The organism is Flagellimonas pelagia (genome assembly GCF_003584135.1).
GTDB classification, from domain to species: domain Bacteria; phylum Bacteroidota; class Bacteroidia; order Flavobacteriales; family Flavobacteriaceae; genus Flagellimonas; species Flagellimonas pelagia.
Genome location: NZ_QXFI01000009.1, coordinates 119,708 through 327,440 on the forward strand (window position 1 = coordinate 119,708; position 207,733 = coordinate 327,440).

Annotated in this window: 162 protein-coding genes, 2 tRNA genes, 1 other RNA gene and 2 pseudogenes (1 of these 167 only partly in view); 99 read left to right on the forward strand and 68 right to left on the reverse strand. The window is 43.5% G+C overall.

Annotated elements, in window-relative coordinates; all coding sequences use genetic code 11:
• From rplQ to D2V05_RS02430, 5 genes are all read left to right on the forward strand, one after another.
• Window positions 1-243, forward strand: the 3' portion of a protein-coding gene (gene rplQ / locus D2V05_RS02410; protein WP_119639427.1) for a 50S ribosomal protein L17. It extends 264 nt beyond the left edge of the window; the window shows 243 of its 507 coding nt (coding positions 265-507); the start codon falls outside the window, past its left edge; it ends in the stop codon at window positions 241-243.
• Window positions 244-342: 99 nt separating this feature from the next.
• Window positions 343-1,455, forward strand: coding sequence for a glutamine-hydrolyzing carbamoyl-phosphate synthase small subunit (gene carA / locus D2V05_RS02415; protein WP_119645976.1), 1,113 nt, complete (start codon window positions 343-345; stop codon window positions 1,453-1,455).
• A gap of 117 nt (window positions 1,456-1,572) precedes the next feature.
• Window positions 1,573-2,865 (forward strand): phosphopyruvate hydratase, encoded by a 1,293-nt coding sequence (eno, locus tag D2V05_RS02420; protein ID WP_119645977.1) that lies wholly within the window; start codon window positions 1,573-1,575, stop codon window positions 2,863-2,865.
• A 120-nt stretch (window positions 2,866-2,985) separates the two neighbouring features.
• Window positions 2,986-4,524: a glycogen synthase gene (locus tag D2V05_RS02425; protein ID WP_119645978.1), complete on the forward strand. Its 1,539-nt coding sequence runs from the start codon at window positions 2,986-2,988 to the stop codon at window positions 4,522-4,524.
• Window positions 4,525-4,645: 121 nt separating this feature from the next.
• Window positions 4,646-5,929, forward strand: coding sequence for a citrate synthase (locus D2V05_RS02430; RefSeq protein ID WP_119639431.1), 1,284 nt, complete (start codon window positions 4,646-4,648; stop codon window positions 5,927-5,929).
• Window positions 5,930-5,983: 54 nt separating this feature from the next.
• Here D2V05_RS02430 and D2V05_RS02435 read toward each other — a convergent pair whose 3' ends face one another.
• On the reverse strand, window positions 5,984-6,442 hold the full coding sequence (locus D2V05_RS02435) for a hypothetical protein (RefSeq protein WP_119645979.1): 459 nt from the start codon (window positions 6,440-6,442) through the stop codon (window positions 5,984-5,986).
• A 286-nt stretch (window positions 6,443-6,728) separates the two neighbouring features.
• Between D2V05_RS02435 and D2V05_RS02440 the strand changes: the two genes are divergently transcribed.
• The 3 genes from D2V05_RS02440 to D2V05_RS02450 all read left to right on the forward strand — a co-directional run bounded on the left by D2V05_RS02440 (window position 6,729) and on the right by D2V05_RS02450 (window position 9,426).
• A complete protein-coding gene (locus D2V05_RS02440) occupies window positions 6,729-7,643 on the forward strand; it encodes a dimethylarginine dimethylaminohydrolase family protein (RefSeq protein ID WP_119646119.1) in 915 nt (304 codons plus the stop codon).
• A 78-nt stretch (window positions 7,644-7,721) separates the two neighbouring features.
• A complete protein-coding gene (ctlX, locus tag D2V05_RS02445) occupies window positions 7,722-8,636 on the forward strand; it encodes a citrulline utilization hydrolase CtlX (protein WP_119645980.1) in 915 nt (304 codons plus the stop codon).
• Window positions 8,637-8,808: 172 nt separating this feature from the next.
• Window positions 8,809-9,426 (forward strand): Pr6Pr family membrane protein, encoded by a 618-nt coding sequence (locus D2V05_RS02450; RefSeq protein ID WP_119645981.1) that lies wholly within the window; start codon window positions 8,809-8,811, stop codon window positions 9,424-9,426.
• Between the two features lie 784 nt (window positions 9,427-10,210).
• Here D2V05_RS02450 and D2V05_RS02455 read toward each other — a convergent pair.
• The 3 genes from D2V05_RS02455 to D2V05_RS02465 all read right to left on the reverse strand — a co-directional run bounded on the left by D2V05_RS02455 (window position 10,211) and on the right by D2V05_RS02465 (window position 13,006).
• Window positions 10,211-11,752, reverse strand: coding sequence for a DUF5686 and carboxypeptidase regulatory-like domain-containing protein (locus D2V05_RS02455; protein ID WP_235855361.1), 1,542 nt, complete (start codon window positions 11,750-11,752; stop codon window positions 10,211-10,213).
• A 472-nt stretch (window positions 11,753-12,224) separates the two neighbouring features.
• Window positions 12,225-12,650 (reverse strand): hypothetical protein, encoded by a 426-nt coding sequence (locus D2V05_RS02460; protein ID WP_119645982.1) that lies wholly within the window; start codon window positions 12,648-12,650, stop codon window positions 12,225-12,227.
• Window positions 12,651-12,652: 2 nt separating this feature from the next.
• Entirely contained in the window at window positions 12,653-13,006 is a 354-nt protein-coding gene (locus D2V05_RS02465; RefSeq protein ID WP_119645983.1) for a bleomycin resistance protein, read from the reverse strand.
• Window positions 13,007-13,111: 105 nt separating this feature from the next.
• Between D2V05_RS02465 and argS the strand changes: the two genes are divergently transcribed.
• Both argS and D2V05_RS02475 read left to right on the forward strand, forming a co-directional pair.
• Window positions 13,112-14,890: an arginine--tRNA ligase gene (gene argS, locus D2V05_RS02470; protein WP_119645984.1), complete on the forward strand. Its 1,779-nt coding sequence runs from the start codon at window positions 13,112-13,114 to the stop codon at window positions 14,888-14,890.
• Complete coding sequence (locus D2V05_RS02475; RefSeq protein WP_119645985.1) at window positions 14,890-15,726, forward strand: zinc-dependent peptidase; 837 nt, start codon at window positions 14,890-14,892, stop codon at window positions 15,724-15,726. The genes argS and D2V05_RS02475 overlap by 1 nt, the downstream gene beginning before the upstream one ends.
• On the opposite strand, the gene D2V05_RS02480 is transcribed toward D2V05_RS02475, so the two are convergent.
• The 3 genes from D2V05_RS02480 to D2V05_RS02490 form a co-directional block, all read right to left on the reverse strand.
• The gene (locus D2V05_RS02480) at window positions 15,716-18,241 is read right to left on the reverse strand and encodes a carboxypeptidase-like regulatory domain-containing protein (protein WP_235855362.1); all 2,526 of its coding nucleotides are present in this window, start codon (window positions 18,239-18,241) and stop codon (window positions 15,716-15,718) included. The genes D2V05_RS02475 and D2V05_RS02480 overlap by 11 nt on opposite strands.
• A 28-nt stretch (window positions 18,242-18,269) precedes the next feature.
• Entirely contained in the window at window positions 18,270-19,181 is a 912-nt protein-coding gene (locus D2V05_RS02485; RefSeq protein ID WP_119645987.1) for a FecR family protein, read from the reverse strand.
• Between the two features lie 152 nt (window positions 19,182-19,333).
• Window positions 19,334-19,831: an RNA polymerase sigma factor gene (locus tag D2V05_RS02490; RefSeq protein ID WP_119645988.1), complete on the reverse strand. Its 498-nt coding sequence runs from the start codon at window positions 19,829-19,831 to the stop codon at window positions 19,334-19,336.
• Window positions 19,832-19,946: 115 nt separating this feature from the next.
• Between D2V05_RS02490 and D2V05_RS02495 the strand changes: the two genes are divergently transcribed.
• The 4 genes from D2V05_RS02495 to folD all read left to right on the forward strand — a co-directional run bounded on the left by D2V05_RS02495 (window position 19,947) and on the right by folD (window position 24,651).
• Window positions 19,947-21,710: a hypothetical protein gene (locus D2V05_RS02495; protein ID WP_119646121.1), complete on the forward strand. Its 1,764-nt coding sequence runs from the start codon at window positions 19,947-19,949 to the stop codon at window positions 21,708-21,710.
• Window positions 21,711-21,815: 105 nt separating this feature from the next.
• Window positions 21,816-23,144: a signal recognition particle protein gene (ffh, locus tag D2V05_RS02500; RefSeq protein WP_119645989.1), complete on the forward strand. Its 1,329-nt coding sequence runs from the start codon at window positions 21,816-21,818 to the stop codon at window positions 23,142-23,144.
• A 36-nt stretch (window positions 23,145-23,180) separates the two neighbouring features.
• Entirely contained in the window at window positions 23,181-23,765 is a 585-nt protein-coding gene (locus D2V05_RS02505) for a GrpB family protein (protein WP_119645990.1), read from the forward strand.
• Window positions 23,766-23,769: 4 nt separating this feature from the next.
• Window positions 23,770-24,651, forward strand: a complete 882-nt coding sequence (gene folD, locus D2V05_RS02510; RefSeq protein ID WP_119645991.1) for a bifunctional methylenetetrahydrofolate dehydrogenase/methenyltetrahydrofolate cyclohydrolase FolD — start codon at window positions 23,770-23,772, stop codon at window positions 24,649-24,651.
• 1 nt (window position 24,652) lies between these two features.
• Here folD and D2V05_RS19615 read toward each other — a convergent pair whose 3' ends face one another.
• On the reverse strand, window positions 24,653-24,811 hold the full coding sequence (locus D2V05_RS19615) for a hypothetical protein (RefSeq protein ID WP_183114770.1): 159 nt from the start codon (window positions 24,809-24,811) through the stop codon (window positions 24,653-24,655).
• 119 nt (window positions 24,812-24,930) lie between these two features.
• On the opposite strand from D2V05_RS19615, the gene D2V05_RS02515 reads away from it, so the two are divergent.
• Complete coding sequence (locus D2V05_RS02515; RefSeq protein WP_119645992.1) at window positions 24,931-25,557, forward strand: DUF2306 domain-containing protein; 627 nt, start codon at window positions 24,931-24,933, stop codon at window positions 25,555-25,557.
• Between the two features lies 1 nt (window position 25,558).
• On the opposite strand, the gene D2V05_RS02520 is transcribed toward D2V05_RS02515, so the two are convergent.
• Together D2V05_RS02520 and D2V05_RS02525 are read right to left on the reverse strand one after the other, a co-directional pair.
• A complete protein-coding gene (locus tag D2V05_RS02520; RefSeq protein WP_119645993.1) occupies window positions 25,559-25,981 on the reverse strand; it encodes a VOC family protein in 423 nt (140 codons plus the stop codon).
• Window positions 25,982-26,014: 33 nt separating this feature from the next.
• Complete coding sequence (locus D2V05_RS02525; RefSeq protein WP_119645994.1) at window positions 26,015-26,854, reverse strand: alpha/beta hydrolase; 840 nt, start codon at window positions 26,852-26,854, stop codon at window positions 26,015-26,017.
• Between the two features lie 97 nt (window positions 26,855-26,951).
• On the opposite strand from D2V05_RS02525, the gene D2V05_RS02530 reads away from it, so the two are divergent.
• A complete protein-coding gene (locus D2V05_RS02530; RefSeq protein WP_119639452.1) occupies window positions 26,952-27,374 on the forward strand; it encodes a winged helix-turn-helix transcriptional regulator in 423 nt (140 codons plus the stop codon).
• Here the strand turns inward: D2V05_RS02530 and D2V05_RS02535 are convergent.
• The 3 genes from D2V05_RS02535 to D2V05_RS02545 form a co-directional block, all read right to left on the reverse strand.
• Entirely contained in the window at window positions 27,359-28,330 is a 972-nt protein-coding gene (locus tag D2V05_RS02535; RefSeq protein WP_119645995.1) for a YybH family protein, read from the reverse strand. The two genes, D2V05_RS02530 and D2V05_RS02535, sit on opposite strands and share 16 nt — an antisense overlap.
• 70 nt (window positions 28,331-28,400) lie before the next feature.
• Window positions 28,401-28,949, reverse strand: coding sequence for a hypothetical protein (locus D2V05_RS02540; protein WP_119645996.1), 549 nt, complete (start codon window positions 28,947-28,949; stop codon window positions 28,401-28,403).
• A gap of 4 nt (window positions 28,950-28,953) precedes the next feature.
• Window positions 28,954-30,465, reverse strand: a complete 1,512-nt coding sequence (locus D2V05_RS02545) for a helicase HerA-like domain-containing protein (RefSeq protein WP_119645997.1) — start codon at window positions 30,463-30,465, stop codon at window positions 28,954-28,956.
• Between the two features lie 56 nt (window positions 30,466-30,521).
• Between D2V05_RS02545 and D2V05_RS02550 the strand changes: the two genes are divergently transcribed.
• The 3 genes from D2V05_RS02550 (at window position 30,522) to D2V05_RS02560 (ending at window position 34,266) form a co-directional block, all read left to right on the forward strand.
• Window positions 30,522-30,974, forward strand: coding sequence for a Rid family detoxifying hydrolase (locus D2V05_RS02550; RefSeq protein WP_119645998.1), 453 nt, complete (start codon window positions 30,522-30,524; stop codon window positions 30,972-30,974).
• Window positions 30,975-31,115: 141 nt separating this feature from the next.
• Window positions 31,116-33,587, forward strand: coding sequence for a T9SS type B sorting domain-containing protein (locus tag D2V05_RS02555; protein WP_183114771.1), 2,472 nt, complete (start codon window positions 31,116-31,118; stop codon window positions 33,585-33,587).
• 46 nt (window positions 33,588-33,633) lie between these two features.
• Window positions 33,634-34,266 carry a 7-carboxy-7-deazaguanine synthase QueE gene (locus D2V05_RS02560; protein WP_119646000.1) on the forward strand — a complete coding sequence of 211 codons (633 nt, stop codon included), beginning with the start codon at window positions 33,634-33,636 and terminating at the stop codon, window positions 34,264-34,266.
• 8 nt (window positions 34,267-34,274) lie between these two features.
• On the opposite strand, the gene D2V05_RS02565 is transcribed toward D2V05_RS02560, so the two are convergent.
• On the reverse strand, window positions 34,275-35,078 hold the full coding sequence (locus D2V05_RS02565) for a hypothetical protein (protein ID WP_119646122.1): 804 nt from the start codon (window positions 35,076-35,078) through the stop codon (window positions 34,275-34,277).
• A 41-nt stretch (window positions 35,079-35,119) separates the two neighbouring features.
• Window positions 35,120-35,830, reverse strand: a complete 711-nt coding sequence (locus D2V05_RS02570) for a class I SAM-dependent methyltransferase (protein WP_119646001.1) — start codon at window positions 35,828-35,830, stop codon at window positions 35,120-35,122.
• 71 nt (window positions 35,831-35,901) lie between these two features.
• Between D2V05_RS02570 and D2V05_RS02575 the strand changes: the two genes are divergently transcribed.
• Both D2V05_RS02575 and D2V05_RS02580 read left to right on the forward strand, forming a co-directional pair.
• Window positions 35,902-36,396 carry a YkgJ family cysteine cluster protein gene (locus D2V05_RS02575; RefSeq protein WP_119646002.1) on the forward strand — a complete coding sequence of 165 codons (495 nt, stop codon included), beginning with the start codon at window positions 35,902-35,904 and terminating at the stop codon, window positions 36,394-36,396.
• A gap of 21 nt (window positions 36,397-36,417) precedes the next feature.
• Entirely contained in the window at window positions 36,418-37,275 is an 858-nt protein-coding gene (locus tag D2V05_RS02580) for a sterol desaturase family protein (protein ID WP_119646003.1), read from the forward strand.
• A gap of 100 nt (window positions 37,276-37,375) precedes the next feature.
• Here the strand turns inward: D2V05_RS02580 and D2V05_RS02585 are convergent, their stop codons facing one another.
• Window positions 37,376-38,602, reverse strand: a complete 1,227-nt coding sequence (locus D2V05_RS02585; protein WP_119646004.1) for an exo-beta-N-acetylmuramidase NamZ family protein — start codon at window positions 38,600-38,602, stop codon at window positions 37,376-37,378.
• Window positions 38,603-38,605: 3 nt separating this feature from the next.
• Here D2V05_RS02585 and D2V05_RS02590 point away from each other — a divergent pair, with 3 nt between their 5' ends.
• Genes D2V05_RS02590 through D2V05_RS02600 form a run of 3 tightly spaced genes read left to right on the forward strand, consistent with a single transcriptional unit; the run spans window position 38,606 to window position 41,972 of the window.
• Entirely contained in the window at window positions 38,606-39,847 is a 1,242-nt protein-coding gene (locus tag D2V05_RS02590) for an ABC transporter permease (protein ID WP_119646005.1), read from the forward strand.
• Window positions 39,848-39,897: 50 nt separating this feature from the next.
• A complete protein-coding gene (locus D2V05_RS02595; protein WP_119646006.1) occupies window positions 39,898-41,196 on the forward strand; it encodes a M20/M25/M40 family metallo-hydrolase in 1,299 nt (432 codons plus the stop codon).
• Window positions 41,196-41,972, forward strand: coding sequence for an aldose 1-epimerase (locus D2V05_RS02600; RefSeq protein WP_119646007.1), 777 nt, complete (start codon window positions 41,196-41,198; stop codon window positions 41,970-41,972). Before D2V05_RS02595 ends, D2V05_RS02600 begins: the two co-directional genes overlap by 1 nt.
• A 1-nt stretch (window position 41,973) precedes the next feature.
• On the opposite strand, the gene D2V05_RS02605 is transcribed toward D2V05_RS02600, so the two are convergent.
• A complete protein-coding gene (locus D2V05_RS02605; protein ID WP_119646008.1) occupies window positions 41,974-43,449 on the reverse strand; it encodes a helix-turn-helix domain-containing protein in 1,476 nt (491 codons plus the stop codon).
• Between the two features lie 126 nt (window positions 43,450-43,575).
• Between D2V05_RS02605 and aceB the strand changes: the two genes are divergently transcribed.
• Window positions 43,576-45,174, forward strand: coding sequence for a malate synthase A (gene aceB, locus D2V05_RS02610; RefSeq protein ID WP_119646009.1), 1,599 nt, complete (start codon window positions 43,576-43,578; stop codon window positions 45,172-45,174).
• Window positions 45,175-45,257: 83 nt separating this feature from the next.
• Complete coding sequence (gene aceA, locus D2V05_RS02615; RefSeq protein ID WP_417935665.1) at window positions 45,258-46,535, forward strand: isocitrate lyase; 1,278 nt, start codon at window positions 45,258-45,260, stop codon at window positions 46,533-46,535.
• A gap of 71 nt (window positions 46,536-46,606) precedes the next feature.
• Here the strand turns inward: aceA and D2V05_RS02620 are convergent, their stop codons facing one another.
• Window positions 46,607-47,983 carry an exonuclease domain-containing protein gene (locus tag D2V05_RS02620; protein ID WP_119646011.1) on the reverse strand — a complete coding sequence of 459 codons (1,377 nt, stop codon included), beginning with the start codon at window positions 47,981-47,983 and terminating at the stop codon, window positions 46,607-46,609.
• 428 nt (window positions 47,984-48,411) lie between these two features.
• Between D2V05_RS02620 and D2V05_RS02625 the strand changes: the two genes are divergently transcribed.
• The 4 genes from D2V05_RS02625 to D2V05_RS02640 all read left to right on the forward strand — a co-directional run bounded on the left by D2V05_RS02625 (window position 48,412) and on the right by D2V05_RS02640 (window position 56,692).
• Window positions 48,412-51,336, forward strand: coding sequence for a SusC/RagA family TonB-linked outer membrane protein (locus tag D2V05_RS02625; protein ID WP_235855363.1), 2,925 nt, complete (start codon window positions 48,412-48,414; stop codon window positions 51,334-51,336).
• Between the two features lie 11 nt (window positions 51,337-51,347).
• Window positions 51,348-52,946: a RagB/SusD family nutrient uptake outer membrane protein gene (locus D2V05_RS02630; RefSeq protein WP_119646013.1), complete on the forward strand. Its 1,599-nt coding sequence runs from the start codon at window positions 51,348-51,350 to the stop codon at window positions 52,944-52,946.
• A 203-nt stretch (window positions 52,947-53,149) separates the two neighbouring features.
• Window positions 53,150-55,126 (forward strand): glycoside hydrolase family 97 protein, encoded by a 1,977-nt coding sequence (locus tag D2V05_RS02635; RefSeq protein WP_147378209.1) that lies wholly within the window; start codon window positions 53,150-53,152, stop codon window positions 55,124-55,126.
• A gap of 6 nt (window positions 55,127-55,132) precedes the next feature.
• A complete protein-coding gene (locus D2V05_RS02640; protein ID WP_119646015.1) occupies window positions 55,133-56,692 on the forward strand; it encodes a M61 family metallopeptidase in 1,560 nt (519 codons plus the stop codon).
• A gap of 4 nt (window positions 56,693-56,696) precedes the next feature.
• Here the strand turns inward: D2V05_RS02640 and D2V05_RS02645 are convergent, their stop codons facing one another.
• A complete protein-coding gene (locus tag D2V05_RS02645; RefSeq protein WP_119646016.1) occupies window positions 56,697-57,539 on the reverse strand; it encodes an AraC family transcriptional regulator in 843 nt (280 codons plus the stop codon).
• Between the two features lie 139 nt (window positions 57,540-57,678).
• Here D2V05_RS02645 and D2V05_RS02650 point away from each other — a divergent pair, with 139 nt between their 5' ends.
• From D2V05_RS02650 to D2V05_RS02690, 9 genes are all read left to right on the forward strand, one after another.
• Window positions 57,679-58,602, forward strand: a complete 924-nt coding sequence (locus tag D2V05_RS02650; protein ID WP_119646017.1) for a dihydrodipicolinate synthase family protein — start codon at window positions 57,679-57,681, stop codon at window positions 58,600-58,602.
• Window positions 58,599-60,122: an aldehyde dehydrogenase (NADP(+)) gene (locus D2V05_RS02655; RefSeq protein WP_119646018.1), complete on the forward strand. Its 1,524-nt coding sequence runs from the start codon at window positions 58,599-58,601 to the stop codon at window positions 60,120-60,122. Before D2V05_RS02650 ends, D2V05_RS02655 begins: the two co-directional genes overlap by 4 nt.
• 53 nt (window positions 60,123-60,175) lie before the next feature.
• The gene (locus D2V05_RS02660) at window positions 60,176-61,183 is read left to right on the forward strand and encodes a 4-hydroxyproline epimerase (protein ID WP_119646019.1); all 1,008 of its coding nucleotides are present in this window, start codon (window positions 60,176-60,178) and stop codon (window positions 61,181-61,183) included.
• A 15-nt stretch (window positions 61,184-61,198) separates the two neighbouring features.
• Window positions 61,199-62,440, forward strand: a complete 1,242-nt coding sequence (locus tag D2V05_RS02665) for an NAD(P)/FAD-dependent oxidoreductase (protein WP_119646020.1) — start codon at window positions 61,199-61,201, stop codon at window positions 62,438-62,440.
• Between the two features lie 288 nt (window positions 62,441-62,728).
• Window positions 62,729-64,879: a S9 family peptidase gene (locus tag D2V05_RS02670; RefSeq protein ID WP_235855364.1), complete on the forward strand. Its 2,151-nt coding sequence runs from the start codon at window positions 62,729-62,731 to the stop codon at window positions 64,877-64,879.
• A gap of 60 nt (window positions 64,880-64,939) precedes the next feature.
• On the forward strand, window positions 64,940-67,981 hold the full coding sequence (locus D2V05_RS02675) for a beta-L-arabinofuranosidase domain-containing protein (RefSeq protein ID WP_235855365.1): 3,042 nt from the start codon (window positions 64,940-64,942) through the stop codon (window positions 67,979-67,981).
• 97 nt (window positions 67,982-68,078) lie between these two features.
• On the forward strand, window positions 68,079-69,776 hold the full coding sequence (locus tag D2V05_RS02680) for a DUF885 family protein (protein ID WP_119646023.1): 1,698 nt from the start codon (window positions 68,079-68,081) through the stop codon (window positions 69,774-69,776).
• Window positions 69,777-69,863: 87 nt separating this feature from the next.
• Entirely contained in the window at window positions 69,864-72,563 is a 2,700-nt protein-coding gene (locus D2V05_RS02685; RefSeq protein ID WP_119646024.1) for a DUF5695 domain-containing protein, read from the forward strand.
• Window positions 72,564-72,572: 9 nt separating this feature from the next.
• Complete coding sequence (locus D2V05_RS02690) at window positions 72,573-74,735, forward strand: family 43 glycosylhydrolase (RefSeq protein WP_119646025.1); 2,163 nt, start codon at window positions 72,573-72,575, stop codon at window positions 74,733-74,735.
• A gap of 12 nt (window positions 74,736-74,747) precedes the next feature.
• On the opposite strand, the gene D2V05_RS02695 is transcribed toward D2V05_RS02690, so the two are convergent.
• Window positions 74,748-75,485 (reverse strand): NUDIX hydrolase, encoded by a 738-nt coding sequence (locus D2V05_RS02695; RefSeq protein WP_119646026.1) that lies wholly within the window; start codon window positions 75,483-75,485, stop codon window positions 74,748-74,750.
• 499 nt (window positions 75,486-75,984) lie between these two features.
• Between D2V05_RS02695 and D2V05_RS02700 the strand changes: the two genes are divergently transcribed.
• From D2V05_RS02700 to D2V05_RS02735, 8 genes are read left to right on the forward strand one after another with little or no spacing between them, the layout of a single operon-like run.
• Window positions 75,985-77,517 carry an alpha-N-arabinofuranosidase gene (locus D2V05_RS02700; protein WP_119646027.1) on the forward strand — a complete coding sequence of 511 codons (1,533 nt, stop codon included), beginning with the start codon at window positions 75,985-75,987 and terminating at the stop codon, window positions 77,515-77,517.
• A 41-nt stretch (window positions 77,518-77,558) separates the two neighbouring features.
• Entirely contained in the window at window positions 77,559-79,553 is a 1,995-nt protein-coding gene (locus D2V05_RS02705; protein WP_235855366.1) for a glycoside hydrolase family 127 protein, read from the forward strand.
• A gap of 20 nt (window positions 79,554-79,573) precedes the next feature.
• The gene (locus tag D2V05_RS02710; protein ID WP_119646028.1) at window positions 79,574-81,592 is read left to right on the forward strand and encodes an alpha-L-arabinofuranosidase C-terminal domain-containing protein; all 2,019 of its coding nucleotides are present in this window, start codon (window positions 79,574-79,576) and stop codon (window positions 81,590-81,592) included.
• A gap of 42 nt (window positions 81,593-81,634) precedes the next feature.
• A complete protein-coding gene (locus D2V05_RS02715) occupies window positions 81,635-83,311 on the forward strand; it encodes a ribulokinase (protein ID WP_119646029.1) in 1,677 nt (558 codons plus the stop codon).
• Window positions 83,312-83,314: 3 nt separating this feature from the next.
• Entirely contained in the window at window positions 83,315-84,016 is a 702-nt protein-coding gene (locus tag D2V05_RS02720) for an L-ribulose-5-phosphate 4-epimerase (RefSeq protein ID WP_119646030.1), read from the forward strand.
• A gap of 16 nt (window positions 84,017-84,032) precedes the next feature.
• Window positions 84,033-85,538, forward strand: a complete 1,506-nt coding sequence (gene araA, locus D2V05_RS02725) for an L-arabinose isomerase (protein WP_119646031.1) — start codon at window positions 84,033-84,035, stop codon at window positions 85,536-85,538.
• Between the two features lie 34 nt (window positions 85,539-85,572).
• Window positions 85,573-86,757: an aldose epimerase family protein gene (locus tag D2V05_RS02730; RefSeq protein ID WP_119646032.1), complete on the forward strand. Its 1,185-nt coding sequence runs from the start codon at window positions 85,573-85,575 to the stop codon at window positions 86,755-86,757.
• Window positions 86,758-86,764: 7 nt separating this feature from the next.
• Window positions 86,765-88,384: a sodium:solute symporter gene (locus D2V05_RS02735; protein WP_119646033.1), complete on the forward strand. Its 1,620-nt coding sequence runs from the start codon at window positions 86,765-86,767 to the stop codon at window positions 88,382-88,384.
• 48 nt (window positions 88,385-88,432) lie between these two features.
• Here D2V05_RS02735 and D2V05_RS02740 read toward each other — a convergent pair whose 3' ends face one another.
• From D2V05_RS02740 to D2V05_RS02750, 3 genes are read right to left on the reverse strand one after another with little or no spacing between them, the layout of a single operon-like run.
• Window positions 88,433-89,743: a TolC family protein gene (locus D2V05_RS02740; RefSeq protein WP_119646034.1), complete on the reverse strand. Its 1,311-nt coding sequence runs from the start codon at window positions 89,741-89,743 to the stop codon at window positions 88,433-88,435.
• A gap of 1 nt (window position 89,744) precedes the next feature.
• The gene (locus D2V05_RS02745; protein WP_119646035.1) at window positions 89,745-92,831 is read right to left on the reverse strand and encodes an efflux RND transporter permease subunit; all 3,087 of its coding nucleotides are present in this window, start codon (window positions 92,829-92,831) and stop codon (window positions 89,745-89,747) included.
• Window positions 92,828-93,904 carry an efflux RND transporter periplasmic adaptor subunit gene (locus D2V05_RS02750; protein WP_119646124.1) on the reverse strand — a complete coding sequence of 359 codons (1,077 nt, stop codon included), beginning with the start codon at window positions 93,902-93,904 and terminating at the stop codon, window positions 92,828-92,830. Before D2V05_RS02750 ends, D2V05_RS02745 begins: the two co-directional genes overlap by 4 nt.
• Window positions 93,905-94,167: 263 nt before the next feature.
• On the opposite strand from D2V05_RS02750, the gene D2V05_RS02755 reads away from it, so the two are divergent.
• Both D2V05_RS02755 and D2V05_RS02760 read left to right on the forward strand, forming a co-directional pair.
• Window positions 94,168-95,013 (forward strand): universal stress protein, encoded by an 846-nt coding sequence (locus tag D2V05_RS02755; RefSeq protein WP_119646036.1) that lies wholly within the window; start codon window positions 94,168-94,170, stop codon window positions 95,011-95,013.
• A complete protein-coding gene (locus D2V05_RS02760) occupies window positions 95,010-95,867 on the forward strand; it encodes a universal stress protein (protein ID WP_119646037.1) in 858 nt (285 codons plus the stop codon). The genes D2V05_RS02755 and D2V05_RS02760 overlap by 4 nt, the downstream gene beginning before the upstream one ends.
• A 119-nt stretch (window positions 95,868-95,986) precedes the next feature.
• Here D2V05_RS02760 and trxA read toward each other — a convergent pair whose 3' ends face one another.
• On the reverse strand, window positions 95,987-96,286 hold the full coding sequence (gene trxA / locus D2V05_RS02765) for a thioredoxin (protein ID WP_119646038.1): 300 nt from the start codon (window positions 96,284-96,286) through the stop codon (window positions 95,987-95,989).
• 160 nt (window positions 96,287-96,446) lie between these two features.
• On the opposite strand from trxA, the gene D2V05_RS02770 reads away from it, so the two are divergent.
• Window positions 96,447-97,220, forward strand: coding sequence for a 3-keto-disaccharide hydrolase (locus D2V05_RS02770; RefSeq protein ID WP_119646039.1), 774 nt, complete (start codon window positions 96,447-96,449; stop codon window positions 97,218-97,220).
• Between the two features lie 176 nt (window positions 97,221-97,396).
• Here the strand turns inward: D2V05_RS02770 and D2V05_RS02775 are convergent, their stop codons facing one another.
• The 4 genes from D2V05_RS02775 to ssrA form a co-directional block, all read right to left on the reverse strand.
• Entirely contained in the window at window positions 97,397-98,197 is an 801-nt protein-coding gene (locus D2V05_RS02775) for a helix-turn-helix domain-containing protein (RefSeq protein ID WP_119646040.1), read from the reverse strand.
• Entirely contained in the window at window positions 98,184-98,843 is a 660-nt protein-coding gene (locus D2V05_RS02780; RefSeq protein WP_119646041.1) for an NAD-dependent epimerase/dehydratase family protein, read from the reverse strand. Before D2V05_RS02780 ends, D2V05_RS02775 begins: the two co-directional genes overlap by 14 nt.
• Before the next feature lie 8 nt (window positions 98,844-98,851).
• Window positions 98,852-99,889 (reverse strand): SDR family oxidoreductase, encoded by a 1,038-nt coding sequence (locus D2V05_RS02785; protein ID WP_119646042.1) that lies wholly within the window; start codon window positions 99,887-99,889, stop codon window positions 98,852-98,854.
• A gap of 510 nt (window positions 99,890-100,399) precedes the next feature.
• Window positions 100,400-100,798, reverse strand: a transfer-messenger RNA (tmRNA) gene (ssrA, locus tag D2V05_RS02790).
• 250 nt (window positions 100,799-101,048) lie between these two features.
• On the opposite strand from ssrA, the gene D2V05_RS02795 reads away from it, so the two are divergent.
• Together D2V05_RS02795 and D2V05_RS02800 are read left to right on the forward strand one after the other, a co-directional pair.
• Window positions 101,049-102,254 carry an NAD(P)-dependent oxidoreductase gene (locus D2V05_RS02795; RefSeq protein ID WP_119646043.1) on the forward strand — a complete coding sequence of 402 codons (1,206 nt, stop codon included), beginning with the start codon at window positions 101,049-101,051 and terminating at the stop codon, window positions 102,252-102,254.
• Window positions 102,255-102,333: 79 nt separating this feature from the next.
• Entirely contained in the window at window positions 102,334-102,609 is a 276-nt protein-coding gene (locus tag D2V05_RS02800) for a hypothetical protein (RefSeq protein WP_119646044.1), read from the forward strand.
• A gap of 2 nt (window positions 102,610-102,611) precedes the next feature.
• Here D2V05_RS02800 and D2V05_RS02805 read toward each other — a convergent pair whose 3' ends face one another.
• Window positions 102,612-103,727: an Sb-PDE family phosphodiesterase gene (locus D2V05_RS02805; protein WP_119646045.1), complete on the reverse strand. Its 1,116-nt coding sequence runs from the start codon at window positions 103,725-103,727 to the stop codon at window positions 102,612-102,614.
• A gap of 86 nt (window positions 103,728-103,813) precedes the next feature.
• Between D2V05_RS02805 and D2V05_RS02810 the strand changes: the two genes are divergently transcribed.
• The gene (locus tag D2V05_RS02810; RefSeq protein ID WP_119646046.1) at window positions 103,814-104,179 is read left to right on the forward strand and encodes a DUF1801 domain-containing protein; all 366 of its coding nucleotides are present in this window, start codon (window positions 103,814-103,816) and stop codon (window positions 104,177-104,179) included.
• Here the strand turns inward: D2V05_RS02810 and D2V05_RS02815 are convergent, their stop codons facing one another.
• From D2V05_RS02815 to kdsA, 6 genes are all read right to left on the reverse strand, one after another.
• A complete protein-coding gene (locus tag D2V05_RS02815; protein ID WP_119646047.1) occupies window positions 104,180-105,748 on the reverse strand; it encodes a PepSY-associated TM helix domain-containing protein in 1,569 nt (522 codons plus the stop codon).
• A gap of 4 nt (window positions 105,749-105,752) precedes the next feature.
• Entirely contained in the window at window positions 105,753-106,052 is a 300-nt protein-coding gene (locus D2V05_RS02820; protein WP_119646048.1) for a hypothetical protein, read from the reverse strand.
• Window positions 106,053-106,055: 3 nt separating this feature from the next.
• Entirely contained in the window at window positions 106,056-106,388 is a 333-nt protein-coding gene (locus D2V05_RS02825; RefSeq protein ID WP_119646049.1) for a hypothetical protein, read from the reverse strand.
• Window positions 106,389-106,397: 9 nt separating this feature from the next.
• The gene (locus D2V05_RS02830; protein WP_119646050.1) at window positions 106,398-107,111 is read right to left on the reverse strand and encodes a DUF4198 domain-containing protein; all 714 of its coding nucleotides are present in this window, start codon (window positions 107,109-107,111) and stop codon (window positions 106,398-106,400) included.
• 51 nt (window positions 107,112-107,162) lie between these two features.
• Window positions 107,163-109,484: a TonB-dependent siderophore receptor gene (locus D2V05_RS02835; RefSeq protein WP_119646051.1), complete on the reverse strand. Its 2,322-nt coding sequence runs from the start codon at window positions 109,482-109,484 to the stop codon at window positions 107,163-107,165.
• A 162-nt stretch (window positions 109,485-109,646) separates the two neighbouring features.
• Complete coding sequence (kdsA, locus tag D2V05_RS02840; protein WP_119646052.1) at window positions 109,647-110,465, reverse strand: 3-deoxy-8-phosphooctulonate synthase; 819 nt, start codon at window positions 110,463-110,465, stop codon at window positions 109,647-109,649.
• Window positions 110,466-110,540: 75 nt separating this feature from the next.
• Here kdsA and D2V05_RS02845 point away from each other — a divergent pair, with 75 nt between their 5' ends.
• The 3 genes from D2V05_RS02845 to typA all read left to right on the forward strand — a co-directional run bounded on the left by D2V05_RS02845 (window position 110,541) and on the right by typA (window position 113,655).
• Window positions 110,541-111,128 carry a hypothetical protein gene (locus D2V05_RS02845; RefSeq protein ID WP_119646053.1) on the forward strand — a complete coding sequence of 196 codons (588 nt, stop codon included), beginning with the start codon at window positions 110,541-110,543 and terminating at the stop codon, window positions 111,126-111,128.
• Window positions 111,129-111,200: 72 nt separating this feature from the next.
• Window positions 111,201-111,758: a hypothetical protein gene (locus tag D2V05_RS02850; protein WP_147378210.1), complete on the forward strand. Its 558-nt coding sequence runs from the start codon at window positions 111,201-111,203 to the stop codon at window positions 111,756-111,758.
• 97 nt (window positions 111,759-111,855) lie between these two features.
• Window positions 111,856-113,655 carry a translational GTPase TypA gene (gene typA / locus D2V05_RS02855; RefSeq protein ID WP_119646055.1) on the forward strand — a complete coding sequence of 600 codons (1,800 nt, stop codon included), beginning with the start codon at window positions 111,856-111,858 and terminating at the stop codon, window positions 113,653-113,655.
• Here the strand turns inward: typA and ppgK are convergent.
• From ppgK to D2V05_RS02885, 6 genes are all read right to left on the reverse strand, one after another.
• Window positions 113,652-114,419 (reverse strand): polyphosphate--glucose phosphotransferase, encoded by a 768-nt coding sequence (gene ppgK / locus D2V05_RS02860; protein WP_119646056.1) that lies wholly within the window; start codon window positions 114,417-114,419, stop codon window positions 113,652-113,654. The two genes, typA and ppgK, sit on opposite strands and share 4 nt — an antisense overlap.
• 150 nt (window positions 114,420-114,569) lie before the next feature.
• Window positions 114,570-115,241 (reverse strand): pirin family protein, encoded by a 672-nt coding sequence (locus D2V05_RS02865; RefSeq protein WP_119646057.1) that lies wholly within the window; start codon window positions 115,239-115,241, stop codon window positions 114,570-114,572.
• Window positions 115,242-115,250: 9 nt separating this feature from the next.
• Window positions 115,251-116,057 carry a dioxygenase family protein gene (locus D2V05_RS02870; RefSeq protein WP_119646058.1) on the reverse strand — a complete coding sequence of 269 codons (807 nt, stop codon included), beginning with the start codon at window positions 116,055-116,057 and terminating at the stop codon, window positions 115,251-115,253.
• 95 nt (window positions 116,058-116,152) lie between these two features.
• Complete coding sequence (locus D2V05_RS02875; protein WP_119646059.1) at window positions 116,153-116,836, reverse strand: LytR/AlgR family response regulator transcription factor; 684 nt, start codon at window positions 116,834-116,836, stop codon at window positions 116,153-116,155.
• Window positions 116,833-117,915, reverse strand: a complete 1,083-nt coding sequence (locus D2V05_RS02880; protein ID WP_119646060.1) for a sensor histidine kinase — start codon at window positions 117,913-117,915, stop codon at window positions 116,833-116,835. Before D2V05_RS02880 ends, D2V05_RS02875 begins: the two co-directional genes overlap by 4 nt.
• Before the next feature lie 118 nt (window positions 117,916-118,033).
• Window positions 118,034-118,717 carry a cell division ATP-binding protein FtsE gene (locus D2V05_RS02885; protein ID WP_119646061.1) on the reverse strand — a complete coding sequence of 228 codons (684 nt, stop codon included), beginning with the start codon at window positions 118,715-118,717 and terminating at the stop codon, window positions 118,034-118,036.
• Window positions 118,718-118,862: 145 nt separating this feature from the next.
• On the opposite strand from D2V05_RS02885, the gene D2V05_RS02890 reads away from it, so the two are divergent.
• The 4 genes from D2V05_RS02890 to D2V05_RS02905 all read left to right on the forward strand — a co-directional run bounded on the left by D2V05_RS02890 (window position 118,863) and on the right by D2V05_RS02905 (window position 126,518).
• Window positions 118,863-121,886 (forward strand): tetratricopeptide repeat protein, encoded by a 3,024-nt coding sequence (locus D2V05_RS02890; RefSeq protein WP_119646062.1) that lies wholly within the window; start codon window positions 118,863-118,865, stop codon window positions 121,884-121,886.
• Window positions 121,887-121,899: 13 nt separating this feature from the next.
• Window positions 121,900-123,657: a porin family protein gene (locus D2V05_RS02895; protein WP_119646063.1), complete on the forward strand. Its 1,758-nt coding sequence runs from the start codon at window positions 121,900-121,902 to the stop codon at window positions 123,655-123,657.
• Between the two features lie 102 nt (window positions 123,658-123,759).
• The gene (locus tag D2V05_RS02900; RefSeq protein ID WP_183114772.1) at window positions 123,760-124,854 is read left to right on the forward strand and encodes an OmpA family protein; all 1,095 of its coding nucleotides are present in this window, start codon (window positions 123,760-123,762) and stop codon (window positions 124,852-124,854) included.
• 44 nt (window positions 124,855-124,898) lie between these two features.
• Entirely contained in the window at window positions 124,899-126,518 is a 1,620-nt protein-coding gene (locus D2V05_RS02905) for an amidohydrolase (RefSeq protein WP_119646065.1), read from the forward strand.
• A gap of 119 nt (window positions 126,519-126,637) precedes the next feature.
• On the opposite strand, the gene D2V05_RS02910 is transcribed toward D2V05_RS02905, so the two are convergent.
• Window positions 126,638-127,168, reverse strand: coding sequence for a DUF2911 domain-containing protein (locus tag D2V05_RS02910; RefSeq protein WP_119646066.1), 531 nt, complete (start codon window positions 127,166-127,168; stop codon window positions 126,638-126,640).
• 243 nt (window positions 127,169-127,411) lie between these two features.
• On the opposite strand from D2V05_RS02910, the gene asnB reads away from it, so the two are divergent.
• From asnB to D2V05_RS02925, 3 genes are all read left to right on the forward strand, one after another.
• Window positions 127,412-129,082, forward strand: coding sequence for an asparagine synthase B (gene asnB / locus D2V05_RS02915; RefSeq protein ID WP_119646067.1), 1,671 nt, complete (start codon window positions 127,412-127,414; stop codon window positions 129,080-129,082).
• 250 nt (window positions 129,083-129,332) lie between these two features.
• Window positions 129,333-131,273, forward strand: a complete 1,941-nt coding sequence (gene gyrB, locus D2V05_RS02920) for a DNA topoisomerase (ATP-hydrolyzing) subunit B (RefSeq protein ID WP_119646068.1) — start codon at window positions 129,333-129,335, stop codon at window positions 131,271-131,273.
• Window positions 131,274-131,345: 72 nt separating this feature from the next.
• Complete coding sequence (locus D2V05_RS02925; RefSeq protein ID WP_119646069.1) at window positions 131,346-132,356, forward strand: DUF6588 family protein; 1,011 nt, start codon at window positions 131,346-131,348, stop codon at window positions 132,354-132,356.
• A 128-nt stretch (window positions 132,357-132,484) separates the two neighbouring features.
• Here the strand turns inward: D2V05_RS02925 and D2V05_RS02930 are convergent, their stop codons facing one another.
• The gene (locus D2V05_RS02930) at window positions 132,485-132,856 is read right to left on the reverse strand and encodes a hypothetical protein (RefSeq protein WP_235855368.1); all 372 of its coding nucleotides are present in this window, start codon (window positions 132,854-132,856) and stop codon (window positions 132,485-132,487) included.
• Between the two features lie 245 nt (window positions 132,857-133,101).
• Here D2V05_RS02930 and mdh point away from each other — a divergent pair, with 245 nt between their 5' ends.
• Both mdh and secDF read left to right on the forward strand, forming a co-directional pair.
• On the forward strand, window positions 133,102-134,028 hold the full coding sequence (gene mdh, locus D2V05_RS02935; RefSeq protein WP_119646070.1) for a malate dehydrogenase: 927 nt from the start codon (window positions 133,102-133,104) through the stop codon (window positions 134,026-134,028).
• Window positions 134,029-134,250: 222 nt separating this feature from the next.
• Complete coding sequence (secDF, locus tag D2V05_RS02940) at window positions 134,251-137,217, forward strand: protein translocase subunit SecDF (protein WP_119646071.1); 2,967 nt, start codon at window positions 134,251-134,253, stop codon at window positions 137,215-137,217.
• A gap of 72 nt (window positions 137,218-137,289) precedes the next feature.
• Here secDF and D2V05_RS02945 read toward each other — a convergent pair whose 3' ends face one another.
• From D2V05_RS02945 to exaC, 8 genes are all read right to left on the reverse strand, one after another.
• Window positions 137,290-138,753 (reverse strand): glycosyltransferase, encoded by a 1,464-nt coding sequence (locus D2V05_RS02945; RefSeq protein ID WP_119646126.1) that lies wholly within the window; start codon window positions 138,751-138,753, stop codon window positions 137,290-137,292.
• A gap of 84 nt (window positions 138,754-138,837) precedes the next feature.
• A complete protein-coding gene (locus D2V05_RS02950) occupies window positions 138,838-140,085 on the reverse strand; it encodes an ATP-binding cassette domain-containing protein (protein WP_119646072.1) in 1,248 nt (415 codons plus the stop codon).
• A gap of 30 nt (window positions 140,086-140,115) precedes the next feature.
• On the reverse strand, window positions 140,116-140,640 hold the full coding sequence (locus D2V05_RS02955; RefSeq protein WP_119646073.1) for a GNAT family N-acetyltransferase: 525 nt from the start codon (window positions 140,638-140,640) through the stop codon (window positions 140,116-140,118).
• Window positions 140,640-141,122 (reverse strand): DUF192 domain-containing protein, encoded by a 483-nt coding sequence (locus D2V05_RS02960; protein WP_119646074.1) that lies wholly within the window; start codon window positions 141,120-141,122, stop codon window positions 140,640-140,642. The genes D2V05_RS02955 and D2V05_RS02960 overlap by 1 nt, the downstream gene beginning before the upstream one ends.
• 2 nt (window positions 141,123-141,124) lie before the next feature.
• On the reverse strand, window positions 141,125-142,090 hold the full coding sequence (gene lgt / locus D2V05_RS02965; protein ID WP_119646075.1) for a prolipoprotein diacylglyceryl transferase: 966 nt from the start codon (window positions 142,088-142,090) through the stop codon (window positions 141,125-141,127).
• Between the two features lie 105 nt (window positions 142,091-142,195).
• Complete coding sequence (gene yidD, locus D2V05_RS02970) at window positions 142,196-142,417, reverse strand: membrane protein insertion efficiency factor YidD (RefSeq protein ID WP_119639540.1); 222 nt, start codon at window positions 142,415-142,417, stop codon at window positions 142,196-142,198.
• Between the two features lie 59 nt (window positions 142,418-142,476).
• The gene (locus D2V05_RS02975; protein WP_119646076.1) at window positions 142,477-142,857 is read right to left on the reverse strand and encodes a DUF779 domain-containing protein; all 381 of its coding nucleotides are present in this window, start codon (window positions 142,855-142,857) and stop codon (window positions 142,477-142,479) included.
• A gap of 10 nt (window positions 142,858-142,867) precedes the next feature.
• Window positions 142,868-144,391: an acetaldehyde dehydrogenase ExaC gene (gene exaC, locus D2V05_RS02980; RefSeq protein WP_119646077.1), complete on the reverse strand. Its 1,524-nt coding sequence runs from the start codon at window positions 144,389-144,391 to the stop codon at window positions 142,868-142,870.
• A gap of 220 nt (window positions 144,392-144,611) precedes the next feature.
• On the opposite strand from exaC, the gene D2V05_RS02985 reads away from it, so the two are divergent.
• Window positions 144,612-145,529 carry an AraC family transcriptional regulator gene (locus tag D2V05_RS02985; RefSeq protein ID WP_119646078.1) on the forward strand — a complete coding sequence of 306 codons (918 nt, stop codon included), beginning with the start codon at window positions 144,612-144,614 and terminating at the stop codon, window positions 145,527-145,529.
• Between the two features lie 2 nt (window positions 145,530-145,531).
• On the opposite strand, the gene cysS is transcribed toward D2V05_RS02985, so the two are convergent.
• Both cysS and folE read right to left on the reverse strand, forming a co-directional pair.
• Window positions 145,532-147,013: a cysteine--tRNA ligase gene (gene cysS / locus D2V05_RS02990; protein ID WP_119646079.1), complete on the reverse strand. Its 1,482-nt coding sequence runs from the start codon at window positions 147,011-147,013 to the stop codon at window positions 145,532-145,534.
• A 14-nt stretch (window positions 147,014-147,027) separates the two neighbouring features.
• Window positions 147,028-147,708 carry a GTP cyclohydrolase I FolE gene (gene folE / locus D2V05_RS02995; protein ID WP_119639551.1) on the reverse strand — a complete coding sequence of 227 codons (681 nt, stop codon included), beginning with the start codon at window positions 147,706-147,708 and terminating at the stop codon, window positions 147,028-147,030.
• A gap of 132 nt (window positions 147,709-147,840) precedes the next feature.
• On the opposite strand from folE, the gene D2V05_RS03000 reads away from it, so the two are divergent.
• Together D2V05_RS03000 and D2V05_RS03005 are read left to right on the forward strand one after the other, a co-directional pair.
• Entirely contained in the window at window positions 147,841-149,643 is a 1,803-nt protein-coding gene (locus D2V05_RS03000) for a T9SS type B sorting domain-containing protein (RefSeq protein ID WP_119646080.1), read from the forward strand.
• Window positions 149,644-149,756: 113 nt separating this feature from the next.
• Window positions 149,757-151,199 (forward strand): T9SS type B sorting domain-containing protein, encoded by a 1,443-nt coding sequence (locus D2V05_RS03005; protein WP_119646081.1) that lies wholly within the window; start codon window positions 149,757-149,759, stop codon window positions 151,197-151,199.
• A gap of 49 nt (window positions 151,200-151,248) precedes the next feature.
• On the opposite strand, the gene D2V05_RS03010 is transcribed toward D2V05_RS03005, so the two are convergent.
• Both D2V05_RS03010 and D2V05_RS03015 read right to left on the reverse strand, forming a co-directional pair.
• A complete protein-coding gene (locus D2V05_RS03010; RefSeq protein WP_119646082.1) occupies window positions 151,249-152,748 on the reverse strand; it encodes an OmpP1/FadL family transporter in 1,500 nt (499 codons plus the stop codon).
• Between the two features lie 37 nt (window positions 152,749-152,785).
• Window positions 152,786-154,057 (reverse strand): hypothetical protein, encoded by a 1,272-nt coding sequence (locus D2V05_RS03015; RefSeq protein WP_183114773.1) that lies wholly within the window; start codon window positions 154,055-154,057, stop codon window positions 152,786-152,788.
• Between the two features lie 94 nt (window positions 154,058-154,151).
• Between D2V05_RS03015 and proS the strand changes: the two genes are divergently transcribed.
• The 4 genes from proS to rpsT all read left to right on the forward strand — a co-directional run bounded on the left by proS (window position 154,152) and on the right by rpsT (window position 156,192).
• Window positions 154,152-155,627: a proline--tRNA ligase gene (gene proS / locus D2V05_RS03020; RefSeq protein WP_119646083.1), complete on the forward strand. Its 1,476-nt coding sequence runs from the start codon at window positions 154,152-154,154 to the stop codon at window positions 155,625-155,627.
• Between the two features lie 78 nt (window positions 155,628-155,705).
• Window positions 155,706-155,777 (forward strand) — tRNA-Glu (locus D2V05_RS03025).
• A gap of 58 nt (window positions 155,778-155,835) precedes the next feature.
• A tRNA-Glu gene (locus tag D2V05_RS03030) sits at window positions 155,836-155,907 on the forward strand.
• A gap of 33 nt (window positions 155,908-155,940) precedes the next feature.
• The gene (gene rpsT, locus D2V05_RS03035) at window positions 155,941-156,192 is read left to right on the forward strand and encodes a 30S ribosomal protein S20 (protein ID WP_119639568.1); all 252 of its coding nucleotides are present in this window, start codon (window positions 155,941-155,943) and stop codon (window positions 156,190-156,192) included.
• Window positions 156,193-156,260: 68 nt separating this feature from the next.
• Here the strand turns inward: rpsT and D2V05_RS03040 are convergent, their stop codons facing one another.
• The 3 genes from D2V05_RS03040 to rho all read right to left on the reverse strand — a co-directional run bounded on the left by D2V05_RS03040 (window position 156,261) and on the right by rho (window position 160,152).
• Complete coding sequence (locus D2V05_RS03040; protein ID WP_147378211.1) at window positions 156,261-156,947, reverse strand: hypothetical protein; 687 nt, start codon at window positions 156,945-156,947, stop codon at window positions 156,261-156,263.
• Between the two features lie 806 nt (window positions 156,948-157,753).
• On the reverse strand, window positions 157,754-158,413 hold the full coding sequence (locus tag D2V05_RS03050) for a hypothetical protein (RefSeq protein ID WP_119646086.1): 660 nt from the start codon (window positions 158,411-158,413) through the stop codon (window positions 157,754-157,756).
• Between the two features lie 131 nt (window positions 158,414-158,544).
• Window positions 158,545-160,152, reverse strand: a complete 1,608-nt coding sequence (gene rho / locus D2V05_RS03055; RefSeq protein WP_119646087.1) for a transcription termination factor Rho — start codon at window positions 160,150-160,152, stop codon at window positions 158,545-158,547.
• 192 nt (window positions 160,153-160,344) lie between these two features.
• Between rho and D2V05_RS03060 the strand changes: the two genes are divergently transcribed.
• Window positions 160,345-160,755, forward strand: coding sequence for a DUF4293 domain-containing protein (locus D2V05_RS03060; RefSeq protein ID WP_119646088.1), 411 nt, complete (start codon window positions 160,345-160,347; stop codon window positions 160,753-160,755).
• Between the two features lie 84 nt (window positions 160,756-160,839).
• Here the strand turns inward: D2V05_RS03060 and D2V05_RS03065 are convergent, their stop codons facing one another.
• Window positions 160,840-161,799 (reverse strand): MBL fold metallo-hydrolase, encoded by a 960-nt coding sequence (locus tag D2V05_RS03065; protein ID WP_119646089.1) that lies wholly within the window; start codon window positions 161,797-161,799, stop codon window positions 160,840-160,842.
• Window positions 161,800-161,802: 3 nt separating this feature from the next.
• Entirely contained in the window at window positions 161,803-162,297 is a 495-nt protein-coding gene (locus tag D2V05_RS03070) for a metallophosphoesterase family protein (protein WP_119646090.1), read from the reverse strand.
• 88 nt (window positions 162,298-162,385) lie between these two features.
• Here D2V05_RS03070 and truA point away from each other — a divergent pair, with 88 nt between their 5' ends.
• Window positions 162,386-163,138: a tRNA pseudouridine(38-40) synthase TruA gene (gene truA, locus D2V05_RS03075; protein ID WP_119646091.1), complete on the forward strand. Its 753-nt coding sequence runs from the start codon at window positions 162,386-162,388 to the stop codon at window positions 163,136-163,138.
• Complete coding sequence (locus D2V05_RS03080) at window positions 163,125-164,897, forward strand: ABC transporter ATP-binding protein (protein WP_119646092.1); 1,773 nt, start codon at window positions 163,125-163,127, stop codon at window positions 164,895-164,897. Before truA ends, D2V05_RS03080 begins: the two co-directional genes overlap by 14 nt.
• A 2-nt stretch (window positions 164,898-164,899) precedes the next feature.
• Here D2V05_RS03080 and D2V05_RS03085 read toward each other — a convergent pair whose 3' ends face one another.
• The 3 genes from D2V05_RS03085 to folP are packed head-to-tail and all read right to left on the reverse strand — an operon-like array spanning window position 164,900 to window position 167,327.
• Window positions 164,900-165,664, reverse strand: a complete 765-nt coding sequence (locus tag D2V05_RS03085) for a DUF3667 domain-containing protein (protein WP_119646093.1) — start codon at window positions 165,662-165,664, stop codon at window positions 164,900-164,902.
• Window positions 165,664-166,449: a diadenylate cyclase CdaA gene (gene cdaA / locus D2V05_RS03090; RefSeq protein ID WP_119646094.1), complete on the reverse strand. Its 786-nt coding sequence runs from the start codon at window positions 166,447-166,449 to the stop codon at window positions 165,664-165,666. Before cdaA ends, D2V05_RS03085 begins: the two co-directional genes overlap by 1 nt.
• A gap of 44 nt (window positions 166,450-166,493) precedes the next feature.
• Window positions 166,494-167,327, reverse strand: a complete 834-nt coding sequence (gene folP / locus D2V05_RS03095; protein WP_119646095.1) for a dihydropteroate synthase — start codon at window positions 167,325-167,327, stop codon at window positions 166,494-166,496.
• 94 nt (window positions 167,328-167,421) lie between these two features.
• Here folP and D2V05_RS03100 point away from each other — a divergent pair, with 94 nt between their 5' ends.
• The 6 genes from D2V05_RS03100 to D2V05_RS03125 all read left to right on the forward strand — a co-directional run bounded on the left by D2V05_RS03100 (window position 167,422) and on the right by D2V05_RS03125 (window position 171,740).
• Complete coding sequence (locus D2V05_RS03100; RefSeq protein WP_119646096.1) at window positions 167,422-167,964, forward strand: DUF1599 domain-containing protein; 543 nt, start codon at window positions 167,422-167,424, stop codon at window positions 167,962-167,964.
• Window positions 167,961-169,055: a BT_3928 family protein gene (locus D2V05_RS03105; RefSeq protein WP_119646097.1), complete on the forward strand. Its 1,095-nt coding sequence runs from the start codon at window positions 167,961-167,963 to the stop codon at window positions 169,053-169,055. The genes D2V05_RS03100 and D2V05_RS03105 overlap by 4 nt, the downstream gene beginning before the upstream one ends.
• A gap of 20 nt (window positions 169,056-169,075) precedes the next feature.
• The gene (gene tpiA, locus D2V05_RS03110; RefSeq protein WP_119646098.1) at window positions 169,076-169,825 is read left to right on the forward strand and encodes a triose-phosphate isomerase; all 750 of its coding nucleotides are present in this window, start codon (window positions 169,076-169,078) and stop codon (window positions 169,823-169,825) included.
• A gap of 8 nt (window positions 169,826-169,833) precedes the next feature.
• The gene (prmA, locus tag D2V05_RS03115; protein WP_119646099.1) at window positions 169,834-170,667 is read left to right on the forward strand and encodes a 50S ribosomal protein L11 methyltransferase; all 834 of its coding nucleotides are present in this window, start codon (window positions 169,834-169,836) and stop codon (window positions 170,665-170,667) included.
• Window positions 170,668-170,689: 22 nt separating this feature from the next.
• Window positions 170,690-170,965, forward strand: a complete 276-nt coding sequence (locus D2V05_RS03120) for an ATP-dependent Clp protease adaptor ClpS (protein WP_119646100.1) — start codon at window positions 170,690-170,692, stop codon at window positions 170,963-170,965.
• Window positions 170,966-171,137: 172 nt separating this feature from the next.
• Entirely contained in the window at window positions 171,138-171,740 is a 603-nt protein-coding gene (locus D2V05_RS03125) for a hypothetical protein (RefSeq protein ID WP_119646101.1), read from the forward strand.
• A 15-nt stretch (window positions 171,741-171,755) separates the two neighbouring features.
• On the opposite strand, the gene pdxR is transcribed toward D2V05_RS03125, so the two are convergent.
• Window positions 171,756-173,267, reverse strand: a complete 1,512-nt coding sequence (pdxR, locus tag D2V05_RS03130) for a MocR-like pyridoxine biosynthesis transcription factor PdxR (protein ID WP_220473530.1) — start codon at window positions 173,265-173,267, stop codon at window positions 171,756-171,758.
• A gap of 339 nt (window positions 173,268-173,606) precedes the next feature.
• Between pdxR and D2V05_RS03135 the strand changes: the two genes are divergently transcribed.
• Genes D2V05_RS03135 through D2V05_RS03155 form a run of 5 tightly spaced genes read left to right on the forward strand, consistent with a single transcriptional unit; the run spans window position 173,607 to window position 182,405 of the window.
• Entirely contained in the window at window positions 173,607-176,684 is a 3,078-nt protein-coding gene (locus D2V05_RS03135) for a SusC/RagA family TonB-linked outer membrane protein (protein ID WP_119646103.1), read from the forward strand.
• A gap of 20 nt (window positions 176,685-176,704) precedes the next feature.
• On the forward strand, window positions 176,705-178,315 hold the full coding sequence (locus D2V05_RS03140) for a SusD/RagB family nutrient-binding outer membrane lipoprotein (protein ID WP_119646104.1): 1,611 nt from the start codon (window positions 176,705-176,707) through the stop codon (window positions 178,313-178,315).
• Between the two features lie 18 nt (window positions 178,316-178,333).
• Window positions 178,334-179,497: a hypothetical protein gene (locus D2V05_RS03145; protein WP_147378212.1), complete on the forward strand. Its 1,164-nt coding sequence runs from the start codon at window positions 178,334-178,336 to the stop codon at window positions 179,495-179,497.
• A 32-nt stretch (window positions 179,498-179,529) separates the two neighbouring features.
• Entirely contained in the window at window positions 179,530-181,077 is a 1,548-nt protein-coding gene (locus D2V05_RS03150) for an N-acyl-D-amino-acid deacylase family protein (protein WP_119646106.1), read from the forward strand.
• 2 nt (window positions 181,078-181,079) lie between these two features.
• Window positions 181,080-182,405 (forward strand): fibronectin type III domain-containing protein, encoded by a 1,326-nt coding sequence (locus tag D2V05_RS03155; RefSeq protein ID WP_183114774.1) that lies wholly within the window; start codon window positions 181,080-181,082, stop codon window positions 182,403-182,405.
• A gap of 72 nt (window positions 182,406-182,477) precedes the next feature.
• Here D2V05_RS03155 and D2V05_RS03160 read toward each other — a convergent pair whose 3' ends face one another.
• Window positions 182,478-184,085: an amidohydrolase family protein gene (locus D2V05_RS03160; RefSeq protein ID WP_119646127.1), complete on the reverse strand. Its 1,608-nt coding sequence runs from the start codon at window positions 184,083-184,085 to the stop codon at window positions 182,478-182,480.
• 187 nt (window positions 184,086-184,272) lie between these two features.
• Between D2V05_RS03160 and D2V05_RS03165 the strand changes: the two genes are divergently transcribed.
• From D2V05_RS03165 to D2V05_RS03215, 11 genes and pseudogenes are all read left to right on the forward strand, one after another.
• Window positions 184,273-187,074, forward strand: coding sequence for a TonB-dependent receptor (locus tag D2V05_RS03165; protein ID WP_235855369.1), 2,802 nt, complete (start codon window positions 184,273-184,275; stop codon window positions 187,072-187,074).
• 32 nt (window positions 187,075-187,106) lie between these two features.
• The gene (locus tag D2V05_RS03170; RefSeq protein ID WP_235855370.1) at window positions 187,107-188,399 is read left to right on the forward strand and encodes a DUF4249 domain-containing protein; all 1,293 of its coding nucleotides are present in this window, start codon (window positions 187,107-187,109) and stop codon (window positions 188,397-188,399) included.
• Window positions 188,396-189,691, forward strand: a complete 1,296-nt coding sequence (locus tag D2V05_RS03175; protein WP_119646110.1) for a DUF4249 domain-containing protein — start codon at window positions 188,396-188,398, stop codon at window positions 189,689-189,691. The genes D2V05_RS03170 and D2V05_RS03175 overlap by 4 nt, the downstream gene beginning before the upstream one ends.
• Window positions 189,688-191,049, forward strand: coding sequence for a DUF4249 domain-containing protein (locus D2V05_RS03180; protein ID WP_119646111.1), 1,362 nt, complete (start codon window positions 189,688-189,690; stop codon window positions 191,047-191,049). The genes D2V05_RS03175 and D2V05_RS03180 overlap by 4 nt, the downstream gene beginning before the upstream one ends.
• 9 nt (window positions 191,050-191,058) lie before the next feature.
• Complete coding sequence (locus D2V05_RS03185; protein WP_147378213.1) at window positions 191,059-192,828, forward strand: hypothetical protein; 1,770 nt, start codon at window positions 191,059-191,061, stop codon at window positions 192,826-192,828.
• A 51-nt stretch (window positions 192,829-192,879) separates the two neighbouring features.
• A complete protein-coding gene (locus D2V05_RS03190) occupies window positions 192,880-193,320 on the forward strand; it encodes a DsrE family protein (RefSeq protein ID WP_119646113.1) in 441 nt (146 codons plus the stop codon).
• Window positions 193,321-194,049: 729 nt separating this feature from the next.
• Window positions 194,050-194,932: pseudogene (locus D2V05_RS03195) on the forward strand (IS481 family transposase).
• A 108-nt stretch (window positions 194,933-195,040) separates the two neighbouring features.
• Window positions 195,041-196,780, forward strand: a complete 1,740-nt coding sequence (locus D2V05_RS03200; RefSeq protein ID WP_051947148.1) for a sulfatase family protein — start codon at window positions 195,041-195,043, stop codon at window positions 196,778-196,780.
• Window positions 196,781-196,786: 6 nt separating this feature from the next.
• Window positions 196,787-198,430, forward strand: coding sequence for a sulfatase family protein (locus D2V05_RS03205; protein WP_036379439.1), 1,644 nt, complete (start codon window positions 196,787-196,789; stop codon window positions 198,428-198,430).
• A 54-nt stretch (window positions 198,431-198,484) separates the two neighbouring features.
• Window positions 198,485-199,594 carry a formylglycine-generating enzyme family protein gene (locus D2V05_RS03210; protein ID WP_036379437.1) on the forward strand — a complete coding sequence of 370 codons (1,110 nt, stop codon included), beginning with the start codon at window positions 198,485-198,487 and terminating at the stop codon, window positions 199,592-199,594.
• Window positions 199,595-199,877: 283 nt separating this feature from the next.
• Complete coding sequence (locus tag D2V05_RS03215; protein ID WP_394297318.1) at window positions 199,878-200,723, forward strand: glycoside hydrolase family 3 N-terminal domain-containing protein; 846 nt, start codon at window positions 199,878-199,880, stop codon at window positions 200,721-200,723.
• Between the two features lie 52 nt (window positions 200,724-200,775).
• On the opposite strand, the gene D2V05_RS03220 is transcribed toward D2V05_RS03215, so the two are convergent.
• Window positions 200,776-201,081 (reverse strand): transposase, encoded by a 306-nt coding sequence (locus D2V05_RS03220; RefSeq protein WP_394297317.1) that lies wholly within the window; start codon window positions 201,079-201,081, stop codon window positions 200,776-200,778.
• A gap of 286 nt (window positions 201,082-201,367) precedes the next feature.
• On the opposite strand from D2V05_RS03220, the pseudogene D2V05_RS03225 reads away from it, so the two are divergent.
• Window positions 201,368-201,508, forward strand: a pseudogene (locus tag D2V05_RS03225) (ATP-binding protein); the annotation flags it as partial.
• A 300-nt stretch (window positions 201,509-201,808) separates the two neighbouring features.
• Here D2V05_RS03225 and D2V05_RS03230 read toward each other — a convergent pair.
• Both D2V05_RS03230 and D2V05_RS03235 read right to left on the reverse strand, forming a co-directional pair.
• Entirely contained in the window at window positions 201,809-203,230 is a 1,422-nt protein-coding gene (locus D2V05_RS03230) for a RagB/SusD family nutrient uptake outer membrane protein (RefSeq protein WP_036386028.1), read from the reverse strand.
• Between the two features lie 16 nt (window positions 203,231-203,246).
• Window positions 203,247-206,609 (reverse strand): SusC/RagA family TonB-linked outer membrane protein, encoded by a 3,363-nt coding sequence (locus tag D2V05_RS03235; RefSeq protein WP_163634982.1) that lies wholly within the window; start codon window positions 206,607-206,609, stop codon window positions 203,247-203,249.
• A 177-nt stretch (window positions 206,610-206,786) separates the two neighbouring features.
• Between D2V05_RS03235 and D2V05_RS03240 the strand changes: the two genes are divergently transcribed.
• Window positions 206,787-207,701 (forward strand): IS481 family transposase, encoded by a 915-nt coding sequence (locus tag D2V05_RS03240; protein ID WP_119646114.1) that lies wholly within the window; start codon window positions 206,787-206,789, stop codon window positions 207,699-207,701.
• The last annotated feature ends 32 nt before the right edge of the window (window positions 207,702-207,733 follow it).

The window sequence follows — 207,733 nt, forward strand, 5'->3', positions numbered from 1 at the left end:
ACCGTTGCTGAAAAAGTTGGCGACAGACCAGGTGGATATACAAGAATCATTAAATTGGGTAACCGTTTGGGCGACAACGCTGATATGGCCATGATCGAATTGGTCGATTTCAACGAGTTGTACAATGCAGGTGAAACCAAGAAAAAATCTACAAGAAGAAGTAGAAGAGGCGGTGGTGCAAAAAAAGCAGAGGCTCCGGCACCTGCAGCGGCAGAAACCAAAACCGATGATTCTGAAGAATAAGAACAATGTTATTAACTATTGCATTAGTGGAAAAAGGATAAGTGAGAACTTATCCTTTTTTTATGTTTTTTTGCCATAACTGAAATTTAAGAACACGACATGAAGTATCACACAAAGAAAAGAGCATTGATTTTGTTGGCCGATGGCACCATTTTTTATGGAAAAGCCGTTGGTGGAAAAGAAGGTACCGCTGTTGGGGAAGTTTGTTTCAACACGGGGATGACAGGGTATCAGGAAATTTTTACCGATCCTTCCTATTATGGTCAACTCATGGTGACCACCAATGCCCATATCGGTAATTATGGTACCAATGAAGATGAAGTGGAATCCGATTCCGTTAAGATTGCAGGACTTATTTGCAAAAATTTCAGTTACGAATATTCCAGGCCCAATGCCGATATGAGCCTGTTGGATTTTTTGGACAAGAACAACCTATTTGCCATTTCCGATGTGGACACCAGGGCCCTGGTAAGTTACATTCGGGACAATGGGGCCATGAATGCCCTGATCTCTACCCGAGTGGACGATATTGATACCCTAAAGGAAGAATTGAAACAGGTGCCCAGTATGGAAGGCTTGGAACTTTCCTCAAAGGTGTCTACCAAGGAACCATATTACTATGGTGAGGAAGATGCCAAGTACAAGATTTCTGCTTTGGACATCGGGATCAAAAAGAACATTTTGCGCAATCTGGCCAAAAGAGGGGCTTACATCAAGGTTTTTCCATACAATACCTCTTTTGAGGAAATGAAGTCTTGGAATCCGGATGGGTACTTCATATCCAACGGACCTGGGGATCCAGAGCCTTTGACGGATGCCATCGCGGCCACCAAGGAAATGATCGGGTCCAACAAGCCCTTGTTCGGAATCTGCTTAGGGCACCAAGTGTTGGCCTTGGCCAATGGGGTATCTACCTATAAGATGCACAACGGACATAGGGGAATCAACCATCCCATCCTGAATTTGATGACAGGTAAAGGAGAGATCACCTCCCAAAACCATGGTTTTGCTGTGAACAGGGAAGAAACCGAGGCGCATCCCGAACTGGAGATTACCCACGTGCATTTGAACGACCAGACCGTGGCCGGTATCCGAATGAAGGACAAGGAGGTTTTTTCGGTGCAATACCACCCAGAGGCAAGTCCAGGGCCACATGATGCCGATTACCTTTTCGATCAGTTCTTCGATGCGATCAAGACAGCGAAAAACTAAAACGTTATAGTTTTATTTTTAAGCATTTAAGTACGTTTTGTGTACAATATGTTAAAGTAAAAAGGCGCTGCTTTTGTATCTTAGCCTAATAATCACAACTATAAATATTGATTTAAAATGAGCATTATTATCAACATTCATGCAAGACAGATATTGGATTCAAGGGGTAATCCTACCGTAGAGGTAGATGTAGTTACCGAAAATGGTATTTTGGGACGCGCTGCCGTTCCTTCAGGAGCCTCAACGGGAGAGCATGAAGCGGTTGAGTTGCGAGATGGAGGAGATTCCTTTATGGGAAAAGGGGTCAGCAAGGCTATAAACAATGTAAACTCCGTTCTAGCGGAGGAATTGATCGGAACCTCAGTTTTTGAACAAAATTATATCGATCAGACCATGATCGAACTGGATGGTACTCCTAATAAATCAAAATTGGGGGCCAACGCTATCTTGGGAGTTTCCTTGGCCGTGGCCAAAGCTGCAGCCAACGAGTTGGGCATGCCCCTTTACCGCTATGTAGGTGGTGTAAGTGCCAATACCCTTCCCGTTCCTATGATGAACATCATCAATGGTGGATCCCACTCTGATGCACCTATTGCGTTCCAAGAGTTTATGATCATGCCGGTGAAAGCAAAGAATTTCAGCCATTCCATGCAAATGGGAACAGAAATCTTCCACAACCTTAAGAAAGTATTGCACGACCGTGGTTTGAGCACTGCAGTAGGTGACGAAGGTGGTTTTGCCCCTACGTTGGAAGGCGGTACCGAAGATGCTTTGGATACCATCGGAAAAGCAGTGGCCAAAGCGGGTTACAAACTAGGTGACGATGTGATGATCGCCTTGGATTGTGCCTCTGCAGAATTTTACGTGGATGGCAAATACGATTACACCAAGTTTGAAGGAGATAAGGGCATGGTAAGGACTTCTGCCGAGCAAGCTCAGTACCTGGCCGATCTTTGCGAAAAATATCCTATCATCTCGATTGAGGATGGTATGGACGAGAACGATTGGGAAGGTTGGAAACTGTTGACCGAAAAAATCGGTGACAAAGTACAGTTGGTGGGCGACGATTTGTTCGTGACCAATGTGGAGCGTTTGTCCAGAGGTATTGAAAATGGTATAGCCAACTCTATCTTGATTAAAGTAAACCAGATCGGAACCTTGACCGAGACTATTGCTGCGGTGAACATGGCCAAAAATGCCGGATATACCTCAGTAATGTCACACCGTTCAGGGGAAACCGAAGACAATACCATCGCCGACTTGGCAGTGGCATTGAACTGCGGTCAGATCAAGACCGGTTCCGCTTCAAGGAGTGACCGTATGGCCAAGTACAATCAATTGCTAAGGATCGAGGAAGAATTGGGGGATACGGCTTACTATCCACAAGAAAAAGCCTTCAAGATAAAATAAACATAATGTTTTATTAGTGTATCAAAAACCTTTCCCATTTGGGAAAGGTTTTTTTTTGCTACAGTAACAAACTTTGGTTAAATTGAATAATCAACAGAATTAACTATCAAAATTTCCCTAATGAACAATTTCCTTTTTGTATCCGCAGAAAATGATGCCTTGGAAAACTGTAAAGCTGGAGGTATGGGCGATGTGGTGCGCGATGTTCCCAGACAGATCTCCGAGCGTGGTGACAAAGTGCATGTAATCGTACCCGCTTATTCAAGACTGCATCATGGGGGATTGCCGAAGGCTACATTGAATTTTTCATTGAGGGGATTGAACTATACTGCAGAACTGTACGAGGTAAAACCTAAAAAGGAGTTTCCGAACATTTTTCATTATGTTTTGCACCATCCAGAGATAGAAGCTGGGGACATTGCCCATATTTACCACAATGATCCCGAAGAACCGTTTTATACCGATGCCATAAAATACTTTATTTTTTGCACTGCTGTGGCAGAAGCCATCAAAAAAGGGGCATTTGGGGATTTGGATGTGGTGCACCTGCACGATTGGCATACCAGTCTATTGTTGTTTTTGAGGGAATACCATCAAGACTATACCAATTTGAAGGATATACGGTTTGTTTATAGTATCCATAACTTGGCCATACAGGGTATCCGCCCTTTTGATGGAAATTATTCTTCGGTAAAGAACTGGTTCCCCAACGTTCCCTTGGACTATCAAAAGTTGATGGATTACAGGTATCAGGACTGCATCAATTTGATGGCCGTAGGAATCCGTTTTGCTGATGCGGTACACACCGTTTCACCTTCGTATAAGGAAGATGTGTTGTTGCCCAGTTCTCCGCCGGAATTTATCGGAGGAGAGGGACTGGAAAAAGATTTGCAACAGGCCGATGCAGAGGGAAGGCTCTTTGGAATTTTGAACGGCTGTAACTATAAGAACATCAACAAAGAGAAAAAAGGGAATATTTACCGAAACACTGTTAAGGCACTGTTCAGGTGGCTACAGCAGGAGGATAAAAAGTACAAGGCCGACTTTTTGGCCCATACGGGTGAAAAGATCATGGATTATGTGGAGGACAGGCCTAAGTTCATTGCTTCCAGTGTGGCCCGACTTACAGAGCAGAAGTTCTACTTTATCATGCGTTCGCCTGAAGCATTTGTGGAAATCCTGAAAAAATTGGAGAAGGTGGACGGTATTTTTATGTTGCTGGGTACAGGAGCTCCGGAATATGAGGAACTGTTCCGAAAGTTGAGTTACGAGTACAAAAACTTCATCTTTACCAATGGACAATCCGAGAAGTTGATAGACTCCATGTATTTGGAATCCGACCTTTATTTCATGCCCAGCCTTTTTGAACCCTGTGGGATAAGCCAGATGTTGGCTATGCGAAACGGCAACCCATGTTTGGTACATCATACCGGTGGTTTAAAGGACACCGTGGAGCATATGAAGACCGGTTTCAGTTTTGATGGGAACACTTATGATGAGAAAATAGAGAACATGCTAAAGGTGTTCGATGAGGCCTTGGATGTATTCGCGAACGATAAGCCCACATGGAAAAAAATACAGGCCTCCGCAAAGAAAATGCGCTTCACTTGGCAGAAGTCCGTGGACCAATATTACAAGCTTTTGTACAAATTGGACTAGCCAAATTTTAACCGCTATATTTTATTGTTAACAACAGCACAAATAGTGGCTGGAAATTGTTAATGGTCGCGGTTTTTCGTAATTTCCGCATTCTATTTTTACTAATCTATTAAAATATAAAATGTCGGATACAGCTATACTCGAATATGAGGGAAAACGGTATGAATTCCCTGTAATTAAAGGTACGGAAGATGAATTGGCCATAGATATCAAAAACCTGAGAGCCACAACAGGAATGGTGACGATCGACCCGGGTTATAAGAACACCGGATCATGTGAAAGTGCCATTACCTTTTTGGATGGTGAAAAGGGAATTTTGAGGTATCGAGGGTATTCTATTGAAGAGTTAGCTGAGAAAGCAGATTTTTTGGAAGTTGCATATCTTTTGATTTTTGGCGAGTTGCCAAATAAGGAGCAGCTGACCAAATTTCACCGCGATATTAAGGAAGAGTCCCAAGTGGACGAGGAGATGAAAAAGATTTTGGATGGTTTTCCAAAAGCGGCCCACCCAATGGGGGTGCTTTCTTCCCTTACCAGTGCCTTGGTGGCATTCAACCCTAGTTCTGTGGATGTTTCTTCCGAGAAGGCGATGTACAATTCCATTGTACGTATTTTGGCCAAATTTCCTGTTTTGGTAGCATGGACTATGCGCAAGAAAAAGGGACTTCCATTGGATTATGGAGACGATACTTTGGGCTACGTGGAGAACATCCATAAAATGATGTTCAAAAGACCCAACCAAGAATATAAAAAGGATCCCATTGCCATTGATGCCCTGGACAAATTATTGATCCTTCATGCCGATCATGAACAAAACTGTTCTACTTCCACGGTACGAATCGTGGGATCGTCACACGCTGGTCTGTTTGCCTCATTGTCCGCAGGTATTTCCGCTTTGTGGGGACCTTTGCACGGGGGTGCCAACCAAGCGGTATTGGAAATGTTGGAAGCTATTGAAGCAGATGGTGGCGACACCAAGAAGTATATGGCGAAGGCCAAGGATAAGGATGACCCTTTCCGATTGATGGGCTTTGGGCACCGAGTGTATAAAAACTTCGACCCACGGGCCAAGATCATTAAAAAAGCTGCGGATGATGTCCTTGGGAACTTGGGCATCGAAGATCCCATTTTGGACATTGCCAAGGGATTGGAAAAAGAAGCTCTTGAGGATTCTTACTTCGTGGATAGAAAATTATACCCCAATGTGGACTTCTATTCCGGAATCATCTACCGGGCTTTGGGCATTCCTACCGAAATGTTCACGGTAATGTTTGCCCTTGGACGACTACCCGGATGGATTGCACAGTGGAGAGAAATGCGTTTGAGAAAAGAACCTATTGGAAGACCGCGTCAAATTTATATCGGGGAAAACCTAAGACCCTTTGTGCCTTTGGAAAAAAGGTAAGATTTGGGAGAACTCAATAATAAAGAAAAGGGCGGTATATCCGCCCTTTTTTTGTCATAGTTGGCTGGCCGAACCAAGGTTCAGGAACCGGTCACTATCATAGCACATTCGCATAATTTCACAATGGTAATATTTTCTAATATCCGAAATATCCTTGCTTTCAAAGATATCTTTGGATCTTTGGAATTCCTCATGGATAAAGTTATGGGCATCAATGGAGTTCAGGTTCCTAATAGTAGAATCTAGGGTTTGACCATACCTATTTAGTGAGGCATCAACCTTTAAGGTATTCCAATCCCGATTACTGTCGGGAAGGTCCACTGGGAAATGAAAGCTTTGGGGGAAACTTTCTTGGGAAATACAGTCCTTATACTTGGCGGAATAGTTGGTCGAAATATTTTGTTTAATTTTCTCCGTGTCACCTATCCCTTTAATTTCATCCAAAGCATTCATGCCCCCTATAACTGCAAAGATACCTGCTAGCAGCATGAATGAAAATAATATTTTTTTCATAAGTAGGAAAAATCTTATTGCAAATGTAATATATAAAAATATAACATCAATGCTTGGCATTTAATATTCGACATAAAATGATGAATTTTAACTATCAGGTATACAAGCTATTAGGATTTTATGGGTTTTCCATTTTTTGACTGGGGAAAACCCATAGTTAAACTGATATTTTTCCTTTTCTGTAAGAGGGAAATAAGTGACAAAGCACTAGATTTGTCCTATTGTTATAAAAGTGTTTCTTGAGAAAAATAAAGGAACAATGCCAATGGCCCAGCAAACCACGGATATGATGCAATTGAATATTAAGGATGAGACCGGTCCTTTAAGGGCAGTGATATTGGGAACCGCAAAGAGTAATGGGCCGGTACCAAGTCCTGAAGAAGCCTATGATCCCAAGTCGTTGGAACATATTTTGGCGGGTTCCTATCCCAAGGAAGAGGATATGATCAAAGAAATGGATGCCTTTGCCCAAGTGTTCCACAAATATGGGGTACAGGTGTTCCGACCCGAAGTTTTGGAGGATTGCAACCAAATCTTTGCACGCGACATTGCCTTTGTGATCGAGGATAAATTATTTCATGCCAATATCCTACCCGATCGGGAAAGGGAATTTGAGGCCATTCATGAGGTTTTGGACAGGATCGACCCCAACAAGATTATTAGACCTCCGGAGGAAGTACATATTGAAGGAGGAGACGTGATGCCCAGCAACGACCATATCTTCATAGGGACTTATACCGCTCCGGACTACAAGAACTACATTACAGCTAGGACCAACAGGGAGGCTGTGGAGTTTATCCGCGATATGTTTCCCCATAAAACGGTAAAATCCTTCGAGCTAAGAAAATCGAATACCAATCCCAAAGAAAACGCCCTCCACTTGGATTGTTGCTTTCAACCTGTAGGAAAGGATAAGGCCATTTTGCACAAAAATGGATTTTTGGTAAAGGAGGAGTACGAATATTTGGTGGATTATTTTGGGCCGGACAATATCTTTGAAATCGACAAGGAAGAAATGTACCAAATGTTCAGCAATGTATTTTCCATTTCGCCCGAAGTGGTGGTTTCTGAAAGGAATTTTACCCGGTTGAACCATTGGTTGCGTGATCAGGGTTTCACCGTTGAGGAAATTCCCTATGCCGAGATTGCCAAACAAGAAGGGTTGTTGCGATGCAGCACCATGCCCTTGATCAGAGAATAATATAAACCTACTTCCTGCTGCCACAGGTAAGCCAAACACGTACAACAGTTGAGAGCACAGATTACCAACACCATTCTTATGGTTCGTCCCGTGAGTTTTCGGATGAACGAACAAACGGCGGTCAACAATTATTTTCAGGAAGACCCACATCTAAAAAATACCGTGATCAACCAACGGGCGCAGGAAGAGTTCGACCAGTTTGTAAAAGTACTTCGGGAGCATGGCGTTAACGTCATTGTGGTAGAGGATACCTTGGAGCGCGACACCCCGGATTCCATTTTTCCAAATAATTGGATTTCCTTTCATGAAAGTGGAACAGTTTGTATCTATCCCATGTTCGCAGAAAACCGCCGTAAGGAACGCAGAGAGGACATTCTAGACTTTTTGGAAGAAAAAGGATTTGTGATCAACGAAGTCATGGACTACACGGTTGCGGAAGAGGATGATATCTTTTTGGAGGGAACAGGGAGCATTCTCATGGATAGAGTAAACCAAAAGGCGTATTGTGCCCTTTCGGAACGGGCACACGAGGAGCTGTTTATTGAGTTCTGCGAGGATTTTGATTGTTTCCCGGTCATTTTTCATGCTAACCAAACTGTGGACGGCAAGCGCCTTCCCATTTATCACACCAATGTGATGATGGCCCTGGCGGAAACCTTTGGGGTTATCTGTTTGGACTCTATTGACGATAAAAAGGAACGCAAAAATGTGGTAGACCATCTCAAAATGGATGGTAGGGAGATTATTGCCATCACCGAGGAACAAATGAACCACTTTGCAGGGAACATGTTACAGGTAATCGGCGAGAATGACCAACGCTATATGGTGATGAGTTCCCAAGCGTATAAAAGCCTTACGGACGCACAGATCAAGACCATTGAAAAACACGGTCCCATCATCCACAGTTCTTTGGATACCATTGAGCTTTGCGGTGGCGGCAGTGCCCGATGCATGATGGCAGAAGTGTTTTTACCCAAAACCAATTTACAATAAACAATGAACAGTTTACAATAAACAATTATCAATGGGCTAGCACTATATGGTCGTTTTTTATAACTAAAATATCTTCAGCTTTAATGAATATGACCTGCATGATTGATCATATAACCAACTTTATTGAACATTGATAATTGATTATTGAGCATTGAATTGATTATCTTCGACCATGCGCAGAAATTTTGAGATTTTGGGCTTTGCCATGTCGTGTTTTGCCGTGGTCACCCAATTGATTTTGATGCTTCATAACCGTGAAGCGAGCCTAGGCGAGACCTTGTTGCGCTTTGTGGGTTATTTTACCATCCTCACGAATACTTTGGTCGCTTTATACTTTGCCGTTCGGGTGTTTGGCCTTAAGCGGCGTATGTGGGTATTGTTCCATAGAAGGGCGACCCCCATGGCACTTACCGCGTTCATTTTGGTGGTGGGATTGGTATACCAAGTGGCACTGCGCAAGATTTGGAACCCCACCGGTTTGCAAATGATCGTGGATGAACTTTTGCATACCATCGTTCCCGTATTCATGTATGTATATTGGTTGATGTTCCAGGCTCGGAACCTGGTCATGTGGCAGGAGCTTCGTTCATGGTTGCTCTTTCCTGTGCTGTATTTGGGATGGGTACTGCTTAGGGGCTATTATTCCGGTTTTTATCCTTACCCGTTCTTAAACATGGACCAGTTGGGTACAGGCACCTTGGTTTTGAACATTTCCATGGTATTGGCCTTGATGCTCTTGGTCATGGCAGCCCTTTATTTCCTCGGAAAACTCCTCCGGCCGAAACAATAAACAGTTTACAATGGGCAGAACAATGTACAATGAGCAATAAACAGAAAACAATTTCAAGTTGTTGTCCCTTATTGTCATTTTGAGTGAAACGAAAAATCTCTTCTTGGGGGTTTGACACGAATTGCACCAATTTTCACGAATATTCTAATTGTCATTTTGAGCAAAGCGAAAAATCTCTTTTAGGGGGTTGACACAAATTACACCAATTTTCACGAATACCTAATCCGTCATGCTGAACTTGTTTCAGCATCTCACTATTTTGGATGGGATTCCGTGTCAGGCACGGAATGACGTTACCCTATCATTTTGAGGCACACCTTGTCATTTCGAGCGCAGTCGAAAAATCTCCTCTAGGGGTTTGACACGAATTGCACCAATTTTCACGAATATCCTAATTGTCATTTTGAGCCATGTCCTGAGCATTGCGAAGGAACTGCGAAAAATCTATAGCCCAATAGATTTCTCAATCGTCGCGTTGCACCTCATTTTGAAATGACACTTTCCGTCATGCTGAACTTGTCTTAGCATCCCACTCTTCTTGGATGGGATTCCGTGTCAAGCACGGAATGACATTACCCTGTCATTTGGAGCCATGTCCTGAGCGTAGTGAAGCAGCCACACTCTGTCATTTTGAGTGAAACGAGAAATCTCTTTTTGGGGATTGACATACCTACCTGCCGCAGGCAGGAATTACACCAATTTTCACGAATATCCAACTTGTCATCTTACCAACCCCTAACAACTAAAAACTAGGAACTTAAAACTTAAAACCTACTACTAAAAATTACTGCTCTTCTTCCGAAACCGTAAAACCACGGATGGCTTGGTTGGGTTCCATGATGTTATAGCCCTTCCAAAACTCGGGGTCATAGTTGGGCATATAGGTGGCCCGAACGGTCTTGTCCTCCTTGTAATTGGTAAAAATGCCTTCGGCAATCTCTTCTTGGTTAAAGACCACCAATTCCCATTTATTGGTCATGTTCATGCGAAAATCGATGTTCAACAACAGCTCGTTCTGCTTGCGGCGACCCTTTACGTGCTTGTTCTTTTCCACCACTTTTAGGGGTCGGTCCACGGCAAAGTAGCGTCCTTCAGCAAAATCCATAAACTGAAGATCATATTTACCACTGGGCAATTTGGCAAAGCGCATGGTGCCCTTGTATACATTTTCACGGTAGGTAATGCCCAGCAATCTAAAATTGCGCAAGCGTTTGGTGTTCTCAAAGTCGAGGCGCATAATGGCAAAATCCTCAATGTTGATATACAGTCGACCTCTAAAATCGGCACTGCTGCGCTTGGGTTCAAAGTCGATGACGTACACCCCGGCATCATTGATGTCCGCGTAGCCCACCAGTTTAAATTCGTACCGGTTCGTTTTTTCTACCAAGTCCAGTTTGGTGTTTTCTTTGTAGTAGAGTTGGCTCAACATTTCACGAAGTTCACCCCGTTGGCTGTCTGTCAGCCCGGAAATGCTATCCTTTTGCATTTGGGCCTTCACCTTTTTCATCTGTTCCACGCGCTCGTCGTCAAACGTATCGATAATGGAATCCACCTCTATCTTTTCACTAAAGATCCCCGATTTGATCTTGAGGTAAGACCCCGGTTTCACGTTCTTTTTAAAAATATCCTCCATGTGCTCGGCCAATTCCTCAAAAGAGCTCACGTCCCTTTTATCGAACAGGTCCGCTGCCTTAAAAATATCCAGCTTGTATTTGGTGTGGTGCTTGTACAGGTCGCCCAAACTTTCGGTATAGTGATGCGCGTTTTTGGGAATGGAGTTGGCAATACTGTCCATAAGTTCCTTGTTCAGTTCCTTGATAGACGATTTTTCAAACCCAAAATCCACTTTCTGCATATTGGCCAGTTCCGAGGTCCGAAGGAAAAAACGTTGCTTTATGGGGTCTTTGTTCACGTTCTGCGGAATGCGTTCCTTCATTTTCTCGATGATGTCATCCACCTCGAGTTCCTTGTCGAATACATATACCCCGCTCAATTCAATGGCTTTGGAATTCAGCAGGATGATACTGTCATGCAATTGTTCCAAGGAGTAACCCTTTTTTTCATACCCCATGGAAGTCACGTACACGGAATCGGGCAAAGTAGTGTCTGCATCCAACACAAAGCTGAATCGGCCTTCCTCATTGGTGATCACGCCTTGGTGCTCCCCATATTGCACGGTGGCATAGGGAATACCTTTTTGTGTCTTGGCATCTACCAAACGGGAACTTACGGTCTGTGCCGAGAGGGGCAAGCCTATGAAAAGGATAAATAGTAAATGGATCAGTGTTTTATTGATTGACATAGCTTTTTTTAAAGGTTCTACCATAAAGACACCTTTTGGGGGCCAAAGGTTGCTTCGGTGATTAGACGAGCTTTTGGGGAATTTGTGACAAAGGTCGGTAAACATTGTTCAATTTTCAATGGACAGTAATCAATTAACAGTGTGGCCATTGCTCATTGCCCATTGTCATATTGAGTGAAACGAAAAATCTTTTTTATGTTTGACACGAATTACACGAATTACACGAATTTACTCGAATGATTTATCTGGATGTCATTTCGAACATATGTGAGAAATCTGTTTTTTAAAATTACATCTCGACTGCGCTCGATGTGACAAAAAGAGAATGACTGTTTATTGGTCATTGTACATTGCTCATTGTTACTTTAGGATTTTTTAGTCGATGCTTTGCATCTCTTTCAAAATGACACTTTTCGTCATGCTGTCCCGATGGCTATCGGGATTGTTTCAGCATTTCACTGGTTTTATGGATTCCGTGTCAAGCACCGAATGACAATTATAAATCATCGATAGAAGTAGGCAAATTATCCGCGCGGTGATCCAACAGTTTTCGGAAGAATTTTTGAACGGCCATACTATCCGAACGCACCTTGATGAAATGATGATCCATAAAAATGGAATAGACAGCCATATCGACTTTGTAAAGATTCAGTTTGTAGTAGGGTATGACCAGCCCGAAGGTTTCCAACAGTGATCGGAACCGGACAATGATACCCTTGGGCCGCAGTTCAATGTTGCAGGTGTCCAGGTTGTTGTCCAAAATCAACAGGTTATGGATCTCAGCACTGGCTTCCGTTATAAAAAGCTTGGGGCTGCCAATGCCGCCCATGGCAAAGCGTTCCCTTAAGGGAAAGGGCTTGCCCACGGCCTCGTCTATTTTTTTGGTGATGTTTTTATCAGTGTACGAAACGTTCAATAGCATCTTTACAGTTTTTGTCCAAACCGCAACAGGTTTCCTTCGCCATCAAGGGCAGAAAACTCCCGAAGGCCCCAAGGTTTGTTACCTAAAGGTCCGTTGGGATGTACAACCCCCGTTTTTTTCAGTTCGGCGTAAAGTCCATCCACATCGGTCACATGGATGTAGCAGCTGGTGTTTTCTGGAAAAATCTTATCGTTACATTTGGCAATATGTAGTTCAATTTGATCCCTGCCAATTACGGCATAATGGTCATCTACCCAGCCCTGCTTGTCAAATCCAAATTTCTCTTGATAAAAAGTGACCGATTTTCGTACATCAAGGGCAAAGAGTACCGGAACGGCGCGTTGTAAATGTTCCATCTGCTAGTTTTTTCTAAAATTACGGTTTCTAGGATGTCAACACTAGTCCAGATTGCCAAAAAAGGGCAAAAAATATGTAGTTTTGCAGGCTGAAAAGCCTTTTAGATGAGTTTGCAGAACGATTTGACCCAAAAAGTGATTGAGGCGGTAAAACAACTGTACCAAGTTGACCTGCCCACGGTGGAATTTCAACCTACCCGAAAGGATTTTGAGGGGGATATTACCGTGGTGGTATTCCCCATGTTACGCTTTGTTAAGGGAAATCCGGTACAGATCGGCACACAGATCGGGGAATATCTGCAACAACATGTGGAGGAAGTGGCCAAATGCAATGTGGTCCAAGGCTTTTTGAACATTGTGATCGCTGAGCGTTATTATCTGAATTTCTTCAATAGCATCAAAGATGAGGTGGATTTCGGTTATGTAAAAACACCATCACCAGGAGCCACGATGGTGGAATATTCATCCCCCAATACCAACAAACCGTTGCACTTGGGGCATATCCGAAACAACTTGTTGGGTTATTCGGTCGCCGAAATTTTGAAGGCTTCCGGTAAAAAAGTATACAAAGCCCAGATCATTAATGATAGGGGTATCCACATCTGCAAAAGTATGTTGGCCTGGCAGAAATTCGGGGAAGGGGAGACTCCAGAATCCTCTGGAATGAAAGGGGATCACTTGGTGGGGAAATACTATGTGGCTTTCGATAAAGCCTATAAGGAACAGATTTCCGAATTGGTAGCTGGAGGAATGCCCAAGGAAAAAGCTGAAAAGAAAGCTCCTATCTTGTTGGAAGCCCAAGAAATGCTACGTAAATGGGAAGCTGGTGATGCAGAAGTGGTTTCCTTGTGGAAAACAATGAACACTTGGGTATATAAAGGGTTCGACGCTACTTACAAAAATCTTGGGGTCGATTTTGATAAACTGTACTACGAGAGCGATACCTACTTGTTGGGCCGTGATGTGGTGAAGGATGGGCTTGAAAAAGGAGTCTTCTTTAAAAAGGAAGATGGCAGTGTGTGGATCGATCTTACCGAAGATGGCTTGGACGAAAAAATCGTGTTACGTTCCGATGGTACGGCGGTATATATGACCCAGGATATCGGCACGGCTCTTCAAAGGGTGACCGATTTTCCGGATATTAATGGAATGGTGTACACGGTGGGGAACGAGCAGGATTATCACTTTAAGGTTCTTTTCCTCATCTTGAAAAAGTTGGGGTATAGCTGGGCCGAAAAGCTATATCACCTCAGTTATGGGATGGTGGACCTGCCCAGTGGAAAGATGAAGAGTAGGGAAGGTACCGTGGTGGATGCCGATGACCTGATTCAAAATATGGAAGAGACCGCCGAGACCATTTCCAAGGAACTGGGCAAACTGGATGGCTATTCCGAAGAAGAGAAGAAAAAATTATATCGAACCATAGGTTTGGGGGCGTTGAAATATTACATCCTAAAAGTGGATCCCAAAAAACGAATCCTGTTCAACCCTGAGGAGTCGGTGGATTTTCAAGGGAACACGGGTCCGTTCATCCAATATACCTATGCTAGGATCCAATCCATTTTAAGAAAGGCGGATTTTGACGTCTCAACTGCGCTCGACGTGACATTGGAACTCCATGAAAAGGAAAAGGAACTGTTGAAACAAATCCAATTGTTCCCGGAAACCATTCAACTGGCGGCCGAAAATTACAGTCCAGCACTTATTGCCAACTATACCTACGATCTGGTTAAGGAGTTCAACTCATTTTACCAAAAGGTGTCCATTCTCGGGGAAACGGACGAGCAAAAGAAAAACTTCAGGGTACAGTTGTCCAAAAAAGTGGGGGAGGTGATTCAATCTGCCTTCAGACTTTTGGGGATTGAAGTGCCCGAACGGATGTAATGCAGCAAATTTCCGAAGCAGATAAGCAGTTGGCGGCCATCATTTTGATGTGCGGACTCTTTTTTGTAATGGCCAAGGCTGTGTACGAAAATGTAAAGAAGGAGCGCCTTACCCTTTTCAATCTATTGCATCCCGTTAAAAAAATTACGGCCAAGGAGCGACAGTTCATTTCCCAATTCTTGCAACCTTTCCATATTCTGAATTCGGATCAGCGAAGAACATTTCTAGAACGTTTCGCTTGGTTCAAGTCCAAAAAGCCCTTCATCTTTTATGGCAACATTGAAAACAAGGAAGAAATCAAAGCTTACGTTACGGCTTCGGCAGTGCTGCTGACCCTAGGGATGAACAACTACCGGTTTGAGAAATCCATCGTACGGGTCATCATTTATCCGAGTAAATACTATTCTAAAATTTCGCGTCGGCACCATATCGGGGAATACAATCCAAGGTTGCGAACCTTGGTGTTTTCTGCGGAAGGTTTAAAGGACGGCTTCGGCATTCCCAATGACAATGTAAATTTGGGAGTTCATGAAGTGGCCCATGCCCTAATGATCGAGACATTGAGAAAGCCATCTTTTGAGGCCAAAAGTTTTCAAGTGGGTCTGGCAAAGATCAAGGAACTGTTCGAGTCCGATGCTTTTTCCGAACGGTTATCCCAATCCACTTATTTTAGGGAATATGGCCAAACCAATTTTGTGGAATTCTTTGCTGTGATCACAGAAAATTTTGTTGAAACGCCCCAAATGTTCAAACAGGACTTTCCGGATTTATACGAAATTGTTCGAAGAATGTACAATTTCGATTTGAACGATACCGGTTGGAATCTCAGAAGTTGACCCTAAAGCTTACGTTAGGGGTAATGCCCAACGATACATTGTCCACCGTTTCAATTTCGTCATCATCGTTTACCCGGTAGTATCTGTTCAGCGTATTTTTCCGATTGGTCAGGTTCAAAACCGAAAGGCCAGCATTGGCATTGATCCTAGGACTCAATCTAAAACTGTAAATAGCCGAGGCATCTGCCCTAAAATATTCGGGTAGTCTACTGGAGTTCGGGGATTTAAAGTTGATTCGGGAAGGGGTATAATCGGTATCCAAACCTTGGTCGCCATCCATGGGTTCGGTAAAGGGCTTACCCGTTCGGTAGTAAAGTCCAATACTTAATTTGAGGTTATTGTAGTTGTAGGTTCCGGCAAAGGTGAGCGTGTGCCTAATGTCCAGGTTATTGGGAAAATTTTGAGGTACAATGGAATCGAAGGTGTAATCGTTCTTGTTGTAGGCATAGCTCAGCCAAGTGCTGTAATTCTCGCCTTTTTTATTGATGAGGAATTCAATCCCTTTTACGTCATAGCTGCCTATTTCCCCTGAAAATTGGTACTGATTCTGAAATCCCTGGGTACTGGTACTGATGCCCTCCACTTGCTTATAGAAACCTTCCAGTCCCACATAAAAATGGTTCTTTTCGTAGTTCAGTCCCACAGAACCCTGCTTACTTTTCGTAACGGGCAAAGAGCTGTCATTGGAGAGGATCCATCGTCGTTTTTCAATCCCTAAAAAGTTTTGTTCCAGGTCTACTACTTGGTTGGTGGTCTGGCTTTTGAATTCACCCAATACTTCCGCCCGTAAGTAATTGGCCAATTTAATGTTGAGATTCACCCTTGGTTCTATCAAAAGTTTGGAGAAAGTGTTCAGGTTTTGAATAAAGTTGAATCTTGACCCGACCTTTGCGATAATGGTATTTTCAGGCGAATGATAATCGAACTCCGTATAAGGAGCGTGTATTCTGATGACCCCTTTGATCTCGCTGTCGAAATTGGGCTCGCTCAGCACCGTGGCATTGGTGATACCAGTCTCAATATATTGGTAGCCATTGTTCCAATTGAATTGGTCGGTCAATTGATAATCCGTGTTCAGTTTTACCGCATTTTCAACGACTTCGTTTTTTTGGAACAATTGCTGGACCTGGTTCCCGAAAACGTTCTGCGCATCCAAGTTATATCGGGAATAATAGATGTTTAAATGTGAGGAGAACCTGCTGTTCCACTGACTTTGCAATTGCCCCCCAACGGAGAGGTTGTCCTGTTTTAATAGGCTGATATTGGTCTCCATGTCCGTGATATTGTTCTCCACGTATTTAAGGTTGTTCTTAATGTGGATGGCACTGAACCTTAATTGGTGATCATCATTGATATTGTAGAGAATCTTTCCCGAAAAATCGTAAAAGAAGAAATCTTCCTTTCTTTGGATTTCATCATCAACCGAATTGTTGTTCTGGTCCGTAATCTCACTGTCCTGAAAAGCACGGTCAAAGAATTGGTTGTAGGTTGGGGAGTTCAAAAAATCGGTGGCGGATCGCCTTGCCGCAAACTGAATCCCCAATTTGTCGCTAAGGGGCACTTCGGTATAAAAATCCCCGCTGATGAGGTTAAACCCGGCTCCTCCTTTCCATTGTTCGGCAATTTTGTTGCTGGTTTCCATTTGGATCACGCCGCTCACCCCATCCCCATAAGCTGCGGGAGTCCCATTTTTATAGATAGTCACTTGGTCCGTCAAATAAGGGTTGAAGGCGGATATCAATCCAAAAAAATGTCCGGATTGATACATTTTGATACCGTTCCATAACACAAGGTTCTGATCATTGGTACCACCCCTTACATTGATGTCGGATACCGTCTCATCAATACTTTTAATGCCCGGAAGGGCTTGAACCGTTTGAAGGATATCAGGCTCGATCTGCCCTGGAAGAATCCCGAATTCGGCTGTGTTTAAGGTGATGCTGGCATCTTTTTCCTTGATAATACCCGTGGTAAGGAATTGGTAAACGATGACTTCGTTCAATTGTTCCATATGCGGCGTCATCAAAATTTTGGGACACTCCCCGAGGCCCAAAAACTCAGAAACACTCATATTTTGGGTAAGGAATCCCAAATAACGGATGCGTATGGAAGCCTCTTTGGGAACATCTTGTATGGTGAACTTTCCATCGTCGCCCGTTATCAGTGCCCTATTGGTTCCCAAGATTTCAACCGTGGCGCCGGGTATGGTATTGCTGGCAAAATTATCGAGTACCATTCCGCACAAATCAACGTGCGAGTTTTTGGTCAGGGTATAGTAGCGATTGTTGAGTTTTTTGTAGTGTATTTGAAATTGATTCTCGATATAGGTAAGGATGTCGTCCAACGTTTTCAATGTCTCCGGAACGGAAATGGCAAGGCCTTCCACATCTTCATTGATATAAGAGAATTTCACGTTGAAGCGATTCTCCAAGGTTTTGATATAGGAAACAAGGGCAATGGAAGGTTGTTGTTCTTCTTGGGCATGGACGGAGACCATGCAAAATAAGAAGAACAAGAAACCCAATAAGAGGTTTGAATGCTTATTACGGCGTGTTCCCAGCATAAAAAAGTACGTTATCGCCTTCTACTCTGTACTTGATTTGAGACGGGGTACTTATACTTTTTAACGCCATATCGAGGTCTGTGTTGTTGAAGGTGCCGGTAAAATATATCTCGGTGTTCACATTTTGTGTGGAAACCTTCACATTGAACTGTCGCTCCAACTCGGCAAGAACGTATTTGAGCGGGATACGCTCAAAACTGCTCTCGTTGTTCATCCAAGCGGGTACATCACCTTGGGGCATTGGGGATTCTACAATTTCACCATTGATGGCCATAAAGGAAGTGCCTGCTGGAAGCTTGGTTTCCACACCTTGGTAGGTAACGCTGACCAGACCTTCATAACAAGTGACTTCAAAAAAGTTTTGTCTGTTTTCTACATTGAACTGCGTGCCCAAAACGGCCACGGTACCATGATCAGTGGACACGGTGAATTTTTTTCCTTTGGAAACCTTAAAAAAGGCTTCCCCTTTGAGTTTAACATCCCTTTGTTTGTCCCAATTCTTTTTGCTATAGGAAACCTGCGATTCTGCATTCAGAAATATCTCGGAAGCATCGGGTAGGGTCACTTCGGTGCGTTGTGCAAGTTCCGTGGACACGGTTTCGTTCAAGGTATTCACATAGAAATAAGAGCCAGCAAGCAGGAAGGCAATCACTGCGGCCACCCGCAGGAATTTTTTAAAGGGACTCAAAGTAATGACCTTGGGAGCGGTACCGATGCGCTCTTCCTTCAAATGGGCGAGGGCTTGGTCCACATCAAAGTCGGGGGCCTTCAGGGTACTGGAGACCTCCTTCAGCTTTTGGTAGGAAGCATACTCGGCAGATGCTTTAAATTCTGCCAGCTCCTGATCCGAAAGCTCTCCGTTGAGCCATTTTGCCAAGTAATTTTCTTGCATGGTTTCTATGCTTTACCTTGTTATAACAATCAACTCTTAAAAAACCCTACTTCTATTTTGTTGAAAATCAACATTTTTAGAAAATAATGGTCTCATTCTATATCAATTTTAAATCTTAGTATTCTAAGTAACTAGAAATCAATAATTTAAAATCATATACCATCTATATGTTCCCGTAGGCTTTTTAGGGCCAAATGCATCCTTTTTTCAATGGCCTTTACACTAACGCCTTCCATTTCGGCAATTTCCGCATATTTCTTTCCATCCACCCGGTTGAGTAAAAAGGTTGTCCGCTGGTTTTCCGGCAATGCGTTCAGGGCATCATCCAATTTCTGCTTGTATTCCTTTTCTTCCATCAAAAATTCCGGCGATTCGTGGGAGCGGTCGTTGGACGCATCGGCATATTTCATCCTGACCTTTTCCGCTTTGATCACGTTCAGGTAAAGGTTGTTCGCCACCGTGTACACAAAAGATTTGGCTTTCTCCGGGCTCACCTTGGCACAGTTCTCCCAAAGCTTCACAAAAGCTTCCTGAACGGCATCGTGTGCTTTCTCCTCGTTTCCGAACTTATAAAAGATATAATTGAAAACCGTTTTGGAATGGGCCTTGAAAACGGAACTGAATATATGGTCTTCGCAGACGTTGCTCATTTGGCAAAAATTGTAATTCCAATCAAAGATATTTTAAAAAAAATTAAGATAAAGTAGGGTTTTTTTTAAGATGGTTGTTTCACTATCGAATTATAACCCCAAAATTCAATTTGTTATGAAAAAGTTGATGAACAACGTTTTGCGCGCAGCACTAGTTGTACTTGTTTTTAGTTTTGCTTCCTGTCAGGAGGAATTTGAAAAAATTGGCGGAGGTGAAGAAGGGACGATATCCGCAAGTTCCTCCACGGCCGTATTGATTGAGGAAGCCTGTTCCCACGACGGTTCTTATGACAACATTGTGGATGGTGCCAGTTGTTTTGCCGTCCAATTTCCATATACCGTAGAGGTTAATGGAGTTGAGGTCACTATCAATTCCGAAATAGACCTTAAACAAATCGAGGAAATTTTTGATGAACTCGATACCGATGACGATATCTTGAATATCGCTTTCCCAATCACCATTACCTTGGCCGATTTCAGTGAGATTACGATCAACAATATCGATGAACTCGAGGCAATGGCCCGCCAATGTCTGGAAGGCGGGGAAGATGATGATATCGAATGTATCGATTTTGTTTACCCAATAACCCTGTTCACCTTTGATTTGAACAACCAGCAGACTGGTCAGGTTCAAGTGGAAAGTGACAAAGGCATGCGTAGGTTCTTTGCCGAGTTGGGAGATAACGAACTGGTAAGCATCGACTTTCCGATTACCCTTAAGAAATATGATGGCACCGAAGTAGTGGTAGAAAGCAATGCAGAATTGGCTGCAGCTTTGGAAATGGCCAAAAACGAATGTGATGAGGATGATGACAACGATTACAATGATGACGATTTCACCAAAGAAGAATTGGATGCCTATTTGGTAGCCTGTCCATGGGAAGTTCGTCAGGTAATCAGGAACGAGGTGGACAGTACCGAACAGTATTTTGAGCAGATCATGACCTTTACCGAAGATGGAAACGTGGTAATCGGAGGAGGTGCCAGTGTTTCTTTGACCGGAACTTGGACCACGACCACAAACGACAATGGCGTGTACTTGAGCCTCAATTTTGAGACTTTGGTAGACTTTAACCTAGAAGGTCAGGTATATGAACTTGAGGAAGGTGTCATTAAATTGTATAAGGATGGCGGTAACCGAATCGTACTTAAAAAACGTTGCGATGTCGACCCAATTGGGGAAACCGATCCCGATACCTTAAGGGCCATTTTGAACGAATGCCAGTGGGTAATCAAAAAAGTCAAAAACCAAGGAGAAGAAGTGGAAAGACTTTTGGGCTATCAATTTGAGTTCTCTGCGGAAGGAACCGTAACCTTGAGCAACGGTGTGGATGTTAAGGAAGGTACTTGGGAATTGGGCTACAATAGTCAAATGCAATTGTCCCTTATGATTACCATGGGTGATGAAGCTGCAGTAAGTTTTGAGTGGCCGGTACGTGAGCTGACCCAAACCCGATTGAAGTTTGAAATCACTGATACCGATTACGAAATGATCCTGTTGCGTGTGTGTAATGATAGTGCCGATGATGGGGATGTGGCCGAAATCAGGAACATTGCCATGGGAGGACCTTGGAATGTGGCCCTTTACAAAGAAGGTGAAGTGGATATGACCGCTTCCTACACCGGAATGGATTTTAATTTCAATGCCATGTATCAGGTTGAGGTATCTGTAAACGCCGACCCCATTGCCAATGGACTTTGGAGAGTGCTTCGCGACTCTGAGGATGGATTGAAATTTTACATCAACTTTGATAGTGTTGACGAGCTTGGAGACCTAACGGACGATTGGAAGATCGTTTCCGTGACCTCCACAAGAATTGAGCTCTCCGATGAGAGTAGTGATGGTACTGTTGAGACCTTAGTGTTTGAAAAACCATAAAGATTTTCCCCAATCTTTTTTAAAAAGAGGACGGCTCTCCCCAAAGCCGTCCTTTTCTTTTTTATTATTCTTAAATTTGTCCTTCCTTTTAAACAAAGAGAACCTATGTTCGACAACTTAAGCGAAAAACTGGATAAGGCACTCCACGTCCTCAAGGGGCATGGGCAGATTACGGAGATCAATGTTGCGGAGACCCTCAAAGAGGTAAGGAGGGCCCTGTTGGATGCTGACGTCAACTTTAAGATAGCCAAGGATTTTACCAACAGGGTAAAGGAAAAGGCATTGGGACAGGATGTATTGACCACCCTTCAACCAGGTCAATTGATGGTAAAGATCGTAAAGGACGAACTTACCGAATTGATGGGCGGCGATGCCGAAGGAATCGACCTTTCGGGAAATCCTTCCATCATTTTAATGTCCGGTCTACAAGGTTCCGGTAAAACCACTTTCTCTGGAAAGCTGGCCAATTTTCTACAAAGCAAAAAAAGCAAGAAACCTTTATTGGTGGCCTGTGACGTATACCGACCCGCAGCGATCGATCAGTTGCACATCGTTGGGGAACAAATAGGCGTAGAGGTATATTCCGATCGGGAGAACAATGATCCTGTGGCCATTGCCAAGGCAGGTATTGCCCACGCCAAGAGTTTGGGCTGTAATGTGGTCATTATCGATACCGCAGGTCGTTTGGCCGTGGATGAACAGATGATGGCCGAGATTGCCAACATCCACAAGGCGATTCAACCCCAAGAAACCTTGTTCGTGGTAGATGCCATGACGGGTCAGGATGCCGTGAACACTGCCAAGGCGTTCAACGATGTCTTGAATTTTGACGGGGTGATCCTTACCAAACTCGACGGTGATACCCGCGGTGGTGCCGCCATTTCCATCAAATCCGTGGTAAATAAACCGATCAAATTTATCGGTACGGGAGAAAAAATGGAGGCTATTGATGTGTTCCACCCTTCCAGGATGGCCGATCGTATTTTGGGTATGGGAGACGTTGTTTCGTTAGTTGAACGTGCCCAAGAGCAGTTCGATGAGGAACAGGCGCGAAAAATCCAAAAGAAAATTGCCAAGAACAAGTTTGGTTTTGACGATTTCTTGAGCCAGATACAACAGATCAAACGTATGGGGAACATGAAGGACCTTATCGGGATGATCCCAGGTGCCGGAAAGGCGCTGAAAGGTTTGGATATCGATGACGATGCCTTCAAACATATTGAGGCCATCATCCATTCCATGACCCCTACCGAACGCTCAACACCCTCTTTGCTCAACGCTAGTAGAAAAAAACGGATTGCTGCAGGTAGTGGAACGTCCATCCAAGAGGTGAACCAATTGTTGAAACAATTTGACCAAATGAGCAAGATGATGAAGATGATGCAAGGTGGAGGGGGCAAAAAAATGATGCAGATGATGCAGAATATGAGGTAATTTAGCATTTCAAAAGCGGCATACCACTTTCAACATATGAAAAAGACCTTAATGGACCTCTCCAAGGATGACTGGAATACCTTGTTTCCTGTGGAATTGGTAGATCATGATCCTAATTGGAAAAAAAATTTTGAAGCCGAAAAAAAACTGATTCTGGATACCATAGGGTCGGATAAAATTTTGCAGGTCGAACATTTTGGAAGCTCTTCCATACCGAACATCAAGGCCAAACCCTATATCGACCTTTTGATCGAGATTCCCGAGAACCTACTTTTTGATGAGTTGCTCATCGAACAGTTCAAGGATTTGGGATATACCCATTTTAAAGTGCCGGCCCGAGAGGGTATCGATGCTTACATGTCGTTTGGCAAGGGATATAATTTGGACGGGGTAAAGGAACAAATCTTCCACATTCACATGTGTCCCAGAAGCAATAGTATGTGGGAACAGATTCAATTTCGTGACTATTTGATCGAACATCAAGATCGCGCCCAGGCCTACGAAGACCTTAAGGTTGGGTTGGCGGCGAAGTATAGGAACGACCGTGGTGCCTATGTATTGGGCAAAACGGCATTCATCCAAGAAACATTGAAAATCATCACCTTAAATAACCAAAAGTAAGACCATGGAAATCCTTGACGGAAAAAAGATATCGAACCAGATCAAAGAAGAAATTGCCGTTGAGGTGGCACAAATGAAGGAAAGAGGGGAGAAGGTCCCACATTTGGCAGCCGTTTTGGTAGGGAACGATGGCGCCAGCCTTACCTACGTAGGCAGCAAGGTGCGCTCTTGCAAGAAAATCGGGTTCGAATCTACATTGATACACCTTCCTGAAGAGACTTCCGAAGAAGCGTTGTTGAAGCATGTTCATGATTTGAACAACAACCCTGATATCGATGGCTATATCGTGCAATTGCCATTACCCAAACATATTGACGAGGAAAAAGTTTTGATGGCCGTGGATCCCGACAAGGATGTGGATGGGTTTCACCCTACCAATTTTGGAAAAATGGCATTGGAGATGGAATCCTTTATCTCTGCCACTCCCTTTGGAATCATGGAGTTATTGGCCCGCTATAACGTGGAAACAGAAGGTAAGCATACCGTAGTGATCGGGCGTAGCCATATTGTTGGTAGGCCCATCAGTATTTTAATGAGTCAAAAAGGGAATCCAGGCAATGCAACGGTTACCCTTACCCATAGTCGTACCAAAGATATCAAGGCACTGACGCTTCAGGCTGATATTGTGATTTCCGCATTGGGGGTTCCCCATTTCTTAAAGGCGGATATGGTAAAAGACGGTGTGGTCGTCATAGACGTGGGTATTACCCGTGTGGCAGGTGACTCACATGAAAAAGGGTATTACATTACCGGCGATGTCGATTTTGAAAATGTAAGCAAAAAAGCATCCTACATCACGCCCGTTCCTGGGGGTGTTGGTCCCATGACCATTGCCATGCTCCTTAAAAATACATTGTTGGCGAGGGAACGCCACAAGGCCAAATAATTTAGTTCGGTTGTTCCTGAATAGTATCTACTACTTGGGTAGCTTGTTGTTCCTCGTCCGGGTTGATGTAGTCAAATTCAGTATCGCTTTCATCATTGGTGCAGCTCGATACGGCCATGGATGAGAACACGATGGTGATCAAAAGTAGAATTGTTTTCATAATCGTAGGATTTGGGATGGCCCTAGGGCCCGTTCTATGCACTTATAACGATTTGCCTGCTAAATTCTTGTTTTTCTGAACAAATATTCGATAACTTACTTCCTTGTAAATCAAACTATATGGCCAAAACGGTACGGAATAAGGTCGCTTGGGTGGTATTTGTATTGTTGGCCATCGGTATAGGCCTATATCCTTTGTTCTATCTTGTAACTTCTGGAGAGTTTGGGCTGCTTTTGGGTAAGGACGAGGCCATTCGTAATAGTGAGGTTTGGCGTTTCGCGTTTTATGGACATATCATTTTTGGCGGGTTGGCCTTGTTGTCTGGCTGGTCACAGTTCAGCAAAAAGCTTCGGGCCAAAAAACTAAATCTGCACAGAAACTTAGGTAAATTCTATGTGATTTCCGTTCTCGTCAGCGGTCTTTGTGGCATCTATTTGGGAATTTATGCCACGGGCGGCATCATTCCATCAGTTGGATTCATCAGTTTGGGAGTCGTTTGGTTGTTCACCACCATAAGGGCCTATATGGCAGTGAGAAAGAAGGATTTGTCCCTTCACCAAGGGATGATGATTTATAGCTATGCTGCTTGTTTTGCTGCCGTGACTCTTCGCATTTGGTTGCCCTTCCTTACCATTGTACTGGGGGAATTTTTACTCGCCTATAAAATCGTGGCTTGGCTCTGCTGGGTTCCCAATATGGTTTTTGCCCATCTGTGGGTTCGAAGAAAGGGACTTACCTTGGCGTGATCTATTTGGCGAACAACTGCCCCATATCCTTAAATGCTTTGAATTCCAAAGCGTTGCCTGCAGGGTCTAAAAAGAACATGGTGGCCTGTTCTCCTACTTCTCCCTTAAAACGGATGTACGGTTCGATGACAAATTCGATGCCCTTACCTTCAAGTTTCTTGGAGAAGGATTGAAAAGTATCCCAAGGTAAAACCACACCGTAATGGGGAACAGGAACATTTTTTCCATCAACAGGATTGGTATGTAGCTCTTCTTCGGATTTGGGTTTGTAATGAATGACCAACTGGTGTCCAAAAAGATTGAAATCCACCCAATGATCGGCAGATCTTCCTTCCTCGCATTCCAATACTTCTCGGTAAAAGGTCCTACATTCATCCAAATTGTGCACGGGGATGGCCACATGAAAAGGGGTAACGTTTTGCATCTTCTATTTTTTCTGAAAATTAGGATAACTTTCTCAAGCTTCCAAAAATGAAATGATTTGATCGTTCACATCGTCTTGGTGCATGGAATGCCCCAAACCTTCGGTGCTGATCAAAGTACTGCCCTCCCAATTTTTGTTCACGGCCACCGAAGCATGGTAAGGAGTGATCTGATCAAATTTATCGTGGAACAAAAGCCCTTTTTTGCTGATGGATTGGGCAAATTTAGAAGTGGAAAACTCATTGATACGAAATCCAAAACGATTCAGGATATAGTCATCAAGTTCCTTCATCACCCGATTGTTGAATTTTAGTATGTTTTGAAAATGCTGCATGATCTCATGGAATTCCGAAGGGGAACCAATCGTCACCATTTTCTCAACCTCCGGACTCGGATTTTTATATTGGTTGTAGAGAATGGTCATCCCGCCAACCGAGTGCCCGATCAAATGTTTGGGGTTGTATTTTTTGACCATGTGGTTCACGGCTATCTCATAAAGGGGCACATACAAATGTTTTCCTGTAGAGTACCCATGGGAAGGCGCATCGAACGCAATGATGTTGAAATCGGCCTCCCGAAGTTTTTTGATAAGATTACGCCAACGAAACGTATTGCTCTCCCAACCATGCACCAACAAAACCGTTTCCTTGTTCCCGGGCCAGTGATAGGACTGTATCTTATGTTCAGCCACTTCCTCCACTTCTAATTTGGCCCCGTCCAAATAATCCGCCTGTTGTGGAAGTACCCTGCCTTTCCGAACGGTGCAAAATAAATGGAAAGCACTATCAGCTGCCTTCTTAGGGGCAATCAAGGTGTAAAAGTTATAGTATTGGCCGTAGGCCAATGGCATTATTTTGTTGAGCAGTTTTTTCATCAGGTTACTTTTTGTAACTTACTCTTGATTTGAAACTAAAATTACGTATTCCTTTTTGAACAAGAAAGAGGTGACAAACTGAAAACTAGGTGTTTATATGGAAACTATTACTGAAAATCAGAAAGTTAGAACCGTAAAAAAATTGGAAAAAATGTTCGGACATATCGATTATAGGAATCCGCCGGAGCTTTGCCCCGTACGTGATGTGATGTCGGTGGCTTCGGACCAATGGAGCATTTTGATCTTGCTGTGGTTGGGATACTTTCCGGTTTTGCGGTTCAACAAGTTGAAAAAGTTTGTGTACGGCATTTCCAATAAAGTTTTAAGCCAACGCTTGAAAGTATTGGAAGCAGACGGCTATATTGAACGAAAGGCCTATCCTGAGGTGCCCATTCGGGTAGAATACAGCCTCACAGAATTTGGTAGGTCCTACGTGGAGAAATTGTTGGAGCTAGCGGAGTGGATGCACGACAATAGTCCCAAAGTCTTGGCTAATCGGGAACGTTATGGTCTGGTTTGATCTTGAATCCGGTTCCAAATATCAAGGTACATTTTCCATTCACCATCTTCCTTTTTCCATATGACCACATATTTGCCTTTCCAATTAGCAATCGACCCATCCTTGTTTTCCGACTTTCCCTGGTAATATCCATAATCATGTGCATAGTTCCCAAAAAAATTGATTTCCAGAGGTAGGAGCTCATGATGAAGAATTTTAGTTCCTGCGCCTAACATCCATCGCTCTTTTATGGCTTCCCTACCCGATATGATATCCGTATTGTTTGGAAAAATTTTGGCATCCTTGGTATAGCTATTGGCTATGGTCTCAAAATCCCCATCCATATAAGCTTTGGAAAAAACTTTGGTAGCCTCAATGATTCTGCCCTTTTCTTTGTCAACGCTGTTTTGAATTTTACTATTGGAACAATCAATTTTCCAGGTTGGGTAAACAAAGGATTCGTTTTTATCTACCCACTCACCAATCCACTTAAATCCATCGCCATCCATTTCGGAAAAAGTAATCCTAAAAAAACCTTCAGTTCCGTTGGGGGCTTTTTGTTCTCGATATAAAATGATTTTGCCATCTTCCTTTTTGTTGCCCTCCCATACAGGTAATGAGGTGGCCACCGAGGGATAGCTATAGTAGTGCACATACCAGCGGGTACTATCTTGACTGAATTGGCGGATGCTTCCTGAATAGGTTCCGTCCTCTTTCAAGGTTTCATCCTGTATGGCCATGCCATTCATGATGTACTTGAACCGCCACACCATTTTCACGGGTTCTGCCCAAGATTGGTCCGGCTTTCTGACTTGTGAAAGGCATTGGCATTCCCCGATCAATGGGGCAAAATCCAATAGTTCCGATGGTGCTGCCGGATTGGGGAGCCCATAAGGATGTTCTTGGGAAGGTTCATATTGGTATTGGGCAAAAAGTGCCAAAGGGAACAACAAAGCAGACAGGAAAAGGTTCTTCATTTGGATGGAAATTTCCTTAATTTACCAAATATGAACTTGCTATTCCTCTGTTTAGCAATAAATTAACAGCTTATTCCCATCCCAACATCAGATATTTCAACTTGGCATCATCAGGAATTTGGACCTCTTCAATATTGGAAGTGCTGAACCTGAGATTGCCCGGGAGTTCCTCCTTGTCAATTGTAAAATAAAGATTGCTTTCCTTTGGAAAGATTACGACACTGTTCAAAGTGGTCACAATCTTTTTGATGGAATACTTCTTTTTGATATCGGCAAAAGTACTCTTCAGCCCAATTCCCTTGTCAGAAATATACCTCGGGTCCATGATACGAACATTCTGAATGCCTTGGATGCTGTCCGAGCTTGGTGTTAACGAAAGCAAGTGTTTACCTCCCCTTTCGTAGATCTCTATCTTGTTTGATTTGGTTCCGGAAACTGCCCTTGTAGTGTCCATGACCACAGAATCCTGCGCGAACAGTGATTTCAATTCGCTCACCTTGGCAGATTGGGACATGGGCCCCACACTGGTTTCGGTTATTAAAAAGGTGGTTTCCTTTTCGCAGGATTGTACAAAAATAAGGCCCAATAGCAGGGCAATTGCTTTCGTGGTGTTTTTCATAAAATTATCGGATCACTTTTTTCAATACTCCCAAAACGCCCCTGATGAATGTAGCACTGGTCAATACTTTTACTACTGGGTTCATTCGGGTACTGCTTCTGGATGTGGTTGTTCTTCTGGCAGTAGCTTTTTGCTCTTTTACTTTTTCGGCTTCCTTTTCAGCCTTCTCCATTTTTTCGTTCAAGATTTCATAGGCACTTTCACGATCTACCTCTTCATTATATTTTTTGATCAATTTGGATTTACCCAATACTTCCTTGATCTCGGCATCGGTCAAAATATCCATTCGGCTCATGGGTGCTCGCATCATGGTGGCTGCCAATGGAGTAGGCCTTCCCTTCTCGTCCAAAGCGGAGATAAGGGCCTCACCGGTACCCAATGAGGTCAATACTTCGGCAGTATCATAAAACTCGGAAATGGGATAGTTCTGTGCCGTTAATTTGATGGCTTTTCGGTCCTTTGCCGTAAATGCCCTAAGGGCATGCTGCACTTTCAACCCCAACTGGGCCAAAACATCGTCTGGAACATCGGTAGGGTTTTGGGTAACAAAATAAAGCCCGATTCCTTTGGAACGAATCAATTTTACAATGCTCTCTATTTGGTCCAAAAGTGCTTTGGAGGCATTGTCGAAAATCAAGTGGGCCTCATCAATGAACAGCACCAATTCTGGTCGGTCGCTATCACCCTGCTCGGGAAAAGTGGAATATATTTCTGCCAAGAGGCTCAACATAAAGGTGGAGAACAGTTTAGGGCGGTCTTGGATATCCGTCAATCGGATGATGTTCACATAACCCCTTCCATTTTCATCGATGCGGACCAGATCATCCACCTCAAAGGATTTTTCCCCAAAGAAAAGGTCAGCACCCTGCTGTTCCAATTCGATGATCTTTCTCAAGATGGTTCCCGTTGAACTGGTTGAAATACGACCATACGATGATTGGAATTCTTCCTTTCCTTCCCCTGTGGCGTACTGCAATACTTTTTTGAAATCCTTCAGGTCCAAAAGGGGTAGCTTATTGTCATCACAATATTTGAAAACCACAGCTACAATACCTTCCTGTGCTTCGGAAAGATCTAAAATCCTGGACAACAGTACGGGACCAAATTCCGATACCGTGGCACGCAAACGGATTCCGTCCTGTTCCGAAAGCGACATGATTTCCACAGGAAACCCTTTGGCCTCAAAGGGAAGCCCGATTTTGGCATGGCGCTCATCAATTTTAGGGTGTCCGGGGCTGGGCTGGGCAATACCGCTCAAATCACCCTTAAGGTCCATCAACAACACAGGGATGCCCTTGTCGGATAGATTTTCGGCCAAAACCTGCAACGTTTTGGTCTTCCCGGTACCTGTGGCCCCGGCGATCAGTCCATGACGGTTGAGGGTCTTCAGGGGTATCTTCACAAAAGCGTTGGTGATGGTTTCCCCGTTCAACATGGCGGCTCCCATGGTGATGAAATCACCTTTCATGGTATAGCCTTGTTCTATGTGTTCAAAGAATTTTTCTTTGTCGCCCATGGTGTACAATTTCCGATAAAAATAGGGTAATTTTAAGCAATACTAAAAACCGGAATATGAAACCTTTTCACTACGCCCTGTTGTGGTTATTGATGAGTGGGGTCATGGCCACCACTTATGCACAGGAAAATACCGAAATCATTTTCCATAAGTCACATGAACCTAAAAAGCAAAAAGCACCGTATAGCGATGCTGTTCAGGTAGGGAACATCTATTATTTATCGGGGCAGTTGGGAATTGACCCTGCAACAATGACGATGGTGGATGGGGGGATTGGACCAGAGACTGAACAGACCATTAAAAATATCAGTGCTGTTCTGGCCCATCATGGTATGACGTTGGACAATGTGGTGAAGTGTACGGTAATACTCAGTGATATTGATGATTTTTCAGCCTTCAATGAAATATATGCCAAACACTTTACCAAAAAACCGGCGCGTACCAGCTTTGCCAATAGTGGAATCCCCGCCAATGGCAAGGTGGAAATAGATGTCATCGCCGTTAAATGACCTTGTCCGTCGTTATAATCTCAGTGTTCATCCAGTAATGTGTTTTCTGCGGGATAAGTTTGTATATTTCCGGCCACCACATTAAAGAAATACATGCAATCTTGGTATCCAGGTAAGAGTAGAAAAGTTACCCTTCTAGTGATGGGGCTTCTACTTTTTTGTCTCGATTTTGCGCAAGCTGCATACTATGTAGCCCCGGAAATTACCGCTGAAGGTGACCAAGTCTATTGCCCACTGTCCACTATCCCGGTAGTGACCGATTTCAATATAGTAGACCCCGATGACACGGAAATAGATGCTTTTTATATCCAGATTTCAACGGGGTATGAGCGTGGTTTCGACTCATTGACACTGATCAATTCACATCCGAACATTACCGCCAGTTGGAACAATCAAGAGGGAAAACTTACCCTTACCGGAATAGGTGGTGTTCCCATGTTGTATACCGACCTTGTAGCTGCGGTGAAAGATGTGGTTTTTGAGAGTACATCAGAATCACCAACGGAAGAAAAATTTTTCTCCTTTACCATTGGTAGTGCCAATTATCTCCCCGAAACTGGACATTATTACGAATATGTCCCTCAAGTGGGTATCAATTGGGAAGATGCCCGAGTTGCCGCACAAAACAGAACTTATTTTGGACTTCAAGGCTATTTGGTTACGGTGACATCGGCCGCTGAGGCACAAATTACCGGAGAACAAGCGGCAGGTACAGGTTGGATAGGGGGGTCGGACGCCCAAACAGAAGGAGTTTGGAAATGGATGACCGGTCCAGAAGCGGGACAGATATTCTGGAACGGTGACTATACGGGAAGTACCCCTAATTTTGCATTTTGGAACACCAACGAACCCAATAACCTCAATGATGAGGATTATGCCCATGTCACCGCGCCCGGAATAGGGATTACGGGCTCATGGAATGATCTTCGAATAACCGGGGATCCCAGCGGCGACTACCAACCCAAAGGCTATATTGTAGAATATGGTGGAATGCCAGGGGATCCTGTGCTAAACCTATCAGCGAGCACCAAGATTACCGTTCCCAAAATTTCAGCGACTTCTTTGGGTACGCGATGTGGCCCTGGTACGGTCATTCTTGAGGCAACTGCCACCTTGGGCCAAGTACTCTGGTTTGATGCTGAAGGAAACAACCTAGGGTCCGGGGATAGTTTTGAGACCCCTTTTTTGGATAGCACATCTTCTTTTTATGTTTTGGCTTCCCATAATGGGTGTACAACGGGTCAAAAAGCTCTGGTTCAGGCAGAGGTGAAGGTGGTGCCCGAAATCAATGATGGGGTTACCCTTACCAACTGTGATGGGGATGGTGTTCCCGATGGGTTTACCAATTTCGACCTTACCCAATACTTCTATCTGTTGAGCACGAATTATGAATCGTTTAATTTTTCGTTCTACCTCACCGAAATGGATGCAGAAAACGAGGTGAACCAAATTACCGCCAACAACTTTAACAATGCGGTGGCCAATGAGCTTTTTTTCAGGGCCAACGGGGTTGGGGAGTACTGCCATGCTGTTGGATCGTTATATCTTGAAGTGTCCACTACTTCGTTTCCCGAGGGGTATAGTTACGATTTGCAAGCATGTGATCAAGGGGAAAGTGATGGTATTACCCAGTTTAACCTGCAAGATGCTGAGGCCGATATGTTGGCGCAGTTTCCTTTGGAAAACGGGTTAACGGTTACCTTTTATCGGACGGAAGATGATGCACTTTATATGCGGAACGAGATAAGCAATACAGAAATGTATTCCAACAGTGTTCCCTATTCTGAAACCTTGTTCGTTCGGGTAGATGATGAAGATTCGGGGACCTGTTTTGGAGTAGGGGAGTATCTTACCTTGACCGTATGGCCCATTCCTTCCTTCGAATTGGAAAGTGAATATTCATTCTGTACTGGAGGACAAGTTGAGGTTTCGCCCATGAGTGCAGCAGGTAATTACACATATTCTTGGCGAAATGAGGGTAATAACGAAATAGGAACAGGAGCTACCATTTCTATTTCAGAGGCTGGTAGGTATAGTGCCGTTGCCACTTCCGAAGAAGGTTGTGCATCGGCACCGGTCCATTTTGAAGTGACCGAATCTGGTCCACCCCATTTGTTGCCGGAATACGTTCTGGTGGACGATGACGGGGGTACGGGTACCATAACCATTCTGCATGAGAATGGGGAGTTGGGTCTGGGTGATTATGAATTTTACTTGGATGAATTATATGGCGCCAATGAGGGGGATTCCGAGTTTGCCAATGTAGAACCAGGCCTACATACCCTCTACGCCGTGGATAAAAACGGCTGTGGAATGGATTGGATCCAAGTAGGGGTGGTGGGCGTTCCCAAATTTTTCTCTCCTAATGATGATGGTGTCAATGATATCCTTGGAATAAAAGGGATTACCAGCGAATTTTATCAGGAAGGCAGTTTTTCTGTCTTTGATCGGTATGGCAAATTGTTGGTCCAATTGGATCCCATGCTTCATGGTTGGACCGGTTTTTATAATGGTCGTCCTTTACCACCTTCCGATTATTGGTATGTGCTGCAGTTGGTGGACCATGATGGGGCCATCCATCTCAAAAAAGGACATTTCACCCTAAAGCAATAATAAAAAGATAGCTGGGAATCAACGGGCAGTAACGTATCTTTGCACCATGGTTGAAAACAATGTGATGGAATTGGTGGAAAAGGGACTGATGCTCCCCTTGATGGAAGAGTTTTATACCATTCAAGGAGAGGGGTTCCATAAAGGAACAGCGGCCTACTTTATTAGGGTAGGTGGTTGCGATGTGGGTTGTCATTGGTGTGATGTAAAGGAAAGTTGGAACGCCGAAACACACCCTCCGACTGCCATTGAAAGTATCATTTCCAATGCCGAGAAATATTCCGATACGATAGTGATTACCGGAGGGGAACCCTTAACATGGGATATGGGTCCACTTACCGAAGGGCTAAAGGCCAAAAAGATGAAGACACACATTGAAACTTCCGGGGCCTATCCACTCACAGGGGTTTGGGATTGGATTTGTCTGTCCCCAAAAAAGAACAAATTGCCCGTGGGGGATGTACATCAAAAAGCGGATGAATTGAAGGTCATAGTCTACAACAAACACGATTTTATCTTTGCCGAAGAACAGGCTGTACAAGTAAGTGAAGATTGTATCCTTTATCTACAACCGGAATGGAGCGTGCGCGACAAAATGGTTCCTTTGATTGTCGATTATGTCATGCAACATCCTAAATGGAAGGTGTCCCTACAGACCCATAAATATTTGAATATTCCCTAAGCCAGACTTTAGCGACCACCATATTTTTGCAGGTCCAACAGGCATTCCGAATCAAATTCCGGGATAGAAGCCAATCCTTTGGATGCACGGTTCTGCATGGTCTTCAACAAGGAAGTCCCAAATTCAAGTTCGGCACGCATCAAACAACCGGCCACATTGCAGTGGTTGGAAGCATCCGGGTCTTCATGATCGTTGACCGATTGGGTGCTTAGGTTGACCAAGCCAAACAAATGCCCAAATTCATGGAACAAGGTAGCGGTCTCCACATCGGCAACAGTTACAGCAGAACTGGCATTGGCCAAATCCCTAATGGTGGCCTCATATGCGATCATGGAGGTATTTCGATATACAGCACCCAACGTCACTGTCCCTTCGTCTGGATTGTCAGAATCCGAGGGAGCATCGGCAAAGTAGATGTAAATGGCCAAGGTGGAGCCGTCGTTGTATTCGGTCCTATTTTTGTTTTCCAAGTCGACCACTTCATCAAGGGTCAACGTTTCCTCGCCTGGGGAAGTCAGAGGAGTGTATTTGAACTCAATGTTTTCTTTATAGGTGCGGGCCCTTAAAAAATTCTCAAAATTGGTAATTGCTTCCGTAGTAGGTTGATTTCCAGAAACGTAACCTATCTCAATCAACAGTTTATCAAAATTGGCATTGGCAAGCAGGTCGCTCGCAGAAGCCCCTGTGGTCAATCGGTTTCCCGATTTGTCAATAGTGGAGGAGGAGTTGGAAGATGTAATATCGGAATCCTTGGAGCATCCGATCAATAAAATCAATCCAAATACGATGTACAGTGCATTTCTCTTTTTCATATATAGCAAATATAAAATAGAACGTTCCATATCGGAATCTATTACTTTTTATGGGTGAGTCTGGCCAAATAGTCGTAATGTTCACCGGAAACCATCAGTTCGCATTCCATTCCGTTGGCCCAACAGGCATTTTGCAATGTATTATAATCCAAATAAATCCAGTCAAATGGTTCGCTTTTTAAACCTTTGTACTGCATGGTAAAGGTCACTTCACCGTAATATTTCCCGTTGTTGGGAATCCAATAGCCACCATCCTCATCTTCATCAAACATGTAGATGATATCGCTGGAATCCAACAATATTTGTCCATTGGGCCGCAACAATGAGGCCAAATGTTGCAAGAATGCGGTTAAATTACTTAGGGTACCTGCCAAACCGATGCCATTCATCAGCAAAAGAAGGGTATCGAAGGTTTCTTCTGAATAGTCCAAAATATTGCTCAACACGGTTTTTTGCACGCCTCTTTCTTTTGCGACCGTAATACAGCCTTCGGAATTGTCCACAGCGGTCACATCCAATCCCTTATTCTGAAGATAAAGAGCATGGCTTCCTGCACCGCAGCCAATGTCCAGAATCTTTCCCTTGGCCAGTTTGAGGGCTTTTTGTTCGACTTTGGGCATCTCTTTGAAATCGCGAAACAAATAGGGGACCGGAATCACATCCTCTTCATCCAATGAGGAAAAAGTTTTGATGTCCTCTGTATAGTTTCCTTGTTGAAAGTCCATGACGGCCTTGCCTAAAACATCTGCCATGAAATTGGTGTTTTTACAAAGGTGGGACTTTAATTGCAGAGAAAAGTTTAATTTGGATAAGTTTGTGCGATATGGATGAAATTCTTGAAGGATTGCCCCAAAAGGCCAAGGAGAAGCATGTGGAGAACAAAAAATTCTTCAGCAAACTAAAACAGCGTCCGCCCAAGGACCTGGATTATGTAATGCAAGGACTTCACGACGCAGAATTTGAACGTACGGATTGCCTCACCTGTGCCAATTGCTGCAAGACCACAGGTCCTCTTTTTACCAATGTTGATATTGAGCGGATTGCGAAACATTTTCGGATGAAACCCTCGCAGTTCATCGATACCTACCTCAGGGTTGATGAAGAGAACGATTACGTGCTCCAAAGCGTGCCCTGCACTTTTTTGGGAGCCGATAATTACTGTTCCATTTACGAAGTTAGACCCAAGGCCTGTCGCGAGTTTCCACATACCGACCGCAAAAAATTCCAACAGATCAGTAACCTCACCTTAAAAAATGTAGCCATTTGTCCGGCGGCTTTTAACATTGTGGAAGCGATGAAAAAAAGCATAAAATTTTGACGATTGCTTATATTTGAGCGTATGGAGCAGATCATTTCATACTTTGAGACCATTCCCTCCTCACACCGAAGCCTTATTTTGGTAGGGGGAATCACTTTTTTCTGGATTTTGGAAGGCATTATGCCGTTGTTTGGTACTCCGTACAAAAAATGGCGACACTCCGTTCCCAACTTCTTTTTGACCATGACCACGATCATCGTGAATTTTCCGCTCGCCTTTCTGTTGCTCAAGACTTCGGATTGGGCCGTGGAAAACCAGTTTGGCATCATCAATTGGTTGCCAGCGATGCCTTTGTGGTTGTATGTGTTGCTCGGGGTCATGTTGCTGGACTTGATTGGAGCCTATGCTGCCCATTGGGTGGAGCATAAGGTGAAACCGCTTTGGATGGTTCATTTGGTCCACCATTCAGACCATCATGTGGATACCACGACTGCCAATAGGCACCATCCATTGGAGAGTTTGATTCGCTACACCTTCACCTTGGCCGGAGTTTTGATTGTGGGCGCTCCCATCGGTATCATTATGCTCTATCAAAGTTTGTCCGTGGTGTTTTCACAATTTAACCATGCCAATATAAGATTGCCCAAAAAGGTGGATAACGCCATCAGCTGGTTTGTGGTGAGCCCGGATATGCACAAAGTGCACCATCATTATCAATTACCTTATACCGATTCCAACTATGGAAATATTTTTGCCATATGGGACAGAATGTTAGGAACTTATATGACCATGGATGTGAAGGATATTGTGTATGGTGTGGACACGTTTCCTGATGAAAAGGAAAACAGCAGTATTGCTGGCCTCTTAAAACAGCCGTTTCACAAATACCGAAGGCCTACAACCGAACCAAGGAAGGTCATCTCGAAAGGAGATGTATAACAGCAGTTGTGAAATGTCACACAACGTTAGATTTTTCACTACGTTCAAAATGACATTCGACCAATTTGTAAAATTCGTGTGCAATTGAAAAATTGGTTGACTATTCGTAGATTAAATACTTTGCCCTAATTTTTTTGAAACTTTCCAAGCCCTCTTGCCAAGTGGCCTTGATTTCTTCCTCAGATACCCCAGCTTCAATCTGCTGTTGTAAAATAGGTGTTCCGGCATGTTTGGTAAACCCGCTTGTCAGGAAGAACTTGTCCTTGTCCTTGGTGTTTTTATAGGCGTCGATAACCCATCGTAAGGTCATTTCGTTCATTTTTGGCGATTGTGATAGGTCTTTGCCATAACAGATTTTTCCTTCCTCTTTGGGATGTTTGGAACCAAAATTGGGCTCGGGCACATAGCTGAAATCGTATTGGGTACTGTCCATAAAGGAAGCCCCATACCGTTGGAACTGAAACTCGGTGCCCCGACCCGCATTTACGTTGGTGCCTTCAAAAAGCCCCAAACTTGGGTATAAGGTAATCGAAACATCGTTGGGAAGGTTGGGAGAGGGGCGAATGGGTAAATGATACTCGGAAGCGTGCGTATAGTTTTCAAGTGGGACAACCGTTAAATCCGCTTTGCTGCCATTTTCCAGCCAACCTTCACCATTGAGCATTTGGGCATATTCACCCATGGTCATCCCATAAACCAATGGAATCGGTTGCAGACCCAAATAGCTGGCATGTTCTTTCATCATGGTAGGTCCGTCCACGTAATGTCCGTTCGGGTTAGGTCGGTCAAGCACCATGATGGGCGTTCCATGTTCCGCACAGGCTTCCATCACCAATTGGAGTGTAGCGATAAAAGTGTAAAAGCGAACCCCAACATCCTGAATGTCAAATACCACCACATCCAATTCGTCCAACTGTTCCTTGGAGGGTTTTCGGTTTTTTCCATAAAGGGAGATGATGGGTACCCCGGTTTTGGCATCCACACCATCTTTCACATGTTCCCCAGCATCGGCGGTACCACGGAATCCGTGTTCCGGGGCAAAAACTTTTTTTACATCAACTCCAAGTGAAACCAAGGAATCCACCAAGTGGGCATATCCCTTGTCATTAAAAATAACGCTGGTGGGATTCGCTACAATCCCCACCTTCTTGCCTTGTAGCATGGGGAGGTATACTTCCGTGCGGTTTGCAGCTACTTTTATTTCTGCAGAAGGAGTGGAAATCACCTCCGATGGTGGGATATCAGCTTGTTTTTGCTGGCCCTTGCAACAAGAAAGCGCCAAAAACAATAAGAAAACAGTACTTTTGAGATTAGATAAAATGGGCATTCGTTGAATTTAGAATTGTTTATTGCCAAACGCCTGATTACAGGGAAGGAACATAAAATTAGTATTTCCGCCCCTATAATAAAAATCGCCATAGCTGCAATTGCGATCGGTGTGGTCATGATGCTCATCGCTATTGCCACAGGTGTTGGGTTGAAAAACAAAATTCGCGAAAAGGTCTCGGCTTTCAATGGCCATATCCAGATTTCCAACTACGACAACAATACTTCCGAAGTTTCCGTTTCACCGATTTCCATACATCAAGATTTTTATCCCGAGTTTAAAAATGTGGATGGGGTACGCCATGTTCAGGCTGTGGCCACCAAAGGTGGAATCATCCGCACCGAGGATACCTTTGAAGGAATGCTGGCCAAAGGTGTCGGCCCCGATTATGATTGGAGCGCCTTCAAGGAATATCTGGTGGAGGGTAGATTGCCGGACTACACCGGAAAGCTCAACGATGAGGTGTTAATTTCTCGGATGATGGCTAATCGGTTGCAGTTGGATGTGGGTGACAGCTTTTTTTCCTTCTTTTTAAAGGATGGGGATGCCTCCCAGATTCCCAATAATCGAAAGTTCAAGATTGTTGGCATTTATGACAGCGGATTTGAGGAATTTGATGCCACATATGTCTTTGTGGACATTCGCCACATTCAGCGGATGAACAAATGGGAAGATGATCAGGTCGGTAATTTTGAGGTGTTTCTGGATGATTTTGATCAATTGGAGGAAAAGAGCAATGAAATTTATAACAACACCCTTTCCAGTCTAGATACCCAGAACATCAAGACCAAATACTATCGCATTTTTGAGTGGATTGGCCTGTTTGATTTTAACATCGCCCTGATCATTGGGATAATGATCATTGTGGGAGGTATCAACATGATCACGGCACTCTTGGTGTTGATTCTGGAGCGCACCCAAATGATTGGGATTCTGAAAGCACTGGGCTCGGCCAATTGGAGTATACGAAAGGTGTTTTTGTACAATGCCGCCTACTTGATCGCCATTGGGCTATTTTGGGGTAATGTAATCGGATTGGGAGTCATTTTCCTTCAGGGCAAATACCGAATGTTCAAGTTCCCAAATCCAGAGGAATATTACATTGAATACATTCCGGTCCATATGGATGTTCCGACCGTATTCTTGCTCAACATCGGGGTCATGTTCTTGTGCCTTTTGATGCTTCTGGTCCCATCGTACATCATCACCAAAATTACGCCGGTAAAGGCTATCCAGTTTGAGTGATAGCTGTGTCTTTCCTTTTAAATTGATACATTAGGGGTAAAATAACTACCATGACCCTAAAACCGATTATCTCCTCAGTTTGCCTTGTATTGGCCTTTACTGTAACGGCCCAAAAATTGACCCGGACGGAAAAAAAGATTGTTGCCACGATTGAAAAGAACAGCGACGAAGCCATTTCGTTTTTGGAAAAAGTGGTGAATATCAACAGCGGTACTTTAAATGCGGAAGGCGTGAAAGAAGTGGGTATGGTGTTCAAAGATGCGTTTGACCATATCGGTTTTCAGACCAAATGGATCGACATGCCTGCCGAAATGGACCGTGCAGGACATTTGTTCGCGGAAACTTCAGGCAACAAAGGCAAAAAATTGGTATTGGTAGGTCACTTGGATACCGTTTTTGAAGAAGATAGTCCGTTCCAAAAATTCGAAAGGGTCAACGATAGCATTGCCCACGCACCGGGCGGTAACGATATGAAAGGCGGGGATGTAATCGTGCTCTATGCCCTAAAGGCATTGTATGATAATGGCTTGTTGAACGATGCCCAAATTATCGTCGCTTTTACCGGGGACGAAGAAAGTACAGGGAAACCGTTGGATATCAGTCGGAAGGATTTGATCGAAGCTGCCCAAAGGAGTAATGTTGCCTTGGGATTTGAAACATCCACGGGGTTTAATTATGCCACGGTAGCGCGCAGGGGAGCCTCTGGCTGGGAGGTGGAAGTAGAGGGAAAACGGGCCCATTCCTCTGGTATCTTTAGTGAGAACACCGGTGCGGGTGCCATTTTTGAAATGTCGCGCATTCTTCATGAATTCTATACCGATGTAAAAGGCGAAGATCTGTTGACCTTCAATCCTGGAATATTGTTGGGGGGTACCTTTGTAAATTATGATCCTTCCACAGGTAAGGGAGATGCCTTTGGAAAAAGCAATGTGGTAGCCCAAAAAGCAATTGTAAAAGGAGGTCTCCGATTTATTTCCGAAGAACAAAAAGAAAGGGCACGTGAAAAGATGAGGGAAATTGTAGGCAACAATCTTCCCAAAACTTCTGCCATGGTCAGCTTTACCGATAGCTATCCCGCCATGCAGCCTACCGAGGGAAATATGGGATTGTTGGGTATTTTGAACGAGGTAAGCCTTGATCTGGGTCAAGGGGAAGTATTGGCCTATGATCCAGGAAGACGGGGAGCTGCGGACGTTTCCTTTATAGCCGAATATGTGGATTGTTTGGATGGATTGGGAACCATGGGGTCGGGGGCACATACCCCCGAGGAAACCGTTAACCTGAACACCATCAAGGATCTTACCAAACGGACAGCTATTTTAATTTACCGATTGATAAATACCAAGTAATGGTCCAATTAAAAAACAAAGATTGCACGGTTAGCATAGATGCTGGCGAGTTGGTCAGTTTTGTGTGTGGTGGCCATGAATTTATCCATCAAAAAAGAAGTCCAGGTTGGGGGAGTAGTGATACGGAGATGTTCCCGGTCATTGGTCCTTTGGACAAGGCCAATTTTAGGATTCAAACTCCTAAAGGGGAAGCTATCCAGGACCAGCATGGTTTGTTGAGGCAAATCCCTTATGAATTGATTTTACAAACAGAATCTACCGCTGTTTTTGCAAAGGAATATACAGAGGGTACCAAAGTGAAAAATTCCAAATACCCTGTAAAATCTACCGAACCTTTCATGGACTGGCCCTACAGTTTCCGATTTGAAAAATCCTTTGAATTGAAGGAGGGAGCATTGGAAATTGTTTTTCGGATTTCTGGGGAAGAAGGAATGCCCTTTATGTTGGGGTACCATCCTGCTTTCAAGCTCCATTCCGATGCCCCGATGATTATCGCCAATGATCAAAAAATCTCATTAGATGAGGTATTGGCCGTGGGCAGTCGGGCATATCAGGTTCCGGATTGTAATTCTATAACGTTAAAAGATGAAAGGCAGATAACCATAGAAGCCAAAGGTTTCGGGCATTTTATGTGCTGGACAGAGGTGAAGAATATGGTCTGCATTGAACCGATATCCTTTTATCCCTACGCAGTGGAACAAAAAGATTTGGAGAAAGGGTTTCAATACCTAAAGGGCAAGGCTGAGTTCAAGGTTATGCTGAAACCAAGCTTATAGCCTAGCTGAACTTTTTTTGGAGTTCTTCCACTACTTTTTCGGTTTTGACATTGCGTTCCTGCCTTTTCAGAATGATAGGTTGAGATTGCCTAACATCACAATCCGCAATGGAACAGCGCTCACAGGTCACCCCAACATCAAACGTTTTGATGGATGGATCGTCCAAAAAGGCCACTTTCTTTTTGAGTTCGGAATTGATCAATAATCCCAAACTTACGCTTCGGTATTCATCTTTTTTAAAGGGGTCTACAGTGGCACTGGAAAAAATCAGATACGAAAGCCCATCACTGGGATAATGTGAAATTTGCACGTCCATATGATGCTCCTCATCAGTTTTAGCAATTTCCTGTAATACCCGAATGGATACCCAACGCCTACAATATTTCTCGTTGGTTTCATTACCATGGGGTGAATGGTGATGGGTCAAATGGAGTTCCTTGGTGATATCAAATCGGTTGGAGTCCCTTTTATGGCTCAATCTGAGAAAAAATAGGTTTTCCAGTTGGTAATCGTTCGGTAAAATATTGGTCAACCGTTGGTAGAGTGATTCTGGGGAGGCATTGTAGTAGTTTTTTAACCCGGTCAAAAAGGTTTTATCGAATTTAGGTTTGCCCAAAAAGGAATCAATGTGCTTTCTGAACAGATCTCGGGGAATCACCAATGCACCGGCAAAATAGGAAGCATAAAAATTATTGAGCACTTGGTCAAAATTGTTGAACTTGATCCAAGTGAACGTGTAGAGGCGCTCCTCAATGTTCAAAAAATTATAACCGATTTCCTTGGCGTAGATAAAGGTGCGTTGCGCTTCATCAATATGGTTGGCCACCAAAAGGGTTTTGGTCTTTGGCATGAACATGGAGCGTAGGTTGTCCAATTCCTTGTACTTGGTCAGCTCCTCATTATTGATGGTATACCCGTATTCTTCCACCAAAATTTCTTCCAGTTCCGATGAACTTACCGATTTTTTCAAGTCCACTTGATAGGCTTTGGCAAATTGGACCGCGGCGTCTTCCAAATCGGGAAAGAAGTTGTTGCTGGCCTCTTGAAAGGAGCGGAGGGCCGCCAAATAGAAGTTTTCTTTTCCAAAGTTATAATGCTTGGCAATTTCAATGATGGTACTGATAAAGGCATTGACCTTGGTAGGAGCGTTGGCAACAATATCGATAAGGTCACTTTCCTTAATACCGAACAGTTCCAAGGGGAGCTCCTTAAAAACCTTGGATTGTAGCAATTCGCCAACAGGAGCAAGGTTCTTGTCCAGTTTCAGGGAAACCAAACTATCATAAGGCACTTCCAATTTTTCGGCCAATAGGGCAATCTTGTCCGTTTTAGGGTATTTCTTGCCCTTTTCAATTTCGTTCAAGTACGATTTTGAAAGTCCCGTAAGCTTGGAAAGGCCAAATAGGGATAGCTTTCGCTTGGTCCTTACCTGCTTCAATTTTAGGCCAAAAATCAATTTGATATACTCTTCTTCCATTTTTCTCGATCAAAGATAGGTCTTTTTGCGAATCTTATAAAAATAGCGAATAAATATAAAAAAGCGAACGTTCGCTTGTTTTTCTCAAACGTTTGCGTTAATCTTGTTGAACAAAATGATACTGTTATGGAAGAAGCATTGATTACCAGTACACAATTGCAGTTTTCAAAGGAAGTGGAGCACTATTATCCTGAGCTGTTGACCGATGGCGCCTTGGAGTTTTTGATCGCATTGCACCAAAAGTTCAATAGGTCCAGATTGCAGTTGTTGGAAGAACGGGCAAAACGACAAGTACAATTTGATTTGGGTGAATTCCCAAATTTTTTGCCTGAAACCGAACAGACAAGGTCTGCCAATTGGAGGGTTAAACATATCCCGGATGATTTAAGGGACCGACGCGTGGAGATTACCGGGCCCGTGGATCGCAAGATGGTCATCAATGCCTTGAATTCTGGCGCCAAAACTTTTATGGCCGATTTTGAGGACAGTAATGCGCCTACTTGGTACAACTGCATGCAGGGTCAACAAAATTTGATCGATGCCAATAATAGGTCCATTTCCTATTTTGACTCCAAAAAGGGAAAAAGCTATGAATTGAACGATGAGGTGGCCGTTCTTTTGGTTCGCCCTCGGGGGCTTCATTTGAATGAAAGACATATTCTTATCAATGGGGAAATGACCTCGGGAAGTTTGGTGGATTTTGGACTCTACGTATACCACAACTCTGGTGTTTTAAGACGAAGGGGATCGGCACCTTATTTCTATTTGCCCAAATTGGAGCACTACTTGGAGGCTAGGTGGTGGAACGAGGTGTTCACTTTTGCCGAAGAATATATTGGTATTCCCGTAGGTACTTATAAAGCTACTGTATTGATAGAAACCATCACGGCGAGTTTTCAGTTGGATGAGATCATCTACGAACTAAAAAACCATATTGTTGGGCTCAACTGTGGTCGCTGGGACTATATTTTCTCATACATCAAAAAGTTTAGGAACCATCCGTCTTATATTTTACCAGATAGGGACCAAGTCACTATGACTGTTCCCTTCATGGATTCCTATTCCAGATTGGTGATCCAACGGTGCCATAAAAGGGGAATCCATGCCATGGGTGGTATGGCGGCCCAAATCCCTATTAACAATGATCCAGTGGCCAACGAGAAGGCATTGGAAAAAGTGCGATTGGACAAGGAACGAGAGGTAAAGAACGGGCACGATGGTACCTGGGTGGCGCATCCCGGTTTGGTAAAGATAGCCAAGGATATTTTTGACAAGTACATGCCAAAAGCCAATCAATTGGAGAAGTTGAGGGAGGATGATCATATTTCTGCCACGGATTTGATCGCCATTCCCAATGGTACGATTACCGAAAAGGGTATCAGGAAGAACATTTCCGTGGGAATCCTGTATTTGGAATCCTGGTTGAGGGGCAATGGTTGTGTGGCCATCAACAACCTGATGGAAGATGCGGCTACGGCCGAGATTTCACGGACCCAAGTTTGGCAATGGCTCAAGTTCAATGCAAGATTGGATGATGGTAGAAAATTGACAAGCGAACTGTATCAATCCATTTTTGATGAGGAAGTGGTCAAAATAAGGCATTTGGTGGGCGAAGGCAATCTGCATAACACCAAATTTGAGGAAGCCATTGCATTGTTCGACAAATTGGTGAGAGCCAATGAGTTTGAGGAATTCCTCACGATAAAAGCCTACAACGAAATATAAGCAAGTCAATCATATCAATAAAAAAATCCCAAGAATGCGCGAACATTACATGGGATTCAAGTCAAATTTCGAATTATAAAATTATGGAAAAAAAGGAGAAAATTCAAGCTTTGGTAACGGATTGGACCGTAAACCCCAGATGGAAAGGTGTTGAACGCCCTTATACAGCTGAGGAAGTCATTAAACTTCGTGGCTCGTATGAAATAGACCATTCCATTGCGCGTGTGGGAGCCGAAAAACTTTGGGAGAAATTGAACAGCCAAGATTTTGTGGCTGGATTGGGAGCGCTCACCGGCAATCAGGCCATTCAGGAAGTGGAAGCTGGTTTGGATGCCATTTACCTTAGTGGGTGGCAAGTGGCGGCAGACGCCAACCTTTCAGGGGAAATGTACCCGGACCAATCGCTTTATCCTGCGAACAGCGTACCCATGGTAGTGAAACGCATCAACAATGCATTGTTGCGCGCCGACCAAATTCAATCTGTAAACGGAGTGGCAGATAAAAAGGACTATCTGGTGCCCATTGTGGCCGATGCAGAGGCCGGTTTTGGAGGTAACTTGAACGCCTACGAACTCATGAAATCCATGATCGAAAATGGAGCATCCGGAGTCCATTTTGAGGACCAATTGAGCTCTGCTAAAAAGTGTGGACACTTAGGGGGTAAGGTTTTGGTGCCCACCCAAGAGGCTATCAACAAACTGATTGCGGCCCGTTTGGCAGCCGATGTAATGGGGGTACCCACTATCATCATTGCGAGGACTGATGCCGATGCCGCCAACTTGCTGACAAGCGATATTGATGAACGTGATCACAAATTCTTGACAGGCGAGCGTTCTTCCGAAGGGTTCTTTTATGTGAAAAATGGTTTGGAACAGGGAATTGATCGTGGCTTGAGCTATGCTCCCTTTGCGGACCTTATCTGGTTGGAAACATCCACACCGGATTTGGAACAGGCCAGAAAATTTGCAGAGGGCATCCATAGTAAATATCCCAATAAGATGTTAGCTTACAACTGTTCGCCATCCTTCAACTGGGCAGCTAAATTGAGCATGAAAGAGATGGAGACCTTTAGGGAAGAACTGGCGGCCATGGGCTACAGGTTCCAGTTCATTACCCTTGCAGGGTTCCATGCGTTGAATACGAGCATGTTCGAACTTTCCAAATCATATAAGGAAAGGGGAATGGCTGGGTATTCCGAATTGCAGGAGCGAGAGTTCGCTTTGCAAAAGGATGGCTTTAAGGCTGTGAAACACCAAGGATTTGTGGGTACTTCCTACTTTGATATGGTCCAGAACGTGGTCACTGCTGGTAAGGCGAGCACCATGGCCATGAAAGGCAGCACAGAGACGGCCCAATTTTAATTTTAGGAATTTTTCAATCTGTGGAGCTATTTGCTCATAATTCCACGCCCCCTTTTTAGGGGGCATTTTTTTTAGGAGATAGGAGAGGTGATTTGGATGTTGGTGTTTTTGAGCAAATAGGCCCCGAGAATACTTTCAGTTTCTATGGTGTTCTTTTGGGGAGTGATGAAGGCTTCGATATCTTCCATGTAGGAAATGTCAGAATCATTATCGATAAAACCATAGCCCTTGTACATGCCATCAGCAATCAAAATCACGGCACTTTCATTTTCGTCCCTTCCTTTTTCTTTAATGATTTTCACTTCCGAAGCCAATAGTTTCATATGTGAGATGGCTTCCTGAACCTTTTCGTTATAATGCTCCACAGGTTCCTCTTCCTTACAAATGCCCTCACATGTATTGATTTCGTGGTGGGAACATGCTGCATTCGTTTGCTGCAAATGACAGTAACGTGGGCATAGCGAGAAGGTTTTACAGATTTCTTCCAGATATGCCCTGCATTCTGTTTGGCTGTAAAAAATCTTCAACGGATTTGGGGCTCCTTTTATGGTATTGAACGCCAAGTGTACAATGCCGTTTCGATCTTCGTAGGCAAAAATGGCATATTGCCTCACAATTCGTTTTTGGGCCCGATTATAGGGAGGAAAAAGGCGCTTGATTTCGGCTGATTCCATCAAAAGGGCCACCAGTTCACTGCCAGATAGTTTGTAATCGATATGGGCTGTTTCACTGCACATTTGAATCTCCTTGGTGCTTTTGTCGTAGAAATGGCCCAATACCCTTTTTTTGAGGTTGACGGCCTTGCCCACATAAATAATTTCCCCCTTTTGGTTCTTGAAATAATAGATGCCTGGTTTGGCCGGTATATCATCAAATACAGATTTGGGAAGGTGGGGTGGCAACGTGGCCTCTTGGCTTCGGGCATTCAAGAATTTTTTGAAAACCCCTTCGGCCTCTGGAGAATTGATCAATTTTTCAAACAATAATACGGTGGCATGGGCATCGCCTCGGGCCCGGTGTCGGTCCACTAATGGAATCTGTACCGACGAACATAATTTGCCCAAGCTATAGGACCCAAGTCCGGGAATCAGTTTACGGGACAAGCGGACGGTGCACAGTTTTTTTCGGGTAAAATCAATTCCGATTTGGCGAAATTCCTCCTTGATGACCCCATAATCAAAATTAACGGAGTGGGCCACAAAAATGCAACCTTCGGTAATTGATAAAATATCCTTGGCCACTTCGGAAAATGTAGGTGCATTTTGTACCATTTGGTCATCTATCCCCGTGAGTCCGGTGATAAAATAGGGAATGGGGCACTGAGGGTTTACCAACGAGGTGAATTCATCCACGATCTGACCGCCCTCATACTTAAAAATGGCAATTTCAGTGATCTTGTTGCCTTTGATCCCATTGCCGGTTGTCTCTATGTCGATGATGGTGTACAACTACATCCAAAATTTGAATCCTTAAAGTTAGGATTTTTCACAGGGTACCAAAACTCGGATTTTGATAATTAGTGGTATTGTAAAGATTGTTTTTAAGCCAATTGGGAAACCTATAATAAGTGTTTAAAATATACTTGTAAATGTTAAATTGATAGGATTAAATCCTGTAAGGTACTAAAAAGCATATTGATTGGTCAATATAGTATCAAAACCGGATAATATTTCCCAAAATCTTGAAACTCTTCAGTATACATTTACAAGTGTAAAATTAACGCTTATTAATCTTTAATTCAATTTAAAGTGCCGAAACGATAAGTTTTAAGTGAGGAATAATTCAAACAAACTAAAAATGTATTATGAAATTGGCTAACTTTTTATTTAAAGCATGTTTAGGGACGAAAGGTTTAAAAACTCAGCTTTTGTTTTCCATGTTTTGCCTTTTTGCCGTTCAGGCGGGGTTCTCCCAACAGAGGATTACCGGTAGCATTACAGATGAGCAGGGTGTGCCCATTGCTGGGGCTTCTGTACTGGAAAAAAACACCACTAATGGTGTTGCTTCGGATTTTGATGGAAATTTTATCATTACCACTTCACAATCCAATGCGGTATTGGTGTTTTCGTATTTGGGCTTTTTGGCTCAAGAAATTCCGGTTCAGGGTTCAACAACCATTAATGTTGTACTGAAAGAAGATCTTCAGCAGCTTAACGAGGTAGTGGTAATAGGTTACGGTACCCAAAAAAGGGCCGATGTGACCAGTTCGGTGGCAACGGTAAAATCAGAGGATTTTGTTCAGGGTAACGTAAAGGATGCCGCCCAATTGATCCAAGGTAAAGTGGCAGGTCTTTCTGTTTCGGCCCCCTCTGGGGACCCAACGGAAGGTACCCAGATCAGTCTTAGGGGTACTTCATCTATTTTGGGAGGTACCAATCCTTTGGTATTGGTAGATGGTGTTCCAGGAAGTTTGGCAACAGTGGCTCCAGAGGACATTGAGTCCATTGACGTACTTAAGGATGGTTCCGCCACGGCCATTTATGGAACCAGGGGTACCAATGGGGTTATCATCATTACCACCAAAAAAGGGAGTAACGATATGAAGTCGACCATTGAATATAATGGTTACGCTTCATTATCAACCATTGCCAACCGTATGAACTTTTTGGATGCCGATGAGCTTCGACAAAAATATGCAGAGGGGTATACCTTTAATGGGGCAAACATCCAAGATTTTGGAGCTAATACTGACTGGGTGGATGAAATCACCAGGGATGCCTTCAGCCAGGTACACAATGTGATCTTTAGGGGTGGTAATTCTACCTCTAACATGACCGCTTCTGTAAACTACAGGGACATAGAAGGTATTTTTTTGAAATCGAACAATGAAAAATATACGGCCCGTGTCAGTGTAAACCATGCCATGTTCGACAATAAGCTTAAAACCAATGTTGGCATAATCTTGAGTGAACAAACCTATAATGCATTGGGTGATGGCTATAGTTTTAACCCCTACATTTACAGACAAGCCATTATTAGGAACCCTACAGAGCCCGTTTATAATGATGACGGTAGCTGGTACGAGAGGGATGTGTATTTCTATGACAACCCTGTGGCCTATATCCAAGAAACCCTAGGTCAGAACCGTTACAGGAACTCCCGATTCGATTTCTCGTTAAGCTATGATTTTGGTGATCACCTTACCTTGAAAGGATTGTATACCCGAAAAGGGAATTCCAATATCAGGGGCTTTTATCAGACCAAAAACCACGTTTCCACTACCAAAAACGGTCAAGAAGGTTTTGCTTCCCGTGGTACCGATGATTATGTGGGTAACTATGGTCAGTTTACGGCAGATTACAACAATGCCTTTGGTAAGCACAGGGTTACCGGATTGGTAGGTTACAACTATGAGGACAATACCAATGAAGGTTTTTGGGCAACTAACCGCCGATTCCCAACCGATGGTTTTACGTATAACAACCTAGGAAGCGGGCAAGGTCTTCAATTGGGTGAAGCCGGTATGGGAAGCTACAAGGATTCCGATAAATTGATCGCATTCTTCTCCAGGGTAACCTATAACTATGATGACCGTTATCTGTTGATGGCGAGTTTGCGTAGAGAAGGTTCTTCGCGTTTCGGTGAGGATTACAAATGGGGTAATTTCCCGGGTATCTCTTTGGGTTGGAGAATTGATCAAGAATCCTTTGCGGACAACTGGAAATGGTTGTCCAACCTAAAACTAAGAACAGGTTTTGGGGTCACAGGTATCAATGCGGGTTCTAACTACCAATCCTTGAGCGGACTTACCTATGGTGATTATTTCTTGAACAATGGCCAGTGGGTGAGACAATTGGTGCCATCCCGAAATGCCAACCCGAATCTGCGCTGGGAGAAAAAGGAAGAGTTTAACCTAGGTCTTGATTTTGGATTCTTGGAAGGACGTATCAACGGCGCCATAGATTATTATGATAGGACTACCAAGGATGCCCTATACAACTACAGCGTGCCTACTCCTCCATATTTCTATGGAAACATTGCTGCCAACGTGGCCCAGATCAAAAACTCCGGTTTGGAATTTCTCTTGAACGTTACTCCAGTACAGACTGAAAACTTTCAATGGACGGCCAACTTAACGTATTCCACCAATACCAATAAAATTGTTTCCCTGTCCAATGATGAGTTTCAGTTGACCAACGATTTCTTTGATGAAGGATATACTGGGGAACCTATCCAGATCAATACCCACAGGGTACAAGAAGGTGAACCTATTGGTAATTTCTATGGTTTAAAGAGTGTGGACATTACCGATGACGGTATTTGGATCATTGAAAGACCTGATGGAACCCTGGTTCCTGCTACCGAAGCCACTAATGATGACAGACAGGTTTTGGGTAATGGTCTCCCAAAAGCTTACTATAGCTGGAACAACACGGTGAGGTACAAAAACTGGGACCTTATGGTGAATTTAAGGGGAGCCTTGGATTATCAGATCCTGAACTTTTCACGTATGTTCTATGAAAACCCGACCATTAGTTACAACACATTGGATTCTGCCTACGATTTGGTTTACGGTAAGGCCGTTTTGCAAGATGTGCAACGTTTTGTGAGCTACTATGTTGAAGATGGCGATTTCTTGAAGATCGACAACGTTACCTTGGGCTACACATTGCCTAAGGACGCTATCAAGTTTGCCCAGACTTTCCGAATCTATGCATCAGGACTTAACCTGGCCACTATAACCGGATACAAGGGTATCGATCCAGAGGTGAACAGGAACGGACTTGCACCTGGTAACGATGAAAGGGACAAATATCCTTCTACCAGGACATTCACATTGGGCATCAATTTTACATTTTAAAATAAAAGACTATGAAAATTACGATCAATGAAGTGATTTCACTTAGATTACGAATTTTTACACTGGCGATTGGTGCTCTGTTCCTTCAAATAGGATGTACCGATCTTGAGGAACAAGTATATTCCGAGGTAACGGAATCCTCCTTTACCCCATCCGAGTCGGATATTGTTTCCGTAATGGCTTCAGCCTATACCCCTTTGCGCTTTGTAATGGGTTGGCAAGGATATTTTGATCTTCAGGAAGAGCCTGCGGACATGTTTGTAACCCCTACACGACCCAATGGATGGGATGACGGGGGAACGTACAAGAGAATGCACTTTCATGAATGGACCGAGACCCAATGGCAGCCTAGGAATACCTGGATTACTTGTTTCAACGGTATCAACTCTACCAACAGGGTAATTTTGCAGATCGAGTCCGAGCAACTTCCGGTAAGTACGGAACAGGCAGCCAGCATCATTGCTGAAATGCGTGCCTTGAGGGCATTGTATTATTCCATGTTGGTGGATACCCATGGAAATGTTCCGATCATCTCCAGCTACAGTGATGAACTTCCGGTTCAGAGTAGCCGTACCGAAGTGTACAATTTTATCGTGTCCGAGTTGACAGCAGTGATACCTGATTTATCCGAAACCGTAGATCAATCAACCTACGGAAGGATAACCAAGTGGGGGGCACTTCAAGTTTTGGCCAGGGTTTATCTGAATGCAGAAGTGTATACGGGTACTCCACAGTGGGACAAGGTTATCGATGCCTGTAACCAGATCATTAACAGTGGCGCTTATGAACTTTCTTCCAGCTATTCGGATATTTTCAGTACCAATAATGATGGTAATTCTGAATTGGTTTTTGCCATTCCTTACGATCAAATTTTTGCACCACAATGGAACGCCCATATGAAAATGTTAACGCCAGATCATCGTTTGGTATTTGGAATGCAGGCCCAGCCATGGGGTGGATCCAGTTGTAACCCTCAATTCATTAATAGCTATGATCCAAATGATAAGCGTTTGGCAGATACTTGGTTGATGGGTGATCAATTGAACGCCTCAGACGGTAGTGTGGTCATGACTTTGGTAAACAAAATGCCCAGCATTTATGGTTGTGAATTCACGGAAGGTTTCAGATGTGGCAAATACGAAATTGAACCTGGAGCCACCAGTGGGCTAAGTGTGGATTTCCCATTCTTGAGATATACCGATGTATTGATGATGAAGGCTGAGGCATTGCTCAGAACAGATAGAAGCGACGAGGCGGCTGCCATTGTAACCCAAGTACGTTTGCGCTCTTTTGACAATCCTACCGATGCTACGGTTACCGGGGCAGAGTTGGAAGGTGATACCACCGTTGAATATGGCACGTTGGCCGAAGACGGAACCGTTGATGATCCAGGAGATCAATCCGTAGTGCCCTACGGACGTTTCTTGGACGAATTGGGCTGGGAATTTGCCGCCGAAGCAAGAAGAAGATCCGATATGATCCGTTTTGGGGTGTACCAGACCAAAAATTGGTACAACCATACACCAAAAGGAGATTATACTACCCTATTCCCTATTGGTCTTGAAGAGTTGAACACCAATACCAACCTTTCACAGAACCCAGGGTACTAAATTGAAAGTTAGCATCTAGTGTGTTTTCAATTAATAATTGTTTGAGTTTGTTGTTAGTTAGGAAAGCGAATGGAAACCCATTCGCTTTCTTTTTTCTTGAAAAGAAGAAAATATCGCCAAGATCATAGGGCCTGTTGTGGGCCAATGCATAGTTGTTTAAATTCACAAACCATGAGCATATCAAAGATCAATACAATATAATTATGAAAGGATTCAAAACTTTTACCCCAATCGGTTCCAAGATTGGTCTCATTTTGCTGTTCTTCGCTTTAAGCTCGGTTGCATTTGGTCAATCTTCACTTACATCACCGAACGGGGTTTTGGAAGTAACGGTATCGGTAAAGGAAGAACTGCACCTTAAGTTGGCTTACGCAGGAAAAACTTTGGTGGAAGATGTGGTCTCCGATTTGATCATTGATGGAAAAGGCTCGTTAGTAGCTAGATCCAAGACCATGAGCATGCGGCAGTTTTCTCAAAAGCATACCATTCGGGTAGATTTACCGACCAAGAATAAGGAAATAAACGATGAATACAACCAACTTACGCTGCAATTCAGGGATTTTGATTTGGAACTGCGGGTGTATGATAATGGTTGCGCCTTTAGGTATGTGGCCAAGCTGGGCAAAAAGGAAATTCAGGTGGTTGATGAAAAACTCACCTTTTCCCCAAACGAGAAAACAACGTGCTATTTACCCGAGGAGAAAAGTTTGATATCACATTTTGAAAATTATTTTCAGGCCATTCCATCCGAAAACATTACTACAGGTACCATTGCAAACTTGCCGCTACTTTTCACCAAGGTAGACGAACCAAGTGTTTCTTTCACTGAATCCAACATTTATGACTACCCCCATATGTTCCTGCAAAAGAATGGGTCGGGTTTTACCAGTTTGTTTCCCAAAGTGGTCTTAAAGACCAAGGAGCAAAAACGGGATCGCGATGAGTCCATTGAATTTGAGGCCGATTACATTGCCCAGACTTCTGGAAATAGAACGTTTCCTTGGCGGGTTTTTATGGTTTCCTCTTCGGATAAGGACATTGTTTCCAATAATTTGGTGTGTCAATTGGCCGATCCGTTAAAATTAAAGGACATTTCATGGGTAAAACCAGGAAAAGTAGCTTGGGATTGGTGGAATGCCAATAATATTGATGGCGTGGATTTTAAATCGGGGATCAATACCGAAACCTACAAATATTACATCGATTTTGCCGCCCATTACGGTCTGGAGTATATCATCTTGGATGAAGGTTGGTCCAAGACCACAACTAATGTACGCGAGCCCAATCCAAATGTTGATGTTGCCGAGCTGGTTAGCTATGGAAATCAAAAAGGGGTAGGGGTCATTCTCTGGAGTCTTTGGAGGCCATTGGACGAAGACATGGAAGGCATATTGGATGTTTTTAAGGGTTGGGGCGTAAAAGGGGTAAAGGTCGATTTCATCCAACGTGCCGATCAATATGTGGTCAACTTTTACGAGCGGATGGCACAAGAAACGGCAAAACGTCAACTTTTGGTCGATTTCCACGGAGCTTTCAAACCTTCGGGAATGCGACGTGCTTATCCGAACATTATCAATTTTGAAGGGGTAAAAGGGTTGGAAAATACCAAATGGGAGGATAAGATCGATTCGGAACATGAACTCACCCTTCCTTTTACAAGAATGACGGCAGGGGTTATGGATTTCACCCCTGGAGGTTTGGACAATGTGCACAAGGAAAATTTTATGGCCCGTTTTACCCGTCCCATGGCGATGGGAACCCGGGCCCATCAAGTGGCCATGTACGTGGTCTTTGAAGCACCGCTTCAAATGTTGAGCGATACGCCGAGCAATTATTACAGGGAAGATGAGACCACCACTTTCATTTCTGGCATACCAACTATTTGGGAAAAGACCGAAGTATTGGATGCCAAAGTATCCGATTATATTTTGGTGGCACGTAAACATGGGAACACCTGGTACATTGCCGGCATGAACGATACTACCCCGAAGTCGTTTACACTGGACTTTTCTTTCTTGGATGAAGGCAACTACAGTTTGCAAGTCTTCAGGGATGGTGTGAACTCTGATACAAATGCCCGGGATTATGTGTTGGAACAAACCAACGTGGATTCCAGAACAAAAATGGACATTAAATTGAATATATCTGGTGGTTGGGTGGCCATCGCCAAGAAAAACTAATTGAAAATGATGAGGTCGAAAAAACTTTCAGTACTGGTAATCGGGTGGTTCTTTGGGGTAAGTGCCATCTGCTCGGCACAATCCAAAATGGATTTTAAATTGAGTTTTACCCAACCCGAAGCACATTATGCCCAGGTGCAGTTTACTTGCTCCGAGCTTCGCTCGCCCAACTCCAGTTTTGTGCTCCCCGTATGGTCCCCAGGATATTACAAGATTTTGGATTTTCCTCGTTATATAGTTGATTTTGAAGTAAAAAACGACAAAGGGAAAATGTTGGATTGGCACAAGGAATCTAAGGATACGTGGGTGGTCAACAATGGAACAAGCCAAAGTATTGTGGTCACGTATCGGGTTTTTGCCAATAAAAAATCCGTTGCAGAATCCCTTGTGGATCAAAACAAGGCGTTCATCATGCCCAATTCCATGTTCATGTATCCAAAGGATAAGATTGATGTCCCGGTAACTTTGACAATCGAACCTTATCAGGATTGGAATACAATTTCAACAGGATTGGTCAAGAATGATGCAGGTCAGTATTATGCCCTGGATTTTGATGTGTTATATGATAGCCCGATTTATGTTGGAAATCAAAAAATAATTGAATTTGAACATGATGGAAGATCCTATCATCTGGCAATGGAAACCCCTGAAGGATTACAACAGGATACCTTTGTGGGCGATCTTAAAAAAATTATCTCGGCCACTACAGCATTGATGGGCCATGTTCCCTATCAAAATTACAGTTTCATTATGATGGGAGCCGGTGGCGGTGGTTTGGAACATTGGAATTCACAAGCTGTGTTTACCAGTGGATCGTTCGAATTCAAGTCCAAGGAGCATTACACAGATTTCCTAAATTTCATCACCCATGAATATTTTCACCTCTACAATGTAAAGGCAATTCGTCCCATAGCACTAGGCCCATTTGATTATGGCAAGGAAAACTATACCGATATGCTTTGGGTTTCCGAAGGGATTACGGTGTATTACGAATACTTGATCATGCTCCGTGCTGGTTTGTTGCAGCCTAAGGAAGCTTTGGATTATTTGAGCGGTTCCATTAGAAGGTACGAGAATATAGAAGGGAAAAATCATATGTCGCTTTCCCGTTCAAGTTTTGATATTTGGTTGAATTTCCTCAATAGGGATGAAAATACCGACCAGACCACTATATCCTACTATAACAAAGGACCAATAATTGGATTGCTCTTAGATCTGGAGATCCGCAAAAATTCTAAAAATCAGAAATCCTTGGATGATGTCATGCGGTTTCTGTACAACGAATACTTCCTAAAGCAGAACAGAGGGTTCAAAAAAGAGGAATTTTGGGCCATTTGTGAGCAATTTGCAGGAAAATCTTTATTGGAGCTACAAAATTATGTGGATACGGTGAACGAGATAGATTATCAAAAATACTTGGATCATGCCGGACTACAGATGGATTTGAGCCCGTTGGAGGAAGGGACGAGTTTCATCAAAAGATCGTACCAACTGTCTGAAAAAGAAAAGGCCACAAAGGAACAACTGGTAATCAAGAAATCCCTTTTCTACCCATCATCAAAATAATAGCTTAGAACTGGGTCCTGTATTGGGTAGGCGTACAGCCTTTTAGTTCCTTGAACTTTCGGTTAAAATTGGCAATATTGCTAAAGCCGCATTGTTCCGAAATCAAGGAAATAGGAAGTTCGGGTTTGTTGATGATCATTTTGCAGGCACTTTCAATACGGATCTCGATTAAAAATTGAAAGAAGGTCTTGTTAGTCCTTTTTTTAAAGTATCTGCAAAAGGCATTCTTGCTCATATTGGCCCGTTCCGAGATTTCCTCCAGGGAAATTTGTTCATGGTATCGTTCCATGGCATATTCATAAACATTGCTCATGCGTTTTCCTTCATCATCCGAATAACTTTTTCGGTACACGAAAGAGGAAAGAGGTTCTGTTTTCGATTTAGTGATTTGGCTGATGATCAGCAATAATGTGGCTATTTGTTCCACCTTGTTCTGATGGCCCAACAGATTAAAGAGCGCGATGACCTCATCTTGATTGGAAAGTACTTTCATGCCAAACTCCGACTGTTTGAAGAATTCATTGGCAAGGGAAAGATCGGAAAGTTTGAAAAAATCCTTTCCAAAGGAATTGTAGTCAAAAAAAAGGGTGTGCATGACCGATTCCTCGGTGGCATTGATATCGCTCCTAAAAACATGGGGAATGAATCCACCAATAATCAAAATGTCACCTTCCTTATATTCGTTGATGGTGTCGCCAACGATCAACGATCCCGAACCCTCTTCCACATAGCTTATTTGGATTTCACCATGTTGGTGGAGCTGGTCATAAAGTACCTTCTCCCTATCTACTTGGTAGACCAGGGCCTCGTCCTTGGGTTTTGGTATTTTAAAAGGTAGAACTTTCAATGCTTGTTTTTTACAAATATTATTAAAAAAAAGAGCGTAGGTCAATATACGGGTTAATATAGTATTATAATAAGTTAATAACTTGAACATTTGTTGCGGACAACTCTTTTTATTTTTGTAGTCTAAACAATTGACTATTATGATTAAATGGGAAGGCGTAATGCCTGCTTTAACCACGAAGTTTACTAGCGATGACCAATTGGATCTTGCTATGTTCGAGAAAAATGTAAAGGCTCAAATGGAGGCTGGTGTTCATGGCATCATTTTGGGTGGAACCCTAGGGGAAGCCAGTACCTTGGAGCCACATGAAAAGGAGACTTTGATCAAAACCGCCTTATCCATTGTGGAAGGCAAGATTCCTGTGATCATTAACATTGCGGAGCAGAGCACAAAAGGAGCCGTTGCCGTTGCACAACATGCAGAGAAGGTAGGGGCCCAAGGTTTAATGTTGTTGCCACCTATGCGCTATAAGGCCACAGATTATGAAACCGTTGCATATTTTAAGGCTATTGCGAACAGTACATCACTGCCTATAATGATCTACAACAACCCTGTGGATTATAAAATAGAGGTAACTTTGGATATGATGGAAGAATTGTTGGAATGTGAGAATATCCAGGCCATCAAAGAATCTACCAGGGACATTACCAATGTGATCCGTTTGCAGAATAGGTTTGGCGACCGTTTAAAAGTGTTCACTGGTGTGGATACCCTCGGGCTTGAAAGTTTGGTCATCGGTGCCGATGGCTGGGTGGCAGGCTTGGTTTGTGCTTATCCTGCAGAGACCGTTGCCATCTACGAATTGGTAAAAGCAGGTAAGATAGAAGAAGCATTGCAAATTTATAAGTGGTTCATGCCTTTGTTGGAATTGGATATCAGCCCACAGTTGGTGCAGAACATTAAATTGGCAGAAGTGGCCACAGGTATCGGTACCGAGAATGTAAGGGCGCCGAGATTGCCGCTTCAAGGTGAGGAACGCAAACGCGTGTTGAACGTCATCGAAACGGCCATGGCAACCAGACCGGAACTGCCCGAATATAAAAATCTTAAAAGTGTAGTATGATTACAGGTAAAAACTGTATCGCAGGAGAATTTATAGCAAAGGGGAAGGTGGAGTTCAGGACCATTAACCCGAAATTGAATATGGAAAACCCCACCGTTTTTGTGGAAGCCACAAAAGAGGAGGTTGGGGAAGCCGTGACCAAAGCGTGGGAGGCTTTTAAGGTTTTCCGTAAAATGTCCGGTGCCAAAAGAGCCGATTTTTTGAATGCCATTGCTGATGAAATATTGGCTTTGGATAAGGAGTTGGTGGAAATGTATATGTTGGAATCTGGATTGCCCGAAGGTAGAGCCGTTGGAGAAAGGGGCCGTACCGTATTCCAATTAAGGTCCTTTGCCGAATTGGTAGCTACTGAAGATTGGCGAGAGAATACTTTTGATGCCGCCCAACCTGATCGTAAACCCCTTCCAAAGGATGATATTAGAAAAACGATGATCCCTTTAGGTCCGGTTGCAGTATTCGGGGCCAGTAACTTTCCCTTGGCATATTCTACCGCTGGTGGCGACACTGCAAGTGCCTTGGCCGCTGGATGTCCTGTTGTCGTAAAATCCCATCCCATGCATGCCGGTACTTCGGAATTGGTCGCTTCGGCCATTGTGAAGGCGGCAGAAAAAACAGGAATGCCAAAAGGAGTGTTTTCTAGTATTAATGGCGGCATTCAAGCTGGTGTGGATTTGGTGAGCCATCCTAAAGTAAAAGCGGTTGGCTTTACGGGAAGTATTGCTGGTGGTAGGGCGTTGTTCGACCTAGCTTCCAAAAGGGAAGAACCCATTCCGGTATTTGCGGAAATGGGAAGTATCAACCCAGTGATCATTACGCCAAATGCTCTAGTTAAAAGAGCTTCTGAAATTGCCAAGACCTATGCCGGTTCCATCACCTTGGGAACGGGTCAGTTTTGTACCAATCCCGGGTTGTTGTTGATCGTCAAAGGAGACCACACACAAGATTTTATTGAAGAACTGGCCAAAGAGACCATTGCGCTGGATCCCCAATGTATGTTGCACCCCAATATCAAAAGTGGGTATGACAAGAAAGGTGAAAATGTAACTTCCCAAAGCGGGGTAACCGTAGTTGGAAAAGTTCAAGGCACCTTGGAACCCAATTATGCAGCATCAGTTGTGGCTACGGTTTCCGGGACTGATTTTCTCGCCAACCCAAAATTACATCAAGAGGTTTTCGGACCTTTTTCCATGGTGGTTCAATGTAAGAACGAGGCAGAGCTTCTTCAGATTATTGAAGGTTTGGAAGGTCAGTTGACCGGTACACTCATCGCGGAAAAAGATGATGATATGGATTTGATCGAACTGGTTGATGTCCTTCAAAATAGGGTAGGTAGGATTATTTATAACGGTGTTCCAACTGGAGTGGAAGTGTGTCCATCCATGCAACACGGAGGGCCCTATCCGGCCTCTACCGATTCAAGGTTCACGGCGGTAGGCGTACATGCCATTAAAAGATGGGTGAGACCGGTGAGTTATCAATCTTTTCCCCAAGAATTGCTGCCCGAACATTTAAAAGGGTAAGCGGTTCTATTTTAGAGTATTGCAAAAAATAGCATAGTTTTAAAGACCTTCAAGTGGCAAGAAAAACTTTTTTTTGTGTTGATGCACATACCTGTGGTAATCCTGTGCGGGTTGTGGCAGGGGGAGGCCCCAATCTTTTGGGCGCGAACATGAGTGAAAAAAGACAGCATTTCCTAAAGGAATATGATTGGATCCGTAAAGGACTCATGTTTGAACCTAGGGGGCATGACATGATGAGCGGAAGTATTCTTTTTCCACCACATGATCCCCAAAATGATTTTGCCATTTTATTTATAGAGACTTCTGGGTGTTTGCCCATGTGCGGGCATGGCACTATCGGTACCATCACCATTGCCATTGAAGAAGGACTCATCACGCCGAAAATTCCGGGTAAGATAAAGATGGAAGCCCCTGCAGGTTTGGTGGAAATTGAATATCAACAGACCGGAAAAAAGGTGGATTGGGTGCGATTGGTGAATGTAAAATCCTATTTGGCCGCCGAAAATTTGACAGTGGAATGTCCGGAGTTGGGCGAGCTGACCTTTGATGTGGCCTATGGAGGAAACTACTATGCTATTGTAGATCCGCAAAAAAACTTTAGCGGTATCCAAAATTTTACGGCTGGGCAGATCATACAATACTCCCAAGTGGTTAGGAAACGTATCAATGAAAAATATCCTGACCGTTTTATTCACCCTGAAAACAGTACTATCCGCGATGTGAGCCATATGTTATGGACAGGGGAACCTAATGATCCTACGTCGTCAGGAAGGAATGCCGTTTTTTATGGGGACAAAGCCATTGACCGTTCTCCCTGTGGAACGGGAACTTCTGCGCGAATGGCACAGCTACATGCCAAAGGAAAACTAAAACAGGGTGAACCGTTTATCCATGAAAGCTTTATCGGGAGCAAGTTTGTGGGTAGAGTGGAACAAGAAACTACCTTGGCCAATATGAAGGCAATAGTTCCCAGTATTCAAGGTTGGGCGCAGGTTACGGGTTACAACAACATCATAATTGACGATGATGACCCCTATGCCCACGGATTCCAGGTAATTTGATGTAATCAATTCAAAATGAAGAGAGTAGTTGTTGTGGGAGGTGGTATCTCCGGACTTTGTAGTGCCTATTATTTGGTAAAAGAAGGGCATCAAGTGACCGTCTTGGACCGTACGGACATGTCCACCGGGGCATCCTTTATCAATGCGGGTTACATTACCCCAAGCCACTTTATTCCCTTAGCCGCACCAGGAATCATTACCCAGGGCATCAAATGGATGTTCAATAGCTCCAGTCCCTTTTATATCAAACCAAGATGGGATATGGAGTTTTTCAAATGGGCCTACCTTTTTAAGAAAGCGGCAACCACTTCCAAGGTAAATAAAGCTATTCCTGTAATCAAAGAACTCAATTTGAAGAGCAGGGAACTGTATGAGCAAATGGTTGCTGACCTTGATTTTGCTTTTCACTACGAAAGAAAAGGGGTTTTGATGGCATACAGTACTGCCAAAAGTGAACATGAAGAGCATGAAGTGGCAGAAAAAGCCATAAAATTGGGATTGGACGCCGTGCTACTTTCCAAAACGAAATTATACAAGATACAACCGGTGTTATCGGACAAGGTATTGGGTGCCGTACATTACAAATGTGATGCCCACATGACTCCCCGGCAATTCATGGAGGGTATGAAGACTTGGCTGAAATCCAAGGGGGTGATCTTTGAATGCAACCAAACCGTTGAACATTTTTTGACCAATGGAAATGGCATAAATGCAGTGAAGACTCAGGATGCCGTTTATGAGGCAGATGAGTTTGTGTTGGCTAGTGGAAGTTGGACTTCCCATTTGGCAAAATCCCTACAATTGAATATTCCCATTCAAGGAGGTAAGGGCTATAGTATGGATGTACACCGGCCAACCGGGATTACCCTGCCCACCATTTTGGTGGATGCCAAAGCCGCCATAACTCCAATGGAAGGTTTTACCCGCTTTGCGGGAACTATGGAATTTTCTGGTAACAATACTATGGTTCGTAAAGAGCGTGTTGAAGCCTTGGCCCATGCGGTCAAGGAACACTACCGCGAAGTGGAGATCAATGAAAGTGAAAAGCAAAATACCACCTCGGGGTTACGACCTGTTTCTCCTGATGGTCTTCCTTTTATTGGAAGAACGTCCAAGTATTCCAATTTGACGATTGCGGCCGGACACGCTATGATGGGATGGAGCCTTGGTCCCATAACAGGTAAATTGATCGCTGAGCAAATTGACAATAAGCCCACTTCTGTTAATCTGGTCCCGATATCCCCCGATAGATATTAACAACATCATTAAGGTTTATTTGCCGCAGGTCGGTAATATAAATAAGTCGAAAACTCCTATCATTTGACCAATTATCTATGCTTTTTTGTCCTTTTAAGGATGTTAAGGGTAATATAGTATTGGTTTGTGGTAATATGAAACGATAAATCAAAGGAGATTATCTCTAGTTTTAGACTTATTTAAGTTATGGAATCTTTTGTCAAAAAAATAAGTGTATTTTTTATACTTATAACATTCGGACCTGTATTTGGGCAGGGTACGGTAGAGGAATATAAAAAGGCTATTGCCTTGGATTCCCTATTCCGGAATAAAGTAGTCAATACGCCTTCTGAGTTTCACTGGCTAAAAAACAATCTACTGTGGTATGTGAACAACACTTCGCTAGGAAAGGAATATTTGTGGGTTGATCCCATATCCAATTCCCAGAAAAAGTGCTTTGATCAAGTGGCATTGGCCCAGTTGCTTACCGATCAGTTTGGTAGGCAAGTGAATTCCGATGATTTGGAAATCACGGAACTGGATTTTGATGCTTCCTTCAATGAAATCAAATTTACATTTGATGAAAAAAGGCTTTCCTATAAGCCTGATAGCAATAGTTTGAAGGTTCTTGAAACACCAGAGAAAAAGAAAGGTTGGGAACGTGGATATTGGGGAAGTAGGTTCGATGAGACCAAAAACCCTCCCGTGGTCTCCCCAGATTCAACTATGACGGCCTTTATTAAAAACAGTAACGTTTATATCAAGGACAACAAATCAGGAGCGGAGGCCCAGTTGAGTTATGATGGGGCGCCCGGGTTTTTCTATTCAACCTACATCAAATGGTCACCCGATGGCAAAAAGATCATGGCTTACAAAGTCCGTCCGGGTGACGATCGCAAAATTTATTTTGTGGAGTCCAGCCCAACGGACCAATTTCAACCTAAACTGCAGTCCAGGGACTATTTAAAACCGGGTGACGAGGTACCATTTAAAAGTCCACAACTATTTTTGGTGGATTCCAAAAAGCATATTGAGGTGCCTACCACGGAATTCGATCATCAATTTGGGTTGAACAATATGGATTGGCGGGAAGATAGTCGAGCCTTTACCTTCGAATACAATCAAAGGGGACATCAGGCCTACAAGGTTATTGAGGTGGATGCTTCCACAGGAAAAGTGAAGGTGCTGATAAATGAAACCAGCAACACTTTTATCGATTACAGCAGTAAAAAATACCGGTTCGATGTAAAGGATGGGCAAGAAATCATCTGGACTTCGGAACGGGACGGTTGGAACCATATTTATTTGTACGATGGCAAAACCGGACAGACGAAAAAACAGCTAACCAAAGGGGAATGGGTGGTTCGTAAAGTGGTTCATGTGGATGAAGACAAGAGGGAGGTCTACTTCACGGCCAGTGGATTGGACAAAGATCAGGATCCCTATTTTATCCAGTACTGCAAGGTAGATTTTGATGGGAAGAATTTTACCCGTTTCACCAAAGAAAACGGTAACCATGATGTGACTTTTTCCGAGGACCACAGGTATTATGTAGATCAATATTCCAGGGTTGACATGCCACCGGTGACTGTTTTAAAATCGGCCCGAGGAAATAAAACCATCATGACCTTGCAGCAGGCAGATCATTCAGCTTTATTAAAGGAAGGATGGATTGCTCCTGAGGTATTTACAGCAAAAGGGCGTGATGGAAAAACGGACATTTGGGGCGTCATTATTCGCCCCACCAGCTTTGATCCCAATAAAACATACCCCGTAGTGGAGTACATTTATGCCGGACCGCATAGTTCTTTTGTGCCGAAAGATTTTAGAGCCTATTATTGGTCTATGTCATCCATTGCAGAACTGGGTTTTATTGTGGTACAGATTGACGGAATGGGAACATCCAATCGTTCCAAGGCTTTTCATGATGTGTGTTGGCAGAATTTGAAAGATGGGGGCTTTCCCGATCGTAAACTTTGGATCAAGGCAGCCGCCAAAAAGTATCCGTACATGAATGCGGATAAAGTTGGAATTTTTGGAACCTCGGCAGGTGGGCAGAACGCCGCGGCAGCCTTGGTTTTCAACTCTGATTTTTATGATGTGGCCGTATCTTCCTGTGGCTGTCACGACAATAGAATGGACAAGATCTGGTGGAACGAGCAGTTCATGGGTTACCCCATCGGACCTCATTATGCAGCTAGCTCCAACATTGAGAATGCGGCCCAAATGGGTGGTAATTTAATGCTCATCTTGGGAGAGGTGGATGATAATGTGGATCCAGCGACCACTATGCAATTTGCCAATGCCCTCATCAAGGCCAACAAGGATTTTGAGCTGGTCACCATTCCAGGCATGGGTCACTCTTCGGGAGGTGATTTTGGGGAGCGTAAGCGCAAGGATTTCTTTGTGGAGCATCTTTTGGGAGTTACCCCTCCTTCTTGGGAAGAAGTCTATGATTAATTAAAAAATGTTGTTGAACTGAAAGTGTTCAGAATAAAAGTATTAGCATAAAAAATGAAAATGAACAAACGATTTTACTATATCATGCTGGGCCTTGTTTTTGGCATGTCGACAATGGTGGCCCAAAGTGGCAATCAAATATTGGATGGTATCGGTGAAACGGGAATGATAGCCCGATATATCTTCAATGGCGATGCCAAGGATTGGTCCCGTAATAATCTACATGGTAGAATTTATGGTCCAAATTCCAAGTTTGAAGAGGATGAAAAGTTTGGTAAGGTACTTTCCTTGCCAGGAGATGACAAGACCTTTGTTTCCATTCCTGGAGAAGCTGTGGAAGGTGAAGAATCTTTAAGTATCACCATATGGGTGAATTTCAGCGCTGACCAAGTGGGTCAGACCCTTTTTGACTTTGGAAAGGATGGCCGTTCCCATTTTTTCGTATCTCCTTTTGGAACAAAGGAAAAGGGCGGATTGCAGGCACAGATTCTTCAAAATGGAAAGGAAAAGTATACGGCCCTTGCCAATGATATAACTATTGAAACCAACCAATGGGTACACTTGGCGGTAGTCCTTGACATTCCTTCTAAAACTATGGGAATCTTTGTTGACGGGAAACAAATTGGAAAGGTGGCGGACATGGAAATGGAACTGGAAGAATTGTTCACACATGAAAACCTATTGTACCTCGGGCGATCGATTGCCTCCAATAATCCGTTTCTGAATGCAAAAATCCATGATTTAAGATTATATCGCATTCCGTTGAGTGAACAACAAATTGGAAGGATCCAATACATTGCGTTGAGGGGAGGTGAAGAGGCAGTTAGGAGAGAGAAACCGGAGGACAATCTCCCACAATTTGAAACTAATAATCCACAATTGTACAATAGTTACCTAACTGGTGTTTCCAATGTTCAGGTAGAAACAAAGGTTGGAAATCTTCCAAGGTTACCGCGTTTTGTGAAAGGAACCTATAAAAGTGGTCTCCAAGGTCCTGAAGTAAGGGTTTTATGGCCGGCTCCCACCGATAATGGGGATGTGCAACAACCAGGCACTTATGAGGTGATCGGAAAAGTGGCGGGGACCAATTTTCAACCCAAAGCTATCATCACAGTTAGAAGTGGAGATGAAGAAGCGACTCCACACCAAACTTTGGAAGCCTTTGAACTTGCAGATGTTACTTTGGATTCAGACGCCTTGGGCAATCAAACCAAGTTCATTGAAAATAGGGATAAGTTCATCAATACTTTGGCGGAGACCAACCCCGATTCTTTCCTATACATGTTCCGGAATGCATTTGGTCAACCACAACCTGCAGGAGCAACACCATTGGGAGTTTGGGACAGTCAGGAGACCAAATTGCGTGGCCATGCCACCGGGCATTATCTTACAGCCATAGCCCAAGCCTACGCTAGTACAGGGTACGACAAAAATTTGCAGGCCAACTTTGCCCAAAAGATGGATTATATGGTGAATACCCTTTATGAGCTTTCCCAACTTTCTGGGCATGCAAATGTAGCTGGTGGGCCATACGTTTCCAATCCAACTGAAGTGCCACCGGGTGATGGAAGGGAAGGGTATGATTCCGATTTGAGTGAAAGTGGTATCCGTACCGATTATTGGAACTGGGGAGAAGGTTTTATCAGTGCCTACCCTCCCGATCAGTTCATCATGCTGGAAGGAGGAGCAAAATACGGGACCCAAAAAACCCAGATTTGGGCACCCTACTACACCTTGCATAAAATTTTGGCTGGTTTGATGGATATTTACGAGGTTACCGGAAACCAAAAAGCTTTGGATATTGCCAAAGGAATGGGAAGTTGGGTACATGCCCGTTTAAGTCAAGTGCCGGTTGATACCCTTATCAGCATGTGGAATACGTACATTGCTGGCGAATTTGGTGGCATGAACGAGGCTATGGCAAGGTTATACCGCATCACTAATGAACACCGCTACTTGGAAGTGGCGCAATTGTTCGATAACATCAAAGTCTTTTTTGGTGATGCCGAACACTCGCACGGACTTGCCAAAAATGTGGATACATTTAGGGGGTTGCATGCCAATCAGCATATTCCTCAGATCATGGGGGCTTTGGAAATTTATCGCGATTCCGAAATTCCCGAATACTTCCGTGTAGCGGATAACTTTTGGTACAAGGCCAAGAACGATTACATGTACAGTATAGGGGGGGTGGCAGGTGCCCGCAATCCTACCAATGCCGAATGTTTTATAGGTCAACCCGCCACTTTGTATGAAAATGGGTTTTCAGCAGGTGGTCAGAACGAAACCTGTGCCACTTATAACATGCTCAAGTTGACCCGCAACCTTTTTATGTTCGATCAGCGTACCGAGTTGATGGACTATTATGAGCGAGGTCTGTATAACCATATCTTGGCTTCGGTGGCTGAGGACAGTCCAGCAAACACCTACCATGTGCCGCTTAGACCGGGTTCTATCAAAAGATTTGGCAATGCCGATATGACCGGATTCACCTGTTGTAATGGTACCGCTTTGGAGAGCAGCACCAAACTTCAAAATTCCATTTATTTTGAAAGTCACGATCATAAAGCCTTGTATGTAAACCTGTTTGTTCCTTCTACTTTGCAATGGAAAGAAAGGAACATCACCGTGGAACAAAAAACCGCTTTCCCCAAGGAAGATCATACACAATTGATCATAAAAGGAAAAGGGAAATTCGACCTCAATGTTCGCGTACCGCAATGGGCTACCAAAGGGTTTTATGTGAAGATCAATGGCAAGGATGAGAAAGTATCGGCCCAACCCGGGTCATACCTTACCCTATCCAGAAATTGGAAAAATGGGGACATTGTGGATATTCAAATGCCATTTCAGTTTCATCTGGATCCAGTAATGGACCAACAGAACATTGCCAGCTTGTTTTATGGTCCCATTTTATTGGTGGCCCAGGAGCCGGAAGCTAGGAACGACTGGAGAAAGGTTACTTTGGATGCCAGTGATTTGGGCAAAACGATCCAAGGTAATCCCGAGAAATTGGAGTTCACCATTGATGGGGTGGTTTTTAAACCCTTTTATGAAACCTATGGAAGGCATTCCGTGTATTTGGATGTAACCTTAAAGTAATATCAGTTAAGAAAAGAGACAACAATTTTTAATACATTGAAAGACCAATCGATGCTTCTCACAGGCATCCTAAAAAACCGACACCAACATGATGAAAATGGGTTTAGAGAAAATCGGGACTTTGGCACTTGCCTTGATTGGTTCCATCGCCTCGGCACAGAACAGCAAATTGGCCGATCTAGTAACTGAGTTTGAAGCGGACAATTGGGCATTGAACCGAACCTACAATGTCCATGAATCCCAAGAATATTATCAAAGGTTCAAGACCTTTTATGCAGATTGGGAGAAAAAAATGGCCGCTCTGGATTTTGATGGACTTTCGCAACAGGGAAAAGTGGATTATGTGCTGTTGAAGAACCAGGTGACCAAAGGTTCCTATTTTTTAAATCAAGATTATGATGAATTCAAACAAGTGGAGCAAGTTGCTGCATTTGCCAAGGATATTTACCCTTTCATCAAGGAAAGAAGAAGAGGAAAAAGACCTGATGCCAAAAATTTTGCCCAGATTCTTCAAGATGCCTCAAAGACCATTGCATCTGATACCGATGCTTGGAAATCCAAACCCTTCAGGGATTGGCAAACGGCCGACAAGGCCTCGGATGTGGTAGTGTCACTTCAAAAAGGATTGGAAGAAGCCTATAATTTCTACTACGCTTACGACCCTGATTTTACTTGGTGGGTGAAGGAGCCATACAAAAAAATCAATGAAGAGCTTACAACCTATGCCGAGTTCCTCAAAAACAACTATTCGCAGAACAGTGTTAAGGACGATGGAAGTGGAATCATAGGAAAACCTATTGGTGAGGCGGCCCTCAAGGAAAGTTTGGCCATGGAGTTCATTCCTTATACTCCTGCGGAACTGATCAAAACAGCCGAGGAACAATTTGCTTGGTGCAAAAGTGAAATGATCAAAGCCTCCCGTGAAATGGGTTACGGTGATGATTGGAAGGCGGCCTTGGAACATGTGAAGAACACCTATGTGCCAGCAGGGGATCAACCGCAGGCCATTATGGATTTGTATTCCCATTCCGTGAAATTTATTGAAGATCGAGATTTGATCACCTTGCCAGAATTGGCCAAGGAAACCTGGGGCATGGAAATGATGAGTCCAGAGCGTCAAAAGGTGAATCCGTTCTTTTTGGGTGGACGGGATATCATCATCTCATATCCCACTTTAGATATGGATCATGATGATAAGTTGATGAGCATGCGTGGCAACAACCCTAATTTTTCGTTTCCAACGGTGCAGCATGAATTGTTGCCAGGCCATAACTTGCAATATTTTATGACCAGCAGGCACAAGAGCTACAGGAGACCTTTTTCCACACCATTCTGGACGGAAGGTTGGTCCCTGTATTGGGAAATCATTCTATGGAACAAGGATTTTCCGCAAACGCCCGAGCAAAAAATGGGAATGCTCTTTTGGAGGATCCACCGTTGTGCACGAATCATTTTCTCCCTAAAATTCCATTTGGGTGAAATGACCCCTCAACAATGTATTGATCTTTTGGTGGATCAAGTGGGCCACGAATATGCCAATGCCGAAGCTGAGGTGCGCCGTTCCTTCACTACCAATTATCCACCTTTGTACCAGTTGGCCTATATGATGGGTGGCTTGCAGTTTTATGCACTCCGAAATGAGATGCTGGAAAAAGGTTGGACAGAGAAACAATTCCATGATAGGGTAATGCAGGAAGGCAGAATGCCCATTGAATTGTTGCGAAGCTTGTTGCAAGATCTTCCCTTGAACAAAAATTACAAGACCAAGTGGAAATTCTCCACTCAGTTCAAGTAAAAAACTATTGAAATACGGATAAAGGAAGCTGGGCAAGTCTATGGAGTAGCCCTATCCGTTTACCATTAATATCGAATACAGACCTAAATGAAGCATATCAATTTTTGGATGGCTGTCCTTTTATGCGCCATCATATTACCTGAAGCACAAGCGCAACAGACCTATTGGAGTCGCGTTGAAAAAAGGGAATCCACCTTGGGGGTTTCCGATGTATATCAAAAATTTGAAACGCCCGATTTTAGGTTAAAATTGGTTCGAGCATCCCAAACGGTTGCCGCTTTGAACCCTGTCAAGGAACCCTATTTTGATTTCACTCCAGGTGACAGATTGGAAATTAGGGACAAGGATAGTCTGTATCATTTGGGAGACATCAACCTAAGGATCAAGGAAGCTAACGGGGATTGGAAAAAATATTCCACTGCGTACCACCGGGCAACAGTGACTCCTTTGTCAACCACTGGAAATATATTGGCCGCTGCCGATTTGGCCAATACCCTGCCATCCAATATTCCGGTTTCCGTAAAACGCTATTACGAATTGGATAACAACAAGCTGGTCATGCGTTTTGAAATTACAAACAAGTCGGGTACACCTGTTGAAATTGGAGCATTGGGTATCCCGATGGTCTTCAATAACATTTTGGAAGGCAAATCGTTGGTGGAAACACATGCCCAAAATGTATTTTTTGATCCTTATATCGGAAAAGATGCCGGCTATTTGGAAGTAAAGCGTTTAAGCGGAAGAGGGCCAGCCCTATTGGTATTGCCGAAAGAAAATATGGCTTTTGAAGCCTACCGACCCTTATTGGACGACCCCACCCCGAAGAGCATCGTGTTTGAAGGTTTTCATGAGTGGATGGTATACAGCAAAGCTTATGCTGATGACGAATGGAAAGGTGTGGAGCAGTGGAATGAACCAACCTCTATTGTCCTAAAACCTGGGGAATCCAAGAACTTTTCCTTCAAACTGGTCTTGTCCGAAGGGATTAAGAACATTCAAGAAACTTTGGTTCAGGAAGAACTACCGGTAGCTGTGGGCGTACCTGGCTATGTGTTGCCTCAAGATGTAAAGGGTCAACTTTTTCTTCAATATAAAAATGAGGTGGCCTCTATAAAGGTGGAACCGAAAGGAGCTTTGGAGGTAAAGGCGGATGGAAAAACGCCATCAGGTAGTTTAAAATATGCGGTTCAAGGAAAAAATTGGGGCAGGGCAAGGGTTACCATTACGTATGCTGATGGTGTGGAACAGACTGTCAATTACAAGGTCATCAAACCCGAATCGGAAGTCATCCGTGATTTTGGACATTTCTTGACCACTGAGCAATGGTTTGATGATCCCAATGATCCTTTTGGTAGAAATCCATCGCCTATCACCTATGATTACGAGAAAAAAGAACAAGTAACCAAAGATGGTCGGTCTTGGATCAGTGGATTGAGTGATGAGGGTGGTGCAGGTAGCTGGTTGGCGGCCATTATGAAACAATTGGTTCAGCCTGATCGAGGGGAAATAACCAAACTGCAGCATTTTGTGGATGAAACCCTTTGGGGAAACATCCAATACAATGAAGGCCCTAACAAATATGGGGTGAAAAAGAGCGTGTTCTATTATGAGCCCGATTCCTTACCCAAAGGGACCTATGACGAAAAAGTGAACTACAATACCTGGGCGGCCTGGGACCACAAGCATGCCAACGATCCAGGACGATCGTACAACTATCCCCACGTGGCCGCGGCCTATTGGGTGCTTTACCGATTGGCGCGATATCATCAAGGATTGGTGGACAACCATTCTTGGGATTGGTATTTGGAAAAAGCCTACCAGACCAGTGTGGCCATGGTGGAAAAAGCACCTTATTATGCCCAATTCGGACAAATGGAAGGGTCCGTTTTCCTGTTGATATTAAAAGATTTGCAAAACGAAGGACTGACCAAGGAGGCCACAGATCTGGAGGAAAGAATGAAACAGCGTGCCGAGCATTGGAGGGCCTTGGATTATCCTTTTGGTAGTGAAATGCCATGGGATTCCACAGGTCAGGAAGAAGTGTACATGTGGTCCGATTATTTTGGGTTTGATAGGAAAGCTTTCATTACCCTCAATGCTATTTTGGCCTACATGCCCACCATGCCCCATTGGGCCTATAACGGTAATGCCAGAAGATATTGGGACTTTTTGTACGGAGGTAAGGCGGGTCCAACCTCACGAGTGGAACGTCAGATCCATCACTATGGCTCCTCTTTGAATGCGATTCCCGTTTTGAGCCAGTTCAGAAAAAAACCGGATGATCTGTATTTGTTGCGTGTTGGTTATGGTGGACTTTTGGGTGGAATCTCCAATATTACCCAGGATGGTTTCGGTCCGGCAGCTTTTCATTCGTATCCATCAACCCTTAAAATTGATGGAATTTCAGGGGACTACGGTTCCGGTTTTTATGGCTATGCAGTAAATACATCCTCCTATTTAGTGAAAGATGAACATTTGGGATGGTTGGCCTTTGGCGGAAACCTTACCCAAAAAGGGGATGTAGTAGAAATGGAGATTACCACAGCTGCCAAATCGAGGGCGTTCATTGCACCAAAAAACCTTTGGATTATGATGGATGCAGGTACAATTCAAAAAGTAACCTACAATACGGTAACAGGTGAAGTTTCATTGACTTTAGGTGGTAGTACGGAGCACACTCCGGTTGCTTATTTGCGTATTGATGGGGAAACAACACTTCCATATAAAAAAGTGAGGGGAGCCTATGAGATTGAGTTGGGCAAGAAGGGAACCCAAATCAAACTTTAAAAACCGGCCATGAGGATTAGGGTTGTAACGAAACTTTTGTGCCTTTTTGGGTTACTTTTGTTGGGTTGCCAGGCAAAGGTAGAACAACCTGAGTTTTCACAATCCTCGCAAGGGCCCAATCCCATTTTACCTGGCTATTTTGCGGATCCCACCATTAAAAAATTTGGCGACATTTATTACATCTATGCCACCACCGATAATGAAATGTTGGCATCGGGCGTACCCACGGTCTGGTACAGCAAGGACTTTAAAAATTGGTACAATTACACCATGGAAGTACCTTCCTTGGAATCGGTGAACCTGAGGAATTTTTGGGCACCTGATATCATTGAAGGTGCGGACGGGAAGTATTATCTGTACTTCGGAAATTGTCAGGCAAGTTGCAATATCTATGGATATGTTTCGGATACCCCAGTGGGGCCTTGGGAAAAGTTGAACGAAGACGATACCCCGGTAATAGCACATCATTATCCACGTGAAGGGTTTCCATCCTTGGACGTACAATTTTTTAAGGACGATGATGGTAAAATTTATGGCTATTGGGGCACTTGGGTGCATTACAACGGGGGTTATGCCGTTGGGGAACTGGACACTTTGAGTATGGCCAAAATGTTCAATGCCAAAAACATTCCTTTGGAAGAGACCCCAGAACCTTTTGAGGCAGCTTACATGATGAAAAAGGGCAGTAAATACATTTTTATGTATTCCGGAGGGTCTTGCCATGATGAAACCTATAATGTTCGGTATGCGTATTCCGATTCGCCTTATGGACCATTCGTGCCAGGCGAAAACAACCCCATTTTGGCCACCAATGCTGATGGAACTGTCCATGGGCCGGGACATCATTCGGTTTTGGAAGAAAATGGGAACTATTACATCGTGTATCACAAGCATGATTATCCCATGACCAGGGGAGGATTGTCTCGTCAGGTCTGTGTTGATGAACTGATTTTTGAGAACGATTCCACCCTCAAAAAAGTGGAACCAGGAGCAAGCTCTATTTTAGCTGACATTTCTTCAGAAGTACCTAATAATATCGCATTGGGTGTCAAGACATCGGCGTCATCAAGCTATCATGTGCAAACCAAGCAACTCGATTACGAATACAGTTCAGCCCATGCCACGGACGACCACAATGCCACCCTCTGGAAGGCCGGTAACAATTCTTTTCCGCAAGATTTGACTGTGGATTTGGGTAAAGTAACCAACATTAAAAGGGTGATGACCCAATTTGAATTTGCCGGGTATTATTATCAGTACAAATTGGAATATTCAAAAGATGGAAAATCATGGCAAGTATTTGCTGATCGGTCACAAAACAGAACCCCGGGTAGTCCCATGATCGATGATGGCGATGTAAATGGGCGTTATGTAAAATTGACCATTTTGGGAACCGAGAAAACAGGCTTGTTCGCTTCCGTTTGGAACATTAAAGTGTACGACAGCTTGTTTGAGGTTCCATTGAAAACTGAAAGTAAACCATCCAATGAAGGCCCGGGTATAGCCAATCAGCATAAACAATTATTCGGGATCGATGCCAAGGAAATCAACCAAAGTAATATTGACTCATTAAAGAACAGAGGGAGCCTGGGAGGATCGTTCATTAAAAAAGGAAACGTAAAACTTACGATGGATGAAGAAGGAATCAAGGCCTTCAAATTTTCCGAAGGTGCCTTGGAATTAGATCAACCAGTCCCGAAACGTCTGGAATGGAACGGTGCCTTTACCGTGGCCACTTGGGTAAAGAATCCCGAAATTGAAAAAGAAGGGGAGTGCTTGGTTGCTTGGTGCGATAGGTTCCGATACGGTTTGGCGAACAGTTATAATGCCATGCACTTCAACAGTGGGAATTATGGTTCCGCAGCCCATTTGGATGGGCATTTTGATATGGCATTTAACCAATTGCCGTCTGCTAATACTTGGCATTATTTGGTTTTGACCTTTGATGGGGTAGTGGAAAAAATGTATGTGGATGGGAAATTGGATAATTCCCAGATCATGGTTTTGGCCTCACAAGTAGAGAATGCCAAAATACGGATAGGAGCGTCTGATGTGGGAGAACACTTTTCTGGATATCTGGCTTCTTTAAAGATGTATGATTATGCTTTGGATTTGGACGAAATCACGGATTTGATGAAAACGTCCGCCCCAAATTCTTTGATGGAAAAATAAGGAGCTAATAATTTAGATCTTAAAGTTGAAACCATCCTCTTCCACCTTTTTCTCATATTTTTCCTTGTCGAAAATATAGAGATAAGCACCTTTTCTGGAAACGGTCATATCTTTTTCATCCAATTTTACCAGCACGTCCAAAGAGTTGATCTTGTTGATGAAGTTCCGCTTGTCCAGTTTTTTGTCCAAAATGGATTCGTATAAATTCTGGAGTTGTCGCATGGTGAATTTTTCGGGCAGCAATTCAAATCCAATCGGATTGGTCATAGCCTTGCGCCGGAGTCTTGCAATCGCTTTTTGAACCATTTCATCATGGTCAAATATCAGTTCCGGTGCATTCTTAAGTTCGATCCAACTGGCAGAATCGATTTGAATGCCGTCAAAATTATGGGCGTCCACATCGATTAAGGCGTAATAACAGACAGATATGGTGCGTTGCCCTGGATCACGGTCAACTTTACTGTAGGTGTAAAGTTGTTCCATATAGATATCACTGAGTCCGGTCAGGGTCTTCAAAACCCGCACAGCGGCTTGGTCAAGATTTTCGTTTTTCTTCAAAAACCCACCGATCAGGGACCATTTGCCTTTTTCAGGTTCAAAATTCCGTTTGATCAACAATATTTTTAGATCCTTTTTATCGAATCCAAAAATGATACAGTCCACCGCCAAAAGAACTTGGTCTTCTTTCTGATAATAATTGAGCTGTAAGTTGGCATTTTTGGCAACTTCCAAGTTGTCTGAAACTTTCATGAAATCTAAAATCTTAATTCTAAAATTATAAAACAAATATAGAGGGTGGATTCCACAACAAAATTTATAAGTGTTAGAAACACATTTTTTTAACGGAATGTTTGCATTTCCGAACTTTCTTTCCTTTATTTATAGTGTTTAAAAGACACTTATAAAGAACGGTGCAGTAAATCTCCTAGATTCAACTAAATAGCTTGCGTTTGACCGAAACTGTGAAATTTTTTCCAATGCTGTCTAGTTTTGTTTTTTTAGGTTGGGGGTTTTGTATCTAATCTTAAAAGAAAGTGGATTTAAAATATTGGTTTTTAAATAATTATATTGAATTTGTAATTACGTTTAGTTAATTTTTGAATTCCGCGTCCTTTTACTGGGCGCGGAATCTATTCGTAAAACAATCAAAGCATTGCACCACATTAAAAAATGCTTGGCACCTTATTGGTTCTTGACAAATCAGATGGATTTTGAGAAATCCTGATTGAAACACGTAAAATATATTTCTATGAAAGTAATGCCTTGGATATTAGCTACTTTCGTTTCGATGGCAGTTTCGGCGCAGACCACTGCTACCATATCGGAACCATCGGAGAAGGTAACCATCAGCAAACATATCTACGGTCATTTTGCCGAACATTTGGGCCGTTGCATTTATGATGGCATATATGTTGGTGAAAACAGTACCATTCCCAATATTAATGGGGTAAGGAAAGATATCATAGCGGCCTTGAGAGAATTGGATATTCCCAACTTGAGATGGCCAGGAGGGTGTTTTGCCGATACCTACCACTGGAAAGATGGAGTGGGTCCAAAGAAAGATCGTCCTGCCATGGTCAATAGATGGTGGGGAGGTGTTACGGAAGACAACAGTTTTGGTACGCACGATTTTTTGAACCTCTGTGAGGAATTGGGTGCAGAACCCTATTTGGCGGCCAATGTGGGTAGCAGTACTGTTCAGGAATTTACGGAATACATACAATATGTGACCCATCCCGGTAAGAGCCCAATGTCTGACTGGAGGAGGGAAAATGGTCGTGATAACCCTTGGGAGGTGAGCTTTTGGGGAGTTGGAAACGAAATGTGGGGATGTGGGGGCAATATGACTCCCGAACACTATGCAGATGTGTACCGCCAGTATGCCACATTCATGACAGATTGGTCCAATACCGATGGATTTTTTAGGGTGGCTTCTGGAGCTAATGTGGATGATTACCATTGGACCGAAGTGATGATGCGTGATATTCCCAAAAGTTTAATCGAGGGGGTTGCCCTGCATTCCTATTCCTTTGTGGAATGGAACGAAAAAGGTTCGGCATCTGATTTTGACGAGGCACAATACTTCTCTACCATGCAGACGGCTTTGAAAATGGAGGAACTGGTCACCAAACATTCCGCCATTATGGACAAATACGACCCCCAAAATAAAGTGGCCCTAGTAGTCGATGAGTGGGGCGGATGGTACGAGGTTGAGGAAGGTACCAACCCAGGATTTTTGTACCAACAGAATACTATGAGGGATGCCATGATTGCAGGAGTTACCCTGAATATTTTCAATAATCACGCCATGAGGGTCAAGATGGCCAATCTTGCCCAAACTGTGAATGTGCTCCAGGCCGTTATTCTCACCGAAGGTGAAAAAATGATATTGACACCCACTTACCATGTGCTGAAAATGTACAAAGTTCATCAAGATGCTACCTTATTACCGGTAAATTTTGAATCCCCGACCTATACATATAATGGGGAAATATTACCAGCAGTTTCCATTTCGGCATCCAAAAAGGAATCGGGCGCAGTGCACATTTCGTTGGTGAACATCGATGCGCAAAAAGAACACATCATCAATCTTTCGATGGAAGAGTTTGGTGCAAAACAATTGACTGGAACCATCTTGACTTCCAATAGCCTACAGGACCACAATACTTTTGAGGCACCCGAAAAGGTAAAAATCAAGGCATTTTCAAAGATGAAGATTAAAAAGGGTCAGGTTGAAATATCCCTTCCCCCATTTTCCGTTGTGGTTCTTCAAACGGAATGAAAGAAGGATTTAGATGGGACAAACACATAAAAAGTAGCAAAATGAACTTAAATTATATGCGATATTTTGATCGATGCATGCTTCTTGCCATTACAATGATCTGTGCATTTGGTTGCAAGAATAAAGAGATTGTAATCGAGACTGTGGCTGATGTTGCAACTATGGATGGGTATCCTATTGAGGCCATCAATATCAGAAACATCAAATTGAAGGATGAATTCTGGTTGCCCATTATTGAAAAGGTTCAAAAAAAAACCATTGAATACGCCATTGCCAAATGTCAGGAAGAAGGACGTTTTGATAACTTTTTGATTGCGGGTGGAGAAATGACGGGAGAGGTAAAAGGAGTCATGCCCTTTGATGATACCGATGTGTACAAGATCATTGAGGGGGCTTCCAATTCGTTGATCAGTGCACCCAACCCAGAACTTGAAAAATTGATCGACTCCTTGGTGTCCATCATAAAAGTAGGTCAGGAACCGGATGGTTACTTGACCACATGGAGGACTATCAACCCGGCAAAACCGCCTGCAAAATGGGTAGAGGTCAAAGAAGGAAAAAGATGGGAATCCCTCTTTATGAGCCATGAGCTGTACAACGCCGGCCACTTGTACGAGGCCGCCGTGGTACATTTCAAAGCAACCGGAAAGCGCAACTTTTTGGACATCGCCATTAAAAATGCCGATCTTATGGTGAAAACTTTTGGGGATGGTGAAGGCAAGATTGCTGCCGTTCCCGGTCACCAGATCATAGAAACCGGACTTATTAAATTGTATCAGGTTACCAATAAAAAGGAATACATGGATTTGGCCAAATATTTCCTTGATCATAGGGGTGATCCGGAAAACCACAAATTATTTGGACCTTATTCCCAAGACCATATTCCAGTGGTTCAACAAGATGAAGTGGTGGGGCATGCAGTAAGGGCTGTTTATATGTATGCCGCTATGACGGATATTGCTGCCATTGAGAAGGATACTGCCTATCTAAAAGCAGTGAATGCGCTTTGGGACAATATGGTGGACAAAAAAATGTACGTTACGGGCGGAATCGGGGCCAAGCATGAAGGAGAGGCTTTCGGTGAGAATTATGAACTGCCCAATTTAACCGCTTACAACGAAACCTGCGCCGCAATCGGTGATGTGTATTGGAACCAAAGATTACACAATCTCACAGGTGATGTAAAATACTTTGATGTCATTGAGCGGACCCTATACAATGGATTGATTTCTGGACTTTCTTTGGATGGCCAACAATTCTTTTATCCAAATGCCTTGGAGGCTGATGGGGTATATAAATTCAATCAGGGATCCTGCACCCGATCAGATTGGTTCGATTGCTCTTGCTGCCCAACAAATATGATCAGGTTTATCCCTGCCATGCCCGGGTTGATCTATTCCAAAACAGCAAATACTTTGTTTGTGAATCTTTATGCATCCAGTGAAGCTACGGTTTCGCTTAAGGACCATCATCTAAAGGTGCAACAGGAAACTTTGTATCCATGGGATGGCAAGGTAAAATTGACCATAGATCCTGATCAAACGGGAGAGTTTACTTTAAAATTGAGGGTTCCTGGCTGGGCTAGAAACGAAGTGTTGCCAGGCGATTTGTATCATTTCGCATCACCAATGGATGGTCAGAACATGGTCAGCATCAACGGGGAGCAAGTAAATACCGTGCAAGAAAATGGCTATTTCACCATTTCAAGGACCTGGCAAACAGGCGATGTGGTGGAACTGAACTTCCCCATGGAAGTTAGAAAAGTGATGGCCAGCGAGTTGGTGGCAGAAAATAAAGGTAAAATGTCCCTAGAGATTGGCCCTTTGGTGTATGCTGTTGAGGAAATGGACAACAAATCTGAATTTGACCAAATTGCCTTATACCCAAATGATCAATTCAAGGTGGAAATGCAACCCGATCTTTTGGGTGGCGTGAATACCGTTTCCAATGAACATTTGACCGCCATTCCATACTATGCCTGGTCCAACAGAGGAGTGGGTAAAATGAAGGTTTGGTTGCCTGTCAAGGAAAATTAAGGGGAACCAAAAAGAATCAAATGAGAACACCATGTCAAAATTTGGTCGTTGTTTGGGTATTGATTGTTGGCTTTTTGGGCTGCAAGGACCAAGTAACCAACACTTCGGAAACATCAACTACTATTTTTAATCGGGACTTGGTTGTAGATCTTAAGGATACAGGTATCAAGATTCAGCCCACCATGTACGGTATCTTTTTTGAGGATATCAATTTTGCTGCGGATGGAGGTTTGTATGCCGAAATGATCAAGAACCGCTCCTTCGAGTTCACTTTGCCAAAAACGGGTTGGATGGAACCGAATAGCGACCGACATTCTTACAATAACCAATCAGGGATCATGTCCGTGGTAAAATATGGAGGTGAAGGAGCCAATCATAATTTTGCCCGGGTTGAGGTAAAGGATCCTCAGGGGTATGTGTTGATCAACGAAGGATTTAGGGGTATGGGTGTCCACGAAGGTGCCCAATATGACCTTTCCCTGAAGGCAGCTAAACATTTGGGCGATATCACCAAAATCCATTTTCAAATAGTGGATTCTTTGGACCAGGTATTGGGGGAAACCACAATTCTTCCCGATAATAAGGATTGGAAAACCTATAATGCCAGTTTCACGGTTTCCAAAACGGAAATGAAGGCAAAGGCCAAGATTACTTTCCAAGGAAAAGGTGAAATTGATATGGATATGGTATCCCTTTTCCCAAAAGATACTTGGAAAGGAAGGGAGAAAGGTCTTCGGAAGGATTTGGTCCAATTGTTGGCCGATCTAAACCCTGGGTTTCTTCGTTTTCCCGGAGGCTGTATTGTGGAGGGACGAACCTTGGCACGACGTTATCAATGGAAAAAAACCGTAGGTGATATTGAGGATAGGGAAATTTTGATCAACCGTTGGAATACTGAATTTGCACACAGACCAGCCCCGGATTACTACCAAAGTTTTGGACTCGGGTTCTTTGAATATTTTCAACTGTCCGAGGATATCGGTGCCCAACCGCTACCTATTTTGGGATGTGGAATTGCCTGTCAGTTTAATACTGGGGAGTTGGTGCCTATGAATCAATTGGAACCCTATGTTCAGGATGCCCTTGATCTTATTGAGTTTGCCAATGGCGATGTTAACACAGCTTGGGGAAAAGTGAGGTCCGAGATGGGCCACCCGGAACCTTTTAACATGAAATTTATCGGTATTGGAAATGAACAATGGGGCCCTGCATATATTGAAAGGTATATGGTGTTCGAGCAGGCCATTAAATCCAAATATCCTGAAATAGCGATTGTTTCGGGTAGTGGACCGTTCCCTGATGGCGATTATTTTGAATATGGCTGGGACCAACTTAAAAAGTTGAATGCCGAAATTGTGGACGAACATTATTATCGTCCCCCGCAATGGTTCAGGGAAAATGCAGATCGTTATGACAGTTACGACCGAACTGGACCCAAGGTTTTTGCAGGGGAGTATGCTGCTCAGAGTGTAGCCATTGCAAGTCCGGAAAATAAGAACAACTGGGAATGTGCCCTTTCTGAAGCTGCTTTTATGACAGGTTTGGAGCGCAATGCCGATGTGGTCTATTTAACTTCCTATGCCCCTTTGATGGCCCATGAAGAAGGCTGGCAATGGACCCCGGACATGATTTGGTTCAATAATCTCCAATCGTTCGGGACCGCAAATTACCAGGTCCAAAAAATGTATGCCACAAATGCAGGTACCGATCTTTTGTCCATTTCTGAAAATGGCGAAAAATTGATCGGTCAAGATGGACTTTATGCTACTGCGGTTAAGGATGCATATACGAATGAGATTATCATTAAAATGGTGAACACATCGGAAGGACAACAACAAGTGAACATTGTTTTTGGAAATAAGTCACCAAAAGGTGAGGTTGAAGTGTTGACCTTGGCCATGGAAGATCTTCAGGCAGAAAATTCCTTTGCCGATCCATTTAAGGTCAGCCCTAAAAAAAGAATTTTGGAATTGGAGGAAGGTAAATTGGCGGCCCTTTTGCCTCCCCAAGCTTTTGTAATTTATCGAGTCAACATTTGAATAAAAATAAAATTTACCCTAATTGTAGATTAGTTAAGAAAAATGAAAAAGTATGTAATAGGATTGGATTATGGTTCGGATTCCGTCAGAGCGGTTCTGATCGATTCCCAAAATGGTGCAGAACTGGCCTCTGAGGTATTTTGGTATCCTAGATGGAAGGAACAGCAATACTGCAGGCCCGAGATCAATCAGTTTCGTCAACACCCGTTGGACCATATTGAAGGATTGGAGCATACTGTAAAATCAGTGGTAGGACAAAGTGGGGTAGACCCTCAAACCGTACTTGGAATTTGTATTGATACCACAGGTTCTTCTCCCATGCCCATAACCAAAGATGGTACACCATTGGCTATGGTTAAGGAATTTGAGGAAAACCCGAACGCTATGATGGTGCTTTGGAAAGACCATACAGCCGTTGAGGAAGCCAATGAAATTAATGAACTGGCACGGACTTGGGGAGGTGAGGATTACACCAGATTTGAAGGGGGTATCTATTCCTCAGAATGGTTTTGGGCCAAGATCTTGCATGTGGCAAGGGAAGATAAAAATGTTGTGGCCAACACCTACACTTGGATGGAACATTGTGATTTTATCACCTATCTCATTGCCGATGATAAAGACCTTACTACCTTTAAAAGAAGTAGATGCGCTGCTGGGCACAAGTCCATGTGGCATGAGAGCTGGGGAGGATTGCCAAGCAAGGAATTTTTGAAAAAGCTCGATCCTTATTTGGCCGATTTGCGTGATAACCTTTATGATCAAACTTTTACTTCCGATCAAGTTGCCGGCCATTTGAACCAGGAATGGGCAAAGCGATTGGGATTGACCACCAAAACCGTTGTCGCCGTGGGTACTTTTGATGCGCATGCTGGTGCTGTGGGTGCCAAGGTGGATCATCACGCTTTGGTAAGGGTAATGGGTACCAGTACCTGTGATATCATGGTGTCATCCAACGAGGCGGTGGGCGAAAAGACAGTGAAAGGCATATGTGGTCAGGTTGATGGTTCCGTAATCCCTGGTATGGTAGGTTTGGAAGCTGGTCAATCTGCTTTTGGTGATGTATTGGCTTGGTTTAAAAATGTGTTGGAATGGCCATTGGAAAATTTGGTCATGACATCTTCCGTTTTGTCCGATCAGCAAAAAAAGGATTTGAAAGATGAAATGGAATCCAAATTTATCAGGACATTGGCCGAACAGGCAGAACAGATTCCGCTAACGGAAACCGTGCCGGTTGCCTTGGATTGGGTAAATGGACGAAGGACACCGGATGCCAATCAAGAATTGAAAAGTGCAATTATGGGATTATCCCTGGGTACCAAGGCCCCCCATATTTTCAAAGCCTTGGTGAATGCCATTTGTTTTGGGGCCAAAATGATCGTAGATCGCTTCGAGGAAGAAGGCGTAAAAATTGAAACGGTAATCGGTATTGGGGGTGTGGCCAGAAAATCCCCATTCATCATGCAGACCTTGGCCAACGTGTTGAACATGCCCATAAAAGTGGCCGAGTCGGACCAAGCCCCGGCATTGGGAGCCGCTATTTATGCCGCTGTTGCATCGGGCATTTATGACAACGTAATCGATGCCAGTAAAGTAATGGGCAGTGATTTTGAAGCAGAATATTTTCCGCAGGCATCCCAAGTGGAGGTGTACTCCAAATTGATAGAAACCTATAAACAATTGGGAGCGTTTGTGGAAGATCAAACCAATAAAAAGAAATAACCAATGAGCTCAAAATACAAATTGCTCAAGGAGGAATGTTATGAGGCCAACATGGAACTTAATGCCTTGGGATTGGTGATCTACACCTTCGGGAATGTGAGTGCCGTTGATCGTGATCAAGCGATATTTGCCATTAAACCGAGCGGCGTTCCTTATGATACTTTGAAACCCGAGGATATGGTTATCCTCGATTATGATAACAATGTGGTGGAAGGTAACTTAAGACCTTCATCCGATACCAAGACCCATAGTTATCTGTATAAAAACTGGGAAAATATTGGGGGAGTGGCCCATACCCATGCCATGTATTCCGTTTCATGGGCGCAGGCGCAAAGGGACATCCCTATTTTTGGTACCACCCACGCGGATCACCTGACCCATGATATTCCCTGTGCCCCACCAATGGCCGATGCCTTGATCGAGGGGAACTACGAACACAATACCGGAATCCAGATTTTGGATTGTTTCAAGGAAAGGAACTTGGACTATAACGAGGTGGAGATGGTATTGATCGGAAACCATGGTCCTTTTGCTTGGGGAAAGAATGCTGCAAAGGCCGTTTACAACACCAAAGTTTTGGAAACTGTGGCCCAAATGGCCTATCTCACGCTGCAGATCAATCCAAACGCCCCCAGATTAAAAGATTCACTGATAAAAAAACACTACGAGCGTAAACATGGCAAAAATGCCTATTACGGTCAATAATATAATGTAATTCTGAATGAAAATAGCTAATAAAGAAATCTGGTTTGTAACAGGCAGTCAACATTTGTATGGACCAGAAACCTTAAAACAAGTTGCCGACAATTCAAGGAGTATTGTGGATGGATTGAACGGGTCGGGCAAACTTCCATTGACATTGGTTTTTAAGCCGGTGGTGACCACCCCTCAAGAAATTTTGTCCTTGTGCAGGGAAGCCAGTAATCAGGAAAGCTGCATCGGAATTGTGGCTTGGATGCATACCTTTTCACCTTCAAAAATGTGGATTGCGGGACTTTCTGTTTTGAGCAAGCCCCTATGCCATCTTCATACTCAGTTCAATGCTGAGATTCCTTGGGACAGCATCGATATGGATTTCATGAACCTGAACCAGGCGGCCCATGGAGATCGTGAATTTGGATTTATGATGTCGCGTATGCGAAAGAACCGTAAAGTTGTGGTAGGTCATTGGAAAAGTGATAGGGTACAACAAAAATTGGGAATTTTTGCACGAGTGGCGTTGGGAGTAGATGAACTCAAGCATATGAAAGTGGCCCGTTTTGGGGATAATATGCGCGAAGTGGGCGTGACCGAAGGTGATAAAGTGGCCGCCCAACTACGTTTTGGTGTGGCTGTAAATGGATATGACTCATCGGACATCACCGATCGTATGGACAGCATCGGTCAAAAGGCCATCGATAGCCTTGTGGAAGAATATGAATCCAGCTATACTTTGTCTTCATCTCTTCAAAAAAATGGTCCCCAAAGGGATTCCCTTTTGGAAGCTGCCAAGATTGAATTGGCCATGCGCTCGTTCTTGGAAGAAGGAGGATTCAAAGCTTTTACCGATACCTTCGAAAATTTAGGGAAACTGCGTCAATTGCCCGGTATTGCCGTACAGCGTTTAATGGCTGATGGATACGGTTTTGGTGGAGAAGGCGATTGGAAAACAGCTGCCATGGTCCGCGCTATGAAAGTAATGGCCGAAGGATTGGAAGGAGGCACTTCTTTCATGGAAGACTATACCTATCATTTTACACCGGAGAGGGAATACGTTTTGGGATCTCACATGTTGGAAATTTGTCCGTCCATCGCTAGCGGAAAACCTTCATGCGAGGTTCATCCTTTGGGTATTGGCGGTAAGGAAGACCCTGTACGCTTGGTGTTCAATTCCCTAGCAGGAAATGCCCTAAACGCCTCTTTGGTGGATATGGGTAACAGGTTCCGATTGATCGTGAACGAAGTGGAAGCGGTGAAGCCAATGGCAGATTTGCCCAAACTACCTGTGGCTAGGGTACTTTGGGATCCCAAACCGAACTTGGATATTGCCGCAACAGCTTGGATCTATGCCGGTGGCGCACATCACACGGTCTATACCCAGGCATTGACCACGGAGTATATGGAAGACTTTGCCGATATTTTTGGAATTGAACTTTTGGTGATTGATGCGGATACCAAAATCAGGAATTTCAAGGATCAGTTGCACGCCAACGAAGCCTACTACCATTTGTTCCAACACGGGATGTAAGACACAAACGAAAATTAACGAATAAACCATAATCATGAAAACAGTACAACCTTCCTTATTTTGTTTTGTTTTTCTTTTAACACTTTTAAATTTGGGATGCAAAGAGAACAAAAAGGAAAGCCAAACAGATATGGAAACCGAAAACACCCCAATGGAAAGTGACCACATTGTAAAATCCACCTTTGGTGAAATGCCGGATGGCACAACAGTGGACAAATACACCCTAAAGAATGCCATGGGCATGGAAGTGGATGTGATCACTTACGGGGGAATCATCACACGATGGACCGCTCCGGATAAAAATGGAAAGTATGATGATGTAGTGCTCGGTTTTGATGACCTAAAATCCTATTTGGATGGCAATCCCTACTTTGGGGCCTTGATAGGTCGGTATGGGAACAGAATTGCGAAGGGTAAATTCTCTTTGGATGGGCAAACCTACACTTTGGCCACCAATGATGGTGAAAATCATTTGCATGGAGGTTTAAAGGGTTTTGATAAAGTTATCTGGGCGGCTACTCCCAAAAGTGCCGATGAAGGCGCCATTTTGGAATTGACCTATACCAGTGTGGATGGGGAAGAAGGCTATCCTGGTAATTTGGATGTGAAGGTTACTTACACCCTGACTGGAGACAATCAACTTGAGGTGCTTTACGAGGCGGTTACGGATAAACCGACCGTGGTAAATCTTACCCAGCACAGTTATTTCAACCTTTCTGGGGATTTTACCCAAAGTGTTTTGGATCACGAACTTTTCCTGGATGCCGATGCATACCTTCCTGTGGATGGAGGTTTGATCCCAACAGGGGAGTTGAGACCAGTATCAGGTACCCCCTTCGATTTTACAACATCCAAAGTGATGGGCAAGGAAATTGGGGCCGATGATGAGCAATTGAAATTGGGTAAGGGATACGATCATTGTTGGGTGTTGAATGAAGAGGAAAGCGGATTCGGACTTGCAGCTTCGGCATTTCATCCCGCTACCGGAAGGGTATTGGAGGTGTATACCGATGAACCTGGCATTCAATTCTATAGCGGTAATTTTTTAGATGGAACACTACCTGCGCAAAAAGGTGGGGTGTACGGACAAAGAGCAGGTTTCTGCTTGGAGACCCAGCATTATCCCGATAGCCCTAACCAACCTAGTTTCCCATCGGTTCGATTGAATCCTGGGGAAACCTACAAGACAAAGACCACCTTTAGACTGACCACCAAATAACAGCGCTATGAAAACATTGGATTCTTTTGATTGGATTACGATATCCATTTATTTTTTGGTCCTTTTAGGCATAGCGGTTTGGGTAATCCGTAAGAAAAAGGAAAGTACCGAGGATTATTTCCTAGCTGGCCGAAATGTAGGCTGGTTTGTAGTGGGCGCCTCCATTTTTGCGTCCAATATCGGTTCTGAACACGTGGTGGGATTGGCTGGTGCAGGAGCGGGGAACCGTTTACCCATGTTGATCTATGAAATACAAGCTTGGATCGTGTTGATCTTGGGATGGGTATTCCTTCCTTTTTATGCGAGGGCAGGAGTTTTCACCATGCCCGAGTTTTTGGAAAAACGTTTTGATGCCCGTTCCCGCTGGATTTTATCTGTATTCTCCATTGTGGCTTATGTGCTCACCAAAATTTCGGTTACCATCTACGCCGGTGGGGTAGTAGTTTCCGCCTTGTTGGGAATCGATTTCTGGACTGGAGCTATTGCAACGGTGGTTTTAACAGGGCTGTATACCGTTCTCGGAGGTATGCGTGCCGTGGTCTATACCGAAACCCTTCAGGCCATCATCCTGGTGGTAGGTGCTGCTGCCTTGACCTTAATTGGACTAGATCATGTGGGCGGTTGGCAAAGTATGAAGGAAACCGTTACCCCAGAATATCTCAATATGTGGAGAGCGGCTTCTGACCCTGATTTCCCTTGGCCACCGTTGTTGATTGCCAGTACCATTACGGGTATTTGGTATTGGTGTACCGATCAATATATAGTACAACGGGCCTTAACAGCAAAGAACATTAAGGAAGGAAGAAGAGGAACCATTTTCGGTGCCTTATTAAAATTGATGCCTGTGTTCTTGTTCCTGATTCCTGGGGTGATAGCATTGACTTTGAAAATGAGAGGTGAATTGAACTGGGACAGCCCCGATCAGGCTTTTCCTGTGTTGATGAGCAACTTGTTGCCTTCTGGTCTTCGCGGATTAGTGGCAGCAGGACTTTTGGCCGCTTTGATGAGTTCCTTGGCATCCGTTTTTAACTCGTGTTCTACTTTGTTCACGGTGGATATCTATAAAAAATTACGCCCCAACACCCCTGAGAAGAAGTTAGTGCGTACCGGGCAGATTGCTACGATTATTACGGTAATCATCGGTATCATCTGGATTCCTATCATGGCGAATATCTCGGGAGTGCTGTATGAATACCTACAGAGTGTTCAATCCTATATTGCGCCTCCGATCACTGCCGTATTCCTGCTGGGGATCTTCCACAAGCGCATCAATGCGCAAGGAGCCTACGTTACCTTAGTCGTTGGATTTGTGGTGGGCGCTTTGCGTATTATTTTGGAATTGGTGAAAGATATGTTGGATCCCGGAAGTTTCTGGTTCCTATTGGGTGATATGAACTTCCTGTCCTTTGCCTCATGGTTCTTCCTATTCTGTATCATTTTGATTTTGGTAGTGAGCTACGCCACCGCGGCACCTGCCCCAGAAAAGGTGATGAACCTTACCTATGGTACCATTTCAGAAGAAGAGAGAAAGAAAAACAAGAACAGTTACAATTGGAAGGATATTGTCATCTCAATAATCATCTTGGCCATTGTGGCTTATGTGATGCTTTGGTTCAATGGTAAATAAAAAAATTGAAAGTAAAAAAAAGCCCCATCCAAAGGATGGGGCTTTTTTTTATATATCAAGGTTGCCGGCCAATTGTTTCAATATAATTTCGGAAACCTTGGCTTGAAACTTGGCATTGCTATGCCGTACTTGCGCGTTAATGTAGTTGAGTTGAGCAGTTCTAAATTCGATAGTAGGAATGATACCGATTCGGTACTTCTCTACGGTTATGTCGAGGTTTTCCTTAGCAATGGCCTCGTTTTTCTCTTCCAGTTCCATTAGGCTGATATTGGTCAAATAAGTTTGGTAAGTAGTGTTGACCATGGATGTCAGTTCCTGTTCTTGTTGTGAAATGGCAATTTCTGCATTTTGAAGGGCCACCTTGCTTTTCTTCTCGTTCCGGTTTTGGTTGAAGCCATCAAAAAGGTTCAAAGAAGCACCGAAACCATAACTAAATCCTTTTGAATCCGAGCTTGTAGCAAAGCCCAGTTCTGATTTTGAACTGGCTATAGTGTAGCCAGAGGTCACGAATATGGATGGATACCGAGCAGCCTTGATTTGCTTGAGTTCCAGTTCACTGATCCGTTTGTTGATTTTTTCGGCCAGCAACTGCGGATTTTCGGCAGCAACCAAGGCTTCCAGCTCTTCCAAGTCAAGGGATTGGTCCACAAAAATTTCAGGGATTACCTTAAAATCCAATTTAAGGTCGCGTGCCAATTGTTCGTTCAACTGGATCTTGGTGTTCTTATATAATTCCAGCTGGCGCTGCATCTGTGTTTGGTCCGTATTGAGATCCACCTGGGCATTCAAGACCTCGAGTTTGGATGCTTTGCCTATCGTGAATCGATTGTGCGCCAATTCCACACGTTGTTGGGATATGGTCAAGGTACTATCAAGGGCAGATAGTTGTTGTTGTTGCTGGACCAAGTCATAGTATGTAGTCATAATCTCCCCGACCTTGCTTAAAATGGCTTGTTTTAATTCGGCTTCCCCTAATTTTTGGGTTTCCTTCAGCTGCTCATAATTGGCAAACATGCTTAGGCCATCAAAAACAGTCCATTCCAAGGCCACGCCATAGTTGAAACTACTGTTCTTTACATTGTTACGATCCTGTACGGTACCGTCGTTTCGCACTTGTGTAAGACTTTGTACGCTGTTGTTGTCTGTAAGGTTGGCTCCTAATTGGGGCAACATCCCAGCTTGTCCGGGGCTAACTCCCAATTCATCTATCTGAAGGTCGTTCTTTGCTGTTTTTATCTGGTAGTTGTTTTCCAGGGCAATTTTCACTGCTTCCTCAACAGTCAATATTTCTTGGGCACTGCCCAAAGCCATACCACCTATCGCAAACAAAAATATGTTCAATACATGTTTTACGCCCATGCTAGGAAAGTTCAAGGGTTTTGAATTCTGGTCGTTGTACTTTTTTTCTGGACCACATATAGTACAGGGCAGGGATGACGAACAAGGTCAAGATCAACGAGAACAAAGTCCCACCAATGATAACTACCCCCATTCCTGTTCTACTGGCCGAAGCGGCCCCCAAGGAAAGAGCAATGGGCAACGCGCCCAAGGCAACGGTAAGGCTGGTCATCAATATGGGTCTAAGTCTGGAAACAGATGCTTTCATAATAGCTTCCATTTTGCTCAAACTTTCGTTTTCCTCCTGCAACTGATTGGCAAATTCCACAATCAAGATACCGTTTTTCGTTACCAGACCGATCAACATAATGGTGCCGATTTGACTGAAAATGTTCCAGGTTTCCCCAAACAACCAAAGGGAGAACATAGCTCCGGCAACCGCCATGGGCACTGTTAATATGATGATGAACGGGTCAATGAAACTTTCAAACTGTGCAGCCAGAATCAGGAAAATGAGCAGGAATGCCAATCCAAAGGCAAATGCCGTATTGGAGCTACTTTCCACAAAGTCCCTGGATTCCCCACCTAAATCTGTGGTGAAGGTGTCATCCAAAACCCGATCTTTAATCGCGTTCATGGCGTCGATACCGTCCCCGATACTTTTTCCTGGGGCCAGGTTGGCGGAAACTGTGGCCGACATATATCGGTTGTTGTGGAACAATTGCGGTGGACTGCTATGTTCTTCCACAGTTACCAAGTTGTCCAATTGGATCAATTGCCCTTCCTTGTTTTTTACGAAGATGGAGGTGAGATCCATGGGCTCGTCACGGTCTTGCTTGTCAAATTGCCCGATGACCTGATATTGTTTTCCATTCATCAAAAAATATCCAAAACGTTGTCCGCTCAAGGATAATTGAAGGGTCTGGGCGACATCCCTGACGGAAACGCCCAAGCTTTCGGCTTTTTCCCTATCGATGGAAACGTATAGTTCGGGCTTGTCAAATTTCAGGTTTACATCCACGAAAGAAAATGTGGGGTCCTTTTCGGCCTCTGCCAAGAACTCTGGCACCTTCTCCTCCAATTTTTCGAAATTCTTTGCTTGGATGATGAACTGGATAGGGGGACCACCACGGCGGTTCACCGATATGGTGGGCCGTTCGGAAACATTGGAACGACCACCTACATAGGCCTTGGCCCATCGTCCAAGATCTTGTGCAATTTCATGTTGGGAGCGCTCCCGTTCACTTGGATCTACCAAAGCTACGTTGGCCCGACCACTGTTCACCGAAGATGACCCAAACCCTGGCGATGTAAGTACTAAGCTTACTTTCTTCTCGGGGACAGAATCATTTATCAGTTCCGTAATATCGGTCATAAGACGATCCATGTACTCATAGGAAGACCCCTCAGGGGCGGTCACGTTCAACCGAACAAAGGCACGGTCATCATAAGGTGCTGTTTCTTTTTGTAGTAAGGAGTAGAACAGTACGATCAGGCCGATACATCCAAAAAGGATTGGGATACTGAGCCATTTGCGTTGCATGAATTTCTCCAGAGCACTTTTATAGGATTCGTTCATGGCCACAAAATATTTTTCGGTGACCTGATAGAATTTGGACCTGCTCTGTTTGCCGGGTTTGGTCAGGTATGCATTGAGCATGGGCGTAAGGGTAAGTGACACAAATGCCGACACCAATACGGCAGTGCCCAAAACCACGCCAAATTCCCGGAACAATCTCCCTACAAATCCTTCCAAAAAGATTACAGGCAAGAATACGGCAGCCAGTGTAATGGAAATGGAAATGACCGCAAAAAAGATTTCTTTGGACCCTTTGATGGCGGCTTCAATAGGGTTCATTCCCTCCTCAATTTTTTTATAAATGTTCTCGGTGACCACAATTCCATCATCCACTACAAGGCCTGTAGCAAGTACAATGGCCAATAGGGTGAGCACGTTTACGGAGAATCCCAACAACCACATAAAAAAGAATGTAGCGATCAAGGAAACTGGAATGTCCAATAAGGGGCGCAGTGCCAAGGACCAGTTCCTGAAGAATAGGTAAATTACCAAGATTACAAGAATGATGGATATCAAGATAGTCTCCGCTACTTCGGTTACTGCTCTTTTTACGAACACGGTGTCATCAATAACAATGTTCAGTTTGAAGTCTTCGGGAAGGTCTTTTTGTAATTTGTCGTATTCCTTGTAAAAGGCATCGGCGATTTCAAGGTAATTGGTTCCCGGTTGGGGAACCACGGCAACGGCAACCATAGGTTGGCCGGAATCGCTCATTTTGGTTTCCATGTTCTCACCTTCCAAGCTTGCACGACCGATATCGCTCAATTGTACCAATTTCTCACCATCTGCCATGATGATGATATTGTTGAACTGTTCCTCGGTGTTGAGATTCCCCAAGGTTTTCACGGTCAACTCTGTATTTTCCCCGGTAAGTTTTCCTGATGGCAATTCGATGTTTTGTGCCAAAAGGGCAGCACGAACATCGGCCACGGTGAGTCCGTACGAGGCTAACTTCAAAGGGTCGATCCACAATCTCATGGCGTATCTTCGCTGTCCCCAAATTTGGACACCACTTACACCTGGAATGGTCTCGATCCGCTGGGCAATGACGTTTTCGGCATAATCGGAAAGTTCCAAAATGTTCTTGTTGTCACTCTGCACCGTCATGGAAATGATTCTATCGGCATCGGCATCGGCCTTTGATACCACGGGAGGGGCATCAAGGTCTTCAGGTAAGCTTCGCAATGCTTGGGAAACCTTGTCCCGAACATCGTTGGCGGCAGCTTCCAAGTCTTTGTCCAAATCAAATTCAATACTGATGGAACTAGATCCCTGCACACTGGAAGAGGTGATATTTCGTATCCCGTCTATGGAGTTGATGGCCTTTTCCAAGGGTTCCGTAATCTGGGATTCAATAATATCGGCATTGGCCCCTGAATAACTGGTTCGAACGGATACCACTGCCGGATCAATGGAAGGAAATTCCCTGACCCCTAGAAAAGTGTATCCGATAATCCCAAAAAGGATTATGGTGATGTTCATTACAATGGTAAGAACCGGACGTTTTATGCTTATGGTAGAGAGGTTCATTGTACGTTGGTCAGAGATTCGAATTCCTCAAGTTTAACTTTTACAGGTGAACCGTCCTTCAGTGCCATGACACCGTATGTCAAAATCGTATCCCCGGCTTGAAGGTTGGTCAATACCCGAACCGCTTTTCCGGTACGTGCCCCAATCTGTACATCCACTTCTTTTGCTTTGCCGTTTTGGTATACGAAGATTCTTTTTCCATTCTGAACGGGAATCAAAGCTTCGGATGGAACCAGTAAGGCGTCGTTTATAGTTGCCAAAGGCAATTTTACGCTTGCATAGGCACCGGGATAAAGGCCATTTACACGGTTGTCCGTAATGGCACGCATCCTAAGGGTTCTGGTGGTAATGTCAACTTCGGGGTCAATGGCATAAATGGTTGCATTGTATTCTTCCTCTGAGTCAGATGTGGTAAAGGTAAGCACGGTACCCACACTCACTTGGGAGGCGTATTTTTCAGGTACCGAAAAAGTAATCTTTAAATCATCCGTATTCACCAATTTTGCGATGACCGTGGATGGCGTTACATACGTTCCCATGGATATGGAACGCAAACCTATGGTCCCTGAAAAAGGGGCCCTAATGGTTGTTTTGGACAATTGTGCGGCTATCAGGTCCGCTTCCGAACTGGCCGATTGGTAATCTGCACTGGCAATATCGTACTCTTCTTGGCTTATGGCCTGCTTTTCGAGCAGTAATTTGGCCCTTCTTTCATTTTCCGAAGCCAGTTTTTTTGCAGTCTGCGCCTTGGATAATTGCGCTTGCAACTCAATATCGTTCACCTTAAGAAGTACTTGGCCCTGGGAGACCTTGCTTCCCTCCTTAAAATTAATGCTCTCCACAACTCCGGAGACTTCACTGCGTATTTCTATCTGTTCATTGGCTTCCAAGGTACCGGATATGGAGATGTTGTCCTTGAAAACTTGAGGTTTTAGGATCATTCCGGATACCGTGGTAACCCTAGGTCCGAAATCCATATTATTACCTATTTCTGCGTTGGACTTGATCCTATAGGCGATAAGGGCACCTATTCCAACAACTAATAAGATGTAGACTATATGCTTTACTTTCATTTTGGTTTGGTGGATGGCAGTGTGTTTCAACAAAAACAGCACGTTGTCAAAGATAAAGTTTAACGCTTGTTCTTTAAAAAATGGAGCATGTATTTTAACAAGCGAATCCGTTGAACGTCCAGATGTTGTGGGTTAACGACAATATAGGCGGTGTAAACCGCAATACCTTTTACAAAAAATGTTAAAATCTGTTTGATGGGTGGATTGACCAATGTCATTTTCTAGTTGGGGCTGTACCAGTACCTTTGGGAAAAGAGATAATCATGCGAACCGTTTTGATTCCCACAGATTTTTCAAAGAATGCGCTTCATGCCCTGAAGTATGCACAGGAACTCTACAAATGTGAGCGGACTTGTTTTTTTATATTCCACGCTTATACGGATGAAGTGTACGGGGAGTTCAAGACTGCCTCCCCAGAACAGATAGAGAAGCTAAAATTGGAGAAAAAGGTGGAAACGGAAAAGAAATTGGATCAATTGCTAGACATTGTTGTGGGAATGCCACCCAACCCTATGCATACTTTTGAGACGGTTGCCTACTTTGATAGCCTTGTGGATGGAATCAATGATTTTGTGGATGAGATGAATATCGATTTAGTGGTCATGGGAACAAAAGGGGAGACCAGTGATCATAAAACCACCTTTGGCAGTTATACGATTGAAGTATTCAAATATGTTAAATGCCCTGTTTTGGCCGTTCCGGAGGAATTTGAATACCGACAACCAAAGAATATCCTCTTTCCAACGGATTATATGTTGCCTTATAAACGTAGGGAACTTAAGCTTTTGGGAGACTTGGCAGGAAAGTTCAAATCCAATGTTTATTGCCTTTATATTACGGATTTTGAGGAATTGAGCCCAAGGCAGGAAGACAATAAGATATTCTTGAAAGAAGCCCTTACCAGACCCTACTTGTTTTTTGAGACCACAGCCGTTAAGAATAGGGCCAATGCGATCATGGAATATATAGATGAGAAAAATATGGATATGTTGGTCATGGTCAATTCAAGGCATTCTTTCTTTGAGGACATGCTCTATCGTTCCACTGTGGACCTTCTCAGTTTGAAGATCAAGATTCCCTTTTTGGTCATGCAAAATCTCAATAGATGAGAAAAAAGCGAATCATATTGCCCACGGATTTTTCCGAAAATGCTTGGAATGCCATTGCATATGCCCTTGCCATTTTTAAAGATGTCCCCTGTGATTTCTTTATTTTGAACGCCTATCAGCTAGGAACTTCCGGGTTAAGTACAAAAATGGGCATGGCCAATGATACCAGGTTGTTCAATTTGATCAAGGAAGAATCTGAAAGGGAACTTAAAAAAACTCTGGAAAGAATACAGGGAGTAAGTAATGCTCCCGACCATACTTTTAAGGGTTTATCCATTGCGGATAATCTGGTGAATGCCATCGGTAGGACCGTTTACAACCAGGGTGTGGACTATATCATCATGGGAACCAAAGGAGCGTCTGGGTTGAGAGAGGTTTTTATAGGGAGCAACGCTTACAAGATTATCCGGGAAATCGATTTTTGCCCCATTATTGCAGTGCCCGATGATTACCGTTCCAATGGAACGATAAGGACCATATTATTGGCTACCGGATATGAGCACCTTTTTGAATCCTATGAATTAAAACCATTACTTCAAATCGCGCAACTCTTCAATGCCAAAATCCGTATTGCACATGTTGCGGATGGCGAATTTGCCAAGGAACAGGAACAATCCAAAAAAGCCATAAAGAAGAAGCTGAAATCCATCCAGTTTGATTTTGTGGAATTGGAAAAGGATTCAACCATCAACCAGACTATCCAAAAAACGATCGGGGCAGACAATTCCATAGATATGGTGGCTATGATCAATCACGATAGGGGATTTTTTGAAAGGCTTACCCGTGAACCCGTGATCAAAAAAATCGCATTCAATTCGCAAGTGCCTTTTTTGGTTATACACTTATTTGAGTAATTCTTGAATTTGGGTGCAAAAGGAAAATGTTCGATGAAACCATGATTAAAGCAAGAAACACCAACCTTTTTTTTGGATTTAAAATCAATTCTTCAAGAAGCTGTTCAATGAAAAAATGGTTACATAAATGACTGTGCCACTTTTACAATATCAGCTTTTTGGAGCACGCCCGATTGTCTCCAGAGTTGTTTTCCGTTCTTGAAGAACATTATGGTGGGGACACCACGAACTTGGAAAGTGTTGGCCAAGGCTTGGTTTTTGTCCACATCGATTTTTACGATTTTCAGGGAATCGCCAAGCTCATCCTTGACCTGCTTCAAGATTGGGGCCAGCATTTTGCAGGGGCCACACCATTCGGCTGAAAAGTCGATGAGCACCAATTGGTCTGAGTTGATCAGGGCGGAAAAATTTCCTTTCATGGCTTTAGAGTATTTAAATATACAAGGTATAAAAACCCTTCTTTATGCAAATTGATGAATGTCATCTTTCAAAAATCAGGACATTTATACAATTGACCTAGAATGGGTCAAGTTCTTTTTCTAATTTTAGGGACTGCACAACCTAACAAACCAAAATATAATGCACACAAAAATTACAATTCTTTCATTTGTTCTATTTGCCATGGTTTCTTGCAAGAATGAAAGTAAAAAAGAAGAGACCCAAACATGGCGAACCAAAAAAGAGGCACTTGAAAACGAGACCCATAATCAACTGCTGGATGTGGAAAAAGAGCAAGGATGGGAACTCCTCTTTGATGGGAAAACCTTGAATGGGTGGCATCTATACAACAATCCAGGAGTTAATTCGGTATGGGAAGTGGTAGATGGGGAACTTCACAGTAACGCAAATGATGAATCATTAACGGCAGGGGATTTATTGACCGATAAGCCTTATACCAATTATGAACTTACCTTGGAATGGAAGATTTCGAGTCGAGGAAACAGCGGCATTTTCATCAATGTACAGGAAAAACCTGAGATACCCACAGCTTGGCAGACCGGTCCTGAATACCAAATATTGGATTCCGAACACATGGACTACAACCTTCCCGAAAAACGACCAGGATGCCTTTATGTGTTCGCCCCCCAAAAAAATGCCGTAGAAATGAAGCCAGGGGAATGGAATACGACCAGGATCAAACAAGTGGATGGCAAAGTGGAGTTTTACCTGAACGGAGTGCTTACCGGGGAACAGGATTTCAATGACCCGGAATGGAAAAAGATGATCGCTGCCACCCATTTTTCCAAATATCCCGAATTTGGGAAGGCCACGCAAGGCAAGATTGCCCTTCAGTACTGGTATTTTGAAACTTGGTTCCGGGATATCAAGATAAGGGAGTTGCAAACCCTTTGATTGAAAAAATTTACAGATAGAGAAGGTTATTCCCTTTGTTTTCTTCTCAACAGGAGATTGGTATGGTCACTAACCATTTGTCTTCGTTCCAATTTGGCACTTAGGTATGGTGTCAGCCGGCATCAAAAAGTTGTTTGTCCCTTAATACAAATCTCTTTTGATCCATTGGGTAATTCCTAACTGTTTTCATACTTTCCATAAAGCTCAGTTGGACTCATTCCATAAGTTTTTTTAAAGGCAAATGAAAAATGAGAAAGGTCTTCAAATCCTAAATCCAAATAAATTTCGGATGGTCTTTTGTTCTTTTTGTCCAAGAGGAAATGAGCTTCCCGCAAGCGTCTTTGTTGCAACCAACGACTAGGAGTTTCTTGAAAAACCTGTTTGAAGTCCCTTTTAAAGGAAGATAGACTGCGACCTGTCAAATAGGCAAATCGTTCCGTGCTCACATTGAATTTGTAGTTTCGGTTCATAAAGGCCTCTAGGTTGATTTTTTCAGGTGTTCCATAATCAAAGAACAAGTTGGCCAGTTCGGGTTGGTTGCGCAGCAGTATGAGCAATAATTCTTCCCGTTTGATGTCCGCAAAGGTTTCATCCAATTTCCCGGCTCCATTGTAATAGGGCATCAGGGAGCGGATGAAATTTGGAACCAGTTCATTTTTTTTCAAGGGGAAAAAAGCATTGGTTGGCAAAAATTCCGATGAGGTCAGGGCATGTTTTTCTTGAAATGCTTTAAGAAATGGCTCATCAAAAATGATGACCACTTTTTCAAACTCCCCATTTTCCCTTTCCTTGTTGTACCGGGCCAAACGATTTTTACGAACCAGACAATATTCCCCGGACCTTAAGGATTGGTATTTGTCACCATCATAACCGTGGATGGTTCCCTTAGCGATAAATAAGAAGAAATGCTCGGGGACAAACTGTTCCGGAGAGATTTCTGGGCCGATATAACAGGATTTGATATCAGTAGCCTTCATTTCCCAATAGTTTAATGTCGGATATTTCCAATACTTTTTTGGAATACCCATTTGATGCCGTGTTTATCATCGCCCTGCCCACTTCGGACAAGGTTAGGGAGCGTTTTGGGAACAAGAGGGGAAATACCCAGATAATGGGCGTGAAAAACCATTTTACGTTCTGTTGTTCCTTGAACGGTTTCATAAATCCGGGACGAAAATTGTATTGTCCCTTAAAAGGAAGCTTCATCAAGTCATTCTCAGTCTTTCCCTTTACCCTTGCCCACATCAGTTTTCCCTTTTCAGAACTGTCCGTATGGCTTCCGGTCACAAAATTGAAGACCATTTTGGGATTCAACCTAGAAAGGGTTTTGGCAAAATGTAGGGTGGTATCATAAGTGATGTTGGTATATTCGGTTTCGTTCATCCCAACTGAGCTTACTCCGGCACAGTAAAAACAGGCATCGTAATCCTTCAATATTTCGGAATGGCTCTCAATGTCCAAAAAATCTGGGATCAAGAGTTCCCTTACCTTTGTGTGTTTTAGGGGGTAATGCCGTCGGCTTACCAGCAGAATTTCGGACACCTCATCATTCTGCAGGCATTCCATTAGAACCCCTTCGCCTACCATTCCAGTTGCTCCGGTCAATACTATCTTCAGTCCCATAACCGTTTCTATATGTTCCCGAATTTAATCATACTTTCCACGGAAGCCAAAATAGCGGCTTCATTAGTGGAAATGGGACTCCAGTCCAATATATCTTTAGCTTTTTGATTGCTCACCTTATCACGTTTGGCCTTCAACATGGAAGCTACGTTCTTCAATTTTGGGTTGAATAAGCCTCCCAATGAAACTATCCAATCGGGTAACGTTCTTGTGGGGGCCTTTTTGGCAATCTCAGGCATTTGCTGTTTTAGCAATTCGGAAATTTGGGGCAATGATATTTCGCCTCCTGCCAGAGCCAGAAAGCGTTGACCTTTCGCATTAGGGTTGGTCATGGCTCTAATATGAAGGTCCGCTACATCACGAACGTCAATAACATTCATTTTTAGATTGGGAATGGCCTTCATGGAGCCATCCAATAGATTCTTTAGCAATTCAAAACCAGCTGACAGTTTTCCGCTGAGGGAGGGACCAAAGATTCCTACTGGATTAATGACGCTCAATTCCAGTTCTCCACCTTCTTTATTGATAAAATCCCACGCAGCCTGTTCCGCCATAACCTTTGATCTGTTATAGGACGAGAGTCCTTTTTCATTGGAGTCGGTCCAATCCTTTTCGGTAATCTCGGTATTTGGATTTTTGTGACTGTAACCGACAGCTCCAAAGTTGGAGGTCATTACAACCCGTTTCACCTTGGCATCCCTGGCCGCTTTCAACACGCGCAGGGTGCCTTCCACTGCGGGACGGATCATTTCGTTCTCGTCCTTTGGTAAGGAAAGGAAAATAGGGGAAGCGACGTGCAGCACATAATCACAGTTGCCCACAGCTTCATCCCAATGGGTGTCCTTGGTCAAATCGGCCTCTACGAATGTTAGGTCATCGAAGGTGGAGATTCCTCCATTGTTGAGCATTTCAAGGACTTCGTCTTTTCGGTTCAGGTTACGGATTGTCGTTTTTACTGCGTATCCTTTTTCTAAGAGTTGAAGAATGGTATGTATCCCCACAAAACCAGTTCCGCCTGTAACCGACACAGTTTTTTTGCTTCTCATAGTATATCTATTTTATAAGACAAAGTTCCGTTTAGAGTTTGCTGCCGGCTTTGTTGTTAGGTCCAAATTACTTTGCTGTGAGGTCCAAATATTTGAATGCTGGGTGTTGGTATAGTACTCGTAACCATGTTCCACAATAGAAAAGATTATTTGTGGTAGTGATATATGTGAGCAGGTAGATATTAAAATAAAGAAAAATTGATTTTAAGAAATCTATAAAATTCAAGACAATTCAAGGATTGTTAGTGGATTAATCCTACAAAAAGTGTACATTGGGAATCCTCAACTGAAATTATGAAAAACATTAGACAACAGGTGTATATGTCCTTTGGAATTTTGCTGGTGACCGTGATTCTGGTTATGGGCATTTTGTTTCGAAATGGGTATTTTGGATAATCTAAATTACAATTTACTTCCCCGTACATAGGGATTTGGGGTGATTCAGTTTTAGTGCGAAATGAGATATGGAGTAAAGTTAACCCCTGAATACAAAATGTCCACAGGGGTTTGTAGTGGAGCCGGAGGGATTCGAACCCTCGTCCAAACAAGCAATAACCATGCTTTCTACATGCTTAGTTTCCGTTTGGTTGTCGGCGCACGACCGACCGAAAACCGCCTATCGTACGCTTAGCTTCTTTAGTTTTACGACCTTAACGAAGCTATAAGATCGCTATGTTGACTTTTATGGTGCCCCTAATAAGACCGCCATCAACAAGGGCTGTCAAGGGACATTCAGCTTTCCCGCCTTGCGGGACTAGGCCATGACTTACTGTAGTTCAGTCAATTAGGCAGCTAAAGCGTAGTTAGACTCGCCATTTAAAAGGTTGGAACGGAGATTAACGAGCGTCAATTCCATAGCTCGGCATGCTTACATAGCCATTGGTCTTGCTGTCAAAACCGGTCGGCCCCGTATTGGGATGACATCCCTGCGAAGGCAGGAATCTCTCCCATTTTTATCAAAGAACTTACTTCGCACTGAGTGCAGTCGTAATGTGGGCGTTCCCCCCGAATTCTCGAGGGTCGGGCTATCGGCTGTTCAGGGTACTTGCCTCTATCCCTAACGCGGTCGGCAAAGGTAACCATATCGATCAAAAGATAAAAAGTTTGTTTACCCTTGCCAAACCTCTTATTTTGGTCAACAATTATACCAAAACATTTTATGAGATTCGGAATCATTCGCGAGCGAAAAAACCCGCCAGACCGTAGGGTAGTGCTCTCTCCTTCAGCATGCCAAAATGTCCTTTCCCAGTTTCCCGACGCCCAAATTTTAGTGGAATCGTCGCCCATCAGGGTGTTCACGGATGGGGAATACAAAGAAAAAGGTCTCCAAGTAGTGGATAGTATGGATGCTTGCGAGGTGTTATTGGGAGTAAAGGAAGTCCCCATCGATGCCTTAATTCCGAATAAAAAGTATTTTTTCTTTTCCCACACCATCAAAAAACAGCCGTACAACAGGGATTTGCTTCGGGCCATTTTGGATAAGAACATAGAGTTGTATGATCATGAGGTCATTACCAACCCAAAAGGGCAACGATTGGTGGCCTTTGGTAGATATGCAGGGATTGTTGGAGCGTATAACGGTTTCAGGACGTATGGGTTAAAGTTTGGTCTGTTCCAATTACCAAAAGCAGAAATGTTGAAAGACCAACAGGCACTGATTTCAGAGCTCAAAAAGTTGAGTTTACCCAATATCAAGATTTTACTTACCGGTAGGGGAAGGGTTGGTAATGGGGCCAAGGAAATGTTGGATGGTATGGGTCTCAAGAAGGTGGGTGTGGACGATTATTTAAAAAAGACTTTTTCAGAACCTGTCTATTGCCAGATTGATGCTTCGGAATACAACAAACGCAAGGACGGGGTACGAGGCAATAAGGCGGATTTTTTTAAAAACCCGCAAGAGTACAGATCCAATTTTTTCCGTTTTGCAAAGGTGACCGATTTTTATATCGCTGGGCATTTTTACGGGGATGGAGCTCCATTTCTTTTTACTAGGGAAGATGCCAAACAACCCGATTTCAAAATCAAGGTTGTAGCGGATATCAGTTGTGATATAGATGGGCCCGTGGCAACAACCATTCGTGCTTCTACCATTGCCGATCCCATTTACGGTTATAACCCCATTTCAGAATCAGAAACTGATTATAAGAAAGAAAACGCGATTGCCGTGATGGCCGTGGACAATTTGCCTTGCGAATTACCGCGGGATGCCAGCAATGGGTTCGGGGAGGCATTCTCCAAATACGTGATTCCAGCTTTTTTCAACAAGGATGAGGATGGCATTTTGGAACGGGCGCGGATGACCCAAAATGGCAAGCTAACCCCTCGGTATTTATACCTGCAGGATTATGTTGACGGGAAGGAATAGACCGTAAATCGAGAACTAAGAATTTTTAGTTGGTAATCTCTTGTTTTTTAGTATATTGTCTGTCCTATCATTCTAAAAAGTGCATTTTAATTGGTTGACTTCGGGTGACGAGAACCTAGCCACAAAAAGGGCCTGTATCGATATGGAATACAGCCTAAGACCCAAGATTACCCGATTTCTTCTAAAGAAAATCGATGGGGATTTTTGTAGTGATTTCTCTTGTTTTTATTTTGATGTGGACCTCAAGCGCAAATGGGTCTGGATTTCCGAAAAGACACCCATGGAATATATCAAAAAAATGTTGCCCGATTTTGATACGGAAATCAATGGAACCAATATTTTCTCCGTCGCTTAAGCTTAATCATCAATTTTGATGCCCCATTCAATGGTGGGTTGCTCCTTTGGGGCCACGTAGGCACCCAATGCTTTCAGTTTTAAGGTTATCCCATCTTTCTTTTCCAAGGTTTTAATGTTGATGGTCTTTGTGCTACCAGCAGGAACCGTGAATACTGGGGAGCTTGAATAGAACGTGTAGGGCATCTGGTTTTCAAAAATGAGGTCACTAGTGGAAACGTTCTTCAAGGTAACTTCCAAAATGGAAGTTTTGTTGATGTATTGTGCTTTTTCGACTTCGATGCAGGCCTGCAAGAGCGGGACCAAGTTTTCCTTCTTCCCGACCAAGAGAGAGTTGAAGACCGCTACGGTCCTTCCGGCAAACAAGGCATCCTTGAGGGATTCGGCAGTTTTTTCTTTGGCAAAAACCAAGGTTATGGGACGATCATGCCCTTTTTCGATATAATCCCAATCAATAAGGCCATGGATATCACTGGTTCCCATAATGGTCAAATTGTTTTCCAAGGCAAGGGCCAATGATTCTTCTGCATAATCACCGGTATTGATAACCTCTATTCCGTTGAGTTCACCTTTTTTGATCCGCTCTTTTTGAAAATCACTTAAAATGGGTGTTCCCTTTGGGGACTGTGCGTACCATGCCGGATGGTTCCAAAAGATAAAAGCACCCTGTTTTTGGGCCTCTGCAAAGGAATCTTCGGCATTTTCATTCAATAATTTGTTGGCATCCTGTATAAAGACCGCGTTATTGTGTCCCATGGGAGCCTGTCTGGTAATTTCAGACCCATGGATGATCAAAAGATCATGATCCTTGGCTTCCTGTAGTGCCAAATGGTAAGAACGGTTCCGGTCTGGGTGAGGAATGTCTTCCTTGTGGGGTTGATATTCAATGTGTTCCGTTAATGAAATAACATCTAGATTATCGCGAAGCGCCTCCATCACACGAATGGTCGGCCACACGTTTCCATCGGAAAAAACAGTATGTTGGTGAAGGTCGGTCTTCAAGGTTTTGTATCCGGGAACGTCAGGGAAGGTGATGGCCCGTGAACTTTTGTGCGAATGGTCTTGGGCGGATAGGGCCAAAGTGGAAACAAGGGCAATAAAAAGAGGATGGAATTTCATGTCGTTGGTTTTTCCAAAAGTATAAAACCAACGTATTCTTTGGTTTAAGAAACGGTTAATTGAAATGTTTTTTCGAATTTTAATTCATGAACCCTGCCGAAGACTATATCCTGAACCAAGAGGAACCTTTTAAGAGCATTTTATTGCAATTACAGGTATTGGTGGAGACCACGGCACCCAAGGTTGAACTAAAGTTCAAGTACCGGTTGCCGTTCTACTATCTTAATGGCAAACCCTTTTGTTATTTCAATGTGTCCCGTAAAAAAGGATATGTGGATGTAGGTTTTTGGAGCTCAGCGCACCTGAGCGTCCATCTAGACAAAATGGTAACAGAAAAGCGAAAGGTGATGCGGTCTCTACGCTATTTCAATTTGGAAGATATGGATGCCGAAGTTTTTATGGAGGTTATCCAGGATGCAGAAACTGTCAACCACAAAGGATTTTGGAAATGATCAACTTTTGGTTGGGACAAACTCGGTCTGTTTTGTTTTCAACTTGAAGAAGGCGATCCAAAGGGTCACCAATCCCAAGATCAACCAAAGCAAGTCTACCAACAAAATTTGTTCCTGTCCATTCCTGTAAGCTGTCCAAAGCCAATTACCTGACATGACTCCATTGGCCACCGGAATCCATAAGGCCAAAATTCCACCCGAAATCAACGTCCATTTATTGGTAAAGCTTATGTTTTTTTTAAAAACGAAGAAAAGAGTGGCCACTAACCAAATGGGGAAATAGGTTCGGTAAAGGAATGCCATATCCACATGTTGAGCAAACTTGACTATGATGAATTCCAAAGCGGTCACAGGATACATTGTCAAGCAGATGGCTATATAAATATTGGCCACTTGATGATTGAATTTTCGTCTTTTCTCAGGAATGTTCTTTTTGTCTCTTGCCACCAACCATATCAAGATGCCTGAAAGGATCACAAAGCAGGATATCAATCCAAGGATAAAAGAAATGACCCGCAAGCCATAACCGGCATAATCCCCAAAATGCAATCGGAACATGATGTTCTTTACCCCATCCAGATAAGAATTGTTGGTCATGGGAACTTTTTCCTCCACAATGGAACCATCCGCAATTTTATAGATGCGATGCCCTGCACCACTAAATTTGGAGGCATATCCCAGATGTCCGCTTATGGAAATGTGCATGTTGGTGTCCCCATAATTGAAAATATGGGCCTCGGTGAGCCTAAAATCGGGCCAATCCTCTTTTACTTCGTCGACTAGGTTGTCAATATAGATGGGCTGTTCCAGTTTTTCATTTTGATAGGCATATATAGGGTGGTTGTATTCCAGGTCTTCGTACAGTTTGTTTTGGTCACCATCGTACAGACCCATGACAATCGGTAAAATTAAAATCCCTTTCAACAAAAAGAAGGCCCCGGTCACGGCATATACAAATTGAAATGGAAAGCCGATCACACCCAAGGCGGTATGGGCATCGGTCCACACCGTTTTTAGCTTGCCCCATGGCCTAAAGGTGTAAAAATTGGATACGATTTTGTCCCAATGCACCAAAATACCCGTAATAATGGCAAAAAGGAAGAAGAAGGCTACCAATCCCGCCAAATACCGACCATAAGGGTAGGGGATTTGGTCTAAAAAGTGAAGGCGATACAAAAACTCTCCCAAGTGATAGGAACCCCTATAGTCCGAGGTGGTCTTATCCTCAGTATCCATATAGAAAAAAGCCCCAACCTTGTCTTTCTCAGTGGCCAACGAATCTTTGGAAGCCGATAAGCTCACCGAAATGTTCCGTTCGTTGAAATAGTGGTAGAGCTCTACATCTCTTCCCTGGAGGTTGTAATTTTCGGAAAGATCTTTCAAATACTGGTCTACACTCCCCGGAATGGCATCTTCTTGGGACACTTGGTGTCCACGTTGCCAATTGGCAATTTCATCCCTGAAAAAGGAAAAGGAACCCGCAAAGAAAATAACGTAAAGTGCCACACTGATCACAATACCGCTAACGGTGTGGGTATGGAAGAGGATATTATAGATTCTGTTCCCCATAAGATCAAACAATTGGATGGGTTTGGTTCCCAAAATAGAATATGACACCTAGAAGAACACTGGCCAGTAGGTAAATGCCCCATATTTTCCAGCCATTTTTACCCAGAAAAGCCAATACCATTAAAACGGCCCACAGAATGAAGGCAGAAAAGGTGCAGGTGATGATAACGGTCACATGATCGAAACAACTGGCCAAGGCCATATGAAAAGTGACTGCGACCATGAGCCCACCTAAAATGGCGGCACTAATTTTGGCAAATCGTTGCCAGGGTGATGGGGTCAAATATTTTTTATTGGCTGGCATGGTTTAGAACAAAATGGTTTCAAAAAGTAAGGACAGCACCAAAGTACAAGCGAGTGAGGAATAGGTCAACAATCGCAAGGGAGCCAGTAAAATGACCAAACTGGCAACAGTCATGAGAATGATAAAAAAAGTAAACGCCCCGGAGCCCATTCCCCAATAAAAGCAGCTTAGCCCCAGTGACAATGTCAAAAGGGCCAAACCAGTATATTTAGAGGTTTTGGCATGTTCACTTAACCAGGTTTCAACCCCAAAACTACTGATGGCAGCCATCTTTTTGGAAGTGCTGTACAGAAGATAAAAGGCGATAAAAATGAGGAGCGAAATACCGGTAGTCATAAGTTGGGTCTATTTGATGCAATACGTGGCGCAGTGCCAAATAAATTGATAATCCTCGCCTTTGTAGGTGCCGGGAACTTCTTCCTTGATGGTGGTCTCCACGATGTATTTGGTCTCCCAAGGTCTTGCAAAGGAAACCTGCCCGTTATCATCCGTATACAAAGTCTTGGACCAAAGGTCGGCTACATAAATTTTCAGTTCGTTCTTGACCAGAGGCTCGCCTTTGTAGAATACCTGAAGCTTAACTTCATTGCTATCATTGGCCAATTGTTTTACCACGATCCCATTTGGGTTTGCCGTTTGGGTATCACCATCAGTCTTTCCTACCTGCACTTTGGCTGTGGAGTGGTAGTGGGTCTTGAAAATACCGAAATCGTATTGGGTATAATCAATGACATCAATTTCATTGTTGTTGAGAGTCACGGTATACACCCCATCTTTGGAAGGGGTAAAGAAGGCCAAATAATGGTCTTCTTTGGCCTCGGTCTTCAATTCGGTCTTGGTGCCATCCGGGGCAATTACCCAAAGGGTAAAATTGGCTACCGATGGAAAGGCCTCGCCTTCCACTTTTTCGATGACACCATAGGTGTACTCCCCAAAATGAACACGGACTTCATGTTTTTGACCTGATTTTGCAGTGCCGTTGGTTTCAATCCATAAATAATGTGCATTAGCGGATATGGCTGCAAAGAAGAAAAAGAGATATAAAAGTTTTGTTCTCATAGTATTGTTTTTAGGGTCCCTGGCGACAGGGACCCTTTGGTTTAAGGTTGCTTAAAAAGTATAGGAAACAGTTAATCTGCCATTGATGCCAGGTTCGGATTGCCAGTATAGGTAACTTCCATAGTTGGCGCCGGAATATAGGTACTCATCCAAAATGTTGTTGATGTTTACCTGCACCCTAAAATGATCGTTTCTCCAAGAAAGGGCACCATCCAATCGGAAATAATTGGGTAGATCGGATTGGTTGTCCGCTGCCCAGGCCCATGTGGAACGGTCTACTTGGTATTGGTAACCCAAAGACGCACCGAAACCTTTTAAGGTTGATGTTTCGGCAAAATTATAGTTCAACCATCCGTTGGTAACGTGTTTGGCAAAACCGGCCACCAAATTACCGGATTGATCCTCCACATTAGTGTTGGCATAGTTTAGGACGAGGTTAAGCTCTGGGGTAATCTGTCCCTGTGCGTCAAATTCAATCCCTTTGGATTCAATCTCTCCGGAATAAATGGAGAAGTTGTCATTTGGGAATGCAGGATCACCTACCAAAATCTTGTTCTTGTTGATTTTATAAACTCCCAATGAGGTTACTAATCTTCCTTCAAAAAAGTTGGCTTTGATTCCTCCTTCAATATCTTTTCCTTCCACAGGATCGTTCAAAATATCACCTGAACTGTTCACTCCGCTCTGCGGTAAAAAGGATTGATCATAAAGGGCGTACGCTGTCAAGGAAGGGATTATATCCACACTCAATCCGACACGGGGCGTGAATACATCATCGGTTTCGGTTTTGCCTAGTGAGTATAGGTTGGTGTATCTTCCAGCGAGGGTCAATCGGATATGGTTTTCCAAAAATCCAATTTCATCTTGGGCATAGTAGGCCCTCGCTATATTTGATCCATATGGGGTTCCACCGTTGCGGTACTGAACAGATACGGAACGGTTAAAGTTGGTCTCTGGACTTTCGCCATAAACAGGATTATAAATATTGAAAGGAGCATCGGTATCTACCACGGAAGACTCGAACCAATCCGCCCAATAGGTTTTGTCGCTATAATCAAAGCCACCCATCACCTTGTGGGAAACACCACCGGTATTGAAGGCACCATAGATATAGATCTGTCCAAATTTCCCGATGGAAAGGGCATCCCATTTTGAGACATATCGATAAGCATCGCCATTATCCGCCATGGATAGCAACCAAGTGGAGTTCCCTACTTGATCATAACGGAGGTAAGCCAATTGTCCTTCCATACTCCAGTTATCCGAAAATTCATGTTTCATGTTGGCAAAGAAGGTAACTTCCTGGATATCGGTCACAGGGTAATCGTTATTGGTGAATTTGAAATCCCTGTCCAAACTTGCATAACCTGCACTGGCAGGTGCAAAAATATAGGCCGACCCCAAATAGGATTCCGCCTGTTGAAGGTTCATTTCTGTAGTAATCGATGTCTTGTCCGAAAATTTGTAGGTCAAGGAAGGTGCAATGCCATACCGGGTAACATCTTCGTTGCCTCGGTGGCTATCCGTAGTTTGGTACATGGCGTTGAAACGGCCCAACAGCTTGCCATTTTCAGAAAGTTTGCCGCTGACATCAACGGTGCCACGGTAAAAATCAAAACTACCGACGGAGAAGGAAGCATTGGCAATGAATTGTTCGGTCGGTTTTTTGGTCACTACGTTATAAAATCCACCAGGCTCCCCGGCGGACATCATGAAACCGGCAGGACCTTTCACGAATTCAATACGTTCTACAGTATTCATGTCTTCAGCAAGTGGCCCCCATGTGTCTTGAACATTGACGCCGTTTCGGAAAGCAGGTAAGCGAAATCCCCGCATATGGATACGGGCAAATTGCCCCCAGTGCTCCAACATGGTTACACCACTCACATTGCGGATCACACCGTCCATGATGGTAGTAGCTTGTTGGTCCTTTAAAAGATCGGCGCTGATGACCTGCACGTTTTGGGGCAGTTTTACCAACTCGGTCTTGAGACGCAGGGAAGTGGAGGGTTTGTTCTCCACATATTTGTTCTGATGACCCTCAACGACCACTTCGTTCAATTGTTCTTGCTTTTCAGCGAGGACAATAGCAGGAACATTGGTGGTTTGGTCTGCATATACCGTAACGGAAATATTCTTGGTGCCATATCCGACCATAGAGAAGGTAAGGCTGTAGGAGCCTGGTGCCAAATCGTTGATTTGATAATTTCCAGCTTCGTCCGTGGTAGCTCCCAAGCTGGTGTTGGATAGAGCCACGTTTACATTATGCAAAGGTTGGTTTCTTTGGTCGGTAACTTTACCTTTTAGGTTGCCAGTTTGAGCTTGAGAAGTACAAAAGACAGCTAAACTGAGGATGAGTAGTATATTCTTCATTTTATTATTTATAATTGGTCTAAATAAATTTCAGATGCAAATGTATATTCCAACACTTGTCTGTCCAAATAATATTTAGACTAATTATAAATAAAACTTAAAATAAATTTTAAACTACTGAAAATCAAAAAGTTTCAAAAATATAATGTGTTTTAAAAACCTTTATAGGGAATTGATGGTTGTTCTGATAGCCGTTAAATCTGTCAGTAGCTTTTCCAATAAACTTAGATCCAGCATATTGGCGCCATCACTTTTGGCATTGGCCGGGTCAAAATGGGTTTCCATGAAGAGTCCATCCACGCCAGCGGCAATTCCAGCCCTGGCCATGGTGCCGATCAAGGCGGGCCTACCGCCTGTTACTCCTGAAGATTGGTTGGGTTGTTGTAGGGAGTGGGTCACATCCAAAACCACAGGCGCATATTGTTTCATGGTAGGGATGCCCCTAAAGTCCACGATCATATCGTGATAACCGAACATGGTTCCCCGATCGGTGATAATGGCTTGTTCATTTCCCGTTTCGGTAACTTTGGTCACGGCATGTTTCATGCTTTCCGGACTCATGAATTGGCCTTTTTTTAGGTTGACCACTTTGCCCGTTTCTGCAGCAGCTACCACCAAATCGGTCTGGCGTACCAAAAATGCAGGAATCTGGAGTACATCCACATATTCGGCCGCCATAGTGGCATCAGAAATTTCATGGATGTCCGTAATGGTCGGTACCCCAAAAGTATCGGATACTTTTTTGAGGATTTTCAATGCTTTCTCATCACCAATACCTGTAAAGGAGTCGATACGGCTGCGGTTCGCTTTTTTAAAACTTCCCTTGAATACATAGGGAATCTTGAGCTTGTCCGTAACAGCTACCACTTTTTCGGCAATTCGCATGGCCATTTCTTCCCCTTCAATGGCACAAGGACCGGCCAAAAGGAAAAAATTGTTGCTATCCGTATGTTTTATCTGAGGGATTCTGGTGATGTCCATTTCTTAAAGTTTGCACAAATATACTACATAAGCTTGGTAACCTTTTTAGATTTATCACAATCAAAACCTTCAATTATGACCCAAAAACTACTCCTTGTTCCCTTCATGGTTTTAAGCTGTTTTTCTGTCTTTTCACAATTTTATGAAAAGGGGAGGACCTTTGATCTGATCAATCTGGAACGCCATCAATTTAAGTTTGATCTGCTCAGTCCAGGGTTCAGTTATGAACTGGGATTGTTCAAAAACCAAAGTGTCTCTACCGGTTTGGGTTTGGCCACTGCCACTTATGGGGAAGGATATGCGTTTGGGTTGACATCGAACAACAGGTACCGCTATTACCACAATTTTCAAAGAAGGATTGACATGGATAAGAATGTTTCGGGCAACTCGGGAAATTACATAGCCGCAGCTCAGGCCATTTTCTTTTCACAGTTGCGGATATCTACCAATATCGATGGCCCAAAGGATTTCAACCTAGGATTTTATGGTATGGTCTATGGCATCCAACGAACCTATAAAAACGGGTTCAACTTTAATGCGGAATTGGGTGCAGGGCTGTACAAAGGAGATGGTGTCCCGGATGGGTATGGGCCATTGATTCATTTTACCTTTGGATGGGTTGCCACCAAGCGAAAATCCAGAGAACCCAAATTCGATTATTGAAACCAAGATTGTAGGGACAATGCATACTTTTTTTAGAAAGTAGGTGTTATATGAATACCAGATCCACCTACTATGCATCGTTTTCTACTTTTGGCATTCTTGTTCTTGGGCAATTTTATACATGCCCAGTATGGCAAAAACTGTGAGATACGACAGATCAAACTAAATGTCTTCAACCCAGGGCTCGAATATGAGATGGGCGTTGGGGTCAATAGCACCTTGGACTTTAGGGTAGCATGGCAAGTGGCCTTGGAGCCGGCCAGCATCGAACCCACACAAAATTTGGATTTTTTCCCTGCCATCACCACCCAATATCGGTTTTATCACAATTTCAACGGTCGTTACCATCGTCGAAGGTCCATTTATGGCAATTCTGGAAATTATATCGCGCCTACGGCCACTTTGTTTTCGCCCGGGGAGCGTACTGTGGAAGGACAATTGGTGGATGGTGTACATGGCTATGGTGGATTGGTCTACGGAATCCAACGCAGCTATAATTCAGGAATTAGCTTTTCCATTGATGCCGGCGCAGGGTACTATGCCGGACCCTTTAAAGGCGGCATTTACCCCGTTGTGAACCTCAGTATTGGTTTCATCATCAGCGAAAAACGTTGGTGTGTAGGTCTGTAGTTCCCAAACTACCACAAAATCAATAAGATAAAAATAACATTTGGGTGTGTTGACAAGTAAAAAATAGCAGTATCTTTGCGGGCTTAAAAATCAGGTTATGTCCAACATCAAAAATATTGCAATCATTGCCCACGTAGACCACGGTAAGACTACCTTGGTGGATAAAATCATGTATCATTGCCAGTTGTTCCGGGATAATGAGAACAAAGGCGATTTGATTTTGGACAACAACGACCTGGAGCGGGAACGTGGGATCACCATTGTATCCAAGAACGTTTCCGTGGTGTACAAGGACACCAAAATCAACATTATCGATACTCCTGGGCACGCCGATTTTGGAGGTGAAGTGGAGCGCGTACTCAATATGGCCGATGGCGTACTGTTGTTGGTGGATGCCTTTGAAGGACCCATGCCGCAGACCCGTTTTGTACTGCAAAAAGCCATTTCCCTTGGTTTGAAACCCTGTGTGGTGATCAACAAGGTGGACAAGGAAAACTGTACTCCCGAAGAAGTTCACGAAAAAGTATTCGACTTGATGTTCGAATTGGGTGCCGAGGAATGGCAGTTGGATTTCCCAACGGTTTACGGTTCTGCCAAGAACAACTGGATGGCAGAGGATTGGAAAACCCCGACTGAAAATATAGAACCTCTTTTGGATATGGTCATCGAGCATATCCCAACCTTTAAACCACAACAAGGTACCACCCAGATGTTGATCACTTCCTTGGATTTTTCTTCTTTTACGGGACGGATAGCCATTGGAAGATTGCAAAGAGGTACTTTGAAGGAAGGTCAGAACATTTCTTTGGTGAAGCGAGATGGAAAAATCATCAAAACCAAAGTAAAAGAGCTTTTCACTTTTGAAGGTCTTGGTAGGGTAAGGGTTCAAGAAGTGGTAGCTGGTGATATTTGTGCCATTGTGGGGATGGAAGGTTTTGATATTGGGGACACGGTTGCTGATTTCGAGAATCCTGAAAAATTGAAGTCTATCGCCATTGATGAGCCTACCATGAGTATGTTGTTCACCATCAACGATAGCCCATTCTTCGGGAAGGATGGAAAGTTTGTTACCTCAAGGCACATCAAGGAAAGATTGGAAAAGGAGCTGGAAAAGAACTTGGCCCTAAGGGTGGAGGAAACCGGCAGTGCCGATAAATTCATGGTTTTTGGTAGAGGGGTATTGCACCTTTCGGTGTTGATAGAGACCATGAGAAGGGAAGGCTATGAGCTCCAAATTGGACAGCCACAGGTGATCATCAAAGAGATTGACGGTGTGAAATGTGAACCCGTGGAACACTTGACCATTGACCTTCCGGAAGAGGTTTCGGGCAAGGCTGTGGAAATGGTGTCCATTAGAAAAGGGGAGATGATCAGTATGGAATCCAAAGGATCCCGCATGCTCTGTGAGTTCATGATCCCATCCCGAGGTATCATCGGTCTGAGGAACCAATTGTTGACCGCAACGGCTGGCGAGGCTATTATGGCGCACCGCTTTATGGAATATCAACCTTTGAAAGGAGAGATTGCACAACGTTTGAACGGTTCCCTGGTATCCATGGAAAACGGTACCGCTATTCCTTATTCCATTGACAAACTTCAGGAAAGGGGCAAATTCTTCATTGATCCGGGAGAGGATATTTACGAAGGACAGGTCATTGGTGAAAACTCCCGTGGTGATGATATGACCGTGAACGTGACCAAGACCAAAAAACTTTCGAACGTACGCTCTTCAGGTGCTGATGAGAAGGCCAAGATTGTGCCTGCCATCAAGTTTTCTTTGGAAGAAGCGTTGGAATACATCCAAAAGGATGAATATGTTGAGGTTACCCCAAATCACTTAAGGATTAGAAAGATATACTTAAAAGAGGTAGATCGTAAGCGCAATAAACCGATTTAACCCTTAGCACTCAAATGCCCGTGGTGCTGTTCTCGAAGACAGGCCACGGCTGCACCAATAATACCGGCGTGGTTCATAAGCTCGGCCTTGACAACTTCGGTTTCAATGTTGATGAGATGGCTGAATTCTTCCCATTTTTTGGAAGTGCCACCGCCCACGATGATGAGGTCCGGACTAACGATCAGTTCAACGTATTCCAAGAACTTGTTGAATCGCTTGGCCCATTTTTCTAAACTTAGGTCTTCACGGTCCTTGGCAGAGGCCGCTGCCCATTTTTCAATTTTCTTGTACTTTTTATATGGAATCTGCCCCAACTCAAAATTTGGAATCAGCACTCCGTTAAAGAAGGCACCACTACCGAGACCGGTCCCAATGGTGATCATGATCACAAGCCCTCCCTTGCCTTTTCCAACCCCATAATTCATGGAGGCATAACCGGCGGCATCGGCATCGTTGAGTACGGTGAACTCATGTCCGGTGGTTTCGGTGAACAATTCATCAATATTGACCCCTACCCAACTCGGGTGAAGGTTTCCGGCAGACATACAGACCCCATTTTTAACAATGGAAGGGAAACCACAGCCTACAGGTCCATTGTAGTTGAAGTGTTCCACGATTTCGGCCACAACCTGGGCCATATCATTTGGTTTTTTGGATTTTGGGGTGGCAATTCGATAGCGTTCCGTCAACATTTCCCCTGTTTCGGCGTTGACCAGGGCACCTTTGATGCCTGACCCGCCTATATCAATACCAAGAATTTCCATAAATGGAGGTGTGATTTATTTAGACAAAGAAACGAAAACTTTTTTGGTTTAATAATATGTGGAACAATCTAGGAGTATTGTCTAAAAGAAAAAACCCGGATGAGTAGTACATGGCCATCCGGGTTCAACAGATTAAAAATGAAAACTAAATCAATATGAATTTTTCTGTTCCAAAATCAAAATAATGGCGTTTTCGGAAAGTGCTTCCAATTCCAATTGGTCTACATTCCATAAAGCCAGACTGTCCCTGGATTCCAATAAGCGGTTCTGTATTTCGAATGCCCCGTTGATCACAAAGGTCACCAAAGTGCCATCCGGGTATGATGGAACAAGGGTGGCCTCGGTCCTGCCATTTAAAACCCCAAAATGTAGTTTAATGGAGGAATTGTCGAAAATGGTGTTCAGTATGTTCTCTTTATAATCATCAAAAACGACTTTTTTACGGGCCACCTCAGTTTTGATCCAAATTTGCAAATAATTGACCAGGCTATCCTCACTGGGATTTTTTATGGAAAAGTATGTGCCTTTTGACAACGAGAATGTCTGAAGCTCTTCGGGGGATACTTTTACGGAGTACTGGGACTCCAAAGACCCATAAACAATGGTGCCGACCAACGGCAGCAAGATCAGCGAAACATTTTCATCCATGGTAAAGAACCTGCTTTTTCCAGGAGCAAGGGTTTCATCCGAAAACCTTACAATCTGGTTGTCCATGCCATTTTGGTGTATCGGCGTGCACAAACAACGATACTCATTGGACTCGTAGCGGCTTCTTTTATCGGCCAAAAATATTTTTGCTTGATTTTGAACCATCGTGGTCATTACTTGTATTTAAGCGTTTACGTAGATATCATGGGTAAGGGTAAATCCTTCAGAGACACTGCCACTGACGCTGGCCAGTTCTTCATCTACACCATCACTGAACACGTTGTCCTGGGCGTTATAGGTATACCCACTCATGCCTTTGGTATAGCCATATTCTGTTGCCGCATTTACCCTGACCACCGCACTGTTCTCTCCTTCTGGAAATGCAATCTGTGTGACCAAGAGTGAATCTCCGTCCGAATTGAAAACATGCACATGGATGTGTGTAGAGCGTCCATTGTACCATCCTGGGAATATGGTGGCAAATTCAACCAGGCCACTGGAGTCACTCTCTTGCCTGCCCCTTAAAAAATGATTGCTGGTATACCCGCTGTATTCGGAATAATTGCCATCCTTGTCACAGTGCCATACATCCACAATCGCACCTTCTAGAACGTTACAGCTATCGTTCACATTCCGGATGGTGATGTTCAGGTCGAGGTCGATACCGGTCCTGTCGCCAACAATATCTACCCTTTCATAGTCCTGGGGATTATGGGTAGGGTAAGGACCTTCCGTTTCGCTGGGGGTCACCTCACAATCATCTATGGTTTCACTGCTGGAGGAGGTGTCCGAACTGCTATCAGAACTTGAATCCTTGGTATTATTGGAGGAAGAGTCCGTGGAATCGGATGAAGTATCCGAATCAGAGGAACTGTCCTCTTCCTCCAAAAGATAGGTGTCACTGTCAGTTGAGCATGAACGTAATAATGCCAAACTGGTGACCGAAAGTCCCGCAAGTCCAAAGCCTTTTATAAATTCCTTTCTCTTCATAGTATTTTATTTAAAGTAAAACTATGGTTATTAAGGGCTTATAAATAAATAATGAGGTAAACGGCGGTATTGCAGAGGTAAAAGAGGGCGAAAAGTTAAAGGTTTTTTAAAATATCGGCTTTGTAGGACTTGCCCAAGGGTACGGTAAAATTTCCAATTTTGGCGGTATCCTTATAAATGCTTCCAACCTTTTTCAAAGGAATTATGTAAGATCGATGGGCCCTCAAAAATTGGGGTTGGGGTAATTTTTCCAAGATACCCTTCATGGTATTACGGGCGACAATTTTATTGCCTTGCTCCAAATGGATTTGGATATAATCATCCAATGCCTCTATGAGAAGAATATCATCAAGTGTGATGTGATGGAGTTTAAAATCCGCCCTGACGGAAAGATGTGTTTTTTCATCTACATTCCCCAATTCCAGGTCCATCAAGTTTTTTGCCTTGTCCACTGCCTTTTTGAACCGTTCAAATGAAAAGGGTTTCAGAAGGTAATCAATGGCATCTACATTGAAACCTTCTACGGCGTAATGATCATAGGCAGTGGTAAAAATCACCTTGGTCTTGTTCTTCAGGGATTTATAAAGGTCTATTCCGTTGAGTTCAGGCATTCTGATGTCAAGAAAGAGTAGGTCCACCTCAAATTTATTGAGGTACCTGATGGCTTTGCCCTGTTCGGTGAAAACATGTACCAGATCAACATACTCGATCTGTCCACAATAGGCTTGAACGACATCCAGGGCCAATTCTTCATCATCCAGTGCAACCGCTCTGATCATGTAAGGTCTATATATAATTTAACCGCGTAGAAATCGCTCCTGTGGTCAATATCCAATTGATGTCTGTCAGGGTAAAAATAATCCAATCGCCTTTTTGTGTTTCTGTTACCTTCGGTGGTTTGCTCTAAAAATTCGTTTTGTTTTACCGTGATCTTGTTTTCCACAATGAGTTCAACGCCTTTGGAATCAATATTGATAAAAATAGTGATTTTGGAAGGTTCATCGGGATTAACCCCATATTTGAATGCATTTTCAACATAATTGACCAAAATGATGGGAGCGATCCTTTTGCCGTTTGGGCTTCCCTTTACTTCATAAGTAAAATCGGTATGCTTGCCCATCCTAAGTTTTTGAAGGTCTATGTAATCGGAAATATATTGGATCTCATACTCCAGAGGGACCTTTTCAGAATCGCTTTCAGTGACCACATACCGCATCATTTCGGAAAGCCTTAAGACGGCCCAAGGTGCCTGATCCGATTTTTTAAGGGTAAGCGCATAGATGCTGTTCAGTGTGTTGAACAAAAAATGAGGGTTGATCTGTGCCTTCAGATAGTTCACCTCTGCTCTTAGTTTTTCGTTCTGCATTTCTTTCAACCGGTTGTCCAATCGGAGCAACATGGACAAAATGGTCACCATGATGAACTGGATCAAAAAAGAATCCCGTAGCTCAAAAAGGTTGATGGGAGGGCGCTTCTTTTTAAAACCTTCCGGCATACTAGGTCCTTGTCCCATGGGGGGCATTCCTTCTATTTTTTTGGGGAAGGGCATATTGGAATTTGAAGGAAAGTCAGGAAGCTTAAAAAATAGGTCCGGTAAATACGTGATGACTACAAAACACACCAATAAAAAGCAAGCATACAGTAAATGACGTTTTTTGGAATAAAATTCCGGTACTAACCAATAGTAGTTCAGATAGTAAAAAATGAGCAGTAACAAATAGCCCAAAAAATTCCGTCGAAATCCAACCGCTTTGATCATCTCGCCAAAGGAGCTAAAATCGGGAGAGGTTAAGATAGGAATACTGAGCAATCCCAATCCAATGAGCAGGTTGATCCAAAGGTCTCTATTTTTTAACACAGTAGTTTTTTTGAAATAGGGCTAAAACTATGTAAATCAAGTTAGAGGGTTTAAAAATTGAGGTAAACAAACCTGATTTAGCGGTAAACGCAGCACTGATGAAAACCATGGTCTGGTGTTAAATTGCCTTTTGGATGACCTCAAAAACCTTGCTACCATCACATTTAAGGGTCTTGTGCGGGTATTTTAAAATAAGGGCATAATCATGGGTGGCCATGATGATGGTGCGCCCATTTTGGTTGATGTCCTGTAGTACCTTCATGACCTCCACACTGGTCTGGGGATCTAGGTTTCCGGTTGGCTCGTCCGCCAAAATGAGTTCGGGGTCGTTCAATAGGGCACGCGCAATGGCAATACGCTGCTGTTCCCCGCCCGACAACTCGTGAGGAAATTTGAAGCCTTTGGTTTTCATGCCTACCTTGGTCAACACTTCCTCAATCTTGTCACTCATTTTTTTTGGGTCCGTCCACCCGGTAGCCTTCAAAACAAACTGAAGATTATTATTCACATTACGGTCCGGCAGCAATTTAAAATCCTGGAAAACAATGCCCAATTTTCTACGTAAAAAGGGAATGTCCTTTTCTTTTAAGGTCTTCAAGTCAAAATCCACTACGTTTCCATCACCTTGTTTTAAGGGAAGATCCGCATAAAGCGTTTTCATAAAACTACTCTTGCCACTACCGGTTTTACCGATCACATACACAAATTCACCTTTTTTCACTTCAAGGTCAATGTGGTTCAAAACCATGTTCTCGTTTTGGAATACGGCTACATCTTGTAATTTTACAATGGTCTCGGACATAATGGTACTTTCTGGAATAAAGGTACTAAGTTCTAAAAATATTCGCCATTATTGCCGGGTCAATAAAAACATCTTTGTGCCAAAATATACTTTGGCTCAAATTTTGACGTTATGTAAAAGTCAATCGAGAACAGCGTAGAACACTATGAATCGAACAAACCTCCTTTTTATTCCCATTTGGTTGGGAACTTTTTTTATACTTTCTGCCCAGGAAACCGAAATTTATTCCCACGAAAACAAAGCTTACCAAGATGCTCTGGCGTTGTACAACGATCAGCAGTACCAGGCGGCCCAGACCATTTTCGAGAAAGTCAAGGCAAACACCAACGATTACGAGACCGAGGCCAACAGTGCCTATTATGCTGCGAATGCGGCAATTCGGTTGAACCAACGTGGGGCCGATAAAATGATGGAGGATTTTGTGGAGCGGTACCCGACCTCTACCAAGCGGAACTCCGCTTTTTTGGATGTGGCCGATTATTATTTTGAAACAGGAAAATACCCGTATGCCCTAAAATGGTACAAAAAGGTGGACGAATCCTCCATGGCCTACAGCGATAGGGAGCGTTTTAATTTCAACAATGGGTATGCCTTGTATGCCTCCAAAAATCCGAAGGAGGCCGAACGGTATTTAAGCAAGGTGTCAACCTCTCAGAAATATGGTTCGCAGGCCAAATATTATTTGGGATATATCGCTTACGAGCAAGATGATTATACCGAGGCAAGTGCCCGATTTGACCAGATTACGGACCCAGAATTGCTCAACGAAAAACTTTCTTACTATCAGGCCGATTTGAATTTTAAATTAGGAAAATTTGAGGAAGCCATCGCGATGGCGGAAAAGCAATTGCCCAAATCCAATAGGGAAGAAGTATCCGAACTTAATAAGATTATAGGCGAGAGTTACTTCAACCTGGAAAAGTATGGAGAAGCCATTCCATATTTGGAAAAATACAGGGGTAAACGTGGCAAATGGAGCAACACGGATTACTATTTGTTGGGGTACAGTCATTATAAATTGGGCGATTACCAAAGTGCCATCCAACAGTTCAACAAAATTATTGGGGGCACCAATGATGTTTCCCAAAATGCCTATTATCATTTGGCAGAATGTTATCTAAAGTTGGATAAGAAACCGGAAGCCCTCAATGCGTTTCGAAATGCTTCCCAAATGGATTTTAGCCCTCAGATTCAAAAAGATGCCTTCCTCAACTACGCCCGTTTGAGCTATGAGGTCGGGAATGCATACGAACCGGTTCCGCAGGTGCTGACTGCTTATTTGGAAAAATATCCAAAGGATGAGCACCAGTTGGAAATCCAGGAGCTTTTGGTGGATTCCTACATCACCTCCAGAAATTTTGAAGGTGCCATGAAACTTTTGGAAGACAACAAAAATTACGCGAGCAAGGAAACTTATCAAAAAGTAGCTTATTACCGAGGTGTGGAACTTTTTATTGATGGGGATTATGAGGGAGCGTTGGAGCGTTTTTCCAAATCCTTGAAAAGTGCCGATAATGCCAGTTTTCAGGCTAAAGCGCTGTATTGGAAAGCCGAATCGGCCTACCGATTGAACCGATTTGATGAGGCCCTCGTTGATTTTGTCAAGTTTCAGGGACTTCCCGCGGCAAAAGCCATGCCCGAATATCAGGAATTGGATTATAATCTGGGCTATTGCTATTTTAAACTGAAGGATTACAACAATTCCATTGCCTATTTCAAGAATGTAGTCAATTCCAATGCCATAGACGACGAGCGAAAAAATGATGGATACCTTCGGTTGGGGGATGGGTATTTTGTGACCAGCCAATACCAATTGGCCATGAAGGCTTACGATACTTCATCAAAGATGAACGGACCTGAAAGGGATTATGCAGCCTTCCAAAAAACGCTGTGCAGTGGGTTTTTGGGGAACAATAAGGCCAAGATTGATGGTCTCAACGAGTTTTTGAACATGTTCCCAACTTCTTCCCTTCGGGATGATGCCCTTTTTGAGCTGGGCAATACCTACATTGCCAACAACCAGGAGCAATTGGGATTGCAGACTTATGACAGATTGGTCCAGGAGTTTTCCAAGAGCAAGTTTGCCCCGCGCGGACTTTTGAGGGAAGGGTTGGTGCACTATAATGCCAGTAGAAATCAGCAGGCCCTTGACAAGTTAAAGGAAGTCGTAAAAAAATATCCCAATACCCAAGAGGCGAAACAGGCCGTGGCTACCGCCAAATTGGTTTATGTGGATGAAGGTCGTGTGAGCGAATATGCCGCTTGGGCTAGAAACCTCGATTTTGTGGAAGTCACTGACTCCGAGTTGGACAATGCCAGTTTTGAATCCGCCCAGCGCAAACAAATGGAAGGCAAGACCGATGCTGCACTTCGCGGATATGAAGATTACCTAAAACAATTCCCGAACGGACTCCATGCCCAGAATGTCAACTTTGCCTTGGCACAATTGTATTTCGCGGCAGGCGATAAAAACAAAGCGCTTCCTAAATACAAAACTGTTGCCGATGGAGGCAATGGGGAATATACCGAGCAGGCTTTGACACGTGTTTGTGAAATTTATGTGGAAAAACAGGATTACACCAGTGCCATTCCCTATTTGAAACAATTGGAGAATATGGCGGAAATTACGGAGAACCGAACCTTTGCACAATCCAATCTCATGAAGGGGTATTACGGGCAAAAAGATTATTCCCAGACGCTGGCCTATGCTGAAAAAGTACTGAAAGCCCCAAAAATCGATGACCGTATCAGGAGTGATGCGCAGATTATGATCGCGCGTTCCGCCATTGCTACGAACAATGAAGCCTTGGCCAAAACGGCCTATCAAGAGGTGAAGAAAATCGCCACGGGCGAATTGGCGGCCGAAGCTTGGTACTATGATGCCTTTTTCAAAAACGCTGAAGGTAATTTTGAGTCATCGAACGAATCGGTGCAAAAACTGGCGAAGGATTATTCCGCCTACAAGCAATGGGCCGGTAAGGGATTGGTGATCATGGCCAAAAACTTCTATGGTTTGGGCGATGCCTTTCAGGCAACCTATATTTTGGAGAGTGTGATTACCAATTTTGCGGAGTTCGATGAAATTGTCATCGATGCCAAAACGGAACTGGCGACCATCAAGGCGAAGGAGGCCGAGAGCAATTCTTCCGTGAACCCAAACCAAAATTAAATCGAGACACAGCATGCAAAAGAGAACAACCTATATATTTTCATTACTTTTTTTGAGCCTTTTTGGAGCGATGTACGGTCAGGACAAGACCGATGATATTGGTACGGAAACGGTGACGGTGGTAAAACCCTATTCCCCCACCGTTTCAGATGCCTTTAAGATCAAGTCAATGCCAAGCCTCAACGATTCCATCGTCCTTCAAAAAAAGAAAATAGATTACAGCATATTTTCGGTGCCAGTGGCATCCACGTTTACCCCAGCCAAAGGCAAGGCATCCGCAGTGAAAAAGACCCCGCCACCAACCTTGTACAATTCCTATGCATCGGTAGGGTTGGGCAATTACAACAATGCGTTGGTGGACTTTTACACCAGCAGGGAATTCAATCGGGGAGAAGACCTGTTGGATTTTGGCCTTACCCATAATTCGTCGCGAGGCGATTTGGACTCCACACCCTTGGACACGGATTTTTACAACACCAAATTGGATGTTTCCTATGCCAAAAAGGACCGCTACATGGATTGGGGTGCTGCCGTAGGGCTTCAACATCAACTGTACAACTGGTACGGGATCCAAAATGGTGTGTATTCCGAAGACCTTGTGGCCAGTATGGACGAGACACAAAACTATTTCAATGCAGAGGCCAAGGCGCACTTGAACATGGAGGATTCCTTTTTTAAACAGGGGAATATTTTGTTGAGACGTTTTTGGGATGCGACGGAATCTGGAGAAAACCGGGTGGTGGTCAATCCCACGATTGAGCTGCCCATCACTGAGGAACTCATCACCATTTCTGCCAAGTTTGATTATGTGGGCGGCAATTTTAAAAATGCCTCTTTGAATAGTACCACCAACGGCGGCGAAATCAATTACAGCCAGTTTCAGGCAGGGGTAACCCCGAGCTTGTTGATCTTGCGCGACGATTTGACCGTGAATCTGGGTGCCAACATTGTGTATGGGTTGGATGCCGAGAACAGTGATAGTAATTTTTATATCTACCCCGCGGTTACCGCTTCGTATCGGGTGATGGAGGACAACGTGATCGCTTATGGCGGTATTGAAGGACAGTTAAAGCAGAACTCTTACCATGATTTTGTGGATGAAAACCCATATGTATCCCCCACTTTGGATATTCAGCCCACCGACCAGCAATATGAAGGGTATGTGGGGTTGAAGGGGCAATTGACTTCGAATGTGGGGTATAACCTGAAAGGGTCATATATGGCCGAGAACCGTAAGCCGTTATTCTACTTGAATCCTGAAAATACTTTTAGGGATGATGAAAAAAGCTATTATTATGGCAATTCCTTCCAAGTGTTTTATGATGATGTAAAGACCTTGGGTGTTTTTGGGGAAATCAATGTGGATGTGAACCGAAACTTCACCTTGGGGGTCAATGCCGAATTTTATGACTACGATACGGAAACCGATAATCCCGCCTGGAACCTTCCTTCCATTAAAGGGTCATTGTTCTTGGATTATCAGATTGATAAACAATGGTACATGGGTGCCAACTTGTTCTATATTGGCGAGCGTGATGATTTGATGGGTCAAGCACTAACCAATAATCTCCCCCCAACCATAACTTATACACAAGTTACTTTGGATGGTTTTTTCGATGCCAATGCCCACGTAGGATACCGCTTCAATGATCAGCTCTCCATCTTTGTGAAAGCCTCGAATATTGCCAACAACAATTACCAACGTTGGGCTAATTTTAGGGTACAGGGTTTTCAGGCTCTGGCCGGGGTATCGTACAAGTTTGATTTCTAATTTGTAGGTAAATACGCAATAAAAGGCTGGTTAGGTCGTTTTATACTTTCCGTCAATCATTTGAAAATCATGTGATTGGTGGTTCCAATGAAATTGGAAACCATGCGACTACGACCTTTGTACATAGTGACCCAACTGTTGCTTTGCCTCACTTTTGGTATAAGTTTTTCTCAAAATTTGGTGAGAAACGGGAGTTTTGAGGAATATAGCTCCTGTCCCGAAAAAATGAGCAACCTTAACAAGGATGCCGACTATTGGAGTGCCCCAACCTTGGGTACCACGGATTACTTCAACGAGTGTAGCAGGACCAAATTAGGTATCCCCATGAACTTTAAAGGAAAACAGGAGCCTTTTGATGGAAGTGCCTACGCGGGACTTTACTTGTATGCTCCTGACGATTATCGGGAATACATTCAGGTACCTTTGGCCGAAACCCTGGAAAAGGGTAGCCGTTACCGTTTGACATTATATATCAGCTTGGCCGAAAAATCGGATGGGGCCGTTATGGACATGGGCGCCATTTTTGCCGAAAAACCGTTATCCATTCATACCAAAAGGCACTTGTCACAAGGGGTGCTTTTATCGGTGGCCACGGAAACCACACCCATTAAGCAGTTTTCTACCACAGGTTATTATGATGACAAGCAAAAATGGATGGAGTTGAGCTTTGATATCGTGGGAAAAGGCTTTGAAAGCCAGCTTATCCTAGGGAATTTCAAGAGTAATGCAGGTACCAGTTACCACGATTTTGGACACACGACCAATAACAAGGGCGGGTATTCCTATTATTATTTGGATGACATTTCCCTGACTTATCTGGGGCCGGATTACCAGCCTAATGAAGTGTACGTGTTGGACCATGTCAATTTTAATTTTGACAAATTTGACCTTCAACCTAAGGCCAAACAAAGCCTGAAAGATGTGTATGATTATTTGCAAAAACATCCAAACCTAATGGTTTCCATCAGTGGACATACCGACGATTTAGGCTCCGAGGAATATAACGATGTCCTTTCCAAGGAGAGGGCCCAGACCGTGGCCAAATATCTGATGGCTTTGGGGCTTGACAAAAAGCGGATTACCTCAAAAGGATTTGGTGACAAGATTCCGTTGGATTCTTCACTAACCGATGATGCCCGGAGGAAAAACCGAAGGGTGGAATTTGTAATGACCGAGTTCGAGGACGAAAATCCGTAAAATCTCATAGGCATTTTCTATTTTTGGAAAAACCATCATCCAAAATGAAAAAGCTTATACTCCTCTTTATTATCCCTTTATTTTTTGCTTGTAATCCAAAGGAAGAGGTAGATCTCATCGTGTATAATGCCAATATATACACTGTAGATGATGATTTCCCCAAGGCCTGTTGTGTAGCCATAAAGGATGGGAAGTTCGTGGCAGTTTCAGAAAACGCCGATATCTACAAAAAGTACAAGGCCAAAGAAGAATTGGATGCTGAAGGAAAGACCATAGTGCCTGGGTTGATCGATGCCCATTGTCATTTTTATGGTTTGGGATTGAACCAACAAGTCGTGGACTTGGTGGGCACTACCAGCTTTGATGAGATTTTGGACAAGGTGGTGGCGTTTCAGAAGGAACGGCCATCCGATTTTATCCGAGGACGAGGCTGGGACCAGAACGATTGGGAAGAAAAGGAATTCCCTACCAAGGATAAGCTTGATGAATTGTTCCCGGATACACCTGTGGCATTGCGCAGAATTGACGGTCATGCCCTTTTAGTGAACCAAAAGGCATTGGATTTGGCCGGGATTACGTTGGACACCAAAGTGGAAGGTGGGGAAATTGTAATTCAGGATGGAAAGCTTACGGGAGTTTTGGTGGACAATCCCATGGGATTGGTGGATGCTATCGTTCCACAACCATCCAGAGCACAACAGATACAGGCTCTAAAGGATGCGGAACGCATCAGTTTGGATTACGGACTTACCACGGTAAATGATGCCGGATTGGCGCGCTCGACCATAGAATTGATTGATAGTTTGCAACAAGCAGGCGATATGTCCATTCGTGTCTATGCCATGGTTTCCAATTATCCGGAAAATTTGGATTATTTCCTGAACAAGGGTATCATTAAAACGGATAGGCTCGATGTTCGTTCCGTAAAAGTATATGGTGATGGAGCCTTGGGTTCGCGGGGAGCGGCGCTAAAAGCGCCCTACTCGGATAAACCAGGTCATTTTGGGGCCATGGTCACCCCGGTTGATGAAATCGGTGCCCTGGCCGAACGCATTGCAGCCACCGACTATCAAATGAACACCCACGCTATTGGGGATTCGGCCAATGTTGTGGTATTGCGTGCTTATAAAAAAGCCTTGGAAGGCAAGCCGGACCGTCGTTGGAAGGTAGAGCATGCCCAAGTAATATCTATGGAAGATTTCGATTACTTTAAACTGGGCATTATTCCATCCGTTCAACCTACCCATGCTACAAGTGATATGTACTGGGCGGAAGATCGTTTGGGGTCTGAACGCGTGAAGGGCGCCTATGCCTATAAGAAACTTTTGGACGGGGCTGGAATAGTGGCTTTGGGAACCGACTTTCCCGTGGAACAGGTAAGTCCCTTCTTGACTTTTTATGCTGCTGTGGCCCGCCAGGATTTGGATAAATATCCAGAAGGTGGTTTTCAAATGAAAGATGCCCTGTCACGGGAAGAAACCTTGAAAGGTATGACCATTTGGGCAGCTTATTCCAACTTTGAAGAAGGTGAGAAGGGAAGCATTGAACCCGGCAAGTTTGCCGATTTTGTGATCCTGAGCGATGATATCATGACCGTTCCGGTATCTGAAATCCCCAATCTAAAAGCAGAACAAGTTTTTGTTGCCGGAAAAAAGCTTAAATAATGATTAACTATCGGTCATTCTGAACGAAGTGAAGAATCTGCTGGGTTTTCTAGATAGTATAGGTATAAAAATAAAAAAGCCCCAAATAGGGGCTTTCGTTTATTATAAAGAGTTATTCTTTAAATGCTGATCGGCACGGTAACCCTAGTGGTTCCCCATCCCATGACCATATCGCCGCTATCATCAAAAGCAATGGAAAAAGCTTCCAATTCTTCATTGTCGGAACTGGTCTTGGCCATTACACGGGCAACATCGGCCTCGCTATCATAGGAAAAAGCACCCCATTGGTTCAGGTTGCTGTTCAGAATAACGGTCCACTCACCTTCACCTGGAATGGTGAACAGGGAATAAGTTCCAGCTTTTACGGACTTACCTCCAACAGTGGCATCCTTATAAAAAGTGATTTCGGTACACTCGTTGGCGCCAGTTCTCCATACTTTTCCTTCTGGGGCAAGCTCCGCTAGGCTACGTCCCTTTAATTGAGGTCTGCTGTAAATAACCTTGATGGATTTTTGGGGCACGCGCGAACTGGTGGGGAAAGTAACAATGTCCGCGGGACTCTTGTCCAAGCCGCTGAATTTTTGGGCGGTCGCTTCAGTCGAAAATACCATGGCAAAAGCTAGTACAGTAAATAAGAATACATTTTTCATGATTGTGATTTTAGTAGTTTTCAAAACTAGGGTGTTATTAAATGATCTGTATCTAAAAAGACGTTAAAAAAGAATAAACTTACAAAACGTTCGGGATTGTCATGGTATTTTGAAGATATAGTTTCAATACCGCATAATATTTATATTTTAAATTACGATATGAAACTTATATATCATTTGTGGTTTTATTTATAAAGTTACTGACTCATTTTTGTATCAAAATTGTTACTAATTTATTTGAATATGTGTGGTATTGTATGCGCATTTGATGTGAAGGAAAGTACGGAAGTACTTAGGCCCCAATTGTTGGAGATGTCGAAGAAAGTAAGGCACCGTGGGCCGGATTGGAGTGGAATATATGCTGATGACAAAGCGATATTGGCCCATGAGCGTTTGGCCATCGTGGATCCAGCTTCTGGAAAACAACCGTTGTTGAGCGCCGATGGGAAATTGGTGTTGGCGGCCAATGGCGAAATCTATAACCATCAACAATTGAGAAAACAGTTCGAGGGTAAATATGAATTCAAGACCCAATCGGATTGTGAGGTCATTCTGGCTCTCTATCAAGAAAAGGGAGTCGACTTTGTGGATGAAATGAACGGTATTTTCGGTTTCGCCATTTATGATAGCGAAAAGGATGAGTACTTCATCGCGAGAGATCATATGGGCATTATTCCGCTTTACATCGGATGGGACAAAAACGGGACCTTTTATGTGGCTTCCGAATTGAAAGCGTTGGAAGGAACCTGTTCCAAGATCCAATTGTTCCCTCCTGGACATTATCTGCACAGCTCTGATGGCGAGTTTAAAAGGTGGTACCAAAGGGATTGGATGGAGTATGATGCCGTGAAGGAAAACGAGACCAGCATTCAGGCCATAAAAGATGCCTTGGAGGCTGCTGTGCACCGTCAGTTGATGTCCGACGTACCCTACGGAGTACTTCTATCCGGCGGGTTGGATTCCTCAGTGACTTCGGCCATCGCGAAAAAGTATTCCCAAAAAAGAATTGAAAGCGATGATACGACCGATGCCTGGTGGCCCCAATTACACTCCTTTTCTGTAGGTTTGGAAGGTTCTCCGGATTTGGCTGCCGCCCAAAAGGTGGCCAAGCACATTGGTACGGTACACCACGAGATAAAATTTACCATTCAAGAAGGTTTGGATGCCATCAAGGATGTCATCTATAACTTGGAAACGTACGATATTACCACTATTAGGGCATCCACGCCCATGTATTTGATGGCAAGGGTCATCAAGTCGATGGGTATTAAAATGGTATTGTCCGGTGAGGGAGCCGATGAGCTTTTCGGTGGGTACCTGTATTTCCACAAGGCACCAAGTCCTAAGGATTTCCATGAAGAAACCGTAAGAAAGCTTGATAAATTACACATGTATGATTGTTTGAGGGCCAACAAATCCTTGGCGGCTTGGGGTATTGAAGGGCGTGTGCCGTTTTTGGATAAAGAATTTATGGATGTGGCCATGCGCATCAACCCAAAGGATAAAATGATCAACGGGGAGCGTATGGAAAAATGGGTGGTACGAAAGGCATTTGAGTCGTATCTCCCTGAAAGTGTGGCCTGGAGACAGAAGGAACAATTTTCCGATGGTGTAGGCTATAGTTGGATAGATACCTTGAAAGCGATGGTTGCGGAAGAAATTAGTGACGAGCAATTGAAGAATGCGCACTTCAAGTTTCCGATTCAGACCCCAACTACCAAAGAGGAATATTATTACCGTTCCATATTTGAAAGCCATTTCCCATCGGATGCCGCTGCCTTGAGTGTTCCACAGGAACCTTCTGTGGCCTGCAGCACAAAGATTGCGTTGGAGTGGGACGAAGCCTTTAAGAACATGAACGATCCATCTGGCAGGGCCGTGGCCAAAGTTCACACCGATGCCTACGTGAAATAGCAGTAATTAGCAATCAAGAATTTGGAGCAGGATGAAGTTTTGTTTCATTTTCAATTAGTCGGAAAAGCCCCTCTATTGAGGGGCTTTTTGTTGTTCTTAACAGGACTTTCATAATGAGGCGGATATATGCCGTTTTTCCACAGATTTTGTTGATAACTTAGGGGGTTCAATTGACCTGTTTAGACTAATTACACAGGGTATTCTTTATATTTGTAGGATTTGAAAAATTCTAGGCAAATACTGAAAATATATGAGCGAAGAAGCTAACAAGAAACAATACTCGGCGGATAGTATCCAGGCCCTTGAGGGCATGGAGCACGTACGTATGAGACCTTCCATGTATATTGGGGATGTAGGGGTCAGGGGGTTGCACCATTTGGTATATGAGGTGGTGGACAACTCTATCGATGAGGCCATGGCCGGATATTGTGATGCAATAGAAGTAATCATTAATGAAGATAACTCCATCACCGTTAAGGATAACGGTAGGGGTATACCGGTAGGGCTGCATAAAAAGGAGGGTGTTTCCGCTTTGGAAGTGGTCATGACCAAGATCGGTGCCGGTGGTAAATTTGATAAGGATTCGTATAAGGTTTCAGGAGGTCTGCACGGTGTGGGGGTTTCCTGTGTGAATGCCTTGTCCAATCATTTAAGGGCAACCGTATACCGAGAAGGAAAAATCTGGGAGCAGGAATATGAAAAGGGGAAAGCCCTATATCCTGTAAAAAGTATCGGGGAAAGCAATGATACCGGAACAGTTGTAACTTTTATTCCTGACGATACCATCTTTACCCAAACCACGGAATACAGCTATGAGACCCTTGCCAACCGTATGCGGGAATTGGCCTATTTGAACAAAGGGATCACCATTACGCTTACCGACAAGAGGAACAAGGATGAGAAAGGTGAGTTTATCCATGAAACTTTCCATTCCGAGGAAGGACTGAAGGAATTCATCAAGTTCTTGGACGGTAACCGTGAGCCACTTATCCAGAGTGTGATTTCCATGGAAGGGGAGAAGAACGGAATTCCTGTGGAAGTGGCCATGGTCTACAACACCGGTTATACCGAAAACCTTCATTCCTATGTGAACAACATCAACACCCATGAAGGAGGTACGCATCTTTCAGGGTTTAGAAGGGGTTTGACGACCACTTTGAAAAAATATGCCGACAACTCCGGTATGTTGGACAAATTGAAGTTCGAAATTTCCGGGGATGACTTCCGCGAAGGACTTACGGCCATTGTTTCCGTAAAAGTGGCCGAACCTCAGTTTGAAGGTCAGACTAAGACCAAATTGGGTAACCGTGAGGTGACCAGTGCGGTGAGTCAGGCCGTTTCTGAAATGTTGACCGATTATTTGGAAGAACATCCCGAAGACGCCAAACAGATCGTTGAAAAAGTAAAATTAGCTGCACAGGCAAGGCATGCCGCTGCCAAGGCCCGCGAAATGGTACAGCGTAAAAACCCAATGAGTGTTGGGGGATTACCTGGTAAACTTTCTGATTGTTCCGAACAAGATCCAACCAAATGTGAAGTATTCTTGGTAGAGGGAGACTCCGCAGGGGGTACTGCCAAACAAGGCAGGGACAGGAACTTTCAGGCCATTCTTCCGCTTAGGGGTAAGATTCTGAATGTGGAAAAAGCCATGCAACACAAAGTTTTTGAAAACGAGGAAATCAAAAACATTTATACCGCTTTGGGTGTTACCATAGGTACCGAGGAAGACAGCAAAGCGTTGAACTTGGAGAAATTGCGTTACCACAAAGTGGTGATCATGTGTGATGCGGATGTGGATGGTAGCCACATTGAAACGTTGATCCTTACCTTTTTCTTCCGCTACATGCGCGAATTGATCGAGGGGGGTCACGTTTACATCGCTACGCCACCTTTATATTTGGTGAAAAAAGGAGCAAAAAGGCGTTATGCATGGAATGATAAGGAACGGGATGAGATTGTTTCCTCCATGAATGGCGGGGCAAGTATCCAAAGGTACAAAGGTCTTGGGGAAATGAATGCCGAACAACTTTGGGATACTACTATGAACCCAGAATTTAGGACATTGCGACAAGTAAGTATCGAAAACGCGACGGAATCTGACCGCATCTTCTCCATGTTGATGGGGGATGAGGTGCCGCCAAGACGTGAATTTATTGAGAAAAATGCCGTCTACGCTAACATAGATGCATAGATAACAGGCATTTCACAACAAAAACTCGCCCCTAACAGGCGAGTTTTTTAGTTTTAGGAAAAATTTTACAAAATGAAGAAAATTGTTTTGTTGATGGCCTTGGCCTCAATAACCCTGGGAAGGGCACAAGACCTGAACGATCTTTTTGTTTCAGGTGTAGCTGATGCAGAACGTTTTGCCAATGCTTATTTGGCACCTGTTTCTGAAGCATCCATTTACAGTATTTCAAATGGATGGTACAATTCTGCAGACTCAAAACCTTTGGGCGGATTTGAAATCTCCATAGTGGGGAACATGACCGGATTTAAAAATAAGGATGACAAAAAAGCATTCCTTTTAGATCCTGCAGATTACGAAAACCTCAATTTTGTGCAGAACCCTGGCCAGCCGCGTCTCGTTGCTACGGGTTTAGGGGATATTGAAGGGGTAGAAGTATATGTTGAAGGACAGAACGGTCTGTTCCGTGAAGAATTTGAGCTGCCTTCTGGATTGGCTTCCGAAAATTTGAATTTTATTCCCTCTGGTTATCTACAAGCTAGTGTGGGATTGGTAAAAGGACTGGAAGTAAAAGCCCGCATTTTGCCTAAGGTCAAGTTTGATGACGATTCCAAGATTGGATTGTTCGGAGCAGGTCTGCAGTATGATTTCACCAAAATGCTTCCGGCTGATAAGATTCTTCCAGTGGCCATTGCCGCAGTAATCGGCTATACTAAATTGGATGGGGAATATGATTTTACCGATTCCTCTACCATTAATGGTAGTGATCAACGTATCGAGGCTTCCTTTAAAACATGGAACTTTAGTGCCGTGGTATCCACAACAAAGATTCCCGTAATCAATTTTTATGGGGGATTGGGATATATTACAGGTAAATCGGATATTGACCTTTTGGGTACTTACGAAGCCAGAGGCCCATTCTTTACCGAGACTGTTGTAGATCCTTTTACGGTATCCAAAGATGTAAGTGGGGTTTCCGCCAATTTGGGTACCAAGATCAAATTGGGATTCTTTAGGCTTAACGCCGAATACAATATTTCCGAGTTCAGCACCTTTACCTTTGGTATCAACTTCGGATTCAGATAGTTTTTATGTCAGTTCGAGTTTTTTCCAAAAGAAAAAGTATCGAGAACAAACCACCAACCGACCAACCAATAAAGAAGGCCCCAATGTTCGTTGGGGCCTACTATTTTCATATAAGTTGGTCTTCCGTCTTATTCCCTAGTGGCGAAGACCGAGCCGTTCCCTAGGGCCAAAATTTCAGGATCTTGGGCTTTCATCAGGTTAACGGATACATCGGTTACCTGTGGGTCGCCATATATTATGGTATAGGTGCCGTTGTCAACGGACCATTTAAAATCGGTATAAAAAACCAGCTTAGAATTGGAATAGCTTTGGTACCTACCCAGGTACACATCATTGAAAATCCATTCTTCCCGAGTGGTATCGGTATTCTTGCCATCGATATTGGAAGTTTCGACTCTGGCCCAGATGCCCAAAATGGGATCGTTGTTCTCTGGGATGCGGCTACAGTTGCTTACGGCAATAATGCCTATAATGGACAACAATGAAAAGAGCTTTTTCATAGGTCAAGTAGGTTAATTTGGTTTTGGGACTATTAGAACGCTATTTTGTAGGAAAGTATTGCACCCAATTCTTCAAAATTGTTGTGAAATTCCAATTCTTCGATGAAAGGAAGGTTTTGTTAACATTTTGACGATTCGAACAATTTTGGGATCGTAACAAAATTGGGCTGCTAAAACTGGTGAAATTCAGCTTTTTTCTGCCCTAAATGCCGTATTTTTGAGCATCAAAATTTAAACTTATACAAATGAAAGTTACCGTAGTTGGAGCAGGCGCAGTCGGAGCAAGCTGTGCAGAATACATAGCAATGAAAAATTTTGCATCTGAAGTAGTTTTGTTGGACATCAAGGAAGGATATGCCGAAGGTAAGGCCATGGACCTTATGCAAACGGCTTCCCTGAACGGTTTCGATACCAAAATTACCGGAAGCACCAACGATTATAGTAAAACGGCTAACAGTGACGTAGTGGTGATTACATCTGGAATCCCTCGTAAACCTGGGATGACCCGTGAAGAACTTATCGGTATCAATGCCGGTATTGTGAAGACCGTGGCCACCAACCTTTTGGAGCACTCGCCAAATACCATCATCATTGTGGTGAGCAACCCAATGGATACCATGACCTATTTGGTGCACAAGTCCACAGGTTTGCCAAAGAACAGGATCATTGGTATGGGTGGTGCATTGGACAGTGCCCGTTTCAAATACAGATTGGCAGAGGCTTTGGGAGCTCCTATTTCCGATGTTGACGGAATGGTGATCGGTGGACATAGCGATGTAGGTATGGTGCCATTGATCGGCCACGCCACACGTAACAGCGTGAAGGTTTCCGAATTCCTTTCCGACGAGCAAATGAGCTGGGTAGTGGAAGAAACCAAAGTAGGTGGAGCCACCTTGACCAAACTACTAGGTACCAGTGCCTGGTATGCGCCCGGAGCTGCTGTATCATCCATGGTACAGGCGATTGCTTGTGACCAAAAGAAAATGTTCCCATGTTCCACTATGTTGGAAGGAGAGTATGGGTTGGACGATATCTGTATCGGTACGCCCGTAATCTTGGGTAAAGACGGTATCGAGAAAATCGTGGAAATCGAGTTGTCCGATGCCGAAAAAGCTAAAATGCAGGAGAGTGCCGAAGGTGTTAAAAAGACCAACGCATTGCTTCAGGTATAACAATATTTGACCGACCAGAGAACTTGTCATTTTGGGCATGATCGTACCTTGGATTTTCTAAGATGTATCCTGGGAATCACCGATCCGTCCGAAATGACATTTTCATTTTAACAACATAGGGGTAGGCTATAATTGCAATTACATCATTTTCTATTGGCAAATCTTATCGGAAATGATATATTTGCACGCTGTTTAAGAAAACTTCTAAAAATTTAATAATCAATGCAAAATAAAGGACTTATAAGGCTTTTCGCTATCCTTTTTGGCTTGGTGAGCATTTATCAGTTATCCTATACCTTCATCGCTAGTAAGTTGGAAAAAGATGCTGAGGCTTACGCAGTTAGCCGAATTTCGGAAGCTGAGGATGATTATGTGGCCAAGCGTGAAGCTTTAGAGGCATCGTATTTGGATTCCATCGGTGACAACACCGTTTTGGGCTTTACCAGTTATGAAGATGCCAAGAAAAAAGAGTTGAACAAAGGTCTTGACTTGAAGGGAGGGATCAATGTTACCTTGCAGATTTCCGTAAAGGATATTTTGAAAGGATTGGCCAACAATACCAAAAACCCCGTGTTCAACAAAGCTTTGGCTGATGCCGATAATGCATCCAAGAGTAGTGATCAAACCTATTTGGAGCTTTTCTTTGAAGCTTTTGATAACATCAAGGGAGATACCAAATTGGCCTCACCTGATATTTTTGCCAATAAGGGCCTGAGTGACGACATCAATTTCCAAATGTCGGATGATGAGGTAAAACCAATCATCAGGAAGAAAATCGACGAGTCCATTGTTTCGGCATTTGAAGTACTTCGTGAGCGTATCGATGGTTTTGGGGTAACCCAGCCCAACATCCAAAGGGAAGGAAACTCAGGACGTATTTTGGTGGAACTTCCAGGGGCAAGGGATATTGCCCGTGCCCAGGAATTGCTTTCCAGTACGGCACAATTGGAATTTTGGGAAACCTATTCTCAGAATAACCAGAGTTTGGGAACCTTCTTGGTGAACGCCAATGAAAGATTGAAGGAAATCTTGAAGCCTGAACAAGCTAAGGAAGAAGTATCTAAACCTGAGTCTGAAATTGACTCATTGCTTTCGGATGTGGCCCAAGATTCATTGGACATGACCCAAGAGGCCAACCCGCTATTGGGCAAACTTATTCCCGCCAACCCTGGTAGCCATGCCATCGCAAGGGCCATGGTGAGTGATACTGCGGAAATTGGCGGTTACCTAAGAATGCCAGAGATTAAGAGATTGTTGCCCAACGATATCCAATTCACCAAATTCCTTTGGGAAAGAGCTGCCAAGGATGTGGAAGTGGTGGAATTGTACGCTCTCAAATCCAATAGGGATGGAGTGCCCAGGATCAGCGGGGACGTGGTTTCAGACGCGCAGGACACTTTTGACCAGTTCAATAAGCCTGCGGTAAGCATGACCATGAACACCCGTGGGGCCAAGGAATGGGAAAAATTGACAGGAGATGCCTATAACAACCAGACTGGTATCGCCATTGTATTGGATAATAAGGTATATACCGCTCCCGGTGTTTCTACAGGACCCATTTCAGGAGGCCGCTCGGAGATTACCGGTACCTTCACCGTAAACGAGACCAAGGATATAGCCAACGTATTGCGTGCTGGTAAACTACCTGCATCTGCAGAGATCATTCAATCTGAAGTAGTAGGTCCATCACTGGGTCAAGAGGCCATTGATAGTGGTTTTATGTCTTTTGCCATAGCCATGGTTTTTGTTTTGCTGTGGATGATTTTCTACTATGGTAAAGCGGGAGTTTTTGCTGATATAGCATTGATTTTCAATATCTTGTTGATTTTTGGTGTACTGACCAGCTTGGGAGCTGTTTTGACGTTGCCAGGTATCGCCGGTATCGTGTTGACCATTGGTATGTCCGTAGATGCCAACGTGTTAATCTATGAACGTATAAAAGAAGAGTTGGCCAAAGGAAAAGGGAAGGCCCAAGCCATTGCTGATGGTTTTGGAAATGCACTTTCCTCCATTTTGGATGCCAACATCACCACAGGTCTGACCGCTATCATTCTCTTTATATTCGGTTCTGGACCTATTAAAGGATTTGCGACCACTCTTTTGATCGGTATCGTGACTTCTTTGTTCACGGCCATTTTTGTAACCCGTTTGATGATCGACTCGTACACGGCCAAAAAAGGTAGAAGGTTGGATTTCACCACAGGAATCACCAAGAACCTGTTCAAAAATGTGAACATCGATTTCTTGGCAAAACGTAAGATTGCTTATATCGTTTCAGGTATTTTGGTTGCAGTGAGCGTGTTCTCTTTGTTTACCGCAGGTCTACAACAAGGGGTTGATTTCATTGGTGGGCGTTCATATCAAATCCGTTTTGAAAAAGTAGTAAACCCATCAGAGATCGCTTCTGAGTTGAACGATGTTTTCGGTAGTGGAACCAGTGTGAAGACATTTGGGGATGCCAACCAGATCAAGGTCACCACTCCGTATAAAGTAGATGAGGAAGGTGTGGAAGTCGATAATGAAATCCAAACTAAATTATATACCACTTTACAGAAATATCTTCCGGATGGGACTTCTTTTGAAGACTTTACCGTAGGTGCTTCTGAAAAGTCGATCGGTATCTTGCAATCCGTGAAGGTGGGACCTACCATTGCGGACGACATCAAGAAAAATGCTTTCTTGGCCATTTTGGGATCTTTGGCTGTGGTGTTCCTTTACATCTTGCTTCGATTTAGAAAATGGCAATTCTCGTTGGGTGCCGTTGTTGCGGTTTTCCACGATGTGATGATCGTGTTGGGTATCTTCTCTTTAACAGGAAAGATTATGCCCTTCAACATGGAAATTGACCAAGCCTTTATTGCTGCGATATTGACGGTTATCGGTTACTCGTTGAACGATACCGTGGTAGTGTTCGACCGTATCCGCGAAATAACCAATATCAAAGGTTTAAAAGGCGGGGAAAATATAAATGAAGCCTTGAACAGTACATTGAGCCGTACATTGAATACCTCATTGACTACATTGATCGTATTGTTGGCCATCTTCGTTTTTGGAGGTGAAAGCCTACGCGGATTCATGTTCGCCATGATCATTGGTGTGGTTGTGGGTACGTATTCTTCAATATTCGTGGCTACTCCATTGATGTTCGATGCACTCAAGAAGAAAATTGCTGCTGCTACAGGAGCATAGTTTAAGTTTTTAGATTACACCAAGTAAAGGGCCACTCGCACAAGTGGCCCTTTATTTTTTCGTTGATCGGTATTATACTTTATTGTTGGCCAAAACTTGCAACCAGCCGATCAATTGACTGAACAATGTAAAGTTTTGGATGACCCTTAATTGCCCATTGAACCCCCATTTGTCCCTGTCTTTGGTATGGTTCAACATATACGTCAATGTTTTGGAAAGTTGTTCAATATCCGTTGGGTCTTCATTGATTTGCCCTGTTTTGTTATGGACTACTTGAAATTTCAACCCGGCAGCACCTGAAACCAGTACAGGTTTTCTCTTCCACATGGCTTCCGTGGCCGTGAGTCCAAAACCTTCTTGAATAGAATTTTGCACAATGATGCTCGAAGTACGTTGCAAGGCGTTTACGATGAGGGCATTTTCCTTGGGATTGTCCAACGGTAATAAGAGAATGGCGATATCCTTCTGTAAATTACGATCCACTTTTTTGTAGGCTTCCGTGAGCTCATTGAGTACTTCCTGCCCCTCGGGGTCATCGGAGACAAAATCTGGGTCCGGCCCACCCATCACTAAAAGTGTCATCTCAATACGTTTGTACTCCAAACTATCCGGATTTCCATTTTTGCGGTTGTCCAATTTCATTTTAATAAAGGCATCCATAAGTTCCTTAAAACCTTTAAGACGGTCCCATCTCGATATTTCCATGACTATGGGCCGATAAATAAGGTCCAAGTTTTCATCTGCCCTCAACAGGTCAAAGGAACCATCCGGCATTACTTTTCGTACCAAATACTTGTATCGATCATAAAGAATGGCCTTATGGTCGTCCAGTACCCCGGATTGATATAAAATACCAATGCATTTGTGCAATTGTAATTCCCTGTTTTTGTGACTTAAGGGGTCAATGGCAGGAGGAATGATGGAGGTTCTTTTCTTTAACGGTTTGGGGACATAAGCGGGTAAACTAAACACAAAATGGTCGTAATCGTCGGTGTAGGGACTTAGGAACTCCCACACGGCATCGGTTATCTCGGTGTCCTCTTCCAGGCCGATATGACACCGCCAGATAATGGAAACTTTTCTCTCTTTTTTGATCATGGAGGCCAAGGGCATGGGTTGTGGGTCGTGGACTACTACAATATCCCCATCATTGATCAGCTCCAGTGCTTTGGGTAGATTGTTTCTGTTGACAGCTTCGTATACTTGTCTGTCCTCTTGCGTAAAAATACCATTTCCGCTTCCATGTATGGCATTGTGGATGCGTTTGGTGATATCAAAGAAAGCTTTTTCCCTGGCCTCGATGACGAGCCACTCAATGGACACTCCGAGTTCCCGTAAAATTCGCATTTGGCTGGGTAACATCTCGGCAACACCGCCACCCAAGGCGGTTGAATTGATCATCCAAATGGTTTTACCTTTTAGGGATGCTATGGGTTCCTTGGCTTGTTCCAAAAAGTCGAGGACCGAGGAATACAGAGAGCCGTACGCCTTATAATCTTCAATTTTGGCGCCGGGTTTAACGTTGATTTTTTGCATGGAAGGGTATGGTGAATAGTTGAATTCCCTATAAGATAGCAAAAAATAGCAAATTTTAGTAAGATACTGTTTTTGAAGTGTTTACTATTGTTTTATGGAGCCGATTGATCCTTCTTCTGATGGATGGAGCTCAAAAATATATTGAGGGTCCAATTGGGGCTCTTTCCTGTGCGAAACAAAGACAATGGCAGAATCACTTTCGGCTGCTATTTTGTTGACCAAGGCCACAAAAAGGGAAGCGCTCGCATCGTCCAGACCTGCTGTTGGTTCGTCCAAGATCAGAAGAGGAGGGTGTTTTACCATTGCCCGGGCTACCATGACCAATCTTTTGTCCCCAACGGAAAGATCTCGGAAATAATCCTCTCTTTTATCGTAAAGGTTCAAGAGTTTCAACCATTGATGGGCCAAGTTTTTCTCTATATCGGTCGGCTGTACGTATAACCCAATGGAATCGTGCAGCCCAGAAATGATCATATTCTCCAAACTGTGGTAGCCCCTGAACTTATCCGTGACGGCAGGAGTGTAATAACCAATTTTTTGCTTCAGGTCCCAAACACTTTCCCCGCTTCCCTTTTTTTGTCCAAACAAGGTGAGGTCCTGCCCGTATCCCTTGTGGCTATCACCAGTTATCATGGAGAGTATGGTGGATTTTCCACTACCATTGGGGCCGATCAATTGCCAAAACTCCCCTTGCTTTATGGCCCAGTTAATATGGTTCAGTACTGGTCGCCCGTCAAAGCTTACAGAAACATTTTTCATCACGACTAAATCGGGAAGGTTGCACTCCAAAACGTCAATGGGTGGCGGAATACTACCTTCAAAAACAACACTATCTTGCCTGTTCTTGCTCCAGAACGCTTCTGGAGATGTGTAGGTTTTTAGGGAATTGCCTTCCAATTTTAGGAAATGTGTGGTAATCGATAAAATATCGTCCAAACGGCTGACCATTTGCACCAGAATTCGAGAGTTGCCTATTTCGCACAGGCGCTCCTTTAAGTTTGCCTGGGTGGCCACATCCAAGTTGTCGTAAGGATTGATGAGCACCAAAAAATCAGGATTTTGCTCTAGTAAATGGTTGAGCAGGGCCTTTTTTTGCTCCCCGCTGCTCATGGTCTTGAGGGATTGCGGCCTATCCTTGGTCAATATTTTAATATCATGTCGTTCTTCCTCATCCATAAACCGGTCAATCTCGGAACGGGAGAAAAGCAGACCATTTAAAGTTGATAGTTCCTGAAGTTGGGAAATCGGTTTTTGATGCAATAACTCCTGAACCAAATCTTGGGTAGTAGAAGTATTGTTGGTAAGGATAGCGTAGACTTTGGGTTGATCCATGAAGCGGGCACTAAAAACCCAAAATTACGATTATCCTTGGTTTACCCGAAAAATATGGACCGGATTGTCCTTGTAGGCCGTGGTTTTATCCAAAAACATTCCGTTTTTGAAGGCCACTTTTTGTGAAGGAATATTGTTTATGTGGATGATGGAGATCAGCGAATCCGAAAAATGGTTCTGGAATGCAAATTCCTTGCATTTTTGGGCTGCCTCAAAAGCAAATCCCTGTAGCCAAAATTCGGGAAGAATGGAATAGCCTATTTCCAGTTCTTGGATGTTGTCAACCTCTTGAACCAAAAGACCACAAATGCCCACCAGTTTTCCTGATTCTTTTTGGATGAGCGCATTCATGCCGCCTAAATCCTTTTCATACCGTTCAAAAATACGATCAAATTGTGTTTGACAAGCTTCCATGGGATCGGTTGGCAATCCTTCCCAAAATTGAGTGGATCGGGGATTGAAATAAAAGGGAAGCCAATCGTTGAAATCCGACTCCCGTAACCTTCTAAAAAGTAGTCGGTCAGTAGATTCGTTTTCCAGTAGGTATTTGGGCATTAGTTTCGGGTGTAGGAAATGCTGTCGCCTACTTGAAGGCCCCATTGGTCCGAGAGCCCTGCATTGATTTCCAATACATATTTGGCTGGCAAATCTGATGGTAGACTGGTTTCATCATAAGGCTTCGCGTTCTTCTGAAAGCTTACAATTTTTTGGTTTTCGCCAATATAGATGATGTCCAATGGGAACTCGGTATTCTTCATATAAAAGGAACGTGCGCCCACGTTCGGAAAAATAAAAAGCATGCCCTGACTTTTCTCCATGGAGGGACGGTACATCAGCCCGGTCTGGGTTTCGTATTCGGTTTCGGAAATTTCAATGTCCAAATCAACCTTAGTGGAGTCGGATTGCATTTTCCAAATGGATAGGTTTCCTTCTTTGGTAAACGCAATGGTATCGGTTTTGATTTCCTTTTTGGAATCGGTCTTGCAAGAAGCTAGGACCAATAGGCAGACCAATAGCAATCTTTTTAAAACAAACATATCTATTCTTTTTCAAGGGTCGGCCTGAACATGAAGTACAAGCCGATAATGATCATTGGAATGCTGAGCCATTGTCCCGTGGTGAGCACATCTCCCAAGGAATCTTCAAAACCACCTTGGCTTTTCTTGAAGAATTCCACCACAAAACGGACGATAAACAACAGGGCCATGAACAATCCGAAAAGGTATCCCGGTTTGTCCTTTTTATTGGTTTTCCAGTATAGTTGGTACAGGATGATAAAAACAAAGACATAACAGATAGCCTCGTACAATTGTGCGGGATGGCGATAGGGGATGGATTCCAGTATATTGGAAAATTCAGGGTTGTGCTGAATGGCCTTATACGCAGCATTTTCAGTTTGTTCCTTGGTCAATGCCATGGCCTTGTAGGCAGGCATGTCGTCCGAGTCGCGGATAAAACGTGTGGCCAAAAAATAGGATTTGTCCACAACTTTCCCGTTGATTTCCGAATTGAAAAAATTGCCCAATCGCACAAAACAGGCGCCTATGGCCGATGGGATTACCAATCGATCTAATAACCAGAGCATTTTAATATCCTTCCATTTTCTGCAATACAGCCACATCCCGATAATGGCAGCAATGGTGGCCCCATGGCTGGCCAATCCGGTAAATCCGGTAAACTCATATCCGTTGATGATTCCAAAGAGATTACCGTTGGCACTTTCACGGATGGGAAGCAATATTTCCACCAAATGGTTTTGGTAATACTCCCAATCATAGAAGAAAACATGGCCCAAACGAGCGCCCAACATGATGGAAACCACCGTGTAGATGAAAAGGGAATCCAGCTTTTCCATGGATTTCTTTTCGTTCTGGAAGATTTTCTTCATGATGAACCAACCCGCCACAAAGGCCGCGATCCAGAGCAGATTGTAATACTTTATTTGTATGAAACCCAGCTTAAAAAGGGTTCCTTCGGGGTTCCAATCAAATCCAAGGAAATACATCTAAATAAATTTTGGACTAATATAACTACTTTGTATGGTTGATGGGTGCGATTAAGGAATTTTTGGCTAGGGTTACCTAAATATAACCATTCTGGTACCTTGGGTTTATGGAACAGGATCATAACCGCTACCTCCCCATGGATTACAGCTTGCTATCCGCTTGATGGACAACCAACCCCCTTTGAACAATCCATGTTTTTTTAAGGCTTCTAATGTGTATTGCGAACAGGTAGGGGTGTAGCGACACGTTGCAGGAAACATGGGCGAAATAAGGTATTGGTAGAATTTGACCAATAGAATGAACGGCGCTATCAAAATTTTCTTCATGAAAAACTCGGTAAGAGGATACAAGGTAAAAAAAAGCCCCGACAAAGTCGGGGCTAAATCTATGCTTCTTCGGATGCATACTCCACGGGTTCGAGATGTTCCCGCTCCTCATCCGTAAACAATCGTGACTTGATGACAAAACGCAATCCCAAAGGAATCTCCAGACTGAAACTGGAACCTCTTCCCGTAGTGATGTCCACGGTAAGTTGGGTGTGTTTCCAATATTCGAACTGATCTTTGCTCATGTAAAAATTACAGCCATGAATGGTGCCCAATTTCACATCCGTTTCGTTGAGCATCAATTCTCCCTTCGGAAAACACATGGGCGATGAGCCATCACAACACCCGCCACTTTGATGGAACATGAGCTCGCCATGTTTTTCCCTCAATTGGTCGATAATCTTTGTGGCCCGGTCCGTTATCAATACACGTTCTGTCATATGCTTGTTTTTAGAAAAAGCCCAACTTGTTCTTGTCGTAAGAAATCAGCATGTTCTTGGTCTGTCTGTAGTGATTGAGCATCATTTTGTGGGTTTCCCTGCCAATACCTGACTTTTTGTAACCACCGAACGGTGCATGGGCAGGATAGGCGTGATAGCAGTTCACCCAAACCCTACCGGCCTGTACCTGTCTTGAAATCTTATACGCTTGGTGCATGTCTCGTGTCCAAACCCCGGCGCCAAGACCATAAAGGGTATCATTGGCTATTTCCAAGGCTTCGGCTTCGTCTTTAAAGGTAGTCACACAAACCACGGGACCAAAAATCTCTTCTTGGAACACGCGCATTTTGTTGTTTCCCTCCAAAATAGTGGGCTGAATGTAATATCCGCCTTCCAAGCCTTCGTTGTAAGCTGCCTCACCTCCGGCAAGTACCTTGCATCCTTCCTCTTTCCCTATTTGGATGTAGTTCAGGATTTTTTCATACTGGTCGTTAGAAGCCTGTGCACCCATCATGGTGTTTGGATCAAGGGGATGACCCAATTTCACGGCTTTGGTGCGTTCCACCACGCGCTCCATGAACTTGTCGTAAATGCTTTCCTGTACCAAGATCCTTGAAGGGCATGTGCATACTTCACCTTGGTTTAAGGCAAACATCACAGCACCTTCCAAACACTTGTCGAAGAATTCATCATCGGCATCCATGACGCTTTCAAAGAAGATGTTGGGCGATTTGCCACCCAACTCCAAGGTAACAGGGATGATGTTTTTGGATGCATATTGCATGATCAACTGTCCTGTGGTGGTTTCCCCGGTAAAAGCTATTTTGTTGATCCTTGGGCTGGAGGCCAATGGTTTTCCGGCTTCCAGACCGAATCCGTTCACTACGTTAAGTACGCCTGCAGGAAGGATGTCCTCGATCAATTCCATCAATACCAAAATACCCACTGGGGTTTGCTCTGCAGGTTTCAAAACCACACAGTTTCCTGCGGCCAGGGCAGGGGCAATTTTCCATGCGGCCATCAACAATGGGAAGTTCCATGGAATGATCTGACCGACCACACCAAGAGGTTCCAACACGTTCATAGAAACCGTATTTGAATCCAATTCGCTTACCGAACCTTCTTCGGCACGGATAACCCCGGCAAAATACCTAAAATGATCTATGGCCAATGGAAGGTCGGCAGCACGTGTCTCGCGGATGGGCTTACCGTTATCCCAAGTTTCGGCACGGGCCAACACTTCAAGATTTTGTTCCATACGATCGGCGATCTTGAGCAACAAATTGCTCCTGTAGGTGGCCGAAGAGTTGTTCCATTGTGGCGCAGCGGCCCAAGCTGCGTCAATGGCCTTGTCGATATCTTCCGAGGTGGATCGGGCAATCTTGGTGAAGGCGTTGCCGTCTACGGGAGATATGTTATCAAAATATTCTCCTTTGATGGGTGGGGTCCATTTCCCTCCAATGTAATTTTCATACTGGTCTTTGAACTTGGGTTTGTCCAAGACACTACGTTCCGTGGTTTGCACATTGCTCATAATACGTACTTTTAGTTGTTAACGTTAATTTTTATGTGATGGACCGTGTAGGTCCAACTGACTGATTTTAAAAGTATTGATTTTGTACCCCGTACATCTGACGTATTCTATTATTGATATGACCAATCCTCTTTGTTTTTATATTTTTAACAATATTCGATAAGATAATTTTTATATTTAATAATGATTTATATAATATATTAAGGAGTAAATATTTTGTATGCAGCTTTCAGATAAGTTTTTTAAGGAACGCAAGCTTGAACATTTGGTGGAAAACCAAACTTCATACACCTTGAACAATGCGGCCATGCACGTGTTCGAGACCCATCTTCAAGCGGAACGCGTGATGCTGCAGTTTGACCAGCCCGTGCTGGCTTCCATGCTCATTGGTAAAAAAGTGATGCATCTTCGGGATAAAAAAGCTTTTGATTTTTTACCGGGAGAATCCTTGATATTGCCTTCCAACGAAGTTATGTGCATAGATTTTCCGGAAGCGAACCAAGATAATCCCACACGGTGTCTGGCTATGGCCATTTCCGATGAAAAGATCAATAAGGTCATCAATTTGATGAACGAGGAAATGCCCAAGCATGATGGTTCAGAATGGACTTTGATAGACTACAACTACCACTTTACCAATGATGCCAGTATTTATGGTATCATTCAACGGTTGTTATATCTCTTCACGGAAAACCATCCTTCCAAGGACTTTTTTGTGGACAATATGCTTCAGGAACTCATCATTCGTATCCTGCAAGGAAATGCAAGGGAGACCTACATGGAAAATGCTTCCAAGTTGGGGTCCCATAATAGGTTGGCCTATGTAATCGAATACATAGGAGCACATTTACATGAACCCATTTCGGTAAGTGACCTGAGCAAAAAGGCCTGCATGAGCGAGTCCCACTTTCATAAGACCTTTAAAGAAGAATTGGGGATTACGCCCATTGACTATATCAACAGCGAACGTATCAAATTGGCCATTAAATTATTGAAAGACCCCACTCGAAAAATCAAGGAAATTTACTTGGAATGCGGTTTTGAAAACCGTTCGTATTTCAACCGATTGTTCAAAAGGAAAATAAATGTATCACCGGGGGAATACCAATCCAAATTCATGGACGGTACTCTACATTGACATCAATTGAGGGTGAACGTTGTGCCGTCCTTGCCATCCTTTAATTGAATACCCAAAGCCCCTAACTCATCACGAATCTTATCCGAAGTAGCAAAATCTTTATTCGCACGAGCCTGATTCCTAATTTGGATCAAAAGGTCCATAACCCCGGTGAGGGCATTGGAATCATCCTGGGCCAAAGCTTGGTTTTCCACACCTAGTACATCATGCACAAAGGCCTTCAAAGTAGTTTCCAAAAGCACTTTGTCACCTTCGGTGATGGTTTCTTGGTCTTCCTTGATCAGGTTGATGTGTTTCACGGCATCGAACAGGTGAGCAATGAGGATCGGCGTGTTGAAATCGTCGTTCATGGCATCGTAGCACTTTTGCTTCCATACCTCCACATCAAAATCCGATGTAGCTCCCGTTTTCAAGTTTTCTAGATTACCAATAGCTTCCATCAAACGATTGTACCCTTTCTCCGAAGCTTGTAATGCCTCGTCACTCAAATCCAGAATGCTGGTATAATGGGCCTGCATCATAAAAAATCGGACCACTGCAGGGGAATAGATCTTGCTCAAGATGGTATTTTCACCACTAAAGATCTCTGATGGATAAATGTTGTTGCCCGTAGATTTGGACATTTTCTTCCCGTTGAGAGTCAGCATGTTGGCATGCATCCAATATTTTACTGGTGATTTACCCGTACTGGCTTCCGCTTGGGCAATCTCGCATTCGTGGTGCGGGAATTTCAAGTCCATTCCACCACCATGAATATCAAAAGTTTCTCCCAGATATTTGGTGCTCATGGCCGTGCACTCCAAATGCCAGCCTGGGAAACCATCACCCCAAGGGGAAGGCCACCTCATGATATGTTGTGGCTCGGCTTTTTTCCAAAGGGCAAAATCCTGCGGGTTTCGTTTTTCGTCCTGGGCGGTAAGTTCACGGGTGTTGGCGATCATATCCTCCAACTTTCTACCGCTCAATTTGCCATATTCATGGTCTTTGTTGAATTTGACCACATCAAAATAAACAGAACCGTTTGCTTCGTAGGCATATCCTTTTTCAAGGATTTCCTTGATGATCTCGATTTGCTCGATAATATGGCCTGTTGCCGTGGGCTCAATACTTGGGGGCAACAGGTTGAACTGTTGCAGTGTATTGTGAAAATCCACGGTATAGCGTTGTACCACTTCCATGGGCTCAATTTGCTCCAATTTGGCCTTCTTTGCAATTTTATCCTCGCCTTCGTCAGCATCGTTCTCCAAGTGTCCGGCATCAGTAATGTTACGCACATAGCGGACCTTGTATCCCAAATGCCTGAAATACCTAAAGATCATATCAAAGGACATGAACGTACGGCAATTCCCCAAATGCACGTTGCTATACACGGTTGGGCCACAAACGTACATGCCCACGTAGCCTTCATTGATGGGTTCAAATAGTTCTTTTTTTCCAGTAAGTGAATTATGGATACGTAATGGTTGGTCCTTATAAAGTTGCATTTAAACTTTAGGGTTTAAAATTCGGTTTCTAGGTTGATGTAATCCAAAAATTCCCTGCGTACGGCCTCATCCTTGAACTTGCCTCCGTATTCTGCGGTAACTGTGCTACTATCTATATCGCGGATTCCCCTTGAGTTTACACAAAGGTGTTTGGCATCGATGACACAAGCCACATCCTCTGTTCCCAAAACCTTCTGCATTTCCTTTACAATTTGGATGTTCAAACGTTCCTGAACTTGTGGACGTTTGGCATAATAATCCACGATACGGTTCATTTTGGAAAGTCCGACCACGGTACCGTTGGAGATATAGGCAATGTGTGCCCGGCCCACGATGGGCAACAGGTGGTGTTCGCAAGTGGAATATAGAACAATGTTTTTTTCCACCAACATTTCGCCATACTTGTACTTGTTCTCAAAGGTGGATGATGTAGGTCTACGGTCTGGATGAAGCCCACCGAAAATTTCCTTTACATACATTTTGGCAACCCTTTTTGGGGTGCCTTTCAAACTGTCATCATCAAGGTCCAAACCCAAGGTCAGCATAATCTCCCGGACACTTTTTTGAATGCGCTCGATTTTTTCCTCATCGCTCAATACAAAAGCATCTTCCCTCATCGGTGTTTCCGTTGAAGAGCCAACGTGATCGTTGCCTCTTTCCTCATATTGTTCTTCCAAAGCCCGCTCTAGTTTCATAGCTGTTTCTTCAAGACAGCAAAGATAACACTAATGAATGATTTAACATCTGCTATCCGTTGTTTGACAACATAAATTATTGTTAACCTATATCCTGCAATACTTTTATAATGCCCAAACCTACAGTCTTTTATGGTAAAGTCAGTCGTAAAGACCTTATTCTTCTTACTCATTTGTCAATTTGTGCAATCCCAGGTTGCGCAGGATTGTACCGATGCCGTGCCCATTTGTAACAATACGCCCATCAATGGGGGTACCAATGGCTATGGTATTGATGATTTTTATGGTGAGGCAACCACAGGATGTTTGGAGCAAACCGTTTCGGGATCTATAGAATCCAATTCGGCTTGGTACCGATTCAGGACAGCGGCCGCGGGACAGTTGGGATTCAATATTGGGCATAACAATAACGAGGATTGGGATTTTGCCCTGTACAAGGCTTCCGATTGCAGTACTTTGGGGGATCCCATCCGTTGCAATTTCTTCGATAACAGCGAGGGAGTCAGTTTTATTGGGGTAGGGGAAGATCCAACGGGTAATGCGGATTCCGTGCATTATGAGGATTGGTTACAAGTACAAGCAGGCGAGGACTATTACCTGTTCATTAATAATTTTAGTAATGTAAACTCTGGTTTTTCCATACAGTTTACCGGCAATATTTGGGCAAGCCACCCCTATGATGCCTTGGATTGCTCCATTGTGAGCAACCTTTTGGGGCCTCCGGTGGCGGCCTGCGAAAATGAAACCGTTATCTTGGACGCTACCACTTCTGGGGCCACTTCCTATGCTTGGTATGTGAATCATGGAAATGGCTACCAACAGATTTCCGGGGCCTCGGCTGCCAATTATCAGGTGCAGGATTCCGGACAATATAGGGTCGTTGTGGTTACGGGAAGTGGCAACATCATCAGTGATGTCCAGGTTGGCTTTAATGCCGTTCCCACTACAGGAACCCTAACGGATGAATCTTTTTGCCAAACCTCGGGTATCCTCTTTGATTTGGAAACGAAGGACTCAGAGGCGCTTGGTGGACAAGATCCTTCTGAATTTATGGTGAGCTACCACCATTCACAAACCGATGCCATATCCGGCATCAATCCGCTGGAAAGGTCATATTTGATAAACCCAGGGCAGGAAACCATTTATGTGAGGACCACCTCATTGGCCAATCCCAAATGTTTCGATGCTTCTGAAAGTTTTGTGTTGAATGCTGTGGAAACCCCAGAGTTGACCTTTGATGACCAAGCGGTTATCTGTGAAGCGGTCGGGAGTGTTACGATTGGGGAAATGTACCCGGATTCCAATTACACTTACTTGTGGAGCACTGGGGAGCAAACCCCAAATATTGTGGTGTCCCAAGAAGGGGAATATATCTTGACCGTGACCAACACATCCAACGGAACTGTTTGTGATGCCAGTAAAACAATAACGGTCTCTATTTCTACAATGCCTGTTATCTCCGGTATCGATATTGAGGATATGAGCGCCAACAATACGGTCACGATCAATACGGATGCCCTTGGTGAATATGAATTTCGCTTGGGTGATGGGGATTATCAGACCAGTAATGTGTTCGAGGGTGTTGCCCCGGGCATCCATAAAGTCTATATGCGGGATTTGTACGGTTGTGGCGAAGTGGAGGATGAGATTGTCGTTGTAGGTTTCCTTTCCATTTTTTCGCCCAATGGTGATGTGCTCAACGAAACCTGGCAGATTGAGGGTCTTTCTACCTTGAATTCGCCCATTGTTACCATTTATGACCGTTATGGAAAACTCATCAAACAGATGAATGAGTTTGATCCAGGGTGGGATGGCAGTTTCAATGGAAAGCCATTACCTTCCACGGATTATTGGTTCAAACTGTCCTATATCGGCGAGGATGGGAACCGTACCTATGCCAAGTATCTCCAAAGTCATTTTTCCTTGAGAAGGTAGGTTTGGTGCATTTCATCGATTAACCGCATATTTTTTCGATGAAGGTATACTAAACGCATCATTTGTAGAGTTATAGAGGTTATGTAGGATAACCTTTTTAGCCCCAAAATTCTATGAGAGCCCTATTTAGCGCTATCTGTGTTTTCTTTTTGACCTTCATTACAGCGAGCGCGCAGAACTCCCCAGATTGTAGAACGGCCATTCCTGTTTGTGCGGATGCTCCCATTATGGGCGTTACCGATGGTAGCGGCGATATTGACGATTTTGATCCCGAAGTGATTACCCAGACTGGATGTTTGGAAAAAGGAAGCGTGAGTTCAGCTAATATCGAGAACAATACGGGTTGGTTTGTGTTCAGGGCCGGAACGGATGGCCAGATTGGTTTTGATATCGAGGCGCTTCCCGTTACCCCTGGGGGGACCATTACTGCCGAGTGGGATTTTGCCCTTTACGGCCCCTACGATGAAACCACAGGACAGAATTATTGTACTATCATTGGTGATGGAACTTCCCAACCCATTCGATGCAACTACGAATATAATGATACAGGTTTCACCGGAATCGGCGTAAACCCTGTTGATGGTAGGGAAGGTGCACCTTTTGTGAAGAGTAGCCAGAACACTTATGATGAATGGTTGGATGTGACCGCGGGAGAAATCTACTATCTCTATATCAACAATTACAACACCAATTTTGATGAGGATCCTGAGTCCTTCATTTTAACCTTTACCGGTAGTTCTGTGGATGATGATCAGAACACGGCCTTGGATTGTACCCTTCGCGATGAGTTTTTGGGATTGGACATTGTGGCCTGTGAAGGCGACCCGGATATTACCTTGTCCGCATTGAACTCTCCTGTGGGCCCCAATATTTCTAACATTACTTGGGAATATGACGCGGATGATGACGGAACCTATGAAACAGTTTTAGCAACGGGTGCCGGTCAAACCGAGTTGACGGTTTCAAGCCCTAATTCAGGTCGATATCGCGTAACCATAGAATCCACTTTTGGAAATACGATAACGGACGACATTTTGATTACGTTCTATGGCATTCCCAACCTATCGGTCAATGTGCTCGATGATTTTGTGAACAGCAATCAGACCGATCCCTATAATGTGGAGTTTATTCCGGATGGAGACGGGGATTATGAATATGCCATTAACGGTGGTGAATTTCAGGACGACCCAATATTCTATGATGTGCCCCCAGGTTTGAATACAGTGATCATCAATGATAAAAATGGCTGTGGAACCTCGGAACCTATAGAGTTTTTGATCGTGGGATATCCCAAATTTTTCACGCCCAATGGTGATGGGGTCCATGACAATTGGAATGTGTATGGAGTGGAACAACTCAGCAACCCCATCGTCTTTATTTTTGATCGTTACGGAAAGCTGTTGAAACAATTGGACCTTAATTTTGGATGGGACGGTACTTTCAATGGTAGGGAAATGCCTTCTTCCGATTATTGGTTCCGTTTGGATTACGACCGTGATGATGAAGGGGTGCTCGTGGCCACACAGGTGCGCAGACACTTCTCCTTGGTGCGATAAAAAAAGGCCGGAATTTCTTCCAGCCTTCAATTTTTCAATTTGTGTTATTTTAAAACTTCACACTGTAACCAAGTGATATATTCGTATTGATTTGGTTGACCATGGCAGCATTGTCGATACCAGCATCAAAGAAATAGGAGTTTACATCCTGCTCCGTTCTGCTAAAGGCCAAATCCAAACGGCTTCCCCCAAAATTATGGCCTATACCTGCCGAAAATCCGTTGAGGTCGCCCACAAGGTCACCATTTTCATAAGGACTGCTCTCAAACCGGTAACCGGCCCTTAAGCTTACCTCATCAATTCTATACTCGCCACCTACACGATAGGAATTCACAGCGCCAAGGACATTGGATATATAAGCATTTTCCGATGAAAAATTGGGGTCGGAGGTTGGTCTTAGCTCGGCCTTGGACATATCTTGGTAACTATAGTCAAAACTGATGAGCCCATCCTGACCAAACACCATAGCAAGGCTTCCCGTAAACTTCTCGGGAGTTTTGATGCGGTATTCATCATACAGGTTCACGATCCCAAAGTTGATATAGTCGATGTCGGAAACCGCTAAAGTGGAGTTGATACGTTGTGAGGTGTCGTCCGTTAAAGTGTACCATGTTGGAGACTGATAGCTACCACCTACGCGGATACTCTCGTTCAATTTGGCGATGGCCCCCAAACTGAAAGAAAAACCATAACCTTCGGTGTGCAATAGATTGTCAAAAGAGGTGAATTGGATAGGGGAGGCCTGATCATATCCGTCCTCATCCAAATAGGTGATTCGGTCATACACCACGTTGTGGAAGTTCAAGTTGGCCCCAATATATAGGTCGTCTTGATACTGGCTGGCGAAGTTTAGAGTAAACTTGCTATTATATCCACTGGTATTCTGCAAATATTGTTGGTTCACACTGCCATATTCGGCATTGGAGAAGTAGGAGGTGTTGGCATCATCATCCGCGGTGGGTTCAATGATCCCTGCCTGAAAGCCTAAAAAAGCTTGCTGGGCGGCATATCCCAAACTGGAACCGATATCCAAATACGCTTCCTCAATGTATTCCCCCTGTTGTACGCGAAGGGGCCCTAATTCCTGTCCTTGTGCAAAGTTCAGAAAGTAGTTGTCGATACCGACTTGGGTATTGCCCCTGGCATAGAACTCGTTGTCAAAATTCTGGACCATATCGTAATTGAAGGCCAAGGCGATTTTTTTCCAAGGGCTGTTGTTCGATTTGAATACGAACACACCACCCACTTGGTTCAATTCTAGGGAATTGTCGGTATTGTTACTGATGCTGTTACCGAAGGTGGCATCGTTGTTCCTATGGTAATTGGAGCCAGTGACCCCTATTTCGCTAAAGTTGAAGACTGCCGACCCGGCCGGGTTCACATTAAGGGCCGAAAAATCACCGCCCAAGGCTCCAAATGCGCCACCCATGGCCTGAAACCTTGCGGTTCCCTGCATATTTTCGGTGCTATAGCGCAACACGTCATCAATGGTTTGCGCACTTGCAAAGGCACATGCCAATACCATTATGAAAGTTGAGATTCTTTTCATTTCCTTTGATTTAGATTTTGCGATATGTTATTGGGAATTATGGTCTACCTCCCCTACCAGATCTGGATGACCCTGAAGATCTACTAGCTCCGCCAGAGCTTCTTGAGCTACTTCCACCGGAGCTCCTATAACTACCCGAGCTCCTTGAACTGCTTCCACTGCTCCTGAAGGTTCCTGAACTTCTGGAACTGCTTGAAGATCGACTATAGTTGCTGGTCCTTGGGGCGGCCCTTCCAGAGGATTGGTAACTCCTTGTACTCCTGCCGGAACTATAGCTTGGTGATGAATAGCTTCTGGTTGTCGAACTACTCCTGTTGTAGGTTCCACTACTTCTGGTTGAAGGCGAAGTTCCATAGGAACGATACGTTCTTGAAGTGCCACTGTAACTTGGGGTAGTACGGGTACTCCTGCTGGTTCGGTAGTTTTGGTTCCTGGCCACGGCATCTGCGCTTACGGACCTTCTGACAGTGGAGCTACTTCTATAGGTTCTAGCGCTTCTATTGGCCATATTATTTCGGGCCACTGTTGCATTGGAGCGTCCACTATTGGTTCTATACGCACTGGAGTTGCGATTGCTTCTGGAGGCCAATCCAGTACTGTAGTTGTTGGAATAGCCTCTTCTTCCGGACATGTAGGCATAATTTCTGCCGTAGTATCTGTTGTTGTAATAGTAGGGTCGGTTCCAATAACCGTAATAGCCGCCCCAGCCATAATAACCGGCATATCCCCATCCGTAGTAAGGGTAGCCCCAACCGTAGTATCCGGCCCATCCCCAACGGTTGTATCGCCATGGGTTGTACCATCCCCAAGAGTAGTAGGGGTTGTACCATCCATAGGACCAGTTGTAATAGGGGTAGCCCCAACCATAGTAACCGGCCCAGCCCCAACTGTTATCATAAACATTGATGCTTAGGCTGGTCGGGTTGTCTCCCCAACCTGGATTGCCATTATAGGTGTTGAACTCGTCATCGTAGGCGAAGTAATCGTTTTCATTGCCCATGGGTATTGAGTCGTTGGCCATGTTACTGGAATAGCTGTCGACGTCGGTAAAAATCTCACTGTCCAGAATCTCACCGTACTGATTTGCCTTTTCGCCGAAATAATCTCCATACATATTGTTTTCCTGCTGTTCGTACCGAACAGCTTCGGGATTTCTTTTCTCAACTTGGACAACTCGGTTGCCACTGGAATAGATGCCATCGTCATAATAGGAAGACTGTTGGTATGTACCGCACGAAGCCAACAAAAGAGTGGCTACAACGGGTGTGGCAAAAATTTTGATTTTGCTGTGGGGTAAAGACTTTAACATGGCGCAATTTTTATTGTTGAACATACTAAAAATAATTAGTTTTACCGAATTATTTTATTAAAGAATTCACAAGTTTTGTGCCAAACTACAATAGATGGGTAAAAATTTAACGAGTCGAGCAGAAGATTATTCCAAGTGGTATAATGAACTTGTTGTAAAATCGGATCTAGCTGAAAATTCAGGGGTTAGGGGTTGTATGGTGATAAAGCCCTATGGCTATGCCATATGGGAAAAGATGCAGGCGCAGCTGGATAAAATGTTCAAGGAAACAGGTCATGAGAATGCCTATTTTCCCTTGTTCATCCCAAAATCCTATTTAAGTAAAGAGGCCAGTCATGTAGAAGGTTTTGCCAAGGAATGCGCCGTTGTGACACATTATCGACTGAAAAATGCCGAAGATGGCAGTGGGATTGTTGTGGATGAAGATGCCAAATTGGAAGAAGAGCTTATTGTAAGGCCGACTTCGGAAACCATCATTTGGGATACCTACCGAAAATGGATTCAATCCTACCGTGACCTTCCTTTAAAAATCAACCAATGGGCCAATGTGGTGCGCTGGGAAATGCGTACCCGTCTTTTTCTTCGAACTGCCGAGTTTTTATGGCAAGAAGGCCATACCGCTCATGCTACTAGGGAAGAAGCCGTAGAAGAAGCCGAACAGATGATGCATGTGTATGCCGAGTTTGTGGAAGATTATATGGGAGTGCCCGTTATCAAGGGAACAAAAACGGAAAGTGAGCGCTTTGCTGGGGCCGAAGAGACCTATTGTATCGAGGCCTTGATGCAGGATGGAAAAGCGCTTCAAGCAGGTACCTCGCACTTTTTGGGACAGAATTTTGCCAAGGCATTCGATGTGAAGTTTGCCAATAAGGAAGGTCAACAAGAATATGTTTGGGCCACATCATGGGGAGTTTCCACCCGATTGATGGGTGCTTTGGTGATGACGCACAGTGATGACAACGGATTGGTGCTGCCTCCAAAATTGGCGCCCATTCAAGTAGTAATCGTGCCCATTTATAAAGGTCTTGATCAATTGGATGCCATTTCGGAAAAAGTGGAGCCATTGGTGAAGGAACTTCGTGCTAAGGGAATTTCAGTGAAATACGATAATAGAGATACCCACAAACCTGGTTTCAAGTTCAATGAATATGAATTGAAAGGGGTGCCTGTACGTTTGGCCATTGGCCAGCGTGACCTAGAGAACGGAACCTATGAGGTGGCCCGAAGGGATACCCTTCAAAAGGAATCGGTAAACGCCAGTGAAATTGTGGCCAAGGTGGAAACATTGCTAGAGGACATCCAAAGGAACATCTACCAAAAAGCGTTTGACTACAGAGCGGAGCATATTACCCAAGTTGATTCCTATGAAGAGTTCAAGAAAGTGATCGAGGAAAAAGGAGGTTTTGTATCTGCTCATTGGGATGGAACGGCAGAGACCGAGGATAAGATCAAGGAAGAGACCAAGGCCACCATCCGTTGTATTCCTTTGAAGGCCGAAGTGGAAGAGGGCACCTGCATTGTGACGGGCAAACCATCAACACAAAGGGTACTCTTTGCAAAGGCCTACTAATTAGGTTGTAAAAAATAAATATTACTGTTGCAAGACTTAAAAATAGTTGTATTTTTGCATCCGCAATTGTGCAACCATGGCCCGTTCGTCTAGGGGTTAGGACGCCAGGTTTTCATCCTGGTAACAGGGGTTCGATTCCCCTACGGGCTACAAAGTTCAATGAACATGGTGTTTTTGGAAGGGTTTACCTTCCTTGTTAAAATATAACGGCCCGTTCGTCTAGGGGTTAGGACGCCAGGTTTTCATCCTGGTAACAGGGGTTCGATTCCCCTACGGGCTACAAAAAGGAATAAGAAAGTATTAAATTAAGATAATGGCAAACCATAAGTCAGCATTAAAGAGAATCAGAAGAAACGAAGCGGTACGTTTGCGTAACAGATATCAGCACAAAACTGTGCGTAATGCCATCAAAAAATTACGTAACGAGGAAGACAAAAAATCTGCTGAGGCTTTGTTGCCCACTGTAGTTGGTATGATCGATAAGTTGGCCAAGCGCAACATTATCCATAGCAATAAGGCTGCAAACCTTAAGAGCAAATTGATGAGCAAGGTTGCTGCTATGTAAACCTATGCGAATACAATATTAAGAACGCCTCCATATTGGGGGCGTTTTTTTTATTATCCAAAGTTAAATTATCGGAATGCGTTCCGTTTTCCCAAGAGGGCCCCGATCATGAAGGTACCGTACATGAATACAATCAATACCTTCAATACTTCCCGCAATTGGTATTGGGCCCATACTTCAGGTGCTTCGTACGCTATCAAGAACAGATAGGGGAATATGGCATGGAAAACGGCCAATCCCAAGGTGGTCCAGAACATCAGGTTGTGCTTTACGGGGTAGGCGCCTTCCTCGCTCTTTTTCTCCTTAATATAGAGGCTTATATCAAACAACAAGATCATAGAGGCTATCAGATCGGCATAGTATAGGTTCATATGCAACGGGTCTTGGAAGAAGAGACTGGCCATATAAGACAACATACTGATGATAGCACCATAAACTACCCTTTTCTTGTGCTTTCTGCTTTTTAGCACCTTCCAGTAGATATAAAAGAAGAACGAGAAAGCGATCACGGAATAAATGTTGAATATGATTACGTTATGCCAATCGTATTTTTTCTCCGAAAAGAATTGAAACTCGTCAGTGTATTTTACGAGATACCCCAATAGCTCTGTTAAAAAGGTGTACATGAGATAAATAGGGTAGTATTTCAGGGGTGTATCAAAAAAAGTACGGTAACGGGCAACGGCCACAAGCCAGACAATAAGATAAAAAGGCAAGAAGTATTGTTCTGTAATGAATTTATATAACTCCTCCATTGTGGTTCGTGGCAGCGGTTCTACGTTGGCTTTGTTAGAGGCCTAAATGTACACAATAAAAACGCCCCCAAACCCGAGGGGCGTTATATTTTATAAGCCTGTTTTGGTTATCGAAAAGCCTTTCGCTTCCCTATAAGTAGTCCAATTATTATCAAACCATACATTAGAGCAATGGATGAGACTAAAATAGGTCTTAAGTAGACCAGAGTCCCAATACCAACCTTGAGTTTATACAAAGTAAGGATTATAGGGAATGGAATGTAAAAGGTTAAAAGTCCAATACTTACCCAAAACAATAAATTTTGTCTTAAGGGATATATATTTGCTGTTGAACAGGTCTTTATTAGATAGGATACCAAAATTGAAACCATTAGTAAAGACCCTAAAATATGAGCATATGTCATCTGACTATGTAATGGGTTGGAGTATATAGCATTGGCTACATACAGGATCACACATACGATGGATGCATAGGAGAACAATTTCTTGTCTTTATCTTCTTTGAAGATCTTACGGTACACGTCAAAGAAAAAAAGAAAAAATATTAGTTGATATATATTGTAGATAATTAGATTATCTATTGCATATCTCTCATCCGAAAAAAATTGGAACTCCTCATAGTTCTTAATAAAATACCCCAGAACCTCTGTAAAAAAAGTATACATGATGAGCATAGGAAAATATTTCAATGGGGTATCAAAAAATCGCTTATATCTCAATACTGAAACTATCCAGGTGATTAGATATAGCAATACAAAAAATTGATCCCAAAGAAGCTTAAGAAATTCTCCTATTGTCATAATGGATTAAAAATCTGTGTATGGAGGAGGACTTGAGTTGCCATGGTTCAAATCCAAGCTTTTGTCTCCACTTTGAAATAGAGTAGGGGCAAAACTGGCATAGGATTTTTCTCCCGCATTTGAATTGTGACCCATTCCTTTAGTGCCAACAGCATTCTTGATTAGTTTTGCCTGTCCATCAGCGCCAATATAAAATCCGTGTTCTTCACCATCAACCATTATGGCAGGAACAATAAATATGGAATTCTGTCTGGGATGCACAATTTTTTTCCCATCGGGAAAATGTTCATTGTTTGGATAGTTGGCAAAATAAAAGCGTAGCGAGGAAATTTCAACATTAGCTCCTTTTGCCTCTTGCTCAATATAGGCCATATATTGTTTAATGTCTTCATAGGTAAATGAAGTAAACCGAGAGGGAACATACTTTTCATCGGGATACTGTTCCATCTCATACTTCTCGATCATGCCTACCCTGTTTCGAGTATAATTGTCATAGAGGGATTTGGATTCTTCAAGAGAAATAATGCCCTCGGGCGGAGAGATTTTTTCCTCTTGTGGTGGTTCGGAATCCTTTGGTTCATCTTTTTTTGGGCCTTGTTGACATGCACCCATAAAAAGCAAGACGGTGCCTAAAAAAGCAATAGCAACTTTTCTGTTGTTTTTCATTGTATAAGTATTTTAAAGTTCAGTTTTGAGGAAACTATTTTAAAGATATGTCTTTTCTTTAAAACGGGTCAATAAAAAACCCCTCAAGATATTTTGAAGGGTTTTTAAATAATTGATTTTCAGTATTTTGATTACTCGTTCATCGTGAGTAAAAATTCTTCATTGTTTCGGGTCTGTTTGATGCGTTGTTCCATAAACTCCATGGCCTCCACAGGGTTCATATCGGCCAAGTACTTACGCAAGATCCACATACGTTGAATGGTGTTTTCATCCAAGAGAAGATCATCCCTTCGTGTTGAAGAGGAAATAAGGTCGATGGCAGGGAATATTCTACGGTTGGAGATTCTACGATCCAACTGAAGCTCCATGTTACCTGTACCCTTGAATTCCTCAAAGATCACCTCGTCCATTTTGGAGCCGGTTTCCGTAAGTGCCGTGGCAATAATGGAAAGAGATCCACCATTTTCAATGTTTCTTGCGGCACCAAAGAAGCGTTTGGGTTTGTGCAATGCGTTGGCATCCACACCACCACTCAATACCTTACCGGAAGCAGGCTGTACCGTATTATAGGCACGCGCTAAACGTGTAATGGAATCCAATAGGATTACCACGTCATGACCACACTCTACCAATCTTTTGGCCTTGTCCAAAACAATGTTGGCCACCCTTACGTGTTCAGAAGCCTCCTTGTCAAATGTGGAAGCAACCACTTCACCGCGTACGTTACGTTGCATATCGGTAACCTCTTCGGGTCTTTCATCAATCAAAAGAATGATTTGGTAAACCTCTGGGTGGTTGGCTGCAATGGCGTTGGCAATGTCTTTTAACAACATGGTCTTACCGGTCTTGGGCTGGGAAACGATCATACCCCGTTGTCCTTTGCCGATTGGGGAGAACAAATCCATGATTCTTGTGGAAATGGTACTCTGTTTTTCCGCTAATTTGAATTTTTCCTTAGGGAACAAGGGGGTCAAATGCTCAAAGGAAACCCTATCCCTGACCACTTGCGGGTCCATGCCGTTGATCTTGTTCACCTTGATCAGCGGGAAATATTTTTCTCCTTCTTTCGGAGGTCTTATGTTCCCCAAGATGGTATCCCCGGATTTTAGTCCGAACAACCTGATTTGGGATTGTGATACATAAATATCGTCAGGAGATGAAAGATAGTTATAGTCGGAAGACCTTAGGAACCCATATCCATCCTGCATGATGTCCAGGACACCTTCACTTTCAATAATACTGTCGAACTCAAACTCTGGCTCTTTGTACCTATTTTTCAGGTCTTTGTCAAAATTGCTGTTCTTCTTGTCGTGATGACTGCTCTTTTGGTTGTTCTGATTTTGGTTTGGATTCTGATTTTGGTTCGTCCTCCTGTTATTGTTTTGGTTCTTTTGCGGGCCAGCTGGTTTGTTGTCCTTTTTGGGAGGGTGTTCCTTAACCTCCTCTTTTTTATCGGCGGTTTCAGCTACCGGTTTCCTTTCGGGAGAATCTTCGGTGTTGGTTTTCGCAACATTGGGTTTTGGTCGTGCTGTTCTGGCGCGTTTGGGCTTGGACTCTGTCTTTGTATCGGTAGTGGTAACGGTTTCGGCAACGGCCTTTGGGTTGGAAGCCTGTACATCTAGGATTTGGTACACCAAGTCCAGTTTTTTAAGGGTTTTGAATTTGGGAACATTAAGATCCTTAGCAATTTCTTGCAACTCAGGAAGCTTTTTAGCTTTTAGATCGGAAATCTCGAACATTAAGTAAAGAATAAGTTAAACTTGTGTAATTCTGAATATTGAAGTAAAAAGTTATTTGGATGCTACTGGAGGAAAGTTTTCCTAGGTAGGTGCTTTGCTAATAACGAGACAATAATACGAATAATTTTTGAAGAATAACGCTACAATTATCAAAAAGACGCCTATTTTTGCGTTTTGAAATCGATTTACACAATGATTCAACGAATTCAGACGTTTTTTTTGCTGGTTGTGGCCCTGTTAGTGGGCGTGCTGCCATTCTTTCTGAATCTTTGGGTCGAGGTAGGGGGCAAAGAGGTGTATGCCCAAGATGAAGTGATGGTGAGCATCGTTTTTTATGTTTCGGCGGTGTTGGCGGTAGCATCGATTTTGATGTACAAGAACAGACAAAATCAATTTGTGATGAACAGATTGAATATGATATTGAACCTTTTTTTACTAGGATTTTTCGTTTATCGATCGCTAAGTCTATCCGGAGAAACTGTGGTTTCGGAGAAGGGTATTGGGATGCTGATTCCTGTATTTTCTATCGTTTTTCTGGTCCTGGCCAACAGGGCTATCAAAAAGGATGAAGATCTTGTAAAATCTGTTGATCGCTTGCGTTGAACCTAACATCTTAGTAGTATTAGTGCGAAAAAGTCCCGGCCTTGGCCGGGACTTTTGTTTTTTGACCCATAGGGATCGTATGGTCTAAAGTGCAAATTCTTGGTTAAATGTGGCAATGTTGAAACCATTCTCCAGTACTTTTTTTTGTTGATTGCTATCCTTGATTAAGAGGCCGTTGGTGTGGTTGAAATGAATGAAATGGATTTTAGACTTTTCGCTATTAGGTAATGATTGGAACAGGTCCATACTTTCCACCACAAAAGGATGTGGAATTTCACTTATATTCCTAGTGTTGATCTCATCCCCATCAAAAAAAGTGGCATCTAAAAAGGCAAGGTCCACATTTTTGATTTCGGCAACAATATCCTTATTCCATCTGGACCATTTGTCAATATCTGGAATGAACAGTATTGATTTTTTCGGGCCATCTATTTTAAAACCTACCGTTTCGGAGTATTCATCCCTATGCGGTACTATGAATGGCGTTACTACAATATTTTTGGTGAGTACAATTGGTCTTTCGTTCTGTAATGGATGTATTTTGATATTGTTCAAGGCAACCAACTGGTCCCAAGGACCATTGTTCTCCAAAAACGCTTTCATCTTTGGCATGGCATACACAGGAACCCCTTTGGCTCCCAAGGCCTCTCTTCCCAAATACATTAAACCGGTATAATGCCCAATATGTGCATGGGTCATAAAAATACCGGAGGGTGTTTCATCGGTACGACCGGATAGTTCTTTTAAAAGTTTCATTTGAGAGGTGATATCCGGTGTGGCCTCAAAAAGGTAACTCTTGTTGTTCTCATGGTCCACAATACCCAAGGATACCACCTTGCGGTCACTATCAGGATTATTGAACAAGTCTGCACAACACGATTTTTTACAACCGATGTGCGGACTCCCTCCATCTTGTACGGTCCCCAAAATACGAAGGGTAACAACACTTTGTACTTCAAGGGGGGCGTTTTGTCCCAACTCTCCCGAAAGCTTCTCCTTGCAAGAGACTAAAATCAAAATCAATGCAAATACATATGTTTTCATGCCCTATCTTTTCCCTAATTCTATGACCTCCAGATCGGTTATTTTATCTCCATGGATCACAAAGCGAAGCATGGTGCGTACTTGGTGGAAACCATGTTTGCCACAAGCTCCCGGGTTCATGTGCAACAATCCCAATTTTTTGTCGAACATCACCTTTAAAATATGGGAATGTCCACAAATGAACAGTTTTGGGGGATTTCTTCGGATTTCTTCCCGAACCCGAACATCGTACCGATTGGGATAGCCCCCGATATGGGTAATCCATACATCCACATCCTCACACATAAACCTATTGTTTTCAGGAAATTCCATTTGGATTACATGGTCATCTATGTTGCCATGAACGCCCCGAACAGGTTTTGCGGTCTTCAATGTATCGGTTACCCCAAGACTGCCAATATCCCCGGCATGCCAAACTTCATCGGCCTGTGCAGCGTACTTTAAAATGGTTTCATCCATATGTCCGTGGGTGTCGGAGAGCAACAAAATCTTGGTCATAACGCTAAAAATATGCTAAAAAAATGGGGTCGGAATTATGTTGGGAAGGATTGAATTATCTTTATCGACTTAAAAGTAAGGGATCCCTTTGAGATATTTCATCCAATTTTCCTATTTCGGCAAGGCATATCATGGGTGGCAGAACCAACCCAATGCCATTACCGTGCAAGAGGTTTTGGAGAAAGCGCTATCTACCCTTTTAAGGGAAAAAACGGAGGTAGTAGGGGCTGGAAGAACCGATACTGGGGTACACGCCAAGCAAATGTTCGCCCATTTTGACCATGTTGGGATACAAGATCGGGATGAATTGGTATATCGATTGAACTCTTTTTTGCCGGAAGACATTGCCGTGCAAAAAATTTATGAAATGATTCCCAGTGCACATGCAAGGTTTGATGCCTTTGAACGTACTTATGAATATTGGGTGGTACGGGAGAAGAACCCATTTTACTTTGATCATGCCCATTTGGTTAAATATCCTTTGGATATGAAGGCCATGAACGAAGCAGCGACCTTATTGTTGGATCACAAGGATTTTGAATGTTTTTCCAAATCGAATACGGATGTGAAAACCTATGTCTGTGATGTTCGGAAGGCATACTGGGAGGAACATGGTAATCTTTGGGTTTTTACCATTACCGCCGATCGTTTTTTAAGGAACATGGTACGGGCTGTGGTCGGGACCTTATTGGAAGTGGGGTTGGGTAAAATGGCACCCGAAGATATCCATTCCGTAATTGAAAGTAAGGATAGGAGTGAAGCTGGGGTTTCCGTCCCTGCAAAAGGATTATATTTGACAGAGGTTTTATATCCAAAAGAACTATTTGATGAGCAAAACTGACGATGTAGGTAAAGCGTTTGACTATAGGTTGTTCAAACGGATTTTCGCACATACCAAGCCCTATCGGGGCATTTTTTGGTTGGTGGCCCTTGTGGCTATTCTGTCCGCTGCATTTGCCATTGGTATCCCGATTTTGGTGAAGAACATTATCAACGATTCGCTGGAAAGTAAGGACGGACAACAATTGCTCACAGCCGTTATGTGGATGCTGGTTTTTTTGTTGGGCCAAGTTATCACCCAGTTGTTGTTCAACTATTATGCAAACCTTTTGGGTGAAGCGGTGATCCGGGACATTCGGATACGTTTGTTCGAAAAAATGACCAGCTTTAAAATGACCTATTTTGATAATTCATCCATAGGTGTTTTAGTGACCCGGGCAGTGGCCGATATGCAGCGAATTGGGGAAATTTTCAGCCAAGGATTCTTTATGATCGTGGCCGATGTGCTTAAAATGATTTCGGCGGCCATCATCATGATTGTGATCAACTGGAAATTGGCTTTGATCGTATTTGCCATTTTGCCCGTGATTTTGATTGCGACCCGATTGTTCCAACAGGCCATGAAGGTGGCCTTTATCGAGGTGCGTGCCCAAGTGGCCAATCTCAATTCCTTTGTGCAGGAACGCATTGCGGGGATGAAGATCGTGCAATTGTTCAACCGAGAGGAAATTGAAAAGGAAAAATTCAGGGTCATCAACGAAAAACATCAGAACGCCTGGTTGAAAACAGTGTGGTACAACTCCATCTTCTTCCCGGTTGCAGAAATTTCCAACTCCATCGGTATTGGTCTGGTGGTGTATTTTGGAGTGGTCCAGAATATTGAGAATGTAAGCCTGGACAATAAAGGGGCTATTGTGGCCTTCTTCTTCTTGATGGATCTTTTGTTCCGTCCTTTGCGACAGATCGCGGATAAGTTCAATACACTACAAATGGGAATGGTGGCGGCAAACCGTGTTTTTAAGATTTTGGATACCGACAGCCACATTGCCGACGAGGGTAGTCTGGAGAGAAAAGATGTGAAAGGCGATATTGAATTCAAGGATGTACGTTTTAGCTATGTGAAGGATGAAGAAGTGCTGCACGGAATTTCCTTCCAGGTGAAGGCAGGGGAGACCGTTGCCATTGTGGGCGCCACAGGTGCTGGTAAATCAACCATCATCAACTTGCTCAACCGTTTTTATGAGATCGATTCCGGGCATATTTTGGTGGATGGCATAGATATTAAGGAGTATACCTTGCGTTCGTTGCGATCCCATATTGCCATCGTGCTTCAGGATGTGTTCCTCTTTGCGGATACCATTGCCCATAACATTTCCCTTCGGGACGAATCCATAACCACGGAACAGATTGAGGACGCCGCCAAACAGATTGGGGTTCATGAGTTCATATCCAGCTTACCAGGCGGGTATCAGTATAATGTGAAGGAGCGTGGGACCATGCTTTCCAGCGGACAGCGACAGTTGATCGCTTTCTTGAGGGCGTATGTGAGCAACCCCAGTATTTTGATCTTGGATGAGGCCACATCTTCCGTGGATACCTATTCCGAGCAATTGATCCAACAGGCTACGGACAAGATTACCGCAGGCAGGACTTCCATCATCATTGCACACCGATTGGCCACTATCAAAAAAGCGGACAAGATCATTGTAATGGATGAAGGCAAGATTATTGAAGTGGGTACACACAAGGAACTCCTTAAAAAAGGTGGGTACTATAACGATCTTTACACAGCTCAATTCTTGGCCGAAGAGGTGGCGTAATGCTATTTTGGGGCAAAATCCTCAATGGAAATTTTTCCGGAGAGGAACCCTATGAGGAAAATAAGAATTCCAATTGCCATCATCAGAAAGATCATCATGACAAGGTAGGCAAGTCCTCGAAAGATAGATCCCATCAATCCTATCTCATGGATTCTTTTGAAAACATAGAATTGATATCCGACCATGATCAATAAAAAGATGTAATTAAACACATCATATCGAATGTCGAATAAACCAAACAAAGGAATACAAACCAAAACCTGGACTAGGGATACCTGGCCAAAAATGTAGGCGTTGGCAACTACATGTTCAGTGAAATTCAGTTTTTTCTTATCCAAAAAAAGCAACCAAGTGAACAAAGCGTAAAACGGCATGACCAAATAGGACATTATTCCTTGATAATCAAAAACATAGTCCATATTAGGGGTGTTCTTTGCCGTAAAGCTATTTTGCGTGAGGCTTACATGGTAGACATTGCGCAAGACGTAAAACATAATCCCTGATAATGTTACCCCTATGGCAAAGTAACTTATGGGGTTCATGTACTTTTTACGGATACCCCTGATATAACTAAGGATTACATTTTGGGGTTGGGAAAATAAATGTCTGAAGGTTTTGATCAAAGTATTGTCAAGATTGAAAACTTGAAAGCTTATGTCCTCCACTACATTTTTCAAGGTTAATCTTTGACGGATGACCTTGCCGCCGCAAGTAGGGCAATAACTAAAATCCGACCTTAGGCTGGCATCACAGTTGGCGCAATTCATTACTCCAAATCTTTTTTAATGAGTTTGGCGAGTTCCTCCGTTCCTTTAAAAGGAACAAACTCCCCATTTTTGATAAAAGATATGGCGCCTGTTTCCTCACTGACCACCAAACAAAGGGCATCCGTCTTTTCCGTAATGCCTATGGCGGCCCTGTGCCGCAAACCAAACCGAAGCGGAATGTTCCGATCGTTGGAAACCGGTAGAATCACTCTCGTGGCCGTGATGAAATTATCCTGAACCACAATGGCCCCATCATGCAAAGGGCTGTTTTTGAAGAAGATACTCTCCAGAATCGGTTGGGTTACCTGAATGTTCATGGCATCCCCGGTAGATCGTATAAAGTCGAGGGAATTGTTCCGTTCTATCACTATGATGGCTCCAGTCTTAGTGGAACCCATACGTTCACAGGCGGCTATAATGGCATCCACATCGGTAGTGGTGGAAATGGCTTCTTGTCGTAAAAATTTGAAATGTTTCAGGAAGCTCCGCTTTGTCGCAAAATTGGTGGAACCGATCATCAACAGGAATTTCCGTATTTCCTGTTGAAAAACAATGATCAGGGCGATCAACCCAATGTTCATGAAACCACCCACCATGCTGCTGATCATTTTCATCTGGAGTAGTTCGGTAAGTTTCCACAAGGCCCAAACAATTACGATTCCAATAAAAATATTGATGGCTACGGTACCCTTGACCAGCTTGTAAATGTAATAGAGCAATGCGGCCACAAGGACAATGTCGATGATATCGGTAATCTTGAACTCGAGAAAATTTAGAAAATCCAACCGCGGTGTTTTTGTAAAAATAGCAAAATTAGGAGAACAAAAAATCAGAGCGCATTTGCTTTCAATGCTTCCACAAGTTTAACACATTCCACAGCTTCCTTTACATCATGGGCCCTAATTATATTGGCTCCTTTTAACAGGGCTATGGTATGCAGGGCTGAGGTCCCGTTCAAAGCCTCTTGGGGCGAGGATCCCAAAATTTTGTAAATCATGGATTTTCTGCTCAAGCCAATCAAAATGGGCAAACCAAAGGTTTGGAACAAGTCAAGGTGGTTCAGCAAGGTGTAATTTTGTTCCGTGGTCTTGGCGAAACCAAACCCTGGATCAATGATCACGTCATTGATTTTAAATTGGGTGGTTTGTGTAATTTTTTCAGAAAAGTAGTAACGCAAGTCTTTGATCAAATCGTTATAAACGGCCTCTTTTTGCATGGATTGTGGCGTACCTTTCATATGCATCATGATGTACGGAACCTGATATTTGGTAACCGTTGCGAACATTTCCGGGTCCAAGTTTCCCGCGGATATGTCGTTGATGATGGCCGCTCCATGGACAATGCTTTCTTGGGCGACCTTACTTCGGAAGGTATCTATGGAAATTAACGTGCCGGGAAAATGTTTCAAGATGAGTTCCACCACGGGAATCATGCGTTTTAATTCTTCCTCCTCTGAAACATGTTCGGCCCCCGGCCGGGAACTGTAGGCACCCATATCCACAAACGTGGCTCCATCATTCAACATGGTTTCAACCCTTTTCAAAATGGCGCTGTCGTCCTTGTACGATCCGCCATCAAAAAAAGAATCCGGGGTAAGGTTCAAAATTCCCATCACCTTGGGGGTGGTGAGGTCGATTAGATCACCTTTGCAGTTTATGGCCATAAAAAATACCTGCTTTGTTGGGTTTCATTATCTTTGGCAATGTGCATCCAAGCACATTCAATTGGACGAAATTTACGCAAATTAGCAACAATACATGCAGCAGACTTCCCAACAATACGATGCGGTGATCCAAACCTGCCGGGAATTGTTTTCGAAAAAAGCACAAGATTATGGTACCGCATGGCGCATATTGAGGCTTCCATCGTTGACCGACCAAATTTTCATCAAGGCACAGCGCATCCGAAGCTTGCAACAAAACGCAGTAAGAAAGGTGGATGAAGGGGAGCAGTCCGAGTTTATCGGGATCATCAATTATGCCATCATGGCCTTGATCCAGATTAAAAAGGGAGTCGTGGAACAACCCGACCTTACTGCGGACGAGGCCATTGCCCTGTATGATGAGGAAGTAGCCCATACCAAAAAGTTGATGGAAGACAAGAACCACGATTATGGTGAGGCCTGGCGCGATATGCGGGTAAGTTCCTTAACGGATCTGATTTTGCAAAAAGTGTTGCGCGTAAAGCAAATAGAAAACAATCAGGGGGCTACCTTGGTGAGCGAGGGCGTGGATGCCAATTATCAGGATATGGTCAATTATGCCGTGTTTGCTCTAATTCATTTAAGCGAAGAAAAATGAAGTATCTAGTTTGGATTTCAAGGGTCATCGTAGGGGTACTCTTCATCATCAGTGGTTTGATTAAGTTGAACGATCCCATGGGCTTTTCGTTCAAGTTGGAGGAATATTTTAGTCCCGGAGTATTGGACCTTCCCTTTTTAACACCATTGGCTTTGGGTATTTCGGTGGTCTTGGTCATTGTGGAAGTGATTTTAGGTGTATTGTTGTTATTGGGTTTTAAGCCCAAGTTTACGGTGTGGAGCTTGTTATTGATGATTGTTTTCTTCACGTTCCTGACCTTTTATTCGGCTTATTTCAACAAGGTGACCGATTGTGGATGTTTTGGCGATGCTGTAAAACTGACGCCTTGGGAATCGTTTACAAAGGATGTGGTACTGTTGGTACTGGTTCTGGTTTTGTTCTTCGGAAGAAAATATATCCAGCCCTTATTGAACCCTAAAGCCAATTGGATAGTTGGAGGTGCCGCTTTATTAGCTTGTGCCCTGTTCGCCAACCATGTTTTGAACCACTTACCATCCGTGGATTTCAGACCGTATAAAATTGGAGCGAACATTCAGGAAGGAATGTCGATACCTGAGGGTGCCCCACAACCTATTTTTGAATATGCATGGCGATTCAAGGTGGACGGGGAAGAAAAAATTGTGGTGACCAATGGGGATTACCCGTCGGTGGATGGGGAATTCATTGATGTGGAAACCACAGAGATCCAAAAAGGATACGAACCGCCCATACATGATTTCACCATTGAAAAAGAGGGACAAGATTATGCTGCGGAATTGTTGGATGAAGACAAACTAGTGATGGTGATTGCCTATGATTTGGCCAAAAGCCATTACGATGCTTTTTCCGAAGTGGCAAAAGCAGCCCAAAAAGCCAAGGAGAAGGGGTATAAAGTGATCGGTATGTCGGCCTCCAGTGATGAAAATGCTAATGCCATTAAGTCGAAATACGGTTTGGACTTTGACTTTTATTTTACGGACGAGACGACCTTAAAGACCATTGTGCGTTCCAATCCGGCCATTTTGGTACTGAATAGGGGCACCATTCAGCAGAAGGTACATTACAACGATATTGAAGAACTTACTTTTTAAATTCTAAAGAACACAAGATTATGAGAACAAAAATAGTGGCAGGAAACTGGAAGATGAACAAGAACCTTCAGGAAACGGAAGCATTGCTGTCTGAACTTTCGGCCATGTTGCCCGATAGTACTGCCGAAGTGATCGTGGCCCCCACATTTGTGAATCTACAAGCAGCCATCAATTCGCTGCAAAGCTCAACCATAAAAGTAGCGGCCCAGAACATGCACTTTGCTGAAAGTGGAGCTTACACTGGTGAAATTTCAGCGGATATGCTCCTGAGTTTAGGTGTGGACATTGTTATTTTAGGTCACAGTGAGCGTAGGGCTTATTTTGGTGAGGACGATGCCCTATTGGCCAAAAAAGTAAAGACCGCCGTGGAAAAAGGACTAAAAACCATTTTCTGTTTTGGCGAAGAGTTGGAGGATAGAAAATCCGAAAACCATTTTTCCGTTGTGGAAAGTCAATTAAAAAATGCCCTATTCGATTTGGATGCCAGTGCTTGGAAAAGCATCATTTTGGCCTACGAACCGGTTTGGGCCATCGGAACGGGGGAAACCGCTTCACCGGAACAGGCACAGGAAATGCATGCCTTTATCCGTAAAACCATTGCTGATGCCTACAACGCATCCGTAGCAGATGATGTTTCCATTTTGTACGGAGGTAGTGTAAAACCGAACAATGCAGCAGAGATTTTCTCCAAACCTGATGTGGATGGTGGATTGATCGGAGGAGCTTCTTTGGTGGCATCTGATTTTGTGGCTATCATCGCGGCCATTTAACTTGAGGTATGGCCATAGTTTATTTGGAATACAATTTTAAGATTATACCCCTGCAACCTGCAACCGATATTTTGATCGCGGAATTGGGGGACGCCGGTTTTGAGAGTTTTGTGGAAACCGAAGAGGGTCTTCTGGCCTATATCTTAAAAGAAGAATGGAAGGAAGGCCTATTGGACGACCTGTTTGCCTTGCAACACCCAGATTTTAAGATTTCATGGACCAGTACCGAGATTGAACAACAGAACTGGAACGCGGAATGGGAAAAGAACTTCCATCCGATTCAGGTTGGGGGGCGATGCATGGTGCGAGCCCCTTTCCACGACCCGATCGATGTGGAATTTGATATTGTAATCGAACCCAAAATGAGTTTTGGAACAGGTCATCATGAAACCACCCATATGATGCTCCAGCATATTTTGGACCATGATTTTGAAGGGAAATCCGTACTGGATATGGGTTGCGGGACCGGAGTATTGGCCATTTTGGCCAACAAGAAAGGTGCAACTCCCGTTGAAGCCATTGATATTGACGAATGGTGCGTAATCAACACCCAAGAAAATATAGAAAGGAATGCCTGTCTGACCATTCATGTGGAACAGGGTACCAGTGATTTGTTGACCGGCAGAAAATATGATGTCATTCTGGCCAATATCAACCGCAATATCTTACTGGATGATATCCCAATGTATGCAAATTGTCTAAACAAAGGGGGTGCTTTATTTCTAAGTGGCTTTTATTTACAGGATTTGGATGCCATTTCTGCAAAATGTGCCGCCCATGGTTTGGAATTTGAAAAAAAACTGGAGAAGAACAACTGGATATCAGCAAAATATGTAAATTAGAAAGAGATAAACTCCACGATATATGGGCACTAGAGAAAAAGAACTGGAAGATGTCCTTCTTGAGGAAGAGACTGTAAATCAGAACGAAATCGTACTTTTCAATGACAACGTGAATACTTTTGACCACGTTATTGAAACTTTGATAAGTGTTTGTGAGCATACCCCAGAGCAAGCGGAACAATGTTCCCTGATTGTCCATTACAACGGTAAGTGTACCGTGAAGACAGGGGAGTATACCTATCTTAAACCCAAGTGCACCCAGTTGCTGGAAGCTGGTTTAAGTGCCGAAATCGTGTAAGGTGTTTATTTAAATCGCGATTTTTGTCCTCCGGGATTTTCTCCATGATTATCTGATAGCAACCTGAAAAATCACAAATTCTTTACATAATCCCTTGGGGACATATCGGTTAGAAGCCTAACTTTGGTTTATAATCGAAAACCAATCAACCAAAACCTTCCTTTAACCCTTTATGAGCGAGTTTTTTAAGGCCGAACTGAAAGACCGTTTTTTGGAATACGCCTTGGAACGAAGTGATTATTTCGAGATTCAGACACTTTATGATGAGTTTCTTAGGCCGAACTACAGTCTGCAATTTGTGGAAAAATTGGTTCGTGAGATTTTAGACTACGATCCCAATCTTATGGATGTCATGAGCGGGAATGGTATGGAAATGTTCATGCTGGCCTCCACCCCGAGTACCCAGGATTTTTTGGATGAAGGCGGGTTTATGGACATGTATGTTAAGGAAGAGGAAAAGTGGGATGTTTTTTTGGACCAGTTGTCGAGTACCCGAAAATTGACCAAGGACGAAAAAAAACTCATCAAGAAAAGTAACCCCGTACTTAAAAGGGAAAAAACACTCCTCATTATGCTCATTTCAGCCATTACCATTAGTTTTTTGTTCACCTTGGCAAGTATTTTCAAAGAAACCCTTTTGGAACCCGATTATGTTCCTGCCGACGAGTTTGAACGTAAAATACAGCAATTGCAGGAACAATATATTCAAGAGAACCAAAGACTTCAATCTGAATTGAACCAGGCCGAGCGAGCCTTGGACTCCCTAACAAAATAATATTTCGATCAAATCTTAATCGGATAGTTTTTCATTGTCTTTTGAATACTTCATAGGATGGGTATGTAGCTTTGTGATGATCTCGCCCATTTTATAAAGTGTATCCTTGATCTGTTTAGGGTTTACGGAGCAAAAACCCATGACCAATCCATTTTCATCAGTAGGGTGTACGTAATATTTGCTCAATGCGTGTGCTAGGATGTTTTGGTCCAATAATTCCCTTTCCAATGCCACATCCTTCATTTCAGCTTTAATATGTCCGATGACATGAAGCCCGGGATTTGAAGTATCCAAATAAAAATGGGCTCCCAAATTCCTATCGAAATGTTCCACAAAGATTTCCTTTCGTTCTTGGGAGACTTCCATCACGTTCCGCAAATGTTTGTTTAAATAATCCCTTTCAATGAAAAGGCTCATGGCTTTCTGGTTCTCTCGCGAAACAAATCTGCTCGACTGGCGGTAAAGTGCCGTTACCGCATCCAACAGATAATACGGAACGATCATGTAGCCCAATCGCATGGAAGGGTGGATCAATTTATTGAAGGTGCCCAAATAGATGGTCCTTTCCTGTTGGTCCATCCCAAATAGGGAACCCAATGGTTTCTCCCAATTACTGAACTCGTGGTTATAGTCATCTTCAATAATGAAGGTTTCTTTTTCCGAAGCCCATTTCAACAGTTCCTTTCTTCGGGCCATGCTCATTTTTATTCCAGTTGGATATTGACAGGACGGAGTAGTGTAAACAAATTTTGGTTTTACGCAGCTTATACCATTTAAATTAAGCCCCTCCGCGTCCACTGGGCCGGCACAGATTTTCGCCCCCAAACTTCTAAAAAGACCATGCGCCATAGGATATGTTGGGTTCTCCATTACTACTTCGTCATTGGGTTCTAGCAAAATGTTGGATACCAGATACAGGGAATGCAACGATCCCGTGGTCACGATGATCTGTTCCGGGTCACATTGAATATCTCTATAAATTTTCAGGTAGTTGGCCAAATTGTTCCGAAGACATTGCAGCCCTATGGTGTTGCTGTATGACAGCTCGGAAGGGGTAATGTATTTCCAATACTCATCCATGAGTTTTTTCCAAAGCTGCACGGGAAAAATATCAAGAGGAGGAAGTCCAGGCCTAAAGGCCACCCCCTTATTGGAATCCTCACCTGGCCAATGCGCATTTTCACAAAAAGCCTTTCCTCTGCTGGATAATGAAGGGTAATTTCCCTTCGACGCGACCGAAGGAATCTTTAGTTTTAATTTTTTGTTCTTCGGACAAAGCACATAGTATCCAGATCCTTTTATTGCCGTAATGTACCGCTCAACCAACAAAAGGTCGAATGCCTTGAGTACCGTACTTCGGGAAATACCCAAATCATGGGCCAATACCCGAGAGGGCGGCAACTTGGAATCCGGCTCCAAGAACCGATTAAGAATGGCTCTCTTGAATGCGTCGTATAGACTTAAATATATGTGAGGTTGGGGTTTGGCATCCAAGGAAAAGCCATTTCTGATAAGAAGGCCTTTCATGTTGAAATGCATAATTGGTATGCTAAATCTGATAAGATTGGTATGCTGAAGGTAGATGTTTATCCTTTAATTTTCAGTTTTTTAACATAAAGTTCACTATGAGAATCCCAAATCTTACACTCCGAACTTTACTTGTCCCGATAATCAGTAAGCGAATTCTGATGAATTGTTCCGGGATGGTAAAAGTTGTCCAAAACCCTTCTGTCATACCGATATTCTCAAAACATTTCGGAAAAAATAGACCGTTCACACCCCTAGATGGTCAATGGTAATGGGCGTTGTCCATTCAGGTCCACAAGGCTTCAAATCTTACCCAAAACCGCTTAAACGAAATTGATTATGCTGAAAACCCGATTCTTATGCTCATCCATGTTATTCCTTTTCATAGGGATGGTGTATGGTCAAAGACAAATAACTGGAACTGTTGGGGATGTCAATGGACCGCTGCCAGGTGCAACGGTATTGCTCAAAGGAACAGCTGTTGGGGTCACCACCGATTTTGATGGCAATTTTGCCATTACCCTTCAAGAGGGGCATGATACTTTGGTTTTTAGCTACATAGGGTACCAGGCCAAGGAGATCATTGTAGGCCAGCAATCGGTATTGCAAGTGATTTTGGAAGAAAGCACCCAATCGCTTCAGGAGGTAGTGGTCACAGCACAGGGGATTAAAAAATCAAAGAAAGCCTTGGGGTATGCCATCGCCAATGTACAATCCGAAGAAGTAGAAAAACGGCCTGAGGCAGATTTGGCCCGGACCCTACAAGGTAAAGTAGCCGGAGTTTCCATAACACCGGCCGATGGGCAAACGGGCTCCTCATCTACCATCCGGATCAGGGGTACCGTTTCCCTTACCGGGTCAAATGCTCCGCTGATCGTGGTCAACAATATTCCCTTCAACGGGTTGTTGCGGGATATCGACCCCAACGATATTGAAAGCATCAGTATTCTAAAGGGATTCAATGCTTCCGTTCTGTATGGTAGTGAGGGTCGTAACGGTGTCATTTTGATTCAGACCAAGAGTGGTTCGGCCAAAACAGGGGATGCCAGTACTTCAGTCACCTATTCCTCAACCGTGTACACCAATACGGTATCCCAATTACCTGAATTCCAGAACACGTATGCAAATGGTACGGAGGGAATCGAATTCAACCAAACGATCATTTCCAATTTTGGACCTGCCTTTTCCACTTTGGGTGAGGTGCCACATCCGTACGCAACAATGGCGGATATATTTCCAGAGTACGCGGATAAGACCATAAAAATTGCGGCCAAACCTAACAATGTCAGGAATATTTTCAGATTGGGAATCGGAACCACGCACTCTCTTACCATGGCCACCACCCGTGAAAAATTAGGGTTCAATCTATCCACAGGGTATACCGATGAGCAGGGTATCATAGCGAATAACGACCTAAAGCGCTTTAACCTATCGGTTGGGGGTAAGGTCCAATTGATGGAGAAACTCAACCTATCGGCTAATTTGGGGTACTCCACCCGAAAAGTAAACCTCGTGAACGATGAGGATATTTTCAGTGTGGTGTATCATTTGCCTCGATGGATCGATCTAACCGAGTTGCCATACCAAAATCCCTTGACCGGAGGTTCGGTCTATTATCGGAACGATACCAATCCCCTTTGGATCTTACATAACTCTGGTAATTATGATGACAAAGTGAGGGTTTTCGGGAATTTCACCGCCGATTATCAATTGGCCACTCCCTTGAACGTAACCTATCGGGTTGGTTTTGATAGTGAAACCTATTCCGGTTTTGATTATTCCAACAAGGGTGGGTATGACGGGGATTATTTGTATGGTTATTTGAACATTGGGGATAGCAAGGAAGTAGTGGTGAACCAAACTTTAATGTTCAATTTTAACCAGGATGTCATCAAAAACCTCAATTTGGAGGCACAACTCGGCATCAACTCCCAATTGACCCGATATGCAGGGAATTCTTCCAACTCCGACGGGCAAATTGTTTACGGATTTTTAAGACCGACCAACTACACCACCACTGAGGCGGATTATGGCACATCACAAGAAAACTTGGCGGGTGCTTTCGGGCAGTTGCAATTTGCTTACAAAAACTATTTCTATGCCACCTTTTCCGGACGAAATGATTGGGGCAGTACCGTAGAAGTTGCCAACCGGACCTTGTTCTATCCGGGAGCTTCGTTTTCCTTCATTCCTACTTCGGCCTTCAACTTTGGTGGGGAGACCGTCAACTATTTGAAATTCAGGTATGCTTATGCTACCTCTTCTGGTTATCCGCCACCCTACCGTACCCGAAGCACTTTGGTTATCGATCCATTGCGTTTTGCAGCCGAGGATGGTGTGTACCCCGTCACCAACCGATACAGTACCCGTTATGCCAACCTCAACTTAAAACCTGAGTTGCACAAAGAAGTAGAGGTTGGTATGGAGGCCAAGCTTTTCCATAATCGGGTCACATTGGAAGCATCGGCCTACATGCGAGTTTCCAAAGACCAAATTGTGGAATCCCGTTTAGCACCTTCTTCGGGATATGATGATCAGTATATCAATTTAGGTAGAATAGATAACGAAGGTGTTGAGGTGGACCTGGGTGTGGATATTTTTAGGGGTCATAATTTTAGATGGAACCTCAGGAATATTTTTACTGCTGATGAGTCCTTGGTTGTACAGACTACCCCAACAGGTGCTGATATTTTTATTACGGAAGACCGATATGCTGTGGAAGGGCAGCCATTTGGGGTCATCAAGGGGGATTATGCACTTCGGGATGAGAACGGCAACTTGTTGATCAGTGGTAATGGTTCCTCTACCCGGGTAGGGGAGGTCATCACAAGTGATGATGTTGGGTTGGATACCAAGGTGATCGGTGATCCCAACCCCGATTGGAAACTAACGACCATCAATACGTTTGGATATAAGGATTTTACCCTTTCCGCCCAGATGGAGTATACCCACGGTGGGGAAATTTATTCCAGCAGTGTGGTGAATATGCTGCAGCGCGGCTCCGCCAAAGAGACCGAGAACAGGGAAGGCACCTTTATCATTCCCGGATATTTGGCAGATGATGATACAGGTGAAATCTTGCTCGACGCCAACGGAGATCAAATCCCGAACACGATTCAATTGAATGCAAGTAGGGTAGGATATTCCAACTACTACAACGCCAACGACCTTGGTATGTGGGATACCTCTATTTTCCGGTTGCGGGAAGTTTCCTTGGGATATACCCTAAAACCAAAGAAGGGCCAGAAACTGCCCTTCAAGAAAATGGACATTACCCTGTCAGGAAGAAACCTTTGGTATAGGGCTCCCAATTTTCCAAAGTATGTGAACTATGACCCCGAAAGTGATGGCTGGGAGGGAGATAGCACTGTGCCGTCTACCAAAAGGATTGCCTTTGGTGTGTCGGTAACATTTTAACCCAATCAAAAGATTAAGAAATGCATAGAACAGGAAAATTTATTGGAAAAATGGCTTGCGTGTCCCTTTTGGTTTTTGGGTGCGAGGTTTCCAACTTTGATTTGCAGGAGAATCCAAATTATTTGACACCCGAAAGTGCCGATCCCGAATATCTGTTGAATGAGATTCAGTATCGATTCCAGCATTTTATGGGCAACATGATCTTGAATACCGATGATGTTATGCGTTACGAGGCCATGACCGATACTTATCCTTCTATTGTTTCAGTGGATGTGCTGGACGGTAGTTCCAGTAAGGAATGGGAAGGGTATTTTGAGGCATTGAACAATTCCAGGACCATTTCTGAATTGGCGGAGGGGGACGAAACGCTGTTGCTCCATAATGCCATCAATAAGTTGTTGGTAGGGTATATGACCATCACCATGGTGGATTATGTGGGGAAGATACCCTATTTCCAGGCGGTGAATCCATCCGAATTTCCCAATGCACGATTGGATGATGGGGAAGATGTTTACATGAGCGTTTTGGAGGACATAGACCAAGCCATTTTGGACATTGAAGCATCCACTTTCAAATTTTCCACGGACTTATTTTACGATAGCGACAAGGAAAAGTGGATTGCCTTTGCCCAGTCGTTAAAACTGAGGATTTTGGTCCAGACCCGCTTGAATAGCTCTTCTATTGGTATCGCCAATCCGGTTGCAGAGATCAATGCACTTTTAGAGGGAAATTTGATAGACACCGAAGAAGAGGATTTTCAATATACCTATGCCAACGTGGTGGAACCCGAAAGCAGGCATCCCTATTTCCAAAGAGGATATGTGAGCGATTTCGGGCAGTACATGGGCAACTATTTTATGTACATGTTGAAAGACTCCAAAAGCCAAAAAGATCCCCGAATCCGATATTATTTATATCGCCAAGCGGCTGCCGACCCGTTGATCATTCCCTACAATACCTGTATGGATGAACCCAACGTGGTGTATTGCTATTTGGGAGAATATTACAGGGGCCTGGATCATGGGGAAAGTCGCACAGGTTATGGTGACAACAAGGAAAGAACAGTCTACGGGCTTTATCCGGCAGGCGGCGCTTTTGATGAGGATCAATTTGTTACGGCAGCAAAAAGTACCAATTTGAACGGGACAGGTATCCTTCCCTTATTGACCACCTCTTTTGTGAAGTTTTTATCCGCAGAATCTGCATTGACCCTTGGGACCAACGGCGATCCGGCCGAACTTTTGGAACAGGCCATTCGCGCTTCCATGCATAAGGTTTTGGCTTTTGAAGATATCAAATCGGATTTTTTGGCAACGGAGGAAAGTGTGGATGCCTATGTGGAAGAAGTAATGACCAATTATGCCAATGCCGCGTCGGATGAGGAAAGATTGGACATCATCATTACCGAATATTATCTGGCAGCATTCGGGAATTCCATTGAGGCCTATAACTTTTACAGGCGTACGGGTTATCCTTCCAATATAGAAGTTCCCATCGATGATAACAACCCCACTTTCCCCAGAAGCTTTCCCTATTCTGCGAATGAGGTGGAGGTGAACCCTTTCATAAAACAAAAGAAAAATACGGAACGTGTCTTTTGGGACACTAACCCCGAAGGTTTCATTAAATAATCTGAAAACCAAATGACCATGAAGAAGAATTTGAGAATTATTATCGGTTTAGTATTGGTTTTGGGTTGTACAAAGGATTACAACACATTGGAGGACATTACTTTTCACGGTGGATATATTGCCTTTGCCGAGGAGCCTGACCTGAGTTTCAATATTTTGAAACTCGACACGGAATCGTTCACCGGAACCCTCTATGATCCCAATGAAAATGCAACCAATTATACCTTAAAAGCTGCTTTTGGGGATTTGGAAACAGAAACCTTGGTGGATATCAGTTCCTTTCCCGCTACTATTTCATTTACCATTCCTGAGATTCTTGCAAAATTTGGGTTGACCATTGATGACGTTGACCTGAACGACAAAATTACCTTTACGGCCGTGGTGACCACTCCAACAGGTGTTTTCGATGGTCGGTCTCCAAATTATGATGTCAACAATATCAATCAGGGTGGTGATACTACCGATAGGTTGAAATTTTCTGGTCATCACAACGCTATGGATTTTTCCTTTACTTTTTTTCAACCTGAAGGAGTGAAAATCAGAGGAACTTCATTTGAAGAGGTTCCCATTGGTCTGGAAGATGCCGTTTATGTACGGAATGGCGACAATGATGAAACCTTGGATCTTATGAATGGTGAAACCCCGCCTTTTGTGGATTATATGGCAAAGGGCACTGGTAAAGATGATGAATTGGGATTTGATTCCGAATACATTGCCATTACCGATATAAGTACTAGCAGTTTAGGTTTTTCCGAAGAACGTATCGGTGTGTTTTCGCTACTGGAAGATTATGAGGCATATCCGGATGGGATTCAAGGGTTCCATTCGGAGGATGCCGATGGAGCCATAAGAATCACCTTTGATACAGTACATGTGCCAGCGGGACAAGAAGATTCCGGGGTGTCATTTGAAATCTTTTTTGGGGTTACCGGTTGGGAAGAATTGGATGGGCTACATGCCTATGCCAACATCACCACGGATGATGATAGTGGCGTTTTGGAGCTAGCCAGTATTTTCAGTAACGAAACGGAAAATAGTGCAGGTCAGTGGCTAAAAATTGATAGTGGTTACCAAAAAGGGATTCGGTCCTATCAGCTGGTCATCCAAATCCAATCGGGTGCCACCCCAGAATCCTTCGATTTGGATAACATCATTATCTATGAGGCTCAAGAAGAGCAATAACCCAAGCCTGGCTCAATGTTGAATCATAAACCATGAAAATTCCAATATTAATATTGATCGCTTTGGTTTGTTTGGGAGGATGTAAACCCAAAGATGAGGAAATGGATATCCTGATCAAAAATGGCATGGTATACGACGGGCTCGGCACGAATCCACAACTGGTGTCCATTGCCATAAAAGAAGATACCATTGCTTATATCGGAAGTCAGGATGAGGTACATTTTTCAGCAAAAACTACCATTGATGCCACGGGATTGATGGTTGCACCGGGATTCATCGACCCACATACCCATGCCGATAGGGATTTGGAAAATCCAAAAGAATCCTATAATAAACCTTTTCTCTATCAAGGAATAACAACTGTGGTTGTTGGTAATGATGGTAGCAGTCCTTATCCAATTTCAAAATATGCAAACTTGTATAGGGAGCATGGCATTGGAACCAATGTGGTTTTCTTGGTGGGGCAAGGTACCATTCGGGAACAGGTAATCGGAAAAGTGGACAGGCAACCCAACCATGGTGAATTGGAACGAATGAAAGCATTGCTACGCCAGGAGATGCAATCTGGCGCATTTGGGATGTCCACAGGGCTTTTTTATGCTCCGGGAAGTTACGCCACAACGGAAGAAATAATCGAGTTGGGTAAGGTGGTGGCCAAGTACCATGGCATTTATGATACTCATTTACGGGATGAAGGAACCTATTCCATTGGATTGGCAACTTCGGTAAAGGAAGCCATTGAAATAGGCAAGGAGTCTGGGATGTCCGTACACATATCCCACATCAAATGTTTAGGGAAAAAGGTCTGGAAACAAAGTGATTCCATTATCCAAATTATCGACAATGCCATCAAGAGTGGATTGGAAGTAACCGCAAGTCAATATCCCTATTTGGCCAGCGCCACCGGATTGCAGGCAGCCGTTGTGCCTCGATGGGCAGAAAGTGGGGGAAAGGATTCCCTGTTCATTCGATATGAAGATGCCAATCAGAGGTCATGGATATTGGATGAGACGCAACAAAATATCGAACTGAGGGGAGGTCCTGAAAAATTATTGATTGTCAATGCAGGACAAAAGAATTTTGTTGGCAAAACATTAAAGGAACTCTCCGAATCTATGGGATTGCCACCCAATGAAACCGTTTATGAAGTCCTAAAAAAAGGATATGCAAGGGTAGCCTCCTTCAGTATGGATCCCTATGATGTGGAAAATTTCATGAAACAGGAATGGGTGGTCACAGCTTCCGACGGGAACACGGGACACCCAAGAAAATATGGCACATTTCCCAGAAAATATAAATATTATGTGAAGGGCGGGGCTATCAAATTGGCTGATTTCATTAATCGCAGCTCCTCAAAAACAGCCCAAATATTCCGAATAAAAAAACGTGGTTCCCTTGTTGTGGGCAACTATGCCGATATCATCATTTTTGACCCGGAAACCTTTGGCGACAAGGCGGATTACGAGGATGCCTTTCAGTTATCCGAGGGATTGAGATATAGTATCATCAATGGAAAAATGGTAATTGATAACGGAACTTTCACTGAAAATTTGAATGGAAGAATTTTAAAAAAAGAATGACTATGAAAACGAATCCCTATCTTAAAAACCTACTTAAAACCTATGTGTTGTTCATGGCTATGGCAGCCATTTCCTGTTCCTCCAATAATGATGAAAGCCAAGTGTCGGAAGTGGATGCCGAGTCTCCAACAAAACCAACGGGACTAACTGCAACCAATATCACCCAGCGTTCACTGGATTTAACCTGGGAACCTGCAACGGACAACGTGAAGGTGAAGAACTATTGGCTGTATCAGGACAACCAGTTTTTAGTAGGTTCAGGAAAAGCTTCGTATGCATTGGAAGGGTTGGATCCCGGTAGAACCTATATTTATCAAATTCAGGCCAATGATGCCGCAGGCAATGCTTCGGAGCTGAGCGACCCCTTGGAGGTTTCAACCATGGAACTGTTGACAGCAGAACTTCAATACGATTCTGGAAACCTTGAGGTTTATTTGGGAGCCCTAATGGACGCCGTTCCCGGAGTTTCGGGCAATAATTACAAGGTGCCGACTGATAATGATCTAGATCAATGGGGCCTCATCATTCACGCAATCTTGGAGGACAATATTGAAGAAGCCGTGGCACAAGCAGTCTACTTAAATTATCAAGTTGTGGAATTTGCCGATACGGAATCCACCCCCAACCAAGTATATTATATTTTGAAGGAGTTCAGCATCCGAACCAATTATTGGGGAACTTTTGTATTCAGTAAAACTCCGAAAAAGCAAAATTTGGTGTTGGCTGCGCCCCATATTTTACATGACCAGAATACAGGGTATCAGGCCGCCTATGTTTTTAGGCAGAACGTAGCCAAGGCCCTATTCATAAGTGGGGCCCACAGGTGCAATCGGGAAGAACCTACGGAATGTTCAGGTACTACAAAAGCTTGTAGTTCCAATTATGCCCCATATCGAGTATCCGATGTTCCCCATAATATTTATTCCACATTTCAAAGAACCACGGAGATCATGTACAATGAATTGCCAAGCAGTGTTTTTGTACAACTGCATGGATTTTCCAAGGAGGCTTCCGATCCTTATGTGATCATGAGTAATGGAACCAATAAAACCCCGGCCAAAGATTACGTTTCCCTGATTAAAAATGCGCTGTTGGAAGAGGATAATACCTTGACCTTTAAAATTCCCCATTTGGATGCCAATTGGACCCGGTATGCGGCATTTGATAACACCCAAGGTCGTTTCATCAATGGGTCGCCAAACCCTTGTAGTGTGGAGGCAACCGGAACTACAGGTAGGTTTGTGCACATTGAGCAGGAAAGTTCCAAGCTCCGTGCGAGCAAAGCAGGATGGGAAAAGGTCAGTAATGCATTGGGCAAGGTATTCTAAAAAAGTTGCGGCGCATGAGAGTGCGCCGCAACTTTTATAATCGAAATTTTTGTAGGCTATAAACCTTAGAAGTTATCCTTTCACTCCAGGTTGTAGGATTTTATAATTGTCCTTTGCCTTTGCTTCATCCACTATTTCTTTGACATCCTCCAACAATTGCTTGGCGTCATATATGATTCCATCCTTGATGGTATATTTGACACCGCCAACTCGGGCTACGGTGTTATCTTCCTTAAGTTTAATGGCACCTGTACCGTACAATACTTTTAGGTTCTCCAAGGGATTTTCCTCAACAATGACAAAATCGGCCAATTTGCCCACTTTAATGGTGCCAATCTGATTGTCCATTCCCAAGGCTTCGGCCCCGTTCAAGGTTGCCGCCTTGATTACTTCCAAGGGATGGAAACCTGCTTCACGCAAAAGTTCCATTTCCCTAGGGTAGGCAAAACCGTATAGTTGATAGATAAACCCGGCATCGGTACCGACGGTCACTCGACCACCACGATTTTTGTACTCGTTCAAGAAGGTCATCCAAAGTTTATAATTCTCTTTCCATGCAATCTCCTGTTCGGTTCCCCAAAAATGCCAATATGATCCATGGGATTGTCTGCTGGGGGCATAAAAATCCCATAGGGAAGGCAGTGTGTATGTTTCGTGCCATTCCGCGCGGCGAGCTCGTTGCAAATCCCGGTTTGCCTCATAAATGACCATAGTGGGAGATATGGTAAAATCGAGGGAAATGAGTTCATCCATGACCTCGTTCCATTTTTTGGAATACGGTTTGGCAGCTTGGGCCCAGAGTTGGCCTGCCTCCCCGAAACGGTCTTGCTCATTTTGATAGTTATAGTCCAGGGAATAGTTTTGAACGGTCCTATCATCGAACATGGCTTCTGGGAGCCCGTACCAATGTTCCATAGAAGTCAGCCCGGCTCGGGCACTGTTCAAAACATTCCAACGACCCACATACAATTGGGCATGATGGGTTTTGGAGCGTAGTCCCAATTTTTTGTTTTCCTCCAAAGCCGCTTGCATGACCTCTGGGAGTCCACCACCAAATTTGATGCCGTCTGCACCTTTTTTGGCATTTTCCCGTACCCATTCCCTTGCAGCTTCAGGTGTGGTGATGTCACCTCTACCTTTTTCCCCGTTCAAACTACTGCCAAACCAAGTGTAGGCCATAATTCTTGGAGCGGTAATCTCATTTTTTTCGCTTTTCTTTTTTTGGTCCAAGACCCAATCGATTCCGTTGCCCGAACCTGGGTCGCAAATAGTGGTTATTCCATGTGCCATCCATAGTTTAAAAATATACTCTGCAGGGGTTCCTTGGGTAGTGCCTCCTATATGGGCATGGGTATCCACAAAGCCAGGTAGCAAATACATTCCTTGGGCATTGAGTTCTTTTCCGCCAGGTTTGAGTTTGGGGCGTCGGTCGGGATTGATATCCATTCCCGGAAAACCGACTACTTGGACAGAAGCGATTCGGTTGTTCTCTACCACTATGTCCACTGGTCCAATAGGTGGTGATAGGGTGCCATCAATAACGGTTACACCTCTAATGATAAGTTGGGACCAAGGTCCATCTCCTTCTGCACGGTTGGGGGCTTTTTCAATTTGGGCCTTTCCAATGAATGTGGCCAGAAAACACAAAAGGAAGAAAACTTTTGATGGAATGTTTTTCATAAGGGTTGGTTTCAGGGTTATCAATTTGGTGATGGAGAATCGGTTTAGGATAGGAGCTTCTATTTTTTGACGCAAAAAAATCATAAATGTCAAATAACCATGTTGTTTCTGTTATTTATTGATGTACTAATTTAATCAACCTAAATGTTTTTTGTTAAATTGTTGTCAATAAAAAACTAACCATACCTTGAGCACACTATACAATTACCTTATTACAGTTAAAGATTGGGTATACCTGTTGCCTTTGCTTTTTCTGACACAAATGGTATTTTCCCAAGATGTTCCCATTACGGTTTCGGGAGAAGAAAAGAGCCAGACAGAATTTTTTGCGGAGCTTGAGGAAAAATCCGGATACAAGCTTTTTTATCTGAAAGATTGGGTTGATGGGCTCCATGTCGATAAAGATTTTGTAGATGCAACCCTAACCGAGATCTTGGATTCCATTCTTTCTGAGACCAATCTCAATTACTATGTATTAGAAAATGAGAAACGCATTTTCTTACTACAGAACGGTATCATATATGACGATTTGCCCTTAGGTTTTTTTGGGAAGCAGGACTCATTGGTTCAAGGTCAAAATACAATCAGCCCACAAAACGCCCCACCTCCCGCTTTTTTTGCTGAGACCAATGCTCAAACCACCGATAGGTTGCCATTGGTGCGTATAGGAAAAGCGGACAGACAGGATTTGAGGGAGTCTTATTCGTTATCAGGTAAGGCGATCAATGCAAGGACAGGAGAACCCATTCCGGATCTTGCCATCAGGATAAAGGGTAGGGGAACAATGGCCATTACGGATGAACAGGGAAACTATAACATGGAGTTGCCCGCCGGTTACAACGTGATTACCACAAGTGCCATGGGTATCAAGGACTCGGAACGGGAAGTGATCATGTACAATGATGGCAGTTTGAACCTGAACCTGGGTGAAAGCTTGGAGCAGTTGGATGAAGTTGTGGTGGAAGCGGATGCCGTGAGCAATGTTGAAGAAGCCATTACGAGTAGTGAGGAAATAGAATCTGAAGAATCCAAGAATATCCCCTTGGTACTGGGGGAACGGAATATTTTAGAGGTGGCGAAGGCCCTGCCCGGGATTTCATCTGCAGGTGAAGGAGCATCCGGGTTGAATGTTCGAGGCGGGAAAACAGATCAGAACCTAGTTCTTTTGGATGATGCCGTAATTTATAACCCTACCCATTTTTTTGGCATTTTTCAGGCCCTTAACCCCTTCACCACGGAAAAGGTGAACATATACAAAGGAGCGGCACCCGTTGAGTTTGGCGGACGGCTTTCATCCGTGTTTGATATTGAAACCAAAAATGGTAACGTGGAAAAAATATCAGGAGAGGGTTCCATTGGTCCCGTTACGGGTAATTTGGCATTGGAAATCCCATTGAAAAAAGAAAAATCCTCATTGGTGGTCGGTGGAAGGGGAGCCTATGCCGATTGGATTTTACGTTCCTTGGATGATGAATCCCTGAGCAATAGTGAAGCCTCTTTCTTTGATGGTATCGTAAAGTATCACCACAGATTTGATGAAAACAGCGAGGTGAGAGGTACAGCATACTATAGTAAGGACAAATTCAGTATCACTTCGGATTCCCTCTACAATTACAGCAACAGGTTATTTTCCGTTCGTTGGGCCCATAAGTTGAGTGAAAGGACAAACGGTGTCCTGACTGCCGGTAATAGTGACTATAATTTTGGAGTCGATTACGAAAGCGAGGGCAATAATGATTTTGAATTGGATTACGCCATCAATGAGTCTGAACTGAAGTACAAGTTACGAACCCGTTTGAATGACAAACATACACTGGATTACGGCTTGACGGCAAAATATTATTCTGTGAACCCAGGGAGTATCGATCCAAAAGGGAACGACTCCAATGTTGCTCCTGTGGATATTGAAGAAGAACAGGCCTTGGAAGGTGCGTTGTTCCTAGGGGATGAGTTTAAGGTTTCGGATAGGCTGTTATTGAGTTTGGGTGCTAGGTATATGTTTTACTCTGCCATGGGCAAGGCTACCCAAAACACTTATGAGGAAGGAGCTCCTAGAAATGAATCAACCGTTCAAGATACAATCAGTTATGGCAGTGGAGAATTCATTAAGACCTATGGTGGACCAGAGGCTAGGGTTTCTGCCAGATATCTCATTACTCCCGATTTTTCGGTAAAGGCCAGTTTTAATAACGCCTATCAATTTATCCACACGCTTTCAAACAATACAACCGTGTCGCCCATCGATACTTGGAAATTGTCCGATTTGAACATCAAACCTCAAAAGGGTTATCAGGCCACCTTGGGGTTTTATAAAAACTTTGAGGAGAATATGTATGAGTTGAGTTTGGAGGGGTACTACAAGCGTATGGATGATGTACTTGATTTCAAGACTGGAGCCGATCTTTTACTTAATGAGAATGTAGAGACCGAAGTATTGCAAGGTGAGGGAAAAGCGTATGGTGTTGAATTCCTGCTGAAAAAGAACAAAGGTATTCTTAATGGTTGGCTTAGCTATACTTATTCCAGGTCATTGTACAAGTTTGATGGGGAATACCCGGAAGAGCGGATAAATGACGGGAAGTTTTTTCCGTCCAACTTCGACAAGCCCCATGATGTAAGCCTAATAGTCAATTATAAGCTTACGAGGCGGTTCAGCTTTTCCATGAACTTTGCGTACCAGACTGGTAGGCCCATCACGTATCCGGTGGGTACTTTTAGGTTCAATAATTCTGACTATGTTGTCTTTAGTGATAGAAACAAGTATCGGATACCCGATTACTACCGATTGGATTTGGGAATTAACATCGAGGGAAATCATAAAAAGAAAAAGCTGGCCCATAGTTTCATTACCCTTCAGGTATACAATGTACTGGGTAGGAACAACCCATACTCCGTCTTTTTTGTGACAGAGGATGGAGAGGTCAAAGCATTACAGAGCTCTATTTTCGGGGTGCCAATTCCCTCCATAACCTATAATTTCAAGTTCTGATGGAGGGCGAAAAAATTATATACAGATCTTTTATGGGTCTGATGCTTATAATTATGGCCACGGCCTGCGTGACAGAGCTTGAAATTGAAAGTTTTGATCAAAAAGAACAGCCGAGTTTGGTGGTTGAGGCAATTTTATCGGATGAATTGAAGACACAAGTAGTATACCTGAGTAGGAGTGACTCCCGATTGGATTTGGAGACCGATACAGTTTACAATCCATATTTGCCCTTGGGTATAAATCCTCTCGATTCCGTTACCGTCGAATCCAACGCTATGGTAAAAGTGGTGGCAACCAATGGAACTACAGTGGAATTTGCGGAAGGTGAGAAAGGGACCTATCTTTCCAACCAACCATTTGCCTTGCAAATGGGAGTCGAGTATAAGTTGGAAATTTCTACAGAAAGTGGTATTGAATATGTTTCCGATCCGATCAAGGTTCAAGGAACATCACAGATTTCCAATTTATACGCTGAAAGAGCGATAAGTGATACAGGAGTGGAAGGAGTGGCCATCTTTATTGATAGCGAACCTGATCAGGGGAGTTCTGAATATTATAGGTATACCTTTGAAGAAACCTATAAAATTATTGCTCCCTATTGGGTGGAAAGCGATTTTGTGCTCACAAATTATGATCCTTGCGCACTACCAGTACCAACTTATGATTTGGAGATTTCCATTAGGGAAGTTCAAAATAGGGTGTGCTACAATACGGTTTCTTCCAATGTCATTATACAGTCGAGTACTTTGGGAAGCCCAGTATCAAAAATTTCAAGAAAAATGGTCAGGTTCATAGGTAGGGATAATTTTATCATCTCCCATAGATATAGCATTTTGGTAAAACAGTATGTGCAAGAATCGGAAGCTTTTTCTTTTTATGAGACCCTGAAAAGCTTTTCTCAGTCGGATAATATCTTTTCACAGGTACAACCTGGTGCCATTTATGCCAATGTGCATCGAAAGGATGGGATTGATGAAAATGTTCTAGGGTACGTAGAGGCCGTGGGGGCATCAGAAAGCAGACTGTTCTTTAATTATGATGATTTCTTTCCAGGTGAAGCGCTTCCTGATTATCCTTTCAATTGCAACTTGGTGTCCACCCCGGAGTCGCACACATCCTATTGCACTTCCGATCCTATAGGCAATCCTTGTCCATTGTCCGTAATAGAACAGGTGAACCAAGGAACAATAAGCTATTATGGTCCGTATGATGAGCTACTGGCACCCAACAGTTCTTGCCCGGGACCCTATCTGTTTACACCAAGGGTGTGTGGGGACTGCACTCTTTTGGGGAAAAATGTTGAACCTGATTTTTGGATGGAATGAAAGTGTTAAGGTGTATATGGTTTTTGATTATCCTTTCATGTTGCTGGGCATGTTTGGATGAACTTGAGATTGATACGCTTACGGGAGATGGGCAATCCGCTACGTTGGTAGTGGAGGCCGTGTTGACTGATGAGATGATTACCCAAAAGGTGTACCTGAGTCGGAGCGATGCCCGGTTGGACCTAGAGACAGATACCGTTTATAACCCATATATTCCCTTGGGGAGCCTACCCATTGATTCTGTGGATATGGAGGCAGGGGCCACGGTGCGTGTCCTGGGAGAAAATGGTGTGGAATATCAGTTCACGGAGGGTTCGGAGGGAATCTATCTCTCCAATCAGCCATTTGCCCTTCAGATGGGAATCGGTTATATTTTGGAAATCCAGACGAGCAACGGTCGGGAATATGTCTCGGATCCATTGGTTGTGCAAGGAAAATCAAAGTTTACCAATGTATATGCCGAAAAGGCTATTAGTAATAGCGGGGAAGAAGGGATAGCCATTTATGTGGACAGCGAACCGCAAGAAGGCAACACAGAGTATTACCGCTATGCTTATGAGGAGACTTATAAGATAGTGGCGCCGTATTGGCGACCAGTTGACTTTGAACTTACGGGGTATGATAACACCGTTTTCCCCCCTCTTTTCAATTTGGATGTGGTGGAACGTCAAATTCAGAATGAAATTTGTTATAACACCGTTTCATCTACCACCATTGATCAATTCAGTACTGCTGGTAGCCCGGAAAGTGAAGTTTCCAAACATATGGTACGCTTTATTGGCAAGGACAATTTCATTATTTCACACCGATATAGCATCTTGGTACAACAACAGGTGCAATCGGCCGATGCTTACTCCTTTTACAAGACCCTGAAAAGCTTTTCGCAATCGGATAATATTTTTTCCCAGATTCAACCAGGGGCACTGTATGCTAATGTACACAGAAAAGATGGGACAAATGAAAACGTTTTGGGCTACGCAGAGGCTGTCGGAGTCTCAGACCAACGATTGTTCTTAAATTTCGATGATTTTTTTCCGGGTGAACAATTACCGCCATTTGTGTTTGATTGCAATTTCCAATCGGCAAAATTGTACAACGAACCAACACAAGATCCCTGTCCTCAAGGCTTGCTTGAACGGATAAATGCTGGGATTGTGAGCTATTATTCCCCATATGATGAAAGTCTGGTTCCCAATGCATCCTGTCCTGGACCATACGTTTTTCTGCCAAAAATCTGCGGGGACTGTACTTTGTTGGGGTCGAACATAAAACCAGATTTCTGGGAGGAATGATAGGTTACAGGCACATATATGTAGGGGGGGTCCTGTTCTTGATGATGAGTTGTGTTGAACCTTTTGATGCAGCATCGGAAATAAGTTCCGCAGGTGATTTGGAAGGTACCTTGATTGTTGAAGCCAATATCACGGATGTTGAAAAAACCCAAAAGGTCTATTTAAGCCGCATGCAAAGGGTGGCAAATGATAGCACGGTGAATGTGGAAGAAGATAGACTGTTTAATGTGACCACTCCTATTTTGGTTAAAAATGGCCTTGGTACGGATTATGAAAGCGGTGCACAGGTTCAAATTTCGGATAGTAACGGAAACATATATCAGTTTGAAGAAACTGAAGACGGCACTTATGAATCCTTACAACCATTCGCGGCAACTGCCAATAATTCATATCGATTATCTGTGGTCACAGTGGATGGCGAAGAATATGTTTCCGAAGAAATGGAACCCCCCGGAGCATCGATTATAGATGATTTATATGTGGAGAAAATGGTAAGTGATACAGGAGTGGAAGGTGTTGGTATTTTTGTCGATGCATCGTTCACGGCCAATGGCAGTAAATTACTGCGCTACAATTATGAGGAAACCTATAAAATCATTGCGCCCATGTGGACGCCTTACGAATTTGAAATAATCAGGGATGAAAACGAATATGTTTATGACGATCAGGACAATGTCATTGATATCCTTTATCCGGATGTAAGTTTGGTTCCTAGGGCTAGGGAAGAGCAGGTTTGTTATAAAACGGATCCTTCCAACGAAGAGGTTTTGTTGAATGGTAACATTTTAACCGGTTCTTCGACAACACATAAATTGGTCAGGTTTGTTGCTATGGATAATCCTATCATTAGTCATCGCTACAGTATTTTATTAAAACAAATGGGAATTTCGGCCAGGTCCTATGAGTTTTATGAAAGGTTGATTGCTTTTTCACAAAATGAATCTTTGTTCAGTCAGATTCAGCCCGGCACTTTGGAAGGAAATGTATCGGATATTGATGGTAATACCTCCGTCATCGGTTATTTTGATGTGAGTAGCGAAGTAAGCCAACGTTTGTATTTTAATTTTGTGGATTTATTTCCTGATGAACCCTTACCTCCCTATTTCGGAACCGTCAATTGTGACAATTTAACCGCTCCCGTAATACCAAATCCTGATAGGGATGGGCCACCGCCTCCAGATCTTGTTCCGTGCCCTCAGTCATTGATTGAAAGAATCAAGCTTGGATTGGTGGAATATTATCAAGGTAATTCTGATCCTCCTGGTGAATGTGAGGGTCCATATATAGTGGTTCCCACCATTTGTGGGGATTGTAACATTGTGGGGTCTAACATAAAACCTGATTTCTGGATTGATTAAAACTCGCTTATGAAAAAACAGCTATCAATACTTGTAGTTTTTGGGTTCTTGGGTCTGATGGCCCAAGGGCAGTATGTGATCAAGGATAACGAAGAACTTCAAAACCTGAAAAATCTTCCTGAGGAAAAAGTCTTTGTTCACCATACCGGTCCAGTTGTGTTTGTTGGGGAATATGTGCATTATGCCTTTTATTGCTTCAACGCACAGACCAATAAGGCCAGTAATATCAGTTATGTAGGGTATGTGGCCTTGGTGAACGAAAAAGGGGAATATGTGTACGAAGAGAAAATCCGGTTGGAAAAAGGTCTGGCAACAGGTGATTTCTTTCTCAATACAGGGATCACATCGGGCCACTACAAATTACTTGGATATACCCAATGGATGAAGAATAATGGTCTTCAGCAGGTTTTTAAGGATGATATCGTCGTCATCAACCCCTATCAGGTAGATCAGCAGGGTTTAATGGAAGAACAGTCAGAACCTGTTTCGGGCATTCAAGAGGTGAATAAGGTTTCCGATTCTTCCATTATTCAAATAAGGTTTGATAAAAAACAATTTGGTACCCGTGAAAAGGTAAAATTGGCCCTGAGAAATTATAAGGGACCCTTGGGTTATGGCAATTTCACGGTGAGGATTCAAAAAAAGTCATCTTTTCCCATCGCCCAAGGTATGAATGCCATGGAGTATGGAACAGCCTATTTGAACGTTGCCAACCAAATTGATAAACAAGTGGGCGACAGCCTCTTTTTACCGGAGCAACGTGGTGAGCTCTTGTTTGGTAAAGTAACCGACCAAGCCTCTGGGGAGCCGATGGATAATGCAAAAATGGTGATATCGGTCCCAGGGCAAGAGTTTTTGCTGCAGTTTGCTACAACAGATCCCCAAGGGAATTTTTATACCTATCTGAGGAAGGATTACAAAGTGCCGCAAGCCGTAATACAGGCCAAGGACTTGAGTCAACCCATAAAAGTGGAATTGTTGCAAACCAAAAAAATGGATCTTACCGGATTGGAATTTGGTCGATTTACCTTAAAACCAGAGTATGCTCAAATCATTAAAAAGCGAAGTATTTATAACCAAATCGAGAACCAGTTCTTTGCCGCGAAACCTGATTCCGTGTTATTGGGCCTTCCCATTGATCCTTTTGATGGAGGAATTCCGGAAACCATTGATCTGGATGAGTATACCCGTTTCCCCACTTTGCAGGAAACCTTGGTGGAACTTCTGAAATTTGCAGGATACAGAAACGGCAAGGATGGCGATTACATCCGCATAGCGCAAGATCTTCAGACCTATAATGAAAAAAGCAATGATTTTCCGGCCATAGTGTTGATCGATGGTGTTTTTATTCCCCATCATGAAACCATAAAGGAATTTGATGCCAGAAAGATAAAGTCTATCAGTTTGGTCCGTGATCAATTTGCATTGGCGGACCGGGACTACCAGGGCATGATGATAATCAAGACCATAGAGGGCGATTTTTACGAAACCTATGCCCCTCAATTCGGTATCAATGTGCCTATAGAAAAGCCACAGCCCAAAAAGAATTATTATAGGCAAAGGTATGACATGGTTGAAACGGTAAGTGATAACATTCCAGATTATAGGAGCCTATTGTTTTGGGAACCCCATGTAGAATTGGAAGGCGATGCCTTGGAGTTTGAGTTCTATACCTCCGACCTTTCCGGGGAATTTGAGGTGGTCTTGGATGGTTTTACAACGTACGGTAAGCCAATAACAGTATATAAGACCATTATTGTAAGGGATGAGAGCCAATAGTTGTACATTTATGGCAGTACGTACTTTCTTTAATTAAACCTTAGAACCATTATGGGAACATTGCGCATTTTCATTGTCCTTTGTGTATTTACAGCTTTTATATCAATGGAGACTTACGGACAGGTGAAACTGGACGGACAAACTGTTACAGATTTACAAAAGACACCCAAGTATGCTTTTGGTGTAAGTGACGAATTCCATTTTAAAGGTGTTTTGGGGATGTATGATGCATTAGTGGAAAATGGGGTCGATATTGAGGCATTTGAAATTGTGGTAAAGGGCAAAATTGTGTCCGATTTGGTGAAAGGTTCCGCATTGGAGTCCTATTTTGAAAAATATCAGGGCAAGGTCCGGGTAAGTGTATGTAGTATGGCCATGAAAAAATTGGATGTAACGGCAGACCAATTATTTGAAGGGTTGACCCCTGTGCCCACAGCCTCCATTCGAATGTTGCAATTACAGGCCAATGGTTACAATACATTGTCCTATTGAAGGGATTAAGGGACAAAAAGAAAAAACCTTGCAAATACGATGATTTTGCAAGGTTTTCTTTTGTTTTTTGGTGCTCGGACCTAGTGACCTCGGCAGGACAGAATTCGAACTTTTTAAAGAAAGATATTGAAATCATTTTAAATAAGTCATTTCATATCAGAAGAGCTTGATTTTAGCCCATCAAGGAGTATAAATATTCTCCACCTCATATGTCGTCAAGCGGTAAAGCTTAGAGAAATCGATGTGCTTGTCCACCGTGTTCGGAAGATGCCTAACTTCTGGCTTATCCGCCGCTTGCTCACACCCCAGGTGTAGAATTTGAATATCTATTTATTTTTGCACGTCTACCTGCTTGTTCGCCATGGTCCTCTTTGGCAAAAAAAGACCTTTGGGACTTTACAAACAGCACAAATCAAAAGTGGCTCACTTTCACTGGCCAGCTACACTCACTTTGACCCGACGAAGATGATATACTATGTCTGGCGTTTCCACTAATTCAAGGGTTAAACTAATATATTGAGATTGTCAGATTAAGTATTAACTAATATACATAAGTGCTCGATTTTATTATATTTATCCAGGGAAAATCCCTCCCCTTTAAGTGAGACTTTAGGTTGTATATTATTTATGTAGAATGTAGGACCTCCTGAAGGCTCCCTGTTACTTGTTCATGTATGTGACTACGTCAACTAAAAGTGTACTATTTTGATAATATTTAAAGAGACACTTTTGAGATGGAAGTTCAAACTGAGGGTATTGGACTTTGCAATAGATTATGGAAAGGTCAAGGAAACCTGTGAGATGTTCAATGTGAGCAGGAGCACTTTCTTTAGCTGGAAAAGAAAGTATGATTAGTATGGGACAGAGGGTCTTTTAAGGAAAAAAAGGGAAGCGGATACCTACCCCAATAGAATCAATCAAAAAACGGTTGATCTGATATTGGACCTTAGAAGGAAATACAAACTTGGCGCATGGCGTATCAAATGGTACTTGGAAAGATACCATGACATCAATATTTCTGAATCAAGTGTTTATAGGACCCTTAAAAGAAACGGTATCAAACCGCTCAAACGAGCAGTTACCAGAAAAGCGATGGGACCTAAACGTTACGCCAAGGAAACTCCGGGACACCATGTCCAAGTGGATGTTAAATTCTTGATTTTCCACACCAACGAAGGAAAAAAGATAAAACGATATCAGTACACGGCCATTGATGATTACACGCGTATCAGGGCATTGAAAGTATATGAAAGTCACAACCAGTCAAGTTCCATTGACTTTATGGATTATGTTGCCAATAAGTTCCCTTTCCGAATCCATGCAGTCCAGACAGACAATTGACATGAGTTCCAATCTAGGTTCAATTGGCACGTGAAGGACCTTGGCATGGAGCACCGTTACATAGAGCCAGGAAGACCACAGCTCACGGAAAGGTGGAACGATCACACCTCACGGACAAGAAAGAGTTTTATCAACTACTAGATTATTCTGATGATGTTGATTTGAACAAGAAAATAAAACAATGGGAAGACTTTTATAACTTTATAGAACACAAGGTGCATTTAAGGGAAAGACACCCTATGAGATTTTAATGTTTCACTTAAAAGAATGAGAGTTTATTGCCATTTTAGCTGAAGTAGCACACTAGAAAAAAAAATCAAAATCTTGTCTATAAAAGGAAAATGGATCGCTCTAATTAGTGAAGCCAATCTTGTACAACATGATTTTTGATTCTTTTTCGCATACTGTAACATTATTTTTAAGAACGATTACCAAACGATTTACGATTCTTCTTATATTTATTTTCACCGCGCACACATTTTCCCAGACCAAATCTAATATTGTTTGGATCGTTTGTGAAGATATTTCCCCCTATATCGGGGTTTATGGGGATGCCACTGTGCGGACTCCCAATATTGACGCACTGGCAAGGGATGGCGTTAGGTATACGCGGGTATATACGACTGCTGGGGTCTGTGCCCCAAGTAGGTCCTCTATCATTACGGGAATGAACCAGATCTCCATCGGGACTTCCCATATGAGAACTACTCATAACAACTCAAAATTGATGCCCGAAGGGGTCCCCAGCTATTCGGCCGTGTTACCACCAAAAGTCAAGGCTTTTCCCGAGTATCTGAGAAAAGTTGGGTATTACACATCGAACAACGCAAAAGAAGATTATCAATTTGAGGAGCCCGTGACCGTTTGGGACGAAAGCAGTATTGGTGCCTCCTACCAAAACAGGAAGGCTGGGCAACCTTTCTTCAGTGTCTTTAACTTTGCCATTTCGCATGAGTCCCAAATCATTTCTCCTCCAGATTCCCTCTACTACGATCCATCTAAAATGGTGCTGCCCCTTTATTACCAGAATACGGAACAAATGAGGCACGACAAGGCTGCCTTGTATACTCGGATTGAGCAAATGGACAGTGATGTGGGAGAATTGATCCAACAACTAAAAAAAGATGGGGTCTATGATGATAGTTATGTGATCTTTTATAGTGATCATGGAGGCAATTTGCCCTGGATGAAACGTGAAATCTTGGAGAGAGGCACCCATATCCCATTTGTTGTGAAACATCCAGGATCTGAAATGGCCGGTACCGTGAACAATGACTTGATCAGTTCCGTTGATTTCGCCCCCAGTATGTTATCCATTGCCAGGGCTGATATTCCAGACTACTTGCAGGGCAAGCCATTTTTGGGCCCAAAATCGGGAAGTGAAAAGAACCAATATGTATTTGCCGGCAGGGATAGAATGGCGGATAAATATGATAGAGTTCGCTCTGTGACCGATGGGACCTTTAGGTACGTTTATAATTTTCATCCCGAATTGCCCAAATACCAGGATTTGGCCTACAGAAGACAAATGGTCAGCATGCAGGAAATCATTGATATGAGGGATGCAGGCAAGATTACCAATCCATACCTTTCGGACTGGTTCAATACGCCAAAACCGCAAGAAGAATTCTATTATACCACCAAAGATCCGGACGAAGTACACAATCTAGCAGACGACCCCGCATACCAAGACAAGAAAAACGAGTTGAAAGAAGTACTTTTTAACTGGCTGGAAGTTGTTGGGGACACCGGTAAAATTCCAGAAAAAGAAATGGTCAGGAACATGTGGTGGAAAGGTAAGGATGATGCCCCTATGACCGAAAAACCAGTCATAAAAAAAAGCAAGGAAGGTGTAACACTTTCATGTGCCACCGATGGTGCCTCCATAGGTTATCGAATATTCAAGGACAATGTAGCGGATTCCACCTTGGTACGGGACATAAAAACTTGGGACTTTTTCTACCTAATGCCACATAACAACAAAAAAACAGTGACCGTGCCCAAGCCGTGGAATGTTTACACCGGTGGTAACATATCACTCAAAAAAGGGCAGACCATTCAAGTCAATGCGCATCGTATAGGATATAAGCCAACAGAAATCATCTATAAGTTTAAATAAAATAACATGAAGAATCCTTTTCAAATCATACTGGTATTCGTAATGTTGTGGTCGTTCAGCATTACCAAAATACAGGCCCAACAAAAAGATGAAAACCAAAAAAGGCCCAATATTGTCTTCATTATCAGTGATGACCATGCCTATCAGGCCATCAGTGCCTATGGCGGTAGATTGGCCCAAGTAGCACCAACTCCCAATATTGATCGGATTGCCAAGGAAGGCATGCTCTTTGAGAATTGTCTGGTTGCCAATTCTATTTGTGGGCCATCAAGGGCTACCATACTCACGGGCAAGTACAGTCATAAAAATGGATTTATCGACAATAGGTTCGGTACCAAATTCGACTTTGACCAACAAACCTTTGGTGAATTGCTCCAACAGGCGGGATACAAAACCGGGGTGCTCGGTAAACTACATCTGGGCGATAAACCGACCAAAGGATTCGATTATATCGACATTCTACCAGGTCAGGGATCCTATTACAATCCCCTTTTCATCAATAATGAGGGACAATATCAATTGGAAGGATACACTACGGAAATCATTACGGAGAAAGCCATCAAATGGATTGACGCCATCAAATCCGATGACCAGCCCTTTATGCTGTTTTTGGGACACAAATCCTCACACAGACCATGGCAGCCGGGACCAAATGAGTTGGGCATGTATGAAAATGTAGAGATTCCAGAACCAAAGACTTTGTTCGATGATTACTCAGGAAACAGGGAGGTAGCCGCCATGAACTATATGTCCATTTCCGAAGCCATGAAAATGGCACAGGATATTAAAATAACGGACCAACCCCAAGCTGGTTTTACAGAGGAACAACAGAAAAAATGGGATTCTATCTATGGGCCTATCAACGAAAAGGTCAAGAAAGCTAATCTTAAGGGAGACAATCTGACCCGTTTTAAGTATCAACGTTACATGCGGGATTATTTGGCCTGTATTGCCGGCGTGGACAAAGGGGTTGGCCAAGTATTGGATTATTTAAAGGAAGCTGGGCTCGATGAGAACACTATTGTTATTTATACCTCCGACCAAGGATTCTATTTGGGGGAACACGGCTGGTTTGATAAAAGATGGATGTATAAGGAATCTTTGCAAACTCCATTACTGGTAAAGTTGCCCGGTAAGGTCAGCCCAGGAACGACCAATAAGGACCTGGTTTCCAATCTGGATTTTGCCGAAACCTTTTTGGATATCGCACAAACCGAAATTTCAGCGGACATGCAAGGGAAAAGCATGCTGCCCATTTTAGAGGGAAACACACCTAAGGATTGGAGAAAAGCCCATTACTACCACTACTACGAACATCCTTCCGAGCACGATGTAAGAAGGCATTACGGAATTACCACCGATAGATACATGTTGATCCATTTCTACTATGATTTGGATAAATGGGAATTATACGACTTCCAAAAGGATCCTAATGAACTGAACAATGTATATGGAGATCTATCCTATGCAAGCATCCAAAAAGAGCTTCACAAGGAACTTGAACAATTAAGGGTGAAATACGGGGACAACGATGCCCAAAACCGGCAATTCATTGAGGAATATTATGAAAAGGTCAAAGCCAACCCATTGGTTGAATATTGGAAACTTTCCCCCGAAAAAAGAAAAAGGTTGTACCAAGAATATTTATAAACACGAAATTAACCATATAGTCCAGGTCAAAACATCTTCATAGAACCAAGAACAATGGTATTAAAGCATAAATCGGCACTTTTTATTATCCTGTTTGTCTTCCTGATAGGGTGCAGGACCAAAACAGATGGAGCAAATGAATCCATTGGCATAACAGAAATAGAGGGGCCTCCAAAATTAACAGATTCACCGACCGAAGCACCAGAAGGTATGGTTTGGATACCAGGTGGAGAATTTATGGAGGGTGCCGTCGCTAAGGACAAAATGGCCATGATGCATGAAAAGCCGGCGCACCAGGTGCACGTTGACGGTTTTTTTATGGACATCCATGAGGTCACCAATGAACAGTTCGTCAAATTTGTGGATGAGACCGGTTACGTAACTGTCGCAGAACGGGAAATTGATTGGGAGGAAATGAAGAAACAATTGCCAGAGGGCACTCCCAAACCCCATGACTCCATTTTGCAGCCAGGGTCCCTTGTGTTCAAAAAAACCAAATCCAGTGTGACTAACCTATATGATTATTCGCAATGGTGGGAATGGAAGATAGGTGCCAATTGGAAACATCCCAACGGGCCGGAAAGCACTATTAAGGACAAGGAAAATGAGCCTGTGGTGCACATTGCCCTTGAGGATGCCCTGGCCTATTGTAAGTGGGCGGGAAGGAGATTACCCACCGAGGCCGAGTGGGAATATGCCGCACGGGCAGGCAAAAAGGACGAGCTGTTCTTTTGGGGAAGCGATGTCTCGCAGTTGAGTTCCCATGCCAATTCGTGGGAAGGGGAATTTCCGTTGAACAATACCAAAGAGGATGGATTTGAGCGTAGGGCCCCCGTGATGAGCTATCCCAAGAACGACTTTGGCCTTTACGATATGGCCGGAAATGTCTGGGAATGGACTAGCGACTGGTACAACACGAATTATTATAAGGAACTTGCGGACAAAAACGAGGTTACCCAAAACCCTAAAGGGGCTTTTGAGGCCTATAATCCCTCGAACCCATATGCCAAGGAAAAAGTGATCAAGGGCGGGTCTTTCCTATGCAGTGCCTCCTATTGTGCCAGCTACCGGATAAGTGCCCGTATGGCCACCAGTCCTGATTCGGGAATGGAGCATTTAGGGTTTAGGACAGTAATGCCGGTAAAAATGCCCAGAAACAAATAGCATCTATATGATTCCTCCCAAAAATCCTAAAAACGGAAAGCCAAAAAACAGTCTTTGAACACAAAATACACCAATATGAAATCCTAAAAGCGCCCATTCTATTTTAGCATTGCTGTTTCAGTTATACTCTTGACGGGCTGCAGTGGTCCAAAATTTACCGAAGAGAATAAAGGAGAATTCAATCTTGTACACCAACAAGTTGGGAAAAGTTTAGGGTATTGCTCTAAATCCGGGGTTCTCATCCTTGAAGTAGATCAATTGGCCTTCAAGGATCTAAATCAAAATGGGACTGGATTCCTATGAGGATTGGCGATTGCCCGTTGAGGAACGAGCCCAGGACTTGGCTTCCAAGATGAGCATTGAGCGAATTGCCGGATTGATGTTGTACAGTGCCCACCAATCCATTCCAGGAGGTGGGAACCGTTTTTTTGGTCCGGCGACCTACAATGTAAAGCCTTTTGCGGAAAGTGGGGCAAAGGCAAGTGACCTTTCCGATGCCCAACAAGTTTTTTTAAAGTATGACAACTTACGGCATGTATTGATTACCAGCGTGGAATCTCCCGGAGTTGCTGCGCAATGGAACAACAATGCGCAAGCCTTTGTGGAAGGTATCGGCATGGGCATTCCGGTGAACACGAGTTCGTATCCAAGGCATGGCAGCGATTCCTATGCGGAATTCAATGCAGGATCGGGCGGACAGATTTCCATGTGGCCCAGTAGCTTGGGCATTGCGGCCAGTTTTGATCCTGGATTGATGAAGCAATTTGGGGAGATTGCTTCCAAGGAATATCGTGCCTTGTGCATTGCCACGGCACTCTCCTCCCAAATTGATTTGGCCACGGAACCCCGTTGGTCCCGTTTTGATGGTACCATGGGTGAGGACCCTAAATTGGCCACCGATATGGCCAGGGCCTATGTGGATGGATTTCAATCTTCCGGTGATGGCGGTTGGGGCTACCAAAGCGTGAATGCGATGGTGAAACACTGGCCTGGGGGTGGTCCCGAAGAAGGAGGGCATGACGCCCATTTTGGTTATGGAGCCTACGCAGTACCTCGATGTCAAAAAGGTCATTGTGGTTACCGGATACCGGTTCCGAGATGGCCAAGGGCAGTCCCTGCCTATCGGTAAGGAAGAGGGCATTGGTGGTCCTGCCCTTTTTGCGGCCTTGGTATTCCACGGCCTAGCCTCCCCTGATGGCAGTGTGGCTGCCGTCAAGATCGACACTGGAGAGGTCGAACATGTCCCTGTACCGTTTTAAAATACCGATCCAACAATCCAGAAATGTCCCTGAACGGCACCATTTGCGATAATGGTGGTAGACCGATTGCCAACTCAGGACCTTTTGGGAGAACAGCGAGCTCGTGGGCAGGTACTCCCATTGCACGCCCGTCTTCAACTTGTAGAGTATCGCATTGACAATCTCGTACAAGGGAGCCGTTGGGGCAAAACCCCTTTTCGGTAAAGGTATGTGCGGAACTATCTCCATTTCTATGGTATCTTTTGTACATGGGCTATGGTATTTATGTTTGGCGACACAAATGTCCGTAGCCCTATCTTTCGATCCAAAAAAAGTTTAAATCACTTCTCATTAAGAAGTTATATGATAAAATAAGTAGAAAGGATTGTTTTGAAAGTATTTTTCCTATAAAGGTTTTCTGATTACAAGTTCTATCAAACCCTTTATTTTATGATGGGTAGAGCCTATTTTACTAAAAAATGTGAATGGTACCATGTACGGTTATTCTGAGATAAAAACACAGAATTATAGTCCACAATTGCCCGTATCAAAATGGCACGACATCATCGGGGAGAGAACACTAGCCGATGCCATCCTCGATCGTTTGGTGCATACAGCCTACAGAATAGATATAAAAGGAGAATCAATGAGAAGAAAATTGAAAAATAAAAACTAAGTTTAACCCACGGATAGATCAAATCTGGGCAGTCCATTTGCCCTGGTCGGTTTCATCCGGCGAAGGTGGGTCAGTTTACGCGGGCTTATCCAGACCCATTTCAAACCCTTCCTTTGTTCTAAATCCGTGGGGGGATTTATTGAAGCTATGTGTGCGAATCACACAATTTAAGCTTGTAGCTCAGCATCTATTTTTTGGAAACCATTTCAATCATTCCGTCCTTAAAGATTGTTAATTCTTCTCTAAATGCAACGAATTTTCCTTTTCCACTGTGCTCGAAATAAAAATGTTCTACAAAAATCAATAACCCTCGTTTTGCACCAATTTTGGATTTGCATCTAAATTGATCTGAGGAATTGGGAACAATACATGAAACGTTTGGGCAAGCTTACCTCTTTCAACAGCTTTAGATATGAATACATCTTGTCTAAGCTGGTCTTCCCTTCCTTTGCCTTCCCAGAAAAATTCTCTTTTTCTTTCATCCAATATGAAACTCTTCAAACTTTGTTTTGAAAAATCAGCAAGTGAGATTTCACTTGCTCCGGCTCTGCTGCGAACCTGATTTATCAAATCGATTGATTCTTGAACAGGTCCGTTGAGTTCGTTCAAAGCCTCAGCTCTCGATAACAAAATATCTGAGTAACGAATATCAGGGATGTCGTTTCCTTGCCCATCTCCCGATCCATTGGGATCCATGGGATATTTAGCAGGAAAAGAACGGTCGTTGCCAAAAAGCTGAATCTCATCCCCGGCCGTATTGGTGTATTCAGTAACAATCAAGTTTTTCCTAGCATCATTATCCTCGAACGATAATACAAATTCATCTTCAAAAAATATGATGACCGGATACAGCCTAAGGTCTCCCGGTCTAGGAAAATCACTTGGGTAAGTGAGCGCATTTATTTGGTTGCCAGCATCAGGAGCTACGTGAGGCAGTGCCCATACCATTTCATCATTGATTTCATTGTCCAAACTGAAAACTTCTTCGTAATCGGGCAAAAGTTCATAAACCCCCAAAGAGATGATTTCGTTTGCCTTTTCCGCACTTTTCTGCCATTCTTTGGTATTCAAATAATGTTTGCATAAGGTGCCAAGCGCAGCTCCTTTGGTCGCCCTACCTTCTTCAATTGCTCTAATTGGAAGGTTTGTTGACGCAAAAATCAATTCTTGTTCGATGAACGATTCTATTTCGGCCTCTGTACTTCTGGGTAGTAAAAGGTCTTCGTTAAATAAATCCTTATACAAGGGCACTGGGCCAAAAAGGTTATATAGCTTAGAATAGCTATACCCTCTAATAAAGCGAGCCTCGGCGGTAATCAGAGTTTTGAAATCTTCACTAAATGGGCCATTGTCAATATTGCTCAACACCACGTTTGCATCTCTGATAGCTGCATAATATAGGTCCCACTGCCCTAAAATATGTCTATTATTGCTGTCCCATGTGAAATCGGAAAGCTGCCTATAAAATATTTCAATGCTCCCGTTTAAGCTTGACACTTCTCCCGAAGAAAGTCCCGATAATGCATAAATACCTTGCTGGGGTATGCCGGGTTGCACTTGTATTGAACTGTATGCGGAACCAAGCAACGACCTAATTCCTTTCTCAGTGGCCAAAAATGTTTCGGGTTCCAGTTCGGAGAATGTTTCTTCCTCCAAGATATCAGTGCACGATGCCGATAGGGCCAGCACCGCAATTCCATAGTATTTATATAGTGATTTCATATTAGTAAATTTAATTTTATAATCCAATGTTTACACCCAAAATCCAGCTGCTTGCCAAGGGGTAGCTGCTATAGTCAACCTTGGTGTTATTTCTTCCAAAGGAATTGGCCTCTGGATCGAAACCTGAATAATCTGTTATGGTCAACAAGTTTTGTCCTGTCAAATAGAGCTTTAAAGAAGACAAGAACTTTATGTTGTCAACAGGTACTTGATAGCTGATGTTTATGCTTTTTAACCTTATATAGGACGCGTCTTCGACAACCAGTGAATTGACCCTTCCTCCACCGTATGATGAAGGATTGGTACCCGAAGGCCATATAGTGTTTGTGTTTTGGGGAGTCCATCTATCCAAGTATTGATGTGCATATCTGTTCAACCTAAACGTACCAGGATAGAGGCTTTGAATGGCATTGACATTTAAGAGCTCAACCCCCTCTTGACCTTGTATGAAAATATCCAGGGTCAAGCCCTTATAACTGAAACTGTTGTTTATCCCATATGTAAAATCAGGAAATGGATCCCCTAAAATGATTTGGTCATCGGGGTCGATTGTGCCATCTTGATCAGCATCTCTAAAGATTGGAAATCCAGGTTGTGCTGTAGGTTGCGGCGAATTGGCAATGTCATCGCCTTCTTGAAAAATGCCCGTTACCTCATAGCCGAAATAGGATGCCAACGGCTCACCTCTCCTGATTATGGCATTGTTTCCAATATCAGCTATGTTTCCCGTGGGAATCTCATCTATTCTGCCCAAATCGGATACTTCATTTTTGATCATAGAAAAATTTACTGCGGTAGTCCACATAAAGTCGGGTGAAGATACATTTATGCTGTTGATCAATGCCTCGAAACCTTTGTTCTGTATTTTTCCGACATTCGATAAGATAGAATTAAAGCCGGATGCCGAAGGTAAAGGCAAGTCAAAGAGTAAATCTCTTGTGTTTTTGACAAAAAAGTCTACCGAGGTACGTAGCCTTCCTTTTAGTATAGACATATCCAAACCAATATTGAGCTGTTCTGTAGTCTCCCACTTCAAATCGGGATTTGAAATCCTTGAAGGTCTTGTGGTGGTAATAGGTTGATTATCAAAAACGGCGTTTGTACTACTGCTGAAAGTAAGTAAGGAACTGTAGTTGCCTATTTCTTGATTGCCCGTCTGACCCCAACTCGCCCTAAGTTTCAGTTCCTCAAAAAAATCAGGTACAAAGACTTCATTTGAAAGTTTCCAACCAAAAGCTGCCGAAGGAAAATAACCGAATTTGTTATTCTCTCCAAAACGAGAAGAACCGTCAGTTCGAACCGTTGCCGTAAAGAGATAGCGATCCATAAGATTATAGTTAAATCTTGCTAGGTACGAGGTTAGCACATTTTCTTCTTTCAGGCTTCTTAGGTTGTCATTTCCAGTGTCCCCCAATGATAGATTGTTGGTTTCTATTATATCATCAGGAAAACCTCCAATGGTTCCCGAAAATTCCCTCACACTGAAATCTTGATAGGTAGCACCGGCCAAAACGCTCAAATTACTTTCAGAACCAAACTTCTTATTATAATTCATGGTAAATTCAACGAGGTTGCTGTTGCGTTCTAATGTCGAGACATTGGCAACCCCGCCCTGTGCCCTTCCGTTCACGGTCAAAGTAGAGTTATAAACATCTCTTCGGGAGTTCGACCTATCTGACCCAAAACTTAGTTTGGCATTCAATAAATTACTGATTTCATACTGAAAGTATATATTCCCGAGTGTGCGGTTTGTGAGGTTTTCGCTCAACACACCCTCAACTAAGCTCAAAGGGTTGTTCACGGTCAATTGGGAAGATTCGCTGAAATTGCCATTCTCATCAAATACCTGTTCAGTGGGGTCATATGAAAGTGCTGAAAAAATGGGCCCCGAACTGTAATTGAATCCAACGCCATCAACACTATTTTTGTCCTTGATATGGCTTGTATTAAGATTGAGGCCCATTCTGACCTTGTTGCCAAGTGTGCTCTCGTAATTTACTCGGCCGATATATTTTTTAATACCGGTATTTTTGACCACCCCATCTTGATTGTATTGGTTTAAAGAGACAAAAAACTTGGAATTTTCACTTCCTCCTGAAATTGATAAATTTCTATTTTGTATAATGGCTGTTCTGAAAATTTGGTCCTGCCAATCAGTACCGGCACCTATTTGTTGGATGTCTACTTGGGTGAACACAGGCTCATTGCCATTGTCTACAGCAATACCGTTGATAACATCAATATATTCTGATGCAGAGAGAAGATTTATTCTATTGTGAACTTGCTGAAACCCTACCGATTCATCATAATTTACGGTCAGTCTTTGTGCTGACCCCTTTTTGGTTGTAATCAAGACAACTCCATTGGCGCCCCTAGACCCATAGATTGCTGTTGCTGATGCGTCTTTTAGAATTTCAATAGATTCTACATCTTGGGGGTTCAAGGTATTTAAGGGGTTCCTAGGGTTTACGTTGGTGCCCATACCCGTATTGGGGTCAGATCCAGAAAGCCCTTGTGAATTGTCGATTGGAAAACCATCGATGACGTACAATGGCTCATTGCCAGCTGATATAGAACTTGCACCTCGCACCCTAATGGAAATTCCTCCTCCAGGTTCCGCACTTGTCTGGCTTATCTGTACTCCTGCTGCTCTGCCCACCAGCAACTGATCAACGGACACATTGGTACCGGGATTAAGGTCATCACTCTTCAAAGAACTCAAGGCACCGGTAAAATCACTCTTACGTTGGGTACCATAGCCGACAACAACCACTTCATCAAGGCCTGCGGCACTCTCCTCTAATATGATATCGAAACTGGTTCTTCCATTTACCTCGATTTCTTTTTTTGCAAACCCTATATAAGAAATCACCAAGGTGGCATTTTCATTGGTGACCTCCAACGAAAAATTACCATCAAAGTCAGATTGCGTTCCATTCGCGGTACCCTTTTCTACAATGCTAGCACCCGGCAATGGTTGTCCATTACCATCTTTGACCGATCCAGAAACCAATTCCTGGAACAGAAGAATACTTGTCTTCATAGGTAATGGCATTTTGGGTGTTGATTCCAACTTATTTGCTACCCCATGTAGGATTATTTGTTTCTTAAACACTTTAAAACCCAACCCTTCACCTTCAAACAATTTTGTTAAAACCGATGGCAAGGGTTCTTTTATTGCCTCAATTGAAACCTTGCGATCAAGGTCCACATCTCGTCGGTTCAATAAGAACTTAAAATCAGATATAGCCTCTATTTCCTGAATCACATCGGCAATAGTGACATTTTGCATATTCAAGGAAATCTTTTTGTTCTGTGAATAAGAATTCGCATTGATTTGGAATAGGGTAAGAATTAAGAAAAGTATGGTTAGTTTCATTTTCAACTTTGATAGCGAAATATGCTTACGCAAATTGTTTGGTTCTATGAATTTTTTCATAATTTCGAGTTAGTTATTTAATTTTTATAAATCTTTTTACCGAACCGGAAAATGCTGGTGTGACTACGTCAACTAAAAGTGTACTATTTTGATAATAAATCAAGAGACACTTTTGACATGGAAAAGACAAGAGAAATTGAGCAATACTTAAGATGGAAGTTCAAACTAAGAGTACTTGAATTTGCAAAAGATTATGGAAAGGTCAAGGAGACCTGTGAAATGTTCAATGTTAGCAGGAGCAGCTATTTTAATTGGAAAAGAAAGTTTGACAAACATGGAGCAAAGGGTCTTTTAAGGAAAAAGAGGGAAGCTGATACCTACCCCAATAGAATCAATCAGAAAACGGTTGATCTGATATTGGACCTTAGAAAGGAATACAAACTTGGCACATGGCGCATCAAATGGTATTTGGAAAGATATCACAGTATCAATGTCTCTGAATCAAGTGTCTACAGAACCCTGAAAAGGAATGGTATCAAGCCGCTCGAACGAGCCGTTACCAGAAAAGCGATGGGACCTAAACGCTATGCCAAGAAAACCCCGGGCCACCATGTTCAAGTAGACGTCAAGTTCTTGGTTTTCCACACCAAAGAAGGAAAAAAGATAAAAAGGTATCAGTACACGGCGATTGATGATTGCACACGTATCAGAGCGTTGAAAGTATATGAAAGGCACAACCAATCAAGTTCCATTGACTTTATGGATTATGTGGTCGGTATGTTCCCGTTCCGAATCCATACCGTCCAAACCGACAATGGGCATGAATTCCAATCCAAGTTCAATTGGCATGTGAAGGACCTTGGCATGGAGCACCGTTATATAAAGCCCGGAAGACCCCAGCTCAATGGAAAGGTGGAACGGTCGCACCTCACGGACAAAAAGGAGTTCTATCAACTATTGGACTACTCCGACGACGTGGATTTGAACAAAAAAATAAAGCAATGGGAAGACTTTTATAACTTTGATAGACCACATGGTGCATTTAAGGGAAAGACACCCTATGAAATTTTAATGTATCACTTGAAAAAATAAGAATTCAGTGCCATTTTAGCTGAAGTAGCACA

Excerpts from the sequence above, each read along its gene's own strand:
- D2V05_RS02450 (WP_119645981.1), top strand. The coding sequence starts at position 8,809 with ATGCGCAGAAATTTTGAGATTTTGGGCTTTGCCATGTCGTGTTTTGCC.
- D2V05_RS02525 (WP_119645994.1), bottom strand. The coding sequence starts at position 26,854 with ATGAAAAAACTGCTCAACAAAATAATGCCATTGGCCTACGGCCAATAC.
- D2V05_RS02570 (WP_119646001.1), bottom strand. The coding sequence starts at position 35,830 with ATGGCAGATGTTTTAGGCAAGGCCGTCATGGACTTTCAACAAGGAAAC.
- D2V05_RS03105 (WP_119646097.1), top strand. The coding sequence starts at position 167,961 with ATGAAGTATCTAGTTTGGATTTCAAGGGTCATCGTAGGGGTACTCTTC.
- D2V05_RS02680 (WP_119646023.1), top strand. The coding sequence starts at position 68,079 with ATGGGTTTAGAGAAAATCGGGACTTTGGCACTTGCCTTGATTGGTTCC.
- D2V05_RS02585 (WP_119646004.1), bottom strand. The coding sequence starts at position 38,602 with ATGCCCATTTTATCTAATCTCAAAAGTACTGTTTTCTTATTGTTTTTG.
- D2V05_RS02430 (WP_119639431.1), top strand. The coding sequence starts at position 4,646 with ATGTCGGATACAGCTATACTCGAATATGAGGGAAAACGGTATGAATTC.
- D2V05_RS03190 (WP_119646113.1), top strand. The coding sequence starts at position 192,880 with ATGGGAACATTGCGCATTTTCATTGTCCTTTGTGTATTTACAGCTTTT.
- D2V05_RS02545 (WP_119645997.1), bottom strand. The coding sequence starts at position 30,465 with ATGGGCGACAAAGAAAAATTCTTTGAACACATAGAACAAGGCTATACC.
- D2V05_RS02755 (WP_119646036.1), top strand. The coding sequence starts at position 94,168 with ATGCGAACCGTTTTGATTCCCACAGATTTTTCAAAGAATGCGCTTCAT.
- D2V05_RS02685 (WP_119646024.1), top strand. The coding sequence starts at position 69,864 with ATGAAGCATATCAATTTTTGGATGGCTGTCCTTTTATGCGCCATCATA.
- D2V05_RS03085 (WP_119646093.1), bottom strand. The coding sequence starts at position 165,664 with ATGAATTGCGCCAACTGTGATGCCAGCCTAAGGTCGGATTTTAGTTAT.
- rho (WP_119646087.1), bottom strand. The coding sequence starts at position 160,152 with ATGTTCGAGATTTCCGATCTAAAAGCTAAAAAGCTTCCTGAGTTGCAA.
- D2V05_RS02805 (WP_119646045.1), bottom strand. The coding sequence starts at position 103,727 with ATGAAATTCCATCCTCTTTTTATTGCCCTTGTTTCCACTTTGGCCCTA.
- D2V05_RS02650 (WP_119646017.1), top strand. The coding sequence starts at position 57,679 with ATGATTAAATGGGAAGGCGTAATGCCTGCTTTAACCACGAAGTTTACT.
- D2V05_RS02530 (WP_119639452.1), top strand. The coding sequence starts at position 26,952 with ATGGAAACTATTACTGAAAATCAGAAAGTTAGAACCGTAAAAAAATTG.
- folD (WP_119645991.1), top strand. The coding sequence starts at position 23,770 with ATGGAAATCCTTGACGGAAAAAAGATATCGAACCAGATCAAAGAAGAA.
- D2V05_RS02815 (WP_119646047.1), bottom strand. The coding sequence starts at position 105,748 with ATGGGGAACAGAATCTATAATATCCTCTTCCATACCCACACCGTTAGC.
- D2V05_RS02640 (WP_119646015.1), top strand. The coding sequence starts at position 55,133 with ATGATGAGGTCGAAAAAACTTTCAGTACTGGTAATCGGGTGGTTCTTT.
- D2V05_RS02635 (WP_147378209.1), top strand. The coding sequence starts at position 53,150 with ATGAAAGGATTCAAAACTTTTACCCCAATCGGTTCCAAGATTGGTCTC.
- D2V05_RS02605 (WP_119646008.1), bottom strand. The coding sequence starts at position 43,449 with ATGGAAGAAGAGTATATCAAATTGATTTTTGGCCTAAAATTGAAGCAG.
- D2V05_RS02875 (WP_119646059.1), bottom strand. The coding sequence starts at position 116,836 with ATGATCAGAGCGGTTGCACTGGATGATGAAGAATTGGCCCTGGATGTC.
- D2V05_RS02780 (WP_119646041.1), bottom strand. The coding sequence starts at position 98,843 with ATGGGACTGAAGATAGTATTGACCGGAGCAACTGGAATGGTAGGCGAA.
- cysS (WP_119646079.1), bottom strand. The coding sequence starts at position 147,013 with ATGCAACTTTATAAGGACCAACCATTACGTATCCATAATTCACTTACT.
- D2V05_RS02465 (WP_119645983.1), bottom strand. The coding sequence starts at position 13,006 with ATGGAACATTTACAACGCGCCGTTCCGGTACTCTTTGCCCTTGATGTA.
- folP (WP_119646095.1), bottom strand. The coding sequence starts at position 167,327 with ATGGCCATAAACTGCAAAGGTGATCTAATCGACCTCACCACCCCCAAG.
- D2V05_RS02960 (WP_119646074.1), bottom strand. The coding sequence starts at position 141,122 with ATGTTTGTTTTAAAAAGATTGCTATTGGTCTGCCTATTGGTCCTAGCT.
- D2V05_RS03050 (WP_119646086.1), bottom strand. The coding sequence starts at position 158,413 with ATGAAAAACAACAGAAAAGTTGCTATTGCTTTTTTAGGCACCGTCTTG.
- D2V05_RS03175 (WP_119646110.1), top strand. The coding sequence starts at position 188,396 with ATGAAAGTGTTAAGGTGTATATGGTTTTTGATTATCCTTTCATGTTGC.
- pdxR (WP_220473530.1), bottom strand. The coding sequence starts at position 173,267 with ATGAAAGGCCTTCTTATCAGAAATGGCTTTTCCTTGGATGCCAAACCC.
- carA (WP_119645976.1), top strand. The coding sequence starts at position 343 with ATGAAGTATCACACAAAGAAAAGAGCATTGATTTTGTTGGCCGATGGC.
- D2V05_RS02715 (WP_119646029.1), top strand. The coding sequence starts at position 81,635 with ATGAAAAAGTATGTAATAGGATTGGATTATGGTTCGGATTCCGTCAGA.
- D2V05_RS02520 (WP_119645993.1), bottom strand. The coding sequence starts at position 25,981 with ATGCAAAACGTTACCCCTTTTCATGTGGCCATCCCCGTGCACAATTTG.
- D2V05_RS02625 (WP_235855363.1), top strand. The coding sequence starts at position 48,412 with ATGTTTTGCCTTTTTGCCGTTCAGGCGGGGTTCTCCCAACAGAGGATT.
- D2V05_RS02730 (WP_119646032.1), top strand. The coding sequence starts at position 85,573 with ATGAAAACAGTACAACCTTCCTTATTTTGTTTTGTTTTTCTTTTAACA.
- D2V05_RS03240 (WP_119646114.1), top strand. The coding sequence starts at position 206,787 with ATGGAAAAGACAAGAGAAATTGAGCAATACTTAAGATGGAAGTTCAAA.
- D2V05_RS02665 (WP_119646020.1), top strand. The coding sequence starts at position 61,199 with ATGAAGAGAGTAGTTGTTGTGGGAGGTGGTATCTCCGGACTTTGTAGT.
- D2V05_RS02690 (WP_119646025.1), top strand. The coding sequence starts at position 72,573 with ATGAGGATTAGGGTTGTAACGAAACTTTTGTGCCTTTTTGGGTTACTT.
- D2V05_RS03220 (WP_394297317.1), bottom strand. The coding sequence starts at position 201,081 with ATGGAGATAGTTCCGCACATACCTTTACCGAAAAGGGGTTTTGCCCCA.
- D2V05_RS03060 (WP_119646088.1), top strand. The coding sequence starts at position 160,345 with ATGATTCAACGAATTCAGACGTTTTTTTTGCTGGTTGTGGCCCTGTTA.
- D2V05_RS03145 (WP_147378212.1), top strand. The coding sequence starts at position 178,334 with ATGAAGAAGAATTTGAGAATTATTATCGGTTTAGTATTGGTTTTGGGT.
- D2V05_RS03100 (WP_119646096.1), top strand. The coding sequence starts at position 167,422 with ATGCAGCAGACTTCCCAACAATACGATGCGGTGATCCAAACCTGCCGG.
- eno (WP_119645977.1), top strand. The coding sequence starts at position 1,573 with ATGAGCATTATTATCAACATTCATGCAAGACAGATATTGGATTCAAGG.
- D2V05_RS02515 (WP_119645992.1), top strand. The coding sequence starts at position 24,931 with ATGGCCAAAACGGTACGGAATAAGGTCGCTTGGGTGGTATTTGTATTG.
- D2V05_RS03080 (WP_119646092.1), top strand. The coding sequence starts at position 163,125 with ATGAGCAAAACTGACGATGTAGGTAAAGCGTTTGACTATAGGTTGTTC.
- mdh (WP_119646070.1), top strand. The coding sequence starts at position 133,102 with ATGAAAGTTACCGTAGTTGGAGCAGGCGCAGTCGGAGCAAGCTGTGCA.
- tpiA (WP_119646098.1), top strand. The coding sequence starts at position 169,076 with ATGAGAACAAAAATAGTGGCAGGAAACTGGAAGATGAACAAGAACCTT.
- D2V05_RS02490 (WP_119645988.1), bottom strand. The coding sequence starts at position 19,831 with ATGAGCAACGTCTGCGAAGACCATATATTCAGTTCCGTTTTCAAGGCC.
- D2V05_RS02895 (WP_119646063.1), top strand. The coding sequence starts at position 121,900 with ATGCAAAAGAGAACAACCTATATATTTTCATTACTTTTTTTGAGCCTT.
- argS (WP_119645984.1), top strand. The coding sequence starts at position 13,112 with ATGAGTTTGCAGAACGATTTGACCCAAAAAGTGATTGAGGCGGTAAAA.
- D2V05_RS19615 (WP_183114770.1), bottom strand. The coding sequence starts at position 24,811 with ATGAAAACAATTCTACTTTTGATCACCATCGTGTTCTCATCCATGGCC.
- D2V05_RS02950 (WP_119646072.1), bottom strand. The coding sequence starts at position 140,085 with ATGGATCAACCCAAAGTCTACGCTATCCTTACCAACAATACTTCTACT.
- D2V05_RS02550 (WP_119645998.1), top strand. The coding sequence starts at position 30,522 with ATGAAACCTTTTCACTACGCCCTGTTGTGGTTATTGATGAGTGGGGTC.
- D2V05_RS03010 (WP_119646082.1), bottom strand. The coding sequence starts at position 152,748 with ATGAAAAGAATCTCAACTTTCATAATGGTATTGGCATGTGCCTTTGCA.
- D2V05_RS02720 (WP_119646030.1), top strand. The coding sequence starts at position 83,315 with ATGAGCTCAAAATACAAATTGCTCAAGGAGGAATGTTATGAGGCCAAC.
- D2V05_RS03185 (WP_147378213.1), top strand. The coding sequence starts at position 191,059 with ATGAAAAAACAGCTATCAATACTTGTAGTTTTTGGGTTCTTGGGTCTG.
- aceA (WP_417935665.1), top strand. The coding sequence starts at position 45,258 with ATGGAAAAAAAGGAGAAAATTCAAGCTTTGGTAACGGATTGGACCGTA.
- D2V05_RS02955 (WP_119646073.1), bottom strand. The coding sequence starts at position 140,640 with ATGCCCAAATACCTACTGGAAAACGAATCTACTGACCGACTACTTTTT.
- D2V05_RS02760 (WP_119646037.1), top strand. The coding sequence starts at position 95,010 with ATGAGAAAAAAGCGAATCATATTGCCCACGGATTTTTCCGAAAATGCT.
- D2V05_RS02930 (WP_235855368.1), bottom strand. The coding sequence starts at position 132,856 with ATGAAAAAGCTCTTTTCATTGTTGTCCATTATAGGCATTATTGCCGTA.
- D2V05_RS02535 (WP_119645995.1), bottom strand. The coding sequence starts at position 28,330 with ATGAAGAACCTTTTCCTGTCTGCTTTGTTGTTCCCTTTGGCACTTTTT.
- D2V05_RS02740 (WP_119646034.1), bottom strand. The coding sequence starts at position 89,743 with ATGGGCGTAAAACATGTATTGAACATATTTTTGTTTGCGATAGGTGGT.
- D2V05_RS03120 (WP_119646100.1), top strand. The coding sequence starts at position 170,690 with ATGGGCACTAGAGAAAAAGAACTGGAAGATGTCCTTCTTGAGGAAGAG.
- D2V05_RS03150 (WP_119646106.1), top strand. The coding sequence starts at position 179,530 with ATGAAAATTCCAATATTAATATTGATCGCTTTGGTTTGTTTGGGAGGA.
- D2V05_RS02460 (WP_119645982.1), bottom strand. The coding sequence starts at position 12,650 with ATGCTATTGAACGTTTCGTACACTGATAAAAACATCACCAAAAAAATA.
- D2V05_RS03040 (WP_147378211.1), bottom strand. The coding sequence starts at position 156,947 with ATGGAGGAGTTATATAAATTCATTACAGAACAATACTTCTTGCCTTTT.
- D2V05_RS03160 (WP_119646127.1), bottom strand. The coding sequence starts at position 184,085 with ATGAAAAACATTCCATCAAAAGTTTTCTTCCTTTTGTGTTTTCTGGCC.
- yidD (WP_119639540.1), bottom strand. The coding sequence starts at position 142,417 with ATGAAGAAAATTTTGATAGCGCCGTTCATTCTATTGGTCAAATTCTAC.
- D2V05_RS02425 (WP_119645978.1), top strand. The coding sequence starts at position 2,986 with ATGAACAATTTCCTTTTTGTATCCGCAGAAAATGATGCCTTGGAAAAC.
- D2V05_RS02540 (WP_119645996.1), bottom strand. The coding sequence starts at position 28,949 with ATGAAAAACACCACGAAAGCAATTGCCCTGCTATTGGGCCTTATTTTT.
- D2V05_RS02455 (WP_235855361.1), bottom strand. The coding sequence starts at position 11,752 with ATGGTAGAACCTTTAAAAAAAGCTATGTCAATCAATAAAACACTGATC.
- D2V05_RS02865 (WP_119646057.1), bottom strand. The coding sequence starts at position 115,241 with ATGACCACGATGGTTCAAAATCAAGCAAAAATATTTTTGGCCGATAAA.
- D2V05_RS02925 (WP_119646069.1), top strand. The coding sequence starts at position 131,346 with ATGAAGAAAATTGTTTTGTTGATGGCCTTGGCCTCAATAACCCTGGGA.
- D2V05_RS02835 (WP_119646051.1), bottom strand. The coding sequence starts at position 109,484 with ATGAAGAATATACTACTCATCCTCAGTTTAGCTGTCTTTTGTACTTCT.
- D2V05_RS02735 (WP_119646033.1), top strand. The coding sequence starts at position 86,765 with ATGAAAACATTGGATTCTTTTGATTGGATTACGATATCCATTTATTTT.
- D2V05_RS02595 (WP_119646006.1), top strand. The coding sequence starts at position 39,898 with ATGACCCTAAAACCGATTATCTCCTCAGTTTGCCTTGTATTGGCCTTT.
- D2V05_RS02775 (WP_119646040.1), bottom strand. The coding sequence starts at position 98,197 with ATGAAGGCTACTGATATCAAATCCTGTTATATCGGCCCAGAAATCTCT.
- trxA (WP_119646038.1), bottom strand. The coding sequence starts at position 96,286 with ATGAAAGGAAATTTTTCCGCCCTGATCAACTCAGACCAATTGGTGCTC.
- D2V05_RS02945 (WP_119646126.1), bottom strand. The coding sequence starts at position 138,753 with ATGCAAAAAATCAACGTTAAACCCGGCGCCAAAATTGAAGATTATAAG.
- D2V05_RS02710 (WP_119646028.1), top strand. The coding sequence starts at position 79,574 with ATGAGAACACCATGTCAAAATTTGGTCGTTGTTTGGGTATTGATTGTT.
- D2V05_RS02495 (WP_119646121.1), top strand. The coding sequence starts at position 19,947 with ATGAAAAAGTTGATGAACAACGTTTTGCGCGCAGCACTAGTTGTACTT.
- gyrB (WP_119646068.1), top strand. The coding sequence starts at position 129,333 with ATGAGCGAAGAAGCTAACAAGAAACAATACTCGGCGGATAGTATCCAG.
- D2V05_RS02700 (WP_119646027.1), top strand. The coding sequence starts at position 75,985 with ATGAAAGTAATGCCTTGGATATTAGCTACTTTCGTTTCGATGGCAGTT.
- D2V05_RS03210 (WP_036379437.1), top strand. The coding sequence starts at position 198,485 with ATGGTATTAAAGCATAAATCGGCACTTTTTATTATCCTGTTTGTCTTC.
- D2V05_RS02705 (WP_235855366.1), top strand. The coding sequence starts at position 77,559 with ATGAACTTAAATTATATGCGATATTTTGATCGATGCATGCTTCTTGCC.
- D2V05_RS03015 (WP_183114773.1), bottom strand. The coding sequence starts at position 154,057 with ATGTTAAAGTCTTTACCCCACAGCAAAATCAAAATTTTTGCCACACCC.
- D2V05_RS02850 (WP_147378210.1), top strand. The coding sequence starts at position 111,201 with ATGCATCGTTTTCTACTTTTGGCATTCTTGTTCTTGGGCAATTTTATA.
- secDF (WP_119646071.1), top strand. The coding sequence starts at position 134,251 with ATGCAAAATAAAGGACTTATAAGGCTTTTCGCTATCCTTTTTGGCTTG.
- D2V05_RS02820 (WP_119646048.1), bottom strand. The coding sequence starts at position 106,052 with ATGCCAGCCAATAAAAAATATTTGACCCCATCACCCTGGCAACGATTT.
- D2V05_RS02555 (WP_183114771.1), top strand. The coding sequence starts at position 31,116 with ATGGGGCTTCTACTTTTTTGTCTCGATTTTGCGCAAGCTGCATACTAT.
- D2V05_RS02630 (WP_119646013.1), top strand. The coding sequence starts at position 51,348 with ATGAAAATTACGATCAATGAAGTGATTTCACTTAGATTACGAATTTTT.
- ppgK (WP_119646056.1), bottom strand. The coding sequence starts at position 114,419 with ATGGAAATTCTTGGTATTGATATAGGCGGGTCAGGCATCAAAGGTGCC.
- D2V05_RS02505 (WP_119645990.1), top strand. The coding sequence starts at position 23,181 with ATGAAAAAGACCTTAATGGACCTCTCCAAGGATGACTGGAATACCTTG.
- proS (WP_119646083.1), top strand. The coding sequence starts at position 154,152 with ATGGGTAAAAATTTAACGAGTCGAGCAGAAGATTATTCCAAGTGGTAT.
- D2V05_RS02870 (WP_119646058.1), bottom strand. The coding sequence starts at position 116,057 with ATGAAGAGAAAGGAATTTATAAAAGGCTTTGGACTTGCGGGACTTTCG.
- D2V05_RS02435 (WP_119645979.1), bottom strand. The coding sequence starts at position 6,442 with ATGAAAAAAATATTATTTTCATTCATGCTGCTAGCAGGTATCTTTGCA.
- D2V05_RS02900 (WP_183114772.1), top strand. The coding sequence starts at position 123,760 with ATGCGACTACGACCTTTGTACATAGTGACCCAACTGTTGCTTTGCCTC.
- D2V05_RS03125 (WP_119646101.1), top strand. The coding sequence starts at position 171,138 with ATGAGCGAGTTTTTTAAGGCCGAACTGAAAGACCGTTTTTTGGAATAC.
- D2V05_RS02985 (WP_119646078.1), top strand. The coding sequence starts at position 144,612 with ATGCAGCTTTCAGATAAGTTTTTTAAGGAACGCAAGCTTGAACATTTG.
- D2V05_RS03070 (WP_119646090.1), bottom strand. The coding sequence starts at position 162,297 with ATGACCAAGATTTTGTTGCTCTCCGACACCCACGGACATATGGATGAA.
- typA (WP_119646055.1), top strand. The coding sequence starts at position 111,856 with ATGTCCAACATCAAAAATATTGCAATCATTGCCCACGTAGACCACGGT.
- prmA (WP_119646099.1), top strand. The coding sequence starts at position 169,834 with ATGGCCATAGTTTATTTGGAATACAATTTTAAGATTATACCCCTGCAA.
- D2V05_RS02845 (WP_119646053.1), top strand. The coding sequence starts at position 110,541 with ATGACCCAAAAACTACTCCTTGTTCCCTTCATGGTTTTAAGCTGTTTT.
- lgt (WP_119646075.1), bottom strand. The coding sequence starts at position 142,090 with ATGTATTTCCTTGGATTTGATTGGAACCCCGAAGGAACCCTTTTTAAG.
- D2V05_RS02600 (WP_119646007.1), top strand. The coding sequence starts at position 41,196 with ATGGTCCAATTAAAAAACAAAGATTGCACGGTTAGCATAGATGCTGGC.
- D2V05_RS02485 (WP_119645987.1), bottom strand. The coding sequence starts at position 19,181 with ATGCAAGAAAATTACTTGGCAAAATGGCTCAACGGAGAGCTTTCGGAT.
- D2V05_RS03200 (WP_051947148.1), top strand. The coding sequence starts at position 195,041 with ATGATTTTTGATTCTTTTTCGCATACTGTAACATTATTTTTAAGAACG.
- D2V05_RS02905 (WP_119646065.1), top strand. The coding sequence starts at position 124,899 with ATGAAAAAGCTTATACTCCTCTTTATTATCCCTTTATTTTTTGCTTGT.
- D2V05_RS02575 (WP_119646002.1), top strand. The coding sequence starts at position 35,902 with ATGGATGAAATTCTTGAAGGATTGCCCCAAAAGGCCAAGGAGAAGCAT.
- D2V05_RS02475 (WP_119645985.1), top strand. The coding sequence starts at position 14,890 with ATGCAGCAAATTTCCGAAGCAGATAAGCAGTTGGCGGCCATCATTTTG.
- D2V05_RS02675 (WP_235855365.1), top strand. The coding sequence starts at position 64,940 with ATGAACAAACGATTTTACTATATCATGCTGGGCCTTGTTTTTGGCATG.
- D2V05_RS03000 (WP_119646080.1), top strand. The coding sequence starts at position 147,841 with ATGGTAAAGTCAGTCGTAAAGACCTTATTCTTCTTACTCATTTGTCAA.
- ctlX (WP_119645980.1), top strand. The coding sequence starts at position 7,722 with ATGGTTCGTCCCGTGAGTTTTCGGATGAACGAACAAACGGCGGTCAAC.
- D2V05_RS02825 (WP_119646049.1), bottom strand. The coding sequence starts at position 106,388 with ATGACTACCGGTATTTCGCTCCTCATTTTTATCGCCTTTTATCTTCTG.
- D2V05_RS02440 (WP_119646119.1), top strand. The coding sequence starts at position 6,729 with ATGATGCAATTGAATATTAAGGATGAGACCGGTCCTTTAAGGGCAGTG.
- rpsT (WP_119639568.1), top strand. The coding sequence starts at position 155,941 with ATGGCAAACCATAAGTCAGCATTAAAGAGAATCAGAAGAAACGAAGCG.
- D2V05_RS02975 (WP_119646076.1), bottom strand. The coding sequence starts at position 142,857 with ATGACAGAACGTGTATTGATAACGGACCGGGCCACAAAGATTATCGAC.
- D2V05_RS03140 (WP_119646104.1), top strand. The coding sequence starts at position 176,705 with ATGCATAGAACAGGAAAATTTATTGGAAAAATGGCTTGCGTGTCCCTT.
- D2V05_RS02830 (WP_119646050.1), bottom strand. The coding sequence starts at position 107,111 with ATGAGAACAAAACTTTTATATCTCTTTTTCTTCTTTGCAGCCATATCC.
- asnB (WP_119646067.1), top strand. The coding sequence starts at position 127,412 with ATGTGTGGTATTGTATGCGCATTTGATGTGAAGGAAAGTACGGAAGTA.
- D2V05_RS02580 (WP_119646003.1), top strand. The coding sequence starts at position 36,418 with ATGGAGCAGATCATTTCATACTTTGAGACCATTCCCTCCTCACACCGA.
- D2V05_RS03230 (WP_036386028.1), bottom strand. The coding sequence starts at position 203,230 with ATGAAATCACTATATAAATACTATGGAATTGCGGTGCTGGCCCTATCG.
- D2V05_RS02560 (WP_119646000.1), top strand. The coding sequence starts at position 33,634 with ATGGTTGAAAACAATGTGATGGAATTGGTGGAAAAGGGACTGATGCTC.
- D2V05_RS02770 (WP_119646039.1), top strand. The coding sequence starts at position 96,447 with ATGCACACAAAAATTACAATTCTTTCATTTGTTCTATTTGCCATGGTT.
- exaC (WP_119646077.1), bottom strand. The coding sequence starts at position 144,391 with ATGAGCAATGTGCAAACCACGGAACGTAGTGTCTTGGACAAACCCAAG.
- D2V05_RS02695 (WP_119646026.1), bottom strand. The coding sequence starts at position 75,485 with ATGAAAGTTTCAGACAACTTGGAAGTTGCCAAAAATGCCAACTTACAG.
- D2V05_RS03170 (WP_235855370.1), top strand. The coding sequence starts at position 187,107 with ATGGGTCTGATGCTTATAATTATGGCCACGGCCTGCGTGACAGAGCTT.
- D2V05_RS02890 (WP_119646062.1), top strand. The coding sequence starts at position 118,863 with ATGAATCGAACAAACCTCCTTTTTATTCCCATTTGGTTGGGAACTTTT.
- D2V05_RS02885 (WP_119646061.1), bottom strand. The coding sequence starts at position 118,717 with ATGTCCGAGACCATTGTAAAATTACAAGATGTAGCCGTATTCCAAAAC.
- D2V05_RS03180 (WP_119646111.1), top strand. The coding sequence starts at position 189,688 with ATGATAGGTTACAGGCACATATATGTAGGGGGGGTCCTGTTCTTGATG.
- folE (WP_119639551.1), bottom strand. The coding sequence starts at position 147,708 with ATGAAACTAGAGCGGGCTTTGGAAGAACAATATGAGGAAAGAGGCAAC.
- D2V05_RS02750 (WP_119646124.1), bottom strand. The coding sequence starts at position 93,904 with ATGAAAGTAAAGCATATAGTCTACATCTTATTAGTTGTTGGAATAGGT.
- D2V05_RS03065 (WP_119646089.1), bottom strand. The coding sequence starts at position 161,799 with ATGAAAACATATGTATTTGCATTGATTTTGATTTTAGTCTCTTGCAAG.
- D2V05_RS02655 (WP_119646018.1), top strand. The coding sequence starts at position 58,599 with ATGATTACAGGTAAAAACTGTATCGCAGGAGAATTTATAGCAAAGGGG.
- kdsA (WP_119646052.1), bottom strand. The coding sequence starts at position 110,465 with ATGGACATCACCAGAATCCCTCAGATAAAACATACGGATAGCAACAAT.
- D2V05_RS02795 (WP_119646043.1), top strand. The coding sequence starts at position 101,049 with ATGAGATTCGGAATCATTCGCGAGCGAAAAAACCCGCCAGACCGTAGG.
- D2V05_RS02745 (WP_119646035.1), bottom strand. The coding sequence starts at position 92,831 with ATGAACCTCTCTACCATAAGCATAAAACGTCCGGTTCTTACCATTGTA.
- D2V05_RS02565 (WP_119646122.1), bottom strand. The coding sequence starts at position 35,078 with ATGAAAAAGAGAAATGCACTGTACATCGTATTTGGATTGATTTTATTG.
- D2V05_RS02810 (WP_119646046.1), top strand. The coding sequence starts at position 103,814 with ATGAACCCTGCCGAAGACTATATCCTGAACCAAGAGGAACCTTTTAAG.
- D2V05_RS03215 (WP_394297318.1), top strand. The coding sequence starts at position 199,878 with ATGGGACTGGATTCCTATGAGGATTGGCGATTGCCCGTTGAGGAACGA.
- D2V05_RS02910 (WP_119646066.1), bottom strand. The coding sequence starts at position 127,168 with ATGAAAAATGTATTCTTATTTACTGTACTAGCTTTTGCCATGGTATTT.
- D2V05_RS03135 (WP_119646103.1), top strand. The coding sequence starts at position 173,607 with ATGCTGAAAACCCGATTCTTATGCTCATCCATGTTATTCCTTTTCATA.
- D2V05_RS03205 (WP_036379439.1), top strand. The coding sequence starts at position 196,787 with ATGAAGAATCCTTTTCAAATCATACTGGTATTCGTAATGTTGTGGTCG.
- araA (WP_119646031.1), top strand. The coding sequence starts at position 84,033 with ATGAAAATAGCTAATAAAGAAATCTGGTTTGTAACAGGCAGTCAACAT.
- D2V05_RS03005 (WP_119646081.1), top strand. The coding sequence starts at position 149,757 with ATGAGAGCCCTATTTAGCGCTATCTGTGTTTTCTTTTTGACCTTCATT.
- aceB (WP_119646009.1), top strand. The coding sequence starts at position 43,576 with ATGGAAGAAGCATTGATTACCAGTACACAATTGCAGTTTTCAAAGGAA.
- D2V05_RS03235 (WP_163634982.1), bottom strand. The coding sequence starts at position 206,609 with ATGAAACTAACCATACTTTTCTTAATTCTTACCCTATTCCAAATCAAT.
- ffh (WP_119645989.1), top strand. The coding sequence starts at position 21,816 with ATGTTCGACAACTTAAGCGAAAAACTGGATAAGGCACTCCACGTCCTC.
- D2V05_RS02785 (WP_119646042.1), bottom strand. The coding sequence starts at position 99,889 with ATGAGAAGCAAAAAAACTGTGTCGGTTACAGGCGGAACTGGTTTTGTG.
- D2V05_RS03155 (WP_183114774.1), top strand. The coding sequence starts at position 181,080 with ATGAAAACGAATCCCTATCTTAAAAACCTACTTAAAACCTATGTGTTG.